The sequence below is a fragment of the Pseudoxanthomonas sp. CCNWLY206-1 genome, from assembly GCF_039710385.1.
GTDB lineage: Bacteria > Pseudomonadota > Gammaproteobacteria > Xanthomonadales > Xanthomonadaceae > Pseudoxanthomonas_A.
On record NZ_JBDKXI010000002.1, the window covers coordinates 239,293 to 422,707 of the forward strand.

General features: G+C 60.6%; 168 protein-coding genes, 4 tRNA genes and 2 pseudogenes. 91 read left to right on the plus strand and 83 right to left on the minus strand.

Features of this window, described 5'->3' with window-relative positions:
- Window positions 1–228: 228 nt before the first annotated feature.
- On the minus strand, window positions 229–696 hold the full coding sequence (locus AADW18_RS05240; RefSeq protein WP_337342312.1) for a DUF6491 family protein: 468 nt from the start codon (window positions 694–696) through the stop codon (window positions 229–231).
- Window positions 697–873: 177 nt separating this feature from the next.
- On the opposite strand from AADW18_RS05240, the gene AADW18_RS05245 reads away from it, so the two are divergent.
- Window positions 874–949 (plus strand) — tRNA-Phe (locus tag AADW18_RS05245).
- Between the two features lie 560 nt (window positions 950–1,509).
- Window positions 1,510–3,174, plus strand: coding sequence for a hypothetical protein (locus AADW18_RS05250; RefSeq protein ID WP_337342313.1), 1,665 nt, complete (start codon window positions 1,510–1,512; stop codon window positions 3,172–3,174).
- Window positions 3,175–3,632: 458 nt separating this feature from the next.
- On the opposite strand, the gene AADW18_RS05255 is transcribed toward AADW18_RS05250, so the two are convergent.
- From AADW18_RS05255 to AADW18_RS05265, 3 genes are all read right to left on the minus strand, one after another.
- A complete protein-coding gene (locus AADW18_RS05255) occupies window positions 3,633–3,974 on the minus strand; it encodes a hypothetical protein (protein ID WP_337342314.1) in 342 nt (113 codons plus the stop codon).
- Between the two features lie 211 nt (window positions 3,975–4,185).
- Window positions 4,186–4,629 (minus strand): hypothetical protein, encoded by a 444-nt coding sequence (locus AADW18_RS05260; protein ID WP_337342315.1) that lies wholly within the window; start codon window positions 4,627–4,629, stop codon window positions 4,186–4,188.
- 135 nt (window positions 4,630–4,764) lie between these two features.
- The gene (locus tag AADW18_RS05265; RefSeq protein ID WP_337342316.1) at window positions 4,765–5,136 is read right to left on the minus strand and encodes a hypothetical protein; all 372 of its coding nucleotides are present in this window, start codon (window positions 5,134–5,136) and stop codon (window positions 4,765–4,767) included.
- 168 nt (window positions 5,137–5,304) lie between these two features.
- Here AADW18_RS05265 and AADW18_RS05270 point away from each other — a divergent pair, with 168 nt between their 5' ends.
- Window positions 5,305–5,676 (plus strand): hypothetical protein, encoded by a 372-nt coding sequence (locus AADW18_RS05270; RefSeq protein ID WP_346842724.1) that lies wholly within the window; start codon window positions 5,305–5,307, stop codon window positions 5,674–5,676.
- Window positions 5,677–5,753: 77 nt separating this feature from the next.
- Here AADW18_RS05270 and AADW18_RS05275 read toward each other — a convergent pair whose 3' ends face one another.
- On the minus strand, window positions 5,754–6,647 hold the full coding sequence (locus tag AADW18_RS05275; protein ID WP_337342318.1) for a phytochelatin synthase family protein: 894 nt from the start codon (window positions 6,645–6,647) through the stop codon (window positions 5,754–5,756).
- Window positions 6,648–6,926: 279 nt separating this feature from the next.
- Between AADW18_RS05275 and AADW18_RS05280 the strand changes: the two genes are divergently transcribed.
- Both AADW18_RS05280 and AADW18_RS05285 read left to right on the plus strand, forming a co-directional pair.
- Entirely contained in the window at window positions 6,927–8,018 is a 1,092-nt protein-coding gene (locus AADW18_RS05280; RefSeq protein WP_337342319.1) for a hypothetical protein, read from the plus strand.
- Window positions 8,019–8,511: 493 nt separating this feature from the next.
- Complete coding sequence (locus tag AADW18_RS05285; RefSeq protein ID WP_337342320.1) at window positions 8,512–8,733, plus strand: hypothetical protein; 222 nt, start codon at window positions 8,512–8,514, stop codon at window positions 8,731–8,733.
- A gap of 72 nt (window positions 8,734–8,805) precedes the next feature.
- On the opposite strand, the gene AADW18_RS05290 is transcribed toward AADW18_RS05285, so the two are convergent.
- Together AADW18_RS05290 and AADW18_RS05295 are read right to left on the minus strand one after the other, a co-directional pair.
- The gene (locus AADW18_RS05290) at window positions 8,806–9,150 is read right to left on the minus strand and encodes a hypothetical protein (protein ID WP_337342321.1); all 345 of its coding nucleotides are present in this window, start codon (window positions 9,148–9,150) and stop codon (window positions 8,806–8,808) included.
- Window positions 9,151–9,680: 530 nt separating this feature from the next.
- On the minus strand, window positions 9,681–10,535 hold the full coding sequence (locus AADW18_RS05295) for a PA4780 family RIO1-like protein kinase (RefSeq protein WP_337342322.1): 855 nt from the start codon (window positions 10,533–10,535) through the stop codon (window positions 9,681–9,683).
- 98 nt (window positions 10,536–10,633) lie between these two features.
- Between AADW18_RS05295 and AADW18_RS05300 the strand changes: the two genes are divergently transcribed.
- The gene (locus tag AADW18_RS05300; protein WP_337342323.1) at window positions 10,634–11,344 is read left to right on the plus strand and encodes an rRNA pseudouridine synthase; all 711 of its coding nucleotides are present in this window, start codon (window positions 10,634–10,636) and stop codon (window positions 11,342–11,344) included.
- 172 nt (window positions 11,345–11,516) lie between these two features.
- Here the strand turns inward: AADW18_RS05300 and AADW18_RS05305 are convergent, their stop codons facing one another.
- Window positions 11,517–13,082 carry a sodium/sugar symporter gene (locus AADW18_RS05305; RefSeq protein ID WP_337342324.1) on the minus strand — a complete coding sequence of 522 codons (1,566 nt, stop codon included), beginning with the start codon at window positions 13,080–13,082 and terminating at the stop codon, window positions 11,517–11,519.
- A 475-nt stretch (window positions 13,083–13,557) separates the two neighbouring features.
- Here AADW18_RS05305 and AADW18_RS05310 point away from each other — a divergent pair, with 475 nt between their 5' ends.
- From AADW18_RS05310 to AADW18_RS05335, 6 genes are all read left to right on the plus strand, one after another.
- Window positions 13,558–14,043, plus strand: a complete 486-nt coding sequence (locus AADW18_RS05310; protein ID WP_337342325.1) for an LEA type 2 family protein — start codon at window positions 13,558–13,560, stop codon at window positions 14,041–14,043.
- Window positions 14,044–14,155: 112 nt separating this feature from the next.
- The gene (locus AADW18_RS05315; RefSeq protein WP_337342326.1) at window positions 14,156–15,946 is read left to right on the plus strand and encodes an acyl-CoA dehydrogenase C-terminal domain-containing protein; all 1,791 of its coding nucleotides are present in this window, start codon (window positions 14,156–14,158) and stop codon (window positions 15,944–15,946) included.
- Between the two features lie 166 nt (window positions 15,947–16,112).
- Window positions 16,113–16,769 (plus strand): HNH endonuclease, encoded by a 657-nt coding sequence (locus AADW18_RS05320; RefSeq protein ID WP_337342327.1) that lies wholly within the window; start codon window positions 16,113–16,115, stop codon window positions 16,767–16,769.
- Window positions 16,770–16,975: 206 nt separating this feature from the next.
- On the plus strand, window positions 16,976–18,883 hold the full coding sequence (gene dxs / locus AADW18_RS05325; protein WP_337342328.1) for a 1-deoxy-D-xylulose-5-phosphate synthase: 1,908 nt from the start codon (window positions 16,976–16,978) through the stop codon (window positions 18,881–18,883).
- Between the two features lie 843 nt (window positions 18,884–19,726).
- Window positions 19,727–20,143 carry a MarR family transcriptional regulator gene (locus AADW18_RS05330; RefSeq protein WP_337342329.1) on the plus strand — a complete coding sequence of 139 codons (417 nt, stop codon included), beginning with the start codon at window positions 19,727–19,729 and terminating at the stop codon, window positions 20,141–20,143.
- Window positions 20,144–20,192: 49 nt separating this feature from the next.
- A complete protein-coding gene (locus AADW18_RS05335; protein ID WP_337342330.1) occupies window positions 20,193–20,588 on the plus strand; it encodes a 4-oxalocrotonate tautomerase family protein in 396 nt (131 codons plus the stop codon).
- A 129-nt stretch (window positions 20,589–20,717) separates the two neighbouring features.
- On the opposite strand, the gene AADW18_RS05340 is transcribed toward AADW18_RS05335, so the two are convergent.
- The 3 genes from AADW18_RS05340 to AADW18_RS05350 form a co-directional block, all read right to left on the minus strand.
- On the minus strand, window positions 20,718–21,752 hold the full coding sequence (locus AADW18_RS05340; RefSeq protein ID WP_337342331.1) for a TraB/GumN family protein: 1,035 nt from the start codon (window positions 21,750–21,752) through the stop codon (window positions 20,718–20,720).
- Window positions 21,753–22,211: 459 nt separating this feature from the next.
- Entirely contained in the window at window positions 22,212–22,682 is a 471-nt protein-coding gene (locus AADW18_RS05345; protein WP_337342332.1) for a cupin domain-containing protein, read from the minus strand.
- Window positions 22,683–22,912: 230 nt separating this feature from the next.
- Window positions 22,913–24,250: an MFS transporter gene (locus AADW18_RS05350; RefSeq protein ID WP_337342333.1), complete on the minus strand. Its 1,338-nt coding sequence runs from the start codon at window positions 24,248–24,250 to the stop codon at window positions 22,913–22,915.
- 1,959 nt (window positions 24,251–26,209) lie between these two features.
- Between AADW18_RS05350 and AADW18_RS05355 the strand changes: the two genes are divergently transcribed.
- The gene (locus AADW18_RS05355; RefSeq protein WP_337342334.1) at window positions 26,210–26,833 is read left to right on the plus strand and encodes a hypothetical protein; all 624 of its coding nucleotides are present in this window, start codon (window positions 26,210–26,212) and stop codon (window positions 26,831–26,833) included.
- Between the two features lie 21 nt (window positions 26,834–26,854).
- Here AADW18_RS05355 and AADW18_RS05360 read toward each other — a convergent pair whose 3' ends face one another.
- The 17 genes from AADW18_RS05360 to uvrB all read right to left on the minus strand — a co-directional run bounded on the left by AADW18_RS05360 (window position 26,855) and on the right by uvrB (window position 45,798).
- Window positions 26,855–28,267, minus strand: a complete 1,413-nt coding sequence (locus AADW18_RS05360; protein ID WP_337342335.1) for a PIN domain-containing protein — start codon at window positions 28,265–28,267, stop codon at window positions 26,855–26,857.
- A gap of 91 nt (window positions 28,268–28,358) precedes the next feature.
- Window positions 28,359–28,973, minus strand: a complete 615-nt coding sequence (locus AADW18_RS05365) for a DUF4276 family protein (protein ID WP_337342336.1) — start codon at window positions 28,971–28,973, stop codon at window positions 28,359–28,361.
- Window positions 28,970–30,094, minus strand: a complete 1,125-nt coding sequence (locus AADW18_RS05370) for an AAA family ATPase (RefSeq protein ID WP_337342337.1) — start codon at window positions 30,092–30,094, stop codon at window positions 28,970–28,972. Before AADW18_RS05370 ends, AADW18_RS05365 begins: the two co-directional genes overlap by 4 nt.
- A 92-nt stretch (window positions 30,095–30,186) precedes the next feature.
- Window positions 30,187–31,143 (minus strand): hypothetical protein, encoded by a 957-nt coding sequence (locus AADW18_RS05375; RefSeq protein WP_337342338.1) that lies wholly within the window; start codon window positions 31,141–31,143, stop codon window positions 30,187–30,189.
- Between the two features lie 218 nt (window positions 31,144–31,361).
- Window positions 31,362–32,918: a DUF6438 domain-containing protein gene (locus tag AADW18_RS05380; RefSeq protein ID WP_337342339.1), complete on the minus strand. Its 1,557-nt coding sequence runs from the start codon at window positions 32,916–32,918 to the stop codon at window positions 31,362–31,364.
- 111 nt (window positions 32,919–33,029) lie between these two features.
- A complete protein-coding gene (locus tag AADW18_RS05385) occupies window positions 33,030–34,916 on the minus strand; it encodes a site-specific integrase (protein ID WP_337342340.1) in 1,887 nt (628 codons plus the stop codon).
- A 127-nt stretch (window positions 34,917–35,043) separates the two neighbouring features.
- Window positions 35,044–35,120 (minus strand) — tRNA-Pro (locus AADW18_RS05390).
- Window positions 35,121–35,199: 79 nt separating this feature from the next.
- Window positions 35,200–35,556, minus strand: a complete 357-nt coding sequence (locus AADW18_RS05395) for a MerR family transcriptional regulator (RefSeq protein ID WP_093281672.1) — start codon at window positions 35,554–35,556, stop codon at window positions 35,200–35,202.
- On the minus strand, window positions 35,537–35,836 hold the full coding sequence (locus AADW18_RS05400) for an integration host factor subunit alpha (protein ID WP_055936063.1): 300 nt from the start codon (window positions 35,834–35,836) through the stop codon (window positions 35,537–35,539). Before AADW18_RS05400 ends, AADW18_RS05395 begins: the two co-directional genes overlap by 20 nt.
- A gap of 46 nt (window positions 35,837–35,882) precedes the next feature.
- Window positions 35,883–38,303 (minus strand): phenylalanine--tRNA ligase subunit beta, encoded by a 2,421-nt coding sequence (gene pheT / locus AADW18_RS05405; RefSeq protein WP_337342341.1) that lies wholly within the window; start codon window positions 38,301–38,303, stop codon window positions 35,883–35,885.
- Window positions 38,304–38,435: 132 nt separating this feature from the next.
- Window positions 38,436–39,431: a phenylalanine--tRNA ligase subunit alpha gene (locus AADW18_RS05410; protein WP_337342342.1), complete on the minus strand. Its 996-nt coding sequence runs from the start codon at window positions 39,429–39,431 to the stop codon at window positions 38,436–38,438.
- Window positions 39,432–39,590: 159 nt separating this feature from the next.
- Entirely contained in the window at window positions 39,591–39,950 is a 360-nt protein-coding gene (gene rplT, locus AADW18_RS05415) for a 50S ribosomal protein L20 (protein ID WP_337342343.1), read from the minus strand.
- A 10-nt stretch (window positions 39,951–39,960) separates the two neighbouring features.
- The gene (gene rpmI / locus AADW18_RS05420; RefSeq protein WP_337342344.1) at window positions 39,961–40,158 is read right to left on the minus strand and encodes a 50S ribosomal protein L35; all 198 of its coding nucleotides are present in this window, start codon (window positions 40,156–40,158) and stop codon (window positions 39,961–39,963) included.
- 459 nt (window positions 40,159–40,617) lie between these two features.
- Entirely contained in the window at window positions 40,618–41,142 is a 525-nt protein-coding gene (infC, locus tag AADW18_RS05425) for a translation initiation factor IF-3 (RefSeq protein ID WP_337342730.1), read from the minus strand.
- A 79-nt stretch (window positions 41,143–41,221) separates the two neighbouring features.
- A complete protein-coding gene (gene thrS / locus AADW18_RS05430; protein WP_337342345.1) occupies window positions 41,222–43,123 on the minus strand; it encodes a threonine--tRNA ligase in 1,902 nt (633 codons plus the stop codon).
- Between the two features lie 274 nt (window positions 43,124–43,397).
- Window positions 43,398–43,472: transfer RNA gene (locus AADW18_RS05435), tRNA-Val, on the minus strand.
- Window positions 43,473–43,776: 304 nt separating this feature from the next.
- Window positions 43,777–45,798, minus strand: coding sequence for an excinuclease ABC subunit UvrB (gene uvrB / locus AADW18_RS05440; RefSeq protein WP_337342346.1), 2,022 nt, complete (start codon window positions 45,796–45,798; stop codon window positions 43,777–43,779).
- A 158-nt stretch (window positions 45,799–45,956) separates the two neighbouring features.
- Here uvrB and AADW18_RS05445 point away from each other — a divergent pair, with 158 nt between their 5' ends.
- The 4 genes from AADW18_RS05445 to AADW18_RS05460 all read left to right on the plus strand — a co-directional run bounded on the left by AADW18_RS05445 (window position 45,957) and on the right by AADW18_RS05460 (window position 53,488).
- Window positions 45,957–46,517 (plus strand): GspH/FimT family pseudopilin, encoded by a 561-nt coding sequence (locus tag AADW18_RS05445; protein WP_337342347.1) that lies wholly within the window; start codon window positions 45,957–45,959, stop codon window positions 46,515–46,517.
- A 99-nt stretch (window positions 46,518–46,616) separates the two neighbouring features.
- A tRNA-Asn gene (locus tag AADW18_RS05450) sits at window positions 46,617–46,690 on the plus strand.
- A gap of 1,615 nt (window positions 46,691–48,305) precedes the next feature.
- A complete protein-coding gene (locus AADW18_RS05455) occupies window positions 48,306–53,165 on the plus strand; it encodes an RHS repeat-associated core domain-containing protein (protein ID WP_337342348.1) in 4,860 nt (1,619 codons plus the stop codon).
- The gene (locus AADW18_RS05460; protein WP_337342349.1) at window positions 53,162–53,488 is read left to right on the plus strand and encodes a hypothetical protein; all 327 of its coding nucleotides are present in this window, start codon (window positions 53,162–53,164) and stop codon (window positions 53,486–53,488) included. Before AADW18_RS05455 ends, AADW18_RS05460 begins: the two co-directional genes overlap by 4 nt.
- 201 nt (window positions 53,489–53,689) lie before the next feature.
- On the opposite strand, the gene AADW18_RS05465 is transcribed toward AADW18_RS05460, so the two are convergent.
- A complete protein-coding gene (locus AADW18_RS05465) occupies window positions 53,690–54,115 on the minus strand; it encodes a hypothetical protein (RefSeq protein ID WP_337342350.1) in 426 nt (141 codons plus the stop codon).
- Window positions 54,116–54,117: 2 nt separating this feature from the next.
- Here AADW18_RS05465 and AADW18_RS05470 point away from each other — a divergent pair, with 2 nt between their 5' ends.
- The 5 genes and pseudogenes from AADW18_RS05470 (at window position 54,118) to AADW18_RS05490 (ending at window position 58,117) form a co-directional block, all read left to right on the plus strand.
- On the plus strand, window positions 54,118–54,579 hold the full coding sequence (locus tag AADW18_RS05470) for a hypothetical protein (RefSeq protein WP_337342351.1): 462 nt from the start codon (window positions 54,118–54,120) through the stop codon (window positions 54,577–54,579).
- Between the two features lie 81 nt (window positions 54,580–54,660).
- A complete protein-coding gene (locus AADW18_RS05475) occupies window positions 54,661–54,987 on the plus strand; it encodes a hypothetical protein (RefSeq protein ID WP_337342352.1) in 327 nt (108 codons plus the stop codon).
- A gap of 565 nt (window positions 54,988–55,552) precedes the next feature.
- Window positions 55,553–55,963: a hypothetical protein gene (locus AADW18_RS05480; protein WP_337342353.1), complete on the plus strand. Its 411-nt coding sequence runs from the start codon at window positions 55,553–55,555 to the stop codon at window positions 55,961–55,963.
- 110 nt (window positions 55,964–56,073) lie between these two features.
- On the plus strand, window positions 56,074–56,568 hold the full coding sequence (locus AADW18_RS05485) for a hypothetical protein (RefSeq protein ID WP_337342354.1): 495 nt from the start codon (window positions 56,074–56,076) through the stop codon (window positions 56,566–56,568).
- A gap of 405 nt (window positions 56,569–56,973) precedes the next feature.
- Window positions 56,974–58,117, plus strand: a pseudogene (locus tag AADW18_RS05490) (IS3 family transposase).
- Window positions 58,118–58,188: 71 nt separating this feature from the next.
- Here the strand turns inward: AADW18_RS05490 and AADW18_RS05495 are convergent.
- From AADW18_RS05495 to AADW18_RS05520, 6 genes are read right to left on the minus strand one after another with little or no spacing between them, the layout of a single operon-like run.
- Window positions 58,189–58,659, minus strand: a complete 471-nt coding sequence (locus AADW18_RS05495) for a type IV pilin protein (protein WP_337342355.1) — start codon at window positions 58,657–58,659, stop codon at window positions 58,189–58,191.
- Window positions 58,660–58,661: 2 nt separating this feature from the next.
- Entirely contained in the window at window positions 58,662–62,381 is a 3,720-nt protein-coding gene (locus AADW18_RS05500; protein WP_337342356.1) for a PilC/PilY family type IV pilus protein, read from the minus strand.
- Window positions 62,382–62,434: 53 nt separating this feature from the next.
- The gene (locus AADW18_RS05505) at window positions 62,435–63,016 is read right to left on the minus strand and encodes a PilX N-terminal domain-containing pilus assembly protein (RefSeq protein ID WP_337342357.1); all 582 of its coding nucleotides are present in this window, start codon (window positions 63,014–63,016) and stop codon (window positions 62,435–62,437) included.
- Window positions 63,013–64,050, minus strand: a complete 1,038-nt coding sequence (locus tag AADW18_RS05510) for a PilW family protein (protein ID WP_337342358.1) — start codon at window positions 64,048–64,050, stop codon at window positions 63,013–63,015. The genes AADW18_RS05505 and AADW18_RS05510 overlap by 4 nt, the downstream gene beginning before the upstream one ends.
- Window positions 64,047–64,562: a type IV pilus modification protein PilV gene (pilV, locus tag AADW18_RS05515; protein ID WP_337342359.1), complete on the minus strand. Its 516-nt coding sequence runs from the start codon at window positions 64,560–64,562 to the stop codon at window positions 64,047–64,049. Before pilV ends, AADW18_RS05510 begins: the two co-directional genes overlap by 4 nt.
- Before the next feature lie 20 nt (window positions 64,563–64,582).
- Window positions 64,583–65,179: a GspH/FimT family pseudopilin gene (locus tag AADW18_RS05520; protein ID WP_337342360.1), complete on the minus strand. Its 597-nt coding sequence runs from the start codon at window positions 65,177–65,179 to the stop codon at window positions 64,583–64,585.
- Between the two features lie 167 nt (window positions 65,180–65,346).
- Between AADW18_RS05520 and AADW18_RS05525 the strand changes: the two genes are divergently transcribed.
- On the plus strand, window positions 65,347–66,369 hold the full coding sequence (locus tag AADW18_RS05525; protein ID WP_337342361.1) for a histidine kinase: 1,023 nt from the start codon (window positions 65,347–65,349) through the stop codon (window positions 66,367–66,369).
- A gap of 55 nt (window positions 66,370–66,424) precedes the next feature.
- Here the strand turns inward: AADW18_RS05525 and ppnN are convergent, their stop codons facing one another.
- The 5 genes from ppnN to grxD form a co-directional block, all read right to left on the minus strand.
- The gene (gene ppnN, locus AADW18_RS05530; RefSeq protein ID WP_337342362.1) at window positions 66,425–67,807 is read right to left on the minus strand and encodes a nucleotide 5'-monophosphate nucleosidase PpnN; all 1,383 of its coding nucleotides are present in this window, start codon (window positions 67,805–67,807) and stop codon (window positions 66,425–66,427) included.
- Window positions 67,808–67,931: 124 nt separating this feature from the next.
- A complete protein-coding gene (locus AADW18_RS05535) occupies window positions 67,932–71,171 on the minus strand; it encodes a carboxypeptidase regulatory-like domain-containing protein (RefSeq protein WP_337342363.1) in 3,240 nt (1,079 codons plus the stop codon).
- A gap of 255 nt (window positions 71,172–71,426) precedes the next feature.
- Window positions 71,427–72,029, minus strand: coding sequence for a YhgN family NAAT transporter (locus AADW18_RS05540; protein WP_337342364.1), 603 nt, complete (start codon window positions 72,027–72,029; stop codon window positions 71,427–71,429).
- Window positions 72,026–72,772, minus strand: coding sequence for an SDR family NAD(P)-dependent oxidoreductase (locus AADW18_RS05545; RefSeq protein WP_337342365.1), 747 nt, complete (start codon window positions 72,770–72,772; stop codon window positions 72,026–72,028). The genes AADW18_RS05540 and AADW18_RS05545 overlap by 4 nt, the downstream gene beginning before the upstream one ends.
- Window positions 72,769–73,089, minus strand: coding sequence for a Grx4 family monothiol glutaredoxin (gene grxD, locus AADW18_RS05550; RefSeq protein ID WP_337342366.1), 321 nt, complete (start codon window positions 73,087–73,089; stop codon window positions 72,769–72,771). Before grxD ends, AADW18_RS05545 begins: the two co-directional genes overlap by 4 nt.
- Window positions 73,090–73,245: 156 nt before the next feature.
- On the opposite strand from grxD, the gene AADW18_RS05555 reads away from it, so the two are divergent.
- Window positions 73,246–73,824 (plus strand): Fe-Mn family superoxide dismutase, encoded by a 579-nt coding sequence (locus AADW18_RS05555; protein ID WP_337342367.1) that lies wholly within the window; start codon window positions 73,246–73,248, stop codon window positions 73,822–73,824.
- 113 nt (window positions 73,825–73,937) lie between these two features.
- On the opposite strand, the gene AADW18_RS05560 is transcribed toward AADW18_RS05555, so the two are convergent.
- Window positions 73,938–75,077, minus strand: a complete 1,140-nt coding sequence (locus AADW18_RS05560) for a 5-(carboxyamino)imidazole ribonucleotide synthase (RefSeq protein ID WP_337342368.1) — start codon at window positions 75,075–75,077, stop codon at window positions 73,938–73,940.
- A complete protein-coding gene (purE, locus tag AADW18_RS05565; protein WP_337342369.1) occupies window positions 75,074–75,595 on the minus strand; it encodes a 5-(carboxyamino)imidazole ribonucleotide mutase in 522 nt (173 codons plus the stop codon). Before purE ends, AADW18_RS05560 begins: the two co-directional genes overlap by 4 nt.
- Window positions 75,596–75,757: 162 nt before the next feature.
- Between purE and AADW18_RS05570 the strand changes: the two genes are divergently transcribed.
- From AADW18_RS05570 to AADW18_RS05580, 3 genes are all read left to right on the plus strand, one after another.
- A complete protein-coding gene (locus tag AADW18_RS05570; RefSeq protein WP_337342370.1) occupies window positions 75,758–76,027 on the plus strand; it encodes a Trm112 family protein in 270 nt (89 codons plus the stop codon).
- Entirely contained in the window at window positions 76,024–76,911 is an 888-nt protein-coding gene (gene nadC, locus AADW18_RS05575; protein WP_337342371.1) for a carboxylating nicotinate-nucleotide diphosphorylase, read from the plus strand. Before AADW18_RS05570 ends, nadC begins: the two co-directional genes overlap by 4 nt.
- A gap of 78 nt (window positions 76,912–76,989) precedes the next feature.
- Window positions 76,990–77,319: a DUF3301 domain-containing protein gene (locus tag AADW18_RS05580; protein WP_337342372.1), complete on the plus strand. Its 330-nt coding sequence runs from the start codon at window positions 76,990–76,992 to the stop codon at window positions 77,317–77,319.
- A gap of 116 nt (window positions 77,320–77,435) precedes the next feature.
- Here the strand turns inward: AADW18_RS05580 and AADW18_RS05585 are convergent, their stop codons facing one another.
- The 6 genes from AADW18_RS05585 to AADW18_RS05610 form a co-directional block, all read right to left on the minus strand.
- Window positions 77,436–77,882, minus strand: coding sequence for a ClpXP protease specificity-enhancing factor (locus AADW18_RS05585; RefSeq protein WP_337342373.1), 447 nt, complete (start codon window positions 77,880–77,882; stop codon window positions 77,436–77,438).
- Between the two features lie 200 nt (window positions 77,883–78,082).
- Window positions 78,083–78,718 (minus strand): glutathione S-transferase N-terminal domain-containing protein, encoded by a 636-nt coding sequence (locus tag AADW18_RS05590; RefSeq protein ID WP_337342374.1) that lies wholly within the window; start codon window positions 78,716–78,718, stop codon window positions 78,083–78,085.
- A 267-nt stretch (window positions 78,719–78,985) separates the two neighbouring features.
- Window positions 78,986–79,732 carry a cytochrome c1 gene (locus AADW18_RS05595; RefSeq protein WP_337342375.1) on the minus strand — a complete coding sequence of 249 codons (747 nt, stop codon included), beginning with the start codon at window positions 79,730–79,732 and terminating at the stop codon, window positions 78,986–78,988.
- A complete protein-coding gene (locus AADW18_RS05600; protein WP_337342376.1) occupies window positions 79,725–80,984 on the minus strand; it encodes a cytochrome bc complex cytochrome b subunit in 1,260 nt (419 codons plus the stop codon). The genes AADW18_RS05595 and AADW18_RS05600 overlap by 8 nt, the downstream gene beginning before the upstream one ends.
- Window positions 80,985–80,987: 3 nt before the next feature.
- The gene (petA, locus tag AADW18_RS05605) at window positions 80,988–81,599 is read right to left on the minus strand and encodes a ubiquinol-cytochrome c reductase iron-sulfur subunit (protein ID WP_337342377.1); all 612 of its coding nucleotides are present in this window, start codon (window positions 81,597–81,599) and stop codon (window positions 80,988–80,990) included.
- A gap of 181 nt (window positions 81,600–81,780) precedes the next feature.
- A complete protein-coding gene (locus tag AADW18_RS05610) occupies window positions 81,781–82,728 on the minus strand; it encodes a lytic transglycosylase domain-containing protein (protein WP_337342378.1) in 948 nt (315 codons plus the stop codon).
- Window positions 82,729–82,941: 213 nt separating this feature from the next.
- Between AADW18_RS05610 and miaB the strand changes: the two genes are divergently transcribed.
- On the plus strand, window positions 82,942–84,375 hold the full coding sequence (gene miaB / locus AADW18_RS05615) for a tRNA (N6-isopentenyl adenosine(37)-C2)-methylthiotransferase MiaB (protein ID WP_337342379.1): 1,434 nt from the start codon (window positions 82,942–82,944) through the stop codon (window positions 84,373–84,375).
- A gap of 121 nt (window positions 84,376–84,496) precedes the next feature.
- On the opposite strand, the gene AADW18_RS05620 is transcribed toward miaB, so the two are convergent.
- From AADW18_RS05620 to AADW18_RS05635, 4 genes are all read right to left on the minus strand, one after another.
- Window positions 84,497–85,588 (minus strand): ABC transporter permease, encoded by a 1,092-nt coding sequence (locus tag AADW18_RS05620; protein ID WP_337342380.1) that lies wholly within the window; start codon window positions 85,586–85,588, stop codon window positions 84,497–84,499.
- Window positions 85,585–86,511, minus strand: a complete 927-nt coding sequence (locus tag AADW18_RS05625) for an ABC transporter ATP-binding protein (RefSeq protein ID WP_337342731.1) — start codon at window positions 86,509–86,511, stop codon at window positions 85,585–85,587. Before AADW18_RS05625 ends, AADW18_RS05620 begins: the two co-directional genes overlap by 4 nt.
- Window positions 86,512–86,590: 79 nt before the next feature.
- On the minus strand, window positions 86,591–87,550 hold the full coding sequence (locus AADW18_RS05630; RefSeq protein WP_337342381.1) for an HlyD family efflux transporter periplasmic adaptor subunit: 960 nt from the start codon (window positions 87,548–87,550) through the stop codon (window positions 86,591–86,593).
- Window positions 87,540–88,250: a TetR/AcrR family transcriptional regulator gene (locus AADW18_RS05635; protein WP_337342382.1), complete on the minus strand. Its 711-nt coding sequence runs from the start codon at window positions 88,248–88,250 to the stop codon at window positions 87,540–87,542. The genes AADW18_RS05630 and AADW18_RS05635 overlap by 11 nt, the downstream gene beginning before the upstream one ends.
- Window positions 88,251–88,396: 146 nt before the next feature.
- Between AADW18_RS05635 and AADW18_RS05640 the strand changes: the two genes are divergently transcribed.
- The 10 genes from AADW18_RS05640 (at window position 88,397) to AADW18_RS05685 (ending at window position 99,125) form a co-directional block, all read left to right on the plus strand.
- Window positions 88,397–88,696, plus strand: a complete 300-nt coding sequence (locus tag AADW18_RS05640; protein ID WP_337342383.1) for a hypothetical protein — start codon at window positions 88,397–88,399, stop codon at window positions 88,694–88,696.
- Between the two features lie 21 nt (window positions 88,697–88,717).
- Window positions 88,718–89,701, plus strand: a complete 984-nt coding sequence (locus AADW18_RS05645) for a PhoH family protein (protein ID WP_337342384.1) — start codon at window positions 88,718–88,720, stop codon at window positions 89,699–89,701.
- Between the two features lie 149 nt (window positions 89,702–89,850).
- Window positions 89,851–90,339, plus strand: coding sequence for an rRNA maturation RNase YbeY (gene ybeY / locus AADW18_RS05650; protein WP_337342385.1), 489 nt, complete (start codon window positions 89,851–89,853; stop codon window positions 90,337–90,339).
- Entirely contained in the window at window positions 90,340–90,924 is a 585-nt protein-coding gene (locus AADW18_RS05655; RefSeq protein WP_337342386.1) for a hypothetical protein, read from the plus strand.
- A gap of 59 nt (window positions 90,925–90,983) precedes the next feature.
- A complete protein-coding gene (locus AADW18_RS05660) occupies window positions 90,984–91,847 on the plus strand; it encodes a transporter associated domain-containing protein (protein ID WP_337342387.1) in 864 nt (287 codons plus the stop codon).
- Window positions 91,848–91,850: 3 nt separating this feature from the next.
- Window positions 91,851–93,044 (plus strand): DUF4105 domain-containing protein, encoded by a 1,194-nt coding sequence (locus AADW18_RS05665; RefSeq protein WP_337342388.1) that lies wholly within the window; start codon window positions 91,851–91,853, stop codon window positions 93,042–93,044.
- 49 nt (window positions 93,045–93,093) lie between these two features.
- Complete coding sequence (locus AADW18_RS05670) at window positions 93,094–95,127, plus strand: glycoside hydrolase family 97 protein (RefSeq protein ID WP_337342389.1); 2,034 nt, start codon at window positions 93,094–93,096, stop codon at window positions 95,125–95,127.
- Window positions 95,128–95,411: 284 nt separating this feature from the next.
- The gene (gene corA, locus AADW18_RS05675; protein ID WP_337342390.1) at window positions 95,412–96,428 is read left to right on the plus strand and encodes a magnesium/cobalt transporter CorA; all 1,017 of its coding nucleotides are present in this window, start codon (window positions 95,412–95,414) and stop codon (window positions 96,426–96,428) included.
- Window positions 96,429–96,814: 386 nt separating this feature from the next.
- Window positions 96,815–98,884, plus strand: coding sequence for a carbon starvation CstA family protein (locus AADW18_RS05680; RefSeq protein ID WP_337342391.1), 2,070 nt, complete (start codon window positions 96,815–96,817; stop codon window positions 98,882–98,884).
- Between the two features lie 16 nt (window positions 98,885–98,900).
- Window positions 98,901–99,125, plus strand: coding sequence for a CstA-like transporter-associated (seleno)protein (locus AADW18_RS05685; RefSeq protein ID WP_337342392.1), 225 nt, complete (start codon window positions 98,901–98,903; stop codon window positions 99,123–99,125).
- A 165-nt stretch (window positions 99,126–99,290) separates the two neighbouring features.
- Here the strand turns inward: AADW18_RS05685 and AADW18_RS05690 are convergent, their stop codons facing one another.
- Window positions 99,291–100,547 carry a DUF819 family protein gene (locus tag AADW18_RS05690; protein ID WP_337342393.1) on the minus strand — a complete coding sequence of 419 codons (1,257 nt, stop codon included), beginning with the start codon at window positions 100,545–100,547 and terminating at the stop codon, window positions 99,291–99,293.
- 407 nt (window positions 100,548–100,954) lie between these two features.
- Between AADW18_RS05690 and AADW18_RS05695 the strand changes: the two genes are divergently transcribed.
- Complete coding sequence (locus tag AADW18_RS05695; protein WP_337342394.1) at window positions 100,955–101,815, plus strand: hypothetical protein; 861 nt, start codon at window positions 100,955–100,957, stop codon at window positions 101,813–101,815.
- Between the two features lie 263 nt (window positions 101,816–102,078).
- Here the strand turns inward: AADW18_RS05695 and AADW18_RS05700 are convergent, their stop codons facing one another.
- Both AADW18_RS05700 and AADW18_RS05705 read right to left on the minus strand, forming a co-directional pair.
- Window positions 102,079–104,154 (minus strand): S9 family peptidase, encoded by a 2,076-nt coding sequence (locus AADW18_RS05700; protein WP_337342395.1) that lies wholly within the window; start codon window positions 104,152–104,154, stop codon window positions 102,079–102,081.
- A 99-nt stretch (window positions 104,155–104,253) separates the two neighbouring features.
- Window positions 104,254–106,212 (minus strand): oligopeptide transporter, OPT family, encoded by a 1,959-nt coding sequence (locus AADW18_RS05705; protein ID WP_337342396.1) that lies wholly within the window; start codon window positions 106,210–106,212, stop codon window positions 104,254–104,256.
- A 108-nt stretch (window positions 106,213–106,320) separates the two neighbouring features.
- Here AADW18_RS05705 and AADW18_RS05710 point away from each other — a divergent pair, with 108 nt between their 5' ends.
- Window positions 106,321–108,132 carry an oligopeptide:H+ symporter gene (locus tag AADW18_RS05710; protein WP_337342397.1) on the plus strand — a complete coding sequence of 604 codons (1,812 nt, stop codon included), beginning with the start codon at window positions 106,321–106,323 and terminating at the stop codon, window positions 108,130–108,132.
- Window positions 108,133–108,188: 56 nt separating this feature from the next.
- Here AADW18_RS05710 and AADW18_RS05715 read toward each other — a convergent pair.
- The 6 genes and pseudogenes from AADW18_RS05715 to AADW18_RS05740 all read right to left on the minus strand — a co-directional run.
- Window positions 108,189–108,707 (minus strand): annotated as a pseudogene (locus AADW18_RS05715) (prolyl oligopeptidase family serine peptidase); the annotation flags it as partial.
- A gap of 192 nt (window positions 108,708–108,899) precedes the next feature.
- Window positions 108,900–109,805 carry a dTDP-4-dehydrorhamnose reductase gene (gene rfbD, locus AADW18_RS05720; protein WP_337342398.1) on the minus strand — a complete coding sequence of 302 codons (906 nt, stop codon included), beginning with the start codon at window positions 109,803–109,805 and terminating at the stop codon, window positions 108,900–108,902.
- Window positions 109,802–110,359 carry a dTDP-4-dehydrorhamnose 3,5-epimerase gene (rfbC, locus tag AADW18_RS05725; protein ID WP_337342399.1) on the minus strand — a complete coding sequence of 186 codons (558 nt, stop codon included), beginning with the start codon at window positions 110,357–110,359 and terminating at the stop codon, window positions 109,802–109,804. The genes rfbD and rfbC overlap by 4 nt, the downstream gene beginning before the upstream one ends.
- Window positions 110,356–111,243 (minus strand): glucose-1-phosphate thymidylyltransferase RfbA, encoded by an 888-nt coding sequence (rfbA, locus tag AADW18_RS05730; RefSeq protein ID WP_337342400.1) that lies wholly within the window; start codon window positions 111,241–111,243, stop codon window positions 110,356–110,358. Before rfbA ends, rfbC begins: the two co-directional genes overlap by 4 nt.
- A 15-nt stretch (window positions 111,244–111,258) precedes the next feature.
- Window positions 111,259–112,314 carry a dTDP-glucose 4,6-dehydratase gene (gene rfbB, locus AADW18_RS05735; RefSeq protein WP_337342401.1) on the minus strand — a complete coding sequence of 352 codons (1,056 nt, stop codon included), beginning with the start codon at window positions 112,312–112,314 and terminating at the stop codon, window positions 111,259–111,261.
- Window positions 112,315–112,358: 44 nt separating this feature from the next.
- Window positions 112,359–112,850 carry a single-stranded DNA-binding protein gene (locus AADW18_RS05740; RefSeq protein WP_337342402.1) on the minus strand — a complete coding sequence of 164 codons (492 nt, stop codon included), beginning with the start codon at window positions 112,848–112,850 and terminating at the stop codon, window positions 112,359–112,361.
- Window positions 112,851–113,003: 153 nt separating this feature from the next.
- On the opposite strand from AADW18_RS05740, the gene AADW18_RS05745 reads away from it, so the two are divergent.
- Window positions 113,004–114,002: a polyprenyl synthetase family protein gene (locus AADW18_RS05745; RefSeq protein ID WP_337342403.1), complete on the plus strand. Its 999-nt coding sequence runs from the start codon at window positions 113,004–113,006 to the stop codon at window positions 114,000–114,002.
- Window positions 114,003–114,108: 106 nt separating this feature from the next.
- On the opposite strand, the gene murD is transcribed toward AADW18_RS05745, so the two are convergent.
- From murD to AADW18_RS05760, 3 genes are all read right to left on the minus strand, one after another.
- Entirely contained in the window at window positions 114,109–115,512 is a 1,404-nt protein-coding gene (gene murD / locus AADW18_RS05750; RefSeq protein WP_337342404.1) for a UDP-N-acetylmuramoyl-L-alanine--D-glutamate ligase, read from the minus strand.
- Window positions 115,493–116,851 carry a UDP-N-acetyl-alpha-D-muramoyl-L-alanyl-L-glutamate epimerase gene (gene murL / locus AADW18_RS05755; protein ID WP_337342405.1) on the minus strand — a complete coding sequence of 453 codons (1,359 nt, stop codon included), beginning with the start codon at window positions 116,849–116,851 and terminating at the stop codon, window positions 115,493–115,495. Before murL ends, murD begins: the two co-directional genes overlap by 20 nt.
- A gap of 275 nt (window positions 116,852–117,126) precedes the next feature.
- Window positions 117,127–119,742, minus strand: coding sequence for a bifunctional aspartate kinase/diaminopimelate decarboxylase (locus AADW18_RS05760; protein WP_337342406.1), 2,616 nt, complete (start codon window positions 119,740–119,742; stop codon window positions 117,127–117,129).
- Between the two features lie 79 nt (window positions 119,743–119,821).
- Between AADW18_RS05760 and AADW18_RS05765 the strand changes: the two genes are divergently transcribed.
- Both AADW18_RS05765 and AADW18_RS05770 read left to right on the plus strand, forming a co-directional pair.
- Window positions 119,822–120,694, plus strand: coding sequence for a PhzF family phenazine biosynthesis protein (locus AADW18_RS05765; RefSeq protein WP_337342407.1), 873 nt, complete (start codon window positions 119,822–119,824; stop codon window positions 120,692–120,694).
- Between the two features lie 31 nt (window positions 120,695–120,725).
- A complete protein-coding gene (locus AADW18_RS05770) occupies window positions 120,726–121,604 on the plus strand; it encodes a PhzF family phenazine biosynthesis protein (protein WP_337342408.1) in 879 nt (292 codons plus the stop codon).
- Between the two features lie 179 nt (window positions 121,605–121,783).
- On the opposite strand, the gene AADW18_RS05775 is transcribed toward AADW18_RS05770, so the two are convergent.
- The 4 genes from AADW18_RS05775 to AADW18_RS05790 form a co-directional block, all read right to left on the minus strand.
- On the minus strand, window positions 121,784–123,454 hold the full coding sequence (locus AADW18_RS05775; protein WP_337342409.1) for an amidohydrolase: 1,671 nt from the start codon (window positions 123,452–123,454) through the stop codon (window positions 121,784–121,786).
- A 152-nt stretch (window positions 123,455–123,606) separates the two neighbouring features.
- Window positions 123,607–124,293 (minus strand): glycine zipper 2TM domain-containing protein, encoded by a 687-nt coding sequence (locus AADW18_RS05780; protein WP_337342410.1) that lies wholly within the window; start codon window positions 124,291–124,293, stop codon window positions 123,607–123,609.
- 38 nt (window positions 124,294–124,331) lie between these two features.
- Complete coding sequence (locus tag AADW18_RS05785; protein WP_337342411.1) at window positions 124,332–125,057, minus strand: alpha/beta fold hydrolase; 726 nt, start codon at window positions 125,055–125,057, stop codon at window positions 124,332–124,334.
- 45 nt (window positions 125,058–125,102) lie between these two features.
- Window positions 125,103–125,537 (minus strand): OsmC family protein, encoded by a 435-nt coding sequence (locus AADW18_RS05790; RefSeq protein ID WP_337342412.1) that lies wholly within the window; start codon window positions 125,535–125,537, stop codon window positions 125,103–125,105.
- 330 nt (window positions 125,538–125,867) lie between these two features.
- Between AADW18_RS05790 and fusA the strand changes: the two genes are divergently transcribed.
- From fusA to AADW18_RS05830, 8 genes are all read left to right on the plus strand, one after another.
- On the plus strand, window positions 125,868–127,913 hold the full coding sequence (fusA, locus tag AADW18_RS05795; protein WP_337342413.1) for an elongation factor G: 2,046 nt from the start codon (window positions 125,868–125,870) through the stop codon (window positions 127,911–127,913).
- Between the two features lie 263 nt (window positions 127,914–128,176).
- Window positions 128,177–128,578, plus strand: a complete 402-nt coding sequence (locus AADW18_RS05800; RefSeq protein ID WP_337342732.1) for an HU family DNA-binding protein — start codon at window positions 128,177–128,179, stop codon at window positions 128,576–128,578.
- Window positions 128,579–128,864: 286 nt separating this feature from the next.
- Entirely contained in the window at window positions 128,865–129,515 is a 651-nt protein-coding gene (locus tag AADW18_RS05805; protein WP_337342414.1) for a tellurite resistance TerB family protein, read from the plus strand.
- 78 nt (window positions 129,516–129,593) lie between these two features.
- Entirely contained in the window at window positions 129,594–130,103 is a 510-nt protein-coding gene (locus tag AADW18_RS05810) for a M23 family metallopeptidase (RefSeq protein WP_337342415.1), read from the plus strand.
- Window positions 130,104–130,221: 118 nt separating this feature from the next.
- Window positions 130,222–130,530, plus strand: a complete 309-nt coding sequence (locus AADW18_RS05815; protein ID WP_337342416.1) for a DUF3861 domain-containing protein — start codon at window positions 130,222–130,224, stop codon at window positions 130,528–130,530.
- Between the two features lie 45 nt (window positions 130,531–130,575).
- Entirely contained in the window at window positions 130,576–131,241 is a 666-nt protein-coding gene (locus AADW18_RS05820; RefSeq protein WP_337342417.1) for a LysE family translocator, read from the plus strand.
- Between the two features lie 119 nt (window positions 131,242–131,360).
- Window positions 131,361–131,927 carry a DUF1439 domain-containing protein gene (locus AADW18_RS05825; RefSeq protein ID WP_337342418.1) on the plus strand — a complete coding sequence of 189 codons (567 nt, stop codon included), beginning with the start codon at window positions 131,361–131,363 and terminating at the stop codon, window positions 131,925–131,927.
- 4 nt (window positions 131,928–131,931) lie between these two features.
- Window positions 131,932–132,525, plus strand: a complete 594-nt coding sequence (locus AADW18_RS05830) for a DUF1439 domain-containing protein (RefSeq protein WP_337342419.1) — start codon at window positions 131,932–131,934, stop codon at window positions 132,523–132,525.
- A 76-nt stretch (window positions 132,526–132,601) separates the two neighbouring features.
- Here the strand turns inward: AADW18_RS05830 and AADW18_RS05835 are convergent, their stop codons facing one another.
- Complete coding sequence (locus AADW18_RS05835) at window positions 132,602–134,830, minus strand: DUF5916 domain-containing protein (RefSeq protein WP_337342420.1); 2,229 nt, start codon at window positions 134,828–134,830, stop codon at window positions 132,602–132,604.
- A gap of 160 nt (window positions 134,831–134,990) precedes the next feature.
- A complete protein-coding gene (locus AADW18_RS05840; RefSeq protein ID WP_337342421.1) occupies window positions 134,991–135,458 on the minus strand; it encodes an SET domain-containing protein-lysine N-methyltransferase in 468 nt (155 codons plus the stop codon).
- Between the two features lie 225 nt (window positions 135,459–135,683).
- Here AADW18_RS05840 and AADW18_RS05845 point away from each other — a divergent pair, with 225 nt between their 5' ends.
- From AADW18_RS05845 to AADW18_RS05910, 14 genes are all read left to right on the plus strand, one after another.
- A complete protein-coding gene (locus AADW18_RS05845) occupies window positions 135,684–136,142 on the plus strand; it encodes an SUF system Fe-S cluster assembly regulator (RefSeq protein WP_337342422.1) in 459 nt (152 codons plus the stop codon).
- 15 nt (window positions 136,143–136,157) lie between these two features.
- Window positions 136,158–137,627: a Fe-S cluster assembly protein SufB gene (gene sufB, locus AADW18_RS05850; protein WP_337342423.1), complete on the plus strand. Its 1,470-nt coding sequence runs from the start codon at window positions 136,158–136,160 to the stop codon at window positions 137,625–137,627.
- A gap of 155 nt (window positions 137,628–137,782) precedes the next feature.
- A complete protein-coding gene (gene sufC / locus AADW18_RS05855) occupies window positions 137,783–138,547 on the plus strand; it encodes a Fe-S cluster assembly ATPase SufC (RefSeq protein ID WP_337342424.1) in 765 nt (254 codons plus the stop codon).
- Entirely contained in the window at window positions 138,547–139,803 is a 1,257-nt protein-coding gene (gene sufD, locus AADW18_RS05860; RefSeq protein ID WP_337342425.1) for a Fe-S cluster assembly protein SufD, read from the plus strand. Before sufC ends, sufD begins: the two co-directional genes overlap by 1 nt.
- Window positions 139,800–141,071 (plus strand): cysteine desulfurase, encoded by a 1,272-nt coding sequence (locus AADW18_RS05865; RefSeq protein ID WP_337342426.1) that lies wholly within the window; start codon window positions 139,800–139,802, stop codon window positions 141,069–141,071. Before sufD ends, AADW18_RS05865 begins: the two co-directional genes overlap by 4 nt.
- A 106-nt stretch (window positions 141,072–141,177) precedes the next feature.
- On the plus strand, window positions 141,178–141,717 hold the full coding sequence (locus AADW18_RS05870; RefSeq protein ID WP_337342427.1) for a GNAT family N-acetyltransferase: 540 nt from the start codon (window positions 141,178–141,180) through the stop codon (window positions 141,715–141,717).
- Window positions 141,714–142,046: a non-heme iron oxygenase ferredoxin subunit gene (locus AADW18_RS05875; protein ID WP_337342428.1), complete on the plus strand. Its 333-nt coding sequence runs from the start codon at window positions 141,714–141,716 to the stop codon at window positions 142,044–142,046. Before AADW18_RS05870 ends, AADW18_RS05875 begins: the two co-directional genes overlap by 4 nt.
- 185 nt (window positions 142,047–142,231) lie before the next feature.
- Window positions 142,232–144,526 carry a TonB-dependent siderophore receptor gene (locus tag AADW18_RS05880; RefSeq protein ID WP_337342733.1) on the plus strand — a complete coding sequence of 765 codons (2,295 nt, stop codon included), beginning with the start codon at window positions 142,232–142,234 and terminating at the stop codon, window positions 144,524–144,526.
- Between the two features lie 64 nt (window positions 144,527–144,590).
- Window positions 144,591–145,277, plus strand: coding sequence for a Fe2+-dependent dioxygenase (locus AADW18_RS05885; RefSeq protein WP_337342429.1), 687 nt, complete (start codon window positions 144,591–144,593; stop codon window positions 145,275–145,277).
- 23 nt (window positions 145,278–145,300) lie between these two features.
- A complete protein-coding gene (locus tag AADW18_RS05890) occupies window positions 145,301–145,918 on the plus strand; it encodes a PepSY-associated TM helix domain-containing protein (RefSeq protein WP_337342734.1) in 618 nt (205 codons plus the stop codon).
- Window positions 145,919–145,961: 43 nt separating this feature from the next.
- Complete coding sequence (locus AADW18_RS05895; RefSeq protein ID WP_337342735.1) at window positions 145,962–146,480, plus strand: DUF2271 domain-containing protein; 519 nt, start codon at window positions 145,962–145,964, stop codon at window positions 146,478–146,480.
- Between the two features lie 19 nt (window positions 146,481–146,499).
- On the plus strand, window positions 146,500–147,306 hold the full coding sequence (locus AADW18_RS05900) for a DUF4198 domain-containing protein (protein ID WP_337342430.1): 807 nt from the start codon (window positions 146,500–146,502) through the stop codon (window positions 147,304–147,306).
- 51 nt (window positions 147,307–147,357) lie between these two features.
- Window positions 147,358–148,353, plus strand: a complete 996-nt coding sequence (locus tag AADW18_RS05905) for an FAD:protein FMN transferase (protein WP_337342431.1) — start codon at window positions 147,358–147,360, stop codon at window positions 148,351–148,353.
- On the plus strand, window positions 148,350–149,990 hold the full coding sequence (locus AADW18_RS05910) for a sulfite reductase flavoprotein subunit alpha (protein WP_337342432.1): 1,641 nt from the start codon (window positions 148,350–148,352) through the stop codon (window positions 149,988–149,990). Before AADW18_RS05905 ends, AADW18_RS05910 begins: the two co-directional genes overlap by 4 nt.
- Before the next feature lie 293 nt (window positions 149,991–150,283).
- On the opposite strand, the gene AADW18_RS05915 is transcribed toward AADW18_RS05910, so the two are convergent.
- Both AADW18_RS05915 and AADW18_RS05920 read right to left on the minus strand, forming a co-directional pair.
- Window positions 150,284–150,877 carry a HutD family protein gene (locus tag AADW18_RS05915; protein ID WP_337342433.1) on the minus strand — a complete coding sequence of 198 codons (594 nt, stop codon included), beginning with the start codon at window positions 150,875–150,877 and terminating at the stop codon, window positions 150,284–150,286.
- 289 nt (window positions 150,878–151,166) lie between these two features.
- Window positions 151,167–151,508 carry a helix-hairpin-helix domain-containing protein gene (locus AADW18_RS05920; protein WP_337342434.1) on the minus strand — a complete coding sequence of 114 codons (342 nt, stop codon included), beginning with the start codon at window positions 151,506–151,508 and terminating at the stop codon, window positions 151,167–151,169.
- 252 nt (window positions 151,509–151,760) lie between these two features.
- On the opposite strand from AADW18_RS05920, the gene AADW18_RS05925 reads away from it, so the two are divergent.
- From AADW18_RS05925 to murU, 4 genes are all read left to right on the plus strand, one after another.
- On the plus strand, window positions 151,761–153,251 hold the full coding sequence (locus AADW18_RS05925) for a M20 family metallopeptidase (protein WP_337342435.1): 1,491 nt from the start codon (window positions 151,761–151,763) through the stop codon (window positions 153,249–153,251).
- 211 nt (window positions 153,252–153,462) lie between these two features.
- Window positions 153,463–153,729 (plus strand): GlsB/YeaQ/YmgE family stress response membrane protein, encoded by a 267-nt coding sequence (locus tag AADW18_RS05930; RefSeq protein ID WP_342961436.1) that lies wholly within the window; start codon window positions 153,463–153,465, stop codon window positions 153,727–153,729.
- Between the two features lie 208 nt (window positions 153,730–153,937).
- Window positions 153,938–154,951, plus strand: coding sequence for a phosphotransferase (locus tag AADW18_RS05935; RefSeq protein ID WP_337342436.1), 1,014 nt, complete (start codon window positions 153,938–153,940; stop codon window positions 154,949–154,951).
- On the plus strand, window positions 154,948–155,649 hold the full coding sequence (gene murU, locus AADW18_RS05940) for an N-acetylmuramate alpha-1-phosphate uridylyltransferase MurU (RefSeq protein WP_337342437.1): 702 nt from the start codon (window positions 154,948–154,950) through the stop codon (window positions 155,647–155,649). The genes AADW18_RS05935 and murU overlap by 4 nt, the downstream gene beginning before the upstream one ends.
- A 91-nt stretch (window positions 155,650–155,740) precedes the next feature.
- On the opposite strand, the gene hda is transcribed toward murU, so the two are convergent.
- Genes hda through AADW18_RS05955 form a run of 3 tightly spaced genes read right to left on the minus strand, consistent with a single transcriptional unit; the run spans window position 155,741 to window position 158,730 of the window.
- Window positions 155,741–156,463, minus strand: coding sequence for a DnaA regulatory inactivator Hda (gene hda / locus AADW18_RS05945; RefSeq protein ID WP_337342438.1), 723 nt, complete (start codon window positions 156,461–156,463; stop codon window positions 155,741–155,743).
- Window positions 156,460–157,623 (minus strand): AI-2E family transporter, encoded by a 1,164-nt coding sequence (locus AADW18_RS05950; RefSeq protein ID WP_337342439.1) that lies wholly within the window; start codon window positions 157,621–157,623, stop codon window positions 156,460–156,462. Before AADW18_RS05950 ends, hda begins: the two co-directional genes overlap by 4 nt.
- 21 nt (window positions 157,624–157,644) lie before the next feature.
- Window positions 157,645–158,730, minus strand: a complete 1,086-nt coding sequence (locus AADW18_RS05955; protein ID WP_337342440.1) for a DUF2066 domain-containing protein — start codon at window positions 158,728–158,730, stop codon at window positions 157,645–157,647.
- A 171-nt stretch (window positions 158,731–158,901) separates the two neighbouring features.
- Here AADW18_RS05955 and purM point away from each other — a divergent pair, with 171 nt between their 5' ends.
- Genes purM through AADW18_RS05980 form a run of 5 tightly spaced genes read left to right on the plus strand, consistent with a single transcriptional unit; the run spans window position 158,902 to window position 162,633 of the window.
- Window positions 158,902–159,918: a phosphoribosylformylglycinamidine cyclo-ligase gene (purM, locus tag AADW18_RS05960; RefSeq protein WP_337342737.1), complete on the plus strand. Its 1,017-nt coding sequence runs from the start codon at window positions 158,902–158,904 to the stop codon at window positions 159,916–159,918.
- 8 nt (window positions 159,919–159,926) lie between these two features.
- Entirely contained in the window at window positions 159,927–160,565 is a 639-nt protein-coding gene (locus AADW18_RS05965) for a DUF2238 domain-containing protein (RefSeq protein ID WP_337342441.1), read from the plus strand.
- Entirely contained in the window at window positions 160,562–161,221 is a 660-nt protein-coding gene (gene purN, locus AADW18_RS05970) for a phosphoribosylglycinamide formyltransferase (RefSeq protein WP_337342442.1), read from the plus strand. Before AADW18_RS05965 ends, purN begins: the two co-directional genes overlap by 4 nt.
- A gap of 3 nt (window positions 161,222–161,224) precedes the next feature.
- A complete protein-coding gene (locus tag AADW18_RS05975) occupies window positions 161,225–161,950 on the plus strand; it encodes a DUF3108 domain-containing protein (protein ID WP_337342443.1) in 726 nt (241 codons plus the stop codon).
- Entirely contained in the window at window positions 161,947–162,633 is a 687-nt protein-coding gene (locus AADW18_RS05980) for a DUF3108 domain-containing protein (protein ID WP_337342444.1), read from the plus strand. The genes AADW18_RS05975 and AADW18_RS05980 overlap by 4 nt, the downstream gene beginning before the upstream one ends.
- A 62-nt stretch (window positions 162,634–162,695) precedes the next feature.
- Here the strand turns inward: AADW18_RS05980 and AADW18_RS05985 are convergent, their stop codons facing one another.
- Genes AADW18_RS05985 through AADW18_RS06000 form a run of 4 tightly spaced genes read right to left on the minus strand, consistent with a single transcriptional unit; the run spans window position 162,696 to window position 165,026 of the window.
- On the minus strand, window positions 162,696–162,986 hold the full coding sequence (locus AADW18_RS05985) for a hypothetical protein (protein WP_337342445.1): 291 nt from the start codon (window positions 162,984–162,986) through the stop codon (window positions 162,696–162,698).
- 49 nt (window positions 162,987–163,035) lie between these two features.
- Window positions 163,036–164,307 carry a UDP-N-acetylglucosamine 1-carboxyvinyltransferase gene (gene murA, locus AADW18_RS05990; protein ID WP_337342446.1) on the minus strand — a complete coding sequence of 424 codons (1,272 nt, stop codon included), beginning with the start codon at window positions 164,305–164,307 and terminating at the stop codon, window positions 163,036–163,038.
- Between the two features lie 48 nt (window positions 164,308–164,355).
- The gene (locus tag AADW18_RS05995; protein ID WP_337342447.1) at window positions 164,356–164,802 is read right to left on the minus strand and encodes a GFA family protein; all 447 of its coding nucleotides are present in this window, start codon (window positions 164,800–164,802) and stop codon (window positions 164,356–164,358) included.
- Entirely contained in the window at window positions 164,799–165,026 is a 228-nt protein-coding gene (locus AADW18_RS06000; protein ID WP_337342448.1) for a BolA/IbaG family iron-sulfur metabolism protein, read from the minus strand. Before AADW18_RS06000 ends, AADW18_RS05995 begins: the two co-directional genes overlap by 4 nt.
- Before the next feature lie 53 nt (window positions 165,027–165,079).
- Between AADW18_RS06000 and AADW18_RS06005 the strand changes: the two genes are divergently transcribed.
- The 15 genes from AADW18_RS06005 to AADW18_RS06075 all read left to right on the plus strand — a co-directional run bounded on the left by AADW18_RS06005 (window position 165,080) and on the right by AADW18_RS06075 (window position 178,483).
- Window positions 165,080–166,084, plus strand: a complete 1,005-nt coding sequence (locus AADW18_RS06005; RefSeq protein WP_337342449.1) for a KpsF/GutQ family sugar-phosphate isomerase — start codon at window positions 165,080–165,082, stop codon at window positions 166,082–166,084.
- A gap of 186 nt (window positions 166,085–166,270) precedes the next feature.
- The gene (locus tag AADW18_RS06010) at window positions 166,271–166,816 is read left to right on the plus strand and encodes an HAD hydrolase family protein (protein WP_337342450.1); all 546 of its coding nucleotides are present in this window, start codon (window positions 166,271–166,273) and stop codon (window positions 166,814–166,816) included.
- Window positions 166,813–167,364, plus strand: a complete 552-nt coding sequence (gene lptC / locus AADW18_RS06015) for an LPS export ABC transporter periplasmic protein LptC (RefSeq protein WP_337342451.1) — start codon at window positions 166,813–166,815, stop codon at window positions 167,362–167,364. The genes AADW18_RS06010 and lptC overlap by 4 nt, the downstream gene beginning before the upstream one ends.
- Entirely contained in the window at window positions 167,354–167,857 is a 504-nt protein-coding gene (gene lptA, locus AADW18_RS06020) for a lipopolysaccharide transport periplasmic protein LptA (protein WP_337342452.1), read from the plus strand. The genes lptC and lptA overlap by 11 nt, the downstream gene beginning before the upstream one ends.
- Window positions 167,857–168,576 (plus strand): LPS export ABC transporter ATP-binding protein, encoded by a 720-nt coding sequence (lptB, locus tag AADW18_RS06025; protein WP_337342453.1) that lies wholly within the window; start codon window positions 167,857–167,859, stop codon window positions 168,574–168,576. Before lptA ends, lptB begins: the two co-directional genes overlap by 1 nt.
- Before the next feature lie 50 nt (window positions 168,577–168,626).
- Entirely contained in the window at window positions 168,627–170,063 is a 1,437-nt protein-coding gene (locus AADW18_RS06030) for an RNA polymerase factor sigma-54 (RefSeq protein ID WP_337342454.1), read from the plus strand.
- A 320-nt stretch (window positions 170,064–170,383) separates the two neighbouring features.
- A complete protein-coding gene (gene raiA, locus AADW18_RS06035) occupies window positions 170,384–170,704 on the plus strand; it encodes a ribosome-associated translation inhibitor RaiA (RefSeq protein WP_337342455.1) in 321 nt (106 codons plus the stop codon).
- A 397-nt stretch (window positions 170,705–171,101) separates the two neighbouring features.
- Window positions 171,102–172,052 (plus strand): HPr(Ser) kinase/phosphatase, encoded by a 951-nt coding sequence (gene hprK, locus AADW18_RS06040; RefSeq protein ID WP_337342456.1) that lies wholly within the window; start codon window positions 171,102–171,104, stop codon window positions 172,050–172,052.
- 8 nt (window positions 172,053–172,060) lie between these two features.
- On the plus strand, window positions 172,061–172,975 hold the full coding sequence (gene rapZ, locus AADW18_RS06045) for an RNase adapter RapZ (protein WP_337342738.1): 915 nt from the start codon (window positions 172,061–172,063) through the stop codon (window positions 172,973–172,975).
- A 211-nt stretch (window positions 172,976–173,186) separates the two neighbouring features.
- Window positions 173,187–173,579 (plus strand): PTS sugar transporter subunit IIA, encoded by a 393-nt coding sequence (locus tag AADW18_RS06050; protein WP_337342457.1) that lies wholly within the window; start codon window positions 173,187–173,189, stop codon window positions 173,577–173,579.
- A complete protein-coding gene (locus AADW18_RS06055) occupies window positions 173,572–173,844 on the plus strand; it encodes an HPr family phosphocarrier protein (protein ID WP_337342458.1) in 273 nt (90 codons plus the stop codon). The genes AADW18_RS06050 and AADW18_RS06055 overlap by 8 nt, the downstream gene beginning before the upstream one ends.
- Window positions 173,844–175,565, plus strand: a complete 1,722-nt coding sequence (gene ptsP / locus AADW18_RS06060; protein WP_337342459.1) for a phosphoenolpyruvate--protein phosphotransferase — start codon at window positions 173,844–173,846, stop codon at window positions 175,563–175,565. The genes AADW18_RS06055 and ptsP overlap by 1 nt, the downstream gene beginning before the upstream one ends.
- A gap of 262 nt (window positions 175,566–175,827) precedes the next feature.
- Complete coding sequence (gene mgtE / locus AADW18_RS06065; RefSeq protein WP_337342460.1) at window positions 175,828–177,189, plus strand: magnesium transporter; 1,362 nt, start codon at window positions 175,828–175,830, stop codon at window positions 177,187–177,189.
- A gap of 193 nt (window positions 177,190–177,382) precedes the next feature.
- Window positions 177,383–178,192, plus strand: a complete 810-nt coding sequence (locus AADW18_RS06070) for a prolyl oligopeptidase family serine peptidase (protein WP_337342461.1) — start codon at window positions 177,383–177,385, stop codon at window positions 178,190–178,192.
- Window positions 178,193–178,201: 9 nt separating this feature from the next.
- A complete protein-coding gene (locus AADW18_RS06075; protein WP_337342462.1) occupies window positions 178,202–178,483 on the plus strand; it encodes a hypothetical protein in 282 nt (93 codons plus the stop codon).
- Between the two features lie 104 nt (window positions 178,484–178,587).
- On the opposite strand, the gene AADW18_RS06080 is transcribed toward AADW18_RS06075, so the two are convergent.
- The 3 genes from AADW18_RS06080 to AADW18_RS06090 form a co-directional block, all read right to left on the minus strand.
- Entirely contained in the window at window positions 178,588–179,532 is a 945-nt protein-coding gene (locus AADW18_RS06080) for an aspartate carbamoyltransferase catalytic subunit (RefSeq protein WP_337342463.1), read from the minus strand.
- A 128-nt stretch (window positions 179,533–179,660) separates the two neighbouring features.
- Entirely contained in the window at window positions 179,661–180,110 is a 450-nt protein-coding gene (gene ruvX, locus AADW18_RS06085) for a Holliday junction resolvase RuvX (RefSeq protein WP_337342464.1), read from the minus strand.
- A 76-nt stretch (window positions 180,111–180,186) separates the two neighbouring features.
- Window positions 180,187–180,753: a YqgE/AlgH family protein gene (locus AADW18_RS06090; protein WP_337342465.1), complete on the minus strand. Its 567-nt coding sequence runs from the start codon at window positions 180,751–180,753 to the stop codon at window positions 180,187–180,189.
- 17 nt (window positions 180,754–180,770) lie between these two features.
- Here AADW18_RS06090 and AADW18_RS06095 point away from each other — a divergent pair, with 17 nt between their 5' ends.
- Both AADW18_RS06095 and AADW18_RS06100 read left to right on the plus strand, forming a co-directional pair.
- Window positions 180,771–181,328 carry a DNA-3-methyladenine glycosylase I gene (locus AADW18_RS06095; protein ID WP_337342466.1) on the plus strand — a complete coding sequence of 186 codons (558 nt, stop codon included), beginning with the start codon at window positions 180,771–180,773 and terminating at the stop codon, window positions 181,326–181,328.
- A gap of 84 nt (window positions 181,329–181,412) precedes the next feature.
- Window positions 181,413–182,282, plus strand: coding sequence for a DUF72 domain-containing protein (locus AADW18_RS06100; RefSeq protein WP_337342467.1), 870 nt, complete (start codon window positions 181,413–181,415; stop codon window positions 182,280–182,282).
- A 135-nt stretch (window positions 182,283–182,417) separates the two neighbouring features.
- Here AADW18_RS06100 and AADW18_RS06105 read toward each other — a convergent pair whose 3' ends face one another.
- Window positions 182,418–183,266: an NAD-dependent protein deacetylase gene (locus AADW18_RS06105; protein WP_337342739.1), complete on the minus strand. Its 849-nt coding sequence runs from the start codon at window positions 183,264–183,266 to the stop codon at window positions 182,418–182,420.
- Window positions 183,267–183,415: the final 149 nt, after the last annotated feature.

A 183,415-nucleotide genomic window follows, 5' to 3' on the forward strand; every position in this document is an offset into this window, starting at 1 on the left:
GAGCGCCGTCTCGGCGCGAGCTCTTCCTGTCAGATCGCAGGAAAAGCCAAAAGCTCGCGGCGGGACGCCGCTCCTACTACATGCCGGCGGAATAGGCGATTGCCTCCGTACCGGTTCTACCATCTGTAGGAGCGCCGTCTCGGCGCGAGCTCTTCCTGTCAGATCGCAGGAAAAGCCAAAAGCTCGCGGCGGGACGCCGCTCCTACAGGCTGAGGGGCGATCAATACCTCATTGCTTCCCGGCTTCGCGTTCCACCAAGGCGGCTTCGCGCATTTCCTTCTGAGTGGCTTTCAACCCTTTAACGTCCAACGGGCGGATGGTCAGGATCCGGCAAGGAAAGCGAGAGCCGCTGACGCCACCGCCGCCCCGGACAATCACGTCATCAAACCGGGAATAGACCCGCCCCATGGTGTTAGTGACGCTGATGGCGATCGCGTATTCCAAATCCTGGCAGGGCCCACTGAGTTCCAACAAATAAGCCTGGCTAGGGCGCGTCCACACGGTCAACGCCTTGTCGCTCAGGGGCGCCCAGCCATTCAGCGTGCCAAAGTACTGAAAGCTCGGGACCGGCTCACCCGCATGCGAGCGATACAGCTCCAGGCGTTCTGCGTCGGTCTGCTTCGGCAGGCTGGAGCAGGCGGACAACACACCTGCACCCAGTACAGTCATCAGGCACAGCACGATCAGGCGGTTCATGGCTTTGCTTCCCATTGCGTTGCGGGATTTCTCGTCCACGGAATGATGCACCCGCCCAAGCAGGCTAAGCAGACCGGGCATTTCCCGCATTCAGCGCCCATGCGGCTTGCCAGCCAGCCGCGCAATACGTATCATGCCGCCCTCTCGCACGGCTAATGGCCGCACCGCGTAGACCTTGGCCGGGTAGCTCAGTTGGTAGAGCAAGGGATTGAAAATCCCTGTGTCGGGGGTTCGATTCCCTCCCCGGCCACCATTTACAGCAACGGTTTCCGAATGATTCGCGAAACCGGTTCTGCTAAAAATTCCACAACTTGCTAAATACTCCCGCCATCCTTGGCGCTAGAGATGTTTTCCCCGGAGGCGTTGTGCCTGAGAGGCACCGGCGGCGGCGGCCCACGGCGCAGTCGGCGCAGCGATTTCGGACCAGACGGCCTGACAATCCGCACGAACAAGACTGGCGGCCCCTTAGTCATCGGTTGGTCCGATGGGCTGCGACACGCCGTGATAGAGGCTGTGGGCACCCGCGACTTCATTCCTATCGTCTTGCTCGCAACCCAGGACGGCAAACTCTACGCCGCCTTGGCGCCGTGCGATCGTGAGCGCTTTGCAAACGGTGCCCGGACTCAAGTGCTACACCTTCAATGAGCTTCGCGCGAAGGCAGGTAGCGATGGCCGCGACTGGCAACTCCTAGAGCGTCTGGACCGATGCAAGTTCGAGCGAGTTTACAATCGATTTCAAGACGGGTTGCAGTAGCACGTTAGTACACCAGTTGCCGCCCGAGAATAGTCTTGTAGGTTGACTCAGGAGAGCAGATGGACAGTGCAGTGACGAATAAAGTGCTGGGAGAATTCCTACGTCAACCAGAGCCAAGTGTCCTCGCCTTGCGCGGCGCGTGGGGCGTTGGCAAGACTTACCTTTGGGATCGGCACCTAACTGACGTTGGCAACAAATGTGTACCGAAAAGCTACTCCTACGTTTCACTCTTTGGCATTTCCTCACTCACTAATTTGAAGCTAGCCATTGTCGAGAAGCGTATCGACCTAGACGAAGGGCTGAGGGCGGAGGAGGCAAACGCAACCGCGAGAGGCCGCAGGTGGATCAAATCCGTGACGGCACAGGCCATGCCGGTGCTCGACCGGCTGGGGTCCTGGGGAGCATTGACAACCACCATCGAACAAATAGCTCCGTTCCTCATCCGCGACTCCCTGATTTGTCTAGATGATCTGGAACGCACAACATTGCCCGTGGACCAACTTCTCGGTTATGTCTCCGAGCTGAAAGAGCAGCGCGGATGCAAAGTAGCGCTTATATTCAATGACAAGCAGCTAGGCTCCGGAAGCATAATTTACCGAAAATATCGCGAGAAAGTCATTGACGTTGAGGTGGTATTTGATCCGACGCCGGCAGAATCCGCCTCCATCGGAATTGGGCCGGACACACCACTAAGACAATTGCTTCATTACAACTGCGTAAAACTTGGTCTCAAGAACATTCGCATCCTCAGCAAGGTCGCGAATCACATGCGATTGCTTAGCCCGAAGCTTGAAGGTATGCATAGCGGCGTTCTGAAGCAGGCAGCTCATACGCTACCTTTAGCTATGGCGTGCTTCTATGGTTCCGAAAGTGGGACGCCTAGCTTTACTTATCTTGAGCGATGGAACCTCAACTACATGCGCACGGAGAAGAAGGAATCCAAACAAAGACGAGCCTGGCAAAAGCTGGTATCTAACTACGGACTCATGTCGCTGGATGACTTTGATCACTATTTGCTGAGTTCGGTCGTGGCAGGCCATGTCGAGCATCCCGCGCTGCCACTAGCTGCAAAAGAACTTAGTGCCACGATGGAAGCAAACGATCTAGAAGCATCGTTCTCAGATTGCTGGAGCGAGTTCCATGACGGATTCGGGGGCACTGTAGAAGAGCTCGCCACAAAGTTCGAAATCGCGCTCGCCAGTTCCGCTCTTCACATAACACCTCTCAATCTCAACTCAACCGTCACCCTTTTCAGGCAGTTCGGCCTGGATGCCCGTGCAGACGCGCTCGTAGACCTCTATATCGAGAAGCGCGCGGATACGCCATCGGTGTTCAATCTCGACGACTACCCGTTCGGCAGAGAGGTTAACGATAAGATCCTGGAGGCCAAATTTCGCGACGCGCGGATGAAGCTTGCCGCGCCAATCCCCCTTAGGGAGGCACTAGATCGGCTGCTGAAAGAGAACCGGCTGGATTCCCAGTCTCGTGACGCCTTGAACCAGGGGACGACAGAGGATTACGTGCGCGAATTTCGTTCCTTTCAGGGGGAGCGTCTTGCTCCACTCATTCAAGCGGCGCTCAACGTCAGCGGCCGCCACCCCGAACTAGAGGCTGCAGAGCACATTCACGAAGCGCTGAAGGTGATTGCACGCGAAAATCCCTTGGATGCCATCCGACTAGAGCAGATGGGCCTTGACCTAACGAATACGGAGCGGCCCGGTTAAATACTCCCGTGGGAGACTTTGAAATTCACTTGGACGTCCACGCACACCACAATGTTTATACTGTAAAACTTCCGCATCAAATCGGTCGCGATTTACGTATCAAGCGAACGGACACGACTCTTGATCAGATCCTGAGTTGAGCCACGTCCATGCGCGGGCACATGTCCTCACCGACAGGCGGGGCGTGCTCCACGGCATGGGCCTCCATGCAAGCGTTGCGATGGACATGCATCAGGCCGCGTTTGTTCTGCAATCTCGCTCGAAGCTACATTTTGTTCCTGCACGCCGAACATCAAAGCCTGCATATGTAAGACCTCATCAGAGTAGGCCCCGCAAATGACGGGGCCCCAGCTTAACGGCCGTAGCTTTTAAGCTTGTCGGAACGGCTAGCCATATCGGCTCTCTTTTTTCTATCCGAATCTCTTCGGCGCGACTGACCAAAGCACATACAATCTCGCTCACGGATTGGACCCAACAACACCGGCGCGCGCCACGTCAGCGGCATGACGCTGCGAGCCAACCGGCGCGAGTGCCTGGGTTACTGCCTGCCCGACACTGCAACCTTGGCGCCGCCCATGTTTCACCGCATGCGGAAAATGGATGCCGGCGTATAGGCGGGACAAGCCATTTTCTTGTGCGGCCTGCGAGAAGCCATGGTACTGGCGGATTACTCCCGGCAACGTCGCGCTGGTAATGACGTAGCGTTCCTTATCGCCGAAAAGGTCGATCAGCACTTCAGCGGCGGCCCAGCCCAGCACGGTGTGCGTGGAGGGGTAATCGGGGACCGGGGGCGTTGTCATGAACGGCTGCCACGTGGCATCGGCTACCGTGCGCGGATTGCCGTCGGAGTCTGCCGCGTGGAGCCTTCTTCCGGCGATTATTCAAGCGTACGACCGGTCTTGCGCCTGGGGCCTACCGCAAGCGATTCCAAATACCGGAGTTCGCGCGTTCATAGCTTTCGTGTTGATCACGGGGCGCCGAACGGGAAAGACATTACGGCTGTACTGCGTATCAATTCTGCGAACCGAAATGCTGGCGTGTCGCCTCTTCGATGAAATCAACTATTTCGGCCACCGAGATCGTAAAGATGCCACCTTCTCCAGCGTCATAAGCTTCCCGCCATACGGCATAGCCTTCGCTGATGTCAGGGGCCGTGGTCGCGACCCCCAGCAGCTTCACGACACTCTGGTCCAACGTCTGCGATGACACAGGAGTATGTGGGAGCTCGGACTGTACGTGGCCGGGCAGCTGGCTATTGGGAATTTTCAAGTTGTCCAAGTAGAGGTGAAATGCGGGCTCTCCGTTGGACAATGTTTCGACCTTGACGATGTACAGCCGCGACCGTTCCTCACCCGGGCGGGTCCGGTACTGCCATATCTGGCCGGCTCGATATTCGCGTGAATCGGCTCCAGCCGAGGATGCCCCAAACAATGGAGCCAGTAATCTGCGCAACATCCGTTTCTCCTTGCTACCGAATCTAAACCGACCGGCGACGAACTGACTTGAATGAGTTAGTGGAACTAGCGCACCTAAGAAATGATCTGCCTGACATTGCGAGCTTCATGAAAAACTGCAGCAGCCGCCTAGCGCCTACCATTCCGCAAAACTAAGCAGATGACCATCCGGATCGCGGATGCTCAGCATCAGACCGCCTGGATAATCATAGGGACCGCAATAGCTGCCCGGCGGCAAGGTATCGGCCGTGCCGTCATGCGACGGCAGCGTTTCCAAGATATGCCGATGTAGGCCAGCAACATCAAAATCATTGAACTCGGCGCTGCAATGGCCGATGGTATGGTTGGGGCGTTCAATCAGCTTCAGAAAAACCGCCGGCCCTATAGCAACTTCGAAGACACCATGACCATGGTCCTCCAAGGAGCTCCCAGGCAGCCAGGCGACTCGGCTGTAGAAATCCTGCGAAACCTGTATATCCCTGCAGTGCACTCGAAACCTGATTTCCATGATTCAATCGCATGCGCTCCGGCTGATTCGTTCGGCGACAAACTCTCTGCTCGGATTCTCCTTGCAAGCACCGCCAACCACAAGCTTCGACGTGGGTGATTGCCAAACAAGCGTAATCTGCGTACGCACCGCTCCAGGGAACCCACAACGTCGGGAGTCGAGATCGCCATGGTTCGAGTAGTTCTAGCCGTATGGATTTACGTAAGCAGCTTGGTCGCCGTGCTGGTGTCCGGCACCCTGATCTCGCACATCCTTACTGCCTACCCCAACGACCATTTCCGCTCCTATGGCGTGGTCACACCGGCAGTGAGCGAGACCCACGCGCAATGGCTGCCCTATGCGCCGGCGGGGCTTGCTGTCGCTGCGTTGTTATCCCTTGTGGTGGCTGTTTACTATTGGCGAAGTGGTAAATCTCGCGACATCAGAATCTTCGCGGTTGTACTCGTCGCCGCCATCAATTACTTTTTTTCGTTGTTTTGCATCACGGCCTTGGTCATCGCTTACTTCCTGTTGCCACAGGTTGCTAACGGAGCCCCTTAGAACCTGTCCACGATCTCGTGCCTGTCCCGTGGAGCGGGGCTTGTGCTTGCATCCCCTCGGGGGTTCCGTTGCTCTTGTCAGACACACGTTGGCCGGATCGGAGAGCAGCCGAGCAAGCTCGGCTCTACACGCGACTCACTGGCGGAGAGCGATGCCGAGCGAGTGAGCGCCCCCTCGCGAACCATAATGAAACCGCGAGTGCGCGGTGAAGACCCGACGGGAGCGCTCATTGCTTCCCACAGCTCTTTGGTCGAGACCCAGACGGGTGGGTATTTGTACGCGGCCACGTCCAGGATAAGGAACCGGTCTGTCCCAGCGTGATACGCGGCAAGTGGCGAAATGTGACCCATCTCGACCTGGCCCAGCTCGGCGCGCTGGTAGTTCACCAACACGAAGTCCCCATCCGTCACCAGGTTTCTTTGCGCCATCGAGCGAAAGCTGTCGATATCGGTATCGGACGCGTAGACGACCGAGGCTTCAGCGCCGTGAGCGCGCAGAAAATCACCGAGCTCCCTCAACGACATGCCAGTCAAGCTGACGCGCAAAGGATCTTTAACTTGCCTGGCGTTCGTATTGAAGAAGGTGGACTGATCCAGGGGCGGCGCCGGATTTCTTAGTGCGTTCAGTGTTATGACAGAACTGGCTACGCCGCAGTACGCCGGCCGTGATTGCACTACGAAGCTCGCAATCAGCTCTTGGTAGTCGGCGAGGAACTCACTTTCCGCGAGCAGTTTTTCGCCAGCCGATGATTCAAGCGCTATCAGGCTATCGGGGAGCGAAAGCAAGTCGATCGACGGGGTACGGAAAAACCTGTTCCAGACCAGCAAGCTGGCCACAACGAACACAGTGAACGTAGCTACGCCGATAATCGACAGCAGGTGCCTTCTGGTGACGACACTTCTACCCTGATGATGATCCGATGCAGAAGCGAGTTCGGTGACTACGACAGCATCCGCAGGTACCCGATCCATCTCATCCCTCCAGCCGATAGATGTCGCGCCACAGCGTCGTCGCCCGCTCTCAATCCCACCCACCGACACCGAACGACTTCGTTTTCAACATGCCATTCATAACGTGTTTTCCACGTGATAGATATTTTCTGGAAGCGGATCGTCTACTGCTTCCGCGGGATGCCTCCCAGGTTGTCAAGGCAATTTGCGGGGGCGCGCACGCATCACACGCATTTGACATTTGCTTCACAAGGTCGCTCGCACGCTTCGCCCGCCGTACAAAGCTGCGGAGCCAAGGCTATGAACCCGTCGTCCCTGAGGTCGCAACTATCCTCGCGCTCAGCGAGCCGATGGTTGGTCGCGCTATTCGCGCTTCTTTCGCCGCTGTCCAGCCAAGCCGCTCACCTGGAATTCGTAACGGAAGTAAACGGCACCATCTCCGACGTCACGGCGCAGCGGATCCTGTACTCCGCCACGGAAGATGGACTCCTGCGCCTGAAAGTCATTGGCCGTACCACCGGAACGATACGGACGATCCCGGATATTCCGCAGGAAACGCCATTCAATGAGCAATTGACCTCACGGGGAGCCATCTTCGGGACGACCGCTGACGACGGCTCGTTTATCTACGAATGGACAGGGACCACGCCACAAGGACGCGGAGGCACTCCCAGAGGACTGCATGTCAGTCCTGTCAGCAAGCAGTATGCGGTTTGGCCGGTATGGACGGTCGGGCCATTCGGCCAGGGGCGCTATGTCAGTTTTCGCGATGTAATGGCCTTCACCACCACGCTGGTGGGCAATAGCTACTTGACTGGCGAACCCGATGTCAGCGATGCGGGCGAGATCGCTTTCACGCAGGGTCCGGGACCGGCCAACGTATTTCGCTATCGCAGTGGGCAGACGACGCAGCTGACCAACGCAACGACCTATTCGCATTTCGACCCGCTTACCGACGGCATCAACGTCGTCTACCGCAAACAGATCTCCAGCACCCACTCCGAGATCGTCATGCGCAACGACAATGTGGGAGAAGCGGTGCTTCGGGCTTCCAGCGCTGAATTCCTCGCTCCTCGTGTCGACTATCAGCCGAGTGGCGGCTGGATCGCTTTCACACGTGTCGACGCGGTACAAGGTGCGTCTGTCCGCCAGGTCTGGCTGCGCTCACCGCAAGGCGGGATATTCCCTGTATCGGTATTCGGAACCGATTCGTATATCAATGCGGTCGGTAACGGCCAGGTGATGTTCGTCAATGGCGGCTACCTGTACCTGGGAAGGATTGGAATGGCTCCGACCCTGATTGCGCCTTTCGCGGAAGGAACTCAAAGCATGTGGTTACAAGGCAGCTGGCACGTCTACTTTGGGGGAGCCTTGTATCGAGTGGTGATTTAGCGAATGGTGATTTAGCGGATAGTGACCTGCGGCCCGGCGGATTCGCGCCGGCCGCTGCCCATGATGCATCGACAACCTACCGCGGCTCTAGTGCCTAGACTGCGGACGCGCTATCTCGTTCTCAACTGAGTTCCAGCCGCGGAGCTCGCTTCGCCATCACGGCCATACCATCTTCGGCGCGAATGCCAATCCCAGCAAAAGCAAGGCAACGCCGATCATCGCCAGCATCGTCATGGCACGGATAAGCAACTTCTTCATCGTGGCTCTCCTAGCAGGACTCTCACCGGCAGCTTTCATCGGCTGCCGATAGAAATTCATTACTTGCCTGTTAGGTTCACGTTGCTTGGTTACAGCATGTTTCCAGATGTCGTTCTTTTGTGATTATTTTTGGTTATACCCACAGCACGACCGCTGCGATATACAGCGCCCTCGTTCTATTTTCATGACGTATTCGTCACGCATGACGAGCAGCGCTAGCGATACGCTTTGCGGCATGAAGCCGCGTTCCGATCTCGATACGATGCTGGATGCCCTGGAGCGGGATCTACCAGGGATGCAAGAGAGACTGCCAGGTGAGCCAGATCTCTGGCGGGAATTTTCCGAGCGCGCCAACAACATCCGCGATGCCGCGGGCCCGCACGACCTGGTTCACGTCGATGGTCGAGTTCAGCAGATGCTTGCCCGCGTCGGTTTAACGGAGAAGCCTGGCAACTGAATCACCCCTCCACCGTGCGCATGGCCGGCAACCACGCGCATGGTGCTAATCAGAAGAGACGCTGCAAACTTTCTAATGCACAAGTGCAGCGGCCGGACGCCGCTCATTGCGCGCGGCCGCCTTGAAATCCTCTACCGGCGATCTCCGCTCACTTGGAGGCTTACTGCGCGTGGTCAGCTGCTGTTTCACCCACTTGGCCGCCCATGCCATACCCTGCTGGCGATTGCCGACCATGACGGTGCGTTGGCCTTCTTCATCCATCGGCTGGGTAATGGAAACCATCCAGCCTTCGCGCAACGGTCCTATGACGGCGATTTCCTTTCCCCGGTATTCAAGCGAAACCGCCTTGACCATCCCGAACGGCGACAGATCCCGCCAGTTGAATTCTGCGGGAAGCTTGGGAAGAGAAGAACCCATAATCAATATCTCCAACAACTAACGACATTTCATCAGGACCGAGCGCTTGGCAAGGCAGATTCCTTGGAAAACACCGCCGACACCTCAACCGCGATGGCCTTCAAAGGCCAGCGAACGGAATGCATCTTCGGGGGCGTCCGGCTTGCTGGTGAAGGCCGGAACCGCGGTGAATTCTCGAGGAAATAATACGCAGGCGTCGATCAACAAAATGTTAGATCGGGAGACGGATCACGACGTCACGTGGCAGTCATATGCATTAATAGCGGGCACATTAAATGCATGATGAAGCAGCTATCTTATTGAAAATATTTGGAAACAAATCGCCGGTAAAAGACCGCCCAAGATGAACGAGGCTCATGTTGATTCACCGACTGCCACAGGTATAGGTTAAGCCGCCGTTGGAAGCGCTTTCCCATAGCAAGATTCTAATGTGGAGATTATGGGCAGCGAACCAGGACTATCGGGCGGATATTTATCTTTGTCCCGCTGCTTCTCAACTCAGGTGAGTCGTTGGCTCATGAAGAGCACCGTTAACCTTCTTCCGCGGCTTCCCTGCCCTGCTGGCGAATGATGGCTTCTTGACGCGCATCTTCAATCGCTTCACGCACGCTTTCCACGTTGACGCGTGAGGTGTTGTGCACGAACTTGCCAGTCAGTTCGGTATCCGGGCGCAGCTCGCCCGCTTCGTACAGGGCCCACATTTCTTCGCCGTACCAGGTATCCAGCAGTTCCGGCGCGAAACGCCCGAGACGTGCGGTCAGTGCGTTGACGTCGCGCAATAGCAACCGCCGGCTGGCGTTGTTACCTGCGGCGCTGACCACCTGGGGAAAATCGATCACCACCGGGCCGTCCTCGGCCACCAGCACGTTGTATTCCGACAGATCCCCGTGGATCAAACCGACACACAACATTTTCACCACTTCGCGCACCAGGATTTGATGAAACTCGCGCGCACGCTCGGCCGACAGCTCCACTTCTCCCAAGCGCGGTGCGGAGTGGCCAGCGGCGTCCGCCACCAGTTCCATCACCAGTACCCCATGAAAATAGCCGAACGGTTCCGGCACGCGCACGCCTGCGTCACGCAGTTGATACAAGGCGTCTACTTCCGCGTTCTTCCAGGCGACCTCCTGCTGCTTGCGGCCATAGCGGGTAGCTTTACCCATCGCGCGTGACTCGCGGCTGCCGCGCACTTTGCGGCCTTCCTGGTAGACCGTGCGCTGCTGGAAACTGCGCTGCGCCATGTCTTTGTACACTTTGGCGCAGCGGACCTCACCGCCACCGTGCACCACGAATACCGATGCTTCCTTGCCGCTTTTCAGCGGGCGAAGCACTTTGTCGATCACGCCATCGTCTATCAGGGCTTGCAATCCTTTGGGCGTCTTCATGGGTTCCTGGCAATGGGCAGATGGGCCGGAAGAGGGAAATCCGGGCAGTCACGCGCACTATCTTTACACTAGACGCCCAATCGCACCGAACTTTCTTCATGTCCGAGCCCATCCGTTTAGCCAAACGCGTCGCAGAACTGACGGGCTGCTCGCGCTCGGAAGCCGAGCAGTACATCGAAGGAGGCTGGGTCACCGTGGACGGTGAAACCGTGGAGCTGCCGCAGCGGCTAGTCACCACCGAACGCGTGGAGATCGATCCGGACGCCCAGCTGGCCGCAACGGAGCCAGCCACCCTATTGCTGCACAAGCCTGCCGGCGTGACCCTGGAAGATGCCCTGCAACTGGTCACGCCGTCGACGCGCACGCTGGAGGATGCCTCCGGGATTCGGCCGCTGAAACGCCACCTCCAGCGCCTGACACCGCTGATGCCGATGGACCCTGAAGCGAGCGGCTTGCTGGTACTGAGCCAGGACGGCCGCATCTGGCGCCGCCTGACCGAAGACTATGCGCAGATCGAACAGGAGTTCGTGGTGGAAATCCGCGGCGAGACCGGGCCGTACACCCTCGGCCAGATCAGCCACGGCGGTGTCTATCAGGGCCGCGGGCTGGCGCCCTGCAAGGTCAGCTGGCAGAACGAGGTACGCCTGCGCTTCGCCATCAAGAACGTGCAACCCGGCGAGCTCCGCTACCGTTGCCAGGAGGCGGGCCTGGAGGTCGTGGCGATGAAACGCCTACGCGTCGGCCGCGTATCTTTGGGCAAGATGCCGGTCGGCGAATGGCGCTATCTGCCGGTGGAAGCGCGGTTCTAGTTGCCGCCCCCTGGCGCAGCAGGCGTTCTGCCTTCGTAGAGCGGAGCTTGCTCCGCTGTTCTTGGTTCTTGGTTCTTGGCTTGTGGATTCAAAGATGCGGCTTCCAGCGCACCTGGCCCGAAGAGCAGCGGAGCAAGCTCCGCTCTACGAAAGCCGCATTTTGGCTATGCGTTTACCAGAACAACGTATAGAGCGCGGTCAGAATCGCGATCACGCCTACGGCGCCGATGTTGAAGCCACCCGATGTCTTGTAGTTCACGTCGTCGGTACGGATGAAGTCCTTGCCTTCCGCCCTGGGTGTAGCGAGTGACACCACCACCGCCAATGCCAGCGCCAGCAGGAATACCAGGCCGACGCGATCGATGAAGGGCAGCGACGGCCAGGCCAGCTTCAGGACGACCGACAAGACGAACGAACCGATGGCGGCTGCCAATGCGCCGGCCTCATTGGCACGCTTCCAGAACAGGCCCAGCATGAAGATCACCACGATGCCCGGGGTGAAGAAGCCGGTGTATTCCTGGATGTATTGGAATGCCTGATCGAAGCTGCCCAGCAGCGGCTTGGCGGTCAATATGCCCAGCACCACCGCAACCGTGGCGGCGATCCGGCCCACCTTGACCAGCTTGGCCTGGGTGGCGTCCTGCCCTTTCCGTTTGGCATAGAAATCAAGGGTGAAGATGGTGGCCACGGAATTGATCTTCGAGGCCAGCGAGGCCACGATGGCCGCGACCAACGCAGCGAACACCAGACCCAGTATGCCGGTCGGCAACAGCCGCATCATCGTTGGGTATGCCTCATCCGGCTTGCCCAACGTCGGCGCCAGCATCACCGCGGCGATGCCTGGCAGCACCACGATCACCGGCATCAGCAACTTGAGGAAAGCCGCGAACAACACGCCTTTTTGCGCCTCGCCGATGTCCTTGGCGGCCAATGCGCGCTGGATGATGTACTGGTTGAAGCCCCAGTAGCTGACATTCATGATCCACATGCCGCCAATCAGCACGCTGATGCCGGGCAGATCCTTGTAGAACGGATTGTCCTTGCTGAGGATCATCTCGAAGTGTTCGGGATGCGAATTCAACAGCTTCTGGAAACCAGCAACAATGCCCGCGCCTTCGCCGATCTGATTCAGGGTAAGTGCGGAAACCAGCAGACCACCCATCACCAGCAACGACACTTGCACGATGTCGGTCAATGCCACCGCCTTCAGGCCGCCATACAACTGGTACACCAGCGCAAAGGTGCCCAGCAGCACCAGTGCCAGCATCTGGTCCATGCCGGTGACCTGACTGACCGCGATGGAGCCCAGCCACATGATCGAAGTCAGATTGACGAACACGTACAGGCCCAGCCAGAACACCGCCATCAACGTGCGGATGTTGCCGCCGTAACGCTGCTCCAGGAACTGCGGCATGGTGTAGATGCCGTTGCGCAGGAACACCGGCAGGAAGAACTTGCCGACGATCAACAACGTGAGCGCCGCCATCCATTCGTAGGAGGCGATGGCCAAGCCGATGGCGTAGCCGGACCCGGACATGCCGATGATCTGTTCGGCGGAAATATTGGCCGCGATCAGCGAGGCGCCGATGGCCCACCAGGGCAGCGACTTGCTGGCGAGGAAGTAATCCTGGGCGTCCTTCTGGTGCCCGGCTTTCTCACGCGATACCCATTGCGCCAACACGAAAATGCCCGCCATGTAGACGAGCACGATCGCTATATCCAACGTCGCTAACCTCACAAGCTTCTCCCCGTGTCGCTGTTGTTGTTTTTCGAAACCGCGCTGCTGGCAGGCGATGCGAATGACGTCTTGGCTGCCGCTTGTCCCATGTAACCGCAGGACCCGCGCAACATCAGACCGTATTGGTGTTGTCGCCCGGCAACCTGGGCGGCGGTAACCTTTCGCAAAAATGGCAGCGCTGTCAAGGAATCGTGATAAGCGTTACTGCAACGCGGCGACCGTTGCCGATTTCCCTTCGCCAATGACATGTCCCCTGTCCCGCCGTTTGCCGCAGGTACCTGAAAATCCAAGCACTTCCACGGGCTGTGGACGTCGTAGGCAACGGCTCACCGCCACACAGGATCCCGCGATGCATGTTGCAGCACACCATACGGAGGCGCGGATCGATCCGGGTGGAGATTGGCGCCGCAATGGGGCAATACCCGCCGCCATACGCCGTAGTATCCTTCGCTACTCTTCCGAACGGAGCGACAGTATGCGTAGGCGTTGGTCATATGTAGCGATCCTGCTGGGAGTGCTGGTAATGGCGCTGCTGAGCGCATGCGGCGACGGCAAGGTCCGCCGGGTTTCGGAGCCTGCCGCCAGCATCCAGCAGCTCACCGTCCACGCGGACGGGCGCTGGACGCTCGATGTGCGCCTGCAGAACTACAGCAGCATCCCGATGCGGTTCGATAGCCTCAACGTGGCGGTGACCGTCGCAGACCAGGACGCCGGTACGCTGCAAGGCGCACCGCGACTGTCCATCGGACCCGAATCGGCTGACGTGGTCAGCCTGCCCTTCAGCCCCACCTCCGGGGCGCGCATCGTGGTGGCCGATGCACTGGCCGGCCGGCGGACGCTGCCGTACACGCTGAAAGGCAAGGTCGACGCCGTGCCCGAAGAAGGCAAGGTCCGCGACTTCGATATCGATACCCGCAACACGCTCAGTCCGGTCCCCGGGCTGGACGGCGTGCTGCGCTGACACCCTTTTCCGGTAGGAGCGCCGTCTCGGCGCGAGCTCTTGCTTCTATCGCGATCTGACAGCAAGAGCTCGCGCCGAGACGGCGCTCCTACAAACCTCGAGAATTCCGGCAATGAGCACCTACAAAGCCCCACTCACTGACATCCGTTTCGCCCTCTACGACGTCCTGAACGCCGAACCTTTGTTCGCCCGCCTGGGTTATTCGGATGCGTCGCGCGATATTCTCGACGCGGTGCTGGACGAGGCCGCACGCTTTACCGAAAACGTGTTGGCGCCGTTGAACAGCGTTGGCGATGAAGTCGGCAGCACCTTCGATCCGGCGACCGGCGAAGTCTCCACGCCCCCTGGGTTCAAGGCGGCTTACCGCCAATACATGGAAGGCGGCTGGATCGGCCTGACCGCGTCGCCGGACTTCGGCGGACAGGGCTTGCCCCACACCATGGGCGTGCCGCTGAACGAACTCGTCAATGCCGCCAACCTGGCCTGGGGTAACTTCCCGCTGCTGTCGCATGGCGCGGTCGAGGCTCTCAAGCAACACGGCGAAGACTGGCAGCGCGAGGTCTTCTTGAAGCCGCTGGTGGACGGCCGCTGGACCGGCACCATGTGCCTCACCGAACCGCATTGCGGCACCGATCTGGGTTTGCTGAAGACGCGCGCCGAACCGAATGGCGATGGCAGCTATTCGATCACCGGCACCAAGATTTTCATCACCGCCGGCGAGCACGACCTGACAGACAACATCGTGCATTTGGTGCTGGCAAAGCTGCCTGACGCACCCGCCGGCGCTAAGGGCATTTCACTGTTCGTCACGCCCAAGTTCAAAGTGGCGCGCGATGGATCGGTGGGTGAGCGCAATGCGCTGCATTGCGGCTCCATCGAACACAAGATGGGCATCAAGGGTTCGGTGACCTGCGTAATGAATTTCGACGGCGCGCAAGGTTATCTGGTCGGGCAGCCGCATAAAGGGCTGCAGGCGATGTTCACCATGATGAATACCGCCCGCCTCGGCGTTGGCCTGCAAGGTATCGCGCTATCCGAACGCGCCTATCAGAACGCGCTGCATTACGCGCGCGAACGCTTGCAGACGCGTTCGCTCACTGGCCCGAAGTTTCCGGAAAAACCGGCCGACCCCATCATCGTCCACCCGGATGTGCGCCGCATGCTGCTGACGGTCAAGTCATTGGTGGAAGGCAGCCGTCTGCTGGCCCTGCACGCGGGCACGCTGATCGATGTCGCCACCCATTCGCCTGACCCGGCCGAACGGGAACAGGCCGACGTCCTGGTGAGTTTCCTGACGCCGATCTCCAAGGCCTGCCAGACCGAATGGGGCGTGGAAAACACCTATCACGCGCTGCAATGCTTCGGCGGTCATGGCTACATCCACGAACATGGCATGGAGCAGCTGGCGCGAGATGCCCGCATCACCACCTTGTACGAGGGCACCACCGGCATCCAGGCGCTGGACCTGATGGGCCGCAAGACCGCCGCCACTCAAGGTGCCGGCCTGAAGCTGTTCCTGGCGCAGATCGAAGCCTTCATTCGCGAAAACGAAGGCAACCCGGCCGTGGCGGAGTTCGTCGGACCACTGCGCGAAAAATCCGCTGAATGGGCGCAGCTGACACGCAACGTTCTGCAGCGTGCCAGCGGCGATCCGGAAGAAATCGGCGCAGCGAGCTACGACTACCTGTTCTATTCCGGCTATGTGGCACTGGCCTACTGGTGGGCGCGCAGTGTGGCCGCCGCCGAAGCTTCTTCGCACAGCGAAACATTCAAACAGAGCAAGCGCGAAACTGCCCAGTTCTATTTCGCACGCATCCTGCCGCGCACGTTGGCGCACGCCGCAGCAATTGAATCCGGCGCCGCACCACTGATGACCATGGCACCCGAGCGCTTCGGGGAATAAAGCCTCTACACGCAGCTTACGTAGGAGCGTCGTTCCGGCGCGAGCTCTTCGCTTTTATCGCGATCTGGCACGAAGAGTTCGCGCCGGCACGGCGCTCCCACGGGAAGTGTGCGTCCACACCGGCCTGTACACATTTAGTCAACAATTAGGTATAACCTGCTTCCCCATGGAAGCAGACAGAGCTCAGCTTCACCTGGTAGGAACCGGTGTCCCCGACAGCCCGGTATCGCTTGCGTCTCCTCATTCCAACCGTTCTACCGCCAGTGTGCGATTGCTATCGCTCGACGCGCACGGCCGGGTGTTGGATTGGATCAACTGGCAGGATGCCACCTGCCTCTACGCCCGCAACGCCGTGGCCTGGACACTCGGTGACCCCTGCCTGCGCGTGCATGGCGGCACCTGCCGCAAAACGGGCGAACAAAGCGTCATCGAACTGCACCCCATCGTGGCCTCTCGTGGCCATGCACGGGCACAGGCACTGTCGCCAACACCGACGCTGACCAACACGGCCCTGTTCGCCCGCGATGCCCAGCTATGCCTGTATTGCGGCCACGAATACTCACGCCCGCACCTGACCCGCGACCACGTACTACCGCTGTCAAAAGGCGGTCGGGACACCTGGGAAAACGTGGTAACCGCCTGTTTCCAATGCAATTCCCGCAAGTCGAACCGGACCCCGCAACAGGCCAACATGCCGTTGCTGGCAGTCCCCTATCGGCCCAGCTGGATCGAGCATCTGATCCTGTCCAATCGCAACATCCTGGCCGACCAGATGGCGTTCCTGAAGGCACACCTGCCGAAGCGGTCGAAGCTGTCGACTTGAACGGGGAAGTAAACAGCAAAGGGGCAATGGCAAAGGATGGAAGCGGCGTCACGGCGCTTTCGGGTTAACCGGAAGTGGGCCGATCCTGCTTTTCTTCGTTATTCACCCTTCACCCTTCACGCTTTGGCCTTTCACTCTTCACCCGCTCCCTTGCCCCACTTCACACAAGAGGGGGAAAATAGCCGGTCAGCTAAAGCCAGCCCTCAATGATCGATTCCGTTCGCTATCCCCGCCTGTCCCGCATCGAGACTCCCGCCGATCTTCGCCGGTTCGATGAATCCGAGCTTCCGATCATCGCGGAGGAATTGCGTGCCTATCTGATCGAATCGGTAGGCAAGAGTGGCGGACATTTTGGTGCCGGCCTGGGCGTGATCGAATTGACCGTGGCGCTGCACTATCTGTACGAGACACCGGAAGATCGGCTGGTATGGGACGTCGGCCACCAGTGCTATCCGCACAAAATCCTCACCGGACGCCGTGACCGGATCCACACCGTCAAACAGAAAGACGGCGTGGCGCCGTTCCCCAAGCGCGAAGAGAGCGAGTACGACACCTTCGGCGTGGGTCATTCATCCACTTCGATCTCGGCCGCGCTCGGCATGGCAATCGCGTTGGCGCAAGCCGGCGACGAGCGCAAGGTCGTCGCGGTGATCGGCGATGGCGCGATGACCGCCGGCATGGCGTTCGAGGCGCTGAATCACGCCGGCGGCATGGAACCCGAGCCCAATCTGCTGGTGATCCTCAACGACAATCAGATGTCGATTTCGGAGAACGTCGGCGGCCTGACCAAGATGCTGGGCCGCATGAGCAGCAGCCGCACGCTCAACGCGCTGCGCGAGGGCGGCAAGAAGTTGCTGGGCGACAAGAAGAAGCCGCCGGCGCGCTTCATGCGTCGCTGGGAGGAACATTGGAAAGGCATGTTCGTGCCGTCCACGCTGTTCGAACAGATGGGCTTCCATTACACGGGCCCCATCGATGGCCACGACGTCGAAGCGCTGGTCAGTGCCCTGAAAGTACTCAAGACCCTGAAAGGTCCGCAGCTGCTGCACATCATGACCACCAAGGGCAAAGGCTACGAACTGGCCGAGGGTGATCAGATCGGTTACCACGCGGTGGGGCCGTTCGATCCGGAAAAAGGCCTGATCAGCAAGGCCGGCGCCAAGAAGCCGACCTATACCGATGTCTTCGGCGATTGGCTGTGCGACATGGCCGCCGCCGATCCGAAGCTGCTCGGCATCACCCCCGCCATGCGCGAGGGCTCGGGCCTGGTCCGCTTCAGCAAGGAATATCCCGACCGCTACTTCGACGTGGCCATCGCCGAACAGCACGCGGTGACCTTGGCCGCCGGGATGGCCTGCGAAGGCAGCAAACCGGTGGTGGCGATTTATTCGACTTTCCTGCAGCGTGGCTACGATCAGCTGGTCCACGACGTGGCGATCCAGAAACTGGACGTGCTGTTCGCCGTGGATCGCGGCGGCGTGGTCGGACCCGATGGCGCCACGCATGCCGGCAATCTCGATCTCAGCTACCTGCGTTGCGTGCCGCACATGGTGGTCATGGCGCCCGCCGATGAGGACGAATGCCGGAAGATGCTGACTACCGGCTTTCGCCATGAAGGCCCGGCCGCGGTGCGCTACCCGCGCGGTACCGGTCCTGGTGTGGCCGTGCTGCCTGACTTGGATACATTGCCTATCGGCAAAGCAGACCTGCGCCGGCAAGGCTCGCGCGTGGCCCTGCTCGCATTCGGCGCGGCGGTGCCGGCAGCGGAACTAGTAGGTCGGGAACTGGGGCTGACCGTCGTCAACATGCGATTCGTCAAACCACTGGATCGCGACCTGATTCTGGAGCTGGCCAGGACCCACCAGGGATTCGTCACCATTGAAGACAACGTGGTGATGGGCGGTGCCGGTTCCGGCGTGGCGGAACTGCTGAACGCCGAAAACGTGCTGCTGCCGATGCTGCACCTGGGTTTGCCGGATGAGTTCCAGCATCACGCCAGCCGCGAGGACCTGCTGGCGGAAGCCGGCATCGACGCCAACGGCATCCGAGCCGCAGTGCTCAAGCGCTGGCCGCAATTGGCCGCAGCCAAACCGTCGTTGACCGCAGCGGGCTGAATGCCGCTTTTGTAGAGCGGAGCTTGCTCCTCTGCTGCGTCGCTGCGTAGAGCGTAGCTTGCTGCGCTGCTCTTACCGCACAGGTCCCGGACACACTCAGCCGAGCAAGCTCGGCTCTACGTAGAGCGCAGCTTGCTGCGCTGCTCTTACCGCACAGGCCCCGGACACACTCAGCCGAGCAAGCTCGGCTCTACGTAGAGCGTAGCTTGCTGCGCTGCTCTTAACGCACAGGCCCCGGACACACTCAGCCGAGCAAGCTCGGCTCTACGTAGAGCGGAGCTTGCTCCACTGCTCTTAACGCACAGGCTCCGGACACACTCAGCCGAGCAAGCTCGGGCTCTACGTAGAGCGTAGCTTGCTGCGCTGCTCTTACCGCACAGGCCCCGGACACACTCAGCCGAGCAAGCTCGGCTCTACGTAGAGCGGAGCTTGCTCCGCTGCTCTTAACGCACAGGCCCCGGACACGCTCAGCCGAGCAAGCTCGGCTCTACGTAGAGCGTAGCTTGCTGCGCTGCTCTTACCGCACAGGCTCCGGACACACTCAGCCGAGCAAGCTCGGCTCTATGTAGAGCGGAGCTTGCTGCGCTGCTCTTACCGCACAGGCTCCGGACACACTCAGCCGAGCAAGCTCGGCTCTACGTAGAGCGGAGCTTGCTCCGCTGCTCTTAACGCACAAGCTCCGACACACTCAGCCGAGCAAGCTCGGCTCTATGTAGAGCGGAGCTTGCTCCGCTGCTCTTCGTTGCGTTCGTCACCAACCCTCGCGAAAGCCGCCCGCTCGTTGGCCATGAGCACGGTCCAGATATAGTTGCATAGCTAATTACATCGTGCTAGGCTGCACCAATGTTCGAGCACTGCCTCTACTTCAACACCACAGCCCTGGCCCGGCGGCTGGAGCGCGAATGGACGTTGGCGTTCCAACCTCTCGGGCTTACACCGCCGCAGGCGTTCATGCTGCGGGCGGTCATTGCGTCGCCTGGATCGCTTCAATCCGAACTTGCGGATGCCATGGCGATCGCCCGGCCCACGGCAACCCGCGCTTTGGACGCGCTTGAATCCAAGGGCATGATCACGCGCCAGCTCATGCGTCACGACAATCGACTGGTCGCCATTCACCCGACCAAGGCCGCCTTGTCCATAGCTTCCGACCTCAACGAAGCCAGTGCCGCTGTCACCCGGAAATTGAAACGGAAACTGAGCGATACCGTATTTCAGGAAACAGTCACCCAAGTGAGGGGCGTGCGTTCCGCACTGGAGTGATTTCATTCGCCCAAATAGTTGCATAGCTAACAATAAGGAGTCCATCGTCATGCCTATCCTCAACGTCAAAGTCGCAGCTGAAGAAACCACCGAACTCACCATGCGCATTGCCTCGATGCTGTCCGACCTGACCAGCCGCATCCTGAAAAAGAACCCCGATGTCACCGCAATCGCCATCGACTACGTCCATCCTTCGCGATGGATAGTGGGAGGCGTTCCGCTATCGGAGCATCGCAAGAGCAGCTTCTACTTCGATATCAAGATCACCGACGAAACCAATACGAAGACGGAAAAAGAGCAGTACATCCGAGAAGCCTTTGCCGGGTTCCAGAAGATCCTTGGCGATGTCCACGAGGAAAGCTATATCTACGTCCAGGACGTCAGGGCCGCGTCGTACGGCTATGGTGGGCTGACGCAGGAGTATCGCTATCAGCATCCGGCTTGAATGCTTGTAACGGAGTTTGGCTGCTCGGTTGATCCTGCCTTCGCGCCGATCGAAAAGCAGCGGAGCAAGCTCCGCTCTACGTAGAGCGGAGCTTGCTCCGCTGCTCTTCGATCAGGTATCGATTCCGCCCTACGGCGCCACGACCTCGTAGCCTTTGGCCTGCAACTTCGCCAGGTAGCCGTCTGGCTTCAGCAATTCGGAAATCGGCAGCAGTGCGAATGTGGAGGTGTTATCCCGCAACGCATTTTCCGCGGTGGCGAGCCATTCCGCTTCGATTTTCTGCGGCAGCGTATCCAAGCCTCGTTTCTGGGCGACGCTGGCTTCCAGCATGGCGCGGATACAAGCGCGATTCTGGTCGTCATAGGGCAGTTCGCGGAGTGCTTCGATATCGCCGATGGCCCAGGCATTGGCGCGCAGCGTCATGCCGGTGAGATCGGTTTCCAGGCGGTCCAGCGTCTTGCGAAAGCACTCCACATCGCCCAGTGCGGTACCCGAAAATTCCTTGATCGCTTTCTTGGGATCTTCGACTTTCAGGCGGACGATCGGTGAAACGATCTTGACGTCGTGCCGTTTGGCAGCCTTGTCCACCACCGGACTGACGATGCCCGAGGTGGCTAGCCCCGACTTCTTGACGGCTGCCTCGTATAACTCGTTTGCAGCGAAGATCGGGCGCCACTTTTCAATGCCGGCGTCCCGGCCGATGTACTTGAGCTTCAATACCTGCCAGCGCGCGTACAGATCAGGGGGCAGCACGTCCTTCAGCGTCGCGCCGTCCGGATTCTTGCGTGCCTTGAATAGGGATGGAATCAGCAGCGCACTGCGAAAAACACCAAGATCCGAATCGACAGACGCCCCAGGCGATTTCATCACCAGCTGCGATGCGGCGATGGTGGCTTCCACGTCGCGCGAAATCCAGACCATCTTTTTCGGCGCTGGCGACAGCGTGCCCATTACCCAGAGCACGTGGTCGCCCTTGCTGACACGCCACATGCCAGGCCCTGGCTGCATTCCGCTGACGGCCACCACGTCCATGTCGGTGATCGGCGGCAGTGAAGTAGAAGCCGCAGGCGGTGCCACGGGAGCCACCTGCGTTGCCGCTGATGATTGCGCTGCGGCGACGGGCGTGAAACACAGCAATAGCGTGGCGATGCAAAGCAGACGCATGGATGGCACTCCAAGGTTTCGTGGCGAGGCAGGAACCTGCAATCGAGCATCGGGGCCGCCCATCCAACCGGAGCTGGCTGGCCCTGATTGGCGCTACGCTAAAAGAGTTCGGAGAACTTCACACTGAACTGCCGTTCGGATAGGTGTCGTCACACACTCGACCGCAAGCATCGCGTGGTGTAGCCGGCCGGAGACGAGGAGCTGCAAAGGCGAAGCTTGAGCGTCATCGGCGGACCAGCCGTTCGTGACCTCGTCGATTGGGCCGCTCCATTTTCGCCCGTCGCGTATGGGTAGCCGTAGGATGCGGTGAGCAATGCGAACCGCATCTGTCGCGGCCGCAGCGGAGCCCATTGCCTTCTCCGGATAAGAACGCGAACGATGCGGTGCGCCTGCGGCTTACTGCGTCCTACGAGGAGTAGCTATTCAGGCTGAATCGCCTGCCTGGATCATGCGACCAAATCAGGCGACCCGCCCACCGGCTTCGCGCAGCTGGCGCGCGACTTCGCTGTTCTCTTCCAGTAGCTGGAAGCCTTTCCAGACGAACCCCGGCGAAACCGTGCAGTCCATCAGCGAGTAGTCGCCCAACGAACGGGCGCTTTGCCAGACTCCCGCCGGCACCACCTGCGACTGCTGACCTCCCCGCGCGGAGGTGTCCAACTGCGCACGACTCAAGGTACGAGCTTCCGGATCGAACATGGACAGTTCCAGCGGGCTGCCTTCCTGCCAGTCCCATATCTCGGTGGCATCCACACGATGCCAGCGACTGGTCACGCCGGCCGTGAGCAGATACTTGATGGCAGTAAGCGTGGGCCGTTCCAATCCGTTGACTTCGGTGCGCTTGGCCGATTCGTAGATGCGACGGAAGTATCCGCCCTCGGGATGAGGGGACAATTGGAGGGTGCTGATCAGTTCTTCGGCGCGCGTATGCATGCCTGCATCCTATACGGTGATTGTCATATTTGTCGCTGGGGAATATCCGGCCGTGGCCGGCCCACAAAAAACCCCCGCAGTGGCGGGGTCCATGCGGATTTTCAGAGGGCCAGGACGGACGGCCACCTGAGCCGAAGACCCTCCGCCCCAAGGCAGATGCGCTACCAGGCGACATCCGGCGTGGCCAGATGTCGCCGGAGGCGCGCGCGAAGCAGCCGAATGAAAGCGCCTTAGCGGGTGCCGTCAAGCCAGTTGGGGCCTTTATTCTTCAAGAAGAAGATGTAGACCACCAGCGACACGGCGATAACCGCGGTGACGTAGGTAATGAAGTTGCCGACTTGGCCGGTCTTCAGCGCCCCCTGGTACAACAGCGGCGCGGTGCCACCGAACAACGAATTGGCCAGCGCGTAGCCCAAGCCCACTCCCAGCGCGCGCACGTGAGTCGGGAACAGCTCCGCCTTCACCACCGCGTTGATTGAGGTGTAGCCAGTGAGGATGACGAAGCCTACCGCCAGGATCAGGAAGGCCGCGCCGGCGTCGCTCTGCCTGGGCAGCGCACCGATCATGTACCAGGTGTAGAGCACGCCGCCAACGCCGAAAAACACCAGCAGGCTTTTGCGCCCGATGAGGTCCGACAGCCAGCCACCGACGGGCTGCAATACCATCAGCAATGCCAATACGCCCAAGTTGATCCACGTGCCAGTAATCACGTCGTCGCCGGCAAAGGCGGCCTGGATCATCTTTGGGCCGTTGACCGAATACGTATAGAACGCCACGGTGCCGCCGGCGGTGATCAAGAAGCACAGCAACAGCGGCCGCCATTGGTTCACGAACAGCTCGCGCATCGAACCGGACGCCTTGGCCGTGCCTGCCCTTGCCGCTTCAATGAGGTTCTCGCCTAGCGATTCGTCCATGCTACGGCGTAGCCAGAACACCACGATCGCGGCGACGCCACCGATGCCGAACGCCACGCGCCAACCCCATTCGGAAACCTCCGATTTATCCAGGAAGCTCAACATCAATAGCAGCGTCAACTGCGCCAGCACGTGGCCACCTACCAAAGTGACGTAGTGGAACGACGACAGGAAACCGCGGTGGCGGGGAATGGCGGCCTCGGACATATAGGTGGCGCTGGTGCCGTACTCGCCGCCAGTGGCGAAACCCTGCAGCAGGCGAGCGAGCAGCAGGATCAATGCCGCGCCGATGCCGATACTGGCAGCGGTGGGCGTGATCGCGATGACGAAGGAACAGGCTGCCATCATGCTGATCGAAACAGTCAGCGCTCGACGACGGCCATAGCGGTCCGCGAAGCGGCCGAAGTACCAGGCGCCGATCGGGCGCATGAGAAAGGTCGCCGCGAAGATCGCCCAGACGTAGATGGTCGAGTTCTTGTCTTCCGGCGAAAAAAACTGCGACTCGAAGTAGGTCGCGAACACCGAATACACGTAGACATCGAACCACTCGACCAAGTTGCCGGCCGAGCCTTTGAGCGTATTGGACACCGAGCGCCGCAGAGCGGACACGGGCACGGGCGAGGGCGCGACGGGTAAATCGACAGCGCTACTCATTGGGATCGCCTCTTGCGGTCTGTGCACCCTATGCCCGGATGACGCGATGAGGTGCGTGTTCACGGACGATCGTGCGGGACCGCTACCTTACGACACCCGTACGAAGAGGTAGATAAGACCATCTGGCTAGGCACTGGCGCGGGTGCTGCTGGCCTGGATGTGTTTCACCTGACCCGGCGCCTGATTACCTGATCTTCGTACTGCGGCAATGCATATGAAAAAACCCGCGCTGTGGCGGGTTCTGTGTGGATTTGCGGATGGTCGGGACGGCCGGATTTGAACCGGGCGCCTCAAACCTGCTGGATCAAGAGGTTAGGCTTCAAGCCACGCTCGGCATCCGTAGCAAGCGTCGCCTGCTCTTACCGATCATGTACTTGCCCGTCACCAGATCAACCCGTACGTAGCAACTCCACGTGCTTCAAAGTGTAGCAGCACCGGGGTGTAGTGTCGGGTTCAAGCGCGCGCTGTCCCCATCGAGTGGGGCCTTGAAGACGGCCGAGCTTGCTACAGAAGCCAGCCAGAAGCGATCTGGCGTTCGTCCGAATTGGGACGTTGCGTTACTGCTAAAAATTGAAGGTGCCATGCCGGTCGCTTGCCAGTGGCTTTGGTGTCATTCCAGCTATCGGATATGCCGTCGGGTCTACCACCGAACATCTCTTGATGCGGACGACCCTCGATCAGCACACTCGAAGTCTTAGGTGAGGGCCGGGAGCAGCTATCCGTTGCCCCCGATCTGCAAGAAGCGCCCGGCGCACTCCATACAGGCGTGCCTTGTATGAAGCAAAACGCGTCCGTGTCGGGATACAAGAAACTGAACGGATGGTTTATCATCTGTTCAGTTTCAGACCACGCTCAGCTATCGGGTTGCCGACGTTCGTAGGCGTGGATGCCAGCTTGAAGCTGGTAGGCCTATGAAGATCCCGACCAAGGCCAGCGGTGCGGTTCCCTAAACGGGGTCGCGGCAACCGTGTCGGCAATGCCCCCTTGCCGCCTGGCGATCAGGCAAGGATCGGCAAACAGATTAGTGCCGCAATGATCGAGTACCTGAAAGGGGATGACTCTCCTCGCAGTTGGGCTGCCTTCAACCTCGCGCTCGTGGGGTTGGGGGCGGTATGCCTCCTGCGGGGATGTTAAATGAGGAGAAAAGAGTGGAGAGAAGTAAGCAGGACAAAATTAACAGCTTCGAAGTATCTGGGCCGATAAGCCACGAAGACATTAGAGGTACCAAGTCAATCTTTCTCAAGTCCGACACGAACGCGGGCAGCAATTACGAATCTGCGCTTTTCGACAAACGCATAGCAACGTACCACTTGGTGGACGTGACAACAGGAAAACCGATTGGCTACGTGGCCATTAAGATGCAGTTGGAGTATCTCGGCTCCGACTGCCCTGCAAACGCATTTTTCGCTGTGCATTATGTGTATGTGATGCCGCAATACCGGGGATTGGGACTCAGCGGGCTCCTGCGCAAGAAGGTTGAGGAAACAGTACTTGAATGGCTCGCAGAACAACGTCAGTCAATCACAACGGAACTACGATGCATGTCCGCCTCTGAGGCAATCAGTTCCGATGGACTACGGTTCCTACGGAAACTAGATAGCGCCCTGCTTTCGTGGTGTGGCCAGCACCGTGTAGAACTCATGACATCAATTCCGGCGCCATAAAGATAAAGCGGTAGCCAAGGAGACCCGATATCGAAGGAAAACAACTTCAACCCCGATCAATTGCTGCTACGAGATCGGTTTACCGCATACCAACCGCAATTGAACCTCATGCGTTGGACGTTTGAACCTAAGGCCCGGTTCGCCGATCACATAGGCACGGGCCAGCTGTAGCGGGACTTTCTGCGCTTGTATAAAGTACTGCCGCTGCCTTGCAACATACAAACCGACAAACTTTGTCATTGAATCAGGTTCTTTCTGGAAGTCTTCCCCGCCAGATCAGCACAGGAGAACGAACATGGGTGTTCCAATGGATACTTGGTTCGATGCTTTGGTAGCGGAACATCCCGATGCCGAAAAATATCGCCCAAATATGGATCGCATCATTGAAATGTACTGGGAAGAAACGAATGACCGAGCCTCCTGGGAGGAGAAGGCAAAGAAATTAAAACTTATTCTTGATGACGTTTTAGACGGCGACAAGCGACTAATCGCACGACGACAGCGAGAGAAGGAAGCCAATGCGGCCCACTATGAAAAAGCATCGGGGTACGCCAATCTTATTGTTTCAGCTGGTTATGCCGCCCTGATCGTCGCTTGGAGCACTACATTTCGAGACATCGACAAAAGCTACGCGATGATTGTTGGTGCGCTCGCGCTGACTTCGTTGCTGCTATTTATAGGATGGGAAATCCTAAAGATGATTGCATCGGCACTTGAGATCAGCAGACGCGCGACGATCCTCGCTAAGGCTGATAGTGAATTACTCGATGCGCTGGAGGCCGATCTTGATAGAAATTCACCACTTAACTCGATAATCGAGCGCGGATGGATATGGCAGCTATTTCTGGCCCTTCCGACCGGGCTCGCTTCCGGCGTTATCTTAATTGTGCAAGTCTTTAAGACATACGCGGGTTTGTAAAACAATCCTTCAAGAATCGCTTCATGGCGAGGCAGATAAGCTGCCGTTGAAATTGATGCCGAGTTCGACTTCCAAGTTCCTGCTAACAGCATCTACTGTGTCTTGCTCCACACCTGTTAGTTCCACGCGCCACGTGCGCGACACCGCCTCCGAAAGATTCTTTGCTGAATATCTTACGGTCACTCCTCCAACGACGGTCCTCTCCGCGTCGACGGGCGCGCGCACATGGAACGAAAACTCTTCCTCACCTATGCCGTGCCGCAGTTCACTGCACTCACCCTGGCAATGCTCAGAGAAACTTCTGGGCTTGTCAAAAACCCAAACCATCTCACGTCCAGCTAGCGCGCGAGGCGCCACGACATCGATGATTGAATTTAATCCGTACCGAGCGAGATCATGCGAGTACATATCAGGCACGGAGTAGATTCGGCCCATCACAAACTGCCGCATTGTAGGCGGCTGCTTGAAGCCGAATCCAAGCTTAGAAGCCTGTTCGGTATGCGCTCGCTCCTCGACAAGGCCAAACTCACCTGCCGATGAAATATCAACAATCAGGTGTTCAGCAGATGATGAGCCACTGTTCCGAATTCGTAGCGAGAGCGATATAGGATTTACCTTCGCATTCAAAATAAGGGCAGCGCGTCGGATTCTCTCTCGTATGTGCTGCTCCCAAAGCAATCTTGCCTGCTGGTAGCTGTCCCGGTCTTTGTGAAGGATGACAGCTACTGTCCCAAGCTCAGTTCCATCGTCCACCGGGAACTTGCTTATAAGTGCGCCCATGAATTCTTCAACGCATTCGTCGGTCAAGTCGGGATAGTAAGGGAAGGACCCTCTTACAACATCCACTTCCCTATCATCTTGTAAAATGGCAAGCTCGATTGATGGGCACAAGTTTTGCAACTGCGAGACCTGCGATCGGAGCGACGATATAAGGCGATCACGCTCGTCTGGCTCCGGAGCCAACCTCCAGCTTTCTGGCGCCAAAATGCTTCGAAGACCGATTTTTCGCGCCAGTCGAGTTGCGATGGTGTCGTCACCTATCAAGGTGAAATCCGAATCTTCGAATTCTCGCGCGCAGGCCAGTGCTTCTTCCGCAATCCGTGCATCTGGCTTCGAATAGTCCAGATCGGATGGCTTTTCTCTTAACGGGTCCAAATGGGGCGCCAAGACCAACGTAACGGACAGACCTCTGTCGCGCATATGTACTTGGTCGCTTTCACCACTAACAAGCGGTCTTATGATCTCAACTATTCGACGCGCCTTTCTTGCGCGTCGCCCATTGCCGTCATGCTTGTGATTGTCGAGCTCACGTAATACTTCGTCTAAGAGAACGATTTCTATCGTCGCATCTGACGTTATTTCCTGCCAAGGAATCTCGCTTAAAGACTGGAAATGCAGGAGAAAATTTGTGTCGGGTGCGTAGCGCATTGTCATGAAGACCCGTTAAAGCTGCGCAGCCTGTTCTAACCTCGTAACCCACGAACCAAACTGAGGGCATTCGATCCTCATTCGAGCAAGCCCGATTTCAAGCGCGGCAAGGTTTCCATACAAAGGTTTTTTGGTAACCTTCAATCAATAGCTCGACGCGCTTGGACGGAGCGGTAGCTGGAGAATCATTGATTTCCTCTGGTGATCCGAACTGGTTCCTTACCAACTGCATAGCCCCTGCCAAATCCGAACGACCGACACCCTTCGCGAACGCCACGCAGTCGCTAAAAAGTAACGCCTCAAACTCATGCATCAAGACAAATGGAACAAAGCGCGCTGCTTGTAAGTCGCTACCTAACTCGCCAACTATGTCTGCATATAGCTGGTCCTGAATGAGAGCAGCTTTATTCGCGTGAGCCAGGGCGCATGCCGCGTCCCTTCCCGGCCAAGCCCCGTCACCAGACTTAGGCATTGCGTAATAGTCAACCATCAACGTTGATACAGCCCCATCATCTTCCTGTAGATGCCGTATGACGTCTCGTTTTACTGCCTGCCAAGGCTTAACACCCCCGCGCCTCGCGCGCTGGCGAGCATTACCAAAAAGACGTGCGCCTACAACTGTGTATCCGTTCTCGTACAAATGTTCGGCCAAGACCTCATTGACGAATGTCTCTTCGGTCTGCCCTTCCACATGAACAAGCAGCCGCGTCATGTCCTATGCCTTTGCGGCCGGCCACCCAGTTGATTCTTTTCCCATAGCTGCCCGAGGCTGTAGTCTTCAAGCCAACTTTCCAAGTTCGGAACATCTAGTCTTGTGAGTACTGTCCCATCATCGACGCGGTCTGCAATCAACACATCCTCTGGGTCAAAATGGTCTAAAAGAAGGGGCGACTGCGTCGAAACGATTACCTGCGTCTGAGCTGATGCTTGTCGGATAAGTGATGCGAGCAATGTTATCGCGTAAGGATGCAGACCCAACTCCGGCTCATCAACTAGTACGACGGAAGGTCGATAGACCACCGGCTGGAGCAACAAGGTAGCTAGCGCAACGAAACGTAGAGTACCGTCGGATAGAGATGCCGAGCCAAAATACTGATCTGAATCCCGGTGCTTCCAAGCCAGTCTAATAGATTCATCATTCAGTGGGTCTGGGCGCAGAACAAAATCATCAAAGAAGGGTGTGACTTGCTGAACCGTCCTACGAATAAGGTCATAGGTCTCTTCGTGCTTCTGTTGGAGAAGATACAAGAAAGCCGCGAGGTTAGAACCGTCCGGCCTTAGGAACTCGTTATCGTGCAGCTGCGCTGTCTTTCGAAGAGGTGACGTGGCGCTTGTGTCATGCACATGGAATATTCTCCAGCTTCCCAAGCGCGCACGAACCCAGCTTGGCGTTTTCACAAGTCTACTGTCACTGATACCTGCCTCTCGCCCGCCATCTACCGGCTGGAGCGCGTCGTCCCAAGGATGCGGATACCGATCCTTATCCCAGAACATCACCGTTTCCTGGGCTACGTAGAGGCTGTCATCAGCGGTAGGTTTGAGTGTGATTCGGTACTGGTTCTGGCCATCCAGAAAAGAAACATGGATGACTATTTCCGAGGTCACCTTGGAGCCGAAGTGAAGAATCTGCTCAGCGCCTCCGGATCGCCTCACGTAGTCCTGGAGCCTTCCTTCACGGAGGGAGTGCAGAAACGAAAATACGCCAATGAGATTGGACTTGCCGGCGCCATTCGGACCAATGACTACATTGACTGGCCTTAGCTTTACCTCCTGATTAGAGGCAATGCTTTTGAAGCCCGCTACGCTAATGAAATCAATGATTTGGCTAGTCATAATTCAGAGAATAACAGGTTCTGTTTAGTTTGAATCGGGCTGTATTCAATCACTCGGGTCAAATGCGCGATCACCTTTTGCCGTCGAACTAATTACTGACCCGCCGAGAAAGGCCTCGACTCAAGTTGTACAGCCCGCCAGGAGCACGGACACGAAACCGAATCGTGCAGTGCTATGTACCCTTTAATTAGCGCGAGGTACAACCTGATGCTGGTACCTATCACTAACGGCGGATGCTGATACTTACGCTTCCTTTGCTCCACAACTATAGAAGTAAGGAGGATTTCAACTTTTTCACCGCTTGGCTCGCACGTGTTATGTGGCAGACCTTTCAAGCGCAGAACCGCCCCCCCACTAATGCCTTGTAGCGCTTTATGCTGCACATATCGACCCTGATCCACATGCACGCCATGATTGACGAAAGCGAGACTAACCCCATCAATGGGCGTGTCCTGCACCCGAACGCCAACTCTAATTCCATCGTAAAGCTGGAATCCATAGAAAATTGTAGGGACCATGAGAAGAGCGTAGAGCGTTGCTGGAGTGCTTCCGCCGATATCGCGCTGCTCTACCATTGAATGCGGATAGCCCGCGATGATATGCATATCTTCGTCGTCAGGATCTCCCACGTCGCACTCCTGAAATGATCGTTCTTCAAGGTGCTTTGGAACGGGTTGAGAGATTTCAATCACAGCAGCATCGATGGCTACGTGCTCGCCATTCTCTATGAAATCTGACACTTTCTGAACCTTGTTTCGGGTTAGGGTAAATACCTCTCTATCTGCGTAAAGGTGAAGCTCCGCGTCCTCGGGATAATGCAAAAGCTCATCGATTACGTGCGCAGCAGTAAGAAGAAATGTACGTCCCTGTGAATGAAATAGTACGCACGAGCCTATTTGATCCTCAAAAGGCTTGTTTGGCTGCACCACCAGCAGCGGAAACACGCGAGTATCAATGCCTTTCAAACCGCGCATAACCGGTTCGGTACGCTGCGCCTCGCGTAGTGCTTCGCCACTTCTCAAATATTCTTTAAGCTCTGCACGCCGCATGTCGCCCCTCCCGTGCCTAGAAATGTTGCCCAATTAACCAATGAACTGCTGATTCCTGTAGCAACCTACTGAATCAAAGCTCCGTCCAAAACCGTTGTATTTGATGGAGACAATCATCACTTTGCGTTGATCGACAAGCAGCTGCATTGAACTTGCGTACTTGCAGTAGTGGACGCGACATTGTCGTCATGATCCGGCCTAGCAATATGCCAGTCAATTCAACCTTGATTATGCTGTTCAAGCCAAGCCACGACCTCGCCCCAGTTGTTGTCCTTCGCATACCGCAAGAACTGACCACCCTCGTCGTCCATCAATTTGAAGTCGGTACCAGCTCGCAAAAGCATCATCGCTATCTCTTCATTTTGGGCACTGCCTAATGCAGGCAGGTCGTAATCGCCGGGCGTGGAAGCGTCAAGACCCTGATCGAGCAAGTAGCGGACGAACTCCACATCTCCAGCTTCCGTCGCGATGTGCAACAGGGTGTCTCCATTCGCGGCCCGCGCTTTAATGTCGCACCCCTGCTCCACTAACCACCTCGCTATCGCGAGACCTTCCCAGTCGTCGTCCCCGTACGGACGCCTTAGTGCAAGGGTGATGGCAGAACGCTTGGCATTTTTTTCAGGGTCACCCGCATCATCGTCGAAGCTCAGTGCGGGATGCGGTCTTGTTCCTGCGACTCCCCAGATTGTCTTTACGGCATCTAGCCGGCCACCCTCGACTGCCGCTTTGAATGCCGCATCGATCTTCGCCTGGTCGCGCTTGCCACGGGTATCCAGCAGACCCCGATCGACAAGGGGAGTCAGCAACAGGTCACGGTGATTCCTAAGTGCGGACTCAAGCAGCGGGCCGGGCGCACTCATGAATCCTGCCTCAGGCTCACCCGTAACGATCAGAGGCGCCCCAAGCTTGACCAATTCAAGCATTGCAGCTTGGTCTTGTGTTTCATCACTGGATACAGCGCGCGCCAGCAACTCGGCACCCTTTTGCGTGTCGAAGGGAAAACCGGCGGCCTGCAAGCTACTCAAACTCTCAGTGGTTAGATGAACCCACTTGTCAGTACGTGCCGCCTTATCAACCTCGTCTTCGAACTGCGAGACGGTTGCTGGCATGCCCACCATTTCCCCGACGTAGTCAGATATGGTCTTTGACTGCTTACCCATACGCAGTGTTAGCACGTAGGTCGGATTGTCAGTAATTGGCGCGTTGTACTCGGAACGGACAGACCAGAGGTTCTTGTCACGCAGGCTCGCAACGAGCCTCCTCACTTCATCCTTAGGGACGAAGAATTCATGTTCACCTTGCACATCCACGTAGCGACTACCGCAGTAGACAACTCTGCCGGTCCCATAGATATCCACGCGGTAGCTCGGACATGTTCCGTAGCACCCCGTCCGCTCAAGACTGATGTGCACCTCTTCCAAGGGAACATCCGGCAATGGAATCGACTTCTCGGGTAATTCTTCCTCGCGGACCTGCTCCTCTATGAGGACAGCTACCGCTTTACCATTGCGTTCGAAGGGCTGGTACCGCAGGTCAGCCAAGGATTGCAATGCTGCGAGCCGCTTGGCATTTAACTCCTGAGGTCTGTCAAAAGTGTCCTTGGCTACGTAGCAGGCGACCTTTCCTGATTCATCGATACGAAGTGTCAGCGACAGACCCCAGTCTTCGCGCGCTGTGCCAAATGGGTAGTTGATCGATGGCAACTGACCATTCCGGTGAGTTTCCACCTGCTTGCCCTCCACCTTCGGGACCAGAAGCTGGCGATCGGTGCACACACTTAGATCTTTCTTAACTACTGGGCTGGGCGCCGGGGTGCATGCCTGTGTAGACAGAACGAGAATCGCTGTAAAGGACAGTCTGCTTGCCAAGGGTGCCATGTTGCGTCCTTATCTCAGGCGGGAAGTATCCAAACCTTTGTACGTCAATGCCTCAACCATTGCCTTGCGCTGGTCTACCATCAACTGGCGTGTGCTGCCGTACTTGGCAGTCATGGAAGCAATACCGGTATCGTGGCCCACAACAAGGGCAATCTCATAGTCCGAATGGCCAGCCAACCGCAGTCGTTCGACTACGCCATGGCGAAAGCGATGGAATCCCCCTCGGATGCCGTCATCTTTGATCCCCAAACGGGCTATGAACTTTCGGAACCTCTTGCCGGCAGCTTCTGAACGCCGCCCGTTCCTGTCAAGCGGGATCTCCGGAAATAGGACTTCGTGGCCTTGCTGACGCAGTCGATCCACACGGGCCAGGAATCCGACACCAAGTACTTGTGAGTGGATCGGTACGATGCGTGCGGAAGCCTTTGTCTTCAAGCTCTGTTCGATTGCATCTGCGGTGATGTTAAGCACCCACTGATCGCCGATCTGCTGGATGTCGTCAAGCCGCAGCTGGGTCAATTCGTTGAGTCTGCACCCAGTAAAGGCTGCGAGTAATGGCAACCAGAAACGATAGTCCCTTACCTTGTGCGACCCCGGCAGCAGTTGGTTCCGTTCCGATTGGCAACCAACGAAGCTCGGGCTGTGGAATATCTTGACAATCTGTTCGTCCGAAAACTCACTAACAGTCGTCGGCTTGTTCTTGGCAGACGGCGCACTGGTTGCGAAGTTCGCAGCATCTACGCCGTCCACGTTGTTAGCCATCCACTTTCCGAACGCACTCATGTGCGAAAGTCGGAGTCGCACTGTCTTGTCAGCCAGCGACGCAGACGTCGACTTTGCCCTCGAAAGGATCTGACTCACCGTCTGACCGGGGAAGTCCCGCGCGGCGTTCGGCGGGAGCTTTACCAGTGCCTGCTTGAAAGCGGCCATGTCCTTCTTGCGGTACTCCGTAGGCTCCTTCAAACCGCACACCTCCACGAATTGCGTAACGTTGCGTACGCGTTCGAGCCGACCTGACTCACTTAGCTTTGGGAATCGTTCGGACAGGTAGTCTTCGTGCAGCTGGATTATGTCCTGCCTCACCCTCGTGGCGCTGGGCTGGGCCGGCATTGAAGCCTCGTGTGCCTTGCGCGCGGGTGTCTCGCTAGCTTCCAAAGGCACCAGCCCGCTCTGCTTTAGTGGAGCGTCCCAGCGTCCAAGCACCTCGGCCTGTGTGAGCGGCACGTAGGTAGTGTCGGCGATAGCCGACTCTGCGTCGTCCAGCGCCTCGATCCAAGCCGCTTGGAGCAAGCGGGCCAAATGACGGTATTCAGGTCCGTCCTCTACGATCTTGAAACCGTTCACCTTGGCAATATGGCCGATGAATCCGTCGACGGACTTCGGGTCCATCGCCTTGAGCTCAGTCCAAAGTCGGGTTCGAAGCTCGGCCCGATCCTCGTCCATTTCGGCTGCACTGCCGACCAGCCATTCGAGGTGATATAGGCGACTGGCCCGAAGGGTCTCATCTGCGTCGTATCCAGACGCAACGGCAGCAGTCAGCTCTGCACCAGCGCGCGCAACGTCGGATGGCGAGGCGAGTTCCTGTAGGCGCTCATTGAGGAGGGAAGCCTTCACCGTGTCGCGGAACAGGGCTCCAGCGTGCCGAAGCTGGTCTGGGGTCGGTACCGGTCGGGCCCCAAAAGCCTGACGTTCGTCCTCGAAGCCTTGCAGGACTTCCGCACGCGCGTGGGCCAACCGGAGCTGGGCGGCTTTGGCGTCCCCAGTGCCGAGTGATTTCCAGACTTCGCGAGTGCTACGTTTCCCAAGCTCCTTGCGGATCGCGAGAATGTCTTTGGGCACAGCGATACGCAGGGTCCACGTGCCGCCCCTGAGGAACATATTGGCTTCTTTGCGCATTGCAGACTCCATCGGGTGAGATTATCCGACGTGGCTATGCGACGTTGCAGGTGGATGTAGCAGCAAGACGGGGAGCCTGAAACTGCACTCCCGCTACTAATCCGATCAATCACTTACGATTCGCGATTGGTCGGGACGGCCGGATTTGAACCGACGACCCTCTGCCCCCCAGGCAGATGCGCTACCAGGCTGCGCTACGCCCCGAACTAAGCAAATCACCCCGCCTTGCGACGGGCGGCAATTATAGCCGCATTTCCGGCCATTCTCCCAGCGGGGCTGCGGATCAACGTCGCAACAGCTGCAGGATTTCTTCCAGCTCCATGCGCACCTGCTTGACGATCTGGTTGCTGAGTGCCGATTCCTGCTTGGCACCCTCGCCTTCCAACCGCAGCCGCGCGCCACCGATGGTGTAGCCCTGCTCGTACAGCAGGCCGCGGATCTGGCGCACCATCAGCACATCATGGCGCTGGTAGTAGCGACGATTGCCGCGGCGCTTGACCGGTTCCAGGCTAGGAAATTCGGTTTCCCAATAACGCAGCACGTGCGGCTTGACGTCGCACAGCTCGCTGACTTCGCCGATGGTGAAATAACGCTTCGCCGGTATCGGCGGAAGTTCGCGATTACTGCCCGGATCCAGCATATGTCTCCACCCGCTCCTTGAGTTTCTGGCCTGGCCTGAACGTCACGACCGTACGCGCCGAAATTGGAATCTCTTCACCCGTCTTGGGATTGCGACCAGGACGCTGGTTCTTGCGCCGCAAGTCGAAATTGCCGAAACCTGACAGCTTCACCTGCCTGCCCTGCTCCAACGCTTCGCGCAGCACGTCGAAATACGCGTCCACGAATTCCTTGGCCTCACGCTTATTCAGCCCGACTTCGTCGAACAGACGCTCGGCCATTTCGGCCTTGGTCAGTGCCATGGGTACTGCTCCCCTGTTGCCAGCCTTGCTATCGCATTCGCATGTTTCATCCGCGGATCCTGGCGCCGTGTTCTCGCTCTATGGCAGCCATGGCCGTGGAAACGACTTCATCCACGTCGCGTTCGGTCAGGGTGCGTGAGTTGTCCTGCAAAATCAAGCCCATAGCCAGGCTTTTGTGCCCCGATTCGACCCCCTGCCCCACGTACCGGTCGAACAGCAGCAAATCCCGCAACAGCGGGCCTGCGGCGGTCCGGACCGTGGCCGCAATAGCCGCCCACGGGGTCTGGTCGGCGACGACGAACGCCAGGTCCCGGCGGACAGACGGGAAGCGCGACAACTCCGTGGCCCGCGGTAATGAACGCGCCGCCAGCGGCAGCAGATCGACTTCGAACGCGAGTACATCGGCATCCAAGTCCAGGCTGCGTTGCAACCGTGGGTGCAACTGCCCAATCCAGCCGATCAGCTGGCCATCGCGGTAGATATCGGCGGACCGGCCCGGATGGCCAAAACCGCGCTGCGACGGACGGTATTCCAACGTAGCGCCAGCCGCGGCAGCCAAGCTGTCCAAGTCGCCCTTCAGGTCGTGAAAATCCGCCACGCGAGCAGGCTCACCCCACTGCTCAGTCTTGGCATCACCACAAATCGCACCCGCAACACGCAAAATCTCAACAGGCGCTTCACCTTTCCCTGATTCCCGACTCTCGGTTCCCGTCTCCTGGCTCCTAAACACATTGCCGAGTTCGAACAGCCGCACGCGTCCTGCTTGCCTTGCCGCGTTGCGCTGCACTGCCGATACCAGCCCGGGCAGCAACCGGGTGCGCATCACGCCCAGTTCCGCACTCAGGGGATTGGCCAAAGGAACAGCGCCCTCGCTCGCGCCCCACTGCGCCAGTAGCGCGGCATCGACGAAGGCGTAATTGACGGTTTCCAGATAATCACGCGCAGCGAGCTGACGGCGCACTGTCGATGCTTCCAGCTGCATCTCGGTCGGCGAAACGAGCCGCGTAGCGCTGCCGGGCAAGGTGGTGGGTATGCGATCGTAGCCATGGATGCGAGCCAGCTCTTCGATCAAATCCTCTTCGATGGCGATATCGAAGCGCCGGCGCGGCGCCACGACGCTCCAACCATCCGGCACCGCCGCGGTCTGCATGCCCAATGCACGCAGGATGCGTTCGATGTCGCTGTCGGCGATCTCGATGCCTAGCAGCCGTGCGACACGGGCGCGGCGCAGATGGATGGCAGCGGGCGCGGCCAGATGCTCGGGAAGCTCAGCGGTAGTCACAGGACCTGGCGTGCCGCCCGCCAACTCGACGATCAGCCGGGTGGCGACTTCAATCGCCTGCGCCGGCAGATCCGGATCCACGCCACGTTCGAAGCGGTGCGAGGCGTCCGTATGCAGACCTAGCTTGCGGCCACGGCCAATGATGGCGGAGGGAATCCAATGCGCGGCTTCCAGGAATACATTGCGCGTTGCATCGGTCACACGAGTGTCGTAGCCGCCCATGATTCCGCCAAGCGCGACTGCGCGGCCGGCCGTGCCGCCTTGGCTGCTGTCGGACACCACGAGGAAATCATCGTTGAGCGATACCGTACGGCCATCCAGCAGTTTCGTTTCCTCGCCGTCCCGTGCATGTCGCACGACGATGGGACCCACCAGCATGTCGCGATCGAATGCGTGCATCGGTTGCCCGAGCTCCAGCATCACATACTGGGTGACGTCGACCAGGAAGCTGATCGGCCGGACGCCACTACGGCGCAAACGCTCGGCCATCCACACCGGCGTGGCGATGTTGGCGTTCACACCTTCGATCACGCGCCCGGCGAAGCGGGGCACTTTGGCCCCGGCGCTTAGTTCGATTGTCAGTGCGCTGTCGATGAGCGCCGGCATCGGCGTGGCGTCGAAAGCGACAACATGGCTACCGAAAGCTGCCGCCACGTCATACGCGATGCCGCGCACCCCGAAACAGTCAGCGCGATTGGGGGTGAGCTTGATCTCGATGCTGGCGTCCGGCAGGCCCAGGTATTCGGCGATGGAAGCACCGATCGGCGCGTCGCCCGGCAACTCCAACAGACCGGAGGCATCCGCATCAATGCCCAGTTCCTTGGCCGAACACAACATGCCGTTGGATTCCACACCACGCAGCTTCGTCGCCTTGATGCTTATGCCGGCAACGTTCGCACCCACCATTGCCAGCGGTGCGATCAAGCCCGGTCGCGCATTCGGCGCACCACAGACGATCTGCAGCAACTCGCCTTGTCCTGCATCGACCTGGCAAACCTGCAGGCGATCCGCTTCCGGATGCTTGGCGCAATCGACGATGCGAGCCACCACGACTTGAGCAAGGTTTTCGCCTAGCGCAACGACCTCTTCCACTTCCAGGCCAATAGCCGTCAGCGTAGCGGCGAGTTCTTCGCGCGTCGCATCGGTGGGGACGTGGCTGCGCAGCCAGTTTTCAGAGAATTTCATCGTGAAGCCGGGAATGGGGAATGGGGAATGGGGAATCGAAAAACAGGAAGCTGGCTGGCTGCGGGAAATCGGAGCAGAGATGGGATGGCTTGCTCTGCCAATTCCCTATTCCCCATTTCCGATTCCCGGCTTTCAAGCGAACTGCCTGAGGAATCGCACGTCGTTTTCGAAGAACGCACGCAGGTCGTTGACGCCGTAGCGCAGCATGGCGAAGCGTTCCACGCCCATACCGAAAGCGAAACCGGTGTAGCGTTCCGGATCGATGCCGCAATTCTTCAACACGTTGGGATGCACCATGCCGCAGCCCAGCACTTCCAACCAGCGCGTGCTGCCATCCGGCTGCTGCCAGGCGATATCGACTTCCGCACCGGGTTCGACGAACGGGAAATAGCTGGGGCGGAAACGCATCTCGAAATCGCGCTCGAAGAATGCGCGCACGAACTCGGTCAGCGTGCCTTTGAGATCGGCCAGGGTGGAATGCTCGTCCACCAGCAGGCCTTCCACCTGATGGAACATCGGCGAATGGGTCTGGTCGCTGTCGCTGCGATAGACCTTGCCAGCAGCAATCATGCGCAACGGGGGTGCGTGTTCGCCCATGTAGCGCACCTGCACGCCGGAGGTGTGCGTGCGCAGCAGGCGACCATCGCCAAAATAGAACGTGTCATGCATCGCGCGCGCCGGATGGTGCGGCGGGAAATTCAGTGCTTCGAAGTTGTGCCAGTCGTCTTCGATCTCTGGACCGTCGGAGAGTTCGTAGCCCAGTCGGCCGAAAATGTCGGCGATGCGTTCCAAGGTACGGCTGATCGGGTGCAGGCCGCCGCGGGTGGCGTTGCGCCCGGGCAGCGTGATGTCGATGGTCTCGCCAGCAAGACGAGCGTCCAGGGCTGCATCTTCCAGCACGATCTTGCGCGTGGACAGCGCCTCGGAGATTGCGTCGCGCGCACGGTTGATGGCCTCACCAGCCGCCTTGCGTTGATCGGCTGGCAGTGTGCCCAACTGCTTTAGCTGCGCGGTGATGCTGCCGTGCTTGCCGAGCAATGCTACACGCAGGTGTTCCAATACATCGGGCGCCTGCGCGGATGCGATGTCGGCCAGCGCTTGAGTAGACAGGGTTTCGATATCGCTCATGAATTACCCGGATTAATTTGTACGTCCCTGGTGTGCCGGCATGCCGGTACCACTCCTACAAGACTGGGCGACACAAAAAACAATGGGGAAGGACTTGCGCCCTTCCCCACGTGTTCGGCGATGAACTGCCAATACTGCTTTACGGTGGAGATCGCTGGCTTACGCCGCGAGCGCGCCCTTCGCTTTTTCAGCCAGGGCCGCAAAACCCACCGGATCGTGCACGGCGATGTCCGCCAGCACTTTGCGATCCAGGGTGATGCCAGCCTTGAGCAAGCCATTGATGAAGCGGCTGTAGCTCATGCCGTTGATGCGGGCAGCCGCGTTGATGCGGGTGATCCACAGCGAGCGGAAATTGCGCTTCTTCTGCTTACGGCCGATATAGGCGTACTGACCGGCCTTGATGACGGCCTGGTTGGCGACGCGGAAGACTTTGCGACGGGCGTTGTAGTAGCCCTTCGCCAGCTTCAGGATTTTCTTGTGACGGCGGCGTGCCGTTACACCACGTTTAACTCGTGCCATTTCTCAGTCCTCAGAGGTACGGAAGCATACGGTCAAGACGGCTGCTGTCCTCGGCGCGAATGATATTCGTGCCGCGGAGGTTGCGCTTCCGCTTGGTCGTCTTCTTGGTGAGGATGTGGCTCTTGTTGGCGTGGCCGCCTTTGTACTTGCCGGAAGCGGTCTTCCGGAAGCGCTTGGCCGCCGCCCGATGGGTCTTGATCTTGGGCATTGCGATGTCCTTAGGGAGTTTTCTGTCACTGACCTGGGCGGCGGCTTTACCCCACTGGGGCTGCCACGCTTTCCATCCTGCCCAAACCGGCTTGTAAGTTGCTGATTCCTAGGGAATCGCAACAGGTTCCATGATGCCGCGAACGGCAACCCGATGAACTGGGCCGCGTATTATGCCTGGGACTGGATTCCCTTGCAAATCAGGAGGTTTCGGTTACCGGAGCTCAGCAGGAAGCGGCTTTCGGCTTCGAGCAGCGCCCCTCGTTGTAGGAGCGGCGTCCCGCCGCGAGCTCTTCCCTTCAGATCGCGGTAGAAGCTTAAGAGCTCGCGGCGGGACGCCGCTCCTACAAGGCGGGAAAGCCCCCCTCAACGGCGAAGAGCGCCTTGCGGCGCTCTCCACCTCTTCCGCTTCCCGCGAATGGGGAGAACGGTTGGTATCAGCAGCCCAAAGCCGCTGACATCACTTCTTCTTCGGCGCGATCATCATGACCATCTGACGGCCTTCCAGGCGCGGACGGGACTCGATGACGATCTCGTCGCCCAGTTCGGCCTCGATGCGAGCGGCCATTTCGCGGCCGAGCTCCTGATGGCTCATTTCGCGGCCACGGAAACGGATGTTTACCTTGACCTTGTCGCCTTCCTCAAGGAAGCGGCGGATGTTGCGCATCTTGATCTGGTAGTCGCCTTCGTCGGTGACCGGCCGGAACTTGAGTTCCTTGATCTCGACCTGCTTCTGCTTCTTCTTGGCCGCGTTGGCCTTTTTCTGCAGTTCGAACTTGTACTTGCCGAAATCCATGATGCGGCAGACGGGTGGATCCGCCTGCGGCTGGATTTCGACGAGGTCCATGCCGGACTCTTCCGCCAGTGCCAGTGCTTCGTCGCGCGACAGCACGCCGACCATTTCACCGTCGGCGCCGATCACGCGCACACGCGGCACGCGGATTTCGTTGTTCTTACGGTTTTGCTTGTTGTCAGGGATGCTGATGTTGCAGTCTCCAAAGAGAATCGATCCGGCCCTTCTAGGCCGGGACTGTTCCTACGCGGCGTGCTTCCACACGGTCCGCTTACAGTGCGTGCTCACCACGCAAACGTTCGGCGAAGGCGGCGACGGACATTGTGCCTAAATCTTCGCCGGAACGGGTACGGACGGCGACAGCGCCATTTTCCTTTTCGCGGTCGCCTACGACCAGCAGGTAGGGCACCCGCTGCAGCGTATGCTCGCGAATCTTATAGCCGATCTTCTCGTTCCGCAAATCGGCCGTGACCCGGAAACCTTGATTTGAAAGGGTTTTCCGGACTTGGTCCACATAGTCGCCCTGGGCGTCGGTGATGTTCATGACCACGGCCTGCTGAGGAGCCAGCCAAGCGGGGAACGCACCAGCATGGTGCTCGATCAGGATGCCGATAAACCGCTCCATCGAGCCCACGATGGCACGGTGCAACATGACCGGATGCTGGCGCTGGCTGTTTTCGTCCACGTACTCGGCGCCCAGTCGGCCGGGCATCATGAAATCGACCTGCATGGTGCCCAGCTGCCAGGTACGGCCGATGGCGTCCTTGAGGTGGTACTCGATCTTGGGACCGTAGAAGGCACCCTCGCCCGGCAATTCCTGCCATTCCACACCGCAGCTGCGCAGCGCGGCGCGCAGGGCGGCCTCGGCTTTGTCCCAGGTAGCGTCGTCACCCAATCTCGGTTCCGGACGCAGGGCGATCTTGATCTGGATGTCGGTGAAACCGAAGTCGGCGTAGACCTTCAACGCCTGCTGGTGGAACGCGGTCACCTCGGCTTCGATCTGATCTTCCGTGCAGAAGATATGGCCGTCGTCCTGGGTGAACCCGCGCACGCGCAGGATGCCGTGCAGCGCGCCGGAGGGCTCGTTGCGGTGGCACGCGCCGAACTCGCCATAACGGATCGGCAGGTCGCGGTAACTGTGCAGGCCTTGGTTGAACACCTGCACATGGCCGGGGCAGTTCATCGGCTTGACCGCGTAGGTGCGGTTCTCCGACTCGCTGAAGAACATGTTTTCCTTGTAGTTGTCCCAGTGGCCGGATTTCTTCCACAGGGACACATCCAGTATCTGCGGGCAGCGCACTTCCTGGTAGCCGCTTTCGCGGTAGACCTTGCGCATGTATTGCTCGACCACCTGCCAGATGGCCCAGCCCTTGGGGTGCCAGAACACGAGGCCCGGGGCTTCTTCCTGCAGGTGGAAAAGCTCCTGCTGCTTGCCGATCTTGCGGTGGTCGCGCTTCTCGGCTTCCTCGATGCGCTGGATGTAGGCATCCAGTTGCTTCTTGTCCGCCCACGCGGTGCCGTAGATACGCTGCAGTTGCTCGTTCTTGGCATCGCCGCGCCAATAGGCGCCAGAAATGCGAGTCAGCTTGAATGCTTTCAGGAAGCGCGTATTGGGCACGTGCGGACCGCGGCACATGTCCACGTATTCCTGATGGTAGTACAAGCCCATCGCCTGTTCGTCGGGCATGTCTTCGATCAGGCGAAGCTTGTAGTCCTCGCCGCGGGATTTGAAGACCTCGATGACCTCAGCGCGCGGCGTCACTTTCTTGATGACGTCGTAGTCCTGGGCGATCAGCGTCTGCATGCGCTGCTCAATGGCGGCCAGGTCGTCCGGAGTAAACGGACGCTCGCTGTGGATGTCGTAGTAGAAGCCTTCCGCAATGACCGGACCGATCACCATCTTCACGTCCGGGTACAGCTGCTTGACCGCGTGCCCGACCAGATGGGCGCTGGAATGGCGGATGATTTCCAGGCCTTCCTCGTCCTTGGGCGTGATGATGCGCAGTCTTGCGTCATGGTCGATGACGTCGCTGGCGTCCACCAGCTTGCCATCCACTTCACCGGCCAAGGTCGCCTTGGCCAGGCCAGCGCCGATGGACTGGGCCACCTCCATGACGGAAACGGGGTTTTCGAATTCTCGGCGGCTGCCGTCGGGAAGCGTGATGGTGATCATGGGATATGTGGCTCTTGGTGTAAGAGCGACGTGAGTCGCGATCAGTCTTTCCCGGGAAAGCTTCATCGCGACTCACGTCGCTCCTACAAGGGAAAAGGGGGAACAAACAGCGGGCACAAAAAAACGCCACGAGGGCGCCTGGCGGTGCGGTGCCTCGGGCAATACCTGATTTAGGCGATGGTAGTGCTCATGTCGCACGCTCGGCCGGCGTTTCCGCGGGCCACCTGGTGAGATGAAGATGGTTGCCGGACAAACATCCCACGCTGTGAAAGCGTGGTGGGCGGTACAGGGTTCGAACCTGTGACCCCTACCATGTCAAGGTAGTGCTCTACCGCTGAGCTAACCGCCCGGTTTGCCCTTTGCAGGGGCGCGAATTCTACCTTGGCAGGCGCCGTCAAACAACCAGGATCAGCGAAAGGCAGCGACGGCGGTCCTGGACCGCGGACTTTCGGGCGAGTCCGATGGCAGGTTGCGCCAATAGAGCGGTGAAATAAAACATCGTCCTTGCATCCCTGCGATTTGACTCCCCCTTTGGAAAGGGGGATTGAGGGGGATTTGCTTTCGCTTCGGCGAAGAGCAAATTCTCCGTAGCCCCTTTGAAAGGGGGCAAGAAGGAGGGTTCTGCGGGACTCCCAATTCCCGATTCCCGCCTCTCAACCCGCCAAGCTGGCTTCCTTGAGGCGTTGAATCTGATCGCGAAGGCGCGCGGCATCCTCGAACTCCAGGTCGCGAGCGTGCTGGTACATCTGCTGTTCCAGGGCCTTGATGCGGGCCACGGCCTGCGCGGGATCCAGGACTTTGTATTCGACCGACTCCTCCGCCATTCGGCGGCCCTTGCCGCGGCCACCCTTGGCCTCGCCGGCGCCCTCGCTGCGGGCACCCTCCATGATGTCCACAATGGGTTTGTGCACGGACTTCGGCGTGATTCCGTGCTCGGTGTTGTACTCGACCTGTTTCTCCCGCCGGCGGCTGGTCTCGTCGATAGCGGCCTGCATCGAACGGGTGACCTTGTCGGCATACAGAATCGCCTTGCCGCGCAGGTTGCGCGCGGCGCGGCCGATGGTCTGGATCAGCGAGCCAGTGGACCGCAGGAAGCCCTCCTTGTCCGCGTCCAGAATGGCCACCAGGGAGACCTCGGGCATATCCAGGCCTTCGCGCAACAGGTTGATGCCGACCAGCACGTCGAATTTGCCCAGGCGCAGGTCGCGGATGATCTCCACTCGTTCCACCGTGTCCACGTCCGAGTGCAGGTAGCGCACCTTGATGCCGTGTTCGCTGAGGTATTCGGTCAGGTTCTCGGCCATGCGCTTGGTCAAGGTGGTGATCAGCACGCGATCGCCCATGGCGACTCGCGCATTGATTTCCGACAACACGTCGTCGACCTGAGTCCCCACTGGTCGGATTTCCACTTCCGGATCGATCAACCCGGTCGGGCGGACCACCAGTTCGACGATTTCACCGTTGGATTCCCGCAACTCGTACGGGCCCGGGGTGGCGGACACATAGATGCTGCGGGGCGAACGCGCTTCCCATTCCTCGAACCGCAGCGGCCGGTTATCCAACGCGGACGGCAAGCGGAAGCCGAACTCCACCAGCGTTTCCTTGCGCGAACGATCGCCCTTGTACATGGCGCCGATCTGCGGAACGGTGACGTGGGACTCGTCGACCACCAGCAGCGCGTCAGCCGGCAAGTAATCGAACAGTGTCGGCGGCGGTTCGCCCGGCGCCTTGCCGGTCAAATGCCGTGAGTAGTTCTCGATGCCCGAGCAATAGCCCACTTCAGCCATCATCTCGAGGTCGAACTGAGTGCGTTGCGCCAGACGCTGCGCCTCCACCAGTTTGTTCTGGGTGTACAGCAGTTCCAGCCTTTCTTTCAGCTCGGCCTTGATGGTCTCGATCGCCACCAGCACACGATCGCGCGTGGTGGCGTAGTGGGTCTTGGGGTACACGGTGTAGCGCGGCAGCTTGCGCAGCGTTTCTCCGGTCAGCGGATCGAACAGGGTCAGGTTTTCGACTTCGCCGTCGAACAGCTCGATGCGCAGCGCTTCCATATCGCTTTCAGCCGGATGCACATCGATGACTTCCCCGCGCACCCGGAACGTACCGCGCTGCAGTTCGTACTCATTGCGGGTGTATTGCAGCTGGGTCAGGTGGCGAATCAGATCGCGCTGGTCGATGCGCTCGCCACGCGACAGGATCAGGCGCAACGACAGATAGTCTTCCGGCGCACCCAGGCCGTAGATCGCCGATACCGTGGCTACTACCAGCGCATCCGGCCGCGACAGCAATGCCTTGGTGGCCGACAGCCGCATCTGCTCGATGTGCTCGTTGATGGAGCTGTCTTTCTCGATGAACGTGTCCGACGAAGGAACGTAGGCCTCCGGCTGGTAGTAGTCGTAGTAGCTGACGAAATACTCCACCGCGTTATGCGGGAAAAACCCCTTGAATTCGCCATACAACTGCGCGGCCAGCGTCTTGTTGGGCGCCATCACCAACGTAGGCTTCTGTATCGCCTGCACGACATTGGCGATGGTGTAGGTCTTGCCCGAGCCGGTAACGCCCAGCAAAGTCTGCTTGGCCAATCCTGCGTCGAAGCCCTGCACCAGTTTCTCGATGGCCTGCGGCTGATCGCCGGCAGGGGAATAGGGGGAAACAAGCTGGAAGCGGTCGGTCATGGGGGCATTCCGAAGGCGACCGGGAAGTATAGCTTCCGGAAGGATGACAAGGACGTGCGGAAATTTCCTACGAGCTCATGCGGCGCGTGCCGATGTCCCTGGCCGCGCTGACTGCGGACCCTGAACGCCCTCGTATCATTACCCTTCAGGACCCATCCATGGGCAGGACGCCCAAGCGCCTTTCTCTTTTCCGTTCCCTCGGATCATCCCGCCACCAGCGCGGCCTAACGCTCATCGAAGTGATAGTGACCATGACCGTGCTGGCCATCTGCACGGCTATCGCAATTCCCTCCTATCAGGCGCTTATCCGGCGACAGCGAGTGGACGCCACCATGCATTTGCTGACGACATACATGGCGTCGGCTCGAATCACCGCCATCACCCGCGGCAGCCGTACCGTGGTATGCCCGTCAGATGGCAAGCGTGGCTGCCGGCAGGACAGTGATTGGACCTACGGCTGGCTGCTGTTCCTGGACCGTGACGGTAACGGCAAGATGGACGATCCCGGCGACATACTGCGCGAAGAACGTGCTCCGGGCGACGCCGCGATGCGCATCCTGTCCAACCGCAAGCAATTGCGCTATTTGCCGGACGGCAGCAGCGCGGGCGGCAATCTCACCCTCCAGGTGTGCTACGACAACCTCCTGAAAGGCAAGATCGTGGTCAGCAATCCTGGACGCGTCCGCAGCGAACGGCCCAAGGGCGAGGTTCCCTGCTAATCCCCACGATCGCTGGTTTCCTAGCGAATGACTTGGCGGCAGGCGAGATTCAGGAACATCTTGCCCCTCCACTGCGCCTCCCGCTACAATACGCGCCCCGCCCGAATAGCTCAGCCGGTTAGAGCACTTGACTGTTAATCAGGGGGTCGTTGGTTCGAGTCCAACTTCGGGCGCAAGAAATATCAAAGGTTTGCGAGTGATCGCGAACCTTTTTTTACGCTCACTGGGAATTCGTTTGGGAAAATTCCCGCGCCCCCCAAGCCGACTTAGTATCGAAACAGATCAAGGGGATACCACCGGCCAAGTGCCGCTGTGGATATAAAAGGACAAATTGTTGTCCTGCTACATCAGGGGCGTGCGCTGGGCTTCCCGCTACCCGCGTGCGCACCCGCGGGTGGGGCGCTAGGCTTCCGCACTGCAGTGGTGGGTATCAGTTGTTGTTGTGGGACTAGTCTTGAACATCGCGGCTCGACATGCCGACGATGCATTAACCAAGCGAACGGCCGGAGTTTCACGCTGGCGGGCTACGAGCGCTCAACGTCGTGCGGAGCGGCGCGCGGAGATAATTGCGCAGCTGCGCACTGATCCGATCCTTCGTGCCTACTACATCGCCTCCCTCATACGCACTAGCTCTGTCAGTTTGGCCATCCTGTTGATGGGCGCAACGACATCAATGGTGCAGATTTCAGTTCGACACAGCCTTATTACGAGCTTCCTCCCCAATTGGTTTAGCAACGCCACTGCTATAGCCGCGTGGCTGGTGTTTGTGGGTGCGCTGCTGTCCGTGTCAAGATCATGGACGACATAAAAGCGACCACCATTGGGCGCTGGCCGAAGAAGGCCGAAAGCTCACCATGGCGATCAGCCTCGCTTCCGCCGCTCGTCTCGGCTCCGTCTCGGATAAGGTTGGTTCAGGCACTTCTGAGCTTTTCATGTTGCGGGCGATCTGTAGCGCGATTTTTTGCTGTGCGAGGAGTGATCCACCTTTCCAGATGTCGCATGCCTTGATCCTCGCTTGCCTATGGACCGCCAGCCAGCTCTCGACTTGAGCGATGGATGCTCACTGTCACGCGCCACGCACCTGGCAGGCCTACGCCGGCCACGGTTAGGCCGCCCTCCCCGCAATTGAGGCGGACATCGCATCGATCCCGCTGCAGCGGAAGAGTTATGCCAATGAGGTAGAAGCCCGCGAGCAGGCACAAGCAGAGTGAAATCGCACCCAGCGCGGCGCGGCGAAATTCAGCTACACGCTGGCGCTGGGGCGCGCGGATCTGTATCCGGAACAGAAGCTGGGTGTGTCTGGCTTTAAGCTCGACATCGACAACACCGACTGGCTAATCGAGCAATTGGTCCACAGCATTAAAGCCTCCTACGGCTTCACCACAACGCTGGAGCTGGAGACTCTGATTGGCGCGTAAGCTGCATCATCCAGGAGCGGCAAGATCGGCCCTATTCTAAACATCCATGCACGTGTTGGCGTCTAACAATCAGCGATGCAACTTGTGCAGATCTGTATCGCCGTCCGCTTGTAATAAATGTGTTTACTTCATAGCCTCGTTCTTCCGGGTTGGGGAGAGTCCGCCTGGAGACTTTACTGGGGAAACGCAAGTGGCAGTGCATCAGGGTGAAGTAACTAAGCCAGTGCAATCAGGTTTCTGCGGTGCCGGCAGGAGCCGGCGAGACGCGTTCGGTCTCGGATGGACGGCTACTGACATTGCAGTGATATCAAACAGGGAATTCCGATGCGGCCATAAGCCGCACCTGGGACAAAAACAGGAACATTACGCAATGGCTATCGACTCAACCCGCCGCCGCCTGTCTTCACTGGTAGCGTTTATTTCGGCAATCTTCTTCTGGATAGCATTAGGTTTCGAGCCAGCCACCGCGGCGCCAGCTCCGTACACCTATTGCCATGTCTTGAGTTGTTTCGATTCGTTGGAAGAGGCCGAGGCTCACCTGCGGTCAAGTCCTGGCGACCCAGCCTATGCCGTCCTACAGCCAGCGTACAGATACACAAAGTATGACGGGACTCTAGTCATCGCTTACGCGGCTCCCAATCAGCCCCCCGAGATCCTTGGCGATATTGAATATTGGGCTGGAAGGGCACTCTCCCCAGAGTACGCCTGCACGCCCGCAAACGGCATTTGGTCACATTGGAACTGCGCTGACGAGGGAGAACTCATAAGCCTACTGACTGCCGACATATCCAAAGATAACGGAAATTTCGGGTGCTACGCGACCAACTTTAGCGTAAGCGGCAGCTACGTCAGTCCATTCGCAGATATCACTGCCTTGGGCGGCACGAGGGAAGAGGGATTTATCGACTACACCGGAGATGCAGGGGGGAAGACGCTTTTCTATGATTATACCTGCCCAAACATCAGTGAAAGGCGAGATGTCGCCCTAGCAAAGTACCAGCACTACAAATGCGGCCCGGGATTTAAGCCTGACATTGGAATGAATGACGAACAAGAGCTGAGCAACTGGCCACAAAAGACCTTTTGCAAAAGTGACTTACACGCCACGATTGAAACGCGGCTTCTACAGGTCGCGTCTTGTCCTGCGAACAACAACCCCTGCTACCCCGCCACTGGCGAGAAAATAAGAACTGAGCTTTCATATGAGTTCGCCGGCCGCACATTCAACATAACCTATCGTTCACATGGCGATTACCAGAGCTTCTGGCTCCCACGCGGCTGGATACACTCCTATGAAGAGCAAATAGTCTCGTTCAATGGCCAACCCAATGTATTCGCCTACCTTGATCAGACGGGAAACTACGACTACTTTGAGTTCTACCACAGCTCGTCGACCACGGCACAGGCCAAAAATTCACCGGGCAAGATCCTCGTTAGGAATGCGACTCAGCCGTGGCTTGGCTTCACCCTTAAAAGTGCAAATGGCGATATTAAGTCATTCTCGGGGGGCGGCAAACTACTTGGAATAACCAATGCCGAGAAGCCAGAGAACAACGTGGTCGTCACTTACGACACATCCGGTGGATCACAGTCAACCAAGGTGAGCCGGGTTGTCGATGCGAAGGGTCGAGCTCTGGAGTTCACCCACATCGGGACAGCCTTGACGAAGATCACGACGCCCGACGGAAAACAAATCGAGTTAGACCGAGGCCCCAGTGGAAACTTAGAAAGCATCACTTTTGATGGCGCCACCAAGAGTTATCAGTATGAACCCGGCACTATTCTACTGAACCGGATAGATGACGAATCTGGAAGCACGCATGGGCGCTTTGCCTATGACGACAAAGGCAGGGTTATCCAAAGCGCCTTACTCGACAGCAATGGAAACTTCGTTGAGAAAACAACGCTGGAGTATACGGGTGACACGACAGTCACCGTTGTCACTGACGGCAAAGGAACTAGATACTTTTCATTCGAGCCGGGTCTGTTTAGAAAATTGCTGTCGGTGGAAGATGCGCAAGGAACCGTCACAAACCAGTACAACGGGAACACACTGAAAGCGCGGATCGGGCACAATGGAGTGATCACTAACTACACGAGCGCTTCGGGACTAACGACATCAGTGAAAGAGGCGGTTGGCACGCCCTTTGAACGGATTACTGAGAATTACTACAATTTCACGACACTCAAGAAGGAGCGCACCGCGACTAGCATAAAGTCAGGGACATCGTCCGTTGCGCTCAGCTATGCTAAGTACGCGTATGACGCCTTCGGCGCACTGATGTCAGCTTGTTCAATTGATGTTTTAACACCTAGCGCATACTCCTACGCTTGCGGAAGCAGTGAGAACGCGCCGCTTGGAGTATCTCAAACAGTCTATGCGCGATGCACCGCGGCAGACGTGAGTAACGGATTGTGTCCTTTCGCGGGGCAGATATTGAGAGCAAATGGCCCTCGGACAGATGTGGCGGATACAACCACCTACGACTATTACTCCGCCGACGACGCAACTTGCGCCACCTCGCCCCCGACCTGCCCGCACCGCAAAGGCGATCTGTGGAAAGTCACCAGCGCACTGAGTCAAATTACCGAAATTCTGAAATACGATGGTGCCGGCCGGGTGCTGTCGGTGAAGGATCCCAATAACGTCATTACCGACTTCGAGTACCACCCGCGTGGCTGGCTAACCGCTCGCCAGACCCGCGGCACGGATGATGCGTCGGAAGCTGACGACCAGATCACCCGTATCGAGTACTGGCCCACAGGGCTGGTGAAGAAGGTCATCCAGCCGGACGGCGCGTTCACGGCGTACGCCTATGACGCCGCGCATCGGCTGACCGATATCACCGACAACGCCGGCAATCAGATCCACTATGTGCTGGACAATGCCGGCAATCGCCTCAAGGAAGACACCAAGGATTCCAGCGGCAGCCTCAAGCGAACGCTGTCGAGGGTCTACAACCAGTTGGGGCAGTTGGCGACCCAGGCCGATGCGCAGGCCAATCCCACCGACTTCACCTACGATGCCAATGGCAACACCGACACCATCACCGATGCTCTCGGCCACGTCACGGACAACGACTACGACCCACTGAACCGCCTTGCCCGGACGCTGCAGGACGTGGGCGGAATCGCCGCAGAAACCGGGTTCCAATACGACGCTCTGGATCGATTGACCAAGGTTACCGACCCCAAAGGCCTGGACACCAGCTATAGCTACAATGGCCTGGGCGGCTTGGCCCAGTTGCAAAGCCGAGATACTGGTACTACCAGCTACACTTATGACCGCAACGGCAACCGCAAGACCCAGCTCGATGCGCGCGGCGTCACCACGCAGTACGACTACGACGCCCTCAACCGGCTGATCAACGTCGCGTATCCGGATGCCGCGTTGAGCATCACCTACACCTACGACACCGTGCCGGCGGTGTGCGCAGTAGGCGAAAGCTTTGCCATCGGCCGCCTCAGCACCATGACCGACGGCAGCGGCGCCACCCATTACTGCTACGACCGCTTCGGCAACCTGGCCCGTAAAGTGCAGACGACCAACGGCGTCTCCTTCGTACTGCGCTACAGCTACACCCTGGCCGGTCAGCTACAAACCATGACGTATCCGGACGGCACCACCGTGGACTACGTCCGCGACGCGCAAGGTCGAACAACAGAAGTCGGCGTCACCCGCACCGGCCACCCACGCGACGTACTGCTGCACCAAGCCAGCTATCACCCCTTTGGTCCCGTCGCCAGTTGGAGCTACGGCAACGGCCGGCAGATGCTGCGTTCGCTGGATCAGGACTACCGCCCATTAGCGGTGCAAGACACAAGTACCGGCGGCCTGTCACTGAACTTCGGCTTCGATCCCGTCGGCAACCTGACCGAGCTGACCAGTGGCTCGCCGGCGCTCAGCTTCATCTACGACCCGCTGGGTCGCTTGACCGAAAGCCGCGATGGGCCCACTCAGGTTGCTATCGACACGTACCACTACGACAAGACCGGCAACCGCACGGCACACATCGCCGCCACCGGCACCACCGCCTACGGCTATCCCACCACCAGCCATCGCCTGACCGACGTCGGCGGCGTAATGCGTGGCTACGACGCAGCCGGCAACACCCTCAACATCGGCGTCTCCAAAGAGTTCGTTTACAACGATGCCAACCGCATGAGCCAGGTGAAGCAAAGCAGTACAGTGGCGATGAACTACGCCTACAACGGCTGCGGCGAACAGGTCCGCAAACACCTCGGCACGAGCAACACCTACACCCTGTACGACGAAGCCGGCCACTGGCTGGGCGATTACGACGACACCGGCACTCCGCTCCAGCAAGCCCTTTGGATGGACGATCTGCCAGTCGGCCTGCTCGCCAACGGCAACCTGTTGCATTACATCGAACCCGACCACCTCGGGACCCCGCGTGTGGTCATCGAAGTGAACCGCAATGTACCGGTGTGGGCCTGGGATGTGAAAGGTGAGGCTTTCGGCAACACCGCGCCGAATCAGGATCCGGATGGAGACGCCAACGCGTTCGTATTCAATATGCGGTTCCCGGGACAGCGATTTGATCCTGTAAGCGGCCTTGAGCAAAACGGGTATCGAGATTACGAAGCACTCACTGGTCGGTACTCTCAATCTGACCCAATTGGGTTGCAAGGAGGTATCAGCAGCTATGCCTATGGGGGGAGCCAACCCACCATGATGATAGACCCACTGGGGTTGCAGTCATCGCTTGCTGCGGGAGGTGGGTTAGCCGAAGCTTCAGGCGCCGCCGTCGGTGCTTACAACCCCAATGCCCCAGGCCAGGACTTTGGTCCAAAGATCGGTGGTGATGACGTAAGTGCCTTTATAGACGTGTCGGCGACTCTGATGTTTATGATGAGCCCGGCAGGCGCAACGGGTTTGCTTAGCTCCATTGCACTTCCACGAAGAGAAATGACCAAGCTGGAAGAGCGGCATTATGATAGGCACTGCGCGGGAAGCGAAGACCCATGTGGTGACCTGAAGAAAGCGACAATGGCGGCAATTGCACAGGCTCGAGTAAAAATGAATGAGATGCTGATAGACAAAGGCAAGATGTTTGCAACACCGCGCTGGGGAACGCATGGCGACGGGCTACGCGGTCGTCTAGCAAATATCGCCGCGATGATCTCTCTTGGCCAGAAGTTGGGTTGCGACATGAGTGCGGAGATCGCCGCCGCCACTGGACTGTTCTTGCCGGGAGCCCCGCAATGAAGATCAGAATAGACTTTTCAGTCTCCACTTCAGGCGGTGATGCGATCGGTCACATCGAGGGCGGGGTCGATTTTGTCGTTGAGCCGGTCATTGGCGACACGGTTTCATTAATGTTCTCCCCCGCTGGTGTAGGCATTCCCAAGGGACATGAACTGGGCGGACAACTGAAGGTTGAGGAAAGGGTTTTTAGTCCCGGCCAGAAAGAATATCCGCTTACGCTCATGCTCAGCGACATGGTTACGGAAACCAGGAAGGAAGCCATGGATATTTTGGCTTATATGGAGTCGGAATTCGGACTGCACGCCAACTTCTATGATGACTAGAGGCGAATTGAGTAGACGCGCTCCCCTGGTCATTCACTTTGGTCCTTTCGCCTCCTGACCTGTTGTCGACCTGAGCGCTGTGCATAGGTGCGAAGTAGGAAGCCCCGCAAATGCGGGGCTTCCTACTTCGATTGCAGTTTAGCGAACGAACTGTGGTCCAGCGGCCAACGACAAAAAAAACTGATTGAGGGGCAACTGCACTTACTGGTTATCTCCGTCGTGATCACAGGGAAGCTTCGCGTGTACTTGTGAGATAAGCGTACGTAACAAGGCACGATTTCCAAACGCAGACAGCGGCTTGCGCATGTCCAGTTCAGCATCGATCCTGACGAGAACGGACTTTAGCTCTGCAATGGTGTTGCGGTGACGACGAAGCCACGCACCAAAATCCACGCTCACCGCCAACCAGGCTACAACGCTAAGCGCTCCCATCAAAGTGGTGGCGACCGCCACAACGGGATCGGCAAGCGAACCTACCTGCGCGACGGCTGACGGGATGTTTAGCCACAGGAAAACACTGTAGCCGTCATGATCAGACGTGGTGCCATGGTTAGCTTGGTGCGGAAACTGATAGCGCTCACCAACACTTTGCGAACTTGCGTTAGCTGGCCGGGGCTGATTTCGCATAGTTGGCGAGCCTGACTGCCGACGTTGAGAACGAATGTATTGTCGTGGACGGGGCCAGAGAAATGCTGGCCGATGTTGATCTCGGCCATTTCATCAAGGTGGTGCATCATCAATCCTTGGAAGGGGCATCAAAGATCGGCCCGCGCGTCAGTTCCTTGAGTCGCATTCAATTCTTTTTTGCGCGACCACCGCTTGGGGCGATCGTCAATTTCTATGTTGGCGCTGCCTCCCGCGAAGAAGCTCTAATGAGAGCCGTCCAAGTACTCCGCCACATGGGGATGGTTTTTGTTGATCTCGTTGACGGGAAGGTCATCCAGCTTGACCATGAAAAATGGTGGGACGAATATGTCATGGTCAATTTTCCGGAGCACTATGCCTTCTATCCCTCGCAAGATCAGATCCATAGCATCGTCAATGAGGGGCTAGTCTGTCACGGTCCGTTTGCTGGCTGGGACCGTGAGTAGGTTGGTGCCTAACAATTCATTCAAACCGAACCCGCTTCGCGGGTCGGCTTAATTCAGGCGTTAGACCTAGCGGGGAAATTTATGGCATCCAAAGGTTTGCTCATCGTTCTTGCTGTTCTATGCGGCTTTCTCGGCTATCGGATTCTTCGTCTAGAGTCTGAGATTCACCAACTACAACGCAGCGCTGCAATTGCCGTTCTCTCTGCAGAGATTGCAAATAAAAAGATCGGCGCCTTTGCGCCTTACTTCGGAGAAGACAAAGAGGCTTTTGCCAACGCTTGGATCGATGACACAAACATGCCCGGCGCTGTATTTCCGGATGATGTTCTGGTCCCACTCCAAAACAAGCTTGCTCGCAGGCGGTCGGATTCGTTCTCCCAAAAGCTCAAGGCTGATACCTTCCAGTAGGCTAGGTTCTTACAAATCAATTAGGCCGAACCTGCTTCTCGGGTCGGACTAATTCAAGCGTTAGGCATCAGGGGAAATATCGTGGCCGGTCGTCGAGGGAATTCTCAGAACAGTTGGTGGACTGGTGCTTCTTGGCGCTGGCTTGCTTGTCTTACTTGCGTACGCGGGACAGACCGAGAAAAGGTATCGATGTGACGGAATAATTGAATCCGAAAGCGGGACGGTTAAAGCGACAGTGTTCCTAAAACTGCAGCTGTACGGGCGCTGGATGTTCTGGGCAGATACAAGGGGAGCCGCTTGGTCGGAGATACCTAACGAACAGCTCGAATACTATCCGCGACTCAGTGACGCTGGCGACTTGATCATGACGTCTAGATATGACTCAAAGCACGTCGGCGGGTTTTCGACTCTTAGCCACGCTCTTCAGCTCGGAACACCCTTGGGCGCATTCGCCGGCATGTGCACGCCGATACGGACTGATGACTAACAATTCATTCAAGCCCAAGCCGCTTCGCGGCTTTGCCGCATTCACGCGTTACGCCGCCAAGTGTAATAGGAGAATTCTATGAATAGACTCTCACACGCACTGCTATTGCTGCCCTTTCTCTCTGCTCCGTCTTTCGCTTGCGATTGGCAAGTGTCGACGCAAGTCGATCCCATGACGGACAAAGTGACATGCGTCGTGTCCTCCGCAAGCGCGAAGGTTTCGTTCTATCGCTACGGCTCAGACCGGCCAAATGTGCGGACTGCAAGCGCATATGTACGCTCCGGCGATGGTCTGGAGATTCGCATAGACGAGAATCAGGCAATCCTGATGGGCAACAATGCTTATCAACGCCAGAAGGCGTTAGATGAGCTTCTGCCACAACTTAAGTCGGGTAAGCGGATCCGCACGAGTTTCCGGGATGTCCCCAATCACCAGAGCGGCGATGCGCCAATTTGCAATCTGCAGCAACTGCTGAATGACTGCTCGTGAGGCGGCACAACAACTCAATCAAAAGCACCCGCTTCGCGAGCCGACCTAACGCAGGCGTTAGCGGCTGACGCAGCCTATCTCTGCCCCACCAAGAGCTCGAAGCTTTCTTTATGACCGCCTACACATTCAATCAGAATGAGCTCCTCACACTTGCGATTGCCGCCTATGCCGCGATCATTTCGACGTTCGTTCTGGGCTGGGATGCGTATAAATGGTTAGCTTCTGGCCCGAAAATTGATCTATCTGCGTCGACCGGCATGCAGATCTTCGGTGGTCCTACTGTGGATCCGAAGACGTACATTTCAATTACAGCAATGAACGTTGGTGATCAGCCGACGACGATCACTAACCTGGGCGGCATGTATTTTCAGTCGTGGTGGCGGGCGTACATAACGCGTCGGAAGCCAGAGGTGGCATTCATAGTTTCAGAGCCGTCTCAGGCGCAGCGCATTCCCTATCGATTTGCGGTTGGCGATCAATGGATCGGCTTGGCCGACCAAACCGACGATATCCTTGATAAGGCCAAGAACGGCTACTTGTTTCTGATCCTGTACACCGCGCACGGCGGACGTGGCACGAGGTTTCGATCAAAAGCCAGGCCTTAGCGGACAAGCAACAACAGTGCCGCCAAACAGTTCATTCGAGCCGAAGCTGTTTCGCGGCTCGGCTTTCTTCAGACATTAGACATTCAGATATGGCCAATCCATCGTTCGCAAAGAGTACCTACAAGCTACAGAACACTATTGTTCGGGAGTTGAATAACGCGCACATATTTCTGGAGCAGATCGTTCCGGTGCTGGATGATGCAAAGACCACATACAGCAAAAGCAAATCAAGAAAGGAAAAGCGCTATTACGTGCCCTCTACAAAGAAGGGAAAGTTCGCAAAGCGTACCGATGTCGAGCTAAAGGTCATCTATGATCAGTACCTGAACTCCGGCTTGTACGTGAATCGCCCCGGGTTTTGTAGACATCTCGGGACCATGGAAAATGGTCTAAAGAGAGGTGTCTATGAGTAGCAAGCGATACACGGATGAGTTCAAGATCGAAGCGGTCCGACAAGTCACGGATCGCGGGTTCAAGGTAGCAGAGGTGGCCGAACGGCTAGGCGTTACGACGCATAGCCTGTACGCCTGGGTACGGAAGCTTGGCAAGCCCGGCGTCGTGCATCGTGTTGAGGTGGATCAGAGCGCTGAGGTTCGGCGTCTGAAAGCTGAGTTGCGCCGGGTAACCGAGGAGCGCGACATCCTAAAAAAGGCCGCGGCGTACTTTGCCAAGGGGTAAGGGCAAAGTACGCATTCATGCAGGCGCATTCCCAAGAGTTCCGGTTATGTGCGATGTGCCGGGTGCTGAAGGTAAACCGTGCGGGTTACTACGCATGGCGGAAGTCGGCGCTGAGCGATCGGGCCAAGGAGACCAACGCCTGCTGGGACTGATCAAGCACCAGTGGCTGGCCAGCGGCAGCGTCTATGGGCACCGCAAGGTCGCCAAGGACCTGCGGGATCTGGGCGAGCGTTGCAGTCGCCACCGCGTGCATCGCCTGATGCGTGAAGAGGGCCTGCGTGCTCAGGTGGGCTACGGACGCAAGCCGCGCTTTCCGGGTGGCCCTGCGCATGCGGCAGCCGCCAACTTGCTGGATCGCGCGTTCGACGTCAGCACGCCCGATACCGTTTGGGCGAGCGATTTCACGTTCATCCGGACGCATGAGGGATGGATGTATCTGGCGGTCGTGCTCGACCTGTTCTCGCGGCAAGTCGTCGGTTGGGCGATGCGTGATCAAGCTGATGCCGACATGGTGCTACAGGCCTTGCTGTCTGCGCTGTGGCGGCGCAAACCAAAGCCAGGCGTTTTGGTCCACTCGGACCAGGGCTCGGTCTATACCAGCGATGATTGGCGGAAATTTCTGTCTGCCCACGGGCTGGTATGCAGCATGAGCCGACGCGGCAACTGTCACGATAACGCCCCGGTGGAAAGCTTCTTCGGCTTGCTCAAGCGTGAGCGGGTCAAGCGGCGGGTCTACCCAACAAAGGAGGCGGCAAGAGCTGACATATTCGATTACATCGAGATGTTCTACAACCCGAAACGCCGGCATGGTTCAAATGGCGACGTGTCGCCTGTAGAGTTCGAACGGCGCTACGCGCAACGAGGGTCCTGAGTGTCTACGGAACCCTGGGCGATTCAGGCCCGCATTGCTGCGGGCCTTTTTTGTTGTTCAGGGCGGCTGATTCACCAGCATTTATCGGGAGTCGCGCTGGCGCTGCCGCTTGCGCCGCGCACGCCTTGCTGGTTGATGGTGAGGGTACCGCACAGCGTGTCCTTAGCTTCCTGCGAATGCTTTGGGACCGCTTGCAACGTGAACGCCTTGGCTTGCAACGAACTTGGCACCAGTTCCACGTCGTAGTGCTGGCCGACCTCGGTGTCGCACGCAGCAATCACCGCAGGGGGATCCGAGTCGTAACGCAAATGAGTGGTGTAGTACCGCTCCATGAATTGCGCGCTCTGCTGTAAGCAGGCAGCCGCTGCTGAGCGGCGTGACTTGACGATCTGGTCCTGGTAGGTGGATATCGCAATAGTCGCGAGTATCGCGACTACTGCAATCGTGATCATCAGTTCGATCAATGTGAAACCCGCAGCCGCGCTCTGCGGCGTAAAGCGTCGTGGATACATGCCAATCCCCTGCCCCTGATTCTGGCCCATGATCAATCCGCCACCACTTCACGCCACGAAACGCGCGCGGGAGCGAGAACCGACGAATTCGTCTTGAAGGCTTTGCTTTCCGCGTTGTCCATATTGGTCAGCATCGTGTCGCCCAGGAAAACCTGGTTGTTGGAACCGCTGGACAGGCCCACACCAGACGCGCCCTCGTCGTTGCTGTCGAACTTGCCATCACCATTGGTATCGAAGAACGGTTGTGGCAGCCGCCCGCCGGTGAATGGATCGATCGCCATTATCCAGCCGCGGCCGCTGGGTTTGCAGACGTCAGTGTTTTCCGGGACACGCGTCGTGCCGATCAAGGTGAGACCCTGATACACATTGGCGACCACCATCCGCTCGCCTTCCACGCCATTCTTTTTCGAGATCAGGTCGATATACCAGCCGTCGACGCCCGGTGCAGAATTTTCATCAATGAGCCGTTCCGCATTATCCACGACGTCGTCGGTAAGGCTATCGTTGGGAAATATTTCTTGGATTATCGGTACCGCCTTCAGTCCTGTTCGACCTGAAATAGCCGAGCCCCGATCGATCAGCCCGTACCAGGTCTGCACACTTTTATCGACCAGATCATTCGCGTTGAGGTAACGCCCGGTACCAAAATGGATCCACGTTTGCCGGGTCGTCGGATTACGCGACACCATGGGCGTCGCGGTGATCGGCTGCGCCGTGCCGCCGTAGGATGCCTGGAAGAAGGAAGTGACCGTTGGTGTGCCCGCCAGGTTGGTGATCTTCCAAAGATTCCCCTTCAAGTCGCCGGCGTACACCACGTCCACAAAATCGGAGATGCCCGTATTCCATGCATTAACGCCCATCAAAGCGTTGTCGCCACCGACGGGTGTGTCAATCACATCTGCCGTTCCATTATCAAGGTCAATGCTCAGCAGTTGCGCAAGGCCGGTAGCGCTATTGGGACCGTTACCCATCAGGACGCGCCAGTCGTTGTCCGCCACCTGGGCGATGATGGGCTTGTTCAGCACGTTGCCCAGGTCAGGGATGTCGGCGCTGGTCTTCTCCCACAAGAACTTCACAGCGCTTGGATTGGTAACGTCCAGAGCATAGACTCCACGGCCGCCCCGCCCCAAGGTACCTACGAGAATGGTCTTCCATCCGCCACCGATATAAGCGTCGGCCACAGTGATTTCACCATCCACGTAGTACTGATGCTCGTAGTCAGGACTCGTATAGTCCTTCAGGCGCGGTACGACCGCAGAAGGAATAAACGCAAACGTCTCAACACCGGTCTTGGCGTTGAAGCCGTGCAACATGCCGTCGTTGGCGCCTACATACACCACCTGGTCTCGGGTGGACTGAGCGAGCGCGTAAGCACCATACGTATCGGCCCCGGCGAATTCCGCACCGTAGAACAGCCTGTTGTTCGGGGCACCTACATAGACCGGCTGGGAATTGACGATATCGCCCAAAACGCTCTGGCGTGCACGCAGGGTACCTGCGGGCAGCTCTTTGGTGCGATCACCACGCAGATAGTCCACAACGTTCTGTGAGTCCAAGGCTGTCGCTTGGCTAAGCGAAGTGAACGGCTCCATTTTACCGGCGTTGTTGATGTAGATCTTCCGCTTGGTCCAATCCTGCGGAAAGTTTGAACCGGCAGTCCATGCCCCGGTCAAGACAGTCTTATTATTTACTTTGGTGACGTTGTATCCCACCAGCTCACCACGCCAGCTGCCACTATAAAACTGGGACTGGAAGGCCATGGCACCGGCCTCCAGCTTGGTGGTATTGGACGCAAACGAGCCGCCTGAACCCTTCATGTCGGTAACGATCTTAGCGAATACACGCTTCAGGCTATCCACCATCTTGGCGGCATCGGCGGCTACGTAGAAGTTGGCGGGGCGCTTGTAGTTGGCGCCCGCGGGATCCACATACTCGTTTGTTGCCCACCACTGCGGATCTGTCAGAGGAGTGGTGTTGGTATCAGGGTCATAGGTGCCCGGCACCGTAAAGCCGCCATATTTAGTCGCCAACCAGTACTGGTTGGTATGCGGCGTCTTGTAGTCGCGATTCTCCACCACGTCGACCCAATAGGTAGAGATCGTCTGCTTACCTTCGATGGGCTTTGTAGTGCCAGCGGGACGGATATCTCGGGTGTGGGCATCGTAGGCCAGTGCGGCGATATATGCGGAGTTGTTGTGACCCTGCCGGTTGAACCAGTCCGCGACCGACAGCGTGGTGGCCTCGGCTTCTGATTTTCCCTCCATCTGCCAGATCTTCTTCATCATGGCCACGACATCGACGGATTTGTCATCCGACACCGCAGCATCCTTCGTGTTGATTTCACCGGCGCTGCTGGTCGCTCCGGGTAGATTCTTGTCCTTCCAGGTATTGGTGTCGCCCACGCCCAGGAATACGTTGGCCTGGCAGCTGTAACGGATGGGATCATCCCAGTCCGTGATCACCGGGAAACCATCGGCCAACTGGTAATCACCGTTCACTGCCGCATAGGTAGAGACGTTGCCGAGATTCTTGAAGTAACGCAGCGCGGTGTAATACAGCTCGCTGACGTTGTCGAAAGATTTGGCGTTCCGGCCGGTTTCCATCTGGCCGAACTTGTTGAGATAGTTGATGACGCCACTATTGGTGATGCCGGCGTTGGTGTTGTTGGCATCAGTCTCGTCGGGATTGGTCTCGAGAATGCCGGTAGCAGGATCCCATTCGCTATTGGCATTGAGCTGCAACCCTGCGACATCCGGGTAGTAGTTGTACGGACCCACGAACTTCTGGCGCGCGCGCATTACGCCACCGTCCGGTTCCGGCGACCCACCATTATTGAGATAACCGAAGATGCTGTAGCGGATGCTGCGCGAGTACTGTTGAATCAGACCCTCGGGCTTGGCCGCCTTGCTGTAGGTGCTATTGCAGTTGGCTTCCAGCATGTTGGCCACGCACACTTTGACGCGAACACTGACTTCGAAGACCACGTTGGCCTGGCTTACCAGCGCTCCATTGACAGTGATATTGCCCGTATCAAGCGTATGCGAGGCTGGATTGTAGGCTACCGGCTGACCTACCCCAGGGTTGTCGTTCGCCAGCGCGGTGCCGTTGCCTCCACTGGTGAAGCGCATCTTGTTGCCTAAGCCATCGATGCGGGTGCGGATAGTGCCCCAGCTGGCTGCTGTGGCGCTGTTGACGGCGGCTGAATTCGCGCTGCCCGGATAGGTGCGGCGAGGAAAATTGGCATTCGCATTTTCATTGCCGTTGCGGTCCGCCTTGGCTTTTTCCAGCCAGGTTTCATCGACCGTATCTTTCACACGGTAACCACCGGTCAGCGCTGAACGAAATGGGTCGATGGTCTGAGTCGCCGCCCAGTTCATGTAATTTCCGCTCCACAGGGCCCCTGCGCATGCATGCGACGCTCCCGCCGAAGAACTGGGTGCGAAGTGGCGTTTGGATTCGACAGCGTCGTACACGTAGGTATAGCATTTGGCCGGATCGAAGTAGCCGACGTAAGTATTGGTGGGGATGTAATCGCCAAAGTTAGCCACGCTGATCAACGTGGGAAACTCCACGGATGGCACCAACGCCAAGTTGCCCGGGACATCGGCACCAATGGAAAGCGGCTTGGTCGCCAGATCGACCGATACCGCCGGCATCGAACTCAGCACGGCCAGCATACCGATCGCGACCGCTCCCAACTTGGAGCTGAGGCGGCGAGCCCATTGATTTTGAGATTTTGACTGGATGGTCATTCCTGAATCTCCGGCGGGAGCATCAGCGGACGGTGTGTTCGGCATGACGCGCCTCATTTGACGACAACATTGGATTGCAGGACGACTACCGAACGATCACTGCCAGAGGGATCCTGGCTGCGTCCGGTAATGCGGTAAAAATGCTGCAGGGGTACTCCACCGCCGCCGCCGTACTGGTTCGCGTTGGCGCTGCTCCCCAGTTCCAGATCGTCTTCGTTGGTGTACTGCCCCATGTATTCGATGTAGTACTGGGGAGCGCTGGCGCTGAGCGTCTGAATATTGATGGTGGCGTTGGTCCAGCAGTACTGTCCGGTGCCCAGACAGCCTGCGGTCCCCGTAGTGGCATTGACAGGCACCGAAGGACACACGACGCCTACCGCTGAACAGTCGAAACCAATCTTGGCGTTCCCGAGATGAGCATTCTGGATCGCTTCCTCGGCTTCCCGCAGCGCGGTTTCGGCCGTCTGGAACGACAGACTGCGGTCGTATAGATTCGCGCTCATGCGCTCGTCCAGCAACGTAGTGCGGAGCACGGCCAGGCCCAGCAGTGTCATGACCAGCAGCAGGATCAACACGACGATCAACGAAGCGCCAGACTGATTCGCGAGCGACGAACGATGAGTGGAGTTGCTCATGTGTTGCGATTCCTCAACGTGACGACATGGGATACCGTTCGAACGATGGGCGTGCCGTCCACATCAACCGCTTCCGGGCCTTCCATCGTCAGGTTCACGCGTACCGCCAACACCTGGCTCCAATTGCCCACGTTCTCAGCCGTGACATAGCCAGAACCGCCAGCAACCAGATATTCCAACTGCATGTCCGAGACGCCTTCGGCAATCTCCTGGACCAACGTATCTGGCGCCCCAGCTTTATTGATCATCTGCACCTGGTAAAGGGATCTGCGCTGTGTATCGCTGCCACTAACCCCGACGTACCATGCTGTTGCTTTCAACTTGGTAATAATGGAGTTGGGGCCGTAAGCGTAGTAATTGTCGTTTTGGGGCTTGTTACAGGGCATCCCCATGGGGTATCCGAGCGCCTTGGTGCAATTCTTCGGGTCCGTTCCTTGTCCTTCGTTATGGACAATCGTCACGTTCGAGGAGCTGGCGTTGGTGATCTTGAAGATGGCGGCCTGCACGTAGTCGCAGACCATGACGATGTCGCCGTCGACCAATCCATGAGCTTTTGTGTTCACTTTGAACTGGGCAGACTTGGGCTTGTGGTCCTCTACCGATACGTCACCCGAACTGCCGGACCTCAGCTCGATCGCGTCCGTACCAGCGATTCGGTCACGCTTTCCGGTACCCGCCAGCACCACCGGGAAGGCTGTGCCAGCGCTGCCGTCGTAGCCCCTGACGCCATCTCCCCAGGCCGTGCCCCATGTCGTCGTACTCACCAGCACGTTGACGATCGGTATGTTGCGTGAGCAGGGGTTACCAGCGGCTTGGCGCAGTTCGCGCGCCATGAGCTCAAAGGCGACCCGTGCATTTTCCTGCACGTAGCTCAGGTTATCGGTCGCCCTGAAAACTTGCCGATTGGAAACAAAGATGCCTATGGCAGCCGAGACCACCAATAAACCCAGTACCAGCGCGATCATCAATTCGATGAGGCTGACGCCTTGCGCGTGACGACGCGACAGACGAACGTTGGTCGACTTGCGACTCATAGGTTCACCACCGTAACCACCTTGTTGCGCCGAGGCTCATCGCCTGAAGGATCTATCGGCGCCGCCGTTTCGACATCATCGCTCGCTCGGGAGTCGTCCCATCTGATGGTGACCGTGAATTGGTTCCCGTCACTCTCAATGGTGGCGCAGGTCTCTTCACTTTCACCGATGGCCTTCTGCATGTCCCCGAACCATTCTGTGATGTCCTTCTGCGCCAAGGTCAAAGTCCCCGCATAGGTAGGTTTGTCGCAGGTTTCCGCCAAGTCGTATTTGCTTTTCAATGCCTCCGTCCGATTGGCCCGCATGGCGTCAAGGATCGAATACGTCAGGATGGTGGCCTGACTGCGCTCCAACGAACTTTCGTTGTTGCGAAGAGCCGTCGCCTGCATGGCGGCGATGCCCAATAAGCCAACGCCCATTACCAGCACCGCGACCATGACTTCAATCAAACCGGCGCCCTGCTGGTGTCGTGGGAGGGTCTTGAATTTCTGTCGTGCGGCATACGACGTCATGCTGTGCTCCTTTGAAACGATCACGGACAAACCCCCGTACCCAAGGGTGTGGTGACGGCTATCCGACTACCAGTGGCAAGACCGATAACCCGTTTGTTTTTCGCAGGCTGTGTGGTCGGAATACACACTGTGAACGTATTGTCGACCAGCGTACCGGCCGCATCGCGCACCATGCCGTCAGCCCGGAAGGTCAACGCACTAGCGGTGCTCCTCACTTGCACCGGTACCTTGGCGGTATTCACACGGACGACTTCACCCGCCGCAGGGCCACCGCTATTGTCCAAATCAACGTAAGTGATCCAACGCGTCCAGGTGTCCCCTGCCGCGCCAGCCGTACAAACGTTTCCGGCGGTGCTGCGGCATATCGTGGTCCGCCGGTTCTGTTTGACCGCCTCCATCCGCGCCACCTGCAGCGAGGCGACGATCTCGTTGGATTGAGCGGCGAGCCGGTTGGAGTTGATCAACGAGGTAAAGCTGGGCACCGCCAGCGCGATCAGGATGGCGAGTACCGCTATCGTGACCAGCAGCTCAATCAATGTGAAGCCAAGCACTGGCGTCGACCGGCCCGGCACATGGCCGCCGCCGGGTTTGTCCCCAGGACCTTTGGTCAAAGACATGCGCTGCTTCCCCGAATAGCGTGAACGCTACGGTAGGCGGGCGGCGCCAGCTTCGCCAGTAGGGAGCCGATGGACGGCCTAGGCGACAGCGCCAGCGGCGGAGAGGCTGCATCCCGGCCGAACCCCAGGCATGATGCCGGGCTATCGAACGCTGCGATCCCACTGCAATGGCCCGTACGCAAGACTCTACTCCGCTCGACACGCTGTGGCAGGCTTCGGCCATCGTGTGGGTCTTGCTGGCGAGCGAGGGGCTAGCTGCGGTGCTGGCGCTGGCGCCTGCCATCCAAGGCAATCGCTGGGTGTACTTTGGCTTGGCGTCGCTCGTTGTGCAGTGGGTTGCGCTGGCCACGCTGGGAGCGCTTTACGCGTGCCGCGGCTGGCTGGCGACATGGCGGCCCGCGCGCGTGGCTTATCTCGCCTTGGTGCTGATGGTCCTGATCACATGGCTGTTGTGCGGTATGGGTTGGCTGTTGCTGGGCGATATATGGCCCATGACGACGGAAGAACGCCTGCGTTTCCTTCTTCGGATCACTGGCATCGCAGTGACGGTCGGCCTACTCGGCCTGGCGGCCTTCCAAAACCATTGGCGCGCACGCCAGCTTGCCGTTCGGGCCAAACAGTCGGAACTCGAATCGCTGCAGGCGCGTATCCGGCCGCATTTCCTGTTCAACACACTCAACACTGGAGCCGCGCTGGTGCACCAACGCCCTGGCGAAGCGGAGCGGCTGTTGCTGGATCTGGCGGATCTGTTTCGCGCGGCGCTGGCCGGGCCTGCGGAAATCGAACTGGCAGATGAGCTCGCCTTGGCACAACGCTATCTGGAAATCGAGGCGCTGCGCTTTGAGGACCGGCTGCGAGTGGAGTGGCGACTGCCGGAACCGCTGCCGGCGGTTCTCGTCCCTACCCTGTCCATCCAGCCGCTGGTGGAAAACGCAATCCGCCATGGCGTGGAATCCACTGTTACTGGCGGAGAGATCAAGATCGAGGTGGCGACTACGGCTACCGCCGTCAGTGTGTCCGTAAGCAATCCGTTGCCTACCGCCCCTATTCTCAATGGCCGTGGCCATCAGGTTGGACTCAGTTCGGTGCGCGCACGGGTGCAAGCGATGACGCAGGGACTTGGGCAATTGGAAACGGCAGTGATCGACGGACGCTATGTTGCGACCGTCACGCTTCCTCTGAGCCGATAGCAGAACGGCGCCGATGATCGGCGCCGTTTCAGCTCGCGTTCTACCGCGCATTAGGTCAGGCCAAAACCCGATAACAAGGCTTGTACTCGCCCGCGATCTTCATGCGTCGTTGTTCGACGAAGGCGCGCAGTAGTGCATCCAGCGCCTGCATCATTTCGGGGTCGCCGTGGATTTCGAAGGGGCCGAATTCTTCGATGCGGCGCATGCCGTCTTCCTTGACGTTGCCTGCGACGATGCCGGAGAAGGCTCGGCGCAAGTCTGCCGCCAGTGCGTGCGCGGGGCGTCCGTGGTGGAGATCCAGTGCGGCCATCGCTTCGTGGGTCGGCAGGAACGGTTGCTGGTATTCCTCGGGTATTTCGATGGCCCAGTTGAAGAAGAAGGAATCCTTCTGCTCGATGCGGTATTCGCGCACGCGATGGATGCCGGCGGTCATTTTCTTCGCGACCGTTGCCGGATCACCGACGATGATCTCGTAGCGCGAAGCCGCGGCATCGCCCAAGGTCAGGCGGATGAACTTGTCGATTTGTTCGAAGTACGGCGCGGCGATGGCTGGTCCGGTGAGGATCAGCGGGAACGGCAGCGATGCGTTTTCTTCGCGCAACAGGATGCCCAGCAGGTACAGGATTTCCTCCGCCGTCCCGACGCCGCCCGGAAACACGATGATGCCGTGACCGATACGAACAAACGCCTCCAGGCGTTTTTCGATGTCCGGCATGATTACCAGGTGGTTGACGATGGGGTTCGGTGATTCGGCGGCGATGATGCCGGGTTCGGTGACGCCGATATAACGCGTATTGCGGCGGCGTTGCTTCGCGTGAGCGATGGTCGCGCCTTTCATCGGTCCTTTCATCGCACCCGGGCCGCAGCCGGTGCAGATATCCAGTCCACGCAAGCCCAGTTCATAGCCGACCTGCTTGGTGTAGAGATACTCGTCACGCGAGATGGAATGGCCGCCCCAGCAGACGACGAGATTCGGATCGGCAGGTTTCAGGATGCGGGCGTTGCGCAGCAAGCCGAATACTGCGTTGGTGATACCCGCGGAGGATTCCAAGTCGTCCGCGTATTCGGGGCCGAGTTCGATCGCGGTATAGGCCAAGTCGCGCACCACGGCGAACAATAACTCGGCGATGCCGCGGATGATCTCGCCATCGACGAACGCCATCGCCGGTGCGTTGAGCAAGTCGATGCGGACACCGCGGTCCTGCTGCAACACTTGGATATCGAAGTCCGGGTAATGCTCGCGCGCGGCGCGCGGATCGTCCGAGGCGCTGCCGCTGGTCAGCACCGCCAACGCGCAGCGGCGCAGCAACTCGTGCATACCGCCCGCGGACGCATCACGCAAACGCGCCACTTCCGTGCGCGACAACACATCCAGTCCGCCGCGCGGGTAAATCCGCGCGTTCTGCACCGGCAACGCCCTCGATGCCGCGTCATTCATATGCTTTTCCTATCTTTCCATTACTTAGATCGGCGACTTTAGCGCAGTCTCGGGAACAAAAGAATCAGGCAAAAAAACGGCCGGGTTGCCCCGGCCGTTCGTTTGAAGCATTCCGATGCGGAGATCAGAACTTGTAGCGGAAGCCCAACTGGACCGACCATTGCGACACACCGGTGTTGAAACCGTCGGCGTCGCCGTTGGCCACCGTCGGCGCATCGGGGCTGGTGAACGTGTACACATACTGGCCGTTGTAGATGCCCGGTGATGACAGCACACGCTGGTTGGCAAAGAAGCCGTAGTCGTAGATGTGGCCCCAATCCTTGTTGATCAGGTTGCCCACGTTCTGGATGTCCAGCCAGATCTCCGACTTGTGGCCCTTGAAGAAGCCCGGCAATTCCTGCGAGAAGCGCACGTCGAAGGTGTTGACCCAATCGGCGCGGCCGGCGTTCTGCGGCGTGGTGCTGCCTTTGTAACGCGACAGTTCCGGCTGATTGTTCAACCATTCGAAGAAAGCGGTCTCCATCGCCGGATTGGCGGTGAACACGCCGGTGTTGCTCAGCGTACCGAACAACACATCACCCGGGCCCGAAGGCACATAGAACAGATCGTTGGCACTGCGGTTGTCGCCGTTTACGTCATTGAAGTAGACGTAGCTGAAGGGGCGCCCGCTACGACCTTCGTACACCAGGCCGATCTCGGTCTTGTAGTCACCGAAGAAGCTATGCCGCCAGTTCAAGGTGCCAAGGATGCGGTCGCGGATCTCATAGCGCGAAGTCGCCAAAGTTTCCTCATTGGCGTCGAACAGGTAAGTGTAGTTCCAGCCCGAGGTCGCAGTGGAGCTGGTCAGGCCTGCGACTTCCTTGGCGTTGGTATAGGTGTAATCCAGGCTCCAGGACCAATCGCTCTCGCTGGTCCACGGCTTATCCAGGCCAACAGTGAACTGCTGGCTGTGGCCTTTGTCGGTGGTATCAAGCAACAGCACCGAGTCGAAACGGCGATCTCGATTGGCGCGGTTGTTGCCCGAGCTCCAAGGGCGATTCAAGCCGGACGTGCGATAGAAGAGATCACGGCCGTCCTGGCCTTCCATGGTAGGCGCACCCAGATTCAGATTGCGGTAGAACAGCGCGCTCTTGACCTTGGTTACCAGGATTTCAGCCGACCCCACGATGCCATACCAGGGCAGCTCGTGTTCGAATGCCAGATTGGCTTTCCACACCGACGGCTGCTCGAAATCCGGGCTGACGAAATTGACGTTCTGCAACGCTGCGGTCGGGTTGGCGGGCACCGGCTGGTTCGACCCATCGCCACTGAAGGGCAAGGCGCCCCAGGGATTCGGGTTGGTGACAGAGTTGTAAGTCTGGGAGTACTGAATGTAGTTAAGACCGGTGGTGTTGTAAGCGTTGCTCAGCCACACCTGCGGCGATTCGCCCTGGAACAGACCAAACCCGCCACGCAGCTGGGTGGGGCGATCGCTGTCGAAGGTGTAGTTGAAGCCAAAGCGCGGCTGCACCAGCCAGTCGCCACTCAGTACCCTGCTGTTGTCGTAACCAAAGGCGTTTTCTGCCAAGGCGTTATAGGTCGGGTTGACGTTGACGTCCGGCTTGTCCGCGCGCACGCCAAAAGTCAGGGTCAGGTTGCTGTTGACGTACCACTGATCCTGCACAAACAGGCCATACGACTTGTACTTGTAGGCCGCCGCGATCGAATCGACGCTTTGTCCGGCCTGCGGCGTCCGCAGGTTGTAGGTGCTCCAGCGACCGGCCTCGAAGTTGTCCAGGCCGTAGAACTCGTACACGCCGAACAGTTGCGGACCGTAGATGTTGTAGATGTCGTTGGTGCTGTAATCGGCGCCGAACTTGATGTCGTGATCGCCGACCGTCAGCGTGCCCGAACCGAAGGCGTTCCAAGTCTCGGTATACAGTTCATTGCGGTGCGAGTTGACTTCGGTACCCAACCACAGCGAATCGCCTGCCAACGCATCGGGAGTGCCCGCGAAGTAAATGCGCACGCTGGGCGCATTGGTAGGCGTTTCACGCACGGCCGAGTAATCGCGGTAGGACACTTTGAACTCGGTAGAGAAATTGTCGGTCCAGTCGCTGAACAGCTGGCCGACATAGCTCTCGACCGATTTCACGTGCTGATACCAGTACGAACTCAGCGAGACTTGGCTGCTGTTGATGCCGTTGACGCGCAGCTTGCTTTGTTCCAGGTTGCTGTAACGGAAGCTGGCGCGGTGATTGTCGTTGATGTTCCAGTCGATCTTCAGCGCGTATTCTTCCAGATCGGTGTCGCCGGAGCTCTCCAATCCGCCAGCATCGATGCCGTAGTTGGTCGCGATCTGCTGCGCGCGCGCGATATCGTCCATATCGATAACGGCATTGGCTTTGCCCAACGCGCTACCGGCGATGTCCGCACCCGGGGCGGCCTGCTTGAACTTCTCGTAATTGGCGAAGAAGAACAATTTGTCCTTGACCAACGGCCCACCAAAAGTGACGCCGTAGGTTTCTTCCTTGGTAAAGCCGTTGAACTTGACACCGGCAGGGTCGTCGCCAAACCACTCGCCGTCGCGGTAAGTGCCATAGACGGAGCCGTGGAATTCGTTGGTGCCCGATTTGGTCACCGCGTCGACCACCGCGCCGGTGGCGCCGGTAATGGTGACGTCGTAGCTGGCCAGGTCGATATTGAGGGCTTCAATGGCGTCCATCGCCACCGGCTGGCGACGGGTCGGCATGTTATTGCCTTCCAGGCCGAAGGTGTCGCTGGCGGACACGCCGTCGATACGGATGGCGTTGAAACGCGGGTTCTGGCCGCCGGCGCTGATGCTGCCTTCGGCACGGTTGACGTAGGCCACGCGCGGATCCAGGCGCATGTAATCCTGGACGTTGCCATTGATGGACGGCAGCGCTTCGATCGTCTGACGGGTGATGTTGGTGCCGGTTCCCATCTTGGTTGCGCTGAACACCTCCGAGCCGCCGGAGAACCCCACCGCGGTGACGGTTTCCAGCGTGGTCATGTCGCCCGTCAGCGCAGCGTTGACGGTACCGACCTGATTGACGCTCAGGTAAATATTGTCTTCGGTCTTGGTGCCTTCACCGGACTTGGTGATCGTGACGGTGTACGGGCCGCCAACGCGCAGGCCGCGGGCGTTGTAGCGGCCGCTGGCATCGGTGGTGGCGCGGCTGACGGTGCCGGATTCGGTATGAGTGATGATGACCTCGGCGCCGGCAACGGGCTGCCCTTGGTTACTGGTCACCAGACCGCCGACGCCGGCGGAGGTGCTCTGTGCGAACACGGGGGCGGCGGCAAGCGCAGCGATGAGGCCAAGGCTGAGCTTGGACATCCGAAGACAGCGGGATTGGTTCATTGAGTAAACCTCAGTACGAGTTGGCGTGGCGAAGACAGGCGGACAAGACGAATGCGTGTCGCGGACCCATAAGGGCCTGCTGGCTGGGGTGTTTCCGGGTTCCCTTAGCCCACGCGGACAGCCGCGTAAGGTTAATAACAGGTTAACACGATAGGACCATTTTGTGACCGCGATGTGACGAAAATCTCGCAGTGCAGCACGGTTGTCGCGGCGGCCATATCGGCGTGTGCCGGCCTAAGCCGAGAAGTCGTGGCCTCAGATATTGGGCGGGGACAGCTTGAGGTAGGTCCCGACGCCGTCCAGCACCATCTGTACGGAAATGGCGACCAACAGCATGCCCATCAGCCGCTCCAGGGCGGTCAATACCCGCATGCCCAGCCACCGGTACAGCAACGTCGCGGAGAACAGGATGGCGGCGGTGCCGACCCAGGCGATCACCAACGCCAGGCTCCAGTCGCCCAGGCGGGTCGGTTCGTTGCTGCCCATCAGCATGACGGCCGCCATGCCCGAAGGCCCCGCCACCAGGGGGATTGCCAGCGGCACGATGAAAGGTTCGCCGTCGGGGATTTCCCCCATCAATCCTTCCGGGCGCGGGAAGATCATCCGGATTCCGATCAGGAACAGGACGATGCCGCCAGCGATGGCCACCGATTCCTGGCGCAGGTGCATCATGTCCAGCGCGTATTTGCCGCCCCAGAGGAATCCCATCAGCACGATCAATGCGATCAGCAGCTCGCGCGCGAGCACGAGGCGCTGACGGGCTGGTGCCAGTGGTTTTAGTACGCTCAGGAAGACCGGGATGTTGCCCAGCGGATCCAGGATCAGGAACAGCAGCAGCGCCGCCGACAGGATGGTCACGCCCGCACCGTCCAGATCTGGCCCCGGTGTTCGAGGCCGGCAGATGACAGCAAGGTGACACAGGCGGCGGCGTAATCGGCCGGTTCGCGGGTCTGGATATCGGGGTCGTCGGCATAGGCCTTCGCCCGCAACGGCGTGCGCATTGGCCCCGGCTGCAGCGCCGAGACGCGAACCGACGAGTTCGACAGTTCGGCGTGCAGCATGCCCAACAAGGCAGCCAACCCATGCTGTGCCACGCCATAGCCACCCCAATAGGCCTGGCTCACGCGCGTGGCGTCGTCCAGCGTGAATACCAAAGCAGCATCGCCAGATTGCTTGAGCAGCGGCAGGCAGGCTTGGGAAAGCCACCAAGGCGCGGTCAGGTTGACGTGGATCGCGCGGGCGAAGGCGGCAGGGTCGGTGTGTTCCAGCGGCGTGAGTCCTCGGAACTCGGCGGCACAGTGCAACAGGCCATCCAAGCGCCCCAGTTCCGAATGCAGCCGATCTGCCAGTTCGGCGTAGTCGTCTGGCGAAGCTCCTTCCATGTCCAAGGGATAGATAAGCGGTTCGCTACCAACCTGCGTCACAGCGTCGTAAACGCGGTTCAACTTGGGCACTTTGCGCCCCAACAGCACCACGGTGGCACCGGCTTGCGCGCATGCGCGCGCGGCCGAGGCGCCCAGCCCTCCATGCGCGCCGCTGATCAGCACTACGCGATTTTCCAGCGCACGCGTAGCCCGCGTCGGCAATCCGATCAGGCTCACTGCGGCAATGCTTCCAACACGATGCGCTGCAGTTCGCCCGATTCGAACAATTCCAGCGTGATATCGCAGCCGCCGATCAGTTCGCCCTGGATGAAAAGCTGCGGGAATGTGGGCCAGTTGGAGAAGCGCGGCAGATTGGCGCGAATCTCCGGCTCTTCCAGCACGTTGATGGTGTAGAGCTCATTCGCGCCAGCGGCTTTCAACGCCTGCACGGCACGGCTGGAGAATCCGCACATCGGGAATTGCGGCGTGCCCTTCATGAAAAGGACGATGGGATGGCCCTCTACTTCGGCCTGGATGCGTTCCATCACCGGCATGCTGTTTTCTCCTACCTTGACGGATTGCCGACCGTCGTCGGGTACACTTTCGGCCTGCCCCGCCAAGCGAGTTTGGCGGGGGCCGTATTGTAAGCCCTGCGCGTCGCCACGCCGACGCCCCTCCTTGAAACCGCCTAGCGTAAGGAAATCCCAGCCATGGCCATCGAACTCCCCCCCCTGCCCTACGACCGCACCGCGCTCGAGCCGCACATCTCCGGCGAAACGCTCGATTTCCATTACGGCAAGCACCACAAGACCTACGTGGATAATCTCAACAAGCTGATCGAGGGCACCGAGTTCGCCGAAATGCCGCTGGAAGAGATCGTGCGCAAATCGCAGGGCGGCATGTTCAACAACGCAGCCCAGGTCTGGAACCACACCTTCTATTGGCACTGCATGAAGCCCAACGGGGGCGGCGAGCCGACCGGCAAGTTGGCCGAGATGATCAACAAGGCGTTCGGCGATTTCGCCAAGTTCAAGGAAGAGTTCACCAAGACCGCGATCGGCACCTTCGGCTCCGGCTGGGGCTGGCTGGTGCAGCGCCCGGACGGTTCGCTGGCGCTGGCCAGCACCTCCAATGCCGTCACGCCACTGACGGGCGAAGACAAGCCGCTGCTGACCATCGACGTGTGGGAACACGCCTACTACATCGATTACCGCAACGCGCGTCCGAAGTACGTGGAATCGTTCTGGGCGCTGGTCAACTGGGATTTCGTGACGTCGAATCTGCGTTAACGTGCACCGATTCGCAGCACATCAAAACGGCCGGTAATCCCGGCCGTTTTTTGTAGCGTGCGCTGCGCACACGTTGTGGGTAGGGAGACTCGGCGTCGTGCGCGCAGCGCACGCTACGACAGACGCTCCACTACCGGAGCCACTTGCGATTCGCGCTCCAAGGCGGCGCCGATGCGTCGAAGTGCGTTCGCGAGGTCTGCGGTGGCATCCGCTCTCAGCGTTGCGTGCCCCACCTTACGGCCAGCGCGCGGCTGCTTGCCGTAGTCATGCCAATGGCCGCCGCTTTCGCTGAGCATGGCGGTGGATGCAGGCATCTCGCCGATCCAATTGAGCATGCAGGCGTGGCCCAACGTTTGGGTTGAACCCAGCGGCAACCCAAGCACGGCACGCAGATGATTCTGGAACTGCGAGGTCTCCGCGCCCTCAATGGTCCAATGCCCGGAGTTATGCACGCGTGGGGCCATTTCGTTGGCGAGCAGTTGACCGTCGCGGTAGAACAGCTCCAGCGCGAACACGCCAACGTAGTCCAGCGATTCGGCCAATTTCTTCGCGTATTCGAATGCGGTGGCAGCCAACGCCGTGTCCACCGTCGCCGGCGCCAGGCTGGCCGACAGCACGCCATCGACATGCCAGTTTTCGGTCAGCGGCCAGGTGCGGAATTCACCGTCGCGGCCACGCACCGCCACCACCGACAATTCGCGCTCAAAGGGAATGAACGCTTCGACGATCAAACCCACCGTCTGCGCCTGGGCACCCAGCGCTTCCCAGGCCGCGTCGATAGCGTCGGGCGTCTTGATGCGGAACTGCCCTTTGCCGTCATAGCCCAGCCGGCGCGTCTTGAGAATACAGGGGCCACCGATGCGGCTTACTTCCGCCTCCAGTTCGGAACGCGCCGCGACCGCGGCGAATTCGCCGACCGGAATGCCCAGCCGGCGAAACAGGCTTTTCTCGACCATTCGATCCTGTGCGACAGCCAAAGCGCGCGGGTTGGGGAAAACAGGAACACGCTCAGCCAGCCATTCGGCACTCTCCGCCGGTACGTTTTCGAAATCGAATGTGGCGACGTCGATCTTCGACGCGAATTCCGCCAGCGCGGCTTCGTCGCGGTAATCGCCCACCAGCAGCGGTGCGAACTGGCCAGCGCAGGCGTCAGGCTCGGTATCCATGACCAGAAAGCGCAAGCCCAGCGGCGCGCCGGAAAGCGCCAGCATGCGGGCCAACTGCCCGCCGCCCAGAATGCCAACGGTGGTCATGCCGGCAGGCCGGCCGGCTGGCGAGGATCGTCGTTGGCGGTGACGTCGTCAGTCTGACGTGTGCGGAAGGTTTCCAGCGCAGCACCAATGGCGGGATGTGCCTTTGCCAGCATGGCGGCCGCGAACAGCGCTGCATTGGCCGCACCTGCATTGCCGATGGCGAACGTGGCGACGGGAATACCCGCGGGCATCTGCACGATGGACAACAACGAATCCATGCCGTTCAGCGCCTTGGACTGCACCGGCACACCCAGCACCGGCACCGCCGTCTTCGCCGCCAGCATGCCGGGCAGATGGGCCGCGCCACCGGCACCGGCGATGATGGCATGCAGTCCGCGCGCAGCTGCCGTTTCGGCATACGAGAACAGCACGTCCGGCGTACGGTGTGCCGACACCACTTTCACTTCGTAGGGAACCCCTAGCGCGTCAAGCTTCTGCGCGGCGTGCTGCATGGTTTCCCAGTCCGAGCGGGAACCCATCACGATTCCCACCAAGGGGCTGGACGAATTGGCGGTCATGGCCGTCCTCAGTCACTAAAGGAGCATTTTAGCTGGCGGCGGATCGGGAATGGGGGAAATGGGGAATCGAAAAACCCATGCTCGCCAAACGAATCAGGCCTTGGAAACGACCCGGATGGTACGCTTTCGCCATCCCCGACTCCCCAATTCCGGCTTTAATCCATGGATCGCAAATTGTTGGACTTGTTGTGCTGCCCCTCCACTCGGCAACCGCTGGCGCTGCTCGACGCGCGCGGGCTGGAAGCGCTTAACCGGGCCATCAGCACCGGTGGCATCCGCCGAGCGGACGAGAGTGCGCAGACCGACGCCCTGCGTCAGGCGCTGATCACACGCGACCGCAAAACGGTCTATCGCGTCGACGACGGCATCCCGGTGCTGCTGACCGAAGAAGGTATCGCCACCGCCCAGGTCGAAGATTTCCCCGCACGATGAGCGGCGATTTCGCGCCCCCATCGGCGGAGGTCGTTGCCGCTGACGTTGCCCGTGCGCTAGCCGAAGATGTCGGCAGCGGCGATGTCACGGCTGCCTTGCTGCCGGACACCGCTGATTCCGCTTATCTGCTGTGCAAGGAAGATGCGGTGATCGCGGGGCGGCCATGGTTCGACGCCTGCCATCGCGCGCTGGACCCGCTGGTGCGGATCGACTGGCGAGTGCAAGAAGGTGATCGAGTAAAGACCGGAACGGTGTTAGCCATGCTCGCGGGACGCGCGCGCGCGCTGGTTACCGCCGAGCGCAGTGCTTTGAACTTCCTGCAGACCCTGTCCGGCACTGCCACCACCACGGCAAGGTATGTGGACGCGGTGCGCGGCACGAAGGCCAAGATCCTGGATACCCGCAAGACGATTCCCGGGCTGCGGCAGGCGCAGAAATACGCTGTGCGCTGCGGTGGCGGCAACAACCATCGCATCGGCCTGTTCGATACGGTCATGCTGAAGGAAAACCACGTTCGTGCCGCGGGCTCGCTTACCGCTGCGATACGCACCGCGCGCGCGATGCAGCCGTCACTGCCGCTGGTGGTCGAAGTGGAAACCCTGGCGCAACTGGAAGAAGCCCTGAAAGAAGGGTGCGACCGCATTCTCATCGACGATTTCGACGCAGCAGCGCGACGCGAAGCGGTACACATGGCCGGCGGCCCACCGTTCAACGGCGCAATTCCTCTGGAAGTTTCGGGCGGCGTCGATCTGGCCACGCTGCGCGCCATCGCCGAGGATGGCGTTGACTACATTTCAATCGGTTCACTCACCAAACACGTCCACGCTATCGACTTGTCGATGAAGCTTGGCCCGCCGCCAGATCTTTCTTCTCATCAATCTTGAGGACGTCCTGTCCGGCGACGCTTCCACGGGCTGCTACGGAACAGGCTATCTCCTACCTCCACTACGGCCTTTTTACTCATGCCCAGCCTGATACTGCTGATGATCGCCGGCGCTGCCCTCTTCGCGTATTGGAATGCCGCGCGAGCCGCCGCGGAGCGCGCGGAACAGCTAGGCCGCAACGCGTGCTCTGCCGCGGATGTGTTGTGGCTGGATCAGACCGTGCATGCCAACGGCCTCCGCCTGCGTCGCGGCGAAGACGGAAGGCTTGGTTTCGAGCGCTCGTTCCGCTTCGAGTATTCCTACGATGGCCTTGACCGTCACACCGGCAAGCTGGTGCTGCGTGGCGAAAAGCTGGTGTCGTTCGTGGGACCTGCCAGGCCGTCTGTTGCGCCCTTCGAACTGCACTGAGCGTTCAACGGCTTATAACGGGCAGGAGCGCCGTCTCGGCGCAAGCTTTCGCCGCTATCGCGAAGCGGTAGAAAGAGCTCGCGCCGAGACGGCGCTCCTACCGATCTCGATATCCGTCACTTGACCACACGCAAATGTGGTCGTTTGCCAGGAGTCGGCACGTCGTCCGGCGCAGGAGTATCCGGAGTCGGCGGTTCGTCATCGTCGTCGCCTTCCGGTCCGGGCCCATGGCTGGCGTCGTCCGGCAGCGCCATGCCCTGCCCGGTCTCACGCGAATAAATGGCCAATACCGCGGAAATCGGCACCGAGACCGGGTAGCTGACGCCACCAAACCGTGCGGTGAAACTAACGAGTTCGTTATCGATCTGCAGACGCACCACCGCCCGCTCGGCGATGTTCAGCACCACCTTGCCTTCCTTGACCGCACTGGCGGGCACCTGCACACCCGCCTGGGTCGCATCGACCAGCAGATGAGGCGTCATTCCGTTATCGGCGATCCATTCGGCCAGCGCCCGTAGCAGGTACGGGCGATGGCTGGTCATGCGCGGCACGTCTTCACTCATGCGGGCAGTTTAGGGGGAAGTCGGTGCGGGTGCGAGCCACGCAACGAAGCGCGCATGCGAACGGTTAATCCGGCGGGAAAGAGATATCGCCATGCTGATATGCCCCCGTGATCGGTCGCTGCACCCGTGGCCAGCGATATCGGTTTACCTGCCTCAGCCGTGCTGCGCCCGCCATTCGATGCCCAGGTTTGGGCTTGAGTTCAGGCAGGCAGCTCGCGCAGCTTCTTTTCCGCGTCCGTCAGGCTACGCACGAAGCCGGGGTTCCGGAAGATGCGATTGCCATAGTCCTCGATGGCCTTGCCGTCCTTCGGCAACGGCACATCCAGTGCCGGCAGCCGCCAGATGATCGGCGCCATCGCGCAATCTGCCAGGCTCATTTCCGGGTTGAGGAAGAATTTGCTGGCTTTGAATAGCGGCACGGCTGCGGTCAGCAATTCCTTCAAGCGCTTCCGGCCGGCTTCGACCTGCTGTTTGTTGCCCAATTGGATGGCCTGCACCTGCGGCACCCAATCGTGCTCGATGCGCAGCATCGCCAAGCGCAGGCGTGCGCGAGAAAGCGGATCCACCGGCATCAGCGGCGGATGCGGATAACGTTCGTCCAGATACTCGCTGACCACCGAAGCGGCGTACAGCACCAGATCGCGCTCCACCAGAGTGGGAACGGAATGATAGGGATTCAGATCGATGAGATCTTCAGGCGGATTCTGCGGGTCCACCGGTACCAAGTCATAACTGACACCTTTGGCCGCCAGTACCAAGCGGACGCGATGGCAGAGCACATCATCGGTGGAGGAAAACAAAGTCAGTGTATTGCGCATACGTGGACTCGCAGCCATCACGGCTCTCCGACGACCGGAATCCGCCGATCGCACCGACGCCGCCAGCCCCTTGCTAACGGTCGTCACGGTCCCTGAGTGTGCAATCCCTACAGGGAAAAGCCAAGCGCCCCTGCTCGGCCTTCCCTTGGCAGCCTGCGCACATCCCATCAGCATGCGCGACTGCCACGAGAGATCCCACGTGACGCCTCAGAACTTGTTTACGATCCGTCGCGAGCGCAGGCAGGCGGCTCGTGTGCCGAGCGCAGCAGGATCGTTAACAGGTTCTTAGTGGACGTCCTTCCAGTACTCCTGCTTCAGCAGATAGGCCAGGAACGTCAGCGCCGCCAGGAACAGTATCACCCACACGCCGATGCTCTGGCGCTTGAGTGCAGCTGGCTCGCCGGCATACTCGAGGAAGTTGGTTACGTCACGCACGGTCTGGTCGAACTCGGCCGCGGTCAAGCGCCCCGGCTGCGCCACCTGGAGCTTCTCCACGTGACGCTCGCCTGTTGCTTTGTCCGGCTCGCCGTACTCGGCATGCTGCAGGCCTTGCAGCTCCCACAGCGGATTAGGCATGGAAACGTTGGGGAACAATTTGTTGTTCCAACCCAACGGACGCGATTCGTCCAGGTAGAAGGACTTCAGGTACGTATAAATCCAATCGCTGCCACGCACGCGCGAAATCAGGCTTAGATCCGGCGGCATCTTGCCGAACCACTTTTCGCCATTCGCGTGCGGCATCGAGACCTGGATCTGCTCGCCGACCTTGGCACCGGTGAAGTTGAGGTTGTTCATCACCTCGTCTTCGGTCAGGCCCAGGTCTTCGGCCATGCGCGAATAACGCAGGTACTTCAACGAATGGCAGCCTGAGCAGTAGTTCATGTACGCCTGGGCGCCACGCTGCAGCGAGGCTTTGTCGCTCAGGTCGTTGCCGGCCTGCATCAGGTCGCCACCCGCGGCGGCGTATACGGAAAACGACAGCAGCAGTCCGCTGGCGAAGACGGCCAAGCGGGAAACGAAAGTCTTAGTCATGCGTCGTCACCCGTTCCGGTACTGGCTTGGTCTTGTCTAGCTTGGTCCACAGCGGCATGGTGATGAAGAAGGCGAAATACAGGAAAGTCAGCACGCGGCCAATGATGGTCTCGACCGGATCGGTACCTGGGCCGGCGCCAATCTTGCCGAGCCATACGAAACATACCGCCAGCATGCCCAGCATGACCTTGGTGATCCAGCCCTTGTACTTGTGCGACCTGACCTTGGACTTATCCAGCCAGGGAACCAGGAACAGGATCGCGATCGCCGCGAACATCACGATCACACCGCCGAGCTTGTCGGGAATCACGCGCAACATCGCGTAGTACGGCGTGTAGTACCACACCGGCTTGATGTGCTCCGGCGTCACCAGGCGGTTGGCTTCGGTGAAGTTGTCATGCTCCAGGAACCAGCCACCGAAGGCCGGCGCGAAGAAGATGATGAAGGCCGCGATGATCAGCAGGAAGCCGACACCCACCAGGTCCTTGACCGTGTAATACGGGTGGAACGGGATGCCGTCGACCGGCTTGGTCGCGTCCCAACGGTTGCCCTTGGGGCCGTACTTGATATCCACGCCGTCCGGGTTGTTGGAGCCGACTTCATGCAGCGCGCCCAAGTGCAGCACCACCAGCAACAACAGCACCAACGGCAGCGCGATGACGTGCAGCGCGAAGAAGCGGTTGAGGGTGGCGTCGCCGGGCAGGTAGTCGCCCATGATCCATTCGGTCAGCCCATTGCCGATCACCGGAATAGCGCCGAACAGCGAGATGATCACCTTGGCGCCCCAGAACGACATCTGGCCCCACGGCAGCACGTAGCCCATGAAGGCTTCCGCCATCAGCACCAGATAGATCAGCATGCCCAGGATCCACACCAGCTCGCGCGGCTTCTGGTAGCTGCCGTAGATCAGGCCGCGGAACATGTGCAGGTAGACGACGATGAAGAACAACGACGCGCCGGTGCTGTGCATGTAGCGGATCAGCCAGCCCCACTCCACGTCGCGCATGATGTATTCGACCGAGGAGAACGCTTCCGCCGCGCTCGGTTTGAAATGCATCGTCAGGAAGATGCCGGTGACGATCTGGTTGACCAGCACCAGCAGCGCCAGCGAGCCCATGTAGTACCAGAAGTTGAAGTTCTTGGGCGCGTAGTACTCGGTCATGTGCTTGCGGTAGACCGGCATCATGCCGGGCGCTCGCGCGTTGACCCAATCCCATACGCCGTTGGCGGTGCGGGTGAAGATGTTCGCCATGACTTACGCCGCTCCCTTTGGATCCACGCCGATGATGATCGTCGTGTCGTTCTCGTAATGGTGCGGCGGCACCACCAGGTTGGTGGGCGCCGGGACACCTTGGAATACGCGGCCAGCCATGTCGAAGCGCGACTTGTGGCAAGGGCAGAAGTAGCCGCCCTTCCAGTCGGGATCGTAGGGTTCCGGCTTGATTTCGGCGGCCATTTCCGGCGAGCAACCCAGGTGCGTGCACAGCCCGACCAGCACGGAGATTTCCGGCTTGATGGAGCGGGCTTCGCCCTTGATGTATTCCGGCTGCTGATCAGTGTTCTTGGATTCCGGATCGCGCAGGCGCGCATCCAGAGTCGGCAGAGCATCCAGCATGGCCTTGGAGCGCTTGACGATCCAGATCGGCTGGCCGCGCCACTCCATGATCAAGCGCTGACCTTCTTGCAGACCGGTGATATCGGCGGTCACCGGCGCGCCGGCCAACTTGGCCCGCGTACTTGGGTTCCACGACTTTATAAACGGTACTGCTGCAAAACCGGCACCCACTGCACCGACCACAGCCGTGGTCGCAGTCAGGAACCGGCGTCGACCTGTATTAACAGGCCCATTGACCCCATCATTGGCCATCCGGCACTCCGCAAAACAATCAGGTAGCTAAAAGGCTGCCATAACCCGCACAGGTACTTCGCGCGGGCCGCAAAAGACGGGGAAGTGTAACGGAAGCCTTAATCCGCCGACAACGGCATGCTGCAAATCAATGACTTGCGGAGGGCAGATGCGCAGCTCTGCGCATTAGGTCTGGCTTTATTCAGCGCGCGGCGACGGCGCCGCGGTAGCGCTCGGCCAGCACGCCCACGCGTTCGACATACCGCTGGGTTTCCCGATATGGCGGAACCCCGCCATGCCGGTCCACTGCACCTTCGCCCGCGTTGTAGCCAGCGGCTGCCAGGGTGAGATTGCCGTTGAAGCGCTTCAGCAGCCAAGCCAGGTATTGCGCGCCGCCGCGAATATTCTGCGAAGCGTTGTAGGCATCCGTCACTCCGAAGCGGCGGGCGGTGCCGGGCATCAACTGCATCAAACCCTGAGCACCCGCGTGCGACAGGGCCATCGGATTGTAGGAAGACTCGGCATGCATGATCGCCCGGATCACCGACTCCTCTACCCCGAATTCGCGCGAGGCCGCGGCGATTTCGTTCTGGTAGGCGGTGGTATTGAGCCGCAGGCGGCCGAAGTTGACGCCGGGATTGCCGCAGGCGAAGCAGGTTTCGATGAAGCTGTACTTGATCGTCCGCACGCTGGCCACGTTCGCCGCGCCCTTGGGCTTGCTGCTGGTGTAGTGCCGCACGCCGTCCTTGATGTAGGAATACACCTGGCCACTGACCACGCGACGGGTGCCGCCATTGCCCAGCGATGTGGCCGTGGTTGCCGCAACGGGCACAGCCGCATTGGACGCATCCGCGACCATGGCCGTGTTCGCCGCACCCACGGCAACTGCCGGCGTAGACGGGCTGGTCGACGCAACCAACGCTTCTGAACCGCTGAGCTTGGGACTACTGGGCTTGGAAGGCACGGAGGCCTGGGAGCGGGTGCTGCCGGGGGTGTAGTGGCTGACCACTTCGCACTGGGCGCCGCTGACCCGCTTGCTGACATAGCTGGGAATGCCGTCGGCGCCCAGGCACTTGTATAGCGTGCCCGCACTGACCGGCAGCGCGAACAACGCGGCAATGACGCCCCAAAGCAGCAAGATCCCCCTCATGGCGCGCAGTGTCCCAACTTCCCGACGGGTTGCCAAGTCCTTGTCCAACAAAGGATTCCTCCAATCTGTGCGGTCCGTCTGATATCCAGCCGGCGAAACCGGCCGACCACTTCCGTCTGCCTTTCCTTATTCAACGCCTACTGTGGCTGATTCCGGCCGCGGCACTGCGCGTAAACTACGCGCCCTATCCGCCACCCGCCTGGAATAAGCACCATGCCCGGGAAGCCCGCTTCCGAAATGCCCGCCCAGGGCACCTTGTCTGTACCCGTCGTGCACGATACGCCCGCTTTGGGCCTGCCCGCACGGGGAAAGCTGTTCATCAAGACCCACGGCTGCCAGATGAACGAATACGACTCGGCCAAGATGGCCGACGTGCTGGCCGCCAGCGAAGGCCTGGAGCTGACCGACAACGTCGAAGAAGCCGACGTGGTGCTGGTCAACACCTGCTCCATCCGGGAGAAAGCCCAGGAGAAGGTCTTCAGCCAGCTCGGCCGCTGGAAGGCGCTGAAGAAGGACGGCAAGCCGGTCCTGATCGGCGTGGGCGGCTGCGTGGCCTCGCAAGAGGGCGAGGCTATCGTCAAGCGTGCGCCTTACGTGGACCTGGTGTTCGGCCCGCAAACCCTGCACCGCCTGCCGGAACTTATCCGCGAGCGCCGTGCCAGTGGTCGACCGCAGGTCGATATCAGCTTCCCCGAAATCGAGAAGTTCGATCGCCTGCCCGAGCCGCGTGCCGAAGGACCCAGCGCTTTCGTTTCGATCATGGAAGGCTGTTCAAAATATTGCAGCTTCTGCGTGGTGCCTTACACCCGCGGCGAGGAAGTCAGCCGGCCCTTCGAAGACGTGCTGGTGGAAGTCGCGCAGCTGGCCGCGCAAGGCGTGCGTGAAATCAATCTGCTGGGCCAGAACGTCAATGCTTATCGCGGACCGTATGGAGATGGCGAAGTCGCGGATCTTGGTCTGCTGATACGCGCCATCGCCGAGATAGAAGGCGTGGGACGCATCCGTTTCACCACCTCGCATCCGCTGGAGTTCTCCGATTCGCTGATCGAGGCCTATCGCGACGTACCGCAATTGGCCAACTACCTGCACCTGCCGGTACAGGCCGGCAGCGACCGCATTTTGTCGGCGATGAAACGCGGCTACACCGCGTTGGAGTTCAAGCAGAAGATCCGCAAGTTGCGCGCCGTGCGTCCTGACATCTCGATCTCTTCGGATTTCATCGTCGGCTTCCCTGGCGAAACCGACGCGGATTTCGACAAGACAATGAAACTGATCGAGGACGTGGGTTTCGATCAGTCGTTCTCCTTCATCTACTCGCGCCGCCCCGGCACGCCGGCCGCCGATCTGGAAGACGACACGCCGGACGCCGTCAAGCACGCGCGATTGGAGCGCCTGCAGGCACACATCAACGCGCATGCCGCGACGATTTCGCAATCCATGGTCGGCAGCGTGCAATCGGTGCTGGTGGAAGGTCCTTCCAAGAAGGATCCAAACGAGCTGACTGGCAAGACCGAGAACATGCGCTCGGTGAATTTCCCCGGACATCCGCGGATGATCGGCCAGTTTGTCGATGTGGTGATTACTGAAGCAATGACCAATTCGCTGCGTGGAAGAGTGGCGGCCGCAGGCAACAGCGCTGCGGCCTAGCGAAACGCCGGTTGCAGGAGCGCCGTCTCGGCGCGAGCTCTCCCTGTCAAATCGCGGTAGAAGCGAAGAGCTCGCGCCGAGACGGCGCTCCTACATCGCTGGCCAAAAATGGCCGACCGATTCAATCCAACCGCTTGCGGAACCGCAAGATCGCCGCCGTCATCATGACGGTGGTGAACGCGACCAACGCCAGCACGTCCGGCCACAACTCCCACAGGCTGGCGCCGCGCAGCATCACGCCGCGGATCAGGCGCAGGAAATGCGTCAGCGGCAATACTTCCGCCAACCATTGCACCGCTCTGGGCATGCCCGAGAACGGAAACATGAAGCCCGATAGCAGGATCGATGGCAGGAAGATGAAGAACGTCATCTGCATGGCCTGGAACTGCGATTGGGCGCGCGTGGAGATCAGCAACCCCAAAGTGAGATTGGCGATGATCAGCAGCATCGCCGCCACGTAGACGTCCAGCAGGCTGCCATTCAAAGGCACATTGAACAGCCACAATCCCAGCGCAAGGACAACCGTGGTCTGGATCAAGCCGATGCCGACATACGGCAACACTTTGCCGACCATCAGTTCACCGCGGCTTACCGGCGTGGCGATCAACAGCTCCATGTTGCCGCGCTCGCGCTCGCGCACGATCGCCACGCCGGTGAACAGCACCATGGTCATGGTCAGGATCACCCCGATCAGTCCCGGCACGATATTCACCGCTGAACGCCGCTCCGGGTTATAGAACGCCACGACGCTGATAGGCCGTGCGACGGATAGCGCGTTCACGCCGGTGCCGTTCACAGGCATTTGTGCCAATTGCGCGGCGGCGCTTTGCACGGCGTTGTCGCTGCCGTCCACCAATACCTGCATCAGCTCGCGCCCTTCGCTGCGTCGGCGTTCGAAGTCTGGCGGGATGACGATCCCGATGCTGATCTCGCCCTGACGCATCGCTTCCATCAGTTCGTCAGGCGTACGGGCGGCCAAGGTCGGCTTCACCACCGTGGTCGCCACCACGTCCATCACCAGCGCGCGCGAGCCCGCGGTGTTCGCCTGATCCGCCACGCCGGCTTTCAAATCGCGCAAGTTGGTGTTGATGGCATAGCCGAACAGCAGCAACTGCATGACGGGAATGGCGACGATCATCGCCAGGGTGATGCGGTCCCGACGCATCTGCCGCATCTCCTTGAGCATGACCGCATAAAGCCGCCGCCCGTTCATGCTGCATGCTCCCGCGGCGCTTGCCCGCGCGTGGCGGAAACAAAGACATCTTCCAGATTGGGCTGCGAAGGCGCGACCTCCGCGGTCAAGCCGGCCTGCCGCAGCGCTTGGTCGATCCGGCCATGCGCGTCGCCGTCTTCGGTCATCAGCACTCGCAAGACATTTCCTATCTGCGCCACGCTGATCACGCCCTCAACGGCAACCAATGCCTTCTGCGCTCGCCGTGGCTGTTCCGCGCTGACGGTGAGCGTTCGGCCGGACAGTTGCTCAGTCAATTCGTCCGGCGAGCCGTCTGCGACCAACACGCCGCGATCGAGAATGGCGAGACGGTGACAGCGCTCCGCTTCGTCCATGTAGTGGGTGGACACCAGGAGAGTGGTACCGGCGTCGGCAAGCTCGAACAGTTTCTCCCAGAAGTCGCGGCGCGATTCGGGATCGACCGCGCTGGTCGGCTCGTCGAGAAACAACAACTCGGGCTCATGAATGATGGCGCCAGCCAATGCCAGGCGCTGCTTCTGCCCGCCACTCATGGTGCCAGCCAACTGCTTTTGCCGGTCCTTGAAGCGGAACTGCTCCACCAGCTCGTCAATGCGCTCGGCTGCCTTTCGCTTGGGCAAGTTCTGCACCGCGGCCAGGAACTCCAGGTTCTCACGCACGCTGAGGTCTTCGAATAGCGAAAACTTCTGTGTCATGTAGCCGATACGGGTGCGCAGCTCATCGGCTTGCTCGGGAATACGCAAGCCCAGCACGTCGATTTCGCCCGCCGTCGGCGTCAGCAGCCCACACAGCATGCGGATGGTGGTGGATTTGCCGGAACCATTGGGGCCGAGGAAGCCGTAGACGTTGCGCCGCGGCACTTCCAGATCGACTTGATTTACCGCCACCAGATCGCCGAAGCGCTTGGTCAAGCCATGGGCACGAATGGCGACGTCTTCTTGCGGAAGGGGTTCGCGCCGCGACTGAAGCATCGTCGGCACAGATGCCTTCCTGGTATCGGGCGAATCACTGCTTGCCATGGAACTCGGCCCGCACCGGAAAACCGGCTGGCAGATCGGCGGTATCTTTGCCGAGGCTCACTTCCGCCAGATAGCTGAGACGCGCCGCGTCCGCGCCGATCAACGCGTAATAAGGTGTAAAGGTGGGTTCGCTGCGGATCATCCTGACACGGCCGGCATACGCTGTTTCGCGACCGTCGACATAGATATTCACCGAATCTCCGACTTTTACGTTGGCGCGCAGCGGCTCCGGTACGTAGATCCGCGCGTACGGTGCTTCTCCCACCAGCAGGATGGCCAGCGATGCGCCAACCGGCGCTTGATCGCCTAATTTGTAAGGCAGGCTGTCGACGCGACCGGCGCGCGGTGCCACTACATTCAATTTATCCAACGTGACCGATTGTGTCGTCGCCTGTGCTTCGGCAGCGGTCAATGCGGCCTGGCCTTGGGCGATCTGTTCGCGCCGGGTGCCGCGCTCCAGTTCCAGCAAGGCGGCTTGCGCCAGACGGACTTGCGCCGACGCGTTGTCGGCAGCGGCACGGGCGCGATCCACTTCCGAAGCTGCCACCAGTTGCTGCTGGCCCAACGGCTGAAGACGGCGGTAGTACGCGCGGGCATCGGTGGCCTGCGCTTGCGCGGCGGCCAGCGAGGCGCGCGCCTGCGCGATGGCCTCGCTGCGTGGCCCTGCTTCCAATTCGGCCAGCATCTCGCGACTTTGCTGTGCCTGCGCCTGCACGGCGGCGAGTTGCGACTGGGTGCGAGTCAGTTCCAACTGCATCAATGGCGCACCTGCGGGCACATGCTGGCCCTCGCGCACATCGATGCGGACGATCTTTTCCGCCACTGGCGCAGGCAGTGTCACGCGGTCCCATTCCAACGTCCCCAGCGCCTGTGGTGCGTCGGGCTTACAGGCTGCCAGCGGCAGCAACGCGGCAACCAGCAACAGGCGCTTTCGATTACTTGCCATTTTCCAGCTCCAATCCGCGGTCCAGCAACACCAGCGTGTGCCGGCGCAGGTCATCGAAATCCAGCTCGTTGGCGCCGAACATCGCGCGCCAGATGGGCGCGCCCGCCAGCGGGAACATCGTCAGGCCCACCAGCGACACCATCAGCAATCGCGGGTCCAGATCGGGATTGAGCCGCCCTTCGCTTTGCGCCTCCGCGAAGCGCTTGGCCATCATCTGCGGCAACTGCGGGCCGACCCGGTCGATCATCATGGTGCGCAGTGCGCCACCTTCGCAGAGCACTTCACGCACCCACAGCGCCGGCAACCATGGGTGCGCGGCGACGATGTTGCAGATGCCTTGCACGAAGCTCGCCACCATGGACGCGATGTCATTGCCGGCATGCGCTACTGGCTCGCGCATTCCCAGTACCAACGGCAACACCTTTTCGGTGACCACCGCCTCCTGTAGCTGCGCTTTGTCGCCGAAGTAGTAATGAACCAGCGCCGGGGTCACGCCGGCTTCGCGGGCAATGTCGCGCAGCGACGTAGCGGCGATGCCCTGACGGACATAGCAAGCCAGGGCGGCCTCCACCATTTGCGCGCGCAGATCGACGGCGTCAGCGACCGGCCGTCCAGGCGCACGCTTTCGCGGTGATTTTGTCTTCTCGGGAGCCGCCTTGGCGGCAGGCGGACGATCTTGGGGGGGAGTTGTTCTGGGCATGGCGTATATTTAATTCATCGATTAATTAACTGCAAGCGCCAGCCGACGAACGGCGCCCGGTGGCCGTTTCGGCCCTATCGCGCTACCCTGCGTAGCCCTGTATCCGCGCCCTCAGGACAGCCGCCATCCCCCAGGATTCCCCCAGCTTGTGGGTCTTCGTACTCGAAGCCCGGCCATTGCCGGACACGCCGGATTTTTCGCAGTTCGGAGGCGCGCATGTCCTTTGCTACCAGATGCCGGGCCTGTCGGAAGATCCGATGCGCCACGCCAGCGATTTTCTGCGCCAGGCCGGCTGGCAGGTGATCGGCGTAGAAGAAGAGCCCGAGCAGATCACCCGCGAAGAAGCACCCGATGAAGAACACTTCGATCAGGCGCTGATCGACGATGAGGCCTACATCTTCCACCAATGGCCGGTGGAAGACATGGATGACGAAACCCGACACTGAAGCGACATTGAAGCATTGCCGATGACTGCACCTTTCAAACGCGAATTCACCCTGGAACCCGAAAACGCCGAATGGCTGGCGAACCTGGCCGGACCGTTCGACGCGCACCTGCGCCAGATCGAACTTAGGCTGGGCGTGGAAATCGCCAATCGTGGCGCGATCTTCCGCGTCACCGGTCCCGAGAAACCGGTAGTAGCCGCCGAGAAACTGATTCGCGGCATGTATGCGGAAGCCGCGCAGGAAGTTTTCGACAGTGAAGCCATCCACCTGCGCCTGAATGCCGCCAACGTGGAGCACTTGGCCGCGGGCGGGTTCCAGCCGCAGGAAGTGGCGATCAAGGTCAAGCGCGGCACGGTGCGTGGCCGCGGGCCCAACCAGGCCAATTACCTGCACGCTATCGCCACGCACGACGTCAACTTCGGCGTCGGTCCGGCCGGCACTGGCAAGACGTTTCTCGCCGTCGCCAGCGCGGTGGAAGCATTGAACGAATCGCGCGTGCAGCGCGTGGTGCTGGTGCGACCAGCGGTGGAGGCCGGAGAGAAACTCGGATTTTTGCCTGGTGATCTGACTCAGAAGGTCGATCCCTATCTGAGGCCGTTATACGACGCGCTGTACGAAATGCTGGGCGTGGAAAAAGTAGTGAAACTGCTGGAGAAGAACGTCATCGAGATCGCGCCGTTGGCCTATATGCGCGGACGCACGCTTAACGATGCTTTTGTCATTCTGGACGAAGCGCAGAACACCAGCATCGAACAGATGAAGATGTTCCTCACCCGAATCGGTTACGGCAGCACCGCCGTCGTCACCGGCGACTTGACCCAGGTCGACCTGCCACGACACCAGAAATCGGGGCTGAAGGACGCACTGGAAGTCCTTCGTGGAGTGGAGGGTATTTCCTTTACCTTCTTTACCAGCCGGGACGTAGTGCGCCATCCGCTGGTAGCGCGTATCGTGCAAGCCTACGACGCGCGCGACGACAAGAACGCCGCGACCGGTCCGGCGTGACCACGGGCGTTTCCATGGCTCGGCCGCTCCCGGGTCCTCTCATTGGCTTATCGGGCAGAACGCTTACCCACATGCCGAAACAACCGCAAAATGGGTTCCTGTCGGTCCGCCCTGGAGCCGCTGGAATGGCGAACTGGAATGGCGAATAGATGACCCAAGGCCCTGTCCGTCTCGAAGTCTCCGTCAGCTATGCGCTGCCACGCGCAGGCCTGCCTGCCGCCGTGAGTTTCCGGCGCTGGGTGGCGGTCGCGCTGGACGGCCGCATTCGCGAAGCCGACCTCGCCATCCGCATCGTCGACAACAAGGAAGGCCGGGCGTTGAATCGCCACTACCGCGGCAAGGACTACGCGACCAACGTGCTCAGCTTCCCCGCGGATATGGCCGAAGGCGTCAAGATGCCAAAAGGCGTCAAGATGCCGCTGCTGGGCGATCTGGTGATCTGCGCGCCAGTGGTGGCGCGCGAGGCGCGCGAGCAGAAAAAGCCGCTCGCCGCGCACTACGCCCACCTCACCGTACATGGTGTGCTGCACCTGCTGGGCTGGGACCATGAAGACGAAAAGGAAGCCGAGTGCATGGAGCAGCTGGAACGCGAGATCCTGGCCGAGCTGGGTATCGCTGACCCCTACGCGGAGCAGTAGATGTTTCGACGCCTGATCGCCGCAGCGCTGCTCACGGCGCTTCCACTTCCCGCCTTGGCGCAAGACACCGATCCAGCGTGGGATCCCGCACAAGTGGACTTGTCAGCACTGATTTCCTGTCAGGGCCAGCCGGAGCAGTTCATGGCGTTGGCGATCGCTATCCAGGACCCGTTGAAGGCGGTCTCGCTGGGCTGGCGGCCTTTGCCGCAGACCAACATGTTCATGACCGAATATGCATTGAATGCACCGGTGACCGTGTTCGGCCACAGCAGTCAGCACATCGCTTTTGCGGGCTCCAGCGTGATGGCGATCCTGGATATGCCCGATCCGCGCCCGCTGGCCAGGCAACTGGGCTTGGAAGCGGCCGTCGATACGCCGGAGAAGGCGATGTTCGGGAAGGAAGTGCTCAGCGAGGAGACCGCGGACAAGGCCAGCGGCAAGGTGCTGGTCCGTTCGGCGGTGCTCAGCGTGTCCAACGTCACTTCGCATCCCGGCAAGACACTGGCCGGGTGCACCTACAGTATTGACCCGGCCGAAGAAGACCCGGAAGCACCGGCCGCCGAGCGCGCCACCCGCGCTGAATGATCCCACCATCCTGTTAGACTCCCCCGGTCGCCCGTCCCAAGGGTGCCCGTTTCCAAGCGATGTCAGAAGAAGACGACAGTACCCAAGCGCCCGAACCTGAAAAACGGCGCTCCTGGCTGGACCGCCTGAGTTCGGCGTTCTCCGGCGAACCCTCCACGCGCGACGACCTGGTCGCGCTGCTGCGTGATGCGCAGGCCGATGGCCTGATCGGCAGCGATACCCTGCGAATGATGGAAGGCGCGATCGCCGTGTCGGACCTGACCGTCGGCGACGTGATGATCCCGCGCGCGCAGATGGTTTCGCTGCCCGTCGAGGAGAAGTTCCTCGCACTGATGAAGCAGGTAGTGGAATCCGGCCATTCTCGTTTTCCTGTGCATGGCGAAAACAAGGACGAGATTCTCGGCATCCTGCTGGCCAAGGACTTGCTGCGCGGCGTCGTGGCCGATCACGGCCCCGGCAACGTGCGCGAGCTGCTGCGCCCGGCGGTGCTGATTCCCGAATCGAAGAAGCTCAATCTGTTGCTGAAGGAATTCCGCCTGTCGCGCAACCACATGGCTATCGTGGTGGACGAGTACGGCGGCGTCGCTGGGTTGGTCACCATCGAGGACGTACTGGAGCAGATCGTCGGCGAGATCGACGACGAGCACGATGTGGCTGAAGACGAGTCCATGCTGATCTCCGCGCAAGCCAACGGCCAATATGTAGTGGATGCGCTGACGCCCATCTCCGATTTCAACGAGCGTTTCGGTGCGGACTTCTCGGATGACGAATACGACACCGTCGGAGGCCTGGTCACCGCGGCCATCGGCCATCTGCCGGAAATCGACGAAGAGCTCACACTGGGCCGCTTCGCGTTCCGCGTGGCCAAGGCCGATGCACGCCGTGTTCATGCCTTCCACGTCGGCGTTCTTTCGGAAAGCTAGCGGATGACTTTTTCCCAGTCGACAACAGCGCTGGCGCGCTTGGCACTGCTGTGCATGCTGTGGCTGTCGGCCACAATGGCATGGGCGGCACCACCGCGGATCGGTGTCGCTACGATGCAGCCGGGCGAGATATTCTTCGAACGGTTCGGCCATAACGCCATCGTCGTGGTCGACCCGGCCACGGGACAGGCCACCTCATACAACTTCGGCTTCTTCGACCCCACCGAACCGGATTTTGTCAGCCGTTTCGCCGAAGGCGAGATGCGCTACTACCTGGTCGCCCTGCCCTTCGAAGAAGATCTGCTGCACTACCGCGAAACCGGCCGCGGCGTCACGCTGCAGTGGTTGCGGCTGCCCCCGGAGCAAGCGCAAGCCCTGGCCGATGCACTGGCCGAGCGTTCCAAACCCGAGAACGCGCGCTACCGCTACGATTACTTCACCGACAATTGTTCGACCCAGGTGCGCGACGCGCTGAATACGGCACTTGGCGGTGCGCTGAAGTCGCAATTGTCCGGGCGCTCACACGGCAACACCTTCCGCAGCGAAGCGGTCCGCCTCGCGTCGCCCGCCACTTGGATGTGGCTGGGTTTCGATCTGGGCCTGGGACCCGCTGCCGATAAGCCGATGTCGCGCTGGGAAGAGGCGTACGTGCCCATGCGCTTGGCGGACAGCCTGCGCGAAGTGAAGAACACCGAAGGCCGGTCGCTGGTCGAATCGGAAATGCAGTTGCTGCCGCACACCGCCGCGCCGGAACCGGTCGAAACGCCGCGCCGTTGGCTGCCATGGCTGGGAGCCGGCGTGCTGATCGCAGCTGCGATCGTGCTACTGGGCCGCTATCCGCGTCTCATCGCCACGCTTGCCTTGCCGTACTGGCTGATCTGCGGCATTGCCGGCCTGCTGCTGGCGTACCTCTGGGGCTTTACCGACCATTGGGCCGCGTGGGCGAACCGCAATCTGCTGCTACTCAATCCCTTGTGCCTGGCACTGCTGCCGGGCTCGATTTTCGTGCTGCGCCGCCGCACACCGCCACGTTGGTTCGGCGTGTGCGTAGCCATTGTCGCGGTGGCTGCCGTGATTGCGTGGATACTGCATTGGCTGCCGTTGCGGCCGCAATACAACCAAACCTGGATTGCGCTTTTGCTGCCGATTCACACCGCTTTCGCATACGTATTCATGCCGCGCCGCTTGTCCCCCTGAAGCGGCTGTCGCAGGATGCGGGCTCTGTCTCCGTATCCCGAAGGTCCGCATGATCCGTCGTCTTTTCGCACTGACCGCGCTGCTCTTCTCCATGCTGCTTTTCCCCAGGGCCCTGTCCGCTGCACCCGCGACCGTCGCGTCGCCCGACGGCAGCCTGACCGTCGAGATCGCCACCGATCCCGACGGCCGCCCCAGCTACGCCGTATCGCGGCGTGGCAAGCCGATCATCGCGCCATCGCGGCTCGGCTTCATTCTGGTCGATGCGCCCAAGTTCGAACGCAACATTGCCGTCAGCAATCCGCGTACCCGTAGCTTCGATGAACGCTGGGAACAGCCCTGGGGCGAGCGACGCTTCATTCGCAATCATTACAACGAGCTGCGCGTCACGTTGAGCGAAACCGCCAAGCCAAAGCGCAGCTTCGATGTGGTGTTCCGCGTCTACGACGACGGGCTTGGCTTCCGCTACGAGTTCCCGGATCAGCAGCAGCTCAAGCAGATCAAGATCGGCGAAGAACTGACCGAATTCACGCTTGCCGATAAGGCGACTGCCTGGTGGATTCCCGCAGGCGAATGGAACCGTGAGGAATATCTGTACCACCGCACTTCGGTGGAAGAAATCGGCGACGCGCAGACGCCCATCACCTTCAAGCTGAGCGATGGCACGCATCTGTCGATCCACGAAGCGGCGCTGATCGATTATTCGGGCATGAATCTCACCCGCGTCGAGGGCCGCCGCTTGAAGGCCATGCTCACGCCCGGCATCGGTGACGGCAAGGTCATTCGCGACGCGCCGTTCCACACGCCCTGGCGCACGCTGCAGATCGCCGACGACGCGGGCGGGCTGGTGATGTCCAGCCTTATCCTTAATCTCAACGATCCCAACAAGCTAGGCGATGTGTCCTGGGTGCAGCCGATGAAGTACGTCGGCGTCTGGTGGGAAATGCATCTGGAAAAGAAGACCTGGGCCTCCGGCCCCAAGCACGGCGCGACCAATGAAAATGTCATGCGCCACATCGACTTCGCGGCCAAGAACGGCTTCGGCGGCGTGCTGGTGGAGGGTTGGAACATCGGCTGGGATGGCGACTGGTTCGGCAACGGCGAGGATTTCAGCTTCACCCGCTCGTATCCGGACTTCGATCTGGAAAAACTCGCGGCGTATGCCAAATCGAAGAACGTCCGGCTGATCGGCCATCACGAAACTTCCGCCAATGCCGCGCACTACGAAACGCAGATGGGCGCGGCTTTCGATCTTTATCAGAAGGTCGGCGTCAACGCGGTGAAAACCGGCTACGTGGCCGATGCCGGCCAGGCCAAGGTGATCGGTATCGATGGCAAGCTTCACTACGCCTGGCACGAGGGCCAGGACATGGCCCGCCATCATCTGAAAGTCGTCACCGAAGCGGCCAAGCGACACATCTCCATCAATGCGCATGAGCCGATCAAGGACAGCGGCCTGCGCCGGACCTATCCCAATACGATTTCCCGCGAAGGCGCACGCGGCATGGAGTACAGCGCCTGGGGCAAACCGGGCAATCCGCCCGAACATGAAGCCAACCTGGTGTTCACCCGGCTGCTGGCAGGCCCGATGGACTACACCCCCGGCATTTTTGGAATGAAGACGCGCGCGCCTGACGGTGTGGCAACCACCTGGGCCAAGCAGCTGGCGCTGTATGTGGTGATCTACAGCCCGTTGCAGATGGCCGCCGACCTGCTGGACAACTACGAAGCCAATCCCGCGCCTTTCCAATTCATCAAGGACGTGCCGGTGGATTGGGAAGACACGCGCGTATTGAACGGCGAGGTGGGCGATTACGTCACCATTGCCCGCAAGGACCGTCATAGCGACAACTGGTATCTGGGCGCGGTGTCGGACGAAAAGCCGCGTGAGCTGAAGGCTTTCTTGTCCTTCCTGGAACCGGGCCGCCGCTACACCGCGCAGATCTATCGCGATGGCGCCAAGGCCGATTGGAAAACCGCTCCCCAGGACATCGTCATCGAAGAACGGCAAGTCACCAGCACCGATACGCTGACCTTGCGCCTGGCGCCTGGTGGTGGGCAGGCGATTCGTTTTATCGCGCGGTGAGTTTTTTGTAGAGAGAAGCTTTCTCCGCTTTGGTGGATACTTCCTTGTGGGAGTGGTGCCGGCATGCCGGCACCGGGGAGTCGCGACGGGAAGCCAGCAATCGCGTTAGACACGGATCGACGCGGATAAGCATTGATTGAAGAACGATCAATGCTCTATCCGCGTCTTTCAGCGTCGGCCCGTGTCCTGGCTTTGGTGGTTTCCGGTCGCGACTTACGTCGCTCCCACAGGGAATCCAGTAAGTCATCTTGCCCACCTGCGCCATCTGGCGCACGATGCGCGCCATGAACGATATCTCTCCCGCCCAGAGCATCAAACCCACGCTGCCCAAGTGCGTGATCAACTGCGCTGTCTATGATCGCGAGGGCAAACGCCGCGATATTCCGCTGGATGAGATCAGCGACGTGCTGGCGAATGATGACGGTAGTTTTCTTTGGGTCGGCTTGTACGAGCCAGACGACAGCATCCTGGAGAAGCTACAGGAAGAGTTCTGCCTGCACGACCTGGCGGTGGAGGATGCTCAGCATGCTCATCAACGGCCCAAGATCGAGGCGTACGGCAACTCACTCTTCGTCGCCTTGCATACCGCGCAAGTGGTGGACGACCGCATCCGTTACGGCGAGACGCACGCTTTTCTGGGAGCGCGCTATCTGATCACCGTGCGTCACGGCGCCTCGCTGTCCTACGCGCCCGTCCGCGAGCGGGTGCAACGCGAACCGGAGCTGCTGACGCTGGGGCCTTCCTACGGCCTCTACGCGGTGCTGGATTTCATCGTCGACAACTATCGCCCTATCGTCGACGAATTTCGCGACACCTTGGATGCGCTGGAAAAAGACATCTTCTCCGACACCTATCGACGGGTGACGGTGGTGAAGCTCTATGAACTCAAGCGCGAACTGACCAAGATGCGTTTGGCCGTCGCGCCGCTGCAAGACGTGCTGACGCAGCTGTCGCGTTCGCAAAGCGTGCTGATCCCGGAAGAAGTGCGCCTGTATTTCCGCGATGTCTACGATCATGTCTTGCGCGTCAACGAGGCCACGGACATGTTGCGCGAAATGCTGACGACTGCGCTCAGCGTCAATCTGTCGCTGGTCACCCTGGCGCAGGGCGAAGTAGTCAAACGATTGGGCGCCTGGGCAGCGCTACTGGCGGCTCCCACCCTGATCGCCAGCTGGTACGGCATGAATTTCAAGAACATGCCGGAACTGGACGACCGATTTTCCTATCCCGTCCTGATCGGCGGAGTAATCCTCGTCTGCGTGGGTCTGTATCGGCTGTTCAAACGCGCCAAGTGGCTGTAGCGCTCTACTGAAAAATGGGAACGCGCTTCGTACGCGCTTACCCATTCGCCGTCGGCTCCGAACCAACGCCGAGTCTCTAGAGCAGTACTTCCGGATCTCAACAGATTTCGTCTCGTCATCCCGGCGCAGGCCGGGACCCAGCGCCTTACGCGCCAAAGACTAAAAATCGCCAGCCACGCTTAAAGCGCTTTGACCAACCGCGCTGTTGAGGCGCTTCGACAGCCGAATGATCGGCCATGGCGACGGATTGCCGTCACTGATGCTCCATGGTGCAACGCCGCATCCTCTCATCGCTAGACCAAAGTCGAAGGCCGAATCCGCGGTTACAGATTGACCCTTCTCCTTCATGGGAGGACGCTAGCGCAGGTCTCTGTGGAGGTTCGTTCATGAAAGGTCTGTCGAAGCTCGGTTGGGCGGCGCTCGCCATCGTTGGTGCGTTCGCCTTGGGCACGGTGGCGCTGCGCCGCGGCGAGCACATCAATGCGTTATGGATCGTGGTTGCCGCGGTATCGATCTATCTGGTCGCCTACCGTTTCTACAGTCTCTTCATCGCCAATAACGTGTTGCGGCTGGACCCCACCCGCGCCACGCCCGCCGTTATCAACAACGACGGCCTGGATTACGTGCCTACCAACAAGCACGTCTTGTTCGGCCACCACTTCGCTGCCATCGCCGGTGCTGGCCCGTTGGTCGGTCCGGTACTGGCGGCGCAGATGGGCTACCTGCCCGGCACGCTGTGGCTGATCGCCGGCGTGGTGCTGGCCGGCGCGGTGCAGGACTTCATGGTGCTGGTGATCTCCAGTCGCCGCAACGGCCGCTCGCTGGGCGATCTGGTACGCGAGGAAATGGGCCAGGTGGCCGGCACCATCGCGCTGTTCGGCGCGTTCCTGATCATGATCATCATCCTGGCGGTGCTGGCGATGATTGTGGTCAAGGCACTCGCGGAAAGTCCGTGGGGCATGTTCACCGTGATGGCGACGATACCGATCGCGATCTTCATGGGCGTGTACATGCGTTATATCCGCCCGGGCAAGATCGGCGAGATCTCCGTGGCCGGCTTGGTGTTGCTGCTGCTGGCAATCTGGCTCGGCGGCAAGGTGGCCGCGGATCCGACCTGGGGTCCGGCCTTCACGTTCACCGGTACCCAGATCACCTGGATGCTGATCGGCTACGGCTTTGTCGCCGCGGTATTGCCGGTATGGTTGCTGCTGGCACCGCGCGATTATCTGTCTACATTCCTGAAGATCGGCACCATCATCGCGCTGGCGATCGGCATCGTCATCGTGATGCCGGAACTGCGCATGCCGGCGCTGACGCAGTTTACCGACGGCACGGGACCCGTGTGGAAAGGCGGCATGTTCCCGTTCCTGTTCATCACCATCGCGTGCGGTGCGGTGTCGGGTTTCCACGCGCTGATCTCCTCTGGCACCACGCCGAAGCTGCTGGCCAGCGAAAGCCATGCGCGCTACATCGGTTACGGCGGAATGCTGATGGAGTCTTTCGTAGCGATCATGGCGATGGTGGCGGCGTCGATCATCCACCCGGGCGTGTATTTCGCCATGAACAGTCCGGCGGCGATCATCGGTACCGATGTGCAGGCCGTCGCGCAGACGGTGTCGAGCTGGGGCTTCGCGGTAACACCCGAAATGCTGACGGCGACCGCGAAAGATATCGGTGAGAACAGCATTCTTTCCCGTGCCGGCGGCGCGCCGACGTTAGCGGTAGGCATCGCGCAGATCCTGCATGCGGTGCTGCCGGGCGAAGGCATGATGGCATTCTGGTATCACTTCGCGATTCTGTTCGAGGCATTGTTCATCCTGACCGCGGTCGACGCAGGCACGCGCGCAGGCCGTTTCATGCTGCAGGACCTGCTCGGTAACTTCGTGCCCGCGCTGCGCCGCACCGAGGCGTGGGGGCCGAATCTGCTCGCCACCGCAGGCTGCGTGGCGATGTGGGGTTATTTCCTGTACCAGGGCGTCACCGATCCGCTTGGCGGCATCAACATGCTGTGGCCGCTGTTCGGCATCGCCAATCAGATGCTGGCGGGCATCGCGCTGATGCTGTGCACGGTGGTGCTGTTCAAGATGAAGCGCGACCGCTATGCCTGGGTGTCGATCGTACCGACCGTGTGGTTGCTGATCTGCACCACCGCCGCGGGCTGGATCAAGATCTTCGATGACAACCCGGCTGTCGGCTTCCTTGCCCAGGCCGGCAAATACCGGAACGCCATCGCCGCCGGCGAACTGCTCGCGCCTTCGAAGGATTTCGGCCAGATGCAGCAAGTGATGATCAACAATTACGTCAATGCCGGCCTGACCGCGTTGTTCCTGTTCGTGGTGTTCAGCGTGCTGTTCTACTCGATCAGCGCAATCGCAAAGGCGCGCCGCAGTCCGGAACGCAGTGATCGCGAAACCGCCTATGTGGCCACCGATCCCGCCTTGGCGAACAACCTGTGATCATGGGAGAACGGTTATGAGCACCGCGCTAGTTCCCATCAGCCACTACCAGGCGCATCGCCGTGTGTGGCGGCGCCTGGTCCAGACCGCGCGGCTGTGCTGCGGCGTGCCGGACTACGACAACTACGTTCGCCACATGATGGACAAGCATCCAGATCGCGAAGTGATGGACTACAAGACTTTCTTCCGCGAGCGACAGGAAGCGCGCTTTGGCGGCAGGAATGGGTTCCGCTGTTGTTGAAGCCGCCGCGACGCGCATAAAAAAAGGCGAAGCCGTTGGCTTCGCCTTTTTATTCATCTTGCACTTTTGTAGGCGTGGTGCCGGCACGCCGGCACCGATAAGTCGCGATGGGCTTTACGGGTAAAGCCTCATCGCGACTCACGTCGCTCCTACAAGCGCTTGCTGCTACCCCTGCCCCGCCATCGATCGCAAGGTGATCCCGACCAGATAAGCCGCATAAGTACCGGTGGCGTACCCCAGCGTGCCCAGCAATACGCCGACCGGTGCCAACGCCGGGTGGAACGCCGTTGCCAGTACAGGAGCCGATGCAGGTCCTCCGATATTGCTCTGCGACCCAATGGCGAAATAGAAGAACGGCACGTGCAGCAACTTGCCTACCACCCACAGGATCACGATGTGCACGGCGATCCACAGCAGGCCCAACAGGAACAACCATGGCCGATCCAGCAGCGCCAGCAAATCCATCTGCATGCCGATACACGCAATGAGGAAGTACAGGAACAGTGAGCCGAATTTGGAAGCTCCCGCACCTTCCAATGTGCGTGCTCGGGTAAAGCTGAGCAGCAGCCCGATCATGGTGGACAGCACCACCACCCAAACGAACGGTTTGTCCAAGCTGACCTGAGGCGACCAGGACACGTTCGCGGCGAACCAAGCCGCCGCGGGCGCTGCGACAGCATGCGAAAGACCCACCGCGCCGAAAGCGACGCCGACAATGATCATCAGGTCGGTCAGGCTGGCGATGCGCGCGTGCTCCGCTTGATATTTGGCGATGCGTTCCTTGAGATCGTCGATGGCGGTAGTGTCCGCACCACTACGCGCGTCGATGGCCTGCGAATGACCGGCCAGGAAGATCAGGACCGCCATCCATACGTAACCCACTCCCACGTCGATCACTGCGAATTGGCCGAACGTGGTCGCATTGACGTTGAACACTTCCTTCATCGCCAGCATGTTGGCGCCGCCACCGATCCAACTGCCCGCCAGCGCTGCCATGCCTGCCCAGGTATCCCCTGCCACGGTCTGCGGATGGATCCAGCCCATCAGCTTGAAGGCCACTACCGCGCCCAGCATGATGCTGAGCGAGGCGACGATATACATCGCCAGCATCTTGGGCCCCAGCCTCAGCACGCCCTTCAGATCGATGCTCAGCGTTAGCAACACGAGCGCTGCTGGCAGCAATACGTCACGCGCCACCGGGTTATAGAGCTTGGTATTGGCACCATCGATCAGGCCAATGGTGTTGTAGATACCTGGAATCAGGTAGCACAGCATCAGCGCCGGCACGATTGAGTAGAACTTCTTCAACCAGCGGGTCGGACCGGTGGATGTCCAGAAAACCAGCGCCAGCGTGGCGGCGATAAGTCCGAAGATGACGATGTCGTTGGTGATCAATGCAGTACCGGCCTCAACTGGCGCCATGGCATTCCCCTATTACCGAACATAAAAAAACGGACGAGCCACCGGAGCGGCGCGCCCGTGTCGAACTGCCTGCCAGTTTCACTGTGGCCCGGCATAGCGGCATGGTGCCATAGGACGCCGCTACCGCGACTCCAGACCGCCTCATCGGCTTGACTGATCCGTACACCGGCTGAACGGGCCCGCCCAAAATCTCACATTTACTGCCGCAGAGAGCAGCGCGGCGATCCGCCAAGATTCATGGATTCTCCTTTTTTTGCCGGTCGAGCCGCACCAAGGCCGCCATCCAGCCGCTTCGCCATAGCGATGGCCGCTCCTGTCGCTCGCGGGCGTTTAACTGTCCGCAACGACCCGAAAACACGGATCGAGCGGGTTCCGAGCTCACACCTACACATCGAGGGGAGAATCCCATGACTGTTTCATCCAAGAAGGCCCGGGGCGGCGCTATCGCCCGCTCCGTGCTTGTTGGCGCCACCGCCACCATCGCCCTGTTCATCGCGGCTGCCAGCCCAGCCTGGGCGACCACCATCGGCACACCAACGCCGATCGACGGCAGCCTGAGCTGCAAGGACTTCGACACCGCCAACATCCTGCGTGAGCTGGTGGTCAACCCGCTACCGGATGGCGTGCAGGCCCATACCGACGGCACGCTGACGGTGGACACCATCTATTTCGACTCGACCAGCGGCTGGCTGCTGTATTGGCAGCAACTCAGCACAGGCCAATCGATCCATAGCGTAGGGATCAGCGGCGGTGGCGTGGGCGTTCTGTACTCCTACGATCCGCCGGTGACCGAGGACGCTGGCTTGCACCTGCCAGCCACGCCAACATTCGCCATCACCACCACCAATGACCGTTACCCGCCGATCGCCGAAGCCAATTTCTGCTACTCCGTCCCCGAAGAAACCGGTTACGAAGGCTGCACGCTGGGCTACTGGAAGGTGAAGAAGCACCACGACTCCTGGCCGCTGCCGTACACCCCGAGCACCCTGGTGCAGAGCTACTTCGGCGTGGATGCGCCTGACGCTACTTTCCTGACGGCGCTGAGCTTCCAGGGCGGCCCCGGCGTGGACGGCGCCAAGCGCATCCTGATGAAGCAAGCCATCGCTTCATTGCTCAATGCGACTTCGACTGGCGTCGACTTCCCGCTGACATCGGCGCAGGTGATCCAGCAGGTGACCTTCGCGCTGGGCACCGGCGATCGCGAAGTGATGTTGTCGCTGGCCAGCACGCTGGACGCTTACAACAACCAAGGTTGTCCGTTGAACTAAGCGGCGACATGGAAAAGCAAAAGGGCGAAGCTTTGGCTTCGCCCTTTTTTGTTTGCGTTGAAGCACTTTCGCGTCAAGTCGACAACAGGTTCGTCACCCCGTCGCAGGCCGGGGCCCCAGCGACTTTTCGCCATCTGGAGCGGAAGGCACTGGGTCCCGGCCTACGCCGGGATGGCGGTGAGTTTATCGAGTTCGAGTAACCATTCGATACAAAACGCTCCGGCTCTCCGCACTTCCGCTACCGGCTTTCAGCTATCGGCTTTTTACGGGCTGAGGTGCTGCTTCAACCAGCCATTCACGGTGTCGTGCCACAAGATGCTGTTCTGCGGCTTCAGCACCCAATGGTTTTCGTCCGGGAAATACAGCAGCTTGGATTCAATCCCCTTGCGCTGCAACGCGGTGAATGCGGACAGGCCTTGGTCCACCGGTACGCGATAGTCTTTTTCGCCCTGCACCACCAGCATCGGTGTACGCCATTGGGCGACGTGATTGACCGGGTTGAATTTCTCGTAGTTCTTCGGCACCTGGTATGGCGTACCGCCATTTTCCCATTCGGTGAACCACAGTTCCTCGGTCACATAGCCCATGGTGCGGGTGTCGAAAACGCCATCGTGGTTGACCAGGCATTTCCACGCGCCAGTGGAAGGCGTATGCCAGTTACCGGCGATCCAATTGATCATGTAGCCGCCATAGCTGGCGCCCAACGCACAGGCGTTGCCGCCGTCGAGGAAACTGTATTTCTTCTGCGCCGCCGCCCAGCCCTTCTGCAGATCTTCCAGCGGCCGGTCGCCCCAATGCTGGCTGATCGCGTCAGTGAAAGCTTGGCCGTAACCGGTCGAACCATGGAAATCGATCATTACCACGGCATAGCCTTGGCCGGCATACGTCTGCGGATTCCAGCGATAGCTCCAGCCATTGCTGAAGCTGCCCTGCGGACCGCCGTGGATCAGGAAGGCAACCGGATACTTCTGCCCTTCCACGTAGTTCCATGGCTTGACCACATAACCATGCACGGTTTCGTTGTTCCAACCTTTGAATTGGAACTGCTCGAAATCGCCGAAGGCGACGTCTTTCAACACCTCTTCCGCGCTCTGGGTGATCGGACGTGGCGATGCGCCTTCCAAGTCGGCGGTAAACAGTTGATCGCCAGATTTCAATGTATTGCGGGTGAAAGCCAAAGTGCCGCCCGCGATCTCGAAGGCCGAGATGGAACCCTCGGCGACCACCTTCTTCACTTCTCCAGTGGCGATATCCACCGCGAACAACGGATGCTCGCCGTTGTCTTGTGCGGTGGTATAGATCGTCTTGCCATCTCCCGACACCACGATGCCATCAGCGGAACGGTCCCACTTCGGCGCGATTTCCCGCACTTGGCCGCTGGCGATATCCATCGCCATCAAGGCGAAGCGATCCGCTTCGAAACCCGGCCGCTTCATGGCACGGTAGTACAGGGTTTTGCCGTCAGCACTGAAAGCAGGGCCGGCATCCCACGCGGGATTCGACGCGGTGAGGTTGGCGGGTGCGGCCTTGCCATCCGCACTCAGACGATAGAGATCGAAGTTGGTCGACCAAGCCTCGCCTTTCCCGGCGACGCGAACGCCAGCCACCAGGAATTGGCCGTCGGGCGACCAGGCATATTCGCTGGCATCGCCGAAAGGCTTGGAAGGTGCATCGCCATCAAGGCTGTCGGTCAGGGAAACGGCACTGGCGACCGGCTTGGCCTTGCCTGTCGGCAAAGCGGCGACGAACAGGCGACTGCGGCGGCCGTCGGCCCAGGTGTCCCAATGACGCACGAACAATTGGTCGTAGACCACGCCCGTACTTTTGCGCGCGGCGTTGTCGTCGAGTTTCTTTTTGGTGCAGGCGAAATCCACCTTGCATTCGGCGAATGTGTCAGCGCTGAACGCTACCCGCGCGCCATCCGGCGATATTTTGTAGCTGCCGATATCCAGCGGATAGTTGGTCAGCACACGCGGCGTACCGCCAGCGACCGGCATCGCGTACAACTGTTGGGTGCCTGATTTCGCGCTCAGGAAGTAAACGGTTTTGCCGTCGGGCGAGAACGACGGCGAATTGACGTTCCAGCCTTCCGGCGTGAGCTGCTTGGGCGGTGCCATATCTCGCGTGCGCAGGTTGCGCGTCCACAGTCCGGTGGTGGCTTTTGCCACTGCCGCATCGACCTGACGCTTGGCGAAGATGACCTGGCTACCGTCCGGCGACAACACCGGCGATGACACACGCTCCAGTGCGGCCAGATCGCGGACATCGAATCCGCGTTCGGCGTAGGCCGGCAGCGCGGCGAGGAGGCAGAAAGGCAGTACGGCAAGACGCAGATTCATCCGGGGCTCCGGCAAACAGGAAACCGCGATGTTAGGCCGTAACGCCGATCCGGCGCAAAGGCATGAAGTCATGCCTTTGCGCATACGAAGCTGGCTGGATCAGCTTTCCAGCTTCACCTTGGTCAGCTTGGCCCCCACCCGGTACATCAGCCAACCGACCAGCGTCAGCACCACCAGGCCCACCCACATGCTGAGCGGCTCGCCAAAGCGCCACGTTTCCGGCAGGGCCAGCACGTCCGCACGCTTGGAGACCACGATCGGTATTGCGATGGCGATACCCAGCAGCGCTTCGCCGGTGATCAGGCCGGCCGCGAACAGCATGCCGGGGCGATGAATACGATCGCGTTCGGCTTCATCATGCGGGTGCACGCCATGTTTGCGCTCCACCAGGTACGACAACAGACCGCCGAGGAAGATCGGCACCATCAGTTCCAACGGCAGGTAGATGCCGATCGCCGCGGCAAGCACTGGCACGCGGAACGTCGAATTGCGCGACTTCAGCCATTCGTCCAATGCGATAACTGCCGCGCCGATCGCCGCACCGATGCCGATCATGCCCCACGGCAGCTTGCCGCCGAACATGCCCTTGGCAACCGAAGCCATCAACGTAGCCTGCGGCGCATTCAGCGACTGCGGGTGCTCCGGCGTCGACGGGCCAATGCCGTACGCAGCCGCCAGCAGATTCAGCACGGGCGCCATGATCAGCGCGCAGGAGAATGCACCGATGCCGAGCATCAGCTGCTGCTTCCACGGTGTGGCGCCGACCAGATAACCGGCCTTGAGATCCTGCAGGTTGTCGCCGCCAACCGCCGCCGCGCAGCACACCACCGCGCCGATCATGATCGCCGCCACAGCGCCTATCGGTGAATCGCGACCGAGCAGGAACATCAGCACCACGGAAGCGAACAGGATCGTGGCGATGGTGATGCCCGACACCGGATTGTTCGACGAACCGACCAGACCGGCCAGATAGGCCGATACGGAAACAAACAGAAAGCCGGCAACGATCATGATGATCGTCATCGGAATACTGACCGTCCACTGCCCTACGATCGCTTGGTAAAGCAGCGCCAACGGGATTACGAAGATCACCAGCGCCACCAGCATCCATTTCATCGGGAGATCGCGTTCGGTCTCGGCAACAACTTGCCCGGCGTTGCTTTTGCGGGCGGCGGCGAAACCGCTCCTGACGCCCGAGAACAGCGATTTGCGCAGCGAGAACAACGTCCATACGCCGCCGATCAGCATCGCACCGACGCCTAGATAGCGCACTTTTTCGGCACGGATGATCTGCGCCGCGTCGAACGCGCTTTGGCCGACGAGCTGCGTCGCCAACGCGGGATCGGTGTTCTGGAAGAACGCGTAGTAAAGCGGGATGGCGATGTTGTACGACAGGATGCTGCCGGAGAGCACCACGATGCCGACATTGAGTCCGACGATGTAACCCACGCCGAGCAGCGCAGGCGACAAGCCCGTGCCCATGTAACCGAGAAACTTGCCGAAGAAGCCAGCGCCGGCAGCGTTGTCGGGGATCAAGCGCAGCCCACTTTCGGCCGCCAGTTTCACCAGCGCGCCAATGCCGCTCGCCATGCCCAGGATTTTCAAGCCGGGGCCGGGATTCTCACCCGCTTTCAGTACTTCCGCCGCGGCCTTGCCCTCGGGAAAGGCCAGCGGTTCCTCGACGATCATGGTGCGCCGCAACGGTACCGAAAACAGCACACCCAGCAAACCGCCCAGGCCGGCGATGGCCAGCACCCAGGAGTAACGGAAATCCTGCCAATAGCCAAGAATGACCAGTGCCGGGATCGTGAATATCACGCCAGCGGCGATGGAGGAGCCTGCGGAAGCGCCGGTCTGGACGATGTTGTTTTCCAGAATGGTGCCGCCGCCCAGCAGCCGCAGCACTCCCATCGACACGACGGCCGCTGGGATGGCGGTCGCGATGGTGAGGCCGGCGAACAGGCCGAGATAGGCGTTGGCCGCGGACAGGACCACCGCCAGGATGATCGCCAGTAACACGGCGCGGAAAGTAAGCTGCGGAGTCGCAGGCTGGTTCATGCGGTTCCCCTGATGCGGAAAGCCGACACGCTATAACCAAGCCGCCGGCAAGTCCAGCCACGCGCACGCGGAGATATACTCCGGCGGCCTTTTCACCTGGAGCCGCCCTTGTCGAGTCCCGCCACCTTGGCCACCGTGCAAGACGATTTCCTGGGGCATCCGAAAGGGGTCTACGTCTGTTTCTTCACTGAGATGTGGGAGCGCTTCTCCTTTTATGGCATGAAGGCGCTTCTGCTGCTGTATCTCACCAAATATCACCTGTTTGGAGACAAGGCTGGCCTGGACCTGCTAGGCGCGTACGGCGGCCTGGTGTACTGCATTCCCGTCATCGGCGGACTGCTCGCCGATCGCTGGCTGGGCATGCGCAAGGCGGTGGTGTTCGGCGGCATCCTGCTGGTGCTGGGCCACATCGGCATGGCGTTCGAAGGCAATGCCGCGACGGTCGCGGATGGCATGGTGCTCCGCGATGAATCCACATTGCGCATCACTTATCTGTCGCTGGCGCTGATCATCATGGGCGTCGGTTTCCTGAAGCCGAACATATCCACGATTGTTGGTCGCCTGTACGCCGAGAACGACCCACGCCGCGACTCCGGATTCAGTTTGTTCTACGCCGGAATCAATCTGGGCGCCTTGTTCGCGTCGCTGGTATGCGGCTATCTGGGGGAGACACTGGGCTGGAAGTACGGCTTCGGTGCGGCTGGTATCGGTATGTTGCTGGGTCTGGCGCTATTCCTGTGGGGACAAAAATACTTGCAGGGACACGCCGAGCCGCCAGCGCCAGAGACATTGCGCGAACGGGTCGTAGGTGTACCACGCGAATGGCTGATCTATTTCGGCGCCATCGTCGGCGTTATACCGGTGGCTTGGCTGATGTGGGCGGCGGCGAACGGTACCTTCTCACTGGGGGGAGAAATATCGTTGGCACTGATGCTGATGCTGGTTGTATTGATAGCCGTACTGGTGTGGTTCGGCTGGTTCATCACCACGCAGTGCACACCGGTGCAGCGGCACCAGATGCTCGCCCTGATGGCGATGATCCTGATGTGCCTGGTGTTCTTCACCCTGTACGAGCAGACCTATGGCTCCTGGGTGACTTTCAACGACAGGCTGCTCACCAAGGACATCTTTCCCAGTCTGGTACGCAGCCAGGAAGTGGTGGTGTGGTCGGATAGCATCGCTACCAATGCCGCCATTTTCTTATCGCATGCGCCTTGGTCCACGTACTCGTTGCTGCTGGCACCAGTGTCGTTCGTGCTTGCCGCGGAATTGTCGGACCGGAGCCCAAATTCTCGTGCGCCGCGCGCACTGTTCATCGCCGTGGTAACACTGATGCTGGTGTTCCTGGTTCGTGATTCGGTGGTGCTTCCGCAAACGGCGGGTTCGCTTACCTACTTGGGTGCCATGTTCCTGGTGCTGCTGGCGCCGGTGTTCGCGGTGCTTTGGGGAACCTTGGACAAGGTGGGAATGAATCCGTCAAAGCCGTTCAAATCCTCGCTGGGCCTGATGTTCGCCGGTTTGTCATTCGTGCCGCTCGCCCTGGCAGCGCAACAAGTCGGCGAAAGTGGCCAGATGGCCAGCGTGTGGTGGCTGGTGCTGGCCTATCTGATACTGGAAATCGGCGAGATGTGCCTGTCGCCCGTGGGTTTGTCCGCCGTCACTCAACTGTCGGTGCCGCGCGTGGTCAGCCTGATGATGGGTACCTGGTTTCTTGCCACTGCATTTTCCGAAGCATTGGCGGCGCTGTTCGGAAAACTCGCTGCCATCGAGATACCCGAAGGCGAAACGATCGATATGGTGGGCGCCGCCGCCAAGTACGCCGATCTTTTCTGGCTGATGATGTGGTTAGGCCTGGGCTGTGCGTTGATCGCATTCGTCGCGACTCCGCTATTGAAGCGGATGATGCATGGCGTGCGTTAACCAGTACTTCTTCCGAAAAAAAACGGCGCCATTGGCGCCGTTTTTCTGCTTACCGATTACTTCGCCTTTGCCCCGCCGATATGGCGACTGAAGAAGTCCAGCAGCTTGGTGTAGTACTCCCGCTGGTGCTCTTCCGTGTAGAAACCATGCCCTTCGGTCCTGTAGTACAGCGTTTCCACCGGAACTCCCGCCGCCTTCAAGCGTCGTTCCATCAGCTCTGAATGTTCAATCGGCGCTCTCTTGTCTTGGCCACCCGCTGCAAGGAAGACCGGCACCTTGATGCGATCCGCCATGTTGGTGGGAGAAACCGCAGCCACCTCAGTACGCTCGCCAATCCACTCCTTGATGTAGGTCTCGCCCCATTCTGCTGTTTGCAGATCGCCACGGGTATGCATCATCGGAAGATCGTAAACGCCCACATAACCGACTGCGCATCTATAGAGGTCAGGCTCCTTGGCTGCACCGGTCAGCGCCGCGTAGGCGCCATAGCTGGCCCCGTAAATACAGATGCGATTCGGATCAGCGATACCCGTCTGTATCGCCCAGCGCGTCGCATCTGTGACGTCATCCTGCATCTTCAAGCATTCGCAGACAAATCGTCTTTCCGCGCTCGCGATGCAGCCCCCGGCTGTCACCGCGTGTCCCGTGCGCTTAGATACTCGCCATCCACTCGTTTGGACGTCCATCAATCGGTGGATGGGCGAGTCTTTAGCTTCTAGATTCCCCCCCAAGCTCCCTTCTTCTATCGCGAACTACCAGAAAGGGAACTAGTGGGATCCAGCCTTCAGGTCGTCCAGAACCTTTTCCAAACCTGCGCTCCAATCCAGCAAGGACGTACCCAACGCCTTGCTGAGCTTCCCTGTATCCAGACAGGAATAACCCGGGCGTTTGGCCCGAGTCGGGTAATCCGCGGTACCGATCGCCACGACTCGCGGCGAACGCTGCGGCAGCCCCCTCTCGGCTGCGCCATCAATGATCGCTTCAGCAAAGCCATGCCAGCTGGTTTCACCCGTGGCGGTGAGATGGAAGGTTCCAGATAATGGCTGTGCATGCGAAATTGCGGCCGCGGTGACATCGGCTATGAGATAGGCCGGCGTCGGTGTGCCGACTTGATCGCCCACCACGCGCAGCTCGTCGCGTTCCGCGGCCAGCCGGAGCATGGTGCGCAGGAAATTCTGTCCGCGCACGCCGTATACCCAGGCGGTACGGAATATCAGATGGCGCCCACCCGCCGCCCGTACAGCTTCCTCACCCGCCAGCTTGCTTGCACCGTAAACACCCAGCGGAGCCGTTGCGTCGTCTTCGCGATAAGGGCGGGTACCGGTCCCGTCGAAGACGTAATCAGTGGAAAAATGGACAAAAGGTATTTCGCGTTGCGCGCAGATTGCAGCGAGCACACCCGGTGCTTCCGCGTTCGCCCGAAAAGCCGCTTCCTGGTCATCCTCAGCGCGATCCACTGCGGTGTAGGCTGCCGCATTGACTACCAAGTCCGGCGCTAAGCGGTTAACCAGCTCAGCCAAGGAATTCGGATCGTCGAAATTGGCCACTTCACAACGAGTTCCGTCCGGCAACTCGCCGCTACGTGTCGTAGTCACGACCGTGCCTAATGGTGCCAGGCTACGGCGAAGCTCATGGCCGACTTGGCCATTGGCGCCCAACAGCAATATCTTCATGCAGAAAATACCGGCAGACGCTCGGGAGAGACGTCGGCCAGCAACGGCGCGACCGCGTCCTTACCGGAAAGCAACGGCTCGCTTACTGGCCAGTCGATACCAATGGCGGGATCGTCCCAGCGCACACCCGCATCAGCCGCCTTGTCGTACTGCGCGGTGCATAGGTAGCTGAATATCGCCCGCTCCGACAGCACAGCGAAACCATGCGCGAAACCTTCCGGTATCCAGAACTGCCGTTTGTTTTCTGCGCTCAGAATCACCGCCGCCCATTGACCGAAATGGGGTGAACCGCGCCGAATATCCACCGCAACATCATAGACCTCGCCTTCGAGCACACTGACCAGCTTCCCCTGCGGATTCGGCCACTGATAATGCAATCCACGCAGAACGCCGCGCGCGGAAGAAGATACATTGCTCTGGACGAACTTGGTGGGCAGTCCGCGCTCGCCATAACGTTCGGCATTCCATGTCTCAAAGAAGAAACCGCGATCATCGCCGAATACTGCCGGCTCAATGATGACGCAGCCTGGCAGGCTGGTTTCCACGACCTTCATCGTACTACTCCGCGTGAGATCAGCGACAGCAGATACTGCCCATAACCATTTTTTGCGAGTGGTGCAGCCAGCTTCTCCAACTGCGCGCTGTCGATCCAGCCGTTTCCATATGCAATTTCTTCTGGACAGCACACTCTCAGGCCTTGCCGCGCCTCGATGGTTTCGATGAACGTCGAGGCTTCCAATAGCGATTGATGCGTACCCGTGTCCAACCAAGCATGCCCTCGGCCCAATGGTTCCAGATGCAGCTTGCCTTCCTCCAGGTAACGACGATTCAGATCAGTGATCTCGAGCTCGCCACGAGGCGACGGCTTCAAGGAAGCGGCGTAATCACTCGCGTTTCCGTCGTAGAAATAAAGACCGGTAACGGCATAATTGGAGCGTGGTTGGCTCGGCTTTTCCTCGATATCCACAACCCGGCCATCCGCATCGAACTCCGCGACACCGTAGCGTTCCGGATCACTGACCCAGTAGCCGAAAACGGTGGCGCCATCGGTACGTGCGTCGGCCCGATGCAAGGTTTCGCTGAAGCCGTGTCCATGGAAGATGTTGTCGCCAAGCACTAGGCAGCTGGGTTTGCCACCTACAAATTCCCTACCAATGAGGTAGGCCTGCGCCAGCCCGTCCGGGTTCGGCTGCGCTGCATATTGAATCTGCATGCCCCACTGAGAGCCATCGCCCAGCAGCTGTTTGAAAAGCGCCTGCTCATGCGGCGTGTTGATCACCAGCACTTCGCGAATTCCCGCCAGCATCAGTACACTGAGCGGGTAATAGATCATTGGCTTGTCATAGACCGGCAACAGCTGCTTGCTGATGGCCTGCGTCAACGGATAGAGCCGGGTGCCGGAACCGCCGGCCAGGATGATGCCTTTACGTGTCGTCATCGCGCTCTACCCGCCTTATGCCGCTGTGCCGATACGTTCCAGACGGTAGCTACCGTCCAGCACCCGCTTAACCCAGTCCTGATTGTCGAGATACCAATCGACGGTCTCGGCGATACCCTGCTCGAAAGTATGCTGAGGTTGCCACCCCAACTCACTCTTGAGTTTGGACGCATCAATGGCATAACGACGGTCATGCCCCGGACGATCGGCAACGAACGTAATCTGGCTGGCACGCGACTTGCCGTCCTCACGCGGGCGGCGCTCATCCAGCAATTCGCAGATGGTTTCGACCACTTCGATATTCTGACGCTCGGCATCGCCACCCACGTTGTAGGTTTCACCGACACGGCCCTTTTCAAGCACGGTCCGGATAGCCGAACAATGGTCTCCGACAAACAACCAATCGCGGACGTTCTTGCCGTCACCGTAAACCGGCAGCGCTTCGCCTGCTAACGCCCTTGCTATGATCAACGGAACCAGTTTTTCCGGAAAATGATAGGGGCCGTAGTTGTTTGAGCAGTTGGTTGTCAGTACCGGCAAACCATAGGTGTGGTGAAAAGCCCGCACCAGATGATCGGACGCTGCCTTGGATGCGGAGTAAGGCGAATTTGGCGCGTACGGCGTGGTTTCGGTGAACTTGCCCGTGTCGCCCAGTGAACCGTAGACCTCGTCGGTCGACACGTGCAGGAACCGGAACGCGTCGCGGCGTTCGCCCTGCAGCGAACGCCAGTAGTCGCGCACCGCTTCCAGCAGCGCCAATGTGCCGACCACGTTGGTCTGAATGAAAGCTCCCGGACCGTCGATGGACCGATCAACATGGCTCTCGGCAGCGAAGTTAAGTACCGCGTCGGGTTGATGCTCGGCCAACAGTCCGGCTACCAACGCACCATCACCAATATCGCCATGGACGAACACATGGTTGGGATTGCCCTCCAGCGCCGAGAGCGTGTCCAGGTTCCCTGCGTACGTCAAAGCATCCAGATTGATGATGCGGACGCCGCTGGCGACCGCCCGCAGTACGAAATTCCCACCAATAAAACCGGCTCCACCGGTCACCAGCCAAGTCGGCACATGTGTCTCCATTGTTTGATTAAGTCGTTCGAAGCGGTAATCGATCAGAACGGAATATCGTCGTCAGCGAAATCGTCCACCGGCGCCTGCTGCGGAGCGGGCGCCTGCCGGCGCGGAGCCGAAGAAGAGCCCGAAGACGAATATTCCTGGCGCTGCGGACGAGCCTGGCGCTCACCGCCACCAGCGGCACCGCCGCCTTCACCGCGGCCGCCCAACATCTGCATTTCATCGGCGATGATGTCGGTGGAGTATTTCTCCACGCCGTCCTGGCCGGTGTACTTGTCGTACCGCAACGAGCCTTCCACGTAGACGGAGCTGCCCTTGCGCAGGTATTCGCCGGCGATTTCGCCCAGCTTTCCGAAGAACACCACACGGTGCCATTCGGTGCGTTCCTGCTGGTTGCCTTCCTTGTCCTTGCGGACGCTGGTGGTGGCCAGGCTGATCCGGGTGATCGCCATGCCGCCCTGGGTATATTTGGTTTCCGGGTCATTGCCGAGATTGCCGACCAGGATGACTTTGTTGATGCCGCGGGCCATATCGTTTTCCGTTGAGAAACACCCGCCAATCGCGGGCATAGACTAGTGGAGTATACCCGCGGCACTCCGGCCATCAGAGGGCTTCCTGGTCAGCTGTAAGACTTCTCCCGCCACCGGGCCTTATAATTCAGGCACTTCCCCCAAATCGCCCGCATGTCCGTCGTCGAATCCCCCCGCCCTGTCCTGGCCCTGTCGCACATCCAGTCCCTAGCCGCGCCGGACATGGCTGCCGTCGACGCCTTGATCCGGGCCCGTTTGGCCTCGGATGTGGTGCTGATCAACCAGATCGCCGACCACATCATTTCCGCGGGCGGCAAGCGGCTGCGCCCCATGCTGGTGGTGCTGGCCGGACGCGCCTGCGGGCCCGCCATCGCCGATCACCATCAGCTGGCGGCCATCATCGAGTTCATCCACACCTCCACCCTGCTGCACGACGACGTGGTGGATGAATCCGACCTGCGGCGCGGCCGGAGCACGGCCAATGCCCTATGGGGCAACGCGCCCAGCGTGCTGGTGGGCGACTTCCTGTATTCACGCAGCTTCCAGTTGATGGTTGAGCTGGACCGTATGGAGGTGATGCGGATCCTGGCCGATACCACCAACCGCATCGCCGAAGGCGAGGTGCTGCAGCTGCTGCATGTGCACAACCCCGACACGGACGAGGCGACCTATCTGCGCGTGATCGAGCGCAAGACCGCGGTGCTGTTCGCGGCAGGAACCCAGCTGGGAGCCCTGGCTTCCGGCGCCAATCCGGCTACCCAGCGCCAGCTTTACGACTACGGCATGAACTTGGGCTACGCCTTCCAGATCGCCGATGACGTCCTGGACTACACCGCCGACGCCGCCGACCTGGGCAAGAACCTGGGCGACGACCTGGCCGAAGGCAAGGCCACGCTGCCGCTGATCCACGCCATACGGCAGTCGGACAGCGTCATCGCGAACCGGCTACGCGACATTGTCCGGAGCGGCGACGCCGATGCGATGCCGGAAGTCCTGGCAGCCATTCGAGCCACTGGCGGGCTGGAGTACAGCCAACGCCGCGCCAGCGAGTACGCCGCGAATGCGGAACGGGCACTGGATGGGCTGCCTGAAAACGACGCAATGGCAGCGCTTCGAGGACTGGCGCGTTATGCGGTGGAACGCAGGCACTGAGTTTCCATCTTCCCGTAGGAGCGCCGTCTCGGCGCGAGCTCTTCCTATCAGGCCACGGCGGAAGCAAGAGCTCGCGCCGAGACGGCGCTCCTACAGAACGGTAGCGCTAAGCGATCCCCAAACCCGGGATCGATGAAATCGTATCCGGATCAAAGCCGGCGATCTCCGCGAAGTGCCGGCCACGCGCCACATAGTCCCGGTACTGTCCGAAGCTTGGAGCGCCGGGCGAGAGCAGGATCACGCCTCGCCCATCCAGCAAACGGCGCGCTTGCGCCATCGCATCGACCAGCCCGTCTGCCGCTGCAAGTTGAAAGCCACCTGCCTTTACCAGCGGTTCCAGCAACGCATGAATGCGCGGCCCATTGGCGCCCATGGTGACGATGGCCGCAGGCGGCTGTTCGCGCATTCGAGCAGCAAAGTCGTCCCAATCCAGGCCCCGGTCATGGCCGCCCAACAGAATCGCGACGCGGTGCGAACGAAAGCAATCCAGCGCCGCCAGACTCGCATGCGGCGTCGTGCTGATGGAGTCGTTTACATAGAGGATGCCGTCGCGCTCGCCGATCGTCTGCAGGCGGTTGGGCAGCGGCTGGAAAGACTGCGCGGCCACCGCCAGCGAAGCAGCTTCGATGCCAGCCGCCTCGATCGCCGTCAGCACCGCGCACAAATTGCTGCGGTTATGCCTGCCCGGCAGCGGCACCGTGGTGGTATCCAGGATGAAGTGTTCACCCCGGTACAAGTCATCGTCACGCAGATGCCAACCATCTTCTCGGTTGAACCAGCGTATCTCGCTGTCCGGCAACGCAAGCCGCGCCAGATACGGGTCGGCCGCGTTCAGTACCGCGATATGTGGCTTGGCTTCGGTAACCAAGGCCAGCTTGTCTTCGATATAGCGCGTCTCTCCGCCGTGCCAATCCAAGTGCTCAGGAAAAATATTCAGCACCACCGCCACATCCGGGCGAGTGCCGCTGGCCGCGACATCACGGGTCTGATAGCTGGACAGCTCGATCGCCCAGTAGTCCGGAGCCGGCTGTGGATCCAGCACTTCCAGTAGGGACAGGCCGATGTTCCCTACCAATGCTGTTCGAAAACCGCCCGCGCGCAGCAAGTGCGCCAGCAGCGAGGTGGTGGTGCTTTTACCCTTGGTGCCGGTAATGCAGAAGGTCCGCGGCGCGTATCCATCTGCATCGCGATGTTCTCCGAACCACAACGCCGTACCACCGATGAAGCGTGCACCTTTTGCCGCCGCTTCCATGGCCTCGGGCAGATAAGGGCTGATGCCGGGCGACTTCACCACCACATCGAACGCGGAAAGGCGCGGCCCATCGACATGGGTCTCTGCTTGAAGCAGCGCGTCGTGCAAAGCGACCGCTTCGGTCGCTTCATCGGCGTTGCAGAACAGCGTTAGTGGCAGCGCAGGGAAGCGTTCGCGAATTGCGTGGTAAGCGGCGCGGCCTTCACGGCCCCAACCCCACAACGCAACGCGACGGCCATCAAACTGCGAAATTCGCACGCAGGCGCTCCCACAGCGCAGCAGGAATGCGATGCTCGCCAGCGAGTTCCAACAAAGGTCCTATCTCGAGTTCCGATGCATCCAGCTGCGGTCGGATTTCCTGATTGAAGCGCGCGACCAAGGCGTCTTCCCGCCACTCCGGGCGGTCGGCGAGAGCCGCCATCGCGGCGCGCGATTCCTGGCCTTCACCGACGCATTCGAATGGCTTGTGATCCTGGTACTCCAACAGCGCGTCGAACCCGCCGACCTGCGCTATGTCGTCCAGCAGGTTACGGCCAAAAATGCTTACCAGGCGCGGCTTGGGCATGAATGGCGCCAGGGCGAGAAACACAAAATGGCATTTGGGACAGACACCGCACCAGCGATTGACCGGGCGTTCGCCGAGGATGTGGAAATTGCGATTGCAACTGGAGAAGTGCGCATCGTAGTGGTCAGTCTTGGCGAACTGGCGAGCGACCGCCAGTTCCGACAACGGACGCAGCAATGAGTAGTAGTGAAGATCGGCGGCGATGTGCGTTTGCACGTACTCGCCAAAGACCTGTTCGAACGCCCAGCCTTTCGACCATTGATGATTCACTTCGCCCGTGCCCGGAATCATGCTGCCGTAGCTGGCGGAGCGCTCATTGGAGAACACCACCTGATCAACACCTTGCAGCACCGCCGCCAGTACCAGGATCGCGGAATTGATCGCCGTCACCGGAATGTGGCCGTTCCAGGCGCCCTGGCGGTTGTATTCGAACAATTCCGGCGCCAACGCGCGGCCGACGTTCAACGTGGGTAATCCAGTACGCGCCGCGCATACCGAGATCAACTGCGACCCTCCTATCCACGCAACCGTCTGCTCCACACCGGCCGAACGCAGCGCCTCGATGCTGACCAGCGAATCCTTGCCGCCGCCGATGGCGACCAACGCATGCTCACGCAGCCCCAATGAAGCGGCAGCAGGCGACGCCGAAGACTGCCCCACCGGAAAACGAATGCGATCGTGCAGGTTCAAACCGTTGCGGTACGCGAACTCACCCAATCCATGGACGTAGGTTTGCTCCAGCAGCACCGCGGTGGCGGAATCGATGGCGTAGCCGTCAATGCGTATTTCTTCGGGTACCGCGGCCTTGTAGTAACTGACGCCTGTGATCAGGTGCAGCAGGCGCAATGCACGTTGCGCGGCGGCTTCTTGCTCAGCCTCCAACGCAAAGGGCGCCCCCGGGATAGTGACGGTCTCCGTCAGCTCCGGGCCATCGTCGAAGGCGTAGACCAATTGCGCGACGCCCGTCTGTGCGTCAAGCGAACACCGGACGAAGCGGAACGACTGAATCTTGGTTTTATCGAAATTGATCATGATTACCTGTGGTGACACGCAACTGGCGGCGCAAGTGTGGTGTCCCGCAAAAAGCTTGCCTATATGACGCCGTGAATTGGTCCCCGAGCCAAGGCGCGAGGAGGAGGCATGGCGGAACTATGGTGACGACGAGCAACGCAGGATCCGGGGTCAAGGCCAAGTCAGATAGGTAAGCTATTTGTGGGACACCGCACTATTGGCGACGGCAGAAGAAAACGATGAAGTCCAGCGCAGCACCGCCATCAACCGCGGCGCCTTGAAACGGGAAAACGGATTCAGGTGCCAGCGTCATCGATCACATCCTCCACTGGCAACGCACGCAGGTTGTAGGTGTTCGCCATGGAATAGCCATAGGCACCGGCGTCAGCGAACAGCAGTACGTCGCCCTCGGCAGTAGCGGCGGGAAGACGGCGGCGCTTGCCGAACACATCGCTGGATTCGCAGATCGGGCCCACCACATCGAACGCTATTTCAGCCTTGTCGTCCAAGCGGCTCAGATTGGCCACGTCGTGCCAAGCGTCGTATAGCGCCGGCCGTATCAATGCGTTCATGCCCGCATCGGCACCGACCCGGCGAATGCCTTCCTTATCCACCACCTGAGTGACATGGGTCAGCAACACGCCCGATTCGGCCACCAGGTAGCGGCCAGGTTCGACAACCAACCGATAGCCGGGATACGCGGCTTTGATTTCCGCCAATCCGGCGCTCCACGCTTCCAGATCGAAGGGCTCATCGTCCGCGCTGTAGGGGATGGGCAGACCGCCGCCGATATCGATGCTTTCGATGCTGCCGATCTGGTCGGCGATGCCGCCCAGTTCATCGCAGACCTGGCGCCAATGCTGTGGGGTTTCCACGCCGCTGCCCAAGTGCGCGTGCAAACCTGCGATGCGAACATCGAGTGATCTGGCCTGGGCCAGGAACTCTTCCAATCGCGCCAGCGGCAGGCCGAACTTGGAAGTCTTGCCGCCGGTCTTGACCTTATCGTGGTGGCCATCGCCACGGCCAAGGTCGATCCGCAGCCACAGGCTTCGGCCGCGGAACAGCGCCGGCCAGTTGCGCAATGCTTCCACATTATCCAGCGTGACGATGACGCCGCGGGACAACGCGAACTCGTACTCGGCGCGCGGCGCAAAACTTGGCGTGAACAGCACTTCCTGCGGCGCCAACGCCGGCACGGCTTCGAACACTCGTTCCAATTCGCCCTGGGAAACGCACTCCAGGCCGAAGCCCTCCTCGACCAGAGTGCGCAACAGCACCGGGTGAGAGTTCGCCTTGATCGCATAGAACCGTCGATCGATGGCGCCAATCGCGGCTAACGCACGAGCACGTGCGCGGACCGTCGGCAAGTGATAGACATAACGCGGCGTATCGGTCTGCGCCAACGCCAGCAGTTGACTGCGCTGCGCCTGGCCATGCCACCATGGCGTACCGCGGTGACGGACGGCACCATTGATTTCGCGCCAGCGGGGGCCGAAAACACTGGTCTCTTCCACCGGCATGGCATCACTGTCGATCAATGCCGCATGCAGCACCGGCAGTAGACCATCGGCGTCGGCTTCGTCGATGACGAAGGTCAGATTGAGATCGTTGGACGACTGCGAGATCAGATGCACGCGTTCGCGCCCGAACATCGCCCACACGTCCGACAGTTTATGCAACAGCGAACGCATGCCACGACCGACCAAGGTAATGGCGGTGCACGGCGCGATCACCTTGACCCGGCAGATCTCCGACAAGTCAGCGGACAGCGCCGCCAACACGTCGGTATTGAGCAGATTCTCGCTGGGATCCAGCGACACGGTGACGTTGGTTTCAGAAGAACCAATCAGGTCCACCGACAGCCCATGCTTCTTGAAGCGTGCGAACACATCTGCCAGGAAGCCCACCTGCTGCCACATGCCAATGCCTTCCATCGACACCAGCAGGATGCCGTTACGGCGGCTGACGGCTTTCACGCCGGGAACGGTCAGCGCACCGCCGTCGATGCTGGTGCCCGGCAGGTGAGGACGTTCGGTATCCAGGATCGCCATCGGCACACCCGCATCGCGGCAGGGCTTGATGGAACGCGGATGCAGCACTTTGGCGCCGGTGGTGGCGATTTCCTGGGCTTCGTAATAGTCCAATCGGGTCAGCAGGCGAGCGTCCGGCACTTCGCGCGGATTTGCGCTGAACATGCCGGGCACATCGGTCCAGATTTCCACCCGCTGCGCGCCTAGGAGCGCGCCAAAATAGGCTGCGGAAGTATCCGAACCACCCCGTCCCAACACGGCGGTCCCGCCGTCTTCATGACGCGAGATAAAACCCTGGGTCAGCAGCATGCGCGTGGGCTGTTCGCGGAATGCGCGGCTCCACTCTTCACTGGCCTGGATGCCGCACGAAACCGACAACCGCTGCGCCCAGGCGCTCTGATTCGGCAGGACGCTGGCTTGCAGCCACTGGCGCGCATCCATCCAGCCGAAATCCAAGCCCTGCGCATGCAGGTAGGCCGCGCCCAGCGTGGACGAAAGCAACTCGCCTTGCGCCAGCACTTCGGCTTGCCAATCCAGCGTACGCGTCGCGGCGCGCGGATCAGTCAGCAAACCACGCAAGGCCGCCAGACGTCCGCCGAGCACCGCATCCGGATCCAATTCGAGTTCGGCGACGAAATCGCGATGCCGTTGTTCCAAGCTGGCGACACGCGCCGCGGCGTCCGTTGCGCCATCGGCAATCGCGGTCAGCTCATTGGTGACGCCGGACAGTGCCGACACCACGACGAGCACGCGCGCATCATTTTCCTCTGCCCGTTTTTTTGCCAAACGGCCAATCGTGTCCCAGCGGTGGCGACGCGACACCGAGGTGCCGCCAAACTTGAGGACGATCCAACGATCGGAAACGGTAGAGGCAGAAGGCATGGATAGAATGGGGGCTTGCCCGACCCTTCGGGCGCGAACCATCGATTCTAAACGAAGCCCTCGCCTAAAGACTCCCCTGATGACCTCACATTCCTACGCGCAACTCGACGTCTTCGCCAACCGTCCTGGCGCGGGCAATCCTTTGGGCGTGGTGTTCGATGCCGAGGACCTGGATACCGCCACCATGCAGGCCTATGCCGCCTGGGCGAATTTGCCGGAAATCGTTTTCTTCCTACCGCCCACCACGGCCGAAGCCGATTATCGCGTGCGCATCTTCACTCCCCTTCGAGAGCTGCCCTTCGCGGGCCACCCCAGCGTTGGCGCCGCCTGGGCGGCATTGGACGCTGGTCTGGTCAGCGGGAAACAGCAACTGATACAGGAATGCACTGCCGGCCTGCTGCCCGTGCGCATTGAAGGCACAGGTCCACAACGCAAGATCCACATCCGCGCGCCGCGCGCGCGGGAAGTGGCTGACGCTCAACACTACCGACCAGACGTCGAAGCCGCTTTTGCCGGCATACCACGCGGCACCATGGTCCCCGCGCTATGGGATAACGGCCCCCGCTGGTGGCTGGTCGAACTGGCCGACGCGGGGGCGGTTCGCGGGTTCACGCCTGACTATGCGCGCATCGGCACGGTTACGACCCCGAGCGATGCGGTGGGGTTGGCCGTATTCGCGTTGGCCGATGCCGAGGATCACCAGCTCACCCTGCGCGTGTTCTGTCCGGGCGATGCTGTTCCGGAAGACCCCGTCACCGGCAGCGCCATCGCCTGTATCGCCGCTGCGCTACTGCAGGCGGGCCGCTCTCCAGGCGCTAGCCGGCGCTATGCCGTCAGCCAGGGTCGCGAACTAGGCCGCGACGGGAAAGTCGAAATCGGCATCGATGACGAGAACGACGTCTGGCTCGGTGGACAGGTGCAGCTCATCATCCGCGGCACCGTGAATTGGTAAGCTGCGCGGCCCCCGTCCGTAACCCTTTCTCATGACTGCACGCCGTTTCGTCCAACTCGACGTCTTCGCCGATCGCCCTGGCGCCGGAAATCCGCTGGCGGTGGTACTGGACGGCAGCGGACTTGATGATGTCACCATGCAGGCCATCGCTCGCTGGACGCGCCTGCCCGAAACCACGTTCGTGTTTCCCGCCACTTCAACCGAAGCCAGCTATGGCATCCGTATTTTCAGCCCGCGCCGTGAAGTGCCTTTCGCCGGACATCCCAGCGTAGGTACTGCGCATGCCGTCCTGGAAGCCGGCCTGGCGCACCCCCGCGAGGGACTGCTGATCCAGGAAGGCATCGCAGGACGGCTGCCCTTGCGAGTGGAGAGCGAAGGCTCAACGCGCACCATTGCGGTGCGCACACCGCGCGCCAACGTCGTGGAAGTCGGTGCGCCAGACCGGAACGCACTGCTGCGCGATGCACTGCAAGGCCTCTCGGCTGGCGCGCTTCCACCCGCGCTGGTCGATGGCGGGCGCCGCTGGTGGCTGGCGGAACTGCAGGACGAAGCCAGCTTGCGCGCCGCTTCGCCGGACTGGGCGGCGATCGCGGCGTTGGCGCAGGCGACTGAAAGCATGGGCATCTGCGCTTATGCACGAGCCAACGGACAACCTTATGACTTGGCGGTGCGCGCTTTCGTCGGCGCGCCGGCTGCGTTCGAAGATGCGGCCTCGGGCGCCGCCAACGCCACGCTCGCCGCGTGGCTGAAATCGCAAAATGCTCTGCCGGGCGGCCGCGACCGTTATGTCGTCAGTCAAGGCCGTGAAGTCGGCCATGACGCGCTACTGCAATTGCACGTGGATGCCAACGGTGACGTCTGGTCGGGCGGCCAGGTACAAACCGTGGTGACTGGGCATATCCGCTGGTGATGTCGGTTTTCCAGTCGGGTTCACGCGCCGGTACGTCTTGGTTCACTCATCTTCGGCAGAAGCGTCCATGGGCGCTCTTCCTGTCAGGCACCATAAAAGCAACGAGCGATTGAAATCTTCCTGTTCGCGTTCGCATACGGACGCGCTGCGGCGCGTTCCTGATAGCGTGCACTGAGTGGTTACCGAGGCGCGGATTGGAACACGGGTTTGCCATCGACCCATGTGGAGCGAATATGCAATTCGTCGAGCCCTGTGGCGGGGCTCGCCATCGGGTCCTCATCCAGCACCACGAAGTCCGCGCGTAAGCCGGGCGCCAGACGCCCCACTTCGTCTTCGTCGTGACCTGCGTAGGCAGCATCGGCGGTAAAGCCACGCAGTGCTTCGACCACCGTCAGTCGTTGATCTGGGAACCATCCGCCGGGTGGCTGCCCTGCCCGCCCTTGTCGCGTCACAGCGGCATACAGTCCCAGACGTGGATCAGCCGATTCAACCGGGAAGTCCGACCCCAACGCCAGCCGCGCACCGCTGGCGCGGAAACGCTGCCAGGCATAAGCGCCCTTGATGCGTTGCGGGCCGATGCGATCCTGTACCCACGGCATGTCCGATGTGGCGTGTGTAGGCTGCATCGAGGCGATCACACCGAGCGATGCGAAGCGCGGGATATCATCCAGCGCGACCATTTGCGCGTGTTCGATTCTCCAGCGTTGGTTGCTGTCTTTTGAATCTCCAAGCACACGCGTGTAGGTGTCCAGCACGATGCGATTGCCGCGGTCGCCAATGGCATGGGTAGCGACCTGCACGCCGCATTTCCTGGCTTTGCGCACGGCCGATTCGAAAGCCGCCGGCTCAGTAAGCAGCAGGCCGCGGTTGCCCTTATCGTCGCTGTAGTCTTCCAGCAGAGCTGCGCCGCGGCTGCCCAGCGCGCCGTCCATATAGAACTTGACTCCACGCATCTGCAGGCGACCGCTTTCGTGGCGATAAAGCCCTTGGGCGCAGAGATCGGCCAATGCCGCGCTGTCAGCGTCGGCATAAGCGCTCAGCCGCAGCGGCAGTCGACCGGCATCGGCAAAACGCTTCATCAACGCAAGATCTTCCCTCGGCACACCCATGTCGTGGACGCCGGTCAGCCCATGCCGCACCGCCATGTCCAACGCCTTGGTCAACGCCTGTTCGCGCAATGCCTCGTCCGGCGCAGGCACCGCGGCATTCACCAGCGCCATGGCGGCGTCGACAAGAACGCCGTTGGGCTGGCCATCGCGGCGTTCGATCCGTCCTCCGGCGGGCTGCCAGTCGCCTTGCAACGTCTTGCCCGCTTTTGCGGCCGCGGCACGCAAAGCGGCCGAATTTGCCCAGCCCGCATGGCCATCGACGCGTTCCAGCCATACCGGACGTTCCGGGAAGGCAGCGTCCAGATCCGCGGCGCTCGGGAACGCCTTGTCCGGCCAATCGTTCTGATCCCACCCGCTTCCCAACAACCATGCACCCGGGGGCAGCTGCTTTTCATAGATTTTCAGGCGCGCGATCACTTCGGCCTTGTCGCGTGCGCCGACCAGGTCCGCACGTGTCAGCGCGTATCCCAGGCCCATCACATGCCCGTGCGCGTCGATCAGACCGGGAATCACGGTCTTGCCCGGCGCCTGGATATGCCGGGCGTCAGGGTAACGGGCCAACAGTTCTTTCGAGTCACCCACCGCAAGCAGGCGTCCTTCCTGATCCCAGGCGATCGCTTCGGCAATCGGACGTTGCGGGTCGGAGGTATGTACACGCGCGGCGGTCAGCACCTGCACCTGCGTAGCCCACGCGTTCGTGCCAATCAGGCATAAGGCGGCGATCCAAAACCAATAGCGCATGCAGGGCTCCTCATTGCGACCGCCCCGGACTATGCGCGCGCTGTCGCGCACCGGCAACCCTGGCCCGCTACGCCTTCCATGGACTACCCAACGAACATGGGGCCTTGCGGCCCCATGAAACAGTTGCTGCGAAACTCAGCGTTCGCTTGCGGTCATTCCGGCCGGACATCCACCCGCACGCGGATGCGATCGCCGGGATGATGGTCCGTGCGGGTGTGATACGTACGGCCGGCATATTCATACGTCACGTCATAGCCGGAGACACGGCGGTCGTCGTAGTAATCGTCATATCCGCCGCGTCCATCGCGTCCGCTGGTGGGAACCGGATCGCAAACCCGCACGGTTCCTCGCTGGGCTTGCTGGTTACGCTGAGAACTGTTGTAGATGGATCGGCCGGCCATGCCACCCACCATGGAGCCGACCGCCGTGCCCACATAGCGCCCACTACCCTCGCCCACCTTGCTGCCCAGCACGGCACCGGCGATACCGCCGATCACCGTGGCGACAGTGCGGCCCGTTTCGTTGCCGCTCGTGCGGTAACGGTCATCCTGGTAATAGTCGTCGTCCCGGTAGCTGCCGTTGTTGGGGTAGTAACCGTCGTCACGCGCGTAAACGTCGTCCGCCTGGCGGTAATAGCAGCGCTGCGAACTGACCTGGGTATCGCGGTAGCCGCCGGAGTAGCCCCCGGACTCGATGATCGGATCGACCCGGATCACTCGCGCGTAGTCGTACTGCGCGCCATAACCGGAACCGGAGCCGTAATAGCCCGACGACTGCGCGCTGGCGCTCGTGGAAGCGAGTAGTCCCGCGGCAAGCAAGGCGGCGGAAAAATAGTTCATGGCGGGCCTCCCCGCGCCGGATCGGCGCAATCGCATCGTCAGGCCAAAGCGGTGAAAACAGTCTGAATTCGGCCCGCGGGCTCTTCACCGTTTAGCCATGCGACAGTTTGCCTGGCGATTGCTGGCGCTGCGCGCCCAAGCAAAGGCCCCACATGGCTAATCGCAACCGATTCCATCAGCTCGGCGCGCCAGGCGGACGCAATGCCGGAGGAAAGCGATGGCGGCACGTCTTCGTCCTTGCTGGAAATCACGAACAACGTTGGGCACATAGGCGCCGCGGCTTCGATACCGGCATAGGCCTCGCGCAAGACAGCACCGGATTCATCACGCCAACGGCGAAATGCGTACAACGACGTCGCTTCGTCGGAATCCGGCATCGAGCGCAAGGTGGAAACCAGCCGCGCATTGTTTCGCCACGGCACAACCGCCGGCCACTCGCGCGGCGGCAGCTCACGATGCCAGCCAGCAGGCGGCAAGGGGTTCACCAGCACCGCGGCATCGGCGAGCTCGGCGATACGTACCGCCAACAACCCACCCAGACTGGCACCGATCACCACGCGCGGAGACGGCAGCAGGGACAGTGCACCGCGCATTTGAGCTTCGTAATCACCAAAGCCCGTTGCCACCAGACCTGCAGCGGATGGCTGCAGGTCTGGCGCACAGACGCGGATACCCTTTGCCTGAAAGACATCCCGCCAAAGATTCCATTCCCAGCCACCACCTCCAGCACCATGGATGAGCAGCGCCGAACGGACGGTTCCCACGCGTACTATCTACTCACTGTGGCGCGGACCGCTGCAGGTCTGACTTCAAAGCAAGGTCGCTTCCAGCGACACCGGCACCGACAGCGCGCGCGAAATCACGCAGCCGGCCTTGGCTTGCTGGGCGATTTCCTCGAACTTGGCGGCATCGATGCCCGGCACACTGGCCGAGACAATCAACTTGATGCCGGTCACGGTCGGGCCCGGATCCATGCCCGGCTCCATGGTGGCCTCGGCGCGAGTCTGGATTTTTTCCGGGGTGAACCCTGCTTTGCCCAGCACCGCGGACAACGCCATGCTGAAACAGCCCGCATGCGCGGCAGCCAGCAGCTCTTCCGGATTGGTGCCTTTCTCGTCGCCGAAGCGGGTCTTGAACGAATAGTTCTGGGCATCGAACAGGCCGCTCTGCGGCGTGCTGATGCTTCCCTTGCCAGCTTGCAGGTCGCCATTCCACACCGCATCGGCATAACGTTTCAAAGCCATGGTCACATCCTCGGGTCAGGGGAGCGCGCAGCTTACACCGGCGGATGTTCATGCCGGGCATATCAGCCGGGGCAGCCGTCCGCCGCCTTGGTGCGTTCGGCGGGTAAAGCAGCGACGGTGGCTGCTCGATCGACGACATGCTCCCGTACCGCACTGCGGCTTGACCGCGCCGGCCCGCATGCGGATGCTGACCGCCCGCCATGACCGCCCGCAGAGCACGCCGCTCACGGGTCGCGCTTCGCCCGGACAGCCATGACGGCATATGCGGATTCGCTCCGCAAAGGCCCGGCCATTCCTGGCCGGACTCTCAAACATGGGAGGAACGGCCTCATGGCATACAGCACTCAGCAAATCCGCAATGTGGCCTTGGCGGGCCACCCTGGCGCCGGCAAAACAACGCTTTTCGAAGCCCTGCTGCATGCCGGCGGCGCCCTACAGACGGCAGGCACGGTCGAACGCGGCACCACCGTATCCGATCACGACCCGATGGAAAAAAGCCGCGGCCACTCCATCGATACCGCTATCGCCAGCACAGATCACGCCGGCATCCACGTCAATCTGATCGATACTCCCGGATACCCCGAATTCCGCGGCCCGACGCTCTCGGCGCTGTCGGCGGTGGAGACCGCATTGATTGTGGTCGATGCCGACACCGGCGTGGCGCATGGCACTCGGCGGCTGATGGAACGCGCGCAGCAGCGAGGACTTTGCCGCGCCATCGTCATCAACAAGATCGACCATGAAGGCGCCGATTGCGCACAGGTGCTGCAAGATCTGCGCGAGGAGTTCGGCGCCGAAGTCCTGCCGCTCAACCTGCCGGCGAACGGCGGAAAAGCGGTGGTCGACTGCTTCGGCCGCAACGCCGGCGAATCGGACCTGGGGCCCGTCGCGGATTGGCACCAGAAGATCATCGACCAGGTCGTCGAAATCAACGAAACCGTGATGGAGCACTATCTTGACCTGGGCGAAGGCGGACTGTCCGGAGAGGAGTTGCACGACGCCTTCGAGCAGTGCCTGCGCGAAGGCCACTTGGTGCCGGTGTGCTTCGCTTCCGCCCGTACGGGCGTAGGCGTCAAGGAACTGCTGGACATCGCCGAGCAGCTTTTCCCCAATCCTGCCGAAGCCAACCCGCCGCCTTTTCTCAAAGGACGTGGTGCCGCGGCGAAACCCATCGAAGCCTTGCCCGCAGGCAAGGCGCACGTCATCGCTGACGTCTTCAAGATCGTCAACGATCCTTTCGTCGGCAAGCTGGGCGTGTTCCGGGTGTATCAGGGCACCGTTCGGAAGGACACGCAACTGTTCGTGGACGATGGCAAGAAACCTTTCAAGGTCGGCCACTTGTTCAAACTCAAAGGCAAGGATCACGTGGAGGTGGAGCAGGCGATTCCTGGCGACATCGCCGCCATCGCGAAAGTGGACGACCTGCATTTCGATGCAGTGCTGCACGACAGCCACGACGAGGACGAGATTCACCTGGCGCCGATCGATTTCCCCAAGCCTATGTTCGGATTGGCGGTGGAGGCGGCCAGCAAGGGCCAGGAGCAGAAGCTTTCCACCGCACTGCACAAGTTGGCCGAAGAGGACCCCGGCTTTGTGGTCGAGCACCAGAACGAATTGAACGAAACGGTGATCCGCGGCCTCTCCGACCTGCACCTGAGGATCATGCTGGACCGCTTGAAGGAGCGTCACGGCGTGGAAGTGAAGACCCGCCCCCCACGCATTGCCTATCGCGAAACCGTCGGCGCACGGGCCGAGGGCCACCATCGCCACAAGAAGCAAACCGGTGGCGCAGGCCAGTTCGGCGAAGTCTTCCTGCGCGTGGAACCGCTGGCGCGGGGCAGTGGCTTCGAATTTGTCGACGAAGTCAAAGGCGGCACGATTCCCGGGCAATTCCTGCCTGCGGTGGAAAAAGGCGTGCGCCAGGTACTATCCGGAGGTGCTATCGCCGGTTATCCGCTGCAGGACGTACGGGTGGTGGTCTACGACGGCAAGCATCATCCGGTGGACAGCAAGGAAGTCGCCTTCGTCGCTGCGGGCAAGAAGGCATTCCTGGATGCCATCGCCAAAGCCAAGCCGCAGGTGTTGGAACCGGTGGTGGACCTGGAAGTCAGTGCGCCCGAATCGCAGGTGGGCGACATCACCGGTGGCCTGGCCAGCAAACGTGCGCGCATCAACGGTACCGATTCGATCCGCGGCGAGATCGTGGTAAAGGCGCAAGTGCCACTATCGGAACTGGAAGGCTATGCGGCGGAATTGAAGTCGGCGACCGCTGGGCGTGGACGCTACAACCTGGATTTCAGCCACTACGAACCGGTGCCCGCCAATATCCAGCAGAAGCTGGCAGACGCCTACAGACCTCGGCAGGAAGAAGAGTGAGGGCGAGACGAGAGCCGCGCGCAAGCCGCCGCACTGGCAGGCGAGCGTGGCGATCGGTTCGGTCGGCGATACGCCGACCGATCCGTTCAATACGTTTTTTTCCGGCCCAATCGGCCGCTTAGCCACGCTTACAACCAGAAAAAGCAAAAAAAGAAGCTTTTTTATCGCTTTTGCACTTGGCGGCGCGTTTGCTTTGCCCTACATTTCGCTTGCCGAACGTTTCGGCCCGATTACCCACCTACAGACTGCAAGACAGGACAAATATGGCAAAGACCACCAAGAAAGCAGCGCCGAAAAAGGCCGCGAAGAAAGCCGCCGCACCGAAGGCCGCTGCAAAGCCGGCCGCACCGAAGCCGATCAAGGAAGCCCTGAGCAAGTCGGGTCTGGTTGCCCACATCTCCGAAGCCACCTCCGTGGCCGCCAAGGACGTGCGCGCCGTGCTGGCTTCGCTGGAAAGCGCCGTCCATGCCTCCGTCAACAAGAAAGGCGCTGGCGCCTTCACCCTGCCGGGCCTGCTGAAGATCACTGCCGTCAACGTGCCGGCCAAGCCGAAGCGCAAGGGCATCAACCCGTTCACCAAGGAAGAGCAGTGGTTCGCTGCTAAGCCGGCCTCCGTGAAGGTCAAGGTGCGTCCGCTCAAGAAGCTCAAGGACGCCGCGGCCTGATCTGCCGCTTCATCCGTAATATCCAATCGGGACGGTTCGCCGTCCCGATTTTTTTTGCGCATGGTGATTGGCTTCTTCACGAAGCTTCCCTGTGGGAGTGGCGTCGGCATGCCGGCGCCGGTGAGTCGCGACTGTGCGCCTGAAGAACGATAGAAACCCGTTTCTGCGCCATCCGGACGCGCTGCGGCGCGTTCTTCATCGCGCCGGCCGAATGGCTATCGGGGCGCGGACTTGATGCGTGGCCTATCAGCCCGCACCTATAGAAATCCCGAACGGAGCGCCACGCATGAATATCCAAGGTTTTCTCGACCATCTCCTCAAATCCAGTCAAGGCGGAAACGGTAGCGGCAAGCCGGGCAGTCTGCTCAATGCCGACTTCGGCAAAGGCGCATTGACAGGCGGTGCGCTGGGATTGTTGCTGGGCCGCAACAAAAGCACACGCAAGTTGGCGACCTATGGTGGTCTGGCCGCATTGGGCGTGATGGCCTACAAAGCCTATGGGGATTACAAGCTTCAGCAGGACGGCGCGGTCAAGACCGAGCCGCAAACCGTCGACCGGCTGCCACCGCCTCAAGTCGAGCAGCACAGCCAAGCCATCCTCCGGGCGCTGGTCGCTGCCGCCAAGGCTGACGGCCACGTCGACGCCAGTGAGCGACAGATCATCGAAGGCGAATTCGCCCGCATCCATCAGGACGATACCGTGCAGGTCTGGTTGCGAAACGAACTGGAGAAGCCTCTCGATCCGGCGGAAGTCGCCAAGGCGGGCACCACGCCGGAAATTGCTTCCGAAATGTATCTGGCCAGCCTGCTGGTGGCCGACGAGCAGAACTTCATGGAACGCGCTTATCTGGATGAACTGGCGCGACAACTCAAACTCGACGACGCATTGAAGGCCCGGCTGGAACAGCAGCTGGCGGACCAGGTTCGCCAGGCCTGATCCACCGTGGCGGCGCCGACGCCCTCGTCTTGGCATCGTGCAGCCCGCCGCTGGCTGACGCGGCTGATCATTGTGGCGATGGCAGCGTGGCTGCTGCCCTGGGCGTGGCGGCAGCCTTTCATGGCGAAGCCGCGAACGCTATGGGAGTTGTCGCGCATGCCGCCGCCAAGCGCCCTCCCTGTGCCCGTGGAAGGAGTGACCGCACGACGAATCGCGGATACGTTCGGTGCGCCGCGTGGAACGGATCGTACCCATGCCGGCGTGGATATTTTTGCGCCGCGCGGAACGCCCGTGTTCAGTAGTACCCGCGGCATCGTAGTGTCGGTGCGCGAGGGTGGCCTGGGCGGAAAGCAGGTGTGGGTGTTGGGGCCAGGTCGCGAACGCCACTACTACGCGCACCTGGACGATTGGGCGCCAGACCTGCAGACTGGTGATGTGGTGCGGCCTGGCGACTCCTTGGGCGTGGTCGGCACCACCGGCAACGCCAGAGGCACGCCGCCTCATCTGCACTATGGAATTTACGGCGAGAACGGCGCCTACGATCCGTTGCCACTGATGCGGGCATTCAGAAGCCCGCGCGCGCGCTGAACCCCAAGAACGCGCCACACCGCCGAGCGCCTGGAACAGTGCATCGCGGCGGTAACACTCGCCGTCGGTTTGCCTCGGGCCTATCTTGGGATGGCTTTCCGCTTCTCCGGCAAACCCCATGGCAAACGACAAACATCGCTACCGAATCACGGTCACTCCCATCGAGCAGGATGGGCAACCGTGCAGCGGACGCTGCACCATCGAATTCGAACACAGCTGCCACGACGACTGGATGCGAATATTGGAGGCAACCCAGCGGCAACGCGGCTTCAGCGGTGACGAGCGCGCAGCCCTGGTCATCGGCACCAAGCTGCTCAGTGGCCTGATGTTGAAACACCGTGGAGACACCGATGATCTGTTCGCCCCGCTGCGTGCGCACATGGGCGAGTTCATTCGGGGTCTGAAGCAGGGCAACCGCGCCGATTGATCCGTACCGCGCGTAAGCTACGGCTCTCCACTGCGGGCGCATTTCATGAACGTTTTCTCCATGTTCGACAGCACCACCCTGCTTGCGTACACCGCCGCTGCCACGGCACTGGTGCTGATTCCAGGTCCGGGCACGGCATGGATTGCGACTCAAGCGCTAGCGGGCGGCACCCGCCGCGGTGCCCAAGCCGCCTTGGGACTGGAGACCGCCACACTACTTCACGCCTTGGCCGCGGGCTTGGGCTTGTCGGCGATACTCGCCACCTCGGCAATGGCATTCGAATTGGTCAAGTACGCCGGTGCGGCTTATCTGATCTGGCTCGGTATCAAGGCCTGGCGGGAAAGAGCGCCCGCACTCGACCGCGGGACTCTCGACCATGGCGCGACGCCAAAAGCACCATCAACGTCGACTGGTGTGTATTTGCGTTCGGTCCTCACAGGATTGCTAAACCCCAAGGTAGCCATTTTCTTTCTGGCGTTCCTGCCACAGTTCGTGCACCCAGAACGTGGCTGGGTGCCATTACAGTTCCTGGCGCTCGGCGCATTGCTATCCATCATTGGCCTGGCCCACAGCCTCGTGTTGTCGCTGCTGATTGGCCGCTTCGGGCGACGTGCTCCGGCCAACCCGCGTTTTGATCGATGGAAGCGCCGGGCCACCGGCAGCGTATTTGTGGCTTTAGGACTTAGGCTGGCAATGCAGCAACGCGAGTGAGCATGCTTGTTTGAAAGCGAACACCGCCCCATATCAATTACCGCACAGCACTCACGATTGAGGCTGTGTTCACTCCGGCTGGCTAAGGTGGACACCTTCCCGCGAGTTCGATCATGCCCATGCGCCGCCATCTAATCCCCGTCTTCCTATTGCTCGCTCTGCTGTCGCTTGCCGGCTGCGCGGCCATGAACACCGTCTCGGGTTATCTGGGCAACCAGATCAGCTTCACGACACCGCAGCTGCAGCGGCATCTCAACAACAGCTTCCCGCGCGAGTTCGACAAGCTCGGCGGATTGGTATCGGCCACGCTCAGCAATCCCCGGCTGGCCATTCCGCCAGACGACGATCGATTGCGACTGGACTTCGACATAGGCGTTCGCGGGTTGGGCATCGGCGAGATAAGCAAAGGCCGTTTCGCGCTGGCCAGCAGCCTGCGCTATGACCCCGCAACCCGTGGCCTGCACCTGTTGAATCCGGAAATCGTCGACGTGGAACTGCCCGGATCCGGATCATTGAAAGAAAGCGGCACGCGTGAGCTGATCAATGCCGTGCTGACCGAATATGCCAACCAAGAACCCGTTTACCGCATCGACGCGGACGTACTGGATCGCCTGCCTTCGAACAAGCGAATCGGTGCGACCCTGATCGAGGACGGGCGAATCGCAGTAAAACTTGAGGATCGCTAAGGCAATGATGAAGAAATCTCGACGTGGTCTTTTTCGCACCAGCGCAATGCTATTGCTGACTTTGAGCGCACCTCTCTCTGTCTGGGCGCAAACGGTAAAAGGTAATGAAGTCAGCGTCACCGGTGCGGAGGTGCAGCAGCATCTGAGCGCCGAGTTCCCGCAGGATTACGACACGCTGGGCGGGCTATTGACGTTGACCCTCAGCGACCCGCAATTATCTATCCCCGCGGGAGGCCAACGCCTCGCGCTGGGCGTCGACGCCAAGGCCGCCTCTGGAGGTGGTAACGCCACGCCTATCGGCCGGCTTTGGCTGAGCAGCGGACTGCGCTTCGACCCGCAGCAGCGGGCGTTGTTGCTGGATCAGCCCACCCTGGACCGCATCGATGCCGCTTCGCCCGGGCAGAAAATCGATGGACGCACCGAGATGCTGATCAATCTATGGCTGTCCGACTACGCCAAGAAAGAACCGCTATATCAACTGGATACAGCGACAGCGGCGCTGCTCGGCGATCTGCAGGTCGTGTCGACCAACATCGAGAACGGGCGTGTGGTTGTGCGGTTCAACCGGGACATCGGCGCGGTACCGGGCCTGGAGTGACGGAGTTGATCGCGCATGAGACTAGTCGAGGTCGGCCGCCGCGTGGCCGACACTCGCGATGTCCACGTGACGCCACTTATATCTCGAAGCGATAACTCAGCTTCACCAGCAATTGTTCGTCGTCGCGCAGCTCGAAACTGTCGTTCAACAGTTGACTTACGTCGTCCGAATAGTCATTTCTATCGAAGCCACCGCGCCCATACACCACATACAAATAGGAAAGCGGCGCCAGTTCATAGCGATATCGGACCTGGAAGCCAAGATTGCTCAGGCTGAAATCATCGATCGTATCGTCACTGGCAATGGCGTCCCCCGTCGATGCCACTCGATACGCGCCTAACGCGTCCGCGTCCACCGCGAGGGCTTGCAGCTTGACGCGCAATTCCTGCTTGCTGCCGATGTTCCAGTTCAACCCGGCACTGACATGCCACTCGCGGCCCTTGAAGCTGCCGATCAGGTTCTCTCGCTGCCATACCAGCCAATCGGGGGTCAGGTCCGCGTACACGCCGCCGTACACACTGAAGGCGTCGCTGACGAAGTACGTCGCTTCGTATTCCAGGGCGTAGCCGACCTTGCGGCTGCCAGCCAATCCGCCGGTGATCAGATCGGCATAGACCTCGTGTGCCCACCTGCCTTTGCGCGGCCGGGTGTACTCGAAATACGCATTCCAGCGCCACGGCAAGTTCACTGAGCCATTGCCGCGCGTCAGCAGGTCATCGACACCGGCGCTGTTGATGTTGATCTGAGCATACTCATAGCTGCCGTTGCGCAACCGGCTCTCGCGGCTCATGCGGAACTGATCGCTAAGCTTTTCGCCGTGATTGTTGTGGTTGCTGCTGATGCGCCAACGCCATTCCTTGGAGGAATAGCGCGAGGCTTCCGGCTGCTCCGCGAATCGCTTCTTCACGTCCCAATGCAGGTAGTTGGTGCTGTTGCGCGACAGATAACCGGCATCGTTGATCTGCAACTCGTCGCCGAAATGCATGGCGATCCATTGCTGGCGCCAGCCGCGATCCATTTCGTAGTCAGCCCAGACCGTCGCACCCAGGTCGCGCGTGGTGTCGCCCCACTGTTCGATTTCGCTGCCGAATATGCGCGTGCGGATATTCCAGCGCGCGGTCGGGCGCCAGTCGTGGTCCATGCCCAGCACCGTCGCCTCGCGGTCCAGATACGGCCGCTCGACCTGGGTCAGCATCAGGCCCAGATTCTGGGTGCTGAAGTCGCGCACCAGTCGCAGCGCGCGAAAGGAGCGCCCCACCTCGTCGGCCTCATCGGCAGCAAAGACGCCGTACTTGGTCTGCCCCAGGCTGCCGTTGACCTTCACCGCCGCGGTGATATCGCCAGCGCCATTCCCATCGTCCGCCGGGCCGCCAATGCGCCGCGTGTACAGCAGTTGGCTGTCGTCAGACGGCGTGTTGTATTCGAACAAACCCTGGTTCTCGGTAAAGAATGGGCGTTTGTCGCTGATGAAAGTTTCGGTGGCGCTGAAATTGACTACCAGATCGTCGCTTTCGACCTGGCCGAAATCAGGATTGACCGTGGCGGTCATCTGGAACTGGCCGTTCGGCTTCCACAGCACATCCACGCCGCCTTCGTAATCGGCATGGCTGCGAACGTTGTCGTACAGACCGGAAACATAGGGCGTGACGGCCAGCAACGTCTGTTCGTAGTGCGGCATCTCCACCAGGTGGAAATCGGACAGGAAGCGCGGGCGTTCATAGCTGGCCAACGGCCACGCGGAGCGCTCGCCGGTCGAGCCGATCACCCGGTCCAGATAGATTTTCATGGATCGCTGATCGCCGTCCGCTTTATGCATTGGCGCGATGTACCAGGGGATCAACATCTCCACCGACCAGCTGTCGGCATCCTCGCTGACCGCATACCGCCAGTTGCCGTCCCAGTCGTCGTTGAACTGGTTTTCGTTGGTGATGACCGCGTCGGCGATGCCGCCAGTGGAAGACACCGTGAAGTTGTAGCCGGTGCGTCCATCGCCATCGAAATCGACCATCAGGTTGACCCGGTCGACCTGCTCGTCGAAATCGCGCCGTACCCGTTGGCGGGTGCGCTGCACGGAAGCGGGCTGGACGTTTCTGAAGGCGATCGCCAAGCCATCCGGCGTGGCGAGTATCCACGCTTCCGTCGGCTGCGAGGCCGGCGTTCCGGTCAGCGGCTGCACTTTACGGAAGTCGGTGACCTGCCGGGCGCCCTGCCACTCGGTGGAATCCACCCGGCCATCGACCTCGACAGCCATCGCCGGCGCCGAGGCCATCCCCAGGATGGAAAAGACGGATAAAACCTTACGCATCAACCCACTCCATTGGGGCCCACGCCCGCTTGACGCGCAAACTACGCCAGACCAGGGCGATCACCGACTGGCGTTAGTCATGCAAACCTTTTTCCCTACCGCGGCATCCCACCCGAAAATCCCCAGGGCTGGCGCCGGCGTTGCGCCACACTGAAGCCGGTTACTTCTTCGGCTGCAGCATGGTGCCGGTGCACTTCTTGCTGCCGCAGCGGCAGGCCCAGATTTTCTTCAGGCGGGCGGTGTGCTTTTCTTCCAGCGTGATGCCGTAGTTGTAGGTCAGCTCTTCGCCCGCCTTGATGTTGCGGATGGCTTCGATGAAGACCTTGTCCTTCTTGCGGTTCTTGCCGTCGTGCTCCTCGATCACCGCTTCGCAATTCGGGTCGCAGCTGTGATTGATCCAGCGGGCTTTGTTGCCTTTGTAATTCGCGTCGATAACGTATTCGTCATTGAGCGTGAACAGGAACGTATGGCCGGACTCGGCATCGCCGCTGTCATCCTGGTCCACTTCCTCATGCGTGCGTCGCTTGCCCTTGTATTCGACGACCCGCTCACCCTTCTTGATCGGCGCGATGGCAAACACGCCATTACCATGGATGTCGGACTTTCTGGCTTCGATCTTGCGGGGCATGCGGCTTCCGAGGGGAGTGAGCGTAAGCCGGGGATTCTCGCTTAGTCCGCGCCCGATCCCAAGTCCTAATGCCGCCCGCATCGAATTCCTACGACCAAACGCTGCAAGCGCCGCCTTGATTTCGCTACCACGGGGTGAACGCCAACTTCACCCAGAACCAGGCGGCTTGGCCGGACGGCTTCAAAAGCGTACAATTTCGGTACGCTTTAGGAGTCCTGCCCCGCCATGCTTCGCGTCACCAAGCTGACCGACTACGCCACCGTGGTCCTGACCGTGCTCGCAGCCCGGCCAGGCGAGGTGCTGAGCGCGGCCGAGCTGGCCGAACAATCGGGCCTGGAAACGCCCACCGTCAGCAAGCTGCTCAAGCCCCTGGCCCAGGCCGGACTGGTCGAGGGCCTGCGCGGCGTCCATGGCGGCTACCGACTGAGCCGCGATTCAGCCGACATCACCCTGATCGAGATCGTCGAGGCCATGGAAGGGCCGCTGGCGATGACCGAATGCAGCCAGCATGAAAGCCACTGCGGCATCGCCCACCAGTGTGGCGCCCGCGCCAACTGGCGGTTGATCAATGACGTGGTCGCCGATGCCCTGCGCGGCGTGACCCTGGCGCAGATGCTGCGCTCCCCTTCCCCTAGTGACGACACGCGACGACGCCCTATCGCCGTGCGCGTCGCCACGCGTTGAACAAGTAGGCAGCCAATGGCCACCGAAGCAGCCCCCATTAAAGACGCTCCCACCAAGAACGCCGGAATCCTGGAACAACTGGGACGCCGGTACGACGCCGGCTTCATCACCGACATCGAATCCGATTCGCTGCCGCCCGGCTTGAGCGAGGACGTGGTCCGCGCGCTGTCCGCCAAGAAGGATGAGCCGGAATGGATGACCGAATGGCGCCTGGCCGCGTATCGGCACTGGCTGACCATGCCGGTCCCGCACTGGGCCAAGCTGAAGATCGCGCCGATCGACTTCCAGGCCATCAGCTATTACAGCGCGCCCAAGGCCAAGTACGCCTCACTGGATGAAGTGCCGCAGGAGCTGTTGGACACCTACGACAAGCTGGGCGTGCCGCTGCATGAGCGCGCCAAGTTGGCGGGCGTGGCGGTGGACGCGGTGTTCGATTCGGTCTCGGTCGGCACAACTTTCCGCAAGGAACTGGCGGAAAAAGGCGTCATCTTCTGCTCGATGAGCGAGGCCATCCGCGAGTACCCCGAGCTGGTCAAGCAATACCTGGGCAGCGTGGTGCCCACCGGCGACAACTATTTCGCCGCGCTGAATTCAGCGGTGTTCTCCGATGGCAGCTTTGTCTTCATCCCCAAGGGTGTGCGCTGCCCGATGGAGTTGAGCACCTATTTCCGCATCAACGCCGGTCATACCGGCCAATTCGAGCGCACCCTGATCATCGCCGAGGACAAGAGCTACGTGTCCTACCTGGAAGGCTGCACGGCGCCAATGCGCGACGAGAACCAGCTGCATGCAGCGGTGGTGGAACTGGTGGCGCTGGAAGACGCCGAGATCAAGTACAGCACCGTGCAGAACTGGTACCCAGGCGATGAACAAGGCCGCGGCGGCATCTACAACTTCGTCACCAAGCGCGGCGAATGCCGTGGCGCACGCAGCAAGATCAGCTGGACGCAGGTGGAAACCGGTTCGGCCATCACCTGGAAGTATCCGTCCTGCGTGCTGCTGGGCGACGATTCGGTGGGCGAATTCCACTCCGTGGCGCTGACCCATCACCGCCAGCAGGCCGACACCGGCACCAAGATGATCCACATCGGCAAGAACACCAAGTCGAAGATCGTCAGCAAGGGCATCAGCGCCGGCCATGGCCAGAACACCTACCGCGGCCTGGTCAAGATCGACCGCAACGCCAGCAACGCACGCAACTACACCCAATGCGATTCCCTGCTGATCGGCAAGAAGTGCGGCGCGCATACGTTCCCCTACATAGAGGTCAAGAACCCGACCGCTACGCTGGAACACGAAGCCACCACCTCGAAGATCTCCGACGACCAGATGTTCTACTGCCGCGCCCGCGGCATCAGCCAGGAAGACGCGGTCAGCATGATCGTTGACGGTTTCTGCAAACAGGTATTCCGCGAATTGCCGATGGAATTCGCGGTGGAAGCCAAGAAGCTGCTGGAAGTGAGCCTGGAGGGCTCGGTGGGCTGATCTTCTTTTCCCGCTTGCGGGGAAGAACACGCCCGAAGCTGATGTAGGGCGGGTCTTGACCCGCCATAGCACGAATAAATAACAGCGGCGGGATTGATCTCATCGCGTCAACAAGTAACAGCGGCGGGTCAAGAGCCGCCCTACGGAAGAATGAAATGCTCAAGATCGAAAACCTCCACGCCAGCGTTGCCGGCAAGGAAATCCTCAAAGGCTTGTCGCTGGAACTGAAGCCCGGGCAGGTGCATGCCGTGATGGGTCCCAATGGCGCCGGCAAATCCACGCTGGGCAACATCCTGGCCGGGCGCGAGGGCTATGAAGTCACTGCCGGCACGGTGAGCTACGAAGGCCGGGACCTGCTTGAGCTGGCGCCGGAAGAGCGCGCTGCCGCGGGAATATTCCTGGCCTTCCAATACCCGGTGGAAATCCCCGGCGTCAACAACACCTACTTCCTCCGCGCTGCGCTCAATGCGCAACGCAAGGCGCGCGGTGAAGGCGAGCTGGATTCCATGCAGTTCCTCAAGCTGGTCCGCGAAAAACTTGCCGTCCTGCACCTGAAGGACGAACTGCTGCATCGCGGCGTCAACGAAGGCTTCAGTGGCGGCGAAAAGAAGCGCAACGAGATCTTCCAGCTGGCCGTCCTGGAACCCAAGCTCGCCATCCTCGACGAAACCGACAGCGGCCTGGACATCGACGCGCTGAAGAACGTCGCCGAAGGCGTCAACACATTGCGTTCGCCGGATCGCGCGTTCCTCGTCATTACCCATTACCAGCGCTTGCTGGACTACATCAAACCCGATGTGGTGCACGTATTGGCCGATGGCCGCATCGTCGAGTCTGGTGGACCCGAACTGGCGCTTGAGCTGGAGCAGCATGGCTACGCGTGGCTGAAGGATCGCGTCGAACCTGAGAAGGCTGCGTAATGAACGCTCTGCTGCAATCGCTGGCGGAAGGTTTCAACGGCGACGCTGGGCGCCGCAGCGTGCTGGACGAAGCGCTGCGCGACGGGTTGCCCGGTGCGCGCAACGAAGCTTGGAAATACACCTCATTGCGGGCGCTGGAACGACGCCGGTTCGCTACGGTCGATACCGTGCCCGACATCGATCCACTGATGTTGGCCACCATTCCGACCCCGCGCATGGTCTTCGTCAACGGCCGCTATTCGGTGCCGCTGTCGCATACGACCCATCTGCCGATTGGCGTCAGCGTGCAATTGCTTTCGGAAGCCGACCAGAGCGATATCGCGCGCTTTCTCGCCCGGCGTTTCGAACGCAGCGAGGATGTGTTCGCCCGCCTCAACGCGGCGCTGGCCAGCGAAGGCGTCTTGCTGAGAGCGGAAGCCGGCATTGTCGGCGACCGGCCTCTGCATCTTGTCTTCATCGGTGCGGAAGATGGCGCGGACCGCGCGTGGCACCTACGCAACCTGATCGAGCTGCGCGAAGGCGCACAACTGACGCTGGTCGAACATCATCTGGCAGTCGGCGCACACGCGCACCTCATCAATGCATTGACTCACGTCCATCTGGCGGAAGATGCGCAGCTGACGCATGCACGCGCGCAGAACGAAAGCGATCGCGCTACGTCGCTGTTGCGCACCGATGCCGTGCTTTCCCGTCATTCGCAGTACCGCCGGGTCGATCTGGAGCTGGGTGGCGGGTTGTCGCGGAACGAGCTCAACGTCCGGCTCGAAGGCGACAACGCCCAACTGACTGCCAATGGTGTACTGCTGGCCGGCGGGCGCCGCCACATCGATACGCGCCTGGGCATCGATCACATCGGGCGGGACACATCATGCGAGCTGACTTGGCGCGGACTGGGCGCGGGTCGCGGCCGCGTCGTATTCCATGGCGGCATCCTGATCCGGGAAGGTGCCGACGGCGCCGATGCCTCGCTGTCCAATAAGAATCTGTTGCTGTCCGACAACGCCGAGATCGACACCCAGCCGGTACTGGAAATCCACGCCGACGAAGTGAAGGCCGCTCACGGCGCGACGGTCGGCCAATTGGAACCCAATGCATTGTTCTATTTGCGCTCCCGCGGCCTGCCCCAAGCCGACGCGCAACGGCTGCTGACCGCCGCGTTCTGCCGTGAGCCATTGGCCACGATCGAGGACGTTGACACGCTCGCGCTGCTGACGTCGCAAGTGGACGCCGCCCTCGAGCAGTTGGATCCGGCATGACTTCTTTTATCGCCAAACCGTTATCGGCGCCTGTTCACGCGGAAGGCGATTGCCTGGTCGACTGGAGCCAGAGACGCGCCGACTTCCCGCTGCTGACCCGCGAGGTTCACGGCAAGCCGCTGATCTATCTGGACAGTGCAAACACCGGCCAAAAACCTGCCTCGGTGATCGAGACCGTGGACGCGTTCTACCGCCTGCACAACGCCAATGTCAGTCGCGCCGTGCATACACTGGGCTCGGAAGCGACCGACGCCTACGAAGGCGCACGCAAGAAGTTAGCGCAGTTCCTCAACGTCCGCCCGGACGAACTGGTGTTGTGCAGCGGCACCACATTCGCGATCAACCTGGTCGCCTATTCCTGGGCATTGCCGCGCTTGAAAGCCGGCGACGTGGTCCTGGTTTCGCGGATGGAGCATCACGCCAACATCGTGCCCTGGCAATTGGTTGCCCAGCGCACCGGCGCCAGCATTCGCGTCGCCGAAATACGTCCCGACGGCTCGCTGGACCTGCGTGCGCTTTATGCGGCGATGACGCCAGAGGTCAAGCTGCTGGCCGTCGCACACGTCTCCAACGTGCTGGGCACGGTGAATCCGGTGCGCGAAATCTGCCGCGAAGCGCGCAAGCGTGGCATCGCCACCGTCGTCGATGGTTCGCAAGCGGTGCCGCATCGGCCAGTGGACATTGCGGCGATAGGCTGCGATTTCTACGCGTTGACCGGGCACAAGATGTGCGGCCCTACCGGCACCGGCGCACTGTGGGCCCGGCGCGAGCATCTGCAGGCCATGCCGCCTTTCATCGGCGGCGGCGAGATGATCAAGGAAGTCTGCTTCGAAGGCACCGTGTTCAACGATCCACCGCACAAGTTCGAAGCGGGTACGCCGAATATCGCCGGCTTCATCGGCTTGGGCGCGGCCGTGGACTACCTGCAATCGGTGGGCATGGCGCACATCGAAGCGCGCGAGACTGAGCTGCTGGCCCACGCGACCGAAGAACTCGGCAAGATCGACGGCCTGCGCATCTTCGGCAGCGCGCCGGAAAAAGCAGCGGTGATTTCCTTCCTGATAGAAGGCGCGCACGCGCACGACTTGGCGACGCTGCTGGACCTGGAAGGTGTCGCCATTCGCTCCGGCCAGCATTGCGCGCACCCGCTGCTGCAGTTCTTTGGCGTGGCCGCCACCTGCCGTGCGTCGTTTGCGTTCTACAACACGCATGAAGAGATCGAGCAGTTCGTCGTTGCCCTGAAGAAAGCACGCAGTCTGCTGGCCTGATCATCAATAGCGTGCGCTGTGCGCACGATGGCCATATGCGGGATTCCATGGACGTGCGCACAGCGCACGCTACAGGTGGGCGCCTGTTTTCCGTAATATCGCCCCCATGAGCACACTTACTTTCCGCCCCGCGACGCTCGCGGACATCCCTGCCCTGGTCGAACTGGTGACCTCCGCCTACCGCGGCGAAACCAGCAAGCAAGGCTGGACCACTGAAGCCGACCTCCTGGAAGGCCAGCGCATCGATCCCGAGGTGCTTCGCCAGGATATCGAACGACCGCAAAGCCGCATCGTGATCGCCGAACGCGATGGCGCGATGCTGGCGTGCGCCCACATCGCAGAAGAAAACGGCGCGGGCTATTTCGGCATGTTCTCGGTCAGGCCCGATCAGCAAGGCGGCGGCCTGGGCAAAATAATGATGAACGAAGTCGAGCGCATCGTCCGCGACGAATGGCGGTTGTCCGCCATGCGGATGACGGTCATCGATGTTCGCGAAGAACTGATCGCCTTCTATGAGCGCCGGGGCTACGCCCGCACTGGCATCAAGAAGCCATTTCCCTACGGCGACGAGCGCTTCGGCATTCCCAAGCGCGACGATCTGCGCTTCGAAATCCTGGAAAAGCAGCTGCCAGAGACGGACGCATGAGCGAAAACTGGACCTTCGTCTGCGCCACGGGTGAGTTGTTGCCTGGCGAGATGCGGACCGTCTTCGATGAAGTGACCGGCGTTCCCATCCTGGTATTCAACTACGACGGGGACCTCTATGCGCTGGAAGATCGCTGCAGCCACGAGGAATTCGAGCTGTCGCCCGGACATTTCGACACCGAAGACGCCACTATCGAGTGCGTCTTGCACGGCGCCAAGTTCGACATTCGGAACGGGCGCGCGCTGTGTGCGCCGGCCTACTCGCCGGTACCCAAGTTCCCGGTAAAGCTGGAACACGGCGGCGTCTGGACCCGCGACGACCGGGACTGAAAGGGCCCGCAGGCCGTCTTTCCCGTTTCGCTAGATTGTAAACATTGTGTTGTAATCGCGAATCATTATCATTAGCATGTACGGGCTACGGCGCCATTCCCTGGCTGCCGCCATTTTGAACGCCCGAGACCATGTCGAAAAAATCCCTCGCTCTCACGCCTCTGGCCGCGGCGCTGTCCCTGGCCATGTGCGCCGCGCATGCCGCTCCCGTTGCCGAAGCCAGTGCCGCTGGTGCCAACGACGCCAAGAACCTGGATGCCGTGGAAGTGGTGGGCGAACAGGTGCAGAAAGCCAGCTCGCCCAAGTACACGGAAAAGCTGGTGGACACGCCGCAGACGATCACCGTGGTGACCAAGGCGGTCATGGATCAGCAGAACCTGATCGGCCTGCGCGATGTGCTTAGCACCCTGCCCGGCATCACCTTTGGCGCCGGCGAAGGTGGTGGCGGCTACGGAGACAGCATCAACCTGCGCGGCTTCACCGCCAGCAGCGACATCACCACCGACGGCGTGCGCGACAGCGCCCAGTACACCCGTAGCGACGTCTTCAACCTGGAAGCCATCGAGCTGGTCAACGGCGCCAACTCGGCCATGTCGGGCGCGGGCTCAGTGGGCGGCAATATCAACTTGGTCAGCAAGGCTGCGCGGGAGGGCGATTCCAGTACCTTCACTATTGGCGCCGGAAGCGACAAGTACGGTCGCGTCACCGCCGATAGCAACTTCGATTTTGAGAACGGCGTGGCCGTGCGTCTGAACGCGATGGGCCATAGCCAGGACGTGCCCGGACGCGACGAAGAATTCAAGCACCGCTGGGGTTTCGCGCCGTCGATCGCGTTCGGCCTGGGATCGGATACGCGCTTCACCCTCAGCTATCTGCACCAGCACGACAACAACACACCGCAATACGGCGTGCCCTTCGCGCTCAGCCCGTTCAACGACGGTCCGTTGCCGGGCGTTGATCCGGAAACCTACTTTGGCTATCGCAATACGTCGCGGCAGGAGATCGATGTCGATATGCTGACCGGCGTTTTCGAAATGGATTTCAGCGACAACCTGCGCCTGCGCAGCCTGGGCCGCCTGCAACGCGTAGAGCAATACACCAACGCGACGGCATTGCAGGGAACGTGGTGCCTAGCTAACGGCATGAATCCGTACACGGGCGGCGCCTGCGCAACCTTGCCGGTCGGCCCTGGCGTTCCAGCTGGTACGGTCCAACCTCCGGGCACATGGTCGCCTACCGGCGGCCCACGCGGCCTGGTACGCGACACCGAAAACTTCATCGCGCACAGCCAGACCGACCTGACGGCGTTCTTCAATACCGGCACCGTCGAACATCATCTGGTCGCTGGCTTGGCCTTCAGCAAGGAAGACTTCGAGCTCGATAGCGGCAACGGCTTCCGCAATGCCGATGGCAGTGCACTTCCCGACAACAACAGTGCCTATCCACTGCAAGACTTCAACAATCCCTACAACGTCTGGACCGGTCCAACCAACTATGTCAGGACCAGCCGCAGCAAGGGTAGCTTGAGCAATCAGGCCGTCTATCTTTTCGACACTATGAAGTTCGGTGAAAAGTGGTTGCTGAACCTGGGCGCGCGTTACGAGCACAACGAAGGCGATACGGTCAACTACGCCGTGTCGACCACGCCTGGCTCGATCGGGCAAGTCACCGGAGTAAGCACCGTATTCGAGAATGAAGACGATCTGTTCTCTTACCGTGCGGGAATGGTCTACAAGCCGGTAGAAGACGCCAGCGTCTATCTGTCGTATGCCAATAGCAAGACGCCGTCCAAGACATCAGTGAACGGCGCATGCTCGGCCGTCACGTGCAACGTGGATCCGGAAACCGCCGTCAACGTCGAACTGGGTACCAAGTGGGACATCTTGGACAACCTGGCGCTGACTGCCGCCCTATTCCGCAACGAGCGGCAGAACTACAAAGTCGCCAGCGCCGATCCTCTGCAACCGGAACAGGTACTGGATGGCAAGGCGCGTGTTGACGGCGTTGCGCTGGGCGCTGCAGGCAACATCACTCGCGAATGGGCCGTGTTCGCCAACTACACCTTCCTCGATAGCGAAGTGCTGCAGAACGCTGCCGATGGCGCTTCCGATCCGGTCAAGGGGCGCCAGCTGACGCAGACGCCGCGCCACTCGGCCAGCCTGTGGAGCACCTATGAGCTAGGCGCATGGACCTTCGGCTACGGCGCTACCTACCAAGGCGCGTTCTATCCCAACAACACCAACACGCCGGCTTATCTGAAGACCGACGCGTATTGGGTGCACCGCGCCATGGTCGGTTACCAGATCGGCGATCGCATCGGTTTGCAGCTCAACGTCAATAATCTTTTCGACGAGGAGTACTACACCAGCATTCGCAACAACCTTACGGTCAATGCGACAGGCGTGGTGACAGCCGGCAGCGGATGGGCCATTCCGGGTGAGGGGCGTTCGGTGGTACTGACCGCCACTTTCCGGTTTTAGTCTCCAGGCAAGACGAGGGTCTGCCCATGCAGAATAGGCAGACTTGGCGAGGAAGGATGATCCGATGCTGCTGCAAATTCCCGATGTACTGACTGCCGCACAAGTAGCTCAGGCCCGGACTCAACTGGATGCCGCCGATTGGGCGGACGGTCGGATCACCGCCGGCTATCAGTCGGCCAAGACCAAGGACAATGCGCAGTTGCCGGAAAGCTCGCCGGTCGCGCATGAGCTGGGTGCGGTGGTGCTGGAAGCGCTATCGCGCAACAGCACGTTCTTCTCGGCGGCATTGCCCAAGCGCATCTATCCGCCGCTGTTCAATCGCTACAGCGGCGGACAATCGTTCGGCTATCACGTCGACAACGCCGTGCGTTACGACCGTAGCCGGGGAGGAGCGGAACCCATCCGCACTGACTTGTCCGCCACGCTGTTCCTCAGCGCGCCCGACGAATACGACGGCGGTGAATTGATCATCGAGGACACCTTCGGCACTCAGAACGTCAAGCTGCCGGCCGGCCATCTGGTGTTGTATCCCGGCAGCAGCCTGCACCGGGTCGCTCCTGTTACTCGTGGCACGCGGCTCGCCTCATTCTTCTGGATGCAAAGCATGCTGCGCGATGACGGTCATCGGCGGCTGATGTTCCAGATGGATGTTGCCATCCGCCGGCTGACGCAAGATGTGCCTGAGCACCCTGCGCTGGTGCAGCTGACAGGCGTTTACCACAACCTGCTGCGGGAATGGGCCGAAGTGTGAGCTCGCGAACGCTGAAAACCGATATGTCGTCCAGCCAGCAACGTCGAGGCTTCTGGCTGCGCACCTTGCATCAATGGCATTGGATCAGTTCCGCGGTGTGTTTGATCGGCATGCTGCTGTTCGCCGCCACCGGCATCACCTTGAATCATGCCAGCCGTATCGAAGCACAACCCGAGGTCACACAGCGGACCACGCAGTTGCCTGCCCCCTTGGCCGTCGAACTGAAAGAGCCCAAGGAAGGCAACGCGCCATTGCCGCCTTCCGTCGCCACGTGGCTGGGTGATGAACTATCCATCGCCATCGGCGAGCGCCCGGCGGAATGGTCGGAAACGGAAATCTACCTGTCCATGCCCACGCCCGGCGAGGACGCCTGGCTCAGCATCCAGCGAGACACCGGCGAAGTGGAGTACGAACGCACCGAACGCGGTTGGATTTCCTACTTTAATGATCTGCACAAGGGTCGCAACGCTGGACCCGCGTGGAGCTGGTTCCTGGATGTTTTCGCCTTGGCTTGTTTGGTGTTCTGCATTACCGGCCTGCTGCTGTTGCAGTTGCATGCCCGCCAGCGCCGCATGACCTGGCCGATGGTCGGCCTGGGGTTGCTGGTGCCGCTGCTGCTGGCGCTGCTGCTCATCCACTAAAAAATTCCCATTGATCGCGAGCGCTCCCATGTCGAAGACCATCATTCACACCACATTGACCATCGCCTTGAGCGGTCTGCTGACGATGCCGGCCTATGCCGCTCAGCTCGACATCAGCGTTGAAATACCGCAGTTGAACGTAGCCGAATACCACCGGCCGTACGTCGCCATTTACCTGGAAGGCGCCGATCAAAAGGTCGCCGCCAATCTATCGGTCTGGTATCAGCAGCGCGACAGCGCCGAGGGCCATGGCACCAAGTGGTTGCCCGATCTTCGGCAATGGTGGCGCAAGTCCGGCCGCACATTGAAAGTGCCGGTGGATGGCGTGACTGGTCCGACCAGGCCCGTGGGCAAGCATGCGCTTTCCTTCACCGACTCGCAGCCGCAGCTGGCGGGATTGGCACCGGGCGAATACACGCTGGTAGTGGAAGCCGTACGCGAAGTGGGTGGCCGCGAACTATTGAAGGTTCCCTTCACCTGGCCAGCAAAGAAAGCACCGCAATCGGGCAAAGCCCAAGGCAACGCCGAACTTGGCGCCGTCAACCTGATCGTCAAACCCTGACCTGAGCTGGAGATTTCTGATGAAGCGTTCACTCACCATTGCCTTGGCGGTTGCCACAGCATTTCCATTGTCCGCGCTGGCGCACAAAGCCTGGCTGCTACCGTCGCAGACGGTGATTGCCGGCAACAATCCCTGGATCACCGTGGATGCAGCGGTCTCCAACGATCTGTTCTATTTCAACCACGTTCCACTGCGCTCGGAAGGACTGGTCATCACGGCACCGGATGGCAGCCACGTGGAAGCGCAGAACCTAGCGACCGGAAAATACCGCACGGTCTTCGATGTCGAATTGAAGCAATCGGGTACGTACCGGATCGCGACCGTCAACAGTGGTTTGTTCGGCAGCTGGGAAGAGAACGGCAAGCCCAAGCGCTGGCGCGGCACGCCGGCCACCTTTGCCACTGAAGTACCGAAGGACGCCAAGAACCTGCAGATCTCGCAATCGCTCGGTCGGGTGGAAACCTTCGTCACCAACGGTTCGCCCAACGAAACCGCATTGAAGGCCACCGGCGCGGGATTGGAGCTGGTACCGACCACCCATCCCAATGACTTATTCGCTGGCGAGCAAGCGAAGTTCAAGCTGCTGCTGGACGGCAAGCCCGCGGCCGGCCTGGAATTCGAAATCACCCGCGGCGGTACCCGTTACCGCAATGCGCAGGAAGAGATCAAAGTCACTACCGACGCCAACGGCGAATTCAGTGTGACCTGGCCGGAAGCAGGCATGTACTGGCTGGAAACAAGCACCGAAGACGCGAAGACTTCACTGCCGCAAGCCAAGCAGCGCCGGCTGAGCTACGTGGCTACCTTGGAAGTGCTGCCGCAGTAAATAGCGATGCGCTCCCTCTCCGCAACTGCGGAGGGGGAATGGCCGACCACTATGCTTTCCTCTTCCTCCCTCCCCGCCACCGCCGGCACGATTCACTCGCTCTACGGCCATACCATGGGCACGTCCTGGAGCGTGAAGCTCGTTGCGCCGGCGCGTACCGATTCGCATGCATTGCATGCGGGTATCCAGGTGCAGCTCGACGACGTGGTTGCGCAGATGAGTACCTGGGAGCCGGATTCGGACATCACTCGTTTCAATCAGGCCACCGCCGGCACCTGGCACACGTTGCCGGAGCAATTCTGGGAAGTGCTGAGCTGCGCCTTGGAGATGGCACGGGCTAGCGGCGGCGCCTATGACCCCACCGTAGGGCCGCTCGTCGCGGCCTGGGGATTTGGTGCCGGCTCCGCCGCCCGCAGCGTCCCGGATGACGCCGTGCTATCGGCCGCTCAGGCGCGTGTTGGTTGGAGGCGCCTCGCGACTGGAGACGGTCGATGCCTGTTGCAACCCGGTGGCCTGCAATTGGATTTTTCTGCAATCGCCAAGGGATACGGGGTGGACTGTGTCGCACGATTCCTTCGCGGGCGCGGCATCACCAGCGCACTGATCGAAGTAGGTGGCGAACTCCATGGCTACGGCCGGAAGCCGGACGGCGAACCCTGGCGCGTGCTGGTGGAATCTTCACCGGACGAAGAAGCCGAGAGCGTCGTGCCGCGCGTGATCGATCTGGATAATCTCGCCATCGCCACGTCAGGCGATCGCTGGCATCGGTTCGAACAGAGTGGCCAACGCTACTCGCATACATTGGACCCACGCACCGGCTTGCCGGTGGCACATGCCCCGGCTGCCGTCACGGTGATTGCGGCCGATGCAATGCGTGCTGATGCGTGGGCAACCGCTTTGACCGTGATGGGCGCGGACGATGGGTTTTCTTTTGCCGAACAACAAAATCTCGCAGCTCGCTTCCTCATTCGCGGCGATGAAAGCCTGCAAGAACGGATGACCTCGCGATTCGAGGCCCATTTGTCCACGAACGCCCGATCCGCATGACCAATTCGCTCGCCATGCCTCGTCCAAGCCGGGCCGCCCTGGGCAACGCGCTGATCCTGTTTTCGTTGATAGCGATAGCATTGGCTTTGCTGAGTTGGAACGCCAACGCCGATTGGTGGATCGCCGCACCGCGTGCCAAACGTTGGTTCATCGCGGCGGCGGCGCTGGTGGCTTATCTATTCTTCTGCGATCGGGTGGGTCGACGCGCACCGCGTCACGATGCAACCGCGGATTATGCCGAAACGAACGAATCACCCGTGCTGGTCGTTTATGCCAGCCAGACCGGATTCGCCCAAGCGTTGGCCGAACGCACGGCCGAGTCGCTGCGGCAGGCCGGCGTTGCGATCAGGTTGTGCGGCATTGACCATATTGATGCTCAAGCGCTTTCTTCCGCCGAACGCGCGTTATTCGTCGTCAGCACCACCGGCGAGGGTGACCCGCCCGACCACGCCCTCGCTTTTCTGCGCAACGTCATGGGCCAGCCAGCGTCGCTGACGTCGCTGCACTATGCGGTCTTGGCATTGGGAGACCGTGAATACGAGCGCTTCTGTGGCTTTGGCCACCAGCTCGATGACTGGCTGCGCCAGCATGGCGCGCAATCGCTGTTCGATATCGTCGAAGTCGATAATGCTGATGAAAGCGCCCTACGGCATTGGCAGCATCACCTCAGCCAACTCGGCGATACCAGCGAGTTTCCCGATTGGACTCCGCCGCGATACGAAGACTGGACATTGATCGAGCGTCGGCAACTCAATCCCGGCAGTGCGGGCGGCGGTGCTTTCCATTTGGCGATACGCCCAATCGATGATTCGGCCTTGCGTTGGCAGGCCGGCGACATCGCTGAAATTGGTCCCTGCCATGCATCGCATATGGTCGAGCAGTGGCTGCAGGCGCGGGGGTTGGACGGAGAGATCGCGATCGAGCGCGATGGCCGTCGCGAATCTCTCGCGGAATTACTGGCTCGTTCGCATCTGCCCCCGGCGGGAGCGCGAATCGGTTACGACGCGCAGAACATCGCTGAGAATCTCCAACCGCTACCACATCGTGAGTATTCCATCGCTTCGCTACCGGAGGATGGTGCGCTGCATCTACTGGTCCGGCTGCAGTTGCGTTCGGATGGGTCGCCCGGCCTGGGCAGCGGTTGGCTGTGCAACGAAGCACCGGTCGGCGGCACCATCGCCTTGCGCGTTCGTCCTAACGCCAATTTCCATCCGCCAAAGCCTTCACGTCCGCTGATCCTGATCGGCAACGGCACCGGCATCGCTGGCTTACGTGCGCATCTGAAGGCGCGTATCGCTACCGGCGCCACCCGCAATTGGCTGTTGTTAGGTGAGCGCCATGCGGATCGCGACTTCTTCTATGGCGAAGAGATCAAGGAATGGCACACCCATGGGCTGCTTTCACACCTTGATCTGGCGTTTTCACGCGACTCGGCAGAACGCACCTATGTGCAGGATAAGCTCCGGCAAGCGGCGGACGAGCTGCGTGAGTGGGTAGCCGAAGGTGCGGCGATCTACGTCTGCGGGAGCCTGACTGGAATGGCGCCTGGTGTGGATGCCGCCTTGCGCGAAATCCTGGGACAGGAAGGGGTGGAGCAGCTGCTATTGGAAGGTCGGTACCGGCGGGATGTTTATTGATGCAGATATCTTCACCAGAAGCATATTCTGAGGTGCCGCTCTCGTAGAGCGGAGCTGCGCCCCATGTGAACACCGACTCAGTAGCAATGAGGCCGCCGCAATGGCGCGCCCCGCGATAGACCTGAACTAAAGGCAGTGATGCTGTCGCAACGGCAGGCGATAGCGAATAGCCATAAAAGCACTTCTCGTAGAGGGGAGCTTGCTCCACTGCTCTTCACGTGAGTGCGAACATCTTGGTTGGAAAAACCAAGAGCAAAAGCAGCGGAGCAAGGTCCGCTCTACGACACTACGGACTATTCCTGCTCCACCTCTCGGATACGTATCGCCAGCAGTTCTCCACCGCCCTGCAAGGCGTAACGCCTGCGCCCAGCGTCACCGATAAGCAAAGCGGTATCACCGGTCCAGAGCGGCGGCAATCCGGAATCAGCATCGAACTCCGCTTGGCCGCTCAGCAGATGAATCGCCCAGTGAGTACCTGGCTCCACGAAGAACAACATGGGGCCGACCAGCGGCCGATGCAGCAGCTCTGTCTCGATCACGCCCCTGCGCCACATCAAATTGAAATCATGGGTCGTGCCATCCACTAGCTCGCCAGTCACTACACGCTCGCCAGCAAAACGAAAACGACCGTGCGGCGGTGCCAGCTCAGCTACCTCGCCATCCCCAAATCTCAGCCGCAACCCATTGCCGCGGATCAACGCCAAGTCACGGTCGATGCCAGGAAAAATCGAAAACTCCGAATCGCGTTCGATTTCGGCGATGGACAATCGCCAGTCCCAGTGGTCGCCATCAGGAACCCGGACGATTTCACGGGTCCAGCCCAGGCCGTTTTTCCAGCGGCTGCGCTGGTACTCGTTGGCCGGAATCACCCGGGAAACTTCTGACATTTCTGGCCCTGGCAGGACAAAAGAGCAACCGCAATTCTAAACCGCTCCTCGCCGGCTCCAAACCTTTGACGGCTGAAAAGAATATCGCCCGGATACAGTGCGTATCCGGGCGATGGGTACTTCCGTGTTAGCTCCTTGCCTCTTCAGGCAGCGCGTGCCTGTGTTGCTCCTACCCCTGCGCTTCCTACGCAATAAGTACATCCATGTCGGCTCCCAGCCTGCTCCCCTGGTGTCCTTACCCCTCTCTACCTCGGTCTAGCATCCTGCGTGGCCCGCGGTCCGGGATTTTTTAGCGTCTGGTCGCTGGTGCCGCCGCGGCCTTCGCTGGGGCGGCCGCCGCAGGTTTTGCACCCGATGCGGTAACGCGTAATTCGATGCGCTCACGGTTCTGCTCGACGGTTCTCAAACCAATACCTTTCACCATGGCGAGCTCCTCAGCACTTTTGAACGGCCCATTGGTTTTGCGGTACTCCACGATGGCTGCCGCCTTGGCAGGCCCGATGCCGACCAGCGCGGTTTCCAGCACAGCCGCATCGGCAGTGTTGATGTCGACCTTGTCGGCGGCGAAGGCGCTGGAGGCCAACAACAGCGACAGAGCGGCGGCTTTGAATAAATTGACGAACGTTTTCACAACAACTCTCCTTGTGGCGATGGAAATCCTTGACTGGATACTTTCGCGATTAGGCCCCAGGCCTTATCGCTGGCCGGCAACCGAGAGGACTCGTTTGCCGGTGTGATCAGTCTCCATTGCCCGACGCCGTCAAGATATCGCTGGGGCCCCGGAAAAACTGCCGGGAAAGCCCGTTGCTGCGTGTAGGAAAAGTCCTACACGCACGGAGCGTAGAATGTCGGGCTACCACTAGCAGCACATGATGGAGTTTCCATGGACATCGCCAAGGCCGATCGCTACGTCGCCGAAAAATGGGACGACGACATCGTCCCCCAGCTGATCGAATACATCCGCATACCCAATAAGTCGCCCATGTTCGACAAGGATTGGGTTGCCAACGGTTACATGGAAGATGCGGTAAAGCTGATGGAAAGCTGGGCCAAAGCCCAGGCCATTCCCGGCATGCAAGTGGAAACGGTGCGCCTGGAAGGCCGCACTCCGCTGATCTTTATCGAGATCCCCGCCACGGACTCCGCTACCGGCGCCGATACCGTGCTGCTTTACGGCCATCTGGACAAGCAACCGGAGATGACCGGCTGGGACAGTGATTTGGGCCCTTGGACGCCTGTGCTTAAGGGCGACAAGCTGTTCGGTCGTGGCGGCGCCGACGATGGCTATGCGATCTTCGGTTCACTGGCGGCCATCCAAGCCTTGCAGCAACAGGGCGTGCCTCATGCCCGTTGCGTGGTGCTGATCGAAGCCTGCGAAGAATCCGGCAGTTACGACCTGCCCGCCTACGTGGACCATCTGGCAGACCGCATCGGCAAGCCTTCGCTGGTGGTCTGCCTGGATTCGGGCTGCGGCAACTACGACCAGCTGTGGTGCACCACCTCTTTGCGTGGCTTGGCCGGCGGTAATCTCACCATCAAGGTGCTGGAGGAAGGCGTACATTCGGGCGACGCGTCCGGCGTGGTGCCCTCCAGCTTCCGCCTGCTACGGCAATTGCTGTCACGGCTGGAGGACGAAAACACCGGCCGCATCCTGCCCGACGGCTTGCGAGTGGAAGTCCCCGCCGACCGCCTGACCCAAGCAGCGGAAGCGGCGCGTGTGCTCGATACCGCCGTGTTCGACAAGTTTCCCTTCTTGCCCGGCATGAAGCCGATGGCGGAAGACCTGACCGAATTGGTGCTCAACCGCACCTGGCGCCCTGCGTTGTCGGTCACCGGAGCGGATGGCCTGCCCGCGTTGTCATCTGCCGGCAACGTGTTACGCCCCTTCACGTCGGTGAAGCTGTCACTGCGCCTGCCGCCGACTTTGGACGGCAAGCAGGCCGGGCAACTGCTGAAGGAACTGTTGGAGAAAGATCCGCCGAATGGCGCAAAGATCAGTCTCGACCTGGAGAAAGCCAGCACGGGTTGGAACGCGCCTGCGATGTCGCCTTGGCTGGAAAAGGCCATCGACGCCTCCAGCCGCGAGTTCTTCGGCGCGCCCGCCATGTACATGGGCGAAGGCGGAACCATCCCCTTCATGGGCATGTTGGGCGAAAAATTCCCAGGCGCGCAGTTCATGATCACCGGCGTTCTGGGACCGCATTCCAACGCGCACGGCCCTAACGAATTCCTGCACATTCCCATGGGCAAGAAAGTCACTGCCTGTGTGGCGCGGGTGATCGCCGATCACCATGCCGCCAGCCTACGTGGCGAAACCACCGGCGTGGCGGCGGTGGCCGGCGGCGACCAGCACGGCGACCACGGCTGCTGTTGATCGAGAAATACGGGGCTGGTGTCGTTTGCCAGCTCCTTCCTCTGGAGCTTCCGCCGCCAGATGATCGCTGCGCAGCAGTGTTGTCTCAATCGCTTGTTTACATACGCCAAGGTCGACCGCGGACCCAGCAGCCAGGCGGGTACCGGCGGGACATGACGCCAAGCATGGGTTAGGCTGTCGCCGCCCCCCACTTCCTCATCGGAGCGTTCAGATGGAACAGATATTTGGTGGCGGTATCCTGTGGACCTTGCTCATCGGTTTTCTCGCCGGCCTGCTCGCACGCGCGATCAAGCCCGGCAACGACAAGCTCAATCTCCTCTGGACCATCGTGCTCGGCATTGCCGGCGCGCTGCTCGCGCGGTTTCTCGGCGGCGCCTTGGGCTGGTATGGGCCTGAAGAGCCGGCAGGTTTCATCGCCTCGGTCGTTGGCGCCATCATCCTGCTCGTTATCTATGGCATGGTGAAAAAGAAAACCTGACAGTCGGTTCGTTTTGACATAAAGCCCTGCGATGCGGGGCTTTTTTTCGAACGTGGCGTGTTGCGCTCGCTTTCAGAAGCCTTTACCGATGTTCGCTTCTTTCATCTTTCGACGCCTCGAAATCGGCAGCCTAAGTAGCCATGCTCGCAACGCACAATGAAGGCGGTTTAATCTGTGCCTCTTAATGTGACACTAGGTCGCCAATTGCATGACAGCCCAAATTCAAGACATCGACCACCGTGAAGCCGCCCGCCTGAACTGGGCGCGTACGGCGCTTGACGATGATGGCGTGCTCCTGCAACGGGCATCGGTGGATGCGGGCTTCCGCAGTTACTGGCGCACGTTGGGAACAGGGCTTAGTCGAATCGTAATGGATTCGCCCCCCGAGCAAGATGACGTACGTCTCTGGTTGAGAATGCGCGACTTGCTGGAATCCGGTGGAGTACGGGTACCACAGGTGCTGGCACGCGATGTCGATGCCGGTTTTCTGCTATTGGAAGACCTGGGTGGCCCTACGCTCGCGCAGGTCATGACACCAGACACCGCCGATGAATGGTTTGACGCGGCCATCGAACAACTGCTGCGTTTGCAGTCTATCGAGCCTCCCGCCGACATGGGGGAGTTCGGGGAAGCGCTGCTGCAGCGGGACGCGGGATTGTTCGAAGAATGGTTTCTGCGCCGCCACTTGGGCCTCGAACTGAATTGCGATGACATCGACCGGCTTGAATTGGTACAGCGTCGCATGATGGACAACGCTTTGTCGCAGGCGCGCGTAATGACCCATCGCGATTACATGCCGCGAAATCTGATGCCTGTGCTGCCTGGCCCTGCCGTGCTGGATTTCCAGGATTGCGTGCGGGGACCTGTTGCGTACGATGCGATCAGCCTGTTCAAGGATGCCTTCCTCAGTTGGCCACTGGAACGAGTCGACGGCTGGTTGGCGCAGTACCACGCGCGTGCGCGACAAGCCGGCTTGCCGGTACCTTCGCTGAAGATATTCCAGCGCGATGCCGACTGGATGGGTGTGCAACGGCATCTGAAAATCATGGGTATCTTCTCGCGGCTGCATTACCGCGATGGCAAGACCAAATACCTGCCGGACATTCCGCGTTTCATTACCTATCTGGATGAGGTTTTGCCGCGCTATCCGGAATTGAGGGCGTTGCAGGAACTGATGGAATCCCGAATCAAACCCGCCTTGCAAGCCAAGGCGAAGGCATGAAAGCTTTGATCTTCGCCGCAGGCTTGGGCGAGCGCATGCGTCCGCTGACCGATCGCACTCCCAAGCCCTTGCTGGAAGCCGGCGGCAAACCGCTGATCGCCTGGCATCTGGAAAAATTGGCGGCCGTCGGCGTGGACGAAGTGGTCATCAACACCAGTTGGCTGGCCGATCAGTTCCCGCAAGCTTTGGGCGACGGTTCGCGATGGGGCCTGCGCCTGCACTATTCCTATGAAGGCCCGACTCCCCTGGAAACCGGCGGCGGTATGTTCCGCGCACTGCCGTTGTTGGGCAATGCAGCTTTCATCGCCGTCAACGGCGATATCTGGACGGACTTTGATTTTTCCCGGTTGCCATCTGAGCTAGTCGGCGATACGCACTTGGTGATGGTGGAAAATCCGCCCCACCATCCTCACGGGGATTTTTCGCTGGACTCACAAGGTGTGCTGCACGCCAGTGGCGAACCGCGGTTCACCTTCTCCGGTATCGGCGTTTATCGCCCGACGTTATTCGAGGCCTGGCGCGAAGTGATCGGCAATGTTCCAGGCGCCGACGAAAACCCGCCCCGTTTCAAGCTCGCGCCATTGCTGCGCCATGCCATGTCGCAAGGGCGCGCCACCGGCGAACACCACGCGGGGCGCTGGACCGATGTTGGCACACCCGAGCGATTGGCGCAGTTGAACAAGGAACTTGCGGTGTAGGCGGCTTACCGTTGTAGAGCCGATATCCTATGTTGAATATCGACCCGTCTTGGCAGCAGCCTTGGCGTCTTTGTAGGAACAACCGCGCCGCTCAACGCGCCTCGAGCACGCTCCGTAAGAACGGCACCGTGACGCGCCGCTGCGCTGCCAGCGATTCGCGGTCCAGCACTTCGAGCAACCCGATCAGATGTCCCAGGTCGCGCTCGGTGCGGGTCAGCAGCCAATCAATGGCAGCCTCTTCCAGTACCAGTCCCCGGCGCTGGGCGCGATCACGCAGCACTTCCCGCCGGCCATCGTCATCCAGGGGCGAGAGCACCGCTCGCGCGCATTGCGACAGCCGCGAGCGCAAATCAGGGAGCGTCAGCCCAATCTCGTCGGGCACGCCGCGCGCGGTATAAAGCACGTTCAACCCGGCCGCCCGGGCACGGTTGTGGAAATCGAAGAGCGCTACTTCGTCGTCGCGTGCACCGGCAGCGGCCTCCAGTCCGTCCAGGGCGATCACGTCGTTGCCTTCCAGTGCTTCCAGCGCTTCATGCGTACGCCCCGCAGCCGCGGCCATCGGCAAGTACACGGCGCGCCTTCCGGCCTGTTCCGCCGCTGCGCACAGCGCCAGCGCCAGATGAGTCTTGCCAGTCTTCGCGGCACCGGCAAGGTACAGCCAATCGGCGCCGGGATTCTCCGCCAGCAGGCGCAACTGCTCCAATACGGCTTCCGGCGCCGCCACAAAACTGTCGAAGCGTTGGTCGGGTGGGTACCGTAGTGTCAGCGGCAACTGCGGAGTGACGCCTGGTGCCGAATGGGGGCTGCGACTCACTTGTTTTCCGGTTCCTGCGGCTGCGCTTCATCAACCGCTTTTCTATCGATGAACGAATCGAGCAAGATGGCCGAACGCTCGCCGGCATACAGTGGACTTTGCGTATAGCGTTCATGCGCATAGCGCAGCATTACATTAGCCACCGCGGCTATCGGCAGCGCCAGCAGCATCCCGAGGAATCCGAACAACTGCCCGCCCGCCATGATGGCGAAGATCACCGCCACCGGGTGCAGGCCAATGCGGTCGCCGACGATGCGCGGTGTCAGCACGTAGCCTTCCAGCATCTGTCCAACCACGAACACCACCATCACCAGAGCAACCAGATTCCACTCGCCACCGGACTGCACCAAGGCCGCTATCACGCCCAATACGATGCCGGTGGCCGTTCCCAGGTACGGAACGAAACTGATCAGGCCGGCGATGATGCCGATCAGCAGGCCCAGCTTCAGACCCACCACAGACAAGCCAATGGCATAGATGGCGCCGAGCGCCAGCATCACCAGGAACTGTCCACGCAGGAAGGCGCCCAGCACGTCGTTGGATTCCAGAGCCAATCGCGTGGCTATGGCGATATGGTCGCGCGGTATCAATGCGGCGACACGTTCGACCAACTTGTCCCAATCGCGCAGGAAATAGAACGTCAGGATAGGCAACAGCACCAGATTGGCGACCCACGCCATCATCGCGAATCCGGAACGCGACAGGTAGCCGAAGAAAGTGGCGGCCACGCCGCCAGCCTGCTGCCAATGACCACGTACCCACTCGGTCAGCCGCTCCGGGTCCAGCCAAGCCACCAACTCCAGCCCGGTGCGCTGTTCCACCCAGGGCAGCGCACGCTGGACGATCCAGTCGCGATACGTCGGCAGTGAGTCAATCAGGGTGACGATCTGCCGCTCTATCATCGGCACCAGGATCACCATGGCCAGCACCAACAACAGAATCATCAGCGTGAACACCAGCACGACCGATGTGGTGCGGGAACGCCCAACGCGTTCCAGCCGGTCGACCCACGGATCGCCCAGCCATCCCAACAATGCCGCCAGCACGAAGGGCGTCAGCACAGGCGCCAGCAGCCAGATCAGCCAACCGGCGATGGCCGCGATCAGCAGCCATTGCCAGCGTCGAGCCAGCGTGCCTACAGGGGTAGGAGAAAGATCCATCGGCTGTTGGTTCCGGTAGCGTTACTTGAGTAGATAAACCGGCGGCTCGCCTTCGCCGCCGGCGAAGGGCGCATCGTCGCCCAGCATACGGCGGAAACCAGGCAGGCCCGACAGCAGTTCCAGATCCAGTTCCAAAGAATTGCCGTTGGCGCGTACTGGCGTGATCTTGCGCACCACGGCCATCTTTTGGAGATAGCCGATCAGTCGCAGGTAATCGTCCGCACTGTCCACGCCGTTGAAAATCAAACGATAAGTCCCAGGCTGGCCCGCTGCGCCACGCTTGGCATAGCGCTTTATCAACGCGTCGGCAGCGCCGTCGGCACCGGAGGCCATCGCGCGCCGCGCATCGGCGTCCTTGGTCGACCAAGTGGCAAGCACTTTGCCGGCGTCGACGAATACCCAATCCGCAGTCCAGCCGCCGTTGTCGCGGTACAGCTTGCCTATCAGTTGCATCGGCGGGCTGTAACGCGACGAGGCGCGTGCGACCGCCGCGCTGTCCTGTCGCCAGATAGCACCGACCAGCACCTGTTCGGCCGCGTTGCCACTCGGCAGTCCCAGGCTGAAGCCGCGCTCGATGGCGCGGTTGAGCAGCGGGCGTGCCGCATTGGCTTGTTGAAGACCCACCAGCCGCGGACCGCTGCCGTCGTTGATGGCCAGCCATACCACCGGCTTCGGACGCGGCTGTGGCCAGATCGGCAACCCCAGCGCACCCGCAAGCGCGTTCACGTCGTCCGGCTTGAAGCGGACAATCAGCATGGTACGGAACGTCGGCGCGCCGGTGGCCGAAGTCCCATCGTCCTGGCGATAGTCATAGCCATCGACGTAGTTTTTCGCGTTGCGCAATTCCGCGCCCACGCCGGGCCGACCCATGGCGTTGCGGTCACCTGACACTTTGCTCAGCACCGCTCCCAGTGCGCGGGCGAACCCACTGCTCCGCTCCGCCTCGCCCTGGCTGTTGACCGGCACTTCGGCCTGATAGATGCCCCGCGCGGCTACGGCATCGCCTTCGGTCCGCAGATCCGACTGCGCCCAGGCGGCAGGAGTCACAAGCGATGTGGCGGTGAAGAGCAGAACAGCAACGAGGGCGAAACCTGAAATCCGGCGCATCGACCGTCCTAAGAGCGTGTTAATCGGGGGAATTGTTGCTCGAATGACGCCCAAGCGCCAACGTCATCTGTTCATGCCGGCGCGATTCGGTGACGGATTCCTTTAAAATCGCGCCTCTTGCCCTGCAGACGATCGCCCGTGACCCAGCCCAAGCCGCCCGCCTCCACCCCGATGACCTATCGCGACGCGGGTGTCGATATCGACGCCGGCAACGAACTGGTCGAGCGCATCAAACCCCTGGTCAAGCGGAGCTTTCGCCCGGAAGTCATGGGCGGCCTGGGCGGTTTCGGCGCGCTATTCGACCTGTCGGGCAAGTACCGCGAGCCGGTGCTGGTCTCCGGCACCGACGGCGTCGGCACCAAGCTGAAGCTGGCCCAGCAGCTGAACCGCCACGACACCATCGGTATCGACCTGGTCGGCATGTGCGTGAACGACGTGCTGGTGCAGGGGGCCGAACCTTTGTTTTTCCTGGATTACTTTGCCACCGGCAAGCTGGACGTGGATACCGCCGCGGCAGTGGTGGGCGGCATCGCCAAGGGTTGCGAAATGTCCGGGTGCGCCCTGATCGGCGGCGAAACCGCCGAGATGCCGGACATGTATGCGCCGGGCGAATACGATCTGGCCGGCTTCACCGTGGGCGCAGTGGAAAAATCGCGGTTGCTGGATGGGGCCAAGGTGCGTGCGGGCGATCTTCTGATCGGTCTGGCGTCGAGCGGCGCCCATTCGAACGGATACTCGCTGATCCGCCGCATCTACGACCGTGCCGGCCGGCCGGCGGAACTCGACCTGGGCGGCGTGAAGCTGGTCGACGCCCTGATGGCGCCCACCACGCTGTACGTGAAACCCGTGCTTGAGCTGTTGCAGGCGCACGACCTGCACGCCATGGCGCATATCACCGGCGGTGGCCTGACCGAAAACATCATCCGCGTGATTCCGGAAGGCCTGGGGCTGGATATCGACGTCAGCGCCTGGTCGCTGCCCCCGGTATTCGACTGGCTACAGCGCGAGGGCGCGGTGGAGAACGCCGAAATGTGGCGCACCTTCAACTGCGGCATCGGTTTCGTGCTGATTGTGTCGCCGGAGCAAGCGCCGGCGCTGGAGTCGGACCTGGATCGGCTGGGCCTTGCGCACTGGCGGATCGGCCAAACGGTGAAATCGGATAGCGCCGAACGCGTCAAGATCGGCTGAGCTCCCGCATGCAACCGGGCAAGAAGATCGCGTTAGCGTTGACGCTCGCCGTCTTCGCTGCCACTTGGTTGTCGCCGCTGTGGCCGGCGGAACAGGCACTGCATAGCAGCTTGACCGTGGTGGGTTTGTTCTGGCTATGGAGGCATGACCGCCGCTGGCCGATGGTGACCCGGCATTTTGTTCTGATCTGCGTTTTCATTTGCGTACACAGCATCGCGGCGCGCTGGCTTTACTCCAACTTTCCTTACGATCGCTGGCTGCAGGCGCTGCTCGGGTGGTCGCCCGACCAAGCTTTTGGCTGGCAGCGCAATCACACCGACAGGCTCATCCATGTGCTGTACGGCGTCTGCTTCACTCCGGCGTTGCGGCACTACCTGGGCCAGCGTTGGGCCCTGAATCCACGACAGGCGTTCACCATCGCCGTCATGCTGATCATGTGCAGCAGCCTGATATACGAGTGGCTGGAATGGGGTATCGCGCTGGCATTGTCGCCGGAAGCCGCCGAGTCCTATAACGGCCAGCAAGGCGACATATGGGATGCGCATGCCGACATGCTGCTGGCGACGCTGGGCGCTTTTGTTGCGTGGCCGCGTGGATCCACCGCCGCCATGTCCGACGTTGCCGCTGCCCGGCAGGTGAAGTCGTGAGCCGGCGGATCGCTGTTCTGGTTTCCGGCCGCGGCAGCAATCTGCAGGCGCTGCTGGATGCAATGGAAGCAGGAACCCTCCCGGCCGATCTGGTGGGCGTATTTTCCGACCGTCCCGACGCGCCTGCACTGCAAAAGGTGCCGGAGGCATTACGGTGGAGTGCGGACGCCAAGTCGTTCCCCGACCGCCTGGCCTTCGACCAAGTGCTTGCCGATGCGGTTGCCGCTTGCCGTCCCGACTGGGTGATCTGCGCTGGCTATATGCGCATCCTGGGCGATGACTTCATTGCGCGATTCCGTGGACGACTGTTGAATATCCATCCGTCTTTACTGCCGAAGTACCGCGGTTTGCGCACCCATGCGCGTGCGTTGGCGGCGGGTGACGTCGAACACGGCGCCAGCGTGCATTTCGTGGTGCCTGAACTGGATGCTGGAACCGTCATCGCCCAGGCGGTTATCGCCATTTTTCCCGGGGATACGCCTGAAAGCCTGTCTGAGCGGCTACTTTCGCGTGAACATGCGCTATTGACCGCCTGCGCGGCACTGGCGACCAGCGGCCGGCTGACTGAACAGGACGGCCACCCACTGTGCGATGGTCAGCCGCTATTAAAGCCCCTGACCCTAGATTCGTCCGGTAACCTCTCCCTTTCCCCCTGAATCATGCCCCCCGTGCTTGCTCGCGTCCTTCTGCTCGGCTCATTGCTGGCGTCCGCTAGCGCGCCTGCGTGCGCGTTGGAACCGTTCACAGCCACTTATCAGGCGTATAACGAGGGCAAGCTGGCGGGTAGCGCCACCATGAAGGTGTACCAGCACGAAGCTTCGCGGTGGCAAGTTGATCTCGGCATTCGAGGCACGCGTGGTTTCGCGCGGGTCGTCGGGCTGAATATCGAACAGAGCACCTTGTTCGATACGGTCGGCGAACAGTTCCGCCCGATCAGCCAGGCCACCGTCAGGCACGCGCTGTTTGCCGGCAAGAAGATGACCGGCACCTACGACTGGGCGTCGCAAACGGCGCAATGGAAAGGAGATATCAAGAAAAACCGGCGCGATCCGATTCCCTTGCAGCCGGGAGACATGAGCGCCTTGCTGATGAATCTTGCGGTGATCCGCGACGCCCAGCCGGGGAAGCAATTGCGCTACCGGGTGGTGGACAACGGCCGATCTCGCGATTATGAGTATGCGGTGTCGCCCGAGGCCGAGATCATCGCGGTCGAGGACCTCAGCTACAACGCCATGCGCGTGAGCCGCGTCAATGGCGGCAACGATGAAACCATTTTCTGGGTCGCCGACGGTGTGCCCACGCCCATCCGCATACTGCAGCGGGAAGATGGCCAGGACAAAATCGATTTGCGCCTGGTCGAATACCAAGGAGTGCCCCAAACGTGAACCTAGCCAAGACTTTGAAAATCCGCGCGCTGGCAACGATCGCCCTGTTGACCGTAGCGGCTGCCCCCGCGTTCGCCATCGAAGCCTTTACCGCCAACTATCAAGCCAATGCATTGGGCATGACGGGCGACGGACAGATGACTCTGAGCCAGCAAGGCAACCGCTGGGTCTACAGCCTGACGGTAAAAAACCAGGTGGTCGACATGAGCCAGAAGACCACTTTCGACGAGCAGAACGGCCGTCTACGCCCCCTGTCCAGCAGCGATAACTCGCGCATCCTGGTGAAGAAAAAAGCCGTGAACGCGGTGTACGACTGGAACAAGGCACAAGCCACGTGGAGTGGCGACGTCAAGCCTGATCGCGCTGGCCCAGTGAAGCTGCAGCCAGGCGACATGGACGCACTGCTGGTCAACCTGGCCATCGTTCGCGACGTGACCGACGGCAAGCCGCTGACTTACCGTATGGTCGAGAACGGCAAGGCGCGGACCATGAGTTACCAGGTGGCCGGCAAGGAAAAGATCACCATTGGCGGCAAAACACGTGAAGCCACCAAGGTAACGCGAACCGACGGCAACAAGCAGATGCTGGTCTGGATCGTGCCTGATATGCCGGTGCCGGCGAGGATCCTGCAACGCGAAAATGGGCAGGACTCGATCGACTTGCAGATCAAATCCTGGCAGTAAATCCCGTCAGGATTGATTGGAATAAAAAGCCCGGCATTGCCGGGCTTTTTTGTCGCAGTCTTTTATTCCTTTGCAGAAGCATCGGGCTGCATGACAGTCTTGCAATCCACGCGGATAGAGCGCCCATCGGCGCGCCAGGCATACGCGCGGCATTCGCGAGGGCCCTCGCTGGTCTTGTCGACGACCACGGCATAAAACGCCTGCAGGATTTCCTGCTCGGTGACCGTGCCGTCTCCATCCCAATCCATGTCCTTGCTGGGAATCCCGCTGGTACCTGCGGCGCCGGTGAAATGCAGATACGCCACGGCCGCCAGCAGTACCGCCACGAAGCCCAGCAACACTTTGCGCCGCATCGAAAAATTCTTGCGGACTTCAACTTTACGTGTGCTCGCCATATGCGCCTCAGGAAATGCGACGAATCTTGGCGCCCAACGCGCCCAGCTTCTCTTCGATATTCTCGTAGCCGCGGTCCAGATGATAGATACGATCGATGACGGTATCGCCCTGGGCTACCAGGCCTGCCAGGATCAGCGACGCGGAGGCGCGCAGGTCGGTGGCCATCACCGGCGCGCCGCTGAGGCGCTCGACACCACGGACGATGGCGGTGTGTCCTTCCACACGAATATCCGCGCCCAGGCGTAGCAGCTCGTTGACGTGCATGAAGCGGTTTTCGAAGATGGTTTCATTGATCACGCCCACTCCGTCGGCGATCGCATTGAGTGCCATGAACTGCGCCTGCATGTCGGTGGGAAACGCCGGGTAAGGCGCGGTAGTCAGGCTGACCGCGCGTGGACGTTTGCCCTGCATGTCCAGCGTGATGCTGTCGGCGGTGGTCTCGATGGACGCTCCGGCTTCGGTAAGCTTGTTCAACACCGCATCCAGGGTGTCCCCACGCGCACGCCGCGCGGTGATCCTGCCGCCGGTCATGGCCGCTGCCACCAGAAAAGTGCCTGTCTCGATACGATCGGGCAATACCGAATGGCGGCCGCCGGAAAGACGCTCCACACCGCGTATCACGATCCGCGCGGTGCCCGCGCCTTCGATATCGGCGCCCAGCGCAATCAGGCAATCCGCCAGGTCGGTGATCTCCGGCTCCATCGCGGCGTTCTCCAGCACCGTGGTGCCCTCGGCCAGCACCGCTGCCGACATCACGTTCTCGGTACCGGTGACCGTGACCATATCGAACACGTAGCGCGCGCCCTTCAAGCGCTTGGCGGCGGCTTTGATGAATCCGTTTTCGACCGTGATATCCGCACCTAGCGCCTGCAATCCCTTGATGTGCTGATCGACCGGTCGTGAACCAATGGCGCACCCGCCCGGCAACGACACTTCCGCTGCTCCGTACTTGGCCAGCAACGGTCCCAGCACAAGGATCGATGCGCGCATGGTCTTGACCAGCTCATAAGGCGCTACATGCTGGTTGACGCTGCGCGGATCCACGGTGATGCCGCTGCCCTTGGACAGCGTGCCTTCGTCGATGCTGATGCCGGCACCCAGTTCGCCCAGCAGTTTGACCGTGGTCACCACGTCATGCAGATGCGGCACGTTGGTGATTTCCACCGGTGCATCGGCCAGCAACGTGGCGCAGAGGATCGGCAATACGGCGTTCTTGGCGCCGGAGATGGTGACTTCGCCGTGCAGCGGATTACCGCCGGTGACTACGATTTTCTGCATGAGGACGGGGACTCGGGAGAGAAGAGGAATGAAAAGGGTGAGAGCGGATTATCGGCGCTGATCCGGCAGCGGCACCTTGTCAGGGGCGTTGGGGTGCTGGGGTGCGTCGTCGTGGATTTCGTGCCATTCGGCCTTCGATCCCGTGAAAATATGCAACGCAGGTCGGCCGCCGACAGGCGTATCCAGACTACCTATTCGCAACCGCAGCACCTCCGGCGTCGCCGTGCGCCGGCTGTAAAGCGGCGATGCGCAAACCCGGCAAAACACGCGGAATACACCCGGCGATGATTCGTATTCGGCAAGCAATTCCTGGCCGGACAGCAACTGAAAATCCGCTGTGGCCACGGGCGCCGTGGCCTGGAAGGCCGAACCATTGGCTTTGCGGCAGCGCGAGCAGTGGCAGACCATGATCGGTCCCAGCTCGCCACTGAAGCGGTACCGGACACCGCCGCAGAGGCAGCTGCCGCTCGCCTGCGCTGTCGCCGCGACACTCATTTACCGTCCGGTGTCACCGTCTTCAGGGCCAGCGCATGGATCGCGCCACCCATCAGATCGCCCAACGTGGCGTAGACCATCCGGTGTCTCGCCAAGGGCAGCTTGCCGCGAAAGGCTTCCGCCACCACCGTCGCCTCGAAATGCACGCCATCGTCGCCCTGCACTTCGGCCTGGGCGCCTGGCAGGCCGGTTTCGATCAATTTACGGATGGTTTCGGCGTCCAACGGGCTTTCCTAATAAAATGTCCGGCTTATTCTACCCTTGGCTCGGCATCCGCATGCCTCAGACGCTCCCCAAAACCGATGCCGACCTGCAAGCTGGCCTGGCCACCAGCGGCCGCCGCGTCATCGAAATCGAGGCACGCGCACTGGATGCGCTGGCCGAACGCATCGATGGCACGTTTTCCGCCGCTTGCCAGCTGATCCTGAGTTCCAAGGGGCGGGTGGTCGCCACCGGGATGGGCAAGTCAGGCCATATCGCCCGCAAGATCGCCGCGACGCTGGCGTCCACCGGCACGCCGGCGTTCTACGTGCATCCGGGCGAAGCCGGCCACGGCGACCTGGGCATGATCACCGATGCGGACGTGGTGCTGGCACTGTCGTATTCCGGAGAGTCGGATGAAATCCTGACCCTGCTGCCGGTGCTGAAACGCCAAGGCAATCCCGTCATCGCCATGACCGGGCGCCCGCAATCCACTTTGGCCCGGGAAGCCGATATCCACTTGGACGTCAGCGTCTCCGTCGAGGCCTGTCCGCTGGACCTGGCACCCACCAGCAGCACCACCGCTTCGCTGGCAATGGGCGATGCGCTGTCAGTGGCGTTGCTGGATGCGCGTGGATTCACCGCCGATGATTTCGCCCGCTCGCATCCGGCGGGAAGCCTGGGCCGTCGCTTGCTGCTGCACATCACCGATGTAATGCACGCCGGAGACGACGTGCCACGCGTACCTGAAGATGCCACGCTCAGCGAAGCGCTGATGGAAATGAGCCGCAAACGATTGGGCATGACCACGATCGTCGACGACCAGCAACGCCTGATCGGTCTGTTCACCGACGGCGACCTGCGCCGCACCCTGGACGATGCCGCGCTGGACGTGCGCACGGCGAAGATCGCCGATCTGATGACCCGCAATCCCAAGACCATCGGCGCCGATCAGCTCGCCGCGGAGGCTGCCCGCCTGATGGAAACGCATAAGATCAGCGGATTGATCGTGGTCGACGGGGATCAGCGCGCGGTCGGTGCGTTGAACATTCATGACCTATTGCGCGCACGCGTGGTCTAAAGATGGGCGAGCAATTGCCGCAACGCCCATTGCTCCCAAAGTTAATCCGCTTTGACTCGCCGTTCGGCTGTTGAGAAATGTTGCAAGGACTGAAGACGTCTAAGCTTCTTCTTCATGGAAAATAACCACGATCTTTCGCTCGCCACTACTCACTCACCGCTCATCACTCACTCATTCACTTCCCTGATGCCCATCTCCCACCTGCACGCCGTCGATGCCGACCTGATTGCCCGTGCTTCCCGCATCCAGCTGGCATGTTTTGACGTAGACGGCACCCTCACGGATGGACGGCTGTACTTCGATAGTGAAGGTCGCGAGCTGAAAGCGTTCCACGTGCAAGATGGCCTGGGCTTGGCTTCGCTGCGCCGCGCGGGTGTACGGGTGGTGTTCATCACGGCCCGGGGCGGCACGGTCGCGGAACGACGCGGCAAGGAACTGGGCGTGGAGGTCCACGTCGGCGTAAAGGACAAACTGGCCAAGGTGCGGGAGCTCTGCAGCGAGATGACCATCGGTCTGGAAGCAGTGGCCTTCATGGGCGATGACTTGCCGGATCTGTCCTGTTTCAAGGTCGTCGGCCTGGCGATAGCACCCGCCAATGCCCATCCGTGGACTGCAAAGCACGCGCACTGGCACACCCAGGCGCGAGGAGGCGAAGGCGCCGCGCGAGAAGCCTGCGATCTATTGCTGGCGGCGCAAGGGCATGTGGAACGGCTGCTGGAGGACGCAGGATGAGTTGGCGGATGGCACTGGGGCTGGTCTTGCTGGTTGCCGCCGTCCTGAGCGGCTGGTCGGCCTGGCGCAACCGCGATATCCCGCCGCCGGCACGCGTGGTGGCGGATCGGTCCGACTACATCATGAAGGACTTCGAGATGATCGCCCTCGACCGGCAGGGCAAGGAGGCCTTGACGTTGCGTTCTCCGGAAATGCACCGAAATCCGAAAGACCAGACTTTCGACATCACCACCCCGCTGTTTCTGCTGCCTGATGAGCAGGGGAAGTACTGGCAGATGCGCTCCCAGAAAGGCTGGATGAGCGCCAAGGGCGAGGAATTGCGCCTGACCGGCGAGGTCCGCGGAACCAGTCCGGAAGGCGCCGCGCAGCCGACGCTCTTCCAGACCCAGCGGCTGAATGTTTTCCCCAACAAGAACGTCGCAGTGTCCGATGATACGGTGACCATCACCCAGCCGGGCTCTATACTCACCGGTCGCGGTTTTGAGACCAATCTCAAGACCAAGGAATACGAGTTCAAGTCGCAGGTCAAATCTATCTATGAACCCTAATCTGCCTGCTGGCGCCGCATTGCTGTCGCTGCTGCTCGTATCCGGGCTGGTGCTGGCCAAGTCCACCGACCGCAATCAGCCGATGAACATTGATTCGGGCCATCAGTCCGGCTCGTTCGAAGGCAGTAGCAAGACCGTACTGTCACAGGGCGTGATCGTCACCCAGGGTTCGCTGGAAATCCGTTCGAATACCGGCGAGATCTATCTGGATGACGGTGAGATCTCGCGCGCCGTTTTCACCGGCAAGCAAGTCAAGTTGAAACAGCAGATGGACGACGGCAGCTGGATGGATGCGACAGCCGACCGCGTCGAGTACGACATAAAATCAGAAACCATCACCTTCATCGGCAACTACACGATGAAATCTCCGCGCGGTTCCAACAGCGGCCAGAAGATGGTCTACAACACCAAGAGCGGCAACATGGAGAGTGGCGGTGACGGCACTCGCGTGCGTACTGTCATCCAGCCCAAATCGGCGCAGGGCAAGAACTGATGCTGACCGCCCAAGGTCTGCGCAAGCGCTATCGACAACGCGAGGTCGTCGCCGATTTCGGCCTGACGCTGGATGCGGGTGAAGTGGTCGGTCTGCTGGGTCCCAACGGTGCCGGCAAAACCACCTGCTTCTACATGATCGTGGGCCTGGTCGCGGCGGACGCCGGCAAGATCGAACTGGACGGCCGCGACATCACCAGTGAGCCCATGTACAAACGCGCCAAGCTGGGCGTGGGCTACCTGCCGCAAGAACCCTCGGTATTCCGCAAGCTCTCGGTCTCGGACAACATCCGGCTGGTGCTGGAATTGCGCGAGGACCTGGACGCCGCCGGCATTGAGCGCGAACTATCGTCCTTGCTGGACGAGCTGCAGATCAGCCACGTCGCAGATCAGCTTGGCGCAAGCCTGTCCGGCGGTGAGCGCAGGCGCTGTGAGATCGCCCGCGCGTTGGCCGCCAAGCCACGCCTCATGCTGCTGGACGAACCATTCGCCGGCGTGGATCCGATTTCGGTCGGCGAAATCCAGCGCATCGTCAAACATCTCAAGAACCGCGGCATCGGTGTGCTCATCACCGATCACAATGTGCGCGAGACCTTGGGAATCTGCGACAGGGCGTATATCCTCAATGCCGGAACGGTACTGGCGCAGGGGGCGCCGGATGCGTTGCTGGCCAATCCGGACGTTCGTCGCGTCTATCTGGGCGAAGCTTTCCGCCTCTGATCCGCGACCCGACCGGCTATGGCTGGTCCATCGCGCTTCATGGGTCGGGAATGAAACCACGCCTGCAAACATCGCTGGGACAGCAGTTGGTCATGACGCCACAGTTGCGTCAGGCCATCCGGCTGCTGCAGATGTCCACGGCGGAACTGGAAGTCGAACTGACCGAGGCAGTCGAGAGCAATCCGCTGCTGGACTGGGCCGAAGATGCCGGCACCGCGGGCGACGATGCCCCTCCGTCCGCCGACACGCCACCCGAAGAACGAAGCGCACCGGAGCAAGACGGAGACAGCGGACCGGGCGATGACTGGTCGCCCGACGACGGTCCATGGGCCGGTGCGGGAGGCGGCGGCTCCTTTGATGACGACGAAGAAGGCAGCGCTGCCGAGCGCATGGTGGAACCGGACACCCTCCACGACCATCTGCTATGGCAACTGCACCTTTCCCATTTGTCCGTGCAGGATCGCCGGATCGGCGCGGCGCTGATCGATGCGCTGGACGATGACGGTTATCTGCGCGAGCCCCTGAGCAGCATCGCCGATGCGATGAAACCCGATCTGCAGGTCGATGAAGACGAAATCCTGGTCGTACTGCATCAGCTGCAGCGATTCGACCCCGTCGGTGTGGGCGCTCGTACGCTAAGCGAATGCCTGCACCTGCAATTGGCGGTGCTCAGTGACGACACCCCCGGAAAGGAGCTGGCGCTGCTGATCGCCGACAGCGCCCTGGAACGGTTGCCGAAAAGCGGCGTCAGCGGTTTGGCCAGCGAGCTCAAGCGCCCGGTGAGCGCCGTCGAAGAAGCGGTTCGGCTGCTGCGCGGCCTGGACCCGAAACCGGGCGCCCAGATCGGCGAACTGAGCCACGACACCTATGTGGTTCCGGACTGCGTGGTCTGGCGCCAGCGCGGTGTCTGGCGCGCCGCACTGGCGGGCAACACCTTGCCGAAGATCACCATCCATCGCGGCTACGAACAGATGATCCGGCAGTGCGGCGAAAGCGATGCAGGCTATCTGCGCGGTCATCTCCAGGAAGCCCGCTGGCTGCTGAAAAGCCTGGAGGCGCGCGGGGAAACCTTGCTGAAAGTGACACGCTGCCTGCTGCGGGAACAATCTGGCTTCCTGGAATTCGGCGAACAGGCCCTGCGCCCGCTGACGTTGCGCGAAGTGGCTCAGGAGGTCGGCCTCCACGAATCCACAGTTTCACGTGCCATCGCCCGGAAATATGTACGCACGCCTCGTGGAACACTGCCGCTGCGAGCGTTTTTCGCTTCCGGCATCGATACCGACGGCGGTGGTGAGGCGTCCAGCACCGCCATTCAGGCCATGATCCGGCGACTGGTGGAAAACGAAAACCCGCGCAAGCCTTTGTCCGATGCCAAGTTGGCCGAGCTGCTGAAAGCCTCGGGCGTACCGGTGGCGCGACGCACCGTCGCCAAATACCGCGAGGCGATGAACATCCTGTCTTCGCATGAGCGGGTCCGCATCAGCTAGCGCGCATCAGCTGGTAGCCCGCACATCTCATCCCACGCCGGCAACGCGTTTCCGGGACCGTTTAACGGTTTTGGAATGTGCAAGCAAAAGCGTGGGTTCGACCAAAGAACTGGGATTTACCGGTTGATAGTTGGCCGATTCAAGCCCATCTTTGTCGCAAGGACTTCTTGTTGCCCAATAGCGTCAACAGGCACTAGTCCTTACTTCCCTTCATTTACCAGGAGATCGCAGGAACCCAGAGACCTTTCGCGTTGTCTTCACTACGACGCGCTACTCGCACACTCCGTGCGGCTTACCAGACCCAAGAAGGAGATATCACGATGCGTATCGAGACTTACGGCCACGAAATCGAAGTCACTCCCGCCCTACGTGAGTACGTTGAGACCAAACTGAAGCGGCTGGAACGCCACTTTGATCAACACTTCGAAGTCCGTACGCAACTCAGCACCCGCAAGCCCGACTATGTGGCCGAGGCCACGCTCTCCGTGGTAGGTCGCCCTCCCCTGCATGCCGACGCCGATGCGCAAAACATGTATGCCGCCATCGATGCGCTGGCCGACAAACTCGACCGTCTCCTGCTGAAGCACAAGAAGAAAAAGACCGACATGCAACGCAGTCCGCGCGGCGAAAACGCCGACTGACGCCACTGCCGAATCCCACCGTCTTCCGCTAGCCACTCGCCGGAGCCGGCGCTCAGGCGCGTGGACGCTAACAGATGGTGGACGCGGGTAGATTGGGAGCGGCGCGCTCGTCGCGAGTTCGGCCTTCGCAGGTCATCGCCGGGTAACGCCGCTCCGTCTTGTTCCCTGCGCGACGGCGGGTTCCTCGCCTTCGAGGCGGCCGGACTGAAGGTTGGGCCCACGAGCAATTCCACCAGCCCGCAAGGCGAGTTCGCGATGGCGGTTCCATCGCATTACACTCGTCCTTACCGGCATTGTCGTTGGAGCCTGCGGGTTGCCATCCCCGACGGCTCCGCGGTGCCGCACCACGCACAGTGGCGCGGCTTGCCCGGACCCTTTCCTATTCGAATCACAGCGCATGAACACCAGCATCACCGCCCGCGAGCTGTTCGATCAGCAGAAGGAAAAACTGGCTCTGCGCTGGTTGGCGGGGCAGAAAGGAGAGAATCGCGTATTGGAGGCCGGTCACACGGTTGCACGCCGCCCGTCCATGGCCGGTTATCTGAATGCGGTCTACCCCAACAAGGTACAGATCCTGGGTACCGAGGAACTCAGCTGGCTGGATTCGCTGGATTCCCGCCAGCGCTGGGAAACCATCGAGAAAATCGTCCAGTTCCGCCCATTGGCGCTGGTGATCAGCAAAAATCAGCAATGCCCCGAGGACCTGCGCGAAGCCGCCAATGAGTCCGACACACCGTTATGGGTGTCGCCCAAGCGTGGCCATGAACTGCTCAATCATCTGTCGTATCACCTGGCGCGCACACTCGCGCCGCGGGTGACTTTGCATGGCGTGTTCATGGAAATCTATTCCATAGGCGTGCTGATCACCGGCGAAGCCGGTTCGGGCAAGAGCGAGCTGGCGCTGGAGTTGCTGAGCCGGGGCCACAGGCTGGTAGCCGACGATGCGCCGGAGTTCACCCAGATCGCACCTGACGTGCTGGATGGCACGTGTCCGGAACTTCTGCAGGACCTGCTGGAGGTGCGCGGCCTGGGCGTGCTGAATGTGCGCGAGATGTTTGGCGACACCGCGGTGAAGAAGAACAAGTACTTGCGCCTGATCGTCCATTTGACGCGGCCGATGACCGAACCCAATCCGTATGGCTACGAACGCTTGACCGGCGACAGCGGCACGCGGCATGTGCTGGATCTCGATGTTCCGCTGATCACGCTCCCGGTCATGCCGGGCCGCAATCTGGCCGTGTTGACCGAGGCCGCCACCCGTCTGCACATCCTGCGTACCAAGGGCATCGATCCTGCCGCCATGTTCGTCGCCCGGCATAGCAACCTGCTGGAACAGAGCACACGATGACTCGCGAGATGCACGAGATCGGCGAGACCGGCGAAGACATCAACGCTGCTACGGAAGCGTCTTCTCCCACGGTCGTCATCGTCAGCGGGCTGTCGGGTTCCGGCAAGTCCGTCGCCTTGAAGACCTTCGAGGACCTGGACTACTACTGCATCGACAACCTGCCGGTCGAGCTACTGCCGTCGTTCGTCCGCAGCCTGATGCGCGATGACGTGTTGCCGCAGAAAATCGCCGTGGGCATCGACGTGCGCAGCCGCCATAGCGATCTGACCAAGCTGGCGCAGTGGCGCGCGGCGCTGGCGCAACTGGGACTGGAAGGCAAACTCATTTTCTTCGATGCCAGCGACGAAGTGCTGCTGCGTCGTTATTCCGACACTCGTCGCCGCCACCCACTGGGCCATGGAGGCCTGTCGCTGCAGGACGCCATCCGACGCGAGCGCGAGATCGTCGAACCGCTGCTCGGCGAAGCCGACGTGATCATCGACACCAGCAATTTGAATGTGCACCAGCTTCGGCGCCGCATCATCGCCGAGTTCGCCTTCAACAAAGGCACCTCATTGTCGTTGCTGTTCGAATCGTTCGCCTACAAGCGAGGCGTGCCGGCCGATGCCGATTTCGTGTTCGACGCCCGCGTGCTGCCTAATCCACACTGGAATCCGGAACTGCGCCCCTACTCTGGCCGCGACCCGAAAGTGCGCGAGTACCTGGAAAGCCAGCCAGAAGTGATCGAGTACGTCGGCCAGGTCAGCCATTTTCTCGACACCTGGCTGCCGCGCCTGCGGGGCGAAACCCGCAGCTACGTGACCATCGCGTTCGGCTGCACCGGCGGCAAGCATCGGTCTGTGTACCTGGCCGAAACGCTGGCCCGGCACACCCGCAGCCTGGGCTGGGAAGAAGTAGCGACTTTCCATCGCGAACTGGATTGAGCGAAAGCCTGCGGGCGCGGGGAACGTCTGCCTGTAGAAGCGGCGTCTCGCCGCGGGCTCTTCCCTGGGCGGCCAGGCGAAGCAAAAGCTCGCGCCGAGACGGCGCTCCTACAGAGCCGGGTGGCGCTACAGCGCCATATCTGGCCCACACAACACCGTATTCTGGTGATGGCGCTTCCAGCCTGTCATCGCCGTCTGTTAACGTTTGGCCATGGCCTGTGGCATTCTCCTGATAACTCACCCTGGTGTCGGCGAATCGATCCTCGCCGTCGCGACCCGATTGCTGCGGCAATTGCCGCTGAAGACCGAGGCGTTCGAAGTTCCGTTCGACGCCGACCTGGACGTGCTGCTACCGCACGCATCGGCTGCTTTACGCCGGGTCGACGACGGCGATGGGGTATTGGTGTTGACCGACCTGTATGGCGCCAGCCCCAGTAACCTGGCAGGACAGCTGGCCCGGCTGGGCACGCCGGTAAGGCGAGTCTCCGCGCTCAGTCTGCCCATGCTGCTGCGGGTGATGAACTACTCGGAACAGGGATTGGACGATCTGCCGGTCACCGCCGCTACCGGCGCACGCAATGGAGTCATTCACGACGATGCTTGAACGCGAACTCACTATCTCCAATCGCCTGGGCCTGCATGCCCGCGCCACTGCAAAGCTGGTGCAGACAGTGGCCAACTACCCTCGCTGCAACGTGACGCTGCAGGCGAAGGGGCGTGAGGTCAATGCGAAGAGCATCATGGGCGTCATGCTGTTGGCCGCCGGTCAAGGCACGCCGGTGATCGTGAGGGTCGATGGCGAAAATGAGACCAAAGCCATGGATGACATCGTCTCGCTGTTCGAGCGACGTTTCGACGAGGACACCTGATGCGCTTGCTGCTGGTCGGCCATGGAGCGTCGCGCGGAAGTGCGCTCGGACGCGCCCGGGTCCGCCTGCCGCACGCATTGGACGTGGCCGAGCAACGCATCACCGCCCAGGAAGTTTCCGGCGAACTGGAACGCCTGCATCAGGCAGTGGGAGCCACCCGCGACGAGATGCATGGCCTGCGCGCACGCTTGCACGGCGCATTGGCCAAGGAGGTCGGCGAGTTCCTTGATCTGCATGCATTGCTGCTCGACGACCCGGAATTGCTGCTGGGCCTGGACGAACTGATTCGTACCGGCCGCTACTCCGCCGACTACGCATTGCGCCTTCAACGGGACCGCTTGGCGGCTGTATTCGATGGCATGGATGATGCCTATCTGAAAAGCCGCATGGACGATCTGGATCATGTGATCGGCCGCATCCACGCGCATCTGCAGAAGCGCGCGGTCGACACCCATGGCGTTGCCGGCGAAATCCTGGTGAGCGACAACGTGGCGCCATCGGAACTGGCGCAACTGCAATCGCACGGCGTGGTAGCCATCGTCACTTCCGCCGGCAGCACACTTTCGCACAGTGCCATTCTGGCGCGCAGCCTGCACCTGCCGCTGGCGGTGGGAACAGTACACGCGCTGCAGCGCATCAATGATGGCGATGTATTGATCGTCGATGGCAGCACCGGCGAAGTGGTCGTCAATCCCAATCCCGCGGATCTTCAGGAATACCGCGCACGCCTGCGCGAGGCCGCCAAGGAACAACGCGAGCTGGGCCGGCTGCGCACCAAGCCGACCCGGACCAAGGATGGCGTCGACATCGCGTTGTACGCCAATGCCGAGTCGTTGGACGATGTGGCCAAGGCCCACGCCTTCGGCGCTTCCGGCGTGGGTCTGTATCGCACCGAGTTCCTGTTCCTGCAACGCAATGAATTGCCGGATGAAGAGGAACAGTTCCGCACTTATCGCGACATGGTGCTGGGCATGAGCGGAAGGCCGGTCACCATCCGCACCTTGGATCTGGGTGCCGACAAGGCGGACCGGACTGGATTGACGCTGAGCAACGAAGACAATCCGGCGCTAGGTCTGCGCGGCGTGCGTTTGTCGCTGGCCCGAGACGGCGTGTTCGATACCCAACTGCGCGCCATCGCCCGCGCTTCCAGCTATGGACCGGTGCGCATTCTGGTGCCCATGGTCAGCAGCCGCGAGGAAATCCTGGCGGTGCGTCGCCGGCTCAAGCGCGTCGTCGCCCAACTGCAAAAGGAAGGCGGCCATGCCTTGGCCGAACACCTGCCGCTGGGCGCCATGATCGAAGTGCCCGCGGCCGCAATCGCTCTGCACGGCTTTGTCGATCTGGTCGACTTCCTGTCCATCGGCACCAACGACCTGGTGCAGTATCTGCTCGCGGCCGATCGCAACAACGAAGCGCTGGGTGAACTGTACTCACCGCTGCATCCCGGCGTGCTGCGTCTGTTGCGTCATGTGATCAGCACTGCCACGGAGTACAAGATACCGGTGGCGGTATGCGGCGAAATGGCCGGCGATCCGCGCCTGGCGCCAATATTGTTGGCACTCGGTCTGACCGAATTCAGCCTGCATCCCGCGACGTTGCTAGAGCTGCGACGGGTAATCCGCGAAAGCGATCTGTCCAAACTGCTGGGCCGCGCGAAGCTACTGCTGCAGGCCCGCGACCGCGCCGGTATCGAGCGCTGGCTGAAGTCGGCCACGGCCTGAGTCTTCTGTTGTCGTAGGTGCGACGTGAGTGGACCGAAAATCCGAACGTTCAGACGCGGACAAACGCATTCACTGCTGATACGGCTCTTTGCGCTTTAATCCGTGTCAAGGCTCGGCTTTCTTCCGGCCGCGACTTACGTCGCGCCGGCAACAACAAAATGCGGGGTGTCCATATTCCCAGTGGCGAGCGATAATGCCCTGATGAACACTTGATGCCACGGCGCATCCGTCTTGCGGATGGGCCCCCGTTTCGGAGCGCCGTATGGCCGAAGCCGTCCGCCATGACAAGACCGCACGTCAACTGCGCCTGCTTTCCGACGCTTTGGACAGCGGCCGGCTGGGTCCAGTGCGCCGGTTGGTCAACACCTTGGCGCCGGCCGAGATCGGCAACCTGTTGGAATCCCTGCCGCCAGCCAAGCGCCAGATCGTATGGGGCTTGGTGGATGCCGAGGACGACGGTGAAGTATTGGTGCACGTGGGCGAAGAAGTCCGCGAAAGCCTGCTGGCCGACATGGACCCGGACGAAATCATCGCCGCGGTCGAAGACCTGGATATCGACGACCTTGCCGACCTGGTCGAGGATCTGCCTGATACTGTCATCGACGAAGTGCTCAAGTCGATGGATCGCGAGAACCGCGAGCGACTGGAGCAAGTGCTGTCGTATCCGGAGGATACCGCCGGCCGCCTGATGAACCCGGACGTGGTGACGGTCCGCGCCGACGTCAATGTCGATGTGGTGCTGCGTTACCTGCGCCTGCGCGGCGAGTTGCCGGACCATACCGATCATCTGTTCGTGGTTAGCCGGCGCCATCAATATCTGGGCCGCGTCTCGCTGGCCTCTCTGGTCACGCACGAAGACACCACGCCGATCAACCGCCTGATCGACGACCAGCAGCCCGCCATCGGTGTGGAAGAATCCGCGCAGGAAGTCGCGCGCCAGTTCTCCGACCACGACTGGATTTCCGCACCGGTGGTGGACGACAACAACATCCTGCTGGGCCGCATCACCATCGATGACGTGGTGGACATCATCCGCGAACAGGCCGAGCACCAGGCCTTGAGCGCTGCCGGCCTGGATGAGGATGAAGATCTGTTCTCTCCCGTGCCGCGCGCTTTTCGCCGTCGCCTGATCTGGCTGACCATCAATCTGGGCACAGCCTTCCTGGCCGCCAGCGTGGTCGGGCGTTTCGAGGACACCATCCATCGCCTGGTCGCCCTGGCGGTGCTGATGCCGATCGTGGCCGGCATGGGTGGCAACGCCGGTACCCAGGTATTGGCACTGATGGTGCGCGGCTTGGCGCTGGGCCAGGTGGGCGCATCCAACTTCAATACCCTGCTGTGGAAAGAAACCCGCATCGCGATGCTCAACGGGCTGGCGCTTGGTTTCGTGCTGGGCATGGTGGTCTGGTTCTGGTTCGGCGATCCGCAGTTGTCATTGGTCATCGCAACGGCGCTCACCATCAACCTGCTGCTGGCCGCGTCCGCGGGTGTGCTGATTCCATTGACGCTCAAGCGGTTTGGTTTCGATCCTGCGCTTGCCAGTGGCATCTTCCTGACCACTGTGACGGATGTGATGGGCTTCTTCACCTTCCTGGGATTGGCGACGGTATTTTTGCTGCATTAGCGGAGGCGTATCCCCGCCGCCTCTTGCAGGAGCGGCGTCTCGCCGCGAGCTCTTCGCTTCTGTTGCGATCTGACGGAAAGAGCTCGCGGCGAGACGCCGCTCCTACAAAAGAAAACCAGCCCATCTGGATGCGCTGCGGCGCGTTCTTGATCACGCGCACTAAAAAGCTACCGGGGCGCGGCATAATGCCGCCATGTCCAGATTCCTCAACGCACTACGAATTTCTTCATTCCTCATCGCCACGGCGCTGCTGATGCCTGCTTGCACCCATGTCAAGGAATCCACTGGCGGCCGGTTCGTCCCACGCGAGCTGGCGTTGAACGGACAGACTCATCGGTATCAGGTGTTTGTTCCGTCCCGAGTGGTCGAAGGCAAGACGCCCGTGGTCCTGTTCCTGCACGGCTCCGGCGAACGCGGCATTGATGGTGAAAAACAGACCCAGGCCGGTCTGGGCCCGTACGTCCGAGCTCACGCCAAGGATTTCCCCGCGATCGTGGTATTTCCGCAATCGCCGGATGGCCGCTCGTGGGATGGCGATGTCGCGCAGATGGCGTTCGCGGCGCTGGATGTGGCCATCAACGAATTCGGTGGCGATCCTGATCGGATTTACCTGACCGGCATGTCGAGGGGCGGGTACGGCACCTTTGAACTCGCGATAATGCAGCCGCAACGATTCGCCGCGCTGGCGCCTGTGTGTGGCGGCATCACGCCGCCTGGCACGCGGCCCGATCTGGACGACCTGGAAGTTTCCAGCGTCGCGTCGCACACCGATCCCTTTGCCGATGCGGCGCAACAGCTGCGCGCCATTCCGACCTGGATGTTCCATGGCGCGAAAGATGATGTGGTGCCGCCAGCGCAATCGCGCCGGCTGTATGCCGCCATGAAGGCTGCCGGTGCCGATGTGCGTTACACCGAATTTCCTGATGCCAGCCACAACGCCTGGGATTCGGCCTATGCGTCGACCGAATTGTGGACGTGGCTGTTCGCGCAGCGCCGCGATTGAGCCGACGCCATGGCTGAAATCGTCCATGACTACTTCGCGCCCGGATGGCGCAGCCGTGTGCTCGATTGCGTCTGCGGATGGCAAGGCGACAGCAGGAACATGGCGATGGAACTGCACGACGAGGTCACCGACTACGCGTGTCCCCAGTGCGCCAATCTGCTGCTGATCGTGTCGCATCCGTCGTTGGAGCAAGTAAGGCAAGCGGCTGCCGAGGGTAACGAAGAAGCCCAGCAGCAATTGGCCATCGTCGAAGAAGCGTTGCGGCGGTTTCCACAAGGCTCAGACCTATAAAAGCCATCCTGTAGGAGCGTCGTCCCGGCGCGAGCTCTTACGGGCAGATCGCGATAGAAGCGAAGAGCTCGCGCCGGGACGGCGCTCCTACAAGAGCATTCTGCTCACCCCAGCAACGTCTCCAGCACCGCCATGCGGATGGCGACGCCATTGCTCACTTGGCGCAGCACCAGCGATTGCGGACCGTCGGCGACTTCATCGGTGATCTCCACGCCGCGATTGATCGGGCCGGGATGCAACACCACCGCGTCCTTCGCCGCGCGCAACAACCGCTGCGCGGTCAGACCGTACTGGCGATGGTAGTCCTCCAGCGAGGAGACCAGGCCCTCTTCCATGCGTTCGCGCTGCAACCGCAGCATCATCACCGCATCCACGCCTTCCAGCATCTCATCGAAATCATTGCCGATCGTGCAACCCGCCAGCGTGGCGTCGTCGGGCAGCAGCGCACTCGGTCCACATACGCGGATTTCGCCGGTGCCGAGCGCGCGCAACGCATGCAGGTCGGAGCGCGCCACCCGCGAGTGCTTGACGTCACCGACAATCAGCACTTTCAGCTTGGAAAAATCGGCGCCCTTGGCTTGGCGCAACGTCAGCGCGTCCAACAAACCCTGGGTGGGATGCGCACTGGTGCCGTCGCCCGCGTTGACCAGCGTCGTGCCCTCGCCCGCTTCCCCGGCCAACGTCGCCACGGCACCATCCTCGGCATGGCGGACGACAAAGCCGCGTACGCCCATCGCTTCCAGATTGCGCAGCGTGTCGCGCGCGGTTTCCCCCTTGCGGGTGGATGAGGTCGACGCATCGACGTTCAGTACATCCGCGCCCAACCGCTGGGCGGCGATATGGAAGGAACTGCGTGTACGCGTGGAAGGTTCGAAGAACAAAGTGCAGATGGTGGTGCCATCCAGCGAGTGACGGCGCTGGGTTCGGCCCAGGGCGGTATCGCGAATCTGGCCGGCCCGGTCCAGTAGCCGACAGATCATCTCTTTAGGCAGGCCTTCCAAGGTCAGCAGGTGCCGCAAGTGTCCGTCGGAATCAATTTGTTGGGTCATGTGCTAACCGCCGCGTCGCATCGCCGCGCTTCCGCCAGGAAGCGAGGCCGGGTAAGGGGATGGAACCGGAGCATATTATGAACTTTGGAGTGAGTACGAAGCGGTCCACTCTCACTTCCACATGCGCTCTAAACCACCTTCATCGCATCGTTCGGTGCCGCCAGCCACCGCTCGATGATCACTGCTGCCGCCACCGCATCCAACGCCGCTGCATCGCGCCGGCGCTTGCGGCCTTCGGAGCGGTCCAACGCAAAACGTTGCGCCGCTTCGATGGAACTGGCCCGTTCGTCCACCAGTACTACCGGTAATTGGTAGCGGGTGCGCAGTTCTCTGGCGAAAGCATGGGCGCGTTTGCGGATAGGCTGGTCACCGCCGTCCATGGTCATCGGATCGCCCACCACCAGGCCGTCGGGGCGCCATTCCGCATAGAGCTTGTCGATAGCCGCCCAGTCGGGCCCGTTTGCATGCACGTCGATCACCGCCAGCGCACGGGCGCCCACACCAAAAGCGCTGCCCACCGCCACGCCGATGCGGCGCGCGCCGACGTCGAAGCCCAGGACAGTACCGTCGAGTTTCATAAGCTCCTCCCAAAACCGAAGAGCGTATTACCGCCGCCGCGAGGACCGGATTCAGAGATGCCTTGCGGATCACTTTTCATGCGTGGCCGCTGTAGTCGGTGAGCCGAGTCATGTCCACGCCAATGCGGCTGCCGGCGGTTTGCCAGCGCTTTTCCAGCGGCACGGCGAACAGCAATTCGGCGTCGGCGGGCGCGGTCAGCCAGCCGTTTTCGCCCAACTCATACTCCAACTGCCCCGCGCCCCAGCCGGCACAGCCTAGCGCCACGATGGCATGCGCCGGTCCGTTGCCGCCGGCCATTGCCTCAAGGATGTCACGCGACGTGGTCAGGTATAGCCCGGCCGCCACTTCCAGCGTCGATTCCCAGGCGCGGGCATCGTCGTGCAGCACGAAGCCGCGCTCCGGGTGCACCGGCCCGCCGCTCAGCACGATCTGCTCGCGCAGTGCGGCGTCCTGGGTATCCAGGTTCATCTGCTGCAGCACTTCACCCAAGGTGTATTCCGAAGGGTGGTTGACCACGACACCCATCGCGCCTTCATCGTCGTGCTGGCAGATCAACGCCACGCTGCGCGCGAAATGCGGGTCGTCCAACGCCGGCGAGGCGATCAGCAGTTGGTTGGCCAGGGGGGAAATAGCGTCTGACATGGCGGTATTCTAGCCCTATGCCAAGTTACTGCGATTTTGCCCCCGGCCATGCCGTTCATGGACCCTACCACGACCAGGAATATGGGTTTCCCCAGCGCGAGGAAGCCGTCCTTTTCGAGCGCCTGCTGCTGGAGATCAACCAGGCGGGATTGAGCTGGGAGACGATCCTGAGGAAGCGCGAGGGCTTCCGCCGCGCCTATGGCGGTTTCGATGTGGACACCGTGGCCGCTTACGGCGAACCAGACAGGGCCCGTCTGTTGGACGATCCAGGGATCATCCGCAATCGCCTGAAGGTGGACGCCGCCATCCACAACGCCCAGGTCATCCAGCGCCTGCGCGCGTCCCATGGCGGCTTCGCGCAATGGCTGGACGCCCACCACCCGAGGGACAAGCCGGAGTGGATCAAGCTGTTCAAAAAGACGTTCCGCTTCACCGGCGGCGAGATCACCGGCGAATTCCTGATGAGCCTGGGGTATCTTCCGGGCGCGCATCAGCCGGCTTGTCCGGTCTATCGGACGCTCACTCAGCAAGGAACGCCTTGGCAGTCGACATCGGCAACGCCACCAAACCGGTAGGAGCGGCGTCGCGCCGCGAGCTCTCTTCGGCACTGAAAAGCAGCCTTCACCCGCCTTCGCCATCACCCGCGTCAGACTCCGTGAATGGCTATCCGAATCGGCATTTCGGGCTGGCGCTATGCCCCGTGGCGAGGAGTTTTCTATCCCGCCGGTCTCGCGCAACGGCGCGAACTGGAATACGCGTCGCGCGCTTTTCCCAGCATCGAGATCAATGGCTCGTTCTATTCCCTGCAAATGCCTGCCAGCTGGGCCCGCTGGCGCGATGAAACACCGGAAGACTTCGTCTTCTCCGTCAAAGGCCCGCGCTACATCACCCACGTGCTGCGCCTGCGCGGCATAGAGAAACCACTGGCGAACTTCTTCGCGTCCGGAGTACTGCAACTTGGCCCCAAACTGGGACCGCTGCTATGGCAGTTTCCGCCTAGCCTGCAGTTCGATGAGGCGCTTTTCGAAGCATTCTTCGATGCGTTGCCGCGGAATACCGAAAGCGCGCTTGCACTTGCCCGGCGTCGTGAGCGCTCACGCATGAAAGGACGAACGGCTTTGCCGACGGGCGACTCACTTCCGCTGCGGCACGCGATCGAAATCCGTCATCCCAGCTTCGCCCAGACGCCCTTTATCCGGCTGCTGCGCCGGCACCGCATCGCGCTCGTGGTAGCGGATAGCGCGGGCCGCTTCCCCTACGCAGAGGATGTCACCGCCGACTTCATGTACCTGCGCTTGCATGGCGACAAGGAGTTGTACGTCAGCGGTTATTCCGAAACTGCCTTGGACCGGTGGGCCGACCGCATCCGCCGATGGACGTCGGGAAGCGAATCGGAAGATGCGCAGAAGTTCAGCGACTTGGCGCCACCACGGAGAAGATCGCGCGACCTGTATTGCTATTTCGACAACGATGCCAAGGTGCATGCGCCGTTCGACGCGATCCGCTTGCGGGAGAAACTGGGAGGCTGAAACACCTCTCAACACCTAACGTAGGAGCAACGTCCCGCCGCGAGCTTTTCTTTGTTCGTCCCATTATCGCGGCAGAGACATGAAAAGCTCGCGGCGGGACGCCGCTCCTACATTTCCCCAGATGCCGACCGGCAATCAAATAACCCGGGGCATGGGAATGGAGTCATAGCGAGTCAACGCGCGCGGCAACGTCTCCACGCAATCGGCGTCCAGCTTCAGATCAGCAATGGGATCGGCGCGGGTATGTCCGCGATTGAGCAGCGCTATCGGCTTTCCCGTTTCATGCGCCAAGCGCGCAAAGCGGTAGCCGGAATAGACCATCAACGACGAGCCCACCACCAACACCGCGCCAGAATCCTCCAACGCTGTGCGTGCCGCTTCGTAGCGGATCCGCGGAACGTTCTCGCCGAAGAACACCACGTCCGGTTTCAACAGCCCCCCACATATTGAGCAACCCGGAACATGGAAGCAGTCAAAATCGTAGCCTTCCAGATCGGCATCGCCATCCGGCGCACTCGCCGCCCCCAATCCGATCCACTCCGGATTGTCATCCTGTAGCCGCTGCTGCATATCGGCCCGCGACTGCCGTGCGGAACAAGTCAGGCATACGACCACATCCAAACGCCCATGCAGATCGATGACAGCGCCGCTGCCGGCGCGCTGATGCAGACCATCGACATTCTGCGTGACCAGCACGGAGAGCTGGCCCGATGCCTGCCACTGCGCCAAAGCCACATGAGCTGCGTTGGGCGTCGCGCTGGCGACGCGCGGCCAGCCCACCAAGCTGCGAGCCCAATAGCGAGCACGCACGGCTGGGTCGCCGACGAATGCCTGATAAGTCACCGGCGGCGGCCGCTTCCATTCCCCGTCCGTGTTCCGATAGTCCGGGATTCCGGAAGCCGTACTGCACCCAGCGCCAGTCAGTACGAATACCCGCTCAAACGCCGTCAACCAAGCACTTAGCTGCTCAGCGGGTTCCTGCATCGAATCGCGTACGAGGGAGTCCATGAAGCGAATGGTAGCTGTAGACGACTAAAGCGAACGTTTACCCGTAGGAGCGACGTGGGTGACGCATAATCGATGCGGGGGAAGGGTGAGAGGGGCGCACCGAGCGGCGAAGGGTTTATGGGTGT

Excerpts from the sequence above, each read along its gene's own strand:
- AADW18_RS05655 (WP_337342386.1), top strand. The coding sequence starts at position 90,340 with ATGTTTCGACGCCTGATCGCCGCAGCGCTGCTCACGGCGCTTCCACTT.
- rfbD (WP_337342398.1), bottom strand. The coding sequence starts at position 109,805 with ATGAAGATATTGCTGTTGGGCGCCAATGGCCAAGTCGGCCATGAGCTT.
- AADW18_RS05760 (WP_337342406.1), bottom strand. The coding sequence starts at position 119,742 with ATGCCTTCTGCCTCTACCGTTTCCGATCGTTGGATCGTCCTCAAGTTT.
- AADW18_RS05600 (WP_337342376.1), bottom strand. The coding sequence starts at position 80,984 with ATGGCGAACATCTTCACCCGCACCGCCAACGGCGTATGGGATTGGGTC.
- AADW18_RS05275 (WP_337342318.1), bottom strand. The coding sequence starts at position 6,647 with ATGGATCGGGTACCTGCGGATGCTGTCGTAGTCACCGAACTCGCTTCT.
- grxD (WP_337342366.1), bottom strand. The coding sequence starts at position 73,089 with ATGCCGGTGATGGAACGCATCCAGGCCGAAGTAGAGGGCCATCCCATC.
- AADW18_RS05570 (WP_337342370.1), top strand. The coding sequence starts at position 75,758 with ATGGATCGCAAATTGTTGGACTTGTTGTGCTGCCCCTCCACTCGGCAA.
- AADW18_RS05925 (WP_337342435.1), top strand. The coding sequence starts at position 151,761 with ATGGACATCGCCAAGGCCGATCGCTACGTCGCCGAAAAATGGGACGAC.
- AADW18_RS05290 (WP_337342321.1), bottom strand. The coding sequence starts at position 9,150 with ATGGGTTCTTCTCTTCCCAAGCTTCCCGCAGAATTCAACTGGCGGGAT.
- petA (WP_337342377.1), bottom strand. The coding sequence starts at position 81,599 with ATGGCCAATGATGGGGTCAATGGGCCTGTTAATACAGGTCGACGCCGG.
- AADW18_RS05495 (WP_337342355.1), bottom strand. The coding sequence starts at position 58,659 with ATGGGCCAGAATCAGGGGCAGGGGATTGGCATGTATCCACGACGCTTT.
- rfbA (WP_337342400.1), bottom strand. The coding sequence starts at position 111,243 with ATGACGACACGTAAAGGCATCATCCTGGCCGGCGGTTCCGGCACCCGG.
- AADW18_RS05240 (WP_337342312.1), bottom strand. The coding sequence starts at position 696 with ATGAACCGCCTGATCGTGCTGTGCCTGATGACTGTACTGGGTGCAGGT.
- AADW18_RS05890 (WP_337342734.1), top strand. The coding sequence starts at position 145,301 with ATGTCGTCCAGCCAGCAACGTCGAGGCTTCTGGCTGCGCACCTTGCAT.
- sufB (WP_337342423.1), top strand. The coding sequence starts at position 136,158 with ATGGCCACCGAAGCAGCCCCCATTAAAGACGCTCCCACCAAGAACGCC.
- AADW18_RS05790 (WP_337342412.1), bottom strand. The coding sequence starts at position 125,537 with ATGGCTTTGAAACGTTATGCCGATGCGGTGTGGAATGGCGACCTGCAA.
- AADW18_RS05810 (WP_337342415.1), top strand. The coding sequence starts at position 129,594 with ATGGCAGCGTGGCTGCTGCCCTGGGCGTGGCGGCAGCCTTTCATGGCG.
- fusA (WP_337342413.1), top strand. The coding sequence starts at position 125,868 with ATGGCATACAGCACTCAGCAAATCCGCAATGTGGCCTTGGCGGGCCAC.
- AADW18_RS05950 (WP_337342439.1), bottom strand. The coding sequence starts at position 157,623 with ATGGATCTTTCTCCTACCCCTGTAGGCACGCTGGCTCGACGCTGGCAA.
- AADW18_RS05265 (WP_337342316.1), bottom strand. The coding sequence starts at position 5,136 with ATGGAAATCAGGTTTCGAGTGCACTGCAGGGATATACAGGTTTCGCAG.
- AADW18_RS06070 (WP_337342461.1), top strand. The coding sequence starts at position 177,383 with ATGTCCAGATTCCTCAACGCACTACGAATTTCTTCATTCCTCATCGCC.
- AADW18_RS05320 (WP_337342327.1), top strand. The coding sequence starts at position 16,113 with ATGGAAGCAGACAGAGCTCAGCTTCACCTGGTAGGAACCGGTGTCCCC.
- AADW18_RS05880 (WP_337342733.1), top strand. The coding sequence starts at position 142,232 with ATGTGCGCCGCGCATGCCGCTCCCGTTGCCGAAGCCAGTGCCGCTGGT.
- murA (WP_337342446.1), bottom strand. The coding sequence starts at position 164,307 with ATGCAGAAAATCGTAGTCACCGGCGGTAATCCGCTGCACGGCGAAGTC.
- AADW18_RS05445 (WP_337342347.1), top strand. The coding sequence starts at position 45,957 with ATGGGCAGGACGCCCAAGCGCCTTTCTCTTTTCCGTTCCCTCGGATCA.
- ptsP (WP_337342459.1), top strand. The coding sequence starts at position 173,844 with ATGCGCTTGCTGCTGGTCGGCCATGGAGCGTCGCGCGGAAGTGCGCTC.
- AADW18_RS05395 (WP_093281672.1), bottom strand. The coding sequence starts at position 35,556 with ATGCTGGATCCGGGCAGTAATCGCGAACTTCCGCCGATACCGGCGAAG.
- AADW18_RS06010 (WP_337342450.1), top strand. The coding sequence starts at position 166,271 with ATGCCCATCTCCCACCTGCACGCCGTCGATGCCGACCTGATTGCCCGT.
- AADW18_RS05870 (WP_337342427.1), top strand. The coding sequence starts at position 141,178 with ATGAGCACACTTACTTTCCGCCCCGCGACGCTCGCGGACATCCCTGCC.
- pilV (WP_337342359.1), bottom strand. The coding sequence starts at position 64,562 with ATGACGTCGTATGCCGCACGACAGAAATTCAAGACCCTCCCACGACAC.
- AADW18_RS05645 (WP_337342384.1), top strand. The coding sequence starts at position 88,718 with ATGACTGCACCTTTCAAACGCGAATTCACCCTGGAACCCGAAAACGCC.
- AADW18_RS05820 (WP_337342417.1), top strand. The coding sequence starts at position 130,576 with ATGAACGTTTTCTCCATGTTCGACAGCACCACCCTGCTTGCGTACACC.
- AADW18_RS05300 (WP_337342323.1), top strand. The coding sequence starts at position 10,634 with ATGTCCGAGCCCATCCGTTTAGCCAAACGCGTCGCAGAACTGACGGGC.
- AADW18_RS06095 (WP_337342466.1), top strand. The coding sequence starts at position 180,771 with ATGCCAAGTTACTGCGATTTTGCCCCCGGCCATGCCGTTCATGGACCC.
- pheT (WP_337342341.1), bottom strand. The coding sequence starts at position 38,303 with ATGAAATTCTCTGAAAACTGGCTGCGCAGCCACGTCCCCACCGATGCG.
- AADW18_RS05560 (WP_337342368.1), bottom strand. The coding sequence starts at position 75,077 with ATGACCACCGTTGGCATTCTGGGCGGCGGGCAGTTGGCCCGCATGCTG.
- ruvX (WP_337342464.1), bottom strand. The coding sequence starts at position 180,110 with ATGAAACTCGACGGTACTGTCCTGGGCTTCGACGTCGGCGCGCGCCGC.
- AADW18_RS06090 (WP_337342465.1), bottom strand. The coding sequence starts at position 180,753 with ATGTCAGACGCTATTTCCCCCCTGGCCAACCAACTGCTGATCGCCTCG.
- AADW18_RS05845 (WP_337342422.1), top strand. The coding sequence starts at position 135,684 with ATGCTTCGCGTCACCAAGCTGACCGACTACGCCACCGTGGTCCTGACC.
- AADW18_RS05775 (WP_337342409.1), bottom strand. The coding sequence starts at position 123,454 with ATGCGCTATTGGTTTTGGATCGCCGCCTTATGCCTGATTGGCACGAAC.
- purM (WP_337342737.1), top strand. The coding sequence starts at position 158,902 with ATGACCTATCGCGACGCGGGTGTCGATATCGACGCCGGCAACGAACTG.
- AADW18_RS05975 (WP_337342443.1), top strand. The coding sequence starts at position 161,225 with ATGCCCCCCGTGCTTGCTCGCGTCCTTCTGCTCGGCTCATTGCTGGCG.
- AADW18_RS05295 (WP_337342322.1), bottom strand. The coding sequence starts at position 10,535 with ATGAAGACGCCCAAAGGATTGCAAGCCCTGATAGACGATGGCGTGATC.
- raiA (WP_337342455.1), top strand. The coding sequence starts at position 170,384 with ATGCGTATCGAGACTTACGGCCACGAAATCGAAGTCACTCCCGCCCTA.
- AADW18_RS05400 (WP_055936063.1), bottom strand. The coding sequence starts at position 35,836 with ATGGCACTGACCAAGGCCGAAATGGCCGAGCGTCTGTTCGACGAAGTC.
- sufD (WP_337342425.1), top strand. The coding sequence starts at position 138,547 with ATGAACGCTCTGCTGCAATCGCTGGCGGAAGGTTTCAACGGCGACGCT.
- AADW18_RS05630 (WP_337342381.1), bottom strand. The coding sequence starts at position 87,550 with ATGGCAAGTAATCGAAAGCGCCTGTTGCTGGTTGCCGCGTTGCTGCCG.
- AADW18_RS05910 (WP_337342432.1), top strand. The coding sequence starts at position 148,350 with ATGACCAATTCGCTCGCCATGCCTCGTCCAAGCCGGGCCGCCCTGGGC.
- uvrB (WP_337342346.1), bottom strand. The coding sequence starts at position 45,798 with ATGACCGACCGCTTCCAGCTTGTTTCCCCCTATTCCCCTGCCGGCGAT.
- rfbC (WP_337342399.1), bottom strand. The coding sequence starts at position 110,359 with ATGAAGGTCGTGGAAACCAGCCTGCCAGGCTGCGTCATCATTGAGCCG.
- AADW18_RS05595 (WP_337342375.1), bottom strand. The coding sequence starts at position 79,732 with ATGACTAAGACTTTCGTTTCCCGCTTGGCCGTCTTCGCCAGCGGACTG.
- AADW18_RS05770 (WP_337342408.1), top strand. The coding sequence starts at position 120,726 with ATGACTGCACGCCGTTTCGTCCAACTCGACGTCTTCGCCGATCGCCCT.
- AADW18_RS05700 (WP_337342395.1), bottom strand. The coding sequence starts at position 104,154 with ATGAATCTGCGTCTTGCCGTACTGCCTTTCTGCCTCCTCGCCGCGCTG.
- AADW18_RS05825 (WP_337342418.1), top strand. The coding sequence starts at position 131,361 with ATGCGCCGCCATCTAATCCCCGTCTTCCTATTGCTCGCTCTGCTGTCG.
- AADW18_RS05505 (WP_337342357.1), bottom strand. The coding sequence starts at position 63,016 with ATGAGCAACTCCACTCATCGTTCGTCGCTCGCGAATCAGTCTGGCGCT.
- AADW18_RS05285 (WP_337342320.1), top strand. The coding sequence starts at position 8,512 with ATGAAGCCGCGTTCCGATCTCGATACGATGCTGGATGCCCTGGAGCGG.
- rpmI (WP_337342344.1), bottom strand. The coding sequence starts at position 40,158 with ATGCCCAAGATCAAGACCCATCGGGCGGCGGCCAAGCGCTTCCGGAAG.
- AADW18_RS05410 (WP_337342342.1), bottom strand. The coding sequence starts at position 39,431 with ATGAGCGATATCGAAACCCTGTCTACTCAAGCGCTGGCCGACATCGCA.
- AADW18_RS05740 (WP_337342402.1), bottom strand. The coding sequence starts at position 112,850 with ATGGCCCGCGGCATCAACAAAGTCATCCTGGTCGGCAATCTCGGCAAT.
- murU (WP_337342437.1), top strand. The coding sequence starts at position 154,948 with ATGAAAGCTTTGATCTTCGCCGCAGGCTTGGGCGAGCGCATGCGTCCG.
- AADW18_RS05680 (WP_337342391.1), top strand. The coding sequence starts at position 96,815 with ATGAAAGGTCTGTCGAAGCTCGGTTGGGCGGCGCTCGCCATCGTTGGT.
- AADW18_RS05475 (WP_337342352.1), top strand. The coding sequence starts at position 54,661 with ATGGCATCCAAAGGTTTGCTCATCGTTCTTGCTGTTCTATGCGGCTTT.
- lptB (WP_337342453.1), top strand. The coding sequence starts at position 167,857 with ATGCTGACCGCCCAAGGTCTGCGCAAGCGCTATCGACAACGCGAGGTC.
- AADW18_RS05915 (WP_337342433.1), bottom strand. The coding sequence starts at position 150,877 with ATGTCAGAAGTTTCCCGGGTGATTCCGGCCAACGAGTACCAGCGCAGC.
- nadC (WP_337342371.1), top strand. The coding sequence starts at position 76,024 with ATGAGCGGCGATTTCGCGCCCCCATCGGCGGAGGTCGTTGCCGCTGAC.
- rplT (WP_337342343.1), bottom strand. The coding sequence starts at position 39,950 with ATGGCACGAGTTAAACGTGGTGTAACGGCACGCCGCCGTCACAAGAAA.
- AADW18_RS05865 (WP_337342426.1), top strand. The coding sequence starts at position 139,800 with ATGACTTCTTTTATCGCCAAACCGTTATCGGCGCCTGTTCACGCGGAA.
- AADW18_RS05905 (WP_337342431.1), top strand. The coding sequence starts at position 147,358 with ATGCTTTCCTCTTCCTCCCTCCCCGCCACCGCCGGCACGATTCACTCG.
- AADW18_RS05765 (WP_337342407.1), top strand. The coding sequence starts at position 119,822 with ATGACCTCACATTCCTACGCGCAACTCGACGTCTTCGCCAACCGTCCT.
- AADW18_RS06105 (WP_337342739.1), bottom strand. The coding sequence starts at position 183,266 with ATGCAGGAACCCGCTGAGCAGCTAAGTGCTTGGTTGACGGCGTTTGAG.
- AADW18_RS05455 (WP_337342348.1), top strand. The coding sequence starts at position 48,306 with ATGGCTATCGACTCAACCCGCCGCCGCCTGTCTTCACTGGTAGCGTTT.
- AADW18_RS05835 (WP_337342420.1), bottom strand. The coding sequence starts at position 134,830 with ATGCGTAAGGTTTTATCCGTCTTTTCCATCCTGGGGATGGCCTCGGCG.
- murL (WP_337342405.1), bottom strand. The coding sequence starts at position 116,851 with ATGATCAATTTCGATAAAACCAAGATTCAGTCGTTCCGCTTCGTCCGG.
- AADW18_RS05610 (WP_337342378.1), bottom strand. The coding sequence starts at position 82,728 with ATGAGGGGGATCTTGCTGCTTTGGGGCGTCATTGCCGCGTTGTTCGCG.
- AADW18_RS05345 (WP_337342332.1), bottom strand. The coding sequence starts at position 22,682 with ATGCATACGCGCGCCGAAGAACTGATCAGCACCCTCCAATTGTCCCCT.
- AADW18_RS05555 (WP_337342367.1), top strand. The coding sequence starts at position 73,246 with ATGGCCATCGAACTCCCCCCCCTGCCCTACGACCGCACCGCGCTCGAG.
- mgtE (WP_337342460.1), top strand. The coding sequence starts at position 175,828 with ATGGCCGAAGCCGTCCGCCATGACAAGACCGCACGTCAACTGCGCCTG.
- AADW18_RS05620 (WP_337342380.1), bottom strand. The coding sequence starts at position 85,588 with ATGAACGGGCGGCGGCTTTATGCGGTCATGCTCAAGGAGATGCGGCAG.
- AADW18_RS05995 (WP_337342447.1), bottom strand. The coding sequence starts at position 164,802 with ATGAGTGTCGCGGCGACAGCGCAGGCGAGCGGCAGCTGCCTCTGCGGC.
- AADW18_RS05815 (WP_337342416.1), top strand. The coding sequence starts at position 130,222 with ATGGCAAACGACAAACATCGCTACCGAATCACGGTCACTCCCATCGAG.
- AADW18_RS05665 (WP_337342388.1), top strand. The coding sequence starts at position 91,851 with ATGACTTTTTCCCAGTCGACAACAGCGCTGGCGCGCTTGGCACTGCTG.
- purE (WP_337342369.1), bottom strand. The coding sequence starts at position 75,595 with ATGACCGCCAATTCGTCCAGCCCCTTGGTGGGAATCGTGATGGGTTCC.
- ppnN (WP_337342362.1), bottom strand. The coding sequence starts at position 67,807 with ATGAATGACGCGGCATCGAGGGCGTTGCCGGTGCAGAACGCGCGGATT.
- AADW18_RS05780 (WP_337342410.1), bottom strand. The coding sequence starts at position 124,293 with ATGAACTATTTTTCCGCCGCCTTGCTTGCCGCGGGACTACTCGCTTCC.
- AADW18_RS05900 (WP_337342430.1), top strand. The coding sequence starts at position 146,500 with ATGAAGCGTTCACTCACCATTGCCTTGGCGGTTGCCACAGCATTTCCA.
- AADW18_RS05590 (WP_337342374.1), bottom strand. The coding sequence starts at position 78,718 with ATGGCTGCGAGTCCACGTATGCGCAATACACTGACTTTGTTTTCCTCC.
- ybeY (WP_337342385.1), top strand. The coding sequence starts at position 89,851 with ATGACCCAAGGCCCTGTCCGTCTCGAAGTCTCCGTCAGCTATGCGCTG.
- AADW18_RS05955 (WP_337342440.1), bottom strand. The coding sequence starts at position 158,730 with ATGCGCCGGATTTCAGGTTTCGCCCTCGTTGCTGTTCTGCTCTTCACC.
- AADW18_RS05670 (WP_337342389.1), top strand. The coding sequence starts at position 93,094 with ATGATCCGTCGTCTTTTCGCACTGACCGCGCTGCTCTTCTCCATGCTG.
- AADW18_RS05930 (WP_342961436.1), top strand. The coding sequence starts at position 153,463 with ATGGAACAGATATTTGGTGGCGGTATCCTGTGGACCTTGCTCATCGGT.
- AADW18_RS05365 (WP_337342336.1), bottom strand. The coding sequence starts at position 28,973 with ATGACGCGGCTGCTTGTTCATGTGGAAGGGCAGACCGAAGAGACATTC.
- AADW18_RS05500 (WP_337342356.1), bottom strand. The coding sequence starts at position 62,381 with ATGACCATCCAGTCAAAATCTCAAAATCAATGGGCTCGCCGCCTCAGC.
- AADW18_RS05635 (WP_337342382.1), bottom strand. The coding sequence starts at position 88,250 with ATGCCCAGAACAACTCCCCCCCAAGATCGTCCGCCTGCCGCCAAGGCG.
- AADW18_RS05695 (WP_337342394.1), top strand. The coding sequence starts at position 100,955 with ATGACTGTTTCATCCAAGAAGGCCCGGGGCGGCGCTATCGCCCGCTCC.
- AADW18_RS05360 (WP_337342335.1), bottom strand. The coding sequence starts at position 28,267 with ATGACAATGCGCTACGCACCCGACACAAATTTTCTCCTGCATTTCCAG.
- lptA (WP_337342452.1), top strand. The coding sequence starts at position 167,354 with ATGAACCCTAATCTGCCTGCTGGCGCCGCATTGCTGTCGCTGCTGCTC.
- AADW18_RS05580 (WP_337342372.1), top strand. The coding sequence starts at position 76,990 with ATGCCCAGCCTGATACTGCTGATGATCGCCGGCGCTGCCCTCTTCGCG.
- AADW18_RS05375 (WP_337342338.1), bottom strand. The coding sequence starts at position 31,143 with ATGCGGCGTGCAGAGCTTAAAGAATATTTGAGAAGTGGCGAAGCACTA.
- AADW18_RS06050 (WP_337342457.1), top strand. The coding sequence starts at position 173,187 with ATGGCCTGTGGCATTCTCCTGATAACTCACCCTGGTGTCGGCGAATCG.
- AADW18_RS05350 (WP_337342333.1), bottom strand. The coding sequence starts at position 24,250 with ATGAGTAGCGCTGTCGATTTACCCGTCGCGCCCTCGCCCGTGCCCGTG.
- AADW18_RS05935 (WP_337342436.1), top strand. The coding sequence starts at position 153,938 with ATGACAGCCCAAATTCAAGACATCGACCACCGTGAAGCCGCCCGCCTG.
- AADW18_RS05270 (WP_346842724.1), top strand. The coding sequence starts at position 5,305 with ATGGTTCGAGTAGTTCTAGCCGTATGGATTTACGTAAGCAGCTTGGTC.
- AADW18_RS05985 (WP_337342445.1), bottom strand. The coding sequence starts at position 162,986 with ATGCGGCGCAAAGTGTTGCTGGGCTTCGTGGCGGTACTGCTGGCGGCC.
- AADW18_RS05250 (WP_337342313.1), top strand. The coding sequence starts at position 1,510 with ATGGACAGTGCAGTGACGAATAAAGTGCTGGGAGAATTCCTACGTCAA.
- AADW18_RS05335 (WP_337342330.1), top strand. The coding sequence starts at position 20,193 with ATGCCTATCCTCAACGTCAAAGTCGCAGCTGAAGAAACCACCGAACTC.
- AADW18_RS05705 (WP_337342396.1), bottom strand. The coding sequence starts at position 106,212 with ATGAACCAGCCTGCGACTCCGCAGCTTACTTTCCGCGCCGTGTTACTG.
- AADW18_RS05830 (WP_337342419.1), top strand. The coding sequence starts at position 131,932 with ATGATGAAGAAATCTCGACGTGGTCTTTTTCGCACCAGCGCAATGCTA.
- AADW18_RS05355 (WP_337342334.1), top strand. The coding sequence starts at position 26,210 with ATGGGTGTTCCAATGGATACTTGGTTCGATGCTTTGGTAGCGGAACAT.
- AADW18_RS05315 (WP_337342326.1), top strand. The coding sequence starts at position 14,156 with ATGAGCACCTACAAAGCCCCACTCACTGACATCCGTTTCGCCCTCTAC.
- dxs (WP_337342328.1), top strand. The coding sequence starts at position 16,976 with ATGATCGATTCCGTTCGCTATCCCCGCCTGTCCCGCATCGAGACTCCC.
- AADW18_RS05255 (WP_337342314.1), bottom strand. The coding sequence starts at position 3,974 with ATGACAACGCCCCCGGTCCCCGATTACCCCTCCACGCACACCGTGCTG.
- AADW18_RS05885 (WP_337342429.1), top strand. The coding sequence starts at position 144,591 with ATGCTGCTGCAAATTCCCGATGTACTGACTGCCGCACAAGTAGCTCAG.
- AADW18_RS05805 (WP_337342414.1), top strand. The coding sequence starts at position 128,865 with ATGAATATCCAAGGTTTTCTCGACCATCTCCTCAAATCCAGTCAAGGC.
- corA (WP_337342390.1), top strand. The coding sequence starts at position 95,412 with ATGAACGATATCTCTCCCGCCCAGAGCATCAAACCCACGCTGCCCAAG.
- AADW18_RS05370 (WP_337342337.1), bottom strand. The coding sequence starts at position 30,094 with ATGACTAGCCAAATCATTGATTTCATTAGCGTAGCGGGCTTCAAAAGC.
- AADW18_RS05525 (WP_337342361.1), top strand. The coding sequence starts at position 65,347 with ATGGCCCGTACGCAAGACTCTACTCCGCTCGACACGCTGTGGCAGGCT.
- sufC (WP_337342424.1), top strand. The coding sequence starts at position 137,783 with ATGCTCAAGATCGAAAACCTCCACGCCAGCGTTGCCGGCAAGGAAATC.
- AADW18_RS05965 (WP_337342441.1), top strand. The coding sequence starts at position 159,927 with ATGCAACCGGGCAAGAAGATCGCGTTAGCGTTGACGCTCGCCGTCTTC.
- AADW18_RS05585 (WP_337342373.1), bottom strand. The coding sequence starts at position 77,882 with ATGAGTGAAGACGTGCCGCGCATGACCAGCCATCGCCCGTACCTGCTA.
- AADW18_RS05745 (WP_337342403.1), top strand. The coding sequence starts at position 113,004 with ATGTCCGTCGTCGAATCCCCCCGCCCTGTCCTGGCCCTGTCGCACATC.
- AADW18_RS06055 (WP_337342458.1), top strand. The coding sequence starts at position 173,572 with ATGCTTGAACGCGAACTCACTATCTCCAATCGCCTGGGCCTGCATGCC.
- rapZ (WP_337342738.1), top strand. The coding sequence starts at position 172,061 with ATGCACGAGATCGGCGAGACCGGCGAAGACATCAACGCTGCTACGGAA.
- AADW18_RS05685 (WP_337342392.1), top strand. The coding sequence starts at position 98,901 with ATGAGCACCGCGCTAGTTCCCATCAGCCACTACCAGGCGCATCGCCGT.
- lptC (WP_337342451.1), top strand. The coding sequence starts at position 166,813 with ATGAGTTGGCGGATGGCACTGGGGCTGGTCTTGCTGGTTGCCGCCGTC.
- AADW18_RS05460 (WP_337342349.1), top strand. The coding sequence starts at position 53,162 with ATGAAGATCAGAATAGACTTTTCAGTCTCCACTTCAGGCGGTGATGCG.
- AADW18_RS05840 (WP_337342421.1), bottom strand. The coding sequence starts at position 135,458 with ATGCCCCGCAAGATCGAAGCCAGAAAGTCCGACATCCATGGTAATGGC.
- AADW18_RS05280 (WP_337342319.1), top strand. The coding sequence starts at position 6,927 with ATGAACCCGTCGTCCCTGAGGTCGCAACTATCCTCGCGCTCAGCGAGC.
- AADW18_RS05510 (WP_337342358.1), bottom strand. The coding sequence starts at position 64,050 with ATGAGTCGCAAGTCGACCAACGTTCGTCTGTCGCGTCGTCACGCGCAA.
- thrS (WP_337342345.1), bottom strand. The coding sequence starts at position 43,123 with ATGATCACCATCACGCTTCCCGACGGCAGCCGCCGAGAATTCGAAAAC.
- AADW18_RS06100 (WP_337342467.1), top strand. The coding sequence starts at position 181,413 with ATGGCTATCCGAATCGGCATTTCGGGCTGGCGCTATGCCCCGTGGCGA.
- AADW18_RS06080 (WP_337342463.1), bottom strand. The coding sequence starts at position 179,532 with ATGACCCAACAAATTGATTCCGACGGACACTTGCGGCACCTGCTGACC.
- miaB (WP_337342379.1), top strand. The coding sequence starts at position 82,942 with ATGCCCGGGAAGCCCGCTTCCGAAATGCCCGCCCAGGGCACCTTGTCT.
- AADW18_RS05480 (WP_337342353.1), top strand. The coding sequence starts at position 55,553 with ATGAATAGACTCTCACACGCACTGCTATTGCTGCCCTTTCTCTCTGCT.
- AADW18_RS05520 (WP_337342360.1), bottom strand. The coding sequence starts at position 65,179 with ATGTCTTTGACCAAAGGTCCTGGGGACAAACCCGGCGGCGGCCATGTG.
- AADW18_RS05310 (WP_337342325.1), top strand. The coding sequence starts at position 13,558 with ATGCGTAGGCGTTGGTCATATGTAGCGATCCTGCTGGGAGTGCTGGTA.
- AADW18_RS06005 (WP_337342449.1), top strand. The coding sequence starts at position 165,080 with ATGCCTCAGACGCTCCCCAAAACCGATGCCGACCTGCAAGCTGGCCTG.
- AADW18_RS05660 (WP_337342387.1), top strand. The coding sequence starts at position 90,984 with ATGTCAGAAGAAGACGACAGTACCCAAGCGCCCGAACCTGAAAAACGG.
- AADW18_RS05690 (WP_337342393.1), bottom strand. The coding sequence starts at position 100,547 with ATGGCGCCAGTTGAGGCCGGTACTGCATTGATCACCAACGACATCGTC.
- AADW18_RS05465 (WP_337342350.1), bottom strand. The coding sequence starts at position 54,115 with ATGCGAAATCAGCCCCGGCCAGCTAACGCAAGTTCGCAAAGTGTTGGT.
- AADW18_RS05535 (WP_337342363.1), bottom strand. The coding sequence starts at position 71,171 with ATGAACCAATCCCGCTGTCTTCGGATGTCCAAGCTCAGCCTTGGCCTC.
- AADW18_RS05330 (WP_337342329.1), top strand. The coding sequence starts at position 19,727 with ATGTTCGAGCACTGCCTCTACTTCAACACCACAGCCCTGGCCCGGCGG.
- AADW18_RS05340 (WP_337342331.1), bottom strand. The coding sequence starts at position 21,752 with ATGCGTCTGCTTTGCATCGCCACGCTATTGCTGTGTTTCACGCCCGTC.
- AADW18_RS05800 (WP_337342732.1), top strand. The coding sequence starts at position 128,177 with ATGGCAAAGACCACCAAGAAAGCAGCGCCGAAAAAGGCCGCGAAGAAA.
- hprK (WP_337342456.1), top strand. The coding sequence starts at position 171,102 with ATGAACACCAGCATCACCGCCCGCGAGCTGTTCGATCAGCAGAAGGAA.
- AADW18_RS05485 (WP_337342354.1), top strand. The coding sequence starts at position 56,074 with ATGACCGCCTACACATTCAATCAGAATGAGCTCCTCACACTTGCGATT.
- AADW18_RS05875 (WP_337342428.1), top strand. The coding sequence starts at position 141,714 with ATGAGCGAAAACTGGACCTTCGTCTGCGCCACGGGTGAGTTGTTGCCT.
- AADW18_RS05260 (WP_337342315.1), bottom strand. The coding sequence starts at position 4,629 with ATGTTGCGCAGATTACTGGCTCCATTGTTTGGGGCATCCTCGGCTGGA.
- AADW18_RS06030 (WP_337342454.1), top strand. The coding sequence starts at position 168,627 with ATGAAACCACGCCTGCAAACATCGCTGGGACAGCAGTTGGTCATGACG.
- AADW18_RS05385 (WP_337342340.1), bottom strand. The coding sequence starts at position 34,916 with ATGCGCAAAGAAGCCAATATGTTCCTCAGGGGCGGCACGTGGACCCTG.
- AADW18_RS06075 (WP_337342462.1), top strand. The coding sequence starts at position 178,202 with ATGGCTGAAATCGTCCATGACTACTTCGCGCCCGGATGGCGCAGCCGT.